This window comes from Cupriavidus sp. 21MJTG02-4, from assembly GCF_057798975.1.
This window is the reverse complement of the sequence record NZ_JBYOJP010000002.1, coordinates 392,521-620,174: the sequence shown is the minus strand read 5'-3', so window position 1 is coordinate 620,174 and position 227,654 is coordinate 392,521. Positions and strand designations below refer to the sequence as shown.

Annotated in this window: 206 protein-coding genes, 3 tRNA genes and 1 riboswitch (2 of these 210 only partly in view); of the genes, 112 read left to right on the top strand and 97 right to left on the bottom strand. The window is 65.5% G+C overall.

Going from position 1 to position 227,654, the window contains the following annotated elements; all coding sequences use genetic code 11:
• The 7 genes from AC3FKH_RS06090 to AC3FKH_RS06060 form a co-directional block, all read right to left on the bottom strand.
• On the bottom strand, positions 1-2,672 hold the 5' portion of the coding sequence (locus tag AC3FKH_RS06090; protein WP_488673766.1) for a peptidase domain-containing ABC transporter. 448 nt of this gene lie to the left of the window's left edge; only the first 2,672 of its 3,120 coding nucleotides appear in the window; the start codon lies at positions 2,670-2,672; its stop codon lies beyond the left edge, outside the window.
• Positions 2,653-3,405, bottom strand: coding sequence for a peptidylprolyl isomerase (locus AC3FKH_RS06085; protein WP_488673764.1), 753 nt, complete (start codon positions 3,403-3,405; stop codon positions 2,653-2,655). Before AC3FKH_RS06085 ends, AC3FKH_RS06090 begins: the two co-directional genes overlap by 20 nt.
• A gap of 63 nt (positions 3,406-3,468) precedes the next feature.
• Positions 3,469-4,848 carry a beta-barrel domain-containing protein gene (locus AC3FKH_RS06080; protein WP_488673762.1) on the bottom strand — a complete coding sequence of 460 codons (1,380 nt, stop codon included), beginning with the start codon at positions 4,846-4,848 and terminating at the stop codon, positions 3,469-3,471.
• Complete coding sequence (locus tag AC3FKH_RS06075; protein ID WP_488673760.1) at positions 4,845-7,424, bottom strand: FHA domain-containing protein; 2,580 nt, start codon at positions 7,422-7,424, stop codon at positions 4,845-4,847. Before AC3FKH_RS06075 ends, AC3FKH_RS06080 begins: the two co-directional genes overlap by 4 nt.
• A gap of 206 nt (positions 7,425-7,630) precedes the next feature.
• A complete protein-coding gene (locus AC3FKH_RS06070) occupies positions 7,631-9,196 on the bottom strand; it encodes an efflux transporter outer membrane subunit (RefSeq protein WP_488673758.1) in 1,566 nt (521 codons plus the stop codon).
• 355 nt (positions 9,197-9,551) lie between these two features.
• Entirely contained in the window at positions 9,552-9,980 is a 429-nt protein-coding gene (locus AC3FKH_RS06065; protein WP_488673756.1) for a DUF4399 domain-containing protein, read from the bottom strand.
• A gap of 16 nt (positions 9,981-9,996) precedes the next feature.
• A complete protein-coding gene (locus AC3FKH_RS06060; RefSeq protein WP_488673754.1) occupies positions 9,997-10,422 on the bottom strand; it encodes a DUF4399 domain-containing protein in 426 nt (141 codons plus the stop codon).
• A 324-nt stretch (positions 10,423-10,746) separates the two neighbouring features.
• Between AC3FKH_RS06060 and AC3FKH_RS06055 the strand changes: the two genes are divergently transcribed.
• Positions 10,747-11,991 carry a formylglycine-generating enzyme family protein gene (locus AC3FKH_RS06055; protein ID WP_488673752.1) on the top strand — a complete coding sequence of 415 codons (1,245 nt, stop codon included), beginning with the start codon at positions 10,747-10,749 and terminating at the stop codon, positions 11,989-11,991.
• Positions 11,992-12,021: 30 nt separating this feature from the next.
• Here the strand turns inward: AC3FKH_RS06055 and AC3FKH_RS06050 are convergent, their stop codons facing one another.
• Positions 12,022-14,070, bottom strand: coding sequence for a serine/threonine-protein kinase (locus tag AC3FKH_RS06050; protein ID WP_488673866.1), 2,049 nt, complete (start codon positions 14,068-14,070; stop codon positions 12,022-12,024).
• Positions 14,071-14,501: 431 nt separating this feature from the next.
• On the opposite strand from AC3FKH_RS06050, the gene AC3FKH_RS06045 reads away from it, so the two are divergent.
• The gene (locus tag AC3FKH_RS06045; RefSeq protein WP_211948624.1) at positions 14,502-14,726 is read left to right on the top strand and encodes a hypothetical protein; all 225 of its coding nucleotides are present in this window, start codon (positions 14,502-14,504) and stop codon (positions 14,724-14,726) included.
• 833 nt (positions 14,727-15,559) lie between these two features.
• The gene (locus tag AC3FKH_RS06040; protein ID WP_488673749.1) at positions 15,560-17,461 is read left to right on the top strand and encodes a DEAD/DEAH box helicase; all 1,902 of its coding nucleotides are present in this window, start codon (positions 15,560-15,562) and stop codon (positions 17,459-17,461) included.
• A 152-nt stretch (positions 17,462-17,613) separates the two neighbouring features.
• Here the strand turns inward: AC3FKH_RS06040 and AC3FKH_RS06035 are convergent, their stop codons facing one another.
• On the bottom strand, positions 17,614-18,870 hold the full coding sequence (locus AC3FKH_RS06035; protein ID WP_488673747.1) for an SUMF1/EgtB/PvdO family nonheme iron enzyme: 1,257 nt from the start codon (positions 18,868-18,870) through the stop codon (positions 17,614-17,616).
• 85 nt (positions 18,871-18,955) lie between these two features.
• Positions 18,956-20,074: an L-histidine N(alpha)-methyltransferase gene (gene egtD, locus AC3FKH_RS06030; RefSeq protein WP_488673745.1), complete on the bottom strand. Its 1,119-nt coding sequence runs from the start codon at positions 20,072-20,074 to the stop codon at positions 18,956-18,958.
• Between the two features lie 522 nt (positions 20,075-20,596).
• Between egtD and AC3FKH_RS06025 the strand changes: the two genes are divergently transcribed.
• The 4 genes from AC3FKH_RS06025 to AC3FKH_RS06010 all read left to right on the top strand — a co-directional run bounded on the left by AC3FKH_RS06025 (position 20,597) and on the right by AC3FKH_RS06010 (position 23,293).
• On the top strand, positions 20,597-21,310 hold the full coding sequence (locus tag AC3FKH_RS06025; protein ID WP_488673743.1) for a TerC family protein: 714 nt from the start codon (positions 20,597-20,599) through the stop codon (positions 21,308-21,310).
• Positions 21,311-21,440: 130 nt separating this feature from the next.
• A complete protein-coding gene (locus tag AC3FKH_RS06020; protein ID WP_488673741.1) occupies positions 21,441-22,235 on the top strand; it encodes a thymidylate synthase in 795 nt (264 codons plus the stop codon).
• Entirely contained in the window at positions 22,232-22,732 is a 501-nt protein-coding gene (locus AC3FKH_RS06015; RefSeq protein WP_488673739.1) for a dihydrofolate reductase, read from the top strand. Before AC3FKH_RS06020 ends, AC3FKH_RS06015 begins: the two co-directional genes overlap by 4 nt.
• 303 nt (positions 22,733-23,035) lie before the next feature.
• Positions 23,036-23,293: a hypothetical protein gene (locus tag AC3FKH_RS06010; protein ID WP_488673737.1), complete on the top strand. Its 258-nt coding sequence runs from the start codon at positions 23,036-23,038 to the stop codon at positions 23,291-23,293.
• A 150-nt stretch (positions 23,294-23,443) separates the two neighbouring features.
• Here AC3FKH_RS06010 and pmbA read toward each other — a convergent pair whose 3' ends face one another.
• On the bottom strand, positions 23,444-24,811 hold the full coding sequence (gene pmbA, locus AC3FKH_RS06005) for a metalloprotease PmbA (RefSeq protein ID WP_488673735.1): 1,368 nt from the start codon (positions 24,809-24,811) through the stop codon (positions 23,444-23,446).
• 57 nt (positions 24,812-24,868) lie between these two features.
• Here pmbA and yjgA point away from each other — a divergent pair, with 57 nt between their 5' ends.
• Together yjgA and mog are read left to right on the top strand one after the other, a co-directional pair.
• Entirely contained in the window at positions 24,869-25,477 is a 609-nt protein-coding gene (gene yjgA / locus AC3FKH_RS06000; protein WP_488673733.1) for a ribosome biogenesis factor YjgA, read from the top strand.
• Positions 25,474-26,112, top strand: a complete 639-nt coding sequence (mog, locus tag AC3FKH_RS05995) for a molybdopterin adenylyltransferase (RefSeq protein ID WP_488673731.1) — start codon at positions 25,474-25,476, stop codon at positions 26,110-26,112. The genes yjgA and mog overlap by 4 nt, the downstream gene beginning before the upstream one ends.
• A 27-nt stretch (positions 26,113-26,139) precedes the next feature.
• On the opposite strand, the gene AC3FKH_RS05990 is transcribed toward mog, so the two are convergent.
• Complete coding sequence (locus AC3FKH_RS05990) at positions 26,140-27,021, bottom strand: AEC family transporter (RefSeq protein ID WP_488673864.1); 882 nt, start codon at positions 27,019-27,021, stop codon at positions 26,140-26,142.
• 84 nt (positions 27,022-27,105) lie between these two features.
• Positions 27,106-27,729 carry an oligoribonuclease gene (gene orn / locus AC3FKH_RS05985; RefSeq protein WP_488673729.1) on the bottom strand — a complete coding sequence of 208 codons (624 nt, stop codon included), beginning with the start codon at positions 27,727-27,729 and terminating at the stop codon, positions 27,106-27,108.
• A gap of 192 nt (positions 27,730-27,921) precedes the next feature.
• Here orn and AC3FKH_RS05980 point away from each other — a divergent pair, with 192 nt between their 5' ends.
• From AC3FKH_RS05980 to AC3FKH_RS05970, 3 genes are read left to right on the top strand one after another with little or no spacing between them, the layout of a single operon-like run.
• The gene (locus AC3FKH_RS05980) at positions 27,922-29,169 is read left to right on the top strand and encodes a M48 family metallopeptidase (RefSeq protein WP_488673727.1); all 1,248 of its coding nucleotides are present in this window, start codon (positions 27,922-27,924) and stop codon (positions 29,167-29,169) included.
• Positions 29,166-30,137 carry a ribosome small subunit-dependent GTPase A gene (gene rsgA / locus AC3FKH_RS05975; protein ID WP_488673725.1) on the top strand — a complete coding sequence of 324 codons (972 nt, stop codon included), beginning with the start codon at positions 29,166-29,168 and terminating at the stop codon, positions 30,135-30,137. The genes AC3FKH_RS05980 and rsgA overlap by 4 nt, the downstream gene beginning before the upstream one ends.
• A gap of 42 nt (positions 30,138-30,179) precedes the next feature.
• Positions 30,180-30,485 carry a putative signal transducing protein gene (locus tag AC3FKH_RS05970; RefSeq protein WP_488673723.1) on the top strand — a complete coding sequence of 102 codons (306 nt, stop codon included), beginning with the start codon at positions 30,180-30,182 and terminating at the stop codon, positions 30,483-30,485.
• Between the two features lie 13 nt (positions 30,486-30,498).
• Here the strand turns inward: AC3FKH_RS05970 and AC3FKH_RS05965 are convergent, their stop codons facing one another.
• Together AC3FKH_RS05965 and AC3FKH_RS05960 are read right to left on the bottom strand one after the other, a co-directional pair.
• Positions 30,499-31,494 carry a CobD/CbiB family protein gene (locus AC3FKH_RS05965; RefSeq protein WP_483708767.1) on the bottom strand — a complete coding sequence of 332 codons (996 nt, stop codon included), beginning with the start codon at positions 31,492-31,494 and terminating at the stop codon, positions 30,499-30,501.
• A gap of 229 nt (positions 31,495-31,723) precedes the next feature.
• The gene (locus AC3FKH_RS05960; protein ID WP_488673720.1) at positions 31,724-32,422 is read right to left on the bottom strand and encodes a pirin family protein; all 699 of its coding nucleotides are present in this window, start codon (positions 32,420-32,422) and stop codon (positions 31,724-31,726) included.
• Between the two features lie 150 nt (positions 32,423-32,572).
• Between AC3FKH_RS05960 and AC3FKH_RS05955 the strand changes: the two genes are divergently transcribed.
• On the top strand, positions 32,573-33,496 hold the full coding sequence (locus tag AC3FKH_RS05955) for a LysR family transcriptional regulator (RefSeq protein ID WP_488673718.1): 924 nt from the start codon (positions 32,573-32,575) through the stop codon (positions 33,494-33,496).
• Positions 33,497-33,511: 15 nt separating this feature from the next.
• A complete protein-coding gene (gene gluQRS / locus AC3FKH_RS05950; RefSeq protein WP_488673716.1) occupies positions 33,512-34,417 on the top strand; it encodes a tRNA glutamyl-Q(34) synthetase GluQRS in 906 nt (301 codons plus the stop codon).
• Between the two features lie 39 nt (positions 34,418-34,456).
• On the opposite strand, the gene AC3FKH_RS05945 is transcribed toward gluQRS, so the two are convergent.
• Positions 34,457-35,950 carry a DEAD/DEAH box helicase gene (locus AC3FKH_RS05945; protein WP_488673714.1) on the bottom strand — a complete coding sequence of 498 codons (1,494 nt, stop codon included), beginning with the start codon at positions 35,948-35,950 and terminating at the stop codon, positions 34,457-34,459.
• A 352-nt stretch (positions 35,951-36,302) separates the two neighbouring features.
• Here AC3FKH_RS05945 and AC3FKH_RS05940 point away from each other — a divergent pair, with 352 nt between their 5' ends.
• Positions 36,303-36,512, top strand: a complete 210-nt coding sequence (locus AC3FKH_RS05940; RefSeq protein ID WP_488673712.1) for a hypothetical protein — start codon at positions 36,303-36,305, stop codon at positions 36,510-36,512.
• Between the two features lie 19 nt (positions 36,513-36,531).
• On the opposite strand, the gene AC3FKH_RS05935 is transcribed toward AC3FKH_RS05940, so the two are convergent.
• From AC3FKH_RS05935 to AC3FKH_RS05920, 4 genes are all read right to left on the bottom strand, one after another.
• Complete coding sequence (locus AC3FKH_RS05935) at positions 36,532-37,830, bottom strand: MFS transporter (RefSeq protein ID WP_488673711.1); 1,299 nt, start codon at positions 37,828-37,830, stop codon at positions 36,532-36,534.
• A gap of 77 nt (positions 37,831-37,907) precedes the next feature.
• Complete coding sequence (gene hutU / locus AC3FKH_RS05930) at positions 37,908-39,593, bottom strand: urocanate hydratase (protein WP_488673709.1); 1,686 nt, start codon at positions 39,591-39,593, stop codon at positions 37,908-37,910.
• Between the two features lie 211 nt (positions 39,594-39,804).
• Complete coding sequence (gene hutC, locus AC3FKH_RS05925; protein WP_488673707.1) at positions 39,805-40,560, bottom strand: histidine utilization transcriptional repressor HutC; 756 nt, start codon at positions 40,558-40,560, stop codon at positions 39,805-39,807.
• A 108-nt stretch (positions 40,561-40,668) separates the two neighbouring features.
• On the bottom strand, positions 40,669-41,349 hold the full coding sequence (locus AC3FKH_RS05920; protein WP_488673706.1) for a Crp/Fnr family transcriptional regulator: 681 nt from the start codon (positions 41,347-41,349) through the stop codon (positions 40,669-40,671).
• A 116-nt stretch (positions 41,350-41,465) separates the two neighbouring features.
• On the opposite strand from AC3FKH_RS05920, the gene AC3FKH_RS05915 reads away from it, so the two are divergent.
• Positions 41,466-42,245, top strand: a complete 780-nt coding sequence (locus AC3FKH_RS05915; protein ID WP_488673705.1) for a class II aldolase/adducin family protein — start codon at positions 41,466-41,468, stop codon at positions 42,243-42,245.
• Position 42,246: 1 nt separating this feature from the next.
• The gene (locus AC3FKH_RS05910) at positions 42,247-43,176 is read left to right on the top strand and encodes a 2-hydroxyacid dehydrogenase (RefSeq protein ID WP_488673703.1); all 930 of its coding nucleotides are present in this window, start codon (positions 42,247-42,249) and stop codon (positions 43,174-43,176) included.
• A gap of 33 nt (positions 43,177-43,209) precedes the next feature.
• On the opposite strand, the gene AC3FKH_RS05905 is transcribed toward AC3FKH_RS05910, so the two are convergent.
• From AC3FKH_RS05905 to rpoD, 6 genes are all read right to left on the bottom strand, one after another.
• A complete protein-coding gene (locus AC3FKH_RS05905) occupies positions 43,210-44,109 on the bottom strand; it encodes a LysR substrate-binding domain-containing protein (RefSeq protein WP_488673701.1) in 900 nt (299 codons plus the stop codon).
• 103 nt (positions 44,110-44,212) lie between these two features.
• The gene (locus AC3FKH_RS05900; RefSeq protein ID WP_488673699.1) at positions 44,213-45,451 is read right to left on the bottom strand and encodes a metal-dependent hydrolase family protein; all 1,239 of its coding nucleotides are present in this window, start codon (positions 45,449-45,451) and stop codon (positions 44,213-44,215) included.
• 1 nt (position 45,452) lies between these two features.
• Positions 45,453-46,802 carry an MFS transporter gene (locus AC3FKH_RS05895; RefSeq protein ID WP_488673697.1) on the bottom strand — a complete coding sequence of 450 codons (1,350 nt, stop codon included), beginning with the start codon at positions 46,800-46,802 and terminating at the stop codon, positions 45,453-45,455.
• Between the two features lie 206 nt (positions 46,803-47,008).
• Positions 47,009-47,398 carry a single-stranded DNA-binding protein gene (locus tag AC3FKH_RS05890; protein ID WP_488673695.1) on the bottom strand — a complete coding sequence of 130 codons (390 nt, stop codon included), beginning with the start codon at positions 47,396-47,398 and terminating at the stop codon, positions 47,009-47,011.
• 128 nt (positions 47,399-47,526) lie between these two features.
• Positions 47,527-47,605, bottom strand: a tRNA-Ile gene (locus AC3FKH_RS05885).
• A 10-nt stretch (positions 47,606-47,615) separates the two neighbouring features.
• Positions 47,616-49,886 carry an RNA polymerase sigma factor RpoD gene (rpoD, locus tag AC3FKH_RS05880; RefSeq protein WP_488673693.1) on the bottom strand — a complete coding sequence of 757 codons (2,271 nt, stop codon included), beginning with the start codon at positions 49,884-49,886 and terminating at the stop codon, positions 47,616-47,618.
• Between rpoD and AC3FKH_RS05875 the strand changes: the two genes are divergently transcribed.
• Positions 49,876-50,280, top strand: a complete 405-nt coding sequence (locus AC3FKH_RS05875; RefSeq protein WP_488673691.1) for a hypothetical protein — start codon at positions 49,876-49,878, stop codon at positions 50,278-50,280. The genes rpoD and AC3FKH_RS05875 overlap by 11 nt on opposite strands.
• 97 nt (positions 50,281-50,377) lie before the next feature.
• On the opposite strand, the gene dnaG is transcribed toward AC3FKH_RS05875, so the two are convergent.
• The 3 genes from dnaG to AC3FKH_RS05860 all read right to left on the bottom strand — a co-directional run bounded on the left by dnaG (position 50,378) and on the right by AC3FKH_RS05860 (position 54,306).
• A complete protein-coding gene (dnaG, locus tag AC3FKH_RS05870; RefSeq protein WP_488673689.1) occupies positions 50,378-52,192 on the bottom strand; it encodes a DNA primase in 1,815 nt (604 codons plus the stop codon).
• A 190-nt stretch (positions 52,193-52,382) separates the two neighbouring features.
• On the bottom strand, positions 52,383-52,829 hold the full coding sequence (locus AC3FKH_RS05865) for a GatB/YqeY domain-containing protein (protein ID WP_488673687.1): 447 nt from the start codon (positions 52,827-52,829) through the stop codon (positions 52,383-52,385).
• A 226-nt stretch (positions 52,830-53,055) separates the two neighbouring features.
• Positions 53,056-54,306: a BaiN/RdsA family NAD(P)/FAD-dependent oxidoreductase gene (locus AC3FKH_RS05860; RefSeq protein WP_488673685.1), complete on the bottom strand. Its 1,251-nt coding sequence runs from the start codon at positions 54,304-54,306 to the stop codon at positions 53,056-53,058.
• A 164-nt stretch (positions 54,307-54,470) separates the two neighbouring features.
• On the opposite strand from AC3FKH_RS05860, the gene tsaD reads away from it, so the two are divergent.
• Entirely contained in the window at positions 54,471-55,505 is a 1,035-nt protein-coding gene (gene tsaD, locus AC3FKH_RS05855; protein WP_488673683.1) for a tRNA (adenosine(37)-N6)-threonylcarbamoyltransferase complex transferase subunit TsaD, read from the top strand.
• Positions 55,506-55,575: 70 nt separating this feature from the next.
• On the opposite strand, the gene folE2 is transcribed toward tsaD, so the two are convergent.
• From folE2 to AC3FKH_RS05835, 4 genes are all read right to left on the bottom strand, one after another.
• On the bottom strand, positions 55,576-56,388 hold the full coding sequence (gene folE2, locus AC3FKH_RS05850; RefSeq protein ID WP_488673681.1) for a GTP cyclohydrolase FolE2: 813 nt from the start codon (positions 56,386-56,388) through the stop codon (positions 55,576-55,578).
• 233 nt (positions 56,389-56,621) lie between these two features.
• Positions 56,622-58,538, bottom strand: a complete 1,917-nt coding sequence (gene dxs / locus AC3FKH_RS05845) for a 1-deoxy-D-xylulose-5-phosphate synthase (protein ID WP_488673679.1) — start codon at positions 58,536-58,538, stop codon at positions 56,622-56,624.
• A 43-nt stretch (positions 58,539-58,581) separates the two neighbouring features.
• A complete protein-coding gene (locus AC3FKH_RS05840) occupies positions 58,582-59,466 on the bottom strand; it encodes a polyprenyl synthetase family protein (RefSeq protein ID WP_488673677.1) in 885 nt (294 codons plus the stop codon).
• The gene (locus AC3FKH_RS05835) at positions 59,463-59,759 is read right to left on the bottom strand and encodes an exodeoxyribonuclease VII small subunit (protein ID WP_488673675.1); all 297 of its coding nucleotides are present in this window, start codon (positions 59,757-59,759) and stop codon (positions 59,463-59,465) included. The genes AC3FKH_RS05840 and AC3FKH_RS05835 overlap by 4 nt, the downstream gene beginning before the upstream one ends.
• A 365-nt stretch (positions 59,760-60,124) precedes the next feature.
• On the opposite strand from AC3FKH_RS05835, the gene AC3FKH_RS05830 reads away from it, so the two are divergent.
• From AC3FKH_RS05830 to AC3FKH_RS05820, 3 genes are all read left to right on the top strand, one after another.
• Positions 60,125-61,228, top strand: a complete 1,104-nt coding sequence (locus AC3FKH_RS05830; protein ID WP_488673673.1) for an aromatic ring-hydroxylating oxygenase subunit alpha — start codon at positions 60,125-60,127, stop codon at positions 61,226-61,228.
• A 196-nt stretch (positions 61,229-61,424) separates the two neighbouring features.
• A complete protein-coding gene (locus tag AC3FKH_RS05825) occupies positions 61,425-62,348 on the top strand; it encodes a DMT family transporter (protein ID WP_488673672.1) in 924 nt (307 codons plus the stop codon).
• A gap of 34 nt (positions 62,349-62,382) precedes the next feature.
• Complete coding sequence (locus tag AC3FKH_RS05820) at positions 62,383-63,246, top strand: sulfurtransferase (protein WP_488673671.1); 864 nt, start codon at positions 62,383-62,385, stop codon at positions 63,244-63,246.
• A 15-nt stretch (positions 63,247-63,261) separates the two neighbouring features.
• On the opposite strand, the gene AC3FKH_RS05815 is transcribed toward AC3FKH_RS05820, so the two are convergent.
• The 4 genes from AC3FKH_RS05815 to polA all read right to left on the bottom strand — a co-directional run bounded on the left by AC3FKH_RS05815 (position 63,262) and on the right by polA (position 69,623).
• Positions 63,262-64,074 (bottom strand): ZIP family metal transporter, encoded by an 813-nt coding sequence (locus tag AC3FKH_RS05815; RefSeq protein WP_488673862.1) that lies wholly within the window; start codon positions 64,072-64,074, stop codon positions 63,262-63,264.
• Positions 64,075-64,234: 160 nt separating this feature from the next.
• Positions 64,235-65,110: a dienelactone hydrolase family protein gene (locus tag AC3FKH_RS05810; RefSeq protein WP_488673669.1), complete on the bottom strand. Its 876-nt coding sequence runs from the start codon at positions 65,108-65,110 to the stop codon at positions 64,235-64,237.
• A gap of 118 nt (positions 65,111-65,228) precedes the next feature.
• Positions 65,229-66,563, bottom strand: a complete 1,335-nt coding sequence (locus tag AC3FKH_RS05805) for an NAD(P)/FAD-dependent oxidoreductase (RefSeq protein WP_488673667.1) — start codon at positions 66,561-66,563, stop codon at positions 65,229-65,231.
• A 216-nt stretch (positions 66,564-66,779) separates the two neighbouring features.
• Complete coding sequence (polA, locus tag AC3FKH_RS05800) at positions 66,780-69,623, bottom strand: DNA polymerase I (RefSeq protein WP_488673665.1); 2,844 nt, start codon at positions 69,621-69,623, stop codon at positions 66,780-66,782.
• Between the two features lie 4 nt (positions 69,624-69,627).
• Between polA and AC3FKH_RS05795 the strand changes: the two genes are divergently transcribed.
• The 4 genes from AC3FKH_RS05795 to AC3FKH_RS05780 all read left to right on the top strand — a co-directional run bounded on the left by AC3FKH_RS05795 (position 69,628) and on the right by AC3FKH_RS05780 (position 73,098).
• A complete protein-coding gene (locus AC3FKH_RS05795) occupies positions 69,628-70,569 on the top strand; it encodes an LOG family protein (RefSeq protein ID WP_230426925.1) in 942 nt (313 codons plus the stop codon).
• A gap of 224 nt (positions 70,570-70,793) precedes the next feature.
• Positions 70,794-71,195 (top strand): hypothetical protein, encoded by a 402-nt coding sequence (locus AC3FKH_RS05790; RefSeq protein WP_488673663.1) that lies wholly within the window; start codon positions 70,794-70,796, stop codon positions 71,193-71,195.
• A gap of 113 nt (positions 71,196-71,308) precedes the next feature.
• Entirely contained in the window at positions 71,309-72,304 is a 996-nt protein-coding gene (locus tag AC3FKH_RS05785) for a homoserine kinase (protein WP_483731509.1), read from the top strand.
• 5 nt (positions 72,305-72,309) lie between these two features.
• A complete protein-coding gene (locus tag AC3FKH_RS05780; protein ID WP_488673661.1) occupies positions 72,310-73,098 on the top strand; it encodes a BPSS1780 family membrane protein in 789 nt (262 codons plus the stop codon).
• An 86-nt stretch (positions 73,099-73,184) separates the two neighbouring features.
• Here the strand turns inward: AC3FKH_RS05780 and AC3FKH_RS05775 are convergent, their stop codons facing one another.
• The gene (locus tag AC3FKH_RS05775) at positions 73,185-75,545 is read right to left on the bottom strand and encodes a UvrD-helicase domain-containing protein (RefSeq protein ID WP_488673660.1); all 2,361 of its coding nucleotides are present in this window, start codon (positions 75,543-75,545) and stop codon (positions 73,185-73,187) included.
• 934 nt (positions 75,546-76,479) lie between these two features.
• On the opposite strand from AC3FKH_RS05775, the gene AC3FKH_RS05770 reads away from it, so the two are divergent.
• Both AC3FKH_RS05770 and galU read left to right on the top strand, forming a co-directional pair.
• Positions 76,480-79,347 carry a valine--tRNA ligase gene (locus tag AC3FKH_RS05770; protein WP_488673658.1) on the top strand — a complete coding sequence of 956 codons (2,868 nt, stop codon included), beginning with the start codon at positions 76,480-76,482 and terminating at the stop codon, positions 79,345-79,347.
• 111 nt (positions 79,348-79,458) lie between these two features.
• On the top strand, positions 79,459-80,355 hold the full coding sequence (gene galU, locus AC3FKH_RS05765) for a UTP--glucose-1-phosphate uridylyltransferase GalU (RefSeq protein ID WP_488673656.1): 897 nt from the start codon (positions 79,459-79,461) through the stop codon (positions 80,353-80,355).
• 74 nt (positions 80,356-80,429) lie between these two features.
• Here the strand turns inward: galU and AC3FKH_RS05760 are convergent, their stop codons facing one another.
• The 6 genes from AC3FKH_RS05760 to AC3FKH_RS05735 all read right to left on the bottom strand — a co-directional run bounded on the left by AC3FKH_RS05760 (position 80,430) and on the right by AC3FKH_RS05735 (position 84,765).
• The gene (locus AC3FKH_RS05760; RefSeq protein ID WP_011297045.1) at positions 80,430-80,657 is read right to left on the bottom strand and encodes a sulfurtransferase TusA family protein; all 228 of its coding nucleotides are present in this window, start codon (positions 80,655-80,657) and stop codon (positions 80,430-80,432) included.
• Positions 80,658-80,684: 27 nt separating this feature from the next.
• Positions 80,685-81,269: an NUDIX domain-containing protein gene (locus tag AC3FKH_RS05755; RefSeq protein ID WP_488673653.1), complete on the bottom strand. Its 585-nt coding sequence runs from the start codon at positions 81,267-81,269 to the stop codon at positions 80,685-80,687.
• 67 nt (positions 81,270-81,336) lie between these two features.
• On the bottom strand, positions 81,337-82,371 hold the full coding sequence (locus tag AC3FKH_RS05750) for a threonine aldolase family protein (RefSeq protein ID WP_488673652.1): 1,035 nt from the start codon (positions 82,369-82,371) through the stop codon (positions 81,337-81,339).
• Positions 82,372-82,398: 27 nt separating this feature from the next.
• Positions 82,399-82,587, bottom strand: coding sequence for a 4-oxalocrotonate tautomerase (locus AC3FKH_RS05745; RefSeq protein WP_483708808.1), 189 nt, complete (start codon positions 82,585-82,587; stop codon positions 82,399-82,401).
• 54 nt (positions 82,588-82,641) lie between these two features.
• Positions 82,642-83,415, bottom strand: coding sequence for a class II aldolase/adducin family protein (locus AC3FKH_RS05740; protein WP_488673651.1), 774 nt, complete (start codon positions 83,413-83,415; stop codon positions 82,642-82,644).
• Positions 83,416-83,505: 90 nt separating this feature from the next.
• A complete protein-coding gene (locus AC3FKH_RS05735; RefSeq protein ID WP_488673650.1) occupies positions 83,506-84,765 on the bottom strand; it encodes a YbfB/YjiJ family MFS transporter in 1,260 nt (419 codons plus the stop codon).
• A gap of 148 nt (positions 84,766-84,913) precedes the next feature.
• Here AC3FKH_RS05735 and AC3FKH_RS05730 point away from each other — a divergent pair, with 148 nt between their 5' ends.
• The 3 genes from AC3FKH_RS05730 to AC3FKH_RS05720 all read left to right on the top strand — a co-directional run bounded on the left by AC3FKH_RS05730 (position 84,914) and on the right by AC3FKH_RS05720 (position 88,134).
• Complete coding sequence (locus tag AC3FKH_RS05730; RefSeq protein WP_488673649.1) at positions 84,914-85,807, top strand: LysR substrate-binding domain-containing protein; 894 nt, start codon at positions 84,914-84,916, stop codon at positions 85,805-85,807.
• A 93-nt stretch (positions 85,808-85,900) separates the two neighbouring features.
• The gene (locus AC3FKH_RS05725) at positions 85,901-87,358 is read left to right on the top strand and encodes an NfeD family protein (protein WP_488673648.1); all 1,458 of its coding nucleotides are present in this window, start codon (positions 85,901-85,903) and stop codon (positions 87,356-87,358) included.
• 2 nt (positions 87,359-87,360) lie between these two features.
• Positions 87,361-88,134 (top strand): slipin family protein, encoded by a 774-nt coding sequence (locus AC3FKH_RS05720; RefSeq protein WP_488673647.1) that lies wholly within the window; start codon positions 87,361-87,363, stop codon positions 88,132-88,134.
• Between the two features lie 12 nt (positions 88,135-88,146).
• Here the strand turns inward: AC3FKH_RS05720 and AC3FKH_RS05715 are convergent, their stop codons facing one another.
• Together AC3FKH_RS05715 and alaS are read right to left on the bottom strand one after the other, a co-directional pair.
• The gene (locus AC3FKH_RS05715) at positions 88,147-88,350 is read right to left on the bottom strand and encodes a type II toxin-antitoxin system VapB family antitoxin (protein WP_488673645.1); all 204 of its coding nucleotides are present in this window, start codon (positions 88,348-88,350) and stop codon (positions 88,147-88,149) included.
• A gap of 85 nt (positions 88,351-88,435) precedes the next feature.
• Positions 88,436-91,060, bottom strand: coding sequence for an alanine--tRNA ligase (gene alaS, locus AC3FKH_RS05710; RefSeq protein WP_488673643.1), 2,625 nt, complete (start codon positions 91,058-91,060; stop codon positions 88,436-88,438).
• Positions 91,061-91,352: 292 nt separating this feature from the next.
• Between alaS and AC3FKH_RS05705 the strand changes: the two genes are divergently transcribed.
• The 3 genes from AC3FKH_RS05705 (at position 91,353) to AC3FKH_RS05695 (ending at position 94,214) form a co-directional block, all read left to right on the top strand.
• Positions 91,353-92,573: a CaiB/BaiF CoA transferase family protein gene (locus tag AC3FKH_RS05705; RefSeq protein WP_488673642.1), complete on the top strand. Its 1,221-nt coding sequence runs from the start codon at positions 91,353-91,355 to the stop codon at positions 92,571-92,573.
• Between the two features lie 143 nt (positions 92,574-92,716).
• Entirely contained in the window at positions 92,717-93,172 is a 456-nt protein-coding gene (locus AC3FKH_RS05700; protein ID WP_483731495.1) for a DUF2214 family protein, read from the top strand.
• Between the two features lie 40 nt (positions 93,173-93,212).
• A complete protein-coding gene (locus AC3FKH_RS05695) occupies positions 93,213-94,214 on the top strand; it encodes a tripartite tricarboxylate transporter substrate binding protein (RefSeq protein WP_488673640.1) in 1,002 nt (333 codons plus the stop codon).
• Between the two features lie 4 nt (positions 94,215-94,218).
• Here AC3FKH_RS05695 and AC3FKH_RS05690 read toward each other — a convergent pair whose 3' ends face one another.
• Positions 94,219-95,985 (bottom strand): potassium/proton antiporter, encoded by a 1,767-nt coding sequence (locus tag AC3FKH_RS05690; protein ID WP_488673638.1) that lies wholly within the window; start codon positions 95,983-95,985, stop codon positions 94,219-94,221.
• A gap of 348 nt (positions 95,986-96,333) precedes the next feature.
• On the opposite strand from AC3FKH_RS05690, the gene AC3FKH_RS05685 reads away from it, so the two are divergent.
• Both AC3FKH_RS05685 and AC3FKH_RS05680 read left to right on the top strand, forming a co-directional pair.
• Positions 96,334-96,795 carry a tripartite tricarboxylate transporter TctB family protein gene (locus AC3FKH_RS05685; protein ID WP_483708821.1) on the top strand — a complete coding sequence of 154 codons (462 nt, stop codon included), beginning with the start codon at positions 96,334-96,336 and terminating at the stop codon, positions 96,793-96,795.
• A gap of 13 nt (positions 96,796-96,808) precedes the next feature.
• Complete coding sequence (locus tag AC3FKH_RS05680) at positions 96,809-98,311, top strand: tripartite tricarboxylate transporter permease (protein WP_483708822.1); 1,503 nt, start codon at positions 96,809-96,811, stop codon at positions 98,309-98,311.
• Positions 98,312-98,410: 99 nt separating this feature from the next.
• Here the strand turns inward: AC3FKH_RS05680 and AC3FKH_RS05675 are convergent, their stop codons facing one another.
• Positions 98,411-99,295, bottom strand: coding sequence for a LysR substrate-binding domain-containing protein (locus AC3FKH_RS05675; RefSeq protein ID WP_488673636.1), 885 nt, complete (start codon positions 99,293-99,295; stop codon positions 98,411-98,413).
• 202 nt (positions 99,296-99,497) lie between these two features.
• Here AC3FKH_RS05675 and AC3FKH_RS05670 point away from each other — a divergent pair, with 202 nt between their 5' ends.
• The 4 genes from AC3FKH_RS05670 to AC3FKH_RS05655 all read left to right on the top strand — a co-directional run bounded on the left by AC3FKH_RS05670 (position 99,498) and on the right by AC3FKH_RS05655 (position 103,831).
• Positions 99,498-100,475 (top strand): Bug family tripartite tricarboxylate transporter substrate binding protein, encoded by a 978-nt coding sequence (locus AC3FKH_RS05670; protein ID WP_488673634.1) that lies wholly within the window; start codon positions 99,498-99,500, stop codon positions 100,473-100,475.
• 42 nt (positions 100,476-100,517) lie between these two features.
• On the top strand, positions 100,518-102,143 hold the full coding sequence (ggt, locus tag AC3FKH_RS05665) for a gamma-glutamyltransferase (RefSeq protein WP_483708826.1): 1,626 nt from the start codon (positions 100,518-100,520) through the stop codon (positions 102,141-102,143).
• 180 nt (positions 102,144-102,323) lie between these two features.
• Positions 102,324-103,184: a PhzF family phenazine biosynthesis protein gene (locus AC3FKH_RS05660; protein WP_488673632.1), complete on the top strand. Its 861-nt coding sequence runs from the start codon at positions 102,324-102,326 to the stop codon at positions 103,182-103,184.
• A 29-nt stretch (positions 103,185-103,213) separates the two neighbouring features.
• Entirely contained in the window at positions 103,214-103,831 is a 618-nt protein-coding gene (locus tag AC3FKH_RS05655; protein ID WP_488673630.1) for a pyridoxamine 5'-phosphate oxidase family protein, read from the top strand.
• 25 nt (positions 103,832-103,856) lie between these two features.
• On the opposite strand, the gene AC3FKH_RS05650 is transcribed toward AC3FKH_RS05655, so the two are convergent.
• A complete protein-coding gene (locus AC3FKH_RS05650; protein WP_488673629.1) occupies positions 103,857-105,296 on the bottom strand; it encodes a CoA transferase in 1,440 nt (479 codons plus the stop codon).
• 254 nt (positions 105,297-105,550) lie between these two features.
• Here AC3FKH_RS05650 and AC3FKH_RS05645 point away from each other — a divergent pair, with 254 nt between their 5' ends.
• The 7 genes from AC3FKH_RS05645 (at position 105,551) to AC3FKH_RS05615 (ending at position 110,129) form a co-directional block, all read left to right on the top strand.
• Positions 105,551-107,311, top strand: coding sequence for a glutamine--tRNA ligase/YqeY domain fusion protein (locus AC3FKH_RS05645; RefSeq protein WP_488673627.1), 1,761 nt, complete (start codon positions 105,551-105,553; stop codon positions 107,309-107,311).
• Positions 107,311-107,553: an RNA-binding S4 domain-containing protein gene (locus AC3FKH_RS05640; protein ID WP_483731484.1), complete on the top strand. Its 243-nt coding sequence runs from the start codon at positions 107,311-107,313 to the stop codon at positions 107,551-107,553. Before AC3FKH_RS05645 ends, AC3FKH_RS05640 begins: the two co-directional genes overlap by 1 nt.
• A 62-nt stretch (positions 107,554-107,615) precedes the next feature.
• Complete coding sequence (locus AC3FKH_RS05635) at positions 107,616-108,002, top strand: MAPEG family protein (protein ID WP_488673625.1); 387 nt, start codon at positions 107,616-107,618, stop codon at positions 108,000-108,002.
• 13 nt (positions 108,003-108,015) lie between these two features.
• A complete protein-coding gene (locus AC3FKH_RS05630) occupies positions 108,016-108,603 on the top strand; it encodes a YceI family protein (protein ID WP_488673623.1) in 588 nt (195 codons plus the stop codon).
• 110 nt (positions 108,604-108,713) lie between these two features.
• Positions 108,714-109,022, top strand: a complete 309-nt coding sequence (locus AC3FKH_RS05625) for a hypothetical protein (protein ID WP_211948713.1) — start codon at positions 108,714-108,716, stop codon at positions 109,020-109,022.
• A gap of 126 nt (positions 109,023-109,148) precedes the next feature.
• Complete coding sequence (locus tag AC3FKH_RS05620; protein ID WP_483731480.1) at positions 109,149-109,697, top strand: YaeQ family protein; 549 nt, start codon at positions 109,149-109,151, stop codon at positions 109,695-109,697.
• A gap of 84 nt (positions 109,698-109,781) precedes the next feature.
• Entirely contained in the window at positions 109,782-110,129 is a 348-nt protein-coding gene (locus tag AC3FKH_RS05615) for an FKBP-type peptidyl-prolyl cis-trans isomerase (RefSeq protein ID WP_011297011.1), read from the top strand.
• A gap of 45 nt (positions 110,130-110,174) precedes the next feature.
• Here the strand turns inward: AC3FKH_RS05615 and AC3FKH_RS05610 are convergent, their stop codons facing one another.
• Positions 110,175-110,495, bottom strand: a complete 321-nt coding sequence (locus AC3FKH_RS05610) for a hypothetical protein (protein ID WP_488673621.1) — start codon at positions 110,493-110,495, stop codon at positions 110,175-110,177.
• A gap of 225 nt (positions 110,496-110,720) precedes the next feature.
• Between AC3FKH_RS05610 and AC3FKH_RS05605 the strand changes: the two genes are divergently transcribed.
• Both AC3FKH_RS05605 and AC3FKH_RS05600 read left to right on the top strand, forming a co-directional pair.
• Positions 110,721-111,509 carry a gamma-glutamylcyclotransferase gene (locus AC3FKH_RS05605; RefSeq protein ID WP_488673619.1) on the top strand — a complete coding sequence of 263 codons (789 nt, stop codon included), beginning with the start codon at positions 110,721-110,723 and terminating at the stop codon, positions 111,507-111,509.
• Positions 111,510-111,525: 16 nt separating this feature from the next.
• Complete coding sequence (locus AC3FKH_RS05600; protein ID WP_488673617.1) at positions 111,526-112,326, top strand: ankyrin repeat domain-containing protein; 801 nt, start codon at positions 111,526-111,528, stop codon at positions 112,324-112,326.
• A 25-nt stretch (positions 112,327-112,351) separates the two neighbouring features.
• Here the strand turns inward: AC3FKH_RS05600 and AC3FKH_RS05595 are convergent, their stop codons facing one another.
• Entirely contained in the window at positions 112,352-114,064 is a 1,713-nt protein-coding gene (locus AC3FKH_RS05595; RefSeq protein WP_488673615.1) for a long-chain fatty acid--CoA ligase, read from the bottom strand.
• Positions 114,065-114,263: 199 nt separating this feature from the next.
• On the opposite strand from AC3FKH_RS05595, the gene trxA reads away from it, so the two are divergent.
• A complete protein-coding gene (gene trxA, locus AC3FKH_RS05590; protein WP_488673613.1) occupies positions 114,264-115,109 on the top strand; it encodes a thioredoxin in 846 nt (281 codons plus the stop codon).
• 79 nt (positions 115,110-115,188) lie between these two features.
• On the top strand, positions 115,189-115,572 hold the full coding sequence (locus AC3FKH_RS05585) for a cupin domain-containing protein (RefSeq protein ID WP_488673612.1): 384 nt from the start codon (positions 115,189-115,191) through the stop codon (positions 115,570-115,572).
• A gap of 2 nt (positions 115,573-115,574) precedes the next feature.
• On the opposite strand, the gene AC3FKH_RS05580 is transcribed toward AC3FKH_RS05585, so the two are convergent.
• Positions 115,575-116,018, bottom strand: coding sequence for a bacteriohemerythrin (locus AC3FKH_RS05580; RefSeq protein WP_488673611.1), 444 nt, complete (start codon positions 116,016-116,018; stop codon positions 115,575-115,577).
• 157 nt (positions 116,019-116,175) lie between these two features.
• Here AC3FKH_RS05580 and AC3FKH_RS05575 point away from each other — a divergent pair, with 157 nt between their 5' ends.
• Positions 116,176-116,754 (top strand): P-loop nucleotide/nucleoside kinase family protein, encoded by a 579-nt coding sequence (locus AC3FKH_RS05575; protein ID WP_488673610.1) that lies wholly within the window; start codon positions 116,176-116,178, stop codon positions 116,752-116,754.
• Here the strand turns inward: AC3FKH_RS05575 and tcdA are convergent.
• A complete protein-coding gene (tcdA, locus tag AC3FKH_RS05570; protein ID WP_488673608.1) occupies positions 116,751-117,623 on the bottom strand; it encodes a tRNA cyclic N6-threonylcarbamoyladenosine(37) synthase TcdA in 873 nt (290 codons plus the stop codon). The two genes, AC3FKH_RS05575 and tcdA, sit on opposite strands and share 4 nt — an antisense overlap.
• Positions 117,624-117,801: 178 nt before the next feature.
• Here tcdA and AC3FKH_RS05565 point away from each other — a divergent pair, with 178 nt between their 5' ends.
• From AC3FKH_RS05565 to AC3FKH_RS05545, 5 genes are all read left to right on the top strand, one after another.
• A complete protein-coding gene (locus AC3FKH_RS05565; RefSeq protein ID WP_488673606.1) occupies positions 117,802-120,156 on the top strand; it encodes an AsmA family protein in 2,355 nt (784 codons plus the stop codon).
• Positions 120,157-120,405: 249 nt separating this feature from the next.
• Positions 120,406-121,611 carry an MFS transporter gene (locus AC3FKH_RS05560; RefSeq protein WP_488673860.1) on the top strand — a complete coding sequence of 402 codons (1,206 nt, stop codon included), beginning with the start codon at positions 120,406-120,408 and terminating at the stop codon, positions 121,609-121,611.
• Between the two features lie 84 nt (positions 121,612-121,695).
• The gene (gene pdxH / locus AC3FKH_RS05555; RefSeq protein WP_483708851.1) at positions 121,696-122,334 is read left to right on the top strand and encodes a pyridoxamine 5'-phosphate oxidase; all 639 of its coding nucleotides are present in this window, start codon (positions 121,696-121,698) and stop codon (positions 122,332-122,334) included.
• A 211-nt stretch (positions 122,335-122,545) separates the two neighbouring features.
• Positions 122,546-123,781 (top strand): class I SAM-dependent methyltransferase, encoded by a 1,236-nt coding sequence (locus tag AC3FKH_RS05550; RefSeq protein ID WP_488673604.1) that lies wholly within the window; start codon positions 122,546-122,548, stop codon positions 123,779-123,781.
• Complete coding sequence (locus tag AC3FKH_RS05545; RefSeq protein WP_488673602.1) at positions 123,778-124,836, top strand: DUF72 domain-containing protein; 1,059 nt, start codon at positions 123,778-123,780, stop codon at positions 124,834-124,836. Before AC3FKH_RS05550 ends, AC3FKH_RS05545 begins: the two co-directional genes overlap by 4 nt.
• 18 nt (positions 124,837-124,854) lie before the next feature.
• Here AC3FKH_RS05545 and msrA read toward each other — a convergent pair whose 3' ends face one another.
• Positions 124,855-125,397: a peptide-methionine (S)-S-oxide reductase MsrA gene (gene msrA / locus AC3FKH_RS05540; protein WP_488673600.1), complete on the bottom strand. Its 543-nt coding sequence runs from the start codon at positions 125,395-125,397 to the stop codon at positions 124,855-124,857.
• Between the two features lie 330 nt (positions 125,398-125,727).
• Here msrA and AC3FKH_RS05535 point away from each other — a divergent pair, with 330 nt between their 5' ends.
• Entirely contained in the window at positions 125,728-126,288 is a 561-nt protein-coding gene (locus AC3FKH_RS05535; protein WP_488673858.1) for a flavin reductase family protein, read from the top strand.
• Between the two features lie 30 nt (positions 126,289-126,318).
• Here the strand turns inward: AC3FKH_RS05535 and AC3FKH_RS05530 are convergent, their stop codons facing one another.
• Complete coding sequence (locus tag AC3FKH_RS05530; RefSeq protein WP_483731465.1) at positions 126,319-126,807, bottom strand: Lrp/AsnC family transcriptional regulator; 489 nt, start codon at positions 126,805-126,807, stop codon at positions 126,319-126,321.
• A gap of 154 nt (positions 126,808-126,961) precedes the next feature.
• Here AC3FKH_RS05530 and kynB point away from each other — a divergent pair, with 154 nt between their 5' ends.
• Genes kynB through kynA form a run of 3 tightly spaced genes read left to right on the top strand, consistent with a single transcriptional unit; the run spans position 126,962 to position 129,810 of the window.
• On the top strand, positions 126,962-127,621 hold the full coding sequence (gene kynB, locus AC3FKH_RS05525) for an arylformamidase (protein WP_488673599.1): 660 nt from the start codon (positions 126,962-126,964) through the stop codon (positions 127,619-127,621).
• 33 nt (positions 127,622-127,654) lie between these two features.
• Positions 127,655-128,911 (top strand): kynureninase, encoded by a 1,257-nt coding sequence (gene kynU, locus AC3FKH_RS05520; RefSeq protein ID WP_488673597.1) that lies wholly within the window; start codon positions 127,655-127,657, stop codon positions 128,909-128,911.
• Positions 128,912-128,925: 14 nt separating this feature from the next.
• On the top strand, positions 128,926-129,810 hold the full coding sequence (gene kynA / locus AC3FKH_RS05515) for a tryptophan 2,3-dioxygenase (RefSeq protein WP_488673594.1): 885 nt from the start codon (positions 128,926-128,928) through the stop codon (positions 129,808-129,810).
• 20 nt (positions 129,811-129,830) lie between these two features.
• Here kynA and AC3FKH_RS05510 read toward each other — a convergent pair whose 3' ends face one another.
• On the bottom strand, positions 129,831-130,643 hold the full coding sequence (locus AC3FKH_RS05510) for an IclR family transcriptional regulator (RefSeq protein WP_488673593.1): 813 nt from the start codon (positions 130,641-130,643) through the stop codon (positions 129,831-129,833).
• A gap of 219 nt (positions 130,644-130,862) precedes the next feature.
• On the opposite strand from AC3FKH_RS05510, the gene AC3FKH_RS05505 reads away from it, so the two are divergent.
• Positions 130,863-132,056, top strand: coding sequence for an acyl-CoA dehydrogenase (locus AC3FKH_RS05505; RefSeq protein ID WP_488673591.1), 1,194 nt, complete (start codon positions 130,863-130,865; stop codon positions 132,054-132,056).
• A 159-nt stretch (positions 132,057-132,215) separates the two neighbouring features.
• Here AC3FKH_RS05505 and AC3FKH_RS05500 read toward each other — a convergent pair whose 3' ends face one another.
• Complete coding sequence (locus AC3FKH_RS05500) at positions 132,216-132,854, bottom strand: peroxiredoxin (RefSeq protein ID WP_488673590.1); 639 nt, start codon at positions 132,852-132,854, stop codon at positions 132,216-132,218.
• Between the two features lie 234 nt (positions 132,855-133,088).
• Here AC3FKH_RS05500 and AC3FKH_RS05495 point away from each other — a divergent pair, with 234 nt between their 5' ends.
• From AC3FKH_RS05495 to AC3FKH_RS05485, 3 genes are all read left to right on the top strand, one after another.
• A complete protein-coding gene (locus AC3FKH_RS05495) occupies positions 133,089-133,415 on the top strand; it encodes an ElaB/YgaM/YqjD family protein (RefSeq protein WP_488673856.1) in 327 nt (108 codons plus the stop codon).
• A 171-nt stretch (positions 133,416-133,586) separates the two neighbouring features.
• Positions 133,587-133,967: a phage holin family protein gene (locus AC3FKH_RS05490; protein ID WP_488673589.1), complete on the top strand. Its 381-nt coding sequence runs from the start codon at positions 133,587-133,589 to the stop codon at positions 133,965-133,967.
• A complete protein-coding gene (locus AC3FKH_RS05485) occupies positions 133,964-134,449 on the top strand; it encodes a DUF3318 domain-containing protein (RefSeq protein WP_488673588.1) in 486 nt (161 codons plus the stop codon). The genes AC3FKH_RS05490 and AC3FKH_RS05485 overlap by 4 nt, the downstream gene beginning before the upstream one ends.
• On the opposite strand, the gene AC3FKH_RS05480 is transcribed toward AC3FKH_RS05485, so the two are convergent.
• The 11 genes from AC3FKH_RS05480 to ybgC form a co-directional block, all read right to left on the bottom strand.
• Positions 134,446-137,286, bottom strand: a complete 2,841-nt coding sequence (locus AC3FKH_RS05480) for an EAL domain-containing protein (protein ID WP_488673587.1) — start codon at positions 137,284-137,286, stop codon at positions 134,446-134,448. The genes AC3FKH_RS05485 and AC3FKH_RS05480 overlap by 4 nt on opposite strands.
• Before the next feature lie 187 nt (positions 137,287-137,473).
• Positions 137,474-137,549 (bottom strand) — tRNA-Lys (locus AC3FKH_RS05475).
• A gap of 62 nt (positions 137,550-137,611) precedes the next feature.
• A complete protein-coding gene (locus AC3FKH_RS05470) occupies positions 137,612-138,733 on the bottom strand; it encodes a YeeE/YedE family protein (RefSeq protein WP_488673585.1) in 1,122 nt (373 codons plus the stop codon).
• A 32-nt stretch (positions 138,734-138,765) separates the two neighbouring features.
• A complete protein-coding gene (gene queC, locus AC3FKH_RS05465) occupies positions 138,766-139,446 on the bottom strand; it encodes a 7-cyano-7-deazaguanine synthase QueC (RefSeq protein WP_488673583.1) in 681 nt (226 codons plus the stop codon).
• A gap of 122 nt (positions 139,447-139,568) precedes the next feature.
• Entirely contained in the window at positions 139,569-140,327 is a 759-nt protein-coding gene (ybgF, locus tag AC3FKH_RS05460) for a tol-pal system protein YbgF (protein WP_488673581.1), read from the bottom strand.
• Between the two features lie 23 nt (positions 140,328-140,350).
• A complete protein-coding gene (pal, locus tag AC3FKH_RS05455) occupies positions 140,351-140,863 on the bottom strand; it encodes a peptidoglycan-associated lipoprotein Pal (RefSeq protein ID WP_488673579.1) in 513 nt (170 codons plus the stop codon).
• A 23-nt stretch (positions 140,864-140,886) separates the two neighbouring features.
• Positions 140,887-142,251 carry a Tol-Pal system beta propeller repeat protein TolB gene (gene tolB, locus AC3FKH_RS05450; protein WP_488673578.1) on the bottom strand — a complete coding sequence of 455 codons (1,365 nt, stop codon included), beginning with the start codon at positions 142,249-142,251 and terminating at the stop codon, positions 140,887-140,889.
• Between the two features lie 199 nt (positions 142,252-142,450).
• Positions 142,451-143,581, bottom strand: a complete 1,131-nt coding sequence (tolA, locus tag AC3FKH_RS05445) for a cell envelope integrity protein TolA (RefSeq protein ID WP_488673576.1) — start codon at positions 143,579-143,581, stop codon at positions 142,451-142,453.
• 19 nt (positions 143,582-143,600) lie between these two features.
• Entirely contained in the window at positions 143,601-144,038 is a 438-nt protein-coding gene (gene tolR, locus AC3FKH_RS05440) for a protein TolR (protein WP_488673575.1), read from the bottom strand.
• A 25-nt stretch (positions 144,039-144,063) separates the two neighbouring features.
• Positions 144,064-144,747, bottom strand: coding sequence for a protein TolQ (gene tolQ, locus AC3FKH_RS05435; RefSeq protein ID WP_488673573.1), 684 nt, complete (start codon positions 144,745-144,747; stop codon positions 144,064-144,066).
• Positions 144,744-145,148, bottom strand: coding sequence for a tol-pal system-associated acyl-CoA thioesterase (ybgC, locus tag AC3FKH_RS05430; RefSeq protein WP_488673571.1), 405 nt, complete (start codon positions 145,146-145,148; stop codon positions 144,744-144,746). The genes tolQ and ybgC overlap by 4 nt, the downstream gene beginning before the upstream one ends.
• A gap of 155 nt (positions 145,149-145,303) precedes the next feature.
• A riboswitch (ZMP/ZTP riboswitch) is annotated at positions 145,304-145,405 on the top strand.
• A gap of 126 nt (positions 145,406-145,531) precedes the next feature.
• Here ybgC and glyA point away from each other — a divergent pair.
• From glyA to AC3FKH_RS05410, 4 genes are all read left to right on the top strand, one after another.
• Positions 145,532-146,779 carry a serine hydroxymethyltransferase gene (gene glyA, locus AC3FKH_RS05425; RefSeq protein ID WP_488673569.1) on the top strand — a complete coding sequence of 416 codons (1,248 nt, stop codon included), beginning with the start codon at positions 145,532-145,534 and terminating at the stop codon, positions 146,777-146,779.
• A 143-nt stretch (positions 146,780-146,922) separates the two neighbouring features.
• Positions 146,923-147,387 carry a transcriptional regulator NrdR gene (gene nrdR / locus AC3FKH_RS05420; protein ID WP_488673567.1) on the top strand — a complete coding sequence of 155 codons (465 nt, stop codon included), beginning with the start codon at positions 146,923-146,925 and terminating at the stop codon, positions 147,385-147,387.
• A gap of 233 nt (positions 147,388-147,620) precedes the next feature.
• A complete protein-coding gene (locus AC3FKH_RS05415; RefSeq protein ID WP_488673565.1) occupies positions 147,621-147,989 on the top strand; it encodes a hypothetical protein in 369 nt (122 codons plus the stop codon).
• Entirely contained in the window at positions 147,986-148,918 is a 933-nt protein-coding gene (locus AC3FKH_RS05410) for a PilW family protein (protein WP_488673563.1), read from the top strand. The genes AC3FKH_RS05415 and AC3FKH_RS05410 overlap by 4 nt, the downstream gene beginning before the upstream one ends.
• Here the strand turns inward: AC3FKH_RS05410 and AC3FKH_RS05405 are convergent.
• Positions 148,915-149,244, bottom strand: coding sequence for a hypothetical protein (locus tag AC3FKH_RS05405; RefSeq protein WP_488673561.1), 330 nt, complete (start codon positions 149,242-149,244; stop codon positions 148,915-148,917). The genes AC3FKH_RS05410 and AC3FKH_RS05405 overlap by 4 nt on opposite strands.
• A gap of 28 nt (positions 149,245-149,272) precedes the next feature.
• Here AC3FKH_RS05405 and AC3FKH_RS05400 point away from each other — a divergent pair, with 28 nt between their 5' ends.
• The 10 genes from AC3FKH_RS05400 (at position 149,273) to AC3FKH_RS05355 (ending at position 157,953) form a co-directional block, all read left to right on the top strand.
• Positions 149,273-149,506: a pilus assembly protein gene (locus AC3FKH_RS05400; protein ID WP_488673559.1), complete on the top strand. Its 234-nt coding sequence runs from the start codon at positions 149,273-149,275 to the stop codon at positions 149,504-149,506.
• An 11-nt stretch (positions 149,507-149,517) separates the two neighbouring features.
• On the top strand, positions 149,518-151,362 hold the full coding sequence (locus AC3FKH_RS05395; protein ID WP_488673557.1) for a pilus assembly protein: 1,845 nt from the start codon (positions 149,518-149,520) through the stop codon (positions 151,360-151,362).
• Complete coding sequence (locus AC3FKH_RS05390; protein WP_488673555.1) at positions 151,359-151,826, top strand: type IV pilin protein; 468 nt, start codon at positions 151,359-151,361, stop codon at positions 151,824-151,826. The genes AC3FKH_RS05395 and AC3FKH_RS05390 overlap by 4 nt, the downstream gene beginning before the upstream one ends.
• A gap of 1 nt (position 151,827) precedes the next feature.
• Positions 151,828-152,382: a GspH/FimT family pseudopilin gene (locus tag AC3FKH_RS05385; RefSeq protein WP_488673553.1), complete on the top strand. Its 555-nt coding sequence runs from the start codon at positions 151,828-151,830 to the stop codon at positions 152,380-152,382.
• Positions 152,383-152,429: 47 nt separating this feature from the next.
• Positions 152,430-153,545 (top strand): bifunctional diaminohydroxyphosphoribosylaminopyrimidine deaminase/5-amino-6-(5-phosphoribosylamino)uracil reductase RibD, encoded by a 1,116-nt coding sequence (ribD, locus tag AC3FKH_RS05380; RefSeq protein WP_488673551.1) that lies wholly within the window; start codon positions 152,430-152,432, stop codon positions 153,543-153,545.
• Positions 153,546-153,624: 79 nt separating this feature from the next.
• Complete coding sequence (locus tag AC3FKH_RS05375) at positions 153,625-154,245, top strand: riboflavin synthase (RefSeq protein WP_488673550.1); 621 nt, start codon at positions 153,625-153,627, stop codon at positions 154,243-154,245.
• A gap of 244 nt (positions 154,246-154,489) precedes the next feature.
• Positions 154,490-155,599 carry a bifunctional 3,4-dihydroxy-2-butanone-4-phosphate synthase/GTP cyclohydrolase II gene (gene ribBA, locus AC3FKH_RS05370; protein ID WP_488673548.1) on the top strand — a complete coding sequence of 370 codons (1,110 nt, stop codon included), beginning with the start codon at positions 154,490-154,492 and terminating at the stop codon, positions 155,597-155,599.
• Between the two features lie 63 nt (positions 155,600-155,662).
• A complete protein-coding gene (gene ribH / locus AC3FKH_RS05365; RefSeq protein WP_488673546.1) occupies positions 155,663-156,169 on the top strand; it encodes a 6,7-dimethyl-8-ribityllumazine synthase in 507 nt (168 codons plus the stop codon).
• A complete protein-coding gene (nusB, locus tag AC3FKH_RS05360; RefSeq protein ID WP_483711527.1) occupies positions 156,162-156,665 on the top strand; it encodes a transcription antitermination factor NusB in 504 nt (167 codons plus the stop codon). The genes ribH and nusB overlap by 8 nt, the downstream gene beginning before the upstream one ends.
• A 106-nt stretch (positions 156,666-156,771) precedes the next feature.
• The gene (locus AC3FKH_RS05355; RefSeq protein ID WP_488673543.1) at positions 156,772-157,953 is read left to right on the top strand and encodes a pyridoxal phosphate-dependent aminotransferase; all 1,182 of its coding nucleotides are present in this window, start codon (positions 156,772-156,774) and stop codon (positions 157,951-157,953) included.
• 89 nt (positions 157,954-158,042) lie between these two features.
• Here AC3FKH_RS05355 and AC3FKH_RS05350 read toward each other — a convergent pair whose 3' ends face one another.
• The gene (locus AC3FKH_RS05350) at positions 158,043-159,107 is read right to left on the bottom strand and encodes a transglycosylase SLT domain-containing protein (RefSeq protein ID WP_488673541.1); all 1,065 of its coding nucleotides are present in this window, start codon (positions 159,105-159,107) and stop codon (positions 158,043-158,045) included.
• A gap of 635 nt (positions 159,108-159,742) precedes the next feature.
• Between AC3FKH_RS05350 and ubiD the strand changes: the two genes are divergently transcribed.
• A complete protein-coding gene (ubiD, locus tag AC3FKH_RS05345) occupies positions 159,743-161,272 on the top strand; it encodes a 4-hydroxy-3-polyprenylbenzoate decarboxylase (protein WP_488673539.1) in 1,530 nt (509 codons plus the stop codon).
• Between the two features lie 109 nt (positions 161,273-161,381).
• Positions 161,382-163,394: an acetoacetate--CoA ligase gene (locus tag AC3FKH_RS05340; protein ID WP_488673537.1), complete on the top strand. Its 2,013-nt coding sequence runs from the start codon at positions 161,382-161,384 to the stop codon at positions 163,392-163,394.
• A gap of 20 nt (positions 163,395-163,414) precedes the next feature.
• On the opposite strand, the gene AC3FKH_RS05335 is transcribed toward AC3FKH_RS05340, so the two are convergent.
• Positions 163,415-164,068: a glutathione S-transferase family protein gene (locus tag AC3FKH_RS05335; RefSeq protein ID WP_488673536.1), complete on the bottom strand. Its 654-nt coding sequence runs from the start codon at positions 164,066-164,068 to the stop codon at positions 163,415-163,417.
• 230 nt (positions 164,069-164,298) lie between these two features.
• Here AC3FKH_RS05335 and AC3FKH_RS05330 point away from each other — a divergent pair, with 230 nt between their 5' ends.
• Complete coding sequence (locus AC3FKH_RS05330) at positions 164,299-165,513, top strand: polyhydroxyalkanoate depolymerase (RefSeq protein ID WP_488673534.1); 1,215 nt, start codon at positions 164,299-164,301, stop codon at positions 165,511-165,513.
• Between the two features lie 73 nt (positions 165,514-165,586).
• Positions 165,587-166,483, top strand: coding sequence for an aldose epimerase family protein (locus AC3FKH_RS05325; protein ID WP_488673533.1), 897 nt, complete (start codon positions 165,587-165,589; stop codon positions 166,481-166,483).
• Positions 166,484-166,492: 9 nt separating this feature from the next.
• Here the strand turns inward: AC3FKH_RS05325 and AC3FKH_RS05320 are convergent, their stop codons facing one another.
• The gene (locus AC3FKH_RS05320) at positions 166,493-166,873 is read right to left on the bottom strand and encodes a DUF5594 family protein (protein ID WP_488673854.1); all 381 of its coding nucleotides are present in this window, start codon (positions 166,871-166,873) and stop codon (positions 166,493-166,495) included.
• Between the two features lie 177 nt (positions 166,874-167,050).
• Here AC3FKH_RS05320 and AC3FKH_RS05315 point away from each other — a divergent pair.
• The 4 genes from AC3FKH_RS05315 to trmB all read left to right on the top strand — a co-directional run bounded on the left by AC3FKH_RS05315 (position 167,051) and on the right by trmB (position 170,654).
• Positions 167,051-167,125 (top strand) — tRNA-Gly (locus AC3FKH_RS05315).
• 176 nt (positions 167,126-167,301) lie between these two features.
• Entirely contained in the window at positions 167,302-168,291 is a 990-nt protein-coding gene (locus AC3FKH_RS05310) for a glycosyltransferase family 8 protein (RefSeq protein ID WP_488673531.1), read from the top strand.
• 60 nt (positions 168,292-168,351) lie between these two features.
• Complete coding sequence (locus tag AC3FKH_RS05305) at positions 168,352-169,704, top strand: O-antigen ligase family protein (protein ID WP_488673529.1); 1,353 nt, start codon at positions 168,352-168,354, stop codon at positions 169,702-169,704.
• Between the two features lie 170 nt (positions 169,705-169,874).
• The gene (gene trmB / locus AC3FKH_RS05300; RefSeq protein WP_488673527.1) at positions 169,875-170,654 is read left to right on the top strand and encodes a tRNA (guanosine(46)-N7)-methyltransferase TrmB; all 780 of its coding nucleotides are present in this window, start codon (positions 169,875-169,877) and stop codon (positions 170,652-170,654) included.
• An 82-nt stretch (positions 170,655-170,736) separates the two neighbouring features.
• On the opposite strand, the gene AC3FKH_RS05295 is transcribed toward trmB, so the two are convergent.
• The 3 genes from AC3FKH_RS05295 to AC3FKH_RS05285 are packed head-to-tail and all read right to left on the bottom strand — an operon-like array spanning position 170,737 to position 172,585.
• Positions 170,737-171,618, bottom strand: coding sequence for an undecaprenyl-diphosphate phosphatase (locus tag AC3FKH_RS05295; RefSeq protein ID WP_488673525.1), 882 nt, complete (start codon positions 171,616-171,618; stop codon positions 170,737-170,739).
• 60 nt (positions 171,619-171,678) lie between these two features.
• Positions 171,679-172,239 carry a DUF1439 domain-containing protein gene (locus tag AC3FKH_RS05290; RefSeq protein WP_488673523.1) on the bottom strand — a complete coding sequence of 187 codons (561 nt, stop codon included), beginning with the start codon at positions 172,237-172,239 and terminating at the stop codon, positions 171,679-171,681.
• Positions 172,240-172,297: 58 nt separating this feature from the next.
• Positions 172,298-172,585, bottom strand: coding sequence for a YkgJ family cysteine cluster protein (locus tag AC3FKH_RS05285; RefSeq protein WP_483731425.1), 288 nt, complete (start codon positions 172,583-172,585; stop codon positions 172,298-172,300).
• Between the two features lie 259 nt (positions 172,586-172,844).
• On the opposite strand from AC3FKH_RS05285, the gene AC3FKH_RS05280 reads away from it, so the two are divergent.
• The 6 genes from AC3FKH_RS05280 (at position 172,845) to AC3FKH_RS05255 (ending at position 180,704) form a co-directional block, all read left to right on the top strand.
• Positions 172,845-173,666 carry a TetR/AcrR family transcriptional regulator gene (locus tag AC3FKH_RS05280; protein WP_488673521.1) on the top strand — a complete coding sequence of 274 codons (822 nt, stop codon included), beginning with the start codon at positions 172,845-172,847 and terminating at the stop codon, positions 173,664-173,666.
• Positions 173,663-174,781: an efflux RND transporter periplasmic adaptor subunit gene (locus tag AC3FKH_RS05275; protein ID WP_488673519.1), complete on the top strand. Its 1,119-nt coding sequence runs from the start codon at positions 173,663-173,665 to the stop codon at positions 174,779-174,781. The genes AC3FKH_RS05280 and AC3FKH_RS05275 overlap by 4 nt, the downstream gene beginning before the upstream one ends.
• 12 nt (positions 174,782-174,793) lie before the next feature.
• Positions 174,794-178,009 carry an efflux RND transporter permease subunit gene (locus AC3FKH_RS05270; RefSeq protein ID WP_488673517.1) on the top strand — a complete coding sequence of 1,072 codons (3,216 nt, stop codon included), beginning with the start codon at positions 174,794-174,796 and terminating at the stop codon, positions 178,007-178,009.
• A 117-nt stretch (positions 178,010-178,126) separates the two neighbouring features.
• Complete coding sequence (locus AC3FKH_RS05265) at positions 178,127-178,780, top strand: protein-L-isoaspartate O-methyltransferase family protein (protein ID WP_488673516.1); 654 nt, start codon at positions 178,127-178,129, stop codon at positions 178,778-178,780.
• Between the two features lie 13 nt (positions 178,781-178,793).
• Positions 178,794-179,117: a rhodanese-like domain-containing protein gene (locus AC3FKH_RS05260; RefSeq protein WP_483708944.1), complete on the top strand. Its 324-nt coding sequence runs from the start codon at positions 178,794-178,796 to the stop codon at positions 179,115-179,117.
• A gap of 93 nt (positions 179,118-179,210) precedes the next feature.
• A complete protein-coding gene (locus AC3FKH_RS05255) occupies positions 179,211-180,704 on the top strand; it encodes a TolC family outer membrane protein (protein ID WP_488673513.1) in 1,494 nt (497 codons plus the stop codon).
• Between the two features lie 69 nt (positions 180,705-180,773).
• Here AC3FKH_RS05255 and AC3FKH_RS05250 read toward each other — a convergent pair whose 3' ends face one another.
• From AC3FKH_RS05250 to AC3FKH_RS05235, 4 genes are all read right to left on the bottom strand, one after another.
• On the bottom strand, positions 180,774-181,601 hold the full coding sequence (locus tag AC3FKH_RS05250) for a DUF4377 domain-containing protein (protein ID WP_488673511.1): 828 nt from the start codon (positions 181,599-181,601) through the stop codon (positions 180,774-180,776).
• A gap of 102 nt (positions 181,602-181,703) precedes the next feature.
• Positions 181,704-182,993: a lipid IV(A) 3-deoxy-D-manno-octulosonic acid transferase gene (waaA, locus tag AC3FKH_RS05245; RefSeq protein ID WP_488673510.1), complete on the bottom strand. Its 1,290-nt coding sequence runs from the start codon at positions 182,991-182,993 to the stop codon at positions 181,704-181,706.
• Positions 182,993-184,090 (bottom strand): lipopolysaccharide heptosyltransferase I, encoded by a 1,098-nt coding sequence (gene waaC, locus AC3FKH_RS05240; RefSeq protein WP_488673508.1) that lies wholly within the window; start codon positions 184,088-184,090, stop codon positions 182,993-182,995. The genes waaA and waaC overlap by 1 nt, the downstream gene beginning before the upstream one ends.
• Positions 184,071-185,474: a phosphomannomutase/phosphoglucomutase gene (locus AC3FKH_RS05235; protein WP_488673506.1), complete on the bottom strand. Its 1,404-nt coding sequence runs from the start codon at positions 185,472-185,474 to the stop codon at positions 184,071-184,073. Before AC3FKH_RS05235 ends, waaC begins: the two co-directional genes overlap by 20 nt.
• Before the next feature lie 604 nt (positions 185,475-186,078).
• Here AC3FKH_RS05235 and AC3FKH_RS05230 point away from each other — a divergent pair.
• From AC3FKH_RS05230 to AC3FKH_RS05200, 7 genes are all read left to right on the top strand, one after another.
• Positions 186,079-187,308 carry a hypothetical protein gene (locus tag AC3FKH_RS05230; RefSeq protein WP_488673504.1) on the top strand — a complete coding sequence of 410 codons (1,230 nt, stop codon included), beginning with the start codon at positions 186,079-186,081 and terminating at the stop codon, positions 187,306-187,308.
• Positions 187,305-188,402, top strand: coding sequence for a glycosyltransferase (locus AC3FKH_RS05225; protein WP_488673502.1), 1,098 nt, complete (start codon positions 187,305-187,307; stop codon positions 188,400-188,402). Before AC3FKH_RS05230 ends, AC3FKH_RS05225 begins: the two co-directional genes overlap by 4 nt.
• A 3-nt stretch (positions 188,403-188,405) precedes the next feature.
• Positions 188,406-189,497, top strand: coding sequence for an EpsG family protein (locus AC3FKH_RS05220; RefSeq protein ID WP_488673500.1), 1,092 nt, complete (start codon positions 188,406-188,408; stop codon positions 189,495-189,497).
• Positions 189,494-190,609, top strand: coding sequence for a glycosyltransferase family 4 protein (locus tag AC3FKH_RS05215; protein ID WP_488673498.1), 1,116 nt, complete (start codon positions 189,494-189,496; stop codon positions 190,607-190,609). The genes AC3FKH_RS05220 and AC3FKH_RS05215 overlap by 4 nt, the downstream gene beginning before the upstream one ends.
• 115 nt (positions 190,610-190,724) lie before the next feature.
• On the top strand, positions 190,725-191,555 hold the full coding sequence (locus AC3FKH_RS05210; protein WP_488673496.1) for a hypothetical protein: 831 nt from the start codon (positions 190,725-190,727) through the stop codon (positions 191,553-191,555).
• A gap of 95 nt (positions 191,556-191,650) precedes the next feature.
• Complete coding sequence (locus AC3FKH_RS05205; protein WP_488673494.1) at positions 191,651-192,754, top strand: MraY family glycosyltransferase; 1,104 nt, start codon at positions 191,651-191,653, stop codon at positions 192,752-192,754.
• A 246-nt stretch (positions 192,755-193,000) separates the two neighbouring features.
• Positions 193,001-193,789, top strand: a complete 789-nt coding sequence (locus tag AC3FKH_RS05200) for a glycosyltransferase family A protein (RefSeq protein WP_488673492.1) — start codon at positions 193,001-193,003, stop codon at positions 193,787-193,789.
• 80 nt (positions 193,790-193,869) lie between these two features.
• Here the strand turns inward: AC3FKH_RS05200 and rfbC are convergent, their stop codons facing one another.
• Genes rfbC through rfbB form a run of 4 tightly spaced genes read right to left on the bottom strand, consistent with a single transcriptional unit; the run spans position 193,870 to position 197,295 of the window.
• Positions 193,870-194,421: a dTDP-4-dehydrorhamnose 3,5-epimerase gene (rfbC, locus tag AC3FKH_RS05195; protein WP_488673490.1), complete on the bottom strand. Its 552-nt coding sequence runs from the start codon at positions 194,419-194,421 to the stop codon at positions 193,870-193,872.
• Between the two features lie 15 nt (positions 194,422-194,436).
• Positions 194,437-195,315: a glucose-1-phosphate thymidylyltransferase RfbA gene (gene rfbA / locus AC3FKH_RS05190; RefSeq protein WP_488673488.1), complete on the bottom strand. Its 879-nt coding sequence runs from the start codon at positions 195,313-195,315 to the stop codon at positions 194,437-194,439.
• Between the two features lie 11 nt (positions 195,316-195,326).
• Entirely contained in the window at positions 195,327-196,241 is a 915-nt protein-coding gene (gene rfbD / locus AC3FKH_RS05185; protein ID WP_488673486.1) for a dTDP-4-dehydrorhamnose reductase, read from the bottom strand.
• The gene (gene rfbB, locus AC3FKH_RS05180) at positions 196,231-197,295 is read right to left on the bottom strand and encodes a dTDP-glucose 4,6-dehydratase (RefSeq protein WP_488673485.1); all 1,065 of its coding nucleotides are present in this window, start codon (positions 197,293-197,295) and stop codon (positions 196,231-196,233) included. Before rfbB ends, rfbD begins: the two co-directional genes overlap by 11 nt.
• Before the next feature lie 242 nt (positions 197,296-197,537).
• On the opposite strand from rfbB, the gene AC3FKH_RS05175 reads away from it, so the two are divergent.
• Positions 197,538-198,371: a symmetrical bis(5'-nucleosyl)-tetraphosphatase gene (locus AC3FKH_RS05175; RefSeq protein WP_488673483.1), complete on the top strand. Its 834-nt coding sequence runs from the start codon at positions 197,538-197,540 to the stop codon at positions 198,369-198,371.
• A gap of 38 nt (positions 198,372-198,409) precedes the next feature.
• On the opposite strand, the gene AC3FKH_RS05170 is transcribed toward AC3FKH_RS05175, so the two are convergent.
• The 7 genes from AC3FKH_RS05170 to AC3FKH_RS05140 all read right to left on the bottom strand — a co-directional run bounded on the left by AC3FKH_RS05170 (position 198,410) and on the right by AC3FKH_RS05140 (position 203,941).
• Positions 198,410-199,231 carry a lysophospholipid acyltransferase family protein gene (locus tag AC3FKH_RS05170; protein WP_488673852.1) on the bottom strand — a complete coding sequence of 274 codons (822 nt, stop codon included), beginning with the start codon at positions 199,229-199,231 and terminating at the stop codon, positions 198,410-198,412.
• Positions 199,232-199,238: 7 nt separating this feature from the next.
• Positions 199,239-200,522 (bottom strand): dihydroorotase, encoded by a 1,284-nt coding sequence (locus AC3FKH_RS05165; RefSeq protein WP_488673482.1) that lies wholly within the window; start codon positions 200,520-200,522, stop codon positions 199,239-199,241.
• Positions 200,523-200,588: 66 nt separating this feature from the next.
• Positions 200,589-201,560: an aspartate carbamoyltransferase catalytic subunit gene (locus AC3FKH_RS05160; protein ID WP_140949955.1), complete on the bottom strand. Its 972-nt coding sequence runs from the start codon at positions 201,558-201,560 to the stop codon at positions 200,589-200,591.
• Positions 201,561-201,646: 86 nt separating this feature from the next.
• Positions 201,647-202,171, bottom strand: a complete 525-nt coding sequence (gene pyrR, locus AC3FKH_RS05155; protein ID WP_488673479.1) for a bifunctional pyr operon transcriptional regulator/uracil phosphoribosyltransferase PyrR — start codon at positions 202,169-202,171, stop codon at positions 201,647-201,649.
• Positions 202,168-202,593, bottom strand: coding sequence for a Holliday junction resolvase RuvX (ruvX, locus tag AC3FKH_RS05150; protein ID WP_488673477.1), 426 nt, complete (start codon positions 202,591-202,593; stop codon positions 202,168-202,170). Before ruvX ends, pyrR begins: the two co-directional genes overlap by 4 nt.
• The gene (locus AC3FKH_RS05145; RefSeq protein WP_483708992.1) at positions 202,586-203,158 is read right to left on the bottom strand and encodes a YqgE/AlgH family protein; all 573 of its coding nucleotides are present in this window, start codon (positions 203,156-203,158) and stop codon (positions 202,586-202,588) included. Before AC3FKH_RS05145 ends, ruvX begins: the two co-directional genes overlap by 8 nt.
• Positions 203,159-203,233: 75 nt before the next feature.
• A complete protein-coding gene (locus AC3FKH_RS05140; RefSeq protein WP_488673475.1) occupies positions 203,234-203,941 on the bottom strand; it encodes a pseudouridine synthase in 708 nt (235 codons plus the stop codon).
• 92 nt (positions 203,942-204,033) lie between these two features.
• Here AC3FKH_RS05140 and AC3FKH_RS05135 point away from each other — a divergent pair, with 92 nt between their 5' ends.
• Positions 204,034-205,584, top strand: coding sequence for a cryptochrome/photolyase family protein (locus tag AC3FKH_RS05135; protein WP_488673473.1), 1,551 nt, complete (start codon positions 204,034-204,036; stop codon positions 205,582-205,584).
• 36 nt (positions 205,585-205,620) lie between these two features.
• On the opposite strand, the gene AC3FKH_RS05130 is transcribed toward AC3FKH_RS05135, so the two are convergent.
• The 3 genes from AC3FKH_RS05130 to hemC are packed head-to-tail and all read right to left on the bottom strand — an operon-like array spanning position 205,621 to position 209,885.
• Positions 205,621-206,811 carry a heme biosynthesis protein HemY gene (locus AC3FKH_RS05130; protein ID WP_488673471.1) on the bottom strand — a complete coding sequence of 397 codons (1,191 nt, stop codon included), beginning with the start codon at positions 206,809-206,811 and terminating at the stop codon, positions 205,621-205,623.
• A 2-nt stretch (positions 206,812-206,813) separates the two neighbouring features.
• Positions 206,814-208,871 carry a fused uroporphyrinogen-III synthase HemD/membrane protein HemX gene (gene hemDX / locus AC3FKH_RS05125; RefSeq protein WP_488673469.1) on the bottom strand — a complete coding sequence of 686 codons (2,058 nt, stop codon included), beginning with the start codon at positions 208,869-208,871 and terminating at the stop codon, positions 206,814-206,816.
• Between the two features lie 9 nt (positions 208,872-208,880).
• Positions 208,881-209,885 (bottom strand): hydroxymethylbilane synthase, encoded by a 1,005-nt coding sequence (hemC, locus tag AC3FKH_RS05120; RefSeq protein ID WP_488673468.1) that lies wholly within the window; start codon positions 209,883-209,885, stop codon positions 208,881-208,883.
• 71 nt (positions 209,886-209,956) lie between these two features.
• Here hemC and ppc point away from each other — a divergent pair, with 71 nt between their 5' ends.
• Entirely contained in the window at positions 209,957-212,977 is a 3,021-nt protein-coding gene (gene ppc / locus AC3FKH_RS05115) for a phosphoenolpyruvate carboxylase (protein ID WP_488673466.1), read from the top strand.
• 80 nt (positions 212,978-213,057) lie between these two features.
• Here the strand turns inward: ppc and AC3FKH_RS05110 are convergent, their stop codons facing one another.
• Complete coding sequence (locus AC3FKH_RS05110) at positions 213,058-213,675, bottom strand: ferritin-like domain-containing protein (protein WP_488673849.1); 618 nt, start codon at positions 213,673-213,675, stop codon at positions 213,058-213,060.
• Between the two features lie 142 nt (positions 213,676-213,817).
• Between AC3FKH_RS05110 and AC3FKH_RS05105 the strand changes: the two genes are divergently transcribed.
• From AC3FKH_RS05105 to AC3FKH_RS05070, 8 genes are all read left to right on the top strand, one after another.
• The gene (locus tag AC3FKH_RS05105) at positions 213,818-214,417 is read left to right on the top strand and encodes an RNA polymerase sigma factor (RefSeq protein ID WP_488673464.1); all 600 of its coding nucleotides are present in this window, start codon (positions 213,818-213,820) and stop codon (positions 214,415-214,417) included.
• The gene (locus tag AC3FKH_RS05100) at positions 214,414-215,136 is read left to right on the top strand and encodes an anti-sigma factor (RefSeq protein ID WP_488673462.1); all 723 of its coding nucleotides are present in this window, start codon (positions 214,414-214,416) and stop codon (positions 215,134-215,136) included. The genes AC3FKH_RS05105 and AC3FKH_RS05100 overlap by 4 nt, the downstream gene beginning before the upstream one ends.
• 118 nt (positions 215,137-215,254) lie before the next feature.
• Complete coding sequence (gene argH, locus AC3FKH_RS05095) at positions 215,255-216,667, top strand: argininosuccinate lyase (protein ID WP_488673460.1); 1,413 nt, start codon at positions 215,255-215,257, stop codon at positions 216,665-216,667.
• A gap of 165 nt (positions 216,668-216,832) precedes the next feature.
• Positions 216,833-217,375: a TRAP transporter small permease subunit gene (locus tag AC3FKH_RS05090; protein WP_483709007.1), complete on the top strand. Its 543-nt coding sequence runs from the start codon at positions 216,833-216,835 to the stop codon at positions 217,373-217,375.
• A complete protein-coding gene (locus AC3FKH_RS05085) occupies positions 217,372-219,084 on the top strand; it encodes a TRAP transporter large permease (RefSeq protein WP_488673459.1) in 1,713 nt (570 codons plus the stop codon). Before AC3FKH_RS05090 ends, AC3FKH_RS05085 begins: the two co-directional genes overlap by 4 nt.
• Positions 219,085-219,318: 234 nt before the next feature.
• Positions 219,319-219,885, top strand: coding sequence for a PAAR domain-containing protein (locus tag AC3FKH_RS05080; protein ID WP_488673457.1), 567 nt, complete (start codon positions 219,319-219,321; stop codon positions 219,883-219,885).
• Positions 219,882-220,496 carry a hypothetical protein gene (locus tag AC3FKH_RS05075; RefSeq protein WP_488673456.1) on the top strand — a complete coding sequence of 205 codons (615 nt, stop codon included), beginning with the start codon at positions 219,882-219,884 and terminating at the stop codon, positions 220,494-220,496. The genes AC3FKH_RS05080 and AC3FKH_RS05075 overlap by 4 nt, the downstream gene beginning before the upstream one ends.
• The gene (locus AC3FKH_RS05070) at positions 220,493-221,200 is read left to right on the top strand and encodes a hypothetical protein (RefSeq protein WP_488673454.1); all 708 of its coding nucleotides are present in this window, start codon (positions 220,493-220,495) and stop codon (positions 221,198-221,200) included. The genes AC3FKH_RS05075 and AC3FKH_RS05070 overlap by 4 nt, the downstream gene beginning before the upstream one ends.
• Positions 221,201-221,219: 19 nt before the next feature.
• Here AC3FKH_RS05070 and AC3FKH_RS05065 read toward each other — a convergent pair whose 3' ends face one another.
• On the bottom strand, positions 221,220-223,424 hold the full coding sequence (locus AC3FKH_RS05065; protein ID WP_488673453.1) for an amylo-alpha-1,6-glucosidase: 2,205 nt from the start codon (positions 223,422-223,424) through the stop codon (positions 221,220-221,222).
• Positions 223,425-223,439: 15 nt separating this feature from the next.
• Complete coding sequence (locus AC3FKH_RS05060) at positions 223,440-224,537, bottom strand: glycosyltransferase family 4 protein (protein WP_488673451.1); 1,098 nt, start codon at positions 224,535-224,537, stop codon at positions 223,440-223,442.
• A 477-nt stretch (positions 224,538-225,014) separates the two neighbouring features.
• Between AC3FKH_RS05060 and AC3FKH_RS05055 the strand changes: the two genes are divergently transcribed.
• Positions 225,015-226,676: a SulP family inorganic anion transporter gene (locus AC3FKH_RS05055; protein ID WP_488673847.1), complete on the top strand. Its 1,662-nt coding sequence runs from the start codon at positions 225,015-225,017 to the stop codon at positions 226,674-226,676.
• Between the two features lie 90 nt (positions 226,677-226,766).
• On the opposite strand, the gene AC3FKH_RS05050 is transcribed toward AC3FKH_RS05055, so the two are convergent.
• Positions 226,767-227,654 carry the 3' end of an Orn/Lys/Arg family decarboxylase gene (locus AC3FKH_RS05050; RefSeq protein WP_488673449.1) on the bottom strand. Its footprint extends 1,383 nt past the window's final position, so only the last 888 of its 2,271 coding nucleotides appear in the window; its start codon lies beyond the right edge, outside the window — the gene reads right to left on this strand; it ends in the stop codon at positions 226,767-226,769.

The following is a 227,654-nucleotide window of genomic DNA, read 5'->3' as shown; positions in this document are numbered from 1 at the left end:
GCGATAGTGCCCGAGAACAGCAGGTTGGTCTGCATCACATAGCCCACCTGCGCGCGGTAGAACTCGGTATCGATCACGCCGATGTCATAGCCGTCCACCTTCATCGAGCCTTCCGTCGGCCGGTAGAACCCGACCAGCAGCTTGGCCAGCGTGGTCTTGCCCGAGCCGCTGCGTCCGACAATGGCGACCATCTCGCCGGGCCGGATATGCAAGCTGATGTTCTCGAGCACATAGGCCGTGTCCTCTCCGCCGTAGCGGAAGTAGAGCCCGTCCATCTCGATCTCGCCCTGCAGGTCCGGCAGCATCACGCGCGACATGACGTCCTGCGGCTTCTGCTCGGGCTCCAGGTCGAGCACGTCGCCAAGACGCTCCATCGCCACGCCCGCGTCGTTGAGCTGGCCCCACAGCGCAACCAGGCCCATCAGCGGCGCCAGCACGCTGCCCATGAAGGCGTTGAACGCGATCAGCTGGCCAATGGTCAGTTCGCGCTGCAGCACCAGCGTGGCGCCCACCCACAGCACGGCGATGGTCGTGGCCGCGTTGAGCAGCTGGCTGATCATGCCGACGAGGATATGGAAGGCCTGCGCCTGGTATTGCTTTTCGAGCGACTTGGCGTACTTGGCTTCCCAGCGCAGGCGCACGGGCCGTTCAATGCCCATGCCTTTGACGGTCTCGGCGCCGCCCAGTGTTTCCATGAGATAGGCCTTGGCGTCCGTCGACGTCGCGAACACTTCGCGCGCATAAGCCTTCACCTTCGGCGTGACCACCACCGTCAGCGCCGCGATCGGGATGACGAACGCGATCAGCAGCAGCGTCAGCTTGACGTTGTAGAGAAACATGATGGTGAAGTAGATGAACACCATCAGCAGGTTCAGCGCCGTCGTCACCGTGGATTCGGTCAGGAAGGCGCGAATGGTCTGGTTCTCCTGGAAGCGCGCGAAGATATCGCCGGTCTTGCGCTTGGCAAAGAACGACAGCGGCAACGACAGCGTGTGCTTGAAAAAGTGCGACATCATGGCGAAATCCATATTGCGCACCATGAAGTTGGCCAGGTAGGCGCGAATAGTCGCCATCAGCTGCGAGAACACGTTGGCGATGATCAGCCCGACGATCAGCAGGTGCAGCAGGCCGATGTTCTGGTGCACCACCACGCCGTCAAGGATGTTCTGGATGATCAGCGGCGGCACCACGCCTAGCATCTGGATCACGAACGTGGCCAGGAACAGGTGCGCCAGGATCTTCTTGTACGGTGCCAGGTAGCTGATGAAGCGCAGCCACGGCGAGCGCTGCACCGACAGCTGCGTCATGCTCTCGCCGGGGCTGAACAGCAGGCAGGTGCCGCTCCAGCCGCGCTCGAACTCTTCCGTGCTCATCTTGCGGAAGCCGATGCCCGGGTCCGCCACCCACACCCAGCGCCCCGACACGCCGTACACGATCACGTAGTGGTAGCCCTCCCAGTGCACGATGAACGGCAGCTCGAAGCCCATCAGCGAGTCCCGCGTGCACTGCACGCCGCGCGTGGTGAAGCCCAGCGACTCACCGGCGCGCGCCAGGCTTTCCAGCGTGGCGCCCTGCGTGGTCACGTTGGCCAGTTCGCGCAGCTTGCCCAGCGACATCGGGATGCCGTAGTGCCGGCAGATCATGGCCAGGCAGGCGGCGCCGCAATCCATCTCCTCGGCCTGCTCGACCAGCGCGAAGCGGCGGATCAGCCGTTCGCCCAGTTCGGGCTTGGAATGCAGGTCGAGCAGCACCGGGCGCTTGCGGCGTTCGGCCAGCTTCTTCTGCCGGTGCAGTTCGCGGTCCACCACGCGGATGCGTTCCTCCAGCACCTCGCGCAGGCGCGGGTTGCGCTCGAGAATGATCTGCACGGTCTTCTCGGGGATCACCAGCAGGCGCACCTCGGTCTCGGCGATGGCCGAGGCAATCTGCTCCTGGCGCATCACGCAGGCGCGTTCGCCGAAGATATCGCCCTGGCCCAGCGTCGCCAGCGAAAACTCGTCGCCGTCCTCCGTGCGCACCATGCGCACGGTGCCCTGGCGCACCACGTAGAGCCGCCGGTCTTCGCGCCCGTCCTGCTTGAGGATCTCCTTGCCCGCGGCCACGCGCTTCACGCCCACGCTGCGCACCGCGTCTTCCAGTTCGCGCCGGTCCAGCTTGCCGCGCAGGTCGAACAACCGCGCCACGAAGCCGCCCGCGGAGCTGATGGCGACATAGCTCGTGATGAACGCCAGCGCCGCGGGGTTGCCCGCCACTACCTTTTCGCCGACGCTGCGCGGGATCATCAGCAGCTCGGTCTTGCCCGACGCGCGCACCGACGACTCATGGTGGTACTCGCGCAGCAGCGCAATGTCGGCGAACACCTCGCCGGTCTTGCGCACGCCCATGCTGATTTCCTTGCCGTGCTCCTCGTTGAAGACGCGCACGGAACCGGTCTTGACGATATACAGTCCCGGCGCCGGCTCGCCGGCATTGCAGACGGTGTCGCCGAAGCCGAACGCCTGCGTCTGCGCCGCGTTGGCAAGCTGCTCCAGTTCCTCGCGCGTCAGGGCTGAGAGGATCTCCACGGTCGCCAGGAAATCCGCAAGCGACGCGGCAACTGGCGCAGGGGACGAGGCCGATGGCGGCGGCACCGCTGCCGCCGCCCCGTCTTCGCTAGCGGGCTTCGATGACATGTTCCTGCGCCCTCGCCATCAGCCACTCTTCACGCAGGAGCCGGCGCACCTCCACCGCCACGTCGCTGTCCAGCGTCGCGGGATGCTTGGCGCGCACCAGGAAGACCTCGAAGAACGATCGGTCCGGCGAGGCGAACGGCCCGAGCAGGTCGCCGGTCTCCGCATTGAAGACCTTGGCCTCGATATCGGTCTTGAGCGAACCGCGCAGCACCTTGCCGATGTCGCCGCCGCGCTCGCGCGTATCGGCAATCGAATGCTCGCGCGCCATCTCGGCGAAGCTGTCCGGATCCTCCTGCAGGTACGAGATCAGCTCCTTGGCCTTGCCCTCGCTGTCCACCACGATATGGCTGACTTCGATGCTGTCGAAGCGCGGCGAATTGAGCTGGAAATATTCGTGCACCGCGGCTTCGCTGCAGACCTGCTCCATCATCCGCTCCTGGTAGAGGCTGTCGGTGATGAAGACCTCGAACTCGTCCAGGCTCACGCCCAGTGCGTCGAGATAGTGGTTCATGTCCGCCGCGCGGTGCAATCCCTGCACGCGCCGGAACTGGTCGGCGCGCTCCTGGATATCTTCCTGCGGCAGCGCCAGGCCCGCCCGCTTCGCCGCGTGCACGGTCAGCTTGTCGCGCACCATCTGCTCGACCAGGCCTTCGAACTGCCCCGTGAACTTGAGCAGGCGGATGAATTCCTCGACGCCCAGTACCTCGTCGTCGATACGCACGATGCCTGTCATGGCCCTACCTCCTTTATCGGCCGCGCTGCGCGCGGTCGCGATCCTTGTTCGTATGAGTGCCCGCTACCCCGCCACCTGACGGAACGGGTCCAGGCCCAGGTCGATCAGCCGGCGTTCGCGCACCACGATCTCGGCCGTGGCGGTCATGCCATAGCGCAATGGATAACGGCTGGCTCCCACGGCGTAGTAGTCGCGTGACAGGCGGATGCGGCCCTCATAGACCGGCTGCTTGTCCGCCCCCGGCTTGGTCGCCGGCGAGATGTACTCGAGCGTGCCTTCGATCAGCCCGTAGCGCTGGTACGGGAACGCGTTGAACTTGAGCTTGACCGGCAGGCCTTCCTTCAGGAATGCGCGGTCGCGCTCGGCAATGGCGATCTTGAGCACGGGGCGCGCGTCATTGGGCGCAATGCCGCCGATCGGCGTATTGGCCTGGATCTTGTCGCCGCGCTGGGTGGACGTGACATCGGTGATGACACCCGACACCGGCGCCAGGATCAGCAGGAAGTTGTCCTTGTCGATATTCTCGAAGCGGATACGGGCGGCCGCCTCGGCCACCAGGCGCGCGGTCTGCACCTGCAGGCGCAGCTTGTCCTCGGTGCTGGCGATGTCGCGCATCGCCGCGTCGTACTGCACGCGCAGGCCCGCCAGCTCCTGCCCGCTGCTTTCGAGCTGCACGTTGGCCTGCGTCAGTTCCTGGCCTTGCCGCGCTTCCAGTTCGGCCAGCCGGGACTGCGCCACACGCAAGGTGTTGTCGGCCTCCTGCGTGGCCGCGCGCTTGGCCTCGACCTGCGACTGCGACACGCCGCCACCGCCCGGCAGCGCAAACAAACGCGCATAGCGGTCCTGTTCCTGGCGCGCGAAATCGCGTGCGCGCCGCGAGTTCTCGACATTGCTGCGGGCCTCCTGCACCTGCGCACGCTGCTGCTCGGTGAGCTTGGTGGTGCCTTCGGCAATGCGCGTCTCATGCTGGCGCGTGGACACGTCGATCTGTTGCTTGAGCGCGGCGGCGCGGCGTTCCATCAGCGCCTTCTTTTCCGGGAACTGCTTCCACTCGCGCTCCGAGTCCTCCAGCTTCAGTTGTGCTTCCAGCGCGTTGGCCGCCGCTTCGATCGCGCCGCGCGCGTTCAGGCGGGCCAGCACATCGTCCTTGGAGACTGGCTGCCCCTCGGCGACATACAGGTCGGCCAGTTCGCCATCGACGGGCGCGTAGAAGCGACGGACTTCCGATTCCGGCGCCAGCGTGCCTTCGGCCGTGACGATCACATCCGCGTGGCCGAAGAACGACCAGATCAGCGCTACCACCACCAGCGCAAAGGTGGTCACGACCGTGAGCAGGCTCAGCCGCCATGGTTCGGCGGTGAGGATGGCGAGACCCTCGCCGCCATGGTCTTCAAGCGCCTCGGACAGGGGCCTGAGACGGTTGCCGCGCTGTGCATCGTTCATGGCCGCCCCTCTTTCGGCTTGTCCGCCGCGGCGGCTTGCGCTGCGGCACCCTGGCCTTCACCACCGAGCAGTTCCAGCTTCGCCTTGAGCACGGCCGGATCGAGCACCATGCGCAATTCCTGCAGGGCGCGGCGCTGCTGGTCCACTTCCGCGCGGATCTCCTCTTCCGCCTTGTTCCATTGCGCCAGGTCGGCGCTCTCGCCGGCCTTGAGCTGGCCGACGATGCGCAGCGCCTGCCGCGCGTCTTCGTGCGCCTGCGCCAGCCGCCGCGCCTGGTCGCGGAACTTCGGTGAAATGCCCGCTTCCAGCCGCTGCTCGCCGCCGATCTGTCCGTTGGCGCGGTATTGCTTCCAGCCGGCGATGGCGCGGCTCATCTGCTCGCGCGCGCGCCGCAGCGCACTGTCGCGAATCGCCGTGACATCGTTCTCCACCGCCTTGGCGTAGAACTTGTCCTCGTCAGGGTCGAGCATCGCGTAGAAGCCAAGCAGCTTGTCCTCGTAGCCACCGGCGCCACGCGCGCCTTGCAGGGCCGCGTACTGTGCGGCGACTTGCTGCTTGTGCGCCGCGTCCTTCGCCACGTCGTCGCCCCACGGTCCCGCGCTGATGCGGCGCAGGCCCGCGATGGCCGTGGCACTGTCGCCGCTCTGCCAGGCCTGTTCCGCCGCCGCGTACTGGCGCGCCATTTCGTCGCCGGGCAGGCGCTGCGCCAGCCGTGCGTACTGCGCCTGGAACGGCGGCGTGGCGAACTTCGCGTCAGCCATGCGTGCCACCAGCGGCCCCGGGTTGCGCGAGCGCAGCGGCTGCATCAGCGCGGTGTAGCGGCGCAGGTCGTCCTGCAGCTTGTCCAGGCCGGACAGGCGCGGGTACTTCTCCTTGTAGTCGGCGAGCACCGGCTGCAAGGCTTCTGGCTGGTCGCGCCCAAGCTCGGTGGCAATGGTCGCATTGAGACGATCGATCGCGGCCAGGTACACTGACTCATCCGTCTGCAGCTTGCGCACATCGCTCAGCGCGTTGGCATAGACATCGCGGAATGCCGGCTCGTATCCCGCGATGCGGCCCAGCGCGCGCTGGTGCGCAGCGGTGTCCTGGTTCCAGTGCGTCAGCAGGCTGCGTATCACCGCTTCGTCCGTGTAGAGGCGGATTGGCGCATCGGCGCCGCCGCGCTGCGCAAAGTAGCGTTCGAGGTTGCCGATCCACTCCAGCTCGCCCACCAGCGGTCGGGCGTCCGCGTTGTGCTGGCTGCGCGAGACCATCTCGGCCAACAGCGTGGCGGCGCCGCTGAAATCCTGCGCCTTGAGCTTGCCGGCCCATTGCGGCACGTAGGCGCGCAGCAGCGCCTCGGTCCCCATGGCCTGGAACGATGCATCGTCGGGATGCCCCGCAAGATAGGCGTCAGCAGCCTTCGCCGCCTGCGCATACCGGCCCTCGGCAAGCAGCGACCTCACGTCGCGCTCGGGCATGCCGCGCAGGTAGAGCGCAACCACGCCGACCGCGGCGAGCGCCACGACAGCCGCACCCCAGCGCCCTGCGCGCTTCATGCGCAGCGGATCGTTCAAGCCGAAGCGCCCGGCAATCTCTGCCGCCAGCATCGCCATGCGGCTGCGCGGGCGGCTCGCTTTGCGTGCTGACGTATCGGTGGCTGCCGCGGCTTGCGCCTCGGCTTCGGCGTTGACCTCGTCTTCCTGCCGCGCCGCATAGTCGACGCAGAAGATATCGAGGAACGAATCGGCGGCACCGACAAAGGTAGTCTTGTCGGCGCCGTCATCGGGAGTCGGGGCCGCGGCATGCTCGGCGACGGGCTCCACATCGGGCGCCGCCTGTTCGCCCGCGAACACCGTGCGCGTAGCGGTGGCTTCGGCATCGCCTTCCCGCAGCACCGCGACCTTGTAGACGAAGTGGCTGCCCCCAAACGCGATCAGGTCGCCGTCATTGAGCGGCACGCCGTGGTCGGTGAGCCGGTGGCCGTTGACGAACGTCCCGTTGGTGCTGCCCAGGTCTTCCAGGAACGGAATGCCACACTTCAGGTAGATGTGCGCGTGGCGCCGCGACAGGTAGTTGACCTGCTGCGGATGGCTGTCGCGGTAGCGCGCAAAGGTGTCGTCGGCCTTGCTGATCAGGTACGGGAAGCTGTTCAGCTCGACCGGCTGCAGACCCAGTTCGTTGCGCTCCGGCAGCAGCGTGATCGCGACGCGGGGCGGCTCCGCCGCGGGCACGCGCGGCGAAAGCCTGACATGGAACGAGAGCGCCGAACCGAACGACAACTCGTCGCCATCGCTCAACCGCAGCGGATGTCCAGCGACATCGGCGCCATTGATGCGCGTGCCGTTCTTGCTGCCCAGGTCCGCCACATAGACCGCGCCATGCTCGGCAAAGATGCGCGCATGCCGGCGCGACAGTGCCGCGGTCAGCTCTTCGGGATAGGAAATGAACGGTGCCTCGGTCCGCCCGACGGCGAACAGGTCATCGCCGATGCGGATCTCGCCCAGCTCCGGACGAGAGACCGGCGTCAGCAGAATGTCGAACTCCTGACCCATCCTCACCGGCATTTCCATGATCAGTGCATCGTCAGGAGCCATGTTTCCAAGAAACCAACAGCGCAGCCTTGACCGCTGCCGCACCGCGAGGATGAATCGACAATCAACATAGTAGGCGACGCCTCTCGCTAGTCAATTGGCTGGGTGCCGCCGTTGCGCGCAAGGTGTCTCCCATGCGGCGCAAACCGTCGGGGTGTGCAGTATTGCCAGGGAACGATGTATCGTGAACGCTGCGTGGCGGGCAGCCGTCACGGCCTGCTGTTCGACGCGGCGTTGCGCACCTGCACGTCGGACCAGCCACCGCCGAGCGCCTTGTACAGCGTGACAGTATCGGCAAGGACCTGTTGGTGGACGGCCAACAAGGACAACTGCGCGGTCAGCAGCGAGCGCTCGGTCTCGAAGACTTCCAGCTGCGACACCACGCCTTCCTTGAGCTGCGCCTCGATCTGCGCCGACACCACGCGCAGCTGGTCAACCTGTTGCTGCAACTCGATGCGCTGTTTCTTGTGCGCGTCGACATTGACCAGCGCGGATTCCACCTCTTCAAACGCGTTCATCACGGTGCGGCCGTATTCGTTTTCCACAACCTTGACCTGCGCTTCCGTGGTCTTCACGCGGGCGCGAACGTTCGGGTCCAGCATCGGCAGGTTGATGGCCGGCGCGATGCCGAAGGTAAAGGTCTTCAGCAAGCTGCTGAGCGCGAAACTGGCCGCGCCGCCGTTTGCGGTCAGGCTGATGCTAGGCAGTTGCGCGAGCCGCGCCTGGCCGACGATGTCGTAGGCCGCGAGCACGCGGTACTCCGCGGCCACGATGTCGGGCCGGCGCGCCAGCAGCTGCGACGGCAGTCCCGCCGGCACCGGCGGCGGCTGCACGCGGTCCTGCAGCTTGCCCGGCGGCACCTTGAGATTGCCCGCGGGCACGCCAACCAGCGTGGCCAGCGCGTTCTCGGTCACGTCACGCGAGCGGCGCAGCTCGATCAGGTCCTTGGTGAGCCGGTTGATTTCGGCCTGCTGCTGCATCACGCGGATCTTCGGCACCAGCCCGTTCTGGAACATGGCCTGGTAGGTGTTGAGGATCTGGCCGTTTTTCTGCACCGTGCGCGCCTGCTGGTCGATCTGTTCGTCGAACTGCAGGATCTGGAAGTAAGTCGTCGAGACATCGGCGGCCAGCGTCAGGTAGCCGGCGCGCCAGTCCGCCTCCGTGGCATGGAACTCGGCGGTCTGCGCCTGCACGCCCTTTTCAACCTTGCCCCAGATATCGATGTCCCAGCTCAACTGCGCGCCCGCGTTGAAGCTGCGCACGGTCGTCTGCCCGGTCGTCTTGGTGACGCTGCCGCCAGCGTTGAGATCGACCACCGGCAATTGGCCGGCCTTGGCTTCGCCGATCTGCGCCTGCGCGACGCGGATGCGCGCGGCCAGCACCTTGATGTCGTAGTTGCCCGATAGCGCCTGCGTGATCAGCTTGTCGAGATACGGATCGCGGAAGCCTTGCCACCAGTTCGGCTGCACGGTCTCGGAAGGCGATACGGTGATCGACCCTTGTCGCGTCCACTCCGTCTTGGCGGGCGTTTGCGGACGTTCGTACACCGGCGGCCGGACGTCTGCGCAGCCGGCCAGCCATCCCGCGCAGACGGCAGCGACAGCCCAGGCGGCCGCACGGCGCGGCTGCGAAACCGGCTGCGAAATCGGCTGCGAAATCGGCTGCGAAATCGGCTTCGAAACCGGCTTCGAAACCGGCTTCGAAACAGTCAGTGGCGATTCGGTAGAAGCATTGATCACGATGTCTTCCTGCAACCACGCGCGGCCCCCGGCCATCGCGATGGCCCGGACTATCTTGCGTGTCTGTATTGTGGTTCGCGCCGGCGCGCGCACCAACCCTGAAATGGCGGCTGCGACAACGGCGCTTCGGTAGGACGGCAATGCCGGTGTTGCTTTCCGGAGTACTGACGCATAGGGTGTGCCAGCATCGCGATGCACGCATCGCCCTGACCGCAAGAGCCTGCAAGCAAGCGGGTTTCAGCGGTATCGCAGAGTTTGAAGCGCGGACCGGAATCGCAACCACGCCACCCCGGATGATGGGCGGCGACCGACAGTTGCACGATATCTGTTGGCCGTCAGGCGACAGCCGCGCTCGATACGCGGCGGCATATGCGCCGCCGCGCCGATGCAATCACTTCACGTAGATGGTGATCTTCTTCGAGTACACCGGCGGATTGGTCGGGATGTGCTTGTCATCGCCCATCAGCAACTGCAGGGTGTGCTTGCCAGGCGGCAGCTCGACCATGGTCTCGGTTTCGCCGGCACCGAAATGCAGGTGGTTGCGATCGTTCGGAATTTCCTTGTCCATGGGCGGCAGTTCCGTGTCGATCAGCAGGTGGTGGTGGCCGGTCTTCGGAAACTTGACGTCCTTCGGTGCCACGCCCATGTTGCGCAGGCCAAACCATACGCGGAACGGCTTGCCCGCGGGCAGCACCTGTCCGTTGTTCGGGAAGCCGATGTACAGGTAGGCGTCGGGCGGCGCCGGCGTCTCCCCAGCCATGGCCGCGGCCGGCAGCAAGAGACTTGCGCCGAGCAAGGCGGCGGCTAGCAGCTTGAGCATGGTGGATCCCCTCGCGCTATTTCACCGTGACAGTGATCTTCTTGGAGTACAGCGGCGGATCGAACGGCACGTGTTTGGCATCGCCGAGCAGCAGCTGCAGCGTGTGCTTGCCCGGCGGCAGTTCGATGCGCGCATCGGTTTCCCCCGCGCCGAAGTGCAGGTGGTTCTTGTCGGAGGGGATTTCCTTGTCCAGCGGCGGCAGGTCAGTGTCGATCAGCAGATGATGATGGCCGCACTTGGTCGACTCGATCCCCTTGGGGCACACGCCCATGTTGCGCAAGCCCATGCGGATCCAGAACTTGCCGCCGGAGATGACGGCGCCATCGGGTGGCCAGATGATATAGACCTCGGCATTCTGCGGCGCCGCAGTCGGCGTCGAGACGGACGGCACCACGGCAACTGCCATGGCCGCCAGCAGGCGGAACAGGAATCGTCTGGACATACGCGGCGCCTCCCCGGAGAGTGTCCGAAACCCGATCACGTGGTTCCGCAAGCCCATGTTCTTCTGGTTGCTTTTGGCCAGCGCTCGGCGATTCGGTATTAGGTTAGAACGGAACCCCGCAAAAAGCGAACTCGCCATGACATCGGTGCACGACTTGCCGCAACACCGATGCGCTGCGCGCCACCGCGCCGCATGCAAGCACCTCCGGATTCACAATCGCTGTGCTATCTTGAAGCAAGCCGACGTCACCGCAACACCACAATGCGCCCAGGCGCCGCCCAAGCGCGCGCATCGGGCTGGCCGCAGTTCCAACAGGGTCCGAAAATGTGGCGCACATCTCCTGTATTTCTCGTCGCATTCGCGCTGGCCGCCAGCGCGCTTCCTGATGCCATGGCCGGTCCCATGTCGGCGCCGGATGCGGCGCCGATGCTGCTGGCCGGCATCCTGCCCAAGAACAGCGATGAACAATACGAGCTGACGTTCTGGGAATCGATCAAGAACAGCAACTACGCCGGCGACTACGAGGCCTATCTCAAGCAGTATCCGAACGGCCGCTTTGCGTCGCTGGCCAAAGCGCGCATTGAACGCCTCGCCGCGGCCAGTGCCCCGGCCGCCAAAGGCACGCCGCCAGAGCATGCCAAGCCGGCCCAGCCGCCCGCCGCCGCAACGCAGCCCTCCAAGCCCGCGCCCGCGCCACCGGCGCAGCAACGTCCCTCGCCACCCGCCACCGCGGCAGCGCCCGCAGCGGCTGCAGCCGGCGCCGCAACATCGGCAGCGCCATCCGCACGGCAAGGCACGACAGCGTCCGGCTCGGTCAGCCTGGGCGGGGAGCGCAAGCCGGTCGAAGCCAGGGGCGGCGAGATACGCGACTGCCCGGTCTGCCCCGTGATGGTGAGCCTGCCGGCCGGCAGCTTCACGATGGGTAGCAATGCCAGCGATCCGGCCGAAAAGCCGCCGCACCATGTCACGATCAGCCAGCCATTTGCGATCGGCCGCTATGAGGTGACCGTCGAGCAATGGAACGCCTGCGTCGACACCGGCGGGTGCGATCGCATTGCCACCGTGGCGAACAGTGCGAAGACCGCGCCGATCCGCGATGTCAGTTGGGACGACGCGCAGCAGTACGTGGGCTGGCTCAGCAAGACCACCGGCAAGACCTACCGCCTCCCGACCGAAGCCGAATGGGAATACGCGGCGCGCGGCGGCACCGCCTCGGCATTCTGGTGGGGCGACCAGATGCGCAAGGGCACGGCCAACTGCAAGGACTGCGGCGAGCCGTGGAGCGCGGATGCGCCCGCCAACGTGGGCTCGTTCGCGGCCAATCCGTTCGGCCTCTACGACGTCAATGGCGGCGTGTGGGAATGGGTCAGGGATTGCTGGCACAGCAGCTACAAGAACGCGCCCGTCGATGGCCGCAGCTGGGAAGAAGCAAGCTGCGGCGCGCGCGTGATCCGCGGGGGCTCATGGCTGGAAGGCGCGAGCTACATGGTGTCGTCGACTCGCTTCAAGTACAGCGCAAGCGTGCGACAGTCGCAGAACGGCTTCCGCGTCGCGCGCGACATGAAGTAGCGGCGTTGACGATGCCTGTTTCTCCAATGACTATTTCGCGCGCGTGGAGATCTCCACCAGGTCCGCGCTGATGCGGTCCTGCCCATACTTGCGGGCCATCTGCCCGAGCGGCTTTTCAAGCGCCTTCAGGTAGTCCTGCCACGATTCCACGTCGGAACGCCGCCCGTCGAACAACGGTGCCGGCGTCGTCAGCAGCACCACCAGTTCCGTGCCGAACGGACGCGAGATCACCCAGTCGCCGCCATCGCCAATGGTGGCGCTATAGCTGGCCGGCGCCTGGTGGTTCGGCACGCGCGCACTCGGGACGAGATGAGCCACATTGCCATCCGCCGCGAAGTAGTCGACGTACACGTAGGAATCCTGCGCAGGCGTGCGCAGTTCCAGCACCAGCGGCGTGCCTTCGGTGAGCTGCAGCTTTTCACCGCGCGTGCGCAGCGACGATGCGACCGCCCCTTCGCGGCGGCCCGACCAGTACGGGGCGATCATGCGCGCGACGTCGCACTTGTCGGCGCTGAGCGGCTGCGTATCGACATCGAGCGACTTCACGCCCGGCAGCGCGTTGAGCTGCTCGCGCAGGCGCGACACGCCCACGCTTTCGGCCAGGTAGCCACGCACGCGCACCCTGCCGTTCTCTGGCGAAGTCGCAGCCAGCAGCGAGCATGGCACCGCGGCCGTCACGCGCAGCACGGCCGGCATCGAGAACGGCTCGGACGGTGGTCGTGCTGCCGGCGCAGGGGGGACTGCCGGCGCGGAGGGCGTGGTGCGCGAACCCTCGGCCTGCGCCACCGCCGGCGGCGTCTGCGCCGGCCGGCTGGTGCGCCATGCAAAGTAGCCCACCGCCGCGACGCCTGCCAGGGCCGCCACGGCGGCGCCAGCCAGCAGCGCGGAGCGCTGCGGCGCCGACACGCCGGGCGCCGGGCTCATGCCAGCCAGGAAGCGCTCGACCGTGGGCGTGCGCGTCTCGCGGTCCAGCGACAAGGCCTCGCGCAGCGTCTTCCATTGCGTGCGCGACAGCTCGCGCGGCTGCACCGGCTTCAGCCCCGCCGCGCGCGCCTGGTTTGCAGACATGCGTTCATACGGATGCCTGCCGGTCAGCAACTCGTAGGTCACGCAAGCCAGCGCATAGATGTCGTCGCGCGGATCGGGCTCGCGGTGCTCGAACATCTCGGGGCTCGCGTAGGCCGGCGTCATGCCGCCAAGCGAGCCGGGATCGAAAACGGTCTTGTCCGATTCATCGGCCGGCGGCAGGAAGCCGCGCGCAATGCCGAAGTCGATCACCTTCACTTCGCTGTTGTCGGTCAGGAAGACGTTGGCGGGCTTGAAGTCGCAATGCACGAAGCCGCGCTCGTGTGCATAGGCCAGCGCATGGCCCATGCCGGCGATGATGGGCATGGCCTTGGCCACGGGCATGCCGGTGAAACCGGGCGCCTTGAGGACCTGGCTCAGCGGCCTGCCCGGCAGGTATTCCATGGTCAGGAAGACCACCGGGCCATCGCGGTCGAAATCGTAAACGGTGACGATATTCCGGTGCGCGAGCGTCTGCGCCTTGCGCGCTTCGCGCTGCAGCGCGATCAGCGATTTCGGGTGGCCGCTGAACTGCAGGTTGAGGACCTTGATCGCGATATACGGCTTGCGGTCCGATGCTTCAAGCTTGCGCAGATCCAGGGCCTTGTACACCGTTCCCATGCCGCCCACGCCAAGGCACTCTTCCAGCACGAAGCGACCGTTGAGGGTATCGCCCACGCCCTTGGGCCGCGAGGCAGGCGGCACCGTGCCGACTGCCGGCGAGGTGGCATAGAGCGAGCCTGTCACGGGCCCTTCCATGTGGGTGGAATCGCCCGTCGGATCGAACTGCGTGGTGCCGCTGCGCTCGATGCGGCGCATGACCTCGGCATACACGCCGGGCGGAAACGGGAAGCGGGTGTTCTCTTCGATGATCACGCGCGCCAGCTGGCTCGGCGTGGTGCGCTCCTGTGCGAGCGCCATGTCGAAGGACGCAACGAATTCGTCGTCGGACAACCCGCCGTTCTGGAACTTCTGAATCAGGTCTCTGACACTGGCCACCGGCGTTGCCCCGATATCGATGCAAGCGGAACGCACTCATGCAAACGCCCCATCCACGATGGATACTAGTGCGCACTCTTGGCATCCGCAAACCGTCGCGTGCTTACGCCGCAGCGCCATCGCCACGTTGCGCGCGAGCAGGTCACATCGACTGCAAGCCGCTGTCGGCGGGGAACCAACAGGAGTATCGAACTGTTGGCCATGCCCCGACAGACCGCTGCACATCGCGCGCGGCGTGCGATGTTCTTTCTACCTGCAAACCCGCGCGGAGCTTGCCATGAGCGCATTCCACATGCGAATGGCTAGCAGGCTGGCACGACTTCTGCGTTTTTTTGGGAAGATGAATATCGATGGGTGCAGCGGCGTGCCTGCGCATCAAAACGCGCGCCTATACTGAACCGGCGCCGCCCCCGCGCGGACGCGGCGCCGCACGACCGGAGAATGCCATGGCAGTGATCGTCATCAAGGACCTGACCGAGAACGTCGACCTCGACCGGGAGGCCATGAGCGCCATTCTCGGTGGCAGCCGCAGCGGTGGCGCGAGCGGACGCGTGTGGCACGGACTGCGGCAACGGGGGCCATCGCGCCTAGTTTCGTACCCGCAGGGCTGGCCGGCGAATCCTCATGTCCGTCCGCTGGAGCGGATCGAGGGCAAGCTGCCCCGAAAGTGACGCCTGGCTGGATCGCAGCCCTGCAAAAGAAAGCCCGCCATGGCCTGGCGGGCTGGTTGCGGACGGCCCCGGACTTCCTGGGTCAACGCCATCAGCAGTTCGGTCATTTCTTGTCGAGCAGGCTTCCCATGACTCCGCCCATGACGCGGACGATCCACCGGACCACCCGGAGGTTCGCAGGAATTCTGGCAGCGACGACAATGACCGCAATGCTCACAGCGAGCAGTGATGCAGTATCGCTGTAGGAGGCCAATACGGGAACTTGATTGTCCGCCCCGGTCGAGCAATCTCGTTGCTCGCGCCTTGAGTATAGGCGGGCCCCTCCTGCTTTCAACCCGTAACTGGCAGCCCACGTGAGTGAGTGCCAGCGCCAGGCGCACGATGTATCGCGTGGCTGACATATCTCGTTACCTTTTCGCAGCGCAACAATTTTTCGTGGTTCTGCTATAATCCGCGCCGTGAGTTTCGCAACTGTGAGTTCCGCCACCCGCCAGGCACATCCCGCCAAGGCGCATCCGCTGCCCTCCCAAGCTCTGTTTTCCGCTGCCGAACAAGGTTTTTTGCCTCGAATCAGCAGCCGACAGAACGCACCGCTCACCGACGTAGCCTCGTCTCCGATCCTGTTGAACAGCCTGAACTGAGCTGTTTGCCTGCCAGGGAACAGCGGCTGGCCTAGCGCCTGCCTACACCCCTGCCTGCCGCCGTACTGTCAGCTGAGTCTGTCGTAACGGCCTCACCGATTGGCGCCGAAGCCTTTTTAAAGACTTTGCACTGCGCCCACCCCTATTTCGATTTGCGTTGCAGGGGTGCCATGCATTTTTGATCATTACGACATGACCCAGCACGACATTCGTGCGGAGCAAGCTATTGCCTCCGCTACCGACGCTTCGATCACTTCCGCCGACCAAAGCCCGCTCGACAAGCTCGACGCCATGCTCAATGGCCCGGAAGAAACGACCAGCGCCGCGGCAGTGGAGAACGGTTTCGCCGCGCTTGGCCTCGATGCGGCCATCCTGCGCGCACTCTCCGAACTGAACTACAACAACCCGACGCCGGTCCAGGCGCAGGCCATTCCCGCCTTCCTGGCTGGCCGCGACCTGCTGGTATCGAGCCAGACCGGCTCGGGCAAGACGGCGGCGTTCATGCTGCCCGCCATCCAGCGCATCAGCGAAAAGCCGGCGCCGAACCGCCCGACCGAACCCGCCAAGCGCATGAAGGGCAAGCGTCCCCGTCCGTCGCCGGCACAACCTTCGCTGCTGGTGCTGACGCCCACGCGCGAACTGGCCCTGCAGGTGACCGAAGCTGCTGCCAAGTATGGCCGCAACATGCGCCGCATCGTCTGCGCGAGCATCCTGGGCGGCATGCCCTACCCGAAGCAGCTGGCCATGCTGTCCAAGATGCCGGACATCCTGGTGGCCACGCCGGGCCGCCTGCTTGACCACATCACGGCCGGCCGCATCGACCTGTCGGCACTCGACATGCTGGTGTTCGACGAAGCCGACCGCATGCTGGACATGGGCTTTGCCGATGACATCGACGCCATCGTCGACGCCACGCCGGCCAGCCGCCAGACGCTGATGTTCTCGGCCACGCTGGACGCCCGCATTGCGCAACTCGCTTCGCGCCAGCTGAAGGATCCGCAGCGCATCGAGATCGCCGCGGTCCGCGCCGACCAGAGCAATATCGAACAGCGCCTGCACTTCACCGACGACATGTCGCACAAGGAACGCCTGCTCGACCACCTGCTGCGCGATTCGTCGCTGAAGCAGGCCATCGTGTTCACGGCCACCAAGCGTGACGCCGACTCGCTGGCCGAGCGCCTGTCCGACACCGGCTTTGCCGCCGGCGCCCTGCACGGCGACATGACCCAGGGCGCGCGCAACCGCACCCTGACCGCCCTGCGCCGCGGCAACCTGCGCGTGCTGGTGGCCACCGACGTGGCCGCGCGCGGCATCGACGTGCCGGACATCACCCACGTGGTGAACTTCGACCTGCCCAAGCAGGCCGAGGACTACGTGCACCGTATCGGCCGTACCGGCCGTGCCGGTCGCTCGGGCATCGCGATCAACCTGGTCAACCATGGCGACATGTTCCAGTGGCGCCGTATCGAGCGCTTCACCAACCATCGCATCGACGCCTCGGTGATCGAAGGCCTGGAACCGCGCCGTTCGCCGAAGCCGCGTGCTGGCTTTGGCGGTGGCAAGCCGGGCGGCGGCGGCCGTGGCAACAGTGGCGGCTATCGCGGCGGCGAGCGCAGCTTCGGTGACCGCAGCTTTGGCGAACGCAAGTTCGGCGGTGAAAACCGTGGCTTCGGCAATCGCGGCGGCCAGGAAGGCGGTGGCTACCGCGGCGGCGACGACAACCGCGGCAACCGTGAAGGCGGCTACCGTGGTGGCGAGCGCAGCTTCGGCGACCGCAATTTTGGCGACCGCAAGTTCGGCGGCGAAAACCGCGGCTTCGGCGGCGGCGAGAACCGCGGCTTCGGCAATCGCGGCGGCCAGGACGGCGCACGTCCGTTCGGCGATGACAACCGTGGCTTCGGCAATCGCGAAGGTGGCAACGGCTACCGTGGCGGCGAGCGTACCTTTGGCGACCGCAGCTTCGGCGATCGCAAGGCCGGCGGCGACAACCGCAGCTTTGGCGACCGCGGCGCCCGTGATGGCGGCCGCAGCTTCGGCAACCGCGAAGGTGGTTTCGGTGGCCAGCGCAACAGCCGTTCGCGTTACGAGCGGTAAAGCACTGGAGGCGCCACGGGCGCCGGCACAGTGATGAAGAGCATCCTGCGGGGTGCTCTTTTTTTTGTCTTCGGTGAATTGCGGGGACTCCCCGCAATTCGCCGAAGAACCCTTTTTCTAATATTCGCGGTCAGCCCTGAACACGACCGGCATCACATCAAACACGTCCGGAACCCGACGAACGCGAAATCATCCTCCGGCAGCAATGCCACCCGCGCGCGCACATGGCGTTGCCGCGGCGAACTCACGAACGTCGTCCCTCGCACCGCCTGGTGCGTGCCGAATCTCGCCACCATCTCACCGTCAGACGGCGACGCCGCAAAGCCCGCATACGGCTCGTACGGAGACGCCGTCCATTCACGCAACATTCCCCACTGCAGCCCGCGGTTCTGCAAGGCCGCCAGTTCCCACTCCGCCTCCATCGGCAGGCGCCGGCCGGCCCACCCGCACCAGGCCTGCGCCTCGAACAGCGAAACGTGCCGCACGGCCTCATCAGGATTGAGCGTGCGCAGCGTGCCAAAACGCTCCACCATCCAGTTGCGCGATTCCGGATGCCGCGACCAGTAGCGCGGCGCTGAGCGCTCCTGCGTCATCAGCCACTGCCGGCCAGCGGCCGACCACCACGCCGGGTTCTCATAGCCGCCGTCCTCGACGAACTCCAGGAACTGCGCGTTGCTCACCAGCGCGGCATCGATCTCGAATGCGGGCACATATGTGGGCTGCGGCGGCAGTTCGTCGGGCTGCGCATAGCCGTCCGCATCCGACCAGCCCTGCACGAAGCGGCCACCGGGGAAATGCAGCGTGCCGGCATGCGCGACCGACGCGCCCGGTCCGGGCGCAACCGGCGCGGCGGGTGCCAGGCCGAGCGCCTGCAGCAACGCGGCCAGGTTTTCGGCCTGCCCGTCTTCCAGGAACAGCGCGCGGCGAAAAGGATAGAGCGTGAGGTCGCCATCGTCGGGCAACAAGGCCAGGCGGCGCAGCAGGCCGTCCAGCACATCGGACGCGTATTGCTTGACCACGGCGACATCGGGCAGCACGATTTCCCAGCGCTCGTCCGGACCGATACGGTCGGGGTCGAACCATTCATCGGCCCCGCCGAGCCGCGACGGCTCCCGGGCCACGGGCACCGGCACACCGCCCCGATCGAGCTGCCGCACGCCGCGCAGGCACCACCATTCGGCGTGCCAGGCGATAAATCCCAGGGTCCACAGCGGCGGATCGGCATCGTGCTGCCGTGGCACGTCCCAGCCCTTGCGCGTCTGGCCGAAGGCGGCCAGCCAGGCCAGGGTGCGGCTGCGCGCGTCGACCAGCGCCTGCGCCAGTCCTTCGCGTGGCAGGCGCCGGGCATCGGACCAGCCAGCCTGGCCGCCACTGAAGTAGAGATCGGGAAGCATGGTGAAGCCGCTCATCGGGTAGACATCCGTTCGGGGAAGGACGAAGACGGGCGGCCGCCCGCCATGGCAGCGGCCATTATGACACCAGGCAGGAGACGCTTCAGGCGCGGGCGTGGAACACCGCGAACCAGCCCAGCGGGTCGGTCCAGTAAATCGGATCGTCGAAGCCAGCGGCCTCCAGCAGCAAGGCAAAATCGCCAGGCCGGTATTTGTAGGAATCCTCGGTATGGATGCGCTCGCCTTCGCCGAACCTGCGCTCGCCGCCGTTCCAGCGCACCCTGACCGGCGCGCGCGCCTGCAGGTGCATCTGGATGCGTGACGCCTGGCGATCGAAACTCGCCACATGGCGCCAGTCATCGACGTTGAAATCCGTCTCGACAATGCGGTTCACGTTGCGCAGCACATTGCGGTTGAAGGCCGCGGTGACGCCCAGCGGATCGTCATAAGCGGCGACCAGCGTGGCCTCGTCCTTGACCAGGTCCACGCCGATCAGTACGCCGTCACCCCGCCCGGCCGCGCCGCGCAGGCGCTGCAGCAACGCCAGCGCGTCAATCGGCGAAAAATTGCCGATGCTGGAGCCCGGGTAGAAAAACAGCCGTCGGCCGCGCCGGACATGGCGCGGAAGGTCGAAGCTGCCGCACAGGTCCGCACCGAGCCCGAGCATGGGAATGTCCGGATTCTGCTGCTGCAGGCACGACAACGTGCCGCGCAGGAACTCCACCGAGATGTCCAGCGCCACATACTGCGCCGGCCTCAGGCTGCCAAACAGCCGCGCGGCCTTCTCGCAATTGCCGGCACCCAGGTCGATCAGCACGCAGCCGCTGCCCGCGCGCGCGGCGATGGCGGGCGCGGCGCTGGCGAAGATCGACGCCTCGGTGCGCGTGGGATAGTACTCGGGCAGATCGGTGATCGCCTCGAACAGGCGCGAGCCCAGCACGTCGTAGAAGAACTTCGGGCTGATACTGGCCTCGGACTGGCGCAAACCGGCCAGCACCTGCGCGCGCAAGGCGCTGCTGTCTTCGTGGTACTGCTGGATGAACTCGGGCTGCGGCGCTGCGGTCATGAGCCCATGACCGTTGGCCGTGGTCAGGAGCGACGGATGGGCATCGTGCGCGCCAGCTGCGTCAGTGGCATCTGGCGCGTCGTTGGCGTTGCGGTGGCCGAAGCCGGATGGGTTGACGGAGCGGGAACCATTAAGCTGGGTCGGGACAGCCGGCATGACGTTTCCTTGTGTGGTCGTGGGTCCACTTCTTGTTCCCCCGAGTGGTGGCGCGAGCCTCCTGCGATGCGCCGGCCCGGGACGCGCCGCTGTGCTGTCCGGGACGCATCGGCCGAAAACCGATCTTCAAGCATAGGTGCCACACGGCGATTGCGCTTGTTGCGTCGCACAATATTCGCTCAGTCTGTGTGCAGCGGGCGGTACCTGCGGCGCGCTCCGTATCTTCCCCAATGCCGCTATGACACAACAATTCGTTTATAATCTCGCCCAGCGCGGATGCACGCTGTCCGCGCCCCTTCAAAGGGGAGTAGCTCCGGGGCCATGCCCTTAGCACAATCGTCATTCCGAGACTGACGTCTCCGGTTGTGCTGACACTGGTGCGCAGACCGCGCCGGGCGTCGAGCAAGACCTTTGCAACCTGGAATCATGGTTTGCAAAGGTGACCCCGGTCCCCCTCTCTTACTCCATGACTCCAGGCGAACCAAACGCGCGTTTGCGGCTATTCGTACTTGAGGAGAGTTCATGGAGTGGTTTACCGATCTGTTCACGATGCAGTTCCTGACGGCCTTGCTGTCCATCGTCGTCATTGACCTGGTGCTGGCCGGCGACAACGCCATCGTGATTGCCCTGGCGGCGCGCAACCTGCCGCCGCACCTCCAAAAGAAGGCCATTATCTGGGGTACCGTCGGTGCCGTGGTGGTGCGTTCGGCCATGACGATCGGCGTGGTGTGGCTGCTCAAGATCCCGGGCCTGCTGCTGATCGGCGGTCTCGCGCTGGTGTGGATCGCCTACAAGCTGCTGTCCGACGAGGGCGATGGCGAAGGCCATGGCACCGGCGCGTCGACGTTGTGGGGCGCGATGAAGACCATCATCATCGCCGACGCGGTGATGGGCGTGGACAACGTGCTGGCCGTGGCCGGCGCCGCGCACGGCAGCTTCCTGCTGGTGGTGCTGGGCCTGCTGATCAGCATTCCCATCGTGGTGTGGGGCTCGAGCCTGGTGCTCAAGCTGATGTCGCGCTTCCCGGCGATCATCTATATCGGCGCTGGCGTGCTGGCCTTCACGGCGGTAAAGATGATCGTGCACGAGCCCATGGTCAAGGCGTTCTTCGAAGCCAACCCGGTCATCAACTGGGGCCTGTACGTGCTGATCATCGGCGGCGTGCTGGGTGCCGGCTACCTGGTGCAGAAACGCCGGGGCCAGGCCCAGGCGCAGCAACCGGCCGGCAGCCACTAAGGCTTGCCGCCACGCCGGGGCAGGCGCCCTGGCCAGCGCCGCAAGGGCTGCCCGAAGGGGTGGCCCTTCTTGCTTTAAAATGCATGGTTTGCGGGCCCGGGCCCGCGTCACTTCTCCCTGCCCCGCGCCGATGAAACAGTATCTCGACTTCATGCGCCATGTGTACGAGCATGGCACCGAAAAGGCCGACCGCACCGGCACCGGCACGCGCTCGGTGTTCGGCCACCAGATGCGCTTCGACCTGCGTGAAGGCTTCCCGGTGGTCACCACCAAGAAGCTGCACCTGAAGTCGATCATCCTGGAACTGCTGTGGTTCCTGCAGGGCTCGACCAACGTGCGCTGGCTGCAGGAAAACGGCGTTTCCATCTGGGACGAATGGGCCGACGAGAATGGCGAACTGGGTCCGGTCTACGGCTCGCAGTGGCGCTCGTGGCCCACGCCCGATGGCCGCCATATCGACCAGATCACGGACCTGCTGAACCAGATCCGCGCCAATCCGGATTCGCGCCGGCTGATCGTCTCGGCCTGGAACGTCGCCGACATCCCGCGCATGAAGCTGCCCCCCTGCCACGCGTTCTTCCAGTTCTATGTGGCGGACGGGCGACTGTCGTGCCAGCTCTACCAGCGCAGCGCCGACATCTTCCTGGGCGTGCCGTTCAATATCGCCAGCTACGCGCTGCTGACGCACATGATGGCGCAGCAGACCGGGCTGGAAGTGGGCGACTTCATCTGGACCGGCGGCGACTGCCATATCTACAGCAACCACTTCGAGCAGGTGCAGACGCAGCTTGCGCGCGAGCCGCTGCCGCTGCCGACGCTGAAGATCGCGCGCAAGCCGGACAGCATCTTCGACTACCGCTACGAAGACTTCGAGCTGGTCGGCTACCAGTCGCATCCCGCCATCAAGGCACCGGTGGCCGTATGACGCTGCTGACCCTCGTCGTCGCCCGCGCCCGCAACGGCACCATCGGCCGCAACAACGCGCTGCCGTGGCGCTTGCCGGAAGACCTGGCGCATTTCAAGCGCACCACGCTGGGCGCACCGATCATCATGGGCCGCAAGACCTGGGATTCGATCGGTCGGCCGCTGCCGGGGCGCCGCAATATCGTGGTGAGCCGCAATCCCGCGCTGAAACTGGAAGGCGCAGAAGTGGTTGACTCGCTCGAAGCCGCGCAGTTGCTGTGCATCGGCGCGGAGCAAGTGTTCCTGATCGGCGGCGCGCAGCTGTATGCCGAGGCTATGCCCAGCGCGGACCGGCTCGTGGTGACCGAAATCGATGCCGATGTCGAGGGCGACGCGTTCTTTCCCGCGATCGACCGGACGCAGTGGATAGAGACATCGCGCGAGATCCATCATTCGGAGGCGAATGGCTTCGACTACGCCTTTGTGGCGTACGACCGGCCGCCTTCGGGCGAAGAGTAGCCAGTCCCAAGCCAGGCAGGATGAAAGCAGGTGCGATCGGCACCTGCTTTTTTTTCGTGGATACCGATGTGTTGCCCATGCGCGAACACCGGCTGGGGAGATGTTGGCGAGCCACCAACGCAACCTCATGGCTGGCCGAGGCGGCAGGCAAGCCAAGAAATCCAATTTCCTCTTTCCTTTCATGGACTTGAAATAGCTGGCAACGACATTGGCGGGCTCTGGCACACCCTGTGCGTATATATCCCCGAGCGCAGCAAACGTGCTCTACCAGCCAACCACCCAGCCATACCCAAGGAGTCCATCATGTCCCTGACCATCCAGAACCTCCCGCTCGAACAAGACCTCGACCGCGCCACGATGGGCGCCGTCCGCGGCGGCAGCCTGTTCCTGAACAGCGGCGTCAATGCCATTACCGGCGGCGGCGTGATGTTCGCCAGCCCGAACACCATCGTGGCGCCGGTCACGCAAGTCGATGCCTCGACCCGGACCGACGTCGACATGAAGAGCGTCATGAACACGATCAACAACGTGGGGGGGGTGGTCGCGGCGCTGCAGCACTGAGCCACGCGACTGGAGCGGAGGAGAGGATCGGAGAAGCCGGCGCCAGTTCGCGCTATCCGTCCCATGCCGGGCCCGGCTGCCGTACGCCGGGCGCAAAAAAAAGACCGCCCGTTCTTCGGGCGGTCTTTTTTGTTCTGGTGCTGCGGGCCGTCAGTTGCCGGCGATCGTCATCTGTTCGATCAGGATCGAACCGGTCTCCTTGGTGCCGCGCACCAGGGAATCCGAGCCAATGGCCACGATCTGGCGGAACATCTCGGCCATGTTGCCGGCGATGGTGATCTCTTCGACCGGATACTGGATCTCGCCATGCTCGACCCAATAGCCCGAGGCGCCGCGCGAGTAGTCGCCGGTCACGTAATTGACGCCCTGCCCCATCAGTTCCGTCACCAGCAGGCCGGTGCCGAGCTTTTTCAGCATGCCGCGGAAATCGTCGCTGGCCGTGGCAAGGCTGCTAGTGAGCGTCAGGTTGTGCGAGCCGCCGGCGTTGCCGGTGGTCTGCATGCCGAGCTTGCGCGCCGAGTAGGTCGAGAGGAAATAACCCTCGACCACGCCGTCGCGCACGACATCGCGCTCGCGCGTGCGCACGCCCTCTTCGTCGAACGGCGCGCTGCCCATGGCGCCAGGCACGTGCGGCCGCTCGTGGATCTGGATATGCGGGGCGAATACCGCCTTGCCCAGCGTGTCATGCAGGAAGGTCGACTTGCGATACAGCGCGCCCCCCGAGACCGCCTGCACGAAGGCGCCGAGCAGGCCGGCGGCAAGCGGAGCCTCGAACAGCACGGGGCAGCGGCGCGTCGACAGCTTGCGCGCGTTGAGGCGCGCAAGCGCGCGTTCGGCGGCGTAGCGGCCAATGTCCCCCGGAGCGGCCAGCGCCAGCGGCGAACGCTTGGACGAGTACCAGTCGTCGCGTTGCATGCCGCTGCCCGAGCCGGCGATCGGCGCGCAGGAAATGAAGTGGCGCGAATACGGATAGCCGCCCGTGAAGCCGCGCGTGGTGGCCAGCACAAACTGCGAATGCTGCGCCGATACGCTCGCGCCATCGCTGTTTTTGATGCGCGGCGACACCGCCAGCGCCGCGGCCTCGGCGCGGCGCGCAATGTCGATGGCGCCTTCGGCATCGATGGTCCAGGGGTGGAACAGGTCCAGGTCGCGCGGCTCGCGTTCGAGCAGTTCTTCCTCGGCCAGGCCGGCGCAGTCGTCCTCGGCAGTGAAGCGGGCGATGTTGTAGGCCGCCTCGGCCGTGGCGCGCAGCGCGGCCGGCGAGAAGTCCGAGGTGCTGGCGTTGCCGCGGCGCTTGCCGATCAGGACCGTCACGCCGACCACCTTGTCGCGGTTCTGCTCGATGGTCTCCACCTGCCCCTTGCGCACCGACACCGACAGGCCGCTGCCCTCCGAGATCTCGGTCGCGGCGTCGGTCGCGCCGAGCTCGCGTGCCACACGCAGCACATCTGCCGCCATCTCGCTGAGCTGGGCCTGGGTATAGGTGAAATGCGCGGTCTGTTCGGCGATGGTGTCCATGCTGGGCGGTGTCATCAAAAGTGCAAGCAGGAATCATAGCAAGATAAAATGCCGCCCATGACGCGAAATTCCCGTAACTCCCCCGGCTCCCGCTTTCCCGGCGCCTTTGCACCGGAACCCGAAATCGACGAGCCCAAAAGCAAGTCGCAGAAGAAGCGCGACATGACCGCCCTGCAGGCCATCGGCGCCGAACTCGAAGCCCTGGCCAAGGACCGCCTGGCGCGCGTGCCCATGCCCGAAGCGCTGGCCGACGCCATTCACGAAGCCCGACGCACAACCAGCCACGAAGGCAAGCGGCGCCAGATGCAATTCGTGGGCAAGGTCATGCGCGGCCTGGAAGACGACGAAGTGCAGGCCATCCGCGCCGCCCTCGAAGGCTTCAAGGGCACCAGCAAGGCCGAGACCGCGCGCATGCACCTGATCGAACGCTGGCGCGAGTTGCTGCTGGCCGACGACGACGCCCTCACCCGCTTCCTGGGCGAGCACCCCGGCATGGACGTGCAGACCGTGCGCAACATCATCCGCAGCGCCCGCAAGGAAAAGGAGCAGTCCAAGCCGCCGCGCTATTTCCGCGAACTGTTCCAGGTCATCAAGACCGCGCTGGAACAGAAAGACGGCGCGGCCGCGGCAAGCGAGCAACCCCCTACCCCGGAGCCCGACGCATGACGCAGACCACGCAACCGATCGCCCGCAACCATCCCGACGAACTGGTGGTGGGTTTTGTCTCGATCTCCGACCGCGCTTCGGCCGGCACCTATCAGGACGAAGGCATCCCCGCGCTGCGCGAATGGTTTGGCCGCACGCTGACCTCGCCCTGGCAGGGCATCGAGCGGCTGATTCCGGACGAGCAGGCACAGATCTCGCGCACGCTGATTGACCTGGTGGACGTAGCTGGTTGCGACCTGGTCCTGACCACGGGCGGCACCGGCCCCGCGCGCCGCGATGTCACGCCCGAAGCCACGCTGGCGGTTGCCACCAAGGAGATGCCCGGCTTCGGCGAGCAGATGCGCCAGGTCAGCCTGCATTTCGTGCCGACGGCGATCCTGTCGCGCCAGGTGGCGGTGATCCGCGAAACGGCCAGCCGCGCGGCGCTGATCGTCAACCTGCCAGGCCAGCCGCGCGCCATCCGCGAAACGCTCGAAGGCCTGCGCGACGATGCCGGCAAGCCGGTCGTCCAGGGCATTTTTGCCGCAGTGCCCTATTGCATCGACCTGATCGGCGGCCCCTATATCGAGACCGACGAGAGCGTGGTCAAGGCCTGGCGGCCCAAGAACGCGATCCGCACCAAGCCCGCCGCCTGAGCGGCATCGCGGCAGCCGTTCCGGGGCTCAGCGCAGCCCCAGGTAGAGCCCCACCGGCACGAAGAGCACGGCGGCAATATTGCCGAGCATCACGATCGACGCGACCTGATCCGGCTCCTGGCGGAAGTGGTCGGCGACAAGGAAGTTCAGCACCGCTGGCGGCAGCGCGGCAAAGACGAAGAGCAGTCCGCGCTGCAGTTCGGTCAGCGGCACCCAGTGTGCCAGCAGCAGCGCCACGGCGATGCCCGTGAGCGGACAGGCCGCGGCCCCCACGATCCCCATGCCCCAGTTGCGCAGGCTCACGTCCTTCATGCGCACGCCGAGCGCGAACAGCATCAGCGGGACCGTGGCATCGCCGAGCAGCTTGATCGACTGGTAGACCGGTTCCGGCAACACGAACCACGGCTTTGCCAGCGACAGCCCCACGCCGGCCACGGTAGCCAGCACCATCGGATTGCGCGCGATCTGCGCAATCGAAGCATGACGGTTGACGATCTTCATGCCGATCGTGAAATGCATCAGGTTCGATGCCGCGAACAGCGCCACCGCGGGCGCCAGGCCCGCCGACCCGAAGGCAAAGACCGACAGCGGCAGCCCCATGTTGCCGCAGTTGTTGAACATCATCGGCGGCACGAAGGTGCGCGGGTCAACCCGCAGCGCGCGCGCCACGATCCACGCGAGCACGCCCGAGCCAATCACCACCGCGATCGCGCACGCGAGCAGCACGAGCTGGTCGGCCAGCACGAATTCCTTGCTGACGAAGGCCGACACCACCAGCAGCGGCGCGATCACGTCCAGCGTCGCGCGGTTGATGCCCGCCATGTCAGGGTGCGCCTTGCGTCCGTACAGCCACCCCACCAGGATGATCAGGATGACCGGTGTGATGATGGAGACGATGCGGGCGAACATGGAGAACAGGCAGAACGGATCCAAGGCTGCCTGCAGGAGCAGGCGGGCGGCGTGACCGGCGCTGGCCGGTCCGCCGATTCTTGTTTATTGCGCGGCGGTGCCGGCATCCGGCGTGGCGGGCGCCGCAGCCCCGGCAGGCGTATGGCGGATGAAGTGGGTGCGGTAATAGCGCAGCTCCTCGACGGATTCGAGGATATCAGCCAGCGCCGTATGCAGCTGGCGCTTGATGAAGCCCTTGTGGATCGCCGGCTCCCAGCGCTTGCACAGTTCCTTGAGCGTCGACACGTCCAGGTTGCGGTAGTGGAAGAACGCCTCCAGCTTGGGCATGTAGCGCGCCATGAAGCGGCGGTCCTGGCAGATCGAGTTGCCGCACATCGGCGACTTGCTGGCCGGCACCCAGCGCTTGAGGAAGGCCAGCAGTTCGGCTTCCGCCTGCTCCTCGGTCAGGGTCGAGGCCTTGACCTTGTCGATCAGGCCCGAGCGGCCATGGGTGCCCTTGTTCCAGTTGTCCATGCCGTCGAGCACGGCGTCGGACTGGTGGATCACCAGCACCGGGCCCTCGGCCAGGATGTTGAGTTCGGAATCGGTGATCACCACCGCGACTTCGATGATGCGGTCGTTTTCCGGCGACAGGCCGGTCATTTCCATGTCCAACCAGACCAGGTTGTTTTCACTCTTGACGGATTTGGTGGCGGCTTGGCTTGTCATCTGGACTGCGGTGTCTGGCGATAGGGAAAAACGGAAAAGCGCCGCGGAAGGCCCGCGCGCGCGAACAACTTATAATTCTCGCATATCCGTCCGCCGTGTCCGTCGCAGCGCACCTGCGGCACCCCACGCGGATAACCTGCGCAGCTTCGGCCACACATCCCGGTCGCCGCTGCCCCGACAAGGCTATTGCCGATGTTCACCCTCATCTTCCTCGCCGCGCTGGTGGTCATGGTGCTGACCAAGCTATGGCTGGCGGCCCGCCAGGTGCGCCATGTTGGCCTGCACCGCAACGCCGTGCCGGCCCGCTTTGCCGACACCATCGCACTGTCGTCTCACCAGAAGGCCGCCGACTACACCATTGCGCGCACGCGCCTGTCGATGCTTGAAGTACTGGCCGGAGCCGCCGTGCTCATCGGCTTCACCATGCTGGGCGGCCTGCAGTGGCTGAACCAGTTTTGGCTCGACATGTTTGGCCCCGGCTACGCCTACGGCATTGCGCTGATCGCCAGCGTGGCGCTGATCGGCGGGCTGGTGGACCTGCCCTTCACGCTGTATGGCCAGTTCGGCATCGAGGAGCGCTTCGGCTTCAACAAGATGACGCTCGGCCTGTGGCTGGCGGACATGGTCAAGATGCTGCTGGTCGCCTGCACGCTGGGCCTGCCGCTGCTGCTGGCCGTGCTCTGGCTGATGGACCGCGCCGGCAGTTTGTGGTGGGTCTGGACCTGGCTGGTGTGGATGGCCTTCAACCTGCTGCTGCTGCTGGTGTTCCCGACCTTCATCGCGCCGCTGTTCAACAAGTTCGAGCCGCTCGACGACGAATCGCTGCGCCGGCGCATCGAGGCGCTCATGCAGAAATGCGGCTTTGCCAGCAAGGGCCTGTTCGTGATGGATGGCAGCAAGCGCAGCGCGCATGGCAATGCCTACTTCACCGGCTTTGGCGCGGCCAAGCGCATCGTCTTCTTCGACACGCTGCTGGCACGCCTGTCGGGCGACGAAATCGAGGCGGTGCTGGCGCATGAACTCGGCCACTTCAAGCGCCGCCACGTGGCCAAGCGCATCGTCGTGACCTTCGCGCTGAGCCTGGTCTTCCTGGCGCTGCTGGGCTGGCTGTCGACGCGCACATGGTTCTATACCGGGCTGGGCGTGGCGCCGAACCTGGGCGTCTCCAACAGTGCGCTGGCACTGGTGCTGTTCTTCCTGACGCTGCCGGTGTTCACATTCCTGCTGGGCCCGCTGTCGAGCCAATCGTCGCGCCGCCACGAATTCGAGGCCGACGCGTTTGCCGCCGACCAGACCAACGCCAGCCACCTGGTCTCGGCACTGGTCAAGCTGTACAAGGACAACGCTTCCACGCTGACCCCCGACCCGCTTTACAGCGCGTTCTACTACTCGCACCCGCCGGCCGCGCAGCGGATCGACCGGCTGCTGGCGCACGCATGAGCCGCACCAGCCGACACCGTACCGCCGGCGGTAATTCCGGCAAGGGCAACGCCGCCGAAGGCGCGCTGGTCATCGCCGCGCACGGCCGCCACTACGTCGTGGAGATGGCCGACGGCACGCACATGCATGCGTTTCCGCGCGGCAAGAAGAGCGACACCGCGGTGGGCGACCATGTCAGCGTCGAACGCACCGCGGTCGACCAGTGCGTGATCACCGCCGTCAGCCCGCGTAAAAACCTGCTGTACCGCTCAGACCAGTTCAAGTCCAAGCTGTTGGCCGCGAATATCGACCAGGTGGTCGTCGTGCTGGCGACCGAGCCCGGGTTTTCGGAGGATCTGCTCGGGCGCGCGCTGGTTTCGGCCGAAGCCATGGAAATCCGCCCGCTGATCCTGCTCAACAAGACCGACCTGCCCGACCGCCTCGAAGAGTCCCGCCGCAGGCTCGCGCTGTACCGGGACCTGGGCTACGACACGGTCGAGCTGTCGGTACACGGCGATCCCGAGAATGCGCTGGCCGCGCTGAAGCCCCGCCTGGCGGGGCTCGCCAGCATCCTGATCGGCCAGTCGGGCATGGGCAAGTCGTCGCTGCTCAACCTGCTGATCCCGGGCGTGGAGGCGCAGACGCGCGAGATCTCGGCCAAGCTCGATTCCGGCAAGCACACCACCACCTTCACGCGGCTGTACCACCTGCCCCCGGAGTGGGGCAATGTCGATGGCCGCGACGGTTGCCTGTTCGATTCGCCGGGCTTCCAGGAATTCGGCCTGCACCACCTGAGCGAGGGCATGCTCGAGCGCGCGTTCCCGGAATTCCGGCCGCTGCTGACCGAGTGCCGCTTCTACAACTGCCACCACATCAACGAGCCGGGCTGCGGCGTGCTGGCCGCGATCGGGAACGGCGGCATTTCGGAGCGCCGTCACCAGCTCTACACGCAGCTGCTGCACGAGTCCAGCCAGCAGAAGCCCTGGTAGCCGTGGTAAGGTGGCTGCACCTGCCTTGCCGGTGCGCTGCCAATGAAACTGCTGCTGTCCGCCACCTCGATCGTGCACGCGGCGCATTGCCGCAACGTGTTGCGCGCCGCCGGCATCCGCGCCGAACTGCGCAACACGTGGCTGTCAGGCGCGATCGGCGAAATCCCGTTCCGGGAAAGCGCGCCGCAGGTCTGGATTCTCGATGATCACATGGAAGCGCAGGCCTGGGCCGCGCTGAAGACGGCGGCAGAACCGCCGCCGGGGCCGCCATGGCAGTGCCGCCACTGCCATGAATGGCATGAGCCGCAGTTCGGTGCCTGCTGGCGCTGCGGCGCGCCGCGCGATTAGAGATCCGCTCAGGTCAGCCGACCCACAGCGCCAGCGACAGCATAGCCAGCAGCAGCATCCACAGCACCACCGCGCGCCAGACCAGCCCCACAGCGGACTGCAGCGTACGGACGCCGGGCTCCGCGCCGAATTCCGGCGCCGAGGGCTCGGGGCCGTTGTCTTCTTCCATGCCCGGCGCGTAGTCGATCGCGGGACCTGCCGCCATGCTGGTACGCAGCACCACGCTGGAGTCGTCTTCGGGCAGCGGCGTGCCCAGGCGCACGCCGAGCGCCCCGCCACCGCTCGCGAGCAGGATGCCGTTGACCGCATCGTTCCACTTGCGGGCGTGGTTGCGCCAAGCGTAGACCGCGTCCTCGAAGTTGCCCACGATGGCAAACCCGATTGCCGTCAGCCGCGAGGGCACCCAGTCCAGCAGGTAGAACGCGCTCGCGGCAAAGCGGCCGAGCGCCGGGCTGCGCTCGGTCGACGGCAGGTTCCACTGGCGGCCCAGGAATTCGGCGGCGCGGTACAGCACCACGCCGCCCGGCCCGATCGGCACCAGGAACCAGAAGAACACGCCGAACACATGGCGGTGCACGGCGACGATCGCCGCCTCAAGCGTGTGGCGCACGATCTCGGTCACCGGCATCTCGATGGTGTCGATGCCGGTCCACTCATGCAGCAACGCACGCGCGGCGAGCAGGTCGTCGCGGTTCAGCGCCTCGTGGATATCGGTGAAGTAGTGGCTGAACTGGCGAAAGCCCAGCGTCAGGTACAACAACAGCACGTTCCAGGCGAGCGTGAGCGCGACGCTGATCGACGCGAGCAGGTAGTGCACCACCATCACGCCCAGCGTGAGCGGCAGCACCACGGTGAGCCAGGCCAGCGCTGCATCGCGCGGGCGGCCGGTGTCGAACGCGTGTTCGGCGCGGTCACCGAGCGCGCGCACGATCTCGTGGATCGGGTTATTGCGGCCCAGGGCGCGGAACTGCTCTGCGATCAGCGCCAGGAGAACGGATACGAAGGTCATCTCGGTACCGGGTGACGGGCCCGGCGTCGGCCAGGCCGGAAACTAGGGGGCGGCAACCTGCCGGCGATGTGCGGGGCCGGTCGCAAATACATAGCAAGAAGATAGCACAGCGGTACATGCCCGACGACGATACCGCCGTAAAAGGCAAACAGCCCGCGGGCGCGGGCCGGCGGGCTGTGAGGGATGGCGGTGCGGCGCGGCATGCGCCGCGCCGGCCTGGCTCCCGGGATCAGGGCAGGTCGAAGACCAGGACTTCGGCGCCTTCCCCCTGCGTCAGCGCCAGGGCGTCCACGGACTCAAGCTTGGCCGCGTCGCCGGTTTCCAGCGCCTGGCCATTGAGTGCGATCCGGCCGCGCGCCACATACACGTAAGCGCGGCGTCCGGGCTGGAGCGCCAGCGTGGCGGACTCGCCGCCATCGAACAGCCCGGCGTACAGGCGCACGTCCTGATGCACGAGCACCGAACCTTCGGCGCCATCGGAACTGGCAACCAGACGCAGCCGGCCGCGCTTGTCCGCCGCGTCGAAGCGCTTTTCCTCGTAGCCCGGCTCGATGCCGGTCTGGTTCGGCATGATCCAGATCTGCAGGAAATGCGTGGTGTCATGGGCGGCATGGTTGTACTCCGAATGCTGCACGCCCGTACCGGCGCTCATGCGCTGCACGTCGCCCGGACGGATCACGCTGCCGTTGCCCATGCTGTCCTTGTGCGCCAGCTCGCCTTCCAGCACGTAGCTGATGATTTCCATGTCGCGGTGGCCATGGGTGCCAAAACCCATGCCCGGCGCGACGCGGTCTTCATTGATCACGCGCAGCGGCCCGAACTGGACATGCTTGGGATCGTAGTAGTCGGCAAAGGAGAACGAGTGATACGACTTCAGCCAGCCATGATCCGCGTAACCACGCTCTTCAGACCTTCTGATTTCAATCATTTTGATGGCCCTCCTTATGGCCCTGGCTTGCCTTTCCCTTGCGCATTGTGCCGTGGGATATGGCGTTTGCTTTCGATGCTAGGAAGTTTAGGCGCTGTGGCGTATATTGAACGGCATCACCTTAGAAGTAATCATTCAGAATTTCTGAATATGCCACTTTCCCTCGAATCCCTCGAAGTCCTGGACGCCATCGAGCGCAAGGGCAGCTTCGCCGCCGCCGCCCACGAGATGGGCAAGGTGCCCTCCGCGCTGACCTATGTGGTGCGCAAGCTCGAAGAAGACCTCGACGTGCTGCTGTTCGATCGCCGCCGGCACCGGGCCGAACTGACGCCGGCCGGCCGCGCCTTGCTCGATGAGGGGCGCCACCTGCTCCACGCGGCCGACGACCTGGCGCGGCGGGTCAAGCGGCTCGCTACCGGCTGGGAAGCCACACTGACCATCGTGGTGGACGACCTGATCAACTTTCGCGCGCTGCTGCCCGTCATCCAGGATTTCTACAACGAGAACACCGCCACGCGGCTGCGCTTTGCCAAGGAAGTGCTCGGCGGCGCCTGGGATGCGCTGGTCAGCAACCGCGCCGACCTGGTAATCGGCGGCGCTTATGACGCCCCCAGCACGCAGGGCTTCCAGATCCGGCCGCTGGGCAGCATGCCGTTCGTTTTCGCCGTGGCCGCGCACCACCCGCTCGCGACCGAGGAAGGACCGCTGACGACCATCCAGATCGCCCGGCACCGGATCGTGGCCGTAGGCGACACCTCGCGCAACCTGCCGGCGCGCACGCACGGCGTGCTGGCCGGACAGGACGTGCTGGTGGTGCCAACCATGCGCGACAAGCTCGAAGCGCAGATCCGCGGCCTGGGCTGCGGCTGGCTGCCGGCGCCGATGGCGCAGCCGCATATCGAAAGCGGCGTGCTGCAGGCCCGCGAGACTGTCGAGGTGCGCGCGCCCGGCAACTTCAAGGTGGCCTGGCGCACGAACAACCGCGGCAAGGCGCTGCAATGGTGGGCGGACAAGCTCGAAGATCCGCGGCTGGCGCAGGCGCTGCTGTTGCAGCAACCCGATCTGGCAGGCTGAGGCAGGGGCACGCGCATGGCAGTACCCGCCAGCGGCTACCGCGGCCGCTTCGCCCCCTCGCCCACCGGCCCGCTGCACATGGGCTCGCTGGTGACCGCGCTGGCTACGTGGCTGGATGCGCGCGCGCATGGCGGCCAGTGGCTGGTGCGGATCGAAGACCTCGACTATCCGCGCTGCGTGCGCGGCGCCGACACGGACATCCTGCAAACGCTCGAACGGCTCGGCCTGGTGCCCGACGAACCGCCGGTCTGGCAAAGCCGGCGCGAGGCGCTGTACGCTGACGCACTGCATCGCCTCGACGCGGCGGGCCAGCTCTACCCCTGTGGCTGCTCGCGCAAGGAAATCGCCGATTCGCTGCTGCATGTACGCGAACGGCACCAGACGCTTGGATATCCCGGTACCTGCCGCAACGGGCTCAATGGCAAGTTGCCGCGCGCGTGGCGCGTGCGCGTGCCGGACGGCCCGGCGGCCACCCTTTGCTTCGACGACCGATGGCAGGGGCGCCAATGCCAGGACCTTGAAACCGAGGTGGGCGACTTCGTGCTGCGCCGCGCGGATGGCCTATGGGCCTATCAGCTTGCCGTGGTGGTCGACGACGGCCTGCAGGGCATCACCCATATCGTGCGCGGCGCCGACCTGCTCGATTCCACGCCGCGCCAGATCCACCTGCAGCACCTGCTCGGGCTGCCGACGCCCGCTTATCTGCACGTGCCCGTGGTGGTCAACGCGGTCGGGGAAAAGCTGAGCAAGCAGAGCGGCGCGCAGGCGATCGACACGAGCGCACCGCTCGACGCACTGCGAACGGCAGGCGAGCACCTCGGGCTACGAAACGAAGGGAAGAATGTGCAGGATTGGCTCGAACGAGCCACCGCGGACTGGCTGCAGCGCCTGGTGGCGCTGCCGGCCATGGCCGCGCGCTGACAGGCAGCGCCGGCTTCGCGGCTTGTACGCGATACGCGATCAGGACTTGCGCGGTGCGCCGCCCAGCAAGGCCGCAACGGGGCGCTTGGGCCCCTGACGGCCGCGCGACAGCGCCGCCGCGATCATCTCCTCGGCAGGCTTGGCCGGCGTGCTGTTCGGGCTCGGCTCGTAGGGACGCGAGAAGAACGGGTCGTCCGAAGGCCGGAACGCGTTGCGGCCACCGCCGTGGTCCGGGCGGCGGCGACGCTCATCGCCCTCGCCGTCACCGTTGCTGCGCGCGCGGCGCACATCGGTGCGCTGGCGGCGGCGATCGGTCTCTTCCTGGCGGGCCTTCTCGCCGGTGGGATCAAAACCTTCCAGCGTGCCACGCGGGACGCTGCGCTTGATCAGCTTCTCGATATCGACCAGCAGGCGCTCATCGCCCGGCACGTAGATGGACAGCGCGTCGCCGCTGGCGCCGGCGCGGCCGGTCCGGCCAATGCGGTGCACGTAGTCTTCGGCGCTGAACGGCAGGTCGAAGTTGATCACGCACGGCATGTCGGCAATATCGAGGCCGCGTGCCGCCACGTCAGTGGCGACCAGCGCGTCGATGGTGCCCCCCTTGAAGCCTTCGAGCGTCTGCATGCGCTCGGTCTGCGTCTTGTCGCCATGGATGGCGGCGGCGTTGATGCCCTCGCGTTCCAGGTGGCGCGCCAGGCGCGAGCAGCCGATCTTGCTGTTGACGAACACGATGCACTGGCGCGACAGGCCTTGCGCCGCGCGCTGGCGCAGCAGGTGCACCACGGCGGCCTGCTTGTGGCCGTCTTCCACCTGGTACACCATCTGGCGCACGTTTTCGTTGGTGGAGTTGCTGCGCGCCACTTCGATCGTGACCGGCTGCTTGAGGTAGCTCGCAGCCAGGCGCTTGATCTCGGACGAGAACGTGGCCGAGAACAGCAGCGTCTGGCGCTGCGCCGGCAGCAGGTTGATGATGCGCTGCAGGTCCGGCAGGAAACCCATGTCGAGCATGCGGTCGGCTTCGTCCAGCACCAGCATCTGCACCTGCGACAGGTTCACCGACTTCTGCTGCACGTGATCCAGCAGGCGGCCCGGCGTGGCCACCAGGATTTCCACGCCACGGCGCAGCGCGTCAGTCTGCGGGTTCATGTCCACGCCGCCGAACACCACCGTGCTGCGCAGGTCGGTGTGCTTGGCATAGCGCGCGACGTTGTCATAGACCTGGTCGGCCAACTCGCGCGTGGGCGTGAGCATCAGCGCGCGCACCGGGTGGCGCGCCGGCGAGGCGCTCGCATTGGCCATCGGCAGCAGGCGCTGGATGATCGGCAGGGCAAAGCCGGCGGTCTTGCCGGTGCCGGTCTGGGCAGCGCCCATCACGTCCTTGCCGAGGAGCACCACGGGGATGGCCTGCGCCTGGATCGGCGTCGGCTTGGTATAGCCTTGCTCGGACAAGGCGCGCAGGATGCGCGCGTCCAGGCCAAAGCTTTCGAACGTCTGCTCGGCGGCGTTCTGTTCAGGTAGGGTCGTAGTCGTCATGGTATCGGGGTGCGGCGGGAGGCGAACCCGGCACAAACGGATACGCGTCTGGAACTCATCTCGCCTTGCTACAGGCCGGATCCGGGGCGGATCCTGGCGCGGCAATGCCTCCAACGGCATTTGCCCAAGCGAATCAAAGACTTAGATTTTAGCACCTCTGCCACCAGACTGAACAGGTGGGCAAGGCGGCACTGCGCGCACGGCCAATCCCGCACGTTGATCGCTCAAGCCAGTATGGGCTTTGAGGATTTCAACAACGTGTCACAAAGCGCAGCGATGATGCCGCCAGTCCGCTGCCAACGACAGCTCTAGCGGCGCCGGATTGACTCCCAAACGACAGGACACCGAACCTTTGACTTTGACCTTGAGCCTGAACATGGATCTGGACTTTCTTCGCCAGGCGCGTGACCGCTTCCTGATGACTTCCACGGTATTCCTTGGCCTGCCAGGCGCGACGGGCCCGGCAGCGCCGTCCGCGGCGGCCGCCGGCCTGCCGCATTGCAACGGTACGCAATTGCCGACCTGGCCGTTCGCACAGCACCGTTTGCCAGCAGCCGGTTGAGCACCGGCTGCCGTTGCCTTCATTTCAGGCGACGCCCTAGCGTTTCCGGCACCAGCGCCAGCCCGATCAGCGACACCAGACCGCAGCCGATCACATAGAGCGCCGGCGCATTGGCGTCACCCGTGATCTGGATCAGGCGCGTCGAGAAGTACTGCGCAAAGCCACCGAAGATCGCAATCGCCACGCAATACGCAATCGACAGGCCCGTGGCGCGCAGCCGCTGCGGCAGCACCTCGCTGACCAGCACCATCGAGGCCGGCGAGGTCATCGACATCGGCACCGACAGGCAGGCCACCACTACCAGCAGCCGTGCCAGCGAAGGCTCGGCGTTGATCAGCACGAACGCCGGATAGACCATTACCAGCAGCGCCACGCGCGACCACAGCACCACAGTCTTGCGGCCGATGCGGTCGGCCAGCCAGCCGGCGAACGGCGACAGCACGACCTGCACCAGCGCCGCGATGCAGCCGGCCCAGATGCTCAGCGACAGCGGCATCTTCAACACGCTCACGGCGTAGTTGCTGAGGTAGTAGATGACGATATACGTCGACGAGGCCAGGCCGATCATCAGCAGGATGCTGGCGAGCACCTCGCGTGCATGCCGGCGCAGCAGCGGCCATTGCGCGGCGTGTTCGCCGTGATGCAGGGGCTCGGCGGTTTCCTCCAGGCGGCGGCGGATCACAAGGCCGACCGGAATCACAAGAATGCCGATCAGGAACGCAAGGCGCCAGCCCCACGCTTCGAGCTCGGCCGGCGCCAGCACGTTGCTGAGCACCAGGCCGGTGACCGCGCCCAGCAGCGCCGCCAGGCCCTGGCTGAACGGTTGCCACGCGGTATAGAAGCCTCGCGTGCGGTCATCGGCGTACTCGAGCAGCAGCGCGGTCGAAGCGCCCATTTCGCCGCCGATGGCAAAGCCCTGCACCAGCCGCGCCACCACCACCATGATCGGCGCCAGGATGCCGATCTGCGCGTACGACGGCGTCACCACGAAGATCAGCGAACTCAGGCCCATGAGCCACAGCGTCAGCGCGACGGCCGGCTTGCGCCCGGCGCGGTCGGCATACATGCCGATCAGCAGGCCGCCGAGCGGGCGCATCAGGAAGCCGACGCCGAACGTGGCGAACGACATCAGCAATTGCCCCGTCGGATTTTCGACGGGAAAATACAGCCGGCCGATCAGCGTGGCGAAGAAGCTGTAGACGACGAAATCGTAAAACTCCAGGCCGTTGCCGACGGTGATCGCGGCAATGGCCCGCGCGCGCGACAGCTGCGGCTGAGGCGCCGCAACCGCCGCGTCGGCAGTGGTTTGGATGGACATGGGTGTCTCCGTGATCGGTATTGCAGCGGCCGGGTGCGCAGGCAGCCCGGCCGTCTATGCAGCTCTTGTTGGCCGTCTCAGTCGCGCGATCCGTCGCGCAGCATCGGCAGGTCCAGGCCCTGCTCGCGTGCGCAGTCGACGGCGATCTGGTAGCCGGCGTCGGCATGGCGCATGACGCCGGTGGCGGGGTCGTTGTTCAGCACGCGGGCGATGCGCGCGGCGGCTTCATCGGTGCCGTCGCAGACGATCACCACGCCCGAATGCTGCGAGAAGCCCATGCCGACACCACCGCCGTGGTGCAGGCTCACCCAGGTCGCACCGCTCGCGGTGTTGAGCAGTGCGTTGAGCAGCGGCCAGTCGGAAACAGCGTCCGACCCATCCTGCATGGATTCGGTCTCGCGGTTCGGGCTGGCAACCGAACCGGAATCGAGGTGGTCGCGGCCGATCACGACCGGCGCCGACAGCTCGCCGCTGCGCACCATCTCGTTGAACGCCAGGCCCAGCTTGGCACGCAGGCCCAGGCCTACCCAGCAGATGCGCGCCGGCAGGCCCTGGAAGCTGATGCGCTCGCGCGCCATGTCGAGCCAGCGGTGCAGGTGAGCATCGTCGGGGATCAGTTCCTTGACCTTGGCATCGGTCTTGTAGATGTCCTGCGGATCGCCAGACAGCGCGGCCCAGCGGAACGGGCCGATGCCGCGGCAGAACAGCGGACGGATATAGGCCGGCACGAAGCCCGGGAAATCGAACGCGTTCTCGACGCCCTCTTCCTGGGCCATCTGGCGGATGTTGTTGCCGTAGTCGAAGGTCGGCACGCCCATCTTCTGGAAGGCCAGCATGGCGCGCACATGCGCGGCCATCGAAACCTTGGCGGCCTTCACCACCACGGCCGGCTCGCGCTGGGCGCGCTCGCGGTATTCATCCCAGCTCCAGCCCGCCGGCAGGTAGCCATTGAGCGGGTCGTGCGCGCTGGTCTGGTCGGTGACCATGTCCGGGCGCACGCCGCGGCGCACCAGCTCGGGCAGCACTTCGGCGGCGTTGGCGCACAGTGCGATCGAAATCGACTTGCCTTGCGAGGTGTAGCGGTCGATGCGGGCCAGCGCGTCGTCGAGATCGGCGGCCTGCTCGTCGACATAGCGCGTCTTCAGGCGGAAATCGATGCGGCTCTGCTGGCATTCGATATTCAGCGAGCACGCGCCGGCCAGCGTGGCGGCCAGCGGCTGCGCGCCACCCATGCCGCCCAGGCCGGCGGTCAGCACCCAGCGGCCCTTGAGGCTGCCGCCGTAATGCTGGCGCCCCGCCTCGACAAAGGTTTCATACGTGCCCTGCACAATGCCCTGGCTGCCGATATAGATCCACGAACCGGCGGTCATCTGGCCGTACATGGCCAGGCCCCTGGCGTCGAGTTCGTTGAAGTGTTCCCAGTTGGCCCAGTGCGGCACCAGGTTCGAGTTCGCGATCAGCACGCGCGGCGCGTCGCGGTGGGTGCGGAACACGCCGACCGGCTTGCCGGACTGGACCAGCAGGGTTTCGTCGTCCTCCAGGCGGGTCAGCACCTCGACGATACGGTCATAGCATTCCCAGTTGCGCGCGGCACGGCCAATACCGCCGTAGACCACCAGCTCCTTCGGGTTCTCCGCGACCTCCGGGTCGAGGTTGTTCATCAGCATGCGCAACGGCGCTTCGGTCAGCCAGCTCTTGGCGGTCAGCTTGTTGCCACGCGGGGCACGGATCTCAACATCGCGGAAACGGGGGTTCACACTCACGGCAGCTCCTTGGAATCACTGGCCCGGCCACGCCGGGAATCAACATCTCATGGGTATGTATAGTCTTGTATATACAAGTATAGAGGTATTGGGGTATTCCCGAGGCTCGGCATGATGAGGGACGAAATGTGACGACGCCCCGGCATGCCGGGGCGTCGAGTGTTGTAGCCGCTACGTCCAGATCAGGCTCCTCTGTCCTGTAGCAGGCGCCTCAGGACGTGAAGCGTCCTTCGAGCCGGTGCATGGAGCCCGGATGAAGCAGCCGCACCGCCGTCACCACGCGACTGGACGACCATGTGCGGCGACGGATCAGCAGGCATGGCTCGCCGCGATCGATCTGCAGCAGCGCGCACTCCTCGGGCGTGGCCAGCACCGCCTCGACCACATGCTCGCCCTCGGTGAGCGGTGCCACGCGCGACAGGTATTCGTATGGCGTGTGGCGGGTGAAATCCTGCGCCAGGTAGTCGGGCGCCACCGTCGCGTTGACGTAGCGGTCCTCAAGCTGGATCGGCACATCGTCCTCGTAGTGCACGATCACCGTGTGGAAGACGCGCTGGCCCTCGCCCACATCGAGTGCGGCGGCTCGGGCCGCGCCGGCCGGTTCCTCGCTGCTCTTCACCACCCGCGCATGGTGGCGGCGGCCGCGCGCGGCGATTTCCTCGGCGATATTGTTGACCGCGTAGAGCGCGGAATTGCGCTTCGGTTCGGCCACGAACGTTCCGACACCCTGCATGCGCACCAGCAATCCGTCAGCCGTCAGCTCGCGCAACGCGCGGTTCACCGTCATGCGGCTTACGCCGAGGTCTTCGACCAGTTCGGTTTCGGACGGCACGCGATGATGCGGCGGCCAGCTGCCGTCGGCGATCTTGCCGCTGATGAATTGCTTGACGCGCGCATAGAGCGGCGCCGGTAGCGTGTCGGACAGCCCGGCGGCCGGCCGGCCCGGCTGTGCGGAGGCTTGAGACAACGGTTTTCCCCATGAGGCGGACACGCTCGGCACTGTGCGCGATATCCGCTGGACTTGTATAGCGTGGTATCTACATCAACGGCGAATGTACCACGCGGCGCACACGGATCACGCCGTGGCGAGCCGCCGCAGCGCCGCTGGCTGCAGCAACTCCACTTGCCGGTAATGGCGGCGTATCCAGCCGGCGTCCTCCCATGCCTGCAAGTACTTGGCGACCGTCTGGCGCGAGCGGTTGACCATGTCGCCGAGGTCCTCGGCCGAGACTCGCACCACATGGTCGGTACGGTCGGCCAGTTCAAGCAGGCGCGCCGCCATGCGCGCATCGACGGGTGCCTGCTGCGCGCGCTCGGCGTGATCGAAGGCGACGCGCAGGCGCGCGCAGATCTGCTGGACGATCAGCTGCATGCCTTCCGGATGGGCGACGAGGATTCGGTCGAAATCGCGCCGGCCCAGCACCAGCAACTCGGTGCTGCCCACGGCGAAAGCGTCGTGCGTGCGCGGCTTGCCGTCGAGCAGAGAGATCTCGCCGAACCAGCGGCCGCGGCCGATCACCGAATAGACCGACTCGCGTCCGCTCGCGCTGACGCGGCTCATGCGCACGCGGCCCGCCAGCACCATACAGAAATACGTCGGCGGATCGCCGCGCGCGAAGATCATGTCGCCGTCGCCGAAGCGCTGGCGGCGTGCGGCCTTCTGCACAGCGTCGAGCACGCGCGCCGGCGCATTGCGCAGCCATCCGCTTGCCAATACGCTGCGCGGCAGCGCCCTGCCGGAATCCACGGCTTTCACATCACCCTCCCGCTGGCCAAAGCGAGATTGTCCAATACTTAACAGACTTGCGCGCAGGCCCGGGCGCAGAATGCCACCGCACTCACCACACAGAACACCCCCCCGGAGGCATTCACATGGCGCAAGTACAACTCGTCGATGCGGCCGATTCCATCAGGAATCGCGTTTCCGACGCGGAATGGCAGATGCGCGTCGACCTGGCGGCGGCCTACCGCCTGGTCGCGCATTTCGGCTGGGACGACCTGATCTTCACCCACATCTCGGCACGCGTGCCCGACGCGCCCGACCAGTTCCTGATCAATCCCTACGGCATGCTGTTCGACGAGATCACGGCGTCCAGCCTGGTCAAGGTCGACCATCACGGCCAGCCCGTGCTGGACACGCCGTATGACGTCAACCCCGCCGGCTTCATCATCCACAGCGCCGTGCACGAGGCGCGGCCCGAAATCGGCTGCGTCATGCACACCCACACGCCGCACGGCGTGGCGGTGTCGGCGCAGCAGGCCGGCCTGCTGCCGCTCTCGCAACAGGCGATGTTCGCGCGCATGGGCCTGGCCTACCACGACTACGAAGGCGTGGCGCTGCGCGAGGACGAGAAGGTGCGGCTGGTGGCCGACCTTGGCCGCAGCAAGCAGATGATCCTGCGCAACCACGGCCTGCTGACCTGCGGGCGCACGGTGTCCGACGCGTTCCTGACGATGTACACGCTGGAGTCGGCATGCCGCGTCCAGATTCTCGCGCAGAGCGGCGGCACGCCGCTGACGCTGGTGCCGGAAGCAGTTAGCGCCGACGTCGGCGAGCAAGCGCGCCAGGCCACCAAGGGAAAGGGCTCGGGCCTGGCATGGCCGGGCCTGCTGCGCCGCCTGGACCGAATCCAACCGGACTTCCGCAACTGACATGGGCATCCTCGTACATCTTCCGTCGTTCATGGCGGGCCCCATCACCGCCGCATTGCGTGAAGCGGCGCCCGACATCCCCGTCTGGAACGGCCGCGAAAACGCGCCCGCGGACGAAGTCGAAGCCATCATGGCCTGGGGCCTGAAGCCCGGCGTGCTGCCCGCCTTCCCCAACCTGCGCCTGGTCTGCGCCGCCGCGGCCGGCGTCGACAAGCTGCTGTCCGCGCAGGACCTGCCGGCAAACATGCCGGTCACGCGCGTGGTCGATCCGGGCCAGCAGACCGGCATCGCGCATTACGTGTTGGCCATGGCCCTGCGTCATGCACGTCGCCTGGGCGACTATGCTGCGCAACAGCGCCGTGGCGAATGGAAGCGCCATCCGGCACCGGACCTCTCGCGCTGCCGCGTCGGCGTGCTGGGCATGGGCGAGATCGGCAGCGCCGTGGCGCGCACGTTCGCGGCCATCGGCTTTCCGGTGGCGGGATGGAGCCGCAGCGGCAAGGGCATTCCCGGTGTGATCGACTACACCGGCGACGACGGCTTGTCCGCGATGCTCGCGCAGACCGACATCCTGGTTTGCACGCTGCCGCTCACGCCGCAAACGCACGGCCTGCTGAACCGGCAGACACTCTCGCAATTGCCGCCCGGCGCGTTCTTCATCAACGTCGGCCGCGGCGAGCACCTGGTCGAACCCGACCTGGTCGCGCTAATCGACGAAGGCCATCTGGCCGGCGCCGCGCTCGATGTATTTTCGAAGGAACCGCCGGAACCTGGCGATCCGGTGTGGAACCATCCGCGCATCGAAGCGACGCCGCATATTGCGTGCGATCCGTCGTATGAACTTGTGGCACGGCAGTGCGTGGAGAACGTGCGCCGGATGCGTGATGGCCGGGAACTGATGAACCTGGTCGATCGGGCGGCCGGATACTGATGTCAGGCGCAGCCCGCGCGGGGCTGCCACGTATCACGCCGCCGTCGCTTGCCGCACCATCCAGTTGCGGAAGGCACGCGCGGCGGCGGGTTCCATGCGGTCACGCGGCCAGATCGCGTAGTAGCCGCCACCAAGGCTGGCACTCGCTTCGCAAGCACGCACCAGCAGGCCGTCGCGCAGGCAGCCGTCGATCATGTGCCGCCAGCCGAGCGCGATGCCCTGCCCCTCTATCGCCAGCTGCAGCAGGATCGGATACTGGTTCGAGGTCAGGAAGGTACGCGGATTCGCGTCATGCACGCCTTGGTGCGCAAACCATGCCTGCCACGACATCCATTGCCGCTGGCCATCGTCGAGCATCAGCAGGGTCTCGTTGACCAGCGCTGACGGGGCTAGCATGCGCCCGTCGAGATAGGCCGGCGCGCACACCGGGAAGACCTCCTCGCCGTACAGTCGCCGCGCCGCCAGCCCGGGCGGCGGACCCTCGCGCAGGTAGTACAGGCCAATGTCGAATTCCGCGGCAGACAGCGACGCAAGGCTGTCATTCACAATGAGCCGCAACTGGATCTCTGGATGTGCCGCACGGAACGAAGCCAGCCGCGGCGTCAGCCACAGCACGGCCACGCCGGTGGAGCACGCCACGGTCAGCGCCGTGTGGCTGCGCACCTTCATCACGTCTTCGGTGGCCTCGGCACAGCCCACCAGCAATCGTTGCACAACCTCGGCATAGCGCTGGCCGCTGACTGTCAGGCGCAGCGCGCGCGGCTCGCGAATGAACAGCTTGCGTCCGAGAAAGCTTTCGAGCTGAGCGACTTGCCGGCTGATCGCGCTTTGCGTCAGATGCAGCTCCGTGGCGGCGCGTGTGAAGCTGCCAAGCCGCATCGCGGCTTCGAAGGCGACCAGGTTGGCCAGGGGCGGTAGCGGGGAGATGCGCATGGGAGCTTCCGGTCGCGGGAGCTGCCATGATAGACCGCGAATACGAGGGGCGGAGTGGGAATGCACCCTGCCCCGCGTGGCCGCCGGGCAGGGGCATCGTGGATCAGGACGCGCGACGGTGAATGCGCCCGGCTTGCATCACCACGCTGAGGTGTTCGCCCTGGCCGGCGATCAGGCCGATATCGTCGAGTGGATTGCCATCCACGAGCAGCAGGTCCGCCGTCGCCTCGGCCCGCACGGCACCGAGTTCGCCATCGCGCTGCAGGATCGCCGCGGCGATCGAGGTGGCCGAACGGATGGCCTCGAGGTTGCCGAGCAGTTCGGAGCGAATGCGGAATTCCTCGGCCTGGTGGTCGTGCATTTCGCCGAGCAGGTCCGAACCGTAGCCCATCTGTACGCCGGCATCGGCATAGATGCGCAGCGAGTCGCGGCCCGCCTGGCGCACGGTCTCGATCTTGGCAACGGAGTCGGCGGGCAGGCCCAGGCGCGCGCCATCGCGCGCCAGCGCGTCATAGGTCACCAGCGTCGGCACGACAAAGGCACCGTGCTTGCGCATTTCGTCCGCGGCGGCGCGGTCGACCAGATTGCCGTGCTCGATGGTGCGCACGCCGCAGCGCACCGCGCGCGTGATGGCACGGCCGGTGTACGCGTGGGCCATCACATAGGTCTGCGCGGCCTCGGCCTCGGCCACGATGGCCCGGATCTCGTCTTCGCTGTACTGGGTATTGCCGATCGGATCGGTCGGAGACGCCACGCCGCCCGACGCCATGATCTTGATCTGGGTGGCGCCCTTCTGGATCTCTTCGCGCACCGCGAGGCGCACCGCGTCCACGCCATCGGCCACGCGCGCAATGGCACCGGCGCGAAATGCGCACGAGCACGGCTCGAGCACATCGGAGCGCGGGCGGAAGTCGCCATGGCCGCCGGTCTGCGACAACGCCTTGCCCGACGGGAAAATGCGCGGCCCCGGCACGAGGCCGGTGGCCACCGCTTGCGACAGGCCCCAATCAGCGCCGCCAGCATCGCGCACCGTGGTGAAGCCGCGGTCAAGCATGCCCTTCATGATCGGCAACGCGCGGATGGCGACCAGTACGTTGGGCTGCACCGCGTTCAGGCCGAGGTTCGCGAGCGACGCCAGCACGTGCACATGGCAATCGATCAGGCCGGGCATCACGGTCTTGCCACGTGCATCGATGCGCGTGGCGTTAGGCGCATCGATGGCCGGGCCGACCGCTACGATGCGCTCGCCTTCGACGAGCACATCATGGCCGCGCAGCAGCTCGCCCATGCCGGGGTCGAGCACATCGCCGCCGTGAAAGAGGATCTGAGGAATCTGGGTCATATCAGCGTTGTTGCAAGTAAGCGGGTTCGCGGACAAAGCGCGTGCCGGCCAGGCTGATGGCGGCCGCGATCATGACGTAGATCGCCGGCGCCATGCTGCTGCCTGTGGTGGCAATCAGCCAGGTGATGATGAACGACGCAAAGCCGCCGAAGATCGTCACCGCGAAGTTGTAGGCGACAGACAGGCCGGTCGAAAGCACGCGCGCCGGGAACAGTTCGGAGAACGCGGCCAGGATCGGGCCGGTATAGGCAGCGATCAGGATGCCGAACACCAGCTGGAACACCAGCAGCGACAGCAGCCCGGGGACATGGTTGATGTACGCGAACATCGGCCACGCCAGCACCAGGATCAGCAGCGCCGATCCGCTCAGCAGCACGCGGCGGCCGACGCGGTCAGCCAGCCTGCCGACCAGCGGCGCAAACAGCATGATGGTGCAGCCGCCCACCATGCCGGCGATAAAGCCGTCCGACTGCGGCACGCTGAGCACCTTGACGGCATAGGTCGGCATGTAGAACAGCAGCACATAGGTGCACACCGTCCACAGAATCACCATAGAGAAGCTGGCGAACGTTTCGCGCGGGTAAGCCTGGAACACCTCCTTCAGCGGCGAGTCGGCGCGTTCGGTGGTTTCGCGGAAGGTAGGGGTCTCGTCGAGATGGTGGCGGATGTAGTAGCCCACGGGGCCGATCACGATGCCGAGCAGGAATGGCAGGCGCCAGCCCCAGCTGTTGAGCGCTTCGGGGCTCAGCGAACGCGTGACGAAGGTGCCGACCGCTGCGCCGAGCAGCACGGCCACGCCGATGCTCGCCTGTATCCAGCTCGAGTAGTAAGCGCGCTCGCGCTCGGGCGCGTATTCGGTCAGGAAGGCCGTGGCGCCGCCCATCTCGCCGCCGGCGGAGAAGCCCTGCAGCAGGCGCGCCACCACGATCAGCAGCGGCGCGAAGATCCCCACTTGCTGGTAGGTCGGCGCGATGCCGATCAGCGTGGTGCCCAGCGCCATCAGCAGGATGGTCATCGACAGCGCGGCCTTGCGGCCGACACGGTCGGCATAGATGCCGAGCACAATGCCGCCGACCGGCCGCATGAAGAAGCCCACGCCGAAGGTGGCCACGGCCAGCAGCAGCGAGCTGAGGTCATTGCCGGTGGGAAAGAACAGCTTCGCGATGATGATCGCGAAGAAGCTGTAGACGGTAAAGTCAAACCACTCCAGGCCATTGCCGATCACCGTTGCGATGATGGCGCGCCGCCGCTGGGCGGGCTCGATGACCGGCTCGATCACGGGTTCGGACATGGCCCGCCCTGTCGGCGAATAGGTGGCTGTGGCGCTCGTGGGCGCGGCGCTGTTGTGCATGGGTCTCCTCATCGGTAGCCACTGGCCGCGGCTCGTGGCGGATGCAACGCACGACCGGCTGGCAGATGGTGAGGCGATGTTAGGAGAACGGGCGCAGCAAGCGTTAGCGATATCTCTGCATGTGGGCATGCGCGTAGCGCATGGGTCGGTTAGAGCCGGTATGAATCATCGCACGCGAAAAAGGAGACTTCTGCCTGCACGCGCCGTTACCGCGGGACATCGTCATCGAACCCGCCTGAGTCCGCTGGCGTAGCACGGCGCGATGTCGGCTCGCCGTCCATTGCATCGCGCTTGTGCTTGACGTGGTAGGGCGTCAGCACGGCATGCGCCACCAGGTCGAGCGCGGGACGTACCTGGCCGTTCTTGTCCGTCCAGACTTTAGGCGTCACCGCACCGGACAGCGACACGCTGTCGCCGTCCTGCAGAGCCAGCAGCGCATCTCCTACGCTATGCGTAAACGTGATCACGTTCACGATCACGGCTTCGCCGTCACCCGCCGCAGCGCGTACCCTGGCGGTGACGAAGCGGTGACCGCCATTGCCGGTGCGCTCGGCCGGCTGGCCGTGCAGCTTTCCTGAGATCAGGGCATCAATCATTTGGGGACTCTTTGGTGGTACGTGGAGGGCGTTTCGGCTCGCCGGTGGTGACGCTGATTCTGGCGAAGTGTCCCGCCGAGCCAAAAACAAAGGGGTTGCGGACAATTTCCGCAACCCCTTGTGGCAATTGGTGGGCCTCCCGTGAGTCGAACACGGCACCAACGGATTATGAGTCCGCTGCTCTAACCAGGCATGAGCTAGAGGCCCTTGGAAGCGTTTAACTGCCTTCCAGGAAACTCTTGAGCTTATCAGAGCGGCTCGGGTGGCGCAGCTTTCTTAGTGCCTTGGCTTCTATCTGGCGGATCCGTTCACGCGTGACATCGAACTGTTTGCCGACTTCTTCCAGCGTGTGATCGGTGCTCATTTCAATGCCGAAGCGCATGCGCAGCACCTTGGCTTCGCGCGGCGTGAGCGAATCCAGCACGTCCTTGACGACGCCGCGCATGGAGCCGTGCAGCGCCGCTTCGGCCGGAGCCAGCGTGTTGGTGTCTTCAATGAAGTCGCCCAGATGGGAGTCGTCGTCGTCACCGATCGGCGTTTCCATGGAGATCGGCTCCTTGGCGATCTTCATGATCTTGCGGATCTTGTCTTCCGGCATCTCCATCTTCTCGGCCAGCGTTGCCGGATCCGGCTCATTGCCGGTTTCCTGCAGGATCTGGCGCGAGATGCGGTTCATCTTGTTGATCGTCTCGATCATATGCACCGGGATACGGATGGTGCGCGCCTGGTCGGCGATCGAGCGCGTGATGGCCTGGCGGATCCACCACGTCGCGTACGTGGAGAACTTGTAGCCGCGGCGGTATTCGAACTTGTCCACCGCCTTCATCAGGCCAATGTTGCCTTCCTGGATCAGGTCGAGGAACTGCAGGCCGCGGTTGGTGTACTTCTTGGCGATCGAGATCACCAGGCGCAGGTTGGCCTCGGTCATCTCGCGCTTGGCTTCGCGCGCGCGCTTCTCGCCCTCGGCCATCTTGCGGTTGACGCCCTTGAGTTCCTTGAGCGGCAGTACCACGCGCGCCTGCAGGTCGATCAGCTTCTGCTGCAGTTCATGCACGGCCGGCACATTGCGCTCGACGATGGTGCTATACGGCTTGCCGTCGGCGATCACCGTGTGGATCCACTCGAGGTTGGTCTCGTTGCCCGGGAAGCGGGCGACGAAATCCGCGCGCGGCATGCCGCACTTGTCCACCACGTTGTTCAGGATGGCGCGTTCGAGCTTGCGCACTTCGTCCACCTGGCCGCGCAGCGTGTCGCACAGCCGTTCGACGCTGCGCGCGGTGAAGCGGATGCCCATCAGCTCGGACTGGATGGCTTCCTGCGCCTTGACGTAAGGCTTGGACTTGTAGCCTTCCTTTTCGAAGGCGCGGCGCATCTTGTCGAACTGCTCGGCGATCACGCGGAATTTCTCGAGCGCGGAGAGCTTCAGCTCTTCGAGCTGGCGCGCCGAAGCACCGGCGCCGGCAGCGTCGTCGTCCTCGTCTTCCTCGTCGGATTCCTCTTCGTCTTCCGACTCCAGCTCTTCCTCGTCCGCCGCCGACGCGCCGGCAGCGTCTTGCGCCACGTCGTCGGCGTTCGGGTCGATCAGGCCATCGACGAACTCGTCGATCTTGATCTCGTCGCTGGCGACGCGCTCGGCATTGGCCAGGATCTCCGAGATGGTGACCGGGCAGGCGGAAATGGCCATCACCATGTCCTTCAGGCCCGCCTCGATACGCTTGGCGATCACGATTTCGCCTTCACGCGTCAGCAGCTCCACCGTACCCATTTCACGCATGTACATGCGCACGGGGTCCGTGGTGCGGCCGAATTCGGAGTCCACCGTCGATAGCGCCGCTTCGGCTTCTTCTTCAGCCTCCTCCTCGCTGGTGGCCGACGGGGCGTTGTCGTTCAACAGCAGCGTTTCGGCGTCCGGCGCCTGCTCGTACACGGCGATGCCGATGTCGTTCAGGGTGGCGACGAGCGTGTCGATCGTCTCCGAATCGACCATGTCGTCCGGCAGGTGATCGTTGATCTCGGCGTACGTGAGATAGCCGCGCGACTTGCCGAGCTTGATCAGCGCCTTGAGCTTCTGGCGGCGCAGCTCGAGCTCTTCCTCGGTGCCCTGCCGGGTCGAGGCGAACTCCTTGAGCAGCGCCTTTTCCTTGGCCTTGCGGTCCTTGGCTTTCTGCTTTTCGGACTTCGGTGCCGCGGCAGGCGTCGCAGTGCGGGTCTCGTTCTCGTCGAACTCATCGGTCACGTCACCCGTCGCGCTGTCATCGTGCTGCATCTCGGCCTTGGGCTTGCGGCCGCGCTTTTTCGGCTCGGGCTTGCTGGCCGGCGCTGCGGGACGCTCGGATGCAACGGCTGCAGGAGATGCCGCGCGTGCCTTCGGCGCCGGCGTAGCAGCGCCTGCCTTGGCGCTCGCGCTCCTGGCACCGGCGGCGACCGGCTGTTTGCTCTCGACTTCGGTATTCTGCTGTTTCGCCACGGTGATACTCTTGCCTTTCACTGGTGCAGATGCGGCGACCTTGCCGCTGGTACTGGCGCTCTTGGCGCTCTTGCCGCTCTCGCGTGCCGAAGTCGAGGCCTTTGTCGTTTCAGGTGTGCGATTTCTGGTGGCAGTGGTCTCGGCGGGCGATTCAGCGCCTCGCGCGGACTTTGATGGCGCAGACCGGGCTGGCGTCTTGACAGGGGCGGTCGATGTTTTCGCCGCCGCGGATTTCACAGACGCCTTGCCGCTCCCGGATTGGGGAGCCTTTACGGAAACCTTTTCGGTTGCTTTGGCCTTTGCCATTGGCACGCTCACTTTCACCAGATATGGAGAGAAAGATTTCGCAATCCAAACCGGCTATTGTAGCACGCCACAGATAGCCAGCTTCCTGTCAGGTATGGGTTTCACCTGAAAAATCAAGGGTTAAGCTCAACACCGCGATGGCTTTCCCCTTTACCTCGTCGTTGGCGCCACCTCCCAATGCACCAGCGATTGTGCGTATCTGTGCACTAGCCAAGCCGCCTGCGGCGATGGACTTCGCCAACCAGCCAGCGCATGCGTTCCTTGGCTGCCTCGTCGGCCGTGCCCGCGATCACGGCGGCCTGAAGCCGTTCCAACTCACGATTCAACGGTTCAGCGAGCAGTTTGGTAACGGCGGCGTCGAATTCCTGTGTCGCCGGCTCTTCTTCGATCTCCTCGCGCAACACCGCGGTACGCGCTGCCGCGTACGCCTCTGCATACGGCGATTGCGCCAGATGCTCGCTGAACGCCGCGAAATTCACCTGACCCTCCACCTCGTCGCAGGCGGCGACCAGGTGCGCGAGAACGTCGGCTTCGCCACCCTCCGAATCTAACAGAAGTGCACGACTGTCCTCGTCCAGTCGTGTCGATAATGACGGATAGCACATCAACAATTGCAATACGCGCTGCTCCAGACCCGTCGGCGCCTGGCGCCGGGTACGCGGACGCGGCTGGGCAAAGCGCCCAGCCCGGGCCGGGTCGCTGCGCAGGCCGCAGAGCGCCTCGATTTCGGCGGGCGTCGTACCGGTAGCATCGGCAAGTTCGCGGATAATCTGTAGCCGCAGCCCGCCAGCCGGCATGGCCTGCAGCAGCGGCTTGGCCTCATACTGCGCGCGGGCGCGGCCTTCCGGCTGGCGCAGGTCGAGTTCTTCCGTCACCGACTGCAGCAGGAAGCGCGACAGCGGCATGGCATCGCGCACCTGCGCCGCGAACGCCTCGGTGCCCTCTTCGCGCACATAGCTGTCCGGGTCGTGCTCGGCCGGCAGGAACAGGAAGCGAATGGACTTGTTATCCGCCACATGCGGCAAGCAGGCTTCCAGTCCACGACGGGCAGCACGGCGGCCCGCCGCGTCCCCGTCGAACGAAAACACCACGGAATCGGTCTGCCGCAACAGCTTCTGCACGTGCACGGGCGTACACGCCGTGCCGAGCGTCGCCACGGCATTGGCAAACCCGAGCTGCGCCAGCGCCACCACGTCCATATACCCTTCGACCACCAGGACGTAGCCGGTTTCCCGAATCGCGTGCCGCGCTTCGAACAAGCCGTACAACTCGGTGCCCTTGCTGAACAGCGGCGTCTCGGGTGAATTGAGGTATTTGGGTTCGCCCTGGCCCATGACGCGCCCGCCGAAGCCAATGACGGCGCCTTTGGTGTTGCGGATGGGGAACATGATGCGGTCGCGGAAACGGTCATAGCGGCGCGGCTTGCCGTCCGCATCGCGCTTTTCGCTACTCTCGATCAGCAGGCCGGCTTCCACGAGCGGCGCGGCGATCACGTCATCACGGTAGCTGCCAAACACCGCTTCCAGGCCCTGCCAGTCATCCGGCGCATAGCCCAGGCCGAAACTGGCCGCGATCTCGCCCGTCAGGCCGCGCCCTTTCAGGTATTGGATGGCTTGCGGCGCACCGCGCAACTGGCGGCGATAAAAATCGGTGGCGCGCGTCATGGCATCCGACAGCGCGACCGAGCGCGCCTGCTGTTCCGCACGCTGTCCTGGCGGCAGGCGATCGCGCTCCTCGGGCACCGTCATGCCGACCGACTGGGAAAGCTCACGCACCGCTTCCGGATAAGACTGCCCGGAATACTCCATCAGGAAACCGATAGCCGAGCCATGCGCACCGCATCCAAAGCAGTGATAGAACTGTTTGGTCGGCGATACCGTGAACGACGGCGACTTCTCGTTATGAAACGGGCACAGCCCCATGAAATTGGCGCCGCCCTTCTTCAGCTGCACATACTTGCCCACCACATCGACAATGTCGACACGGTTGAGCAGGTCCTGAATGAAGGATTGCGGAATCACCCGACTGACCGTCCTGATGGCATGGCCGTCCCGTGGCCGGGCAGCCGCTTTTTTGAAAATGTGTGACCGGAAATGCGCCCGGCTGCTATCGAATCATTGTAGTGTAAGCGCGACATCGCACCCGCACTATCTGCATCACCGGCCATATCCAACTATCTGCCGGCAATCTTCGAACTACCGGGTCAAATGCTTACTTGGTTAGCGCCGCCTTGACCAGCGCCGAGACGGCGGTCATGTCGGCACGGCCCGCAAGCTTGGGCTTGAGCACGCCCATGACCTTGCCCATGTCCTGCGGACCGGCGGCGCCGGTATCGGCCACGGCTTGCTGGACTTCGGCGGCTATCTCGGCATCGGAAAGCGCGGCCGGCATATAGACCTTGAGCACATCGACCTCGGCCTGTTCCTTCTGCACCAGGTCGTCACGGCCAGCCTGCTGGAACTGGGTGATGGAGTCCTTGCGCTGCTTGAGCATCTTGTCCACAACGGCGAGCACGGCGGTGTCGTCCAGCTCGATGCGCTCGTCGACTTCGCGCTGCTTGATCGCGGCCAGCAGCAGGCGGATGGTGCCGAGGCGCTCGGTTTCGCGGGCGCGCATGGCGGCCTTCATGTCGTCGCTGATTCGGGCTTTGAGGGACATCGTGATCTTCCGGAAACGGGTTGGCGGGCCGGCTGCGGCAAGCCAGAAACGCAAAAACCCGCCGCGGCCTGGCCACAGCGGGCCTGCGCGCAAAGGCGGGCGCCGTCAGTACAGCAATGTTGGGCAGCACCTGGCTACCAATGTGCTTGTCGCAGGGCCAGTTATGCAGAGTTGCCGATTGTAGCACCACGCCTCAGCGGCGGAAAATGTGATCTAAACACCTCACTTAAGCGATGGCGCGCCGGTTATTCGCCGTCTCGGCCAGTGCCTGTCCGGCTGCGACGGCCGAAGCCCAGGCCCACTGGAAGTTGTAGCCGCCCAGCCAGCCGGTCACATCGACGACTTCGCCGATGAAATACAGGCCCGGAACGTCCCGCGCCATCATGGTGGCGGAAGACAGGCCGCGCGTATCCACCCCGCCCAGCGTCACTTCGGCCTTGCGATACCCTTCGGTGCCGGACGGCACCACGCGCCAGTCGTTCAGCGCTGCGCCAAGCCGCCGCAGCGCCTTGTCGGCAATGTCGTGCAGCGGCAGGCCGCCGTCCACGCCAGCCGCCGTGCACCACGCATCCGCAAGGCGGGCCGGCAGGCGCTGACCCAGCAGGTTCGCCAGGTGCTTGCGGCTGCCCGCCTTGTGCTCCAGCAGCCAGTCGGCGGCATCGTCGCCGTCGAACAGGTCGATCTTGATGGGCGTTCCCGGCTGCCAGAAGCTTGAAATCTGCAGCACAGCCGGACCGGACAGTCCGCGGTGCGTCCACAGCAGGTCTTCGCGGAAAGCGCCGGCGGTCTTGCCCGAGCCGGTGGAGACATCCACTTCGAGCGACACCCCGGCCAGCGGCACAAACGGCTGCCAGGCCTGGCCATCGAAGGTCAGCGGCACCAGCGCCGGCCGGGTCTCCACGACCTTCAGCCCGAACTGGCGCGCAATGCGATAGCCAATGTCGGTGGCGCCGATCTTGGGGATCGACAGGCCGCCGGTGGCCACCACGATAGCGGCCGCCCGCACGGTCCCCTGCGAGGTCAGCAGCAAGTAGTCGTCCCCCTCACGCCGGACCTCGGCGATGCTGCAGCCGGTCTGCCAGCGCACATGGCCGGCATCGCACTCGGCGCGCAGCATGGCGATGACGTCTTCGGCGCTGTCATTGCAGAACAGCTGGCCGCGGTGCTTCTCGTGCCAGTCGATACGGTAGCGCCGCATCAGGTCAAGGAAGTGCTGCGGCGTGTAGCGCGCCAGCGCCGAGCGGCAGAAGTGCGGATTGGCCGAGAGATAGTTGGCCGGCCCCGCCTGCAGGTTGGTGAAATTGCAGCGGCCGCCGCCCGAAATGCGGATCTTCTCGGCCAGCCGCGTGGCGTGGTCGATCAGCACCACGCGCGCGCCGCCCTGGCCCGCCACGGCGGCACACATCATGCCGGCCGCGCCAGCGCCCAGCACGGCCACGTCATACCGGCCCGCCTGCAAGCCCGCCGAACCGCTCATCCCATTCCTCGCCAAATCCAGACCCTGCCACGCAGGAAAGCGCAGATTGTAGCGAAAAGCGGGCCGGGCGCCGGTGTGCTACCCTGCAAGGCTTCACGCAACCCGTTGTTTTGACGGCGGTTTCGTTCGGTTCCCGACCGGATCGGATCGCCGCACCGCTCCCCATGCTTGTCCTCGGCATCGAATCCTCCTGCGACGAAACCGGCCTCGCCCTCTACGACACCGAAGCCGGCCTGCTCGCCCACGCCCTGCATTCGCAGATTGCCATGCACCGCGAGTACGGCGGCGTGGTCCCCGAACTCGCTTCGCGCGACCATATCCGCCGCGTACTGCCGCTGCTGCAGCAGGTGCTGGACGATGCCGGCCGCAGCCGCGCCGACATCGATGCCATTGCCTTCACGCAGGGCCCGGGGCTGGCCGGCGCGCTGCTGGTCGGCGCCTCGGTCGCCAATGCACTGGGCTTCGCGTTGAACGTGCCGATGATCGGCGTGCATCATCTCGAAGGCCACCTGCTGTCGCCGCTGCTCACGCCAGAGCCGCCGCCGTTCCCGTTCGTGGCGCTGCTGGTTTCCGGCGGCCATACCCAACTGATGGAAGTGAAAGGCGTCGGCGACTATGCCCTGCTCGGCGAAACCCTCGACGACGCTGCCGGCGAAGCATTCGACAAGACCGCCAAGCTGCTGGGCCTGGGCTATCCCGGCGGCCCCGAGGTCTCGCGCCTGGCCGAATTCGGCACGCCCGGCGCGTTCGAGCTGCCGCGGCCGATGCTGCATTCGGGCAACCTCGATTTCTCGTTTGCCGGCCTCAAGACCGCCGTGCTGACGCAGACGCGCAAGCTGGCCAATACCTGCGAGCAGGACCGCGCCAACCTGGCTCGGTCCTTCGTCGACGCCATCGTCGATGTACTGGCCGCCAAGTCCTTCACGGCGCTCAAGCAGACCGGCCACAAGCGGCTGGTGGTAGCCGGCGGCGTCGGCGCCAATCGCCAGTTGCGCGAACGCCTGAACCAGCTTGGCAAGCAGCGCAAGATCGACGTCTACTACCCGGACCTGGCCTTCTGCACCGACAACGGCGCAATGATCGCCTTCGCCGGCGCCATGCGGCTGCAGGCCGCGCCGCAGCTCGCGCAGCGCAGCTACGGCTATGGCGTGACGCCGCGCTGGGACCTGTCGGATATCCGCCTGCCTTCTGCGGCCTGAACGGGCTGCCTGCTCAGGAAACAAAAAGGCCACCGCGAAAGGTGGCCTTTTTGTTTGGATCGAGACGGGCTTACGCCGTCGGTTCCAGCCGCTTGTCGCGCTCGATCACCGCATAGGCGCTGTGGTTGTGGATCGACTCGAAGTTTTCGGCCTCGAGCACGTAGGCCACGATGCGATCATCCGCATTGAGACGCATGGCAATGTCGCGCACCAGGTCTTCCACGAACTTGGGATTCTCGTAGGCGCGCTCGGTCACGAACTTCTCGTCGGGACGCTTGAGCAGGCCCCACAGCTCGCACGAGGCCTCTTCCTCGGCCATGCGCACCAGCGCCTCCACCGGCAGTTCGCTCGCCAGTTCCACGTTCATCGTGATGTGCGAACGCTGGTTGTGCGCGCCGTACTGCGAGATCTTCTTCGAGCACGGGCACAGGCTGGTCACCGGCACCAGCGCCTTCAGGAACACGCGCGTCACGCCGTTGCGGATCTCGCCGGTCAGCGTGACCTCGTAGTCCATCAGCGACTCCACGCCCGACACGGGCGCGATCTTGCTGATGAAGTAGGGGAACGTGACCTCGATGCGGCCGGCTTCGGCTTCGAGTTTCTCGAGCATCTTGTCGAGCAGCAGGCGGAAGCTTGCCAGTTCCAGCGGCGCGCGCTCTTCTTCCAGCAGCGCGACGAAGCGCGACATATGCGTGCCCTTGACCTCGGCCGGCAAATGCACGTCGAGGTTGAAGGTGCCCACGCTCGGGACCACGCCGGCCGGCGTCTTCAGCGAGACCGGATAGCGCACGCCCTTGACCCCGACACGCTGGATGGGGATCTGGCGGGTGTCACGGCTCGACTGGACGTCGGGCATCACGAAGGCGGGATTGATGTCATTCATCTACGGTTTCCTCCAGGACCACACCAGGGGGGTGGCGCAAGTCCTTACGGTCGCGGCATTTTCGCAGTCCATCCATGCCGCGCAACGAGTGTGAAACCACGGCGCCGGCAAAATTCAAGCCGACCCGCAGCTGCGAACACAAAAAACGGGAGTTTAAGGGAATTCACACGGAGCCGCCGGAAGCGGCTCCGTACCCTTACAGATCGTACGGGTGATCAGCGCGCCCGGCCGTGTCAGGCCACGCGCGAAGCGATCGCGACGGGCGCCTGGCCAATGCCGAAGCGTTCGCGCACCGAGCGTTCGATGCCGGCGGCATCGAGCCCGCACTGCGACAGCAGCAGGGCCGGGTCGCCATGGTCGATGAAGCGGTCGGGCAGGCCCAGCACCAGCACCGGGATATCGATGCCGGCCTCGGCCAGCGCCTCGAGCACGGCGCTGCCGGCGCCGCCCATGATGCTGCCCTCTTCCACCGTTACCAGGTAGTCGTGCTCCTGGGCCAGGCGCTTGACCAGTTCGACATCGAGCGGCTTGACGAAACGCATGTCGGCCACCGATGCGTCCAGCGCCTGCGCGGCGCCGAGCGCCGGGTGCACCATCGAGCCGAAGCCCAGCAGCGCCACGCGCTGGCCCGCGCGTGCGCCGCCGATGCGGCGCATCACGCCCTTGCCCACCGGCAGGTCCTTCAGCGCAGCCTCGGTGGCCACGCCCTGGCCAGCGCCGCGCGGATAGCGCACGGCGGTCGGGCAATTCTGGTGGAACGCGGTCGTCAACAACTGGCGGCACTCGTTCTCGTCGGACGGCGTCATCACCATCATGTTGGGGATGCAGCGCAGGTAGGGAATATCGTAGGCACCGGCGTGCGTGGCGCCGTCGGCACCGACGAGGCCCGCGCGGTCCAGCGCGAACACCACCGGCAGGTTCTGCAGCGCCACGTCGTGGATCAGCTGGTCATAGCCACGCTGCAGGAACGTCGAGTAGATCGCCACGACTGGCTTCAGGCCTTCGCAGGCCATGCCACCCGCGAACGTCACCGCGTGCTGTTCGGCGATGCCGACGTCGTAGTAGCGCTCCGGGAAGCGCTTCTCGAACTCGACCATGCCCGAGCCCTCGCGCATCGCCGGCGTAATGCCGACCAGGCGCTTGTCGGCGGCGGCCATGTCGCACAGCCATTCGCCGAAAACCTGCGTATAGGTCTTGCGCGCCGGCTTGGCGGCCGGGCGGATGCCCTCGGCCGGGTTGAACTTGCCCGGGCCGTGATAGAGGATCGGATCGGCCTCTGCCAACTTGTAGCCCTGGCCCTTCTTCGTCACCACGTGAAGGAACATTGGGCCCGCGCCTTCGAGCGCGCGCTTGCGGATGTTCTGCAGCGTCGGCACGAGCGAATCGAGATCATGCCCGTCGATCGGCCCGATGTAGTTGAAGCCGAATTCCTCGAACAGCGTCGCCGGCACCATCATGCCCTTGGCGTGTTCCTCGAAACGCTTGGCGAATTCCAGCACCGGCGGCGCCACCGACAGCACCTTCTCGATGCCCTTCTTGGTGGCCGCATAGAACTGGCCGCTCAGCAGCCGCGCCAGGTGCTTGTTGAGCGCGCCGACGGGCGGCGAGATCGACATGTCGTTGTCGTTCAGCACCACCAGCAGCGGCAGGTCCTTGTACACGCCGGCATTGTTCAGGGCCTCGAAAGCCATGCCCGCGGTCATCGCCCCGTCGCCGATCACTGCGATCGACACGCGCTTCTCGCCGAGCGTGCGCGCGCCCAGGGCCATGCCCAGCGCGGCCGAGATCGAGGTCGACGAATGCGCCGTGCCGAAGGTGTCGTACTCGCTTTCGCTGCGGCGCGGGAAGCCCGAGATGCCGCCGAACTGGCGCAGCGTATTCATGCGATCGCGCCGGCCGGTCAGGATCTTGTGCGGGTAGCTCTGGTGACCCACGTCCCAGACGACGCGGTCGTCGGGGGTGTGGAAAACATAATGCAGCGCGATGGTCAGTTCCACCGTGCCGAGATTCGACGAAAGGTGGCCGCCAGTCTGCGAGACCGACTCCAGCACATAGGCGCGAAGTTCATCGGCCAGTGTCCGCAATTCGCGCCGGTCCAGCTTGCGCAGGTCTGCGGGGGCGTCAATCTTTTTGAGCAGTGCGTAGGTCATGATGTCCGTTCGGCCGCCGGTTTCTGCTGTCCGGCTTGTCAGTTCAATGTGTGCGCAGCACGATCAGGTCAGCCAGATCGGCCAGGCGGGTCGCCCGTGCGCCGAATCCGGCCAGGGCGTCATGCGCCGACTGGCGCAGTTCCGCCGCCAGTGCGCGCGCCGCTTCCAGTCCCATCAGCGAGACATAGGTCGGCTTGTCATGCGCGGCGTCCTTGCCCGCGGTCTTGCCCAGCGTGGCGGTATCGGCGGTGACGTCCAGAATATCGTCCACCACCTGAAACGCCAATCCCACGGCCGCGGCGTACCGGTCCAGCGCCGCCAGGCCCTGGGCGTCGATTTCACCACATAGCGCGCCCATGCGCACGCTCGCGCGCAGCAGCGCGCCGGTCTTCATGCGGTGCATGGCCTCCAGCGCCTCGCGCGACATGGCCTTGCCGACGTTCTGCAGGTCGATGGCCTGTCCGCCGGCCATGCCGACCGAACCCGACGCCATGGCCAGTTCGGCGACGAGCTTCAGCCGCGCCTCGGGCTGTACCGCCTGCGCCTGGGCCAGCACGATGAAGGCCTGGGTCTGCAGCGCGTCGCCCACCAGCAGCGCGGTGGCCTCGTCATAGGCCTTGTGCACGGTCGGTCGCCCGCGGCGCAGGTCGTCGTCGTCCATGCAGGGCATGTCGTCGTGCACCAGCGAATAGGCGTGGATCATTTCGACCGCGCAGGCCGCGGCATCGCAGGCCTCGGCACGCGCACCCGTCACATCGCCGGCGGCATGCACCAGCAGCGGCCGCACGCGCTTGCCGCCGCCGAGCACAGCATAGCGCATGGCCTCGTGCAGTGTCTGGGGCACGGTGTCGGCATTTGGCAACGCCTGGTCCAGCGCGGCCTCGGTCCGGGCGCCCTGCGCCCGCATCCAGCTTGCGAAATCCGTCATTCCTGCTCCAGGCCGTTGGCGTTGGCGTTGGCGTCTGCAGCCAGGGGTTTCAGCACGTCGCCTTCCAGCACCCGGACCTGCTGTTCCACGCGTTCGAGTTTCTGCTGGCAATAGCGGACCAGCTCGGCGCCGCGGCGATACGCCGAGAGCGACGCTTCCAGCGGCAGCTCGCCGCTTTCCATGCTGGCGACCAGCGTTTCCAGTTCGGCCATCGCCGCTTCATACGACGCGGGCGGCGCGGAGCCCGCGGCAGTGTCTTCGGTCGGGACCGGATCGGTCGTGGTTCTTGGCATGTCAGGCCCTGGATCAGTGGGAAGCCGGATTTTACGCCAAAGCTGGCTCCCGCCCCACTCCGGCGCCGGGCGAATCCGTCACCTCGCATTCACCATTTCGCGGAATGTGACTTGTGCGCTTGAGTCGTCTTTCCGAATGCGCCCAGTACGGCACCCAAAAGACGACCCGGGTCGACTTTTTCGCTAAAAAGGCAAAAAAATCAGGCCCTTAACTTTTTGGCCGGGGTACAATCCCCGGCTCGTCGCCGCAGTCCGCGCTGGCCCTGCCAGGCCCGCAAGGCGGTCGACAAAGTTTCCCAAATCGATTCATTTTTCGATGGTTGGGTTGTTCACTGCTTTCACCTAGTTATCTGGGAGTGGGGATAATGTCCAATCTCAGCACCGCGCTCCAACTGGCGCCGGCTGATACGCAACTGCCCGTTGATGTTTACTTCGATGAGGCGCTGCATCAACAAGAACTAGAACTGCTGTTCAGGAATGGTCCGGGCTATGTCGGCCACGAACTGATGGTTCCGGAGGTCGGCGACTACCACACGCTGAAGGCCGAGGACGAAGGCCGCATGCTGGTCCGCAACGCGGCCGGCGTGGAGCTGATGTCCAACGTCTGCCGCCATCGCCAGGCCATCATGCTCAACGGCAAGGGCAATTCGAAGAACATCGTCTGCCCGCTGCACCGCTGGACCTACGACCTGAAGGGCGAGCTGCTCGGCGCGCCACATTTCGACCAGCAGCCATGCCTGCACCTGAAGCGTTCGCCCCTGCAGAACTGGAACGGCCTGCTGTTCGACGGCAAGCGCGATGTGCGCGCCGATCTTGCCCGGCTGGGTGTCGCCGACGACCTGAACTTCGAAGGCTACCTGCTCGACCACGTCGAGGTCCACGAGTGCAACTACAACTGGAAGACCTTTATCGAGGTCTATCTGGAGGACTACCACGTCGTGCCGTTCCACCCGGGACTGGGCAGCTTTGTCTCGTGCGACGACCTGAAGTGGGAGTTCGGCGAGTGGCACAGCGTGCAGACCGTGGGCCTGCACGCCGGCCTGAAGCGGCCCGGCAGCATGACCTACCAGAAGTGGCACGACGAAGTCCTGCGCTTCAATAACGGCGTGCTGCCCAAGCACGGCGCGATCTGGCTGACGTACTACCCCAACATCATGGTGGAGTGGTACCCAAACGTGCTGGTGGTCTCCACGCTGCACCCGATGGGCCCGCGCAAGACCCGCAACGTGGTCGAGTTCTACTACCCCGAGGAAATCACGCTGTTCGAGCGCGAGTTCGTCGAGGCCGAGCGCGCCGCCTACATGGAAACGTGCATCGAGGACGACGAGATCGCCGAGCGCATGGATGCCGGCCGCCTGGCGCTGATGAAGCGCGGCACCAGCGAGGTTGGCCCCTACCAGTCGCCGATGGAAGACGGCATGCAGCACTTCCATGAGTGGTACCGGCGCGCCATGGCCTACCAGGGCTGACCCGACGGGCGATTACCGCACAAGCCAGACAGGAACGGACCGCGCAGGCGGTCCGTTCTGCGTTGGCGGCATCACAACGCACGCTACAATGGCGGCTCGGTCGAGGCCCTCGCCTCACCGCCCCGATTCGCGACGCGGCCCCGCACCATGAAGCCCCGGTCGCGCACCCATTCGATCCGCCCCCTCCTCCCACGCCATGCAATCGCTCTGGATGTTGTTTGCCGCCTTCTCGTTTTCGTTGATGGGGGTGGGCGTCAAGCTGGCATCCGAGTTCTACACCACCGGTGAAATCGTCTTCTATCGCAGCGTGATCGGGGTGGCCATCATGTGGGCGCTGATGGCGTCGCAGGGCGTGTCGGTGCGCACGCCGCACATGGTGACGCACATCAAGCGCAGCCTGTTCGGCGTGACCGCGCTGTTGCTGTGGTTCACGTCCATCACGCTGCTGCCGCTGGCCACGGCGATGACGCTGAACTACATGTCGCCCGTGTGGATCGCGCTGATCCTCGGCGCCAGTGCCGCGCTCGCGGGCACCGCGGGCACCGCCGATAAAAAGCTGATCGTGGCCATCCTGATGTCCTTCGCCGGCGTGCTGTTCCTGCTGCAGCCGTCGGTGGGCAAGGACCAGCTCACCGGCGGCCTGATCGGGCTGATCTCGGGCATGTTCACCGCGCTGGCCTATGTCGAGGTCCGGCAACTCGGACAGCTTGGCGAGCCCGAGCACCGTATCGTCTTCTACTTCTCGGCCGTCGGCCTGGTGGTCGGGCTGGTCTGGATGCTGTATTCCGGCCCCACCGCTCACACCTGGCACGGCATTGGCCTGCTGCTCGCCATCGGCGTCCTGGCCACGCTCGGCCAGACCGCCATGACGCGCGCCTACAAGCGCGGCAATACGCTGCTCACGGCCAACCTGCAGTACGCCGGCATCGTGTTTTCGAGCATCTGGGGCATGCTGATCTGGTCGGACAAGCTCAACTGGCTCTCGTGGCTCGGCATGGGGCTGATCATTGCCAGCGGCATCGCCACCACGCTCGCCCGCGCGCGCCAGGACGCGGGACATACGCCCACGCCAGACACGCCGGTCAAATCGCCGGAGGCGGAAGTGCATCCGGAGGTGTAGCATTTTCGGGGTCACCCATTGCTCCAGGAGCCCCATGCCAAATCCGCTGATTTCCGTCGCCGCGCTGCAGGCCTTGCAGGCGGGGCCCGCGCGCCACGTCGTCGTCATCGATTGCGGCTTTGACCTGGCCAACCCGGCCGCCGGCCGCGAAGCCTACCAGGTCGGCCATCTGCCCGGCGCGTTCTACCTGCATCTCGACAACGAACTATCGGGGCCGAAAACAGGCCGCAACGGCCGCCACCCGCTGCCAGACCCTGACGCCTTCACGGCCCGACTGCGCGCCCTGGGCGTGAACAGCGACACCGAAGTGGTTGCCTATGACGCGCAAGGCGGCATGTACGCCGCCCGGCTGTGGTGGATGCTGCGCTGGATCGGCCACGCCGCCGTGAGCGTGCTCGATGGCGGCAAGCCCGCCTGGGTCAAGGCCGGACTAGCGCTCGAACATGGCGCAACGCCGGACCCCGAGATGCCGGGCAATCTGGAGCGAGGCCAGCCGCTGGTCACCACCGTGGACGCCGCCGCGCTGCTCGAAAACCTCGATCGCCCGACACGGCTGGTCGTGGACGCCCGCTCGCCGGACCGCTTCCGCGGCGAGAACGAGACGCTGGATCCTGTCGGCGGACACATCCCCGGCGCGGCCAACCGCTTCTTCAAGGACAACCTGACTTCGGAAGGCCAGTTCAAGCCAGCGGCCGAACTGCGCGCGGAGTTTGCGGCCGTGCTGGGCCAGCATGCGGCGACGAACGCCGTGATGCAGTGCGGCTCGGGCGTTACCGCCTGCCACAACCTGCTGGCGCTGGAAGTTGCCGGGCTGGAAGGCGCCGCGCTGTATCCGGGTTCGTGGAGCGAATGGTGCGCCGATCCGGCTCGCCCGGTCGCGACCGGCGCCGCGGGCTGATCCTGCGCGGAAGACTCAGTCGGCAGCCACGGCTGCCGCATGGCCATGGCCGACGTGGGCGTGGCGCTCGTGAACCCCATTGGTGATGAAGACGATCGCCGTGATGCCGGCGGCCACCAGCACCACCTGGATGAACGACTCGCGCCAGCGCGGCTTGCGCTGCATCTGCGGCATCAGGTCGCTCACGGCGATGTAGAGGAAGCTGCTGGACGCGATCACCAGCACATAGGGAATCCAGCCGCTCATCTGGTCGAGCAGGAAATACCCGACCAGGCCGCCGGCCACGGCCGCGACACTAGACAGCAGGTTGAAGGCGAACGCGCGTGCCTTCGAGAAGCCAGCGTTGAGCAGCACGATGAAATCCCCGACTTCCTGCGGAATTTCGTGCGCGGCAATGGCCAGCGCCGTGACGAGGCCGATATGCGGGTCGGCCAGGAAAGCCGCCGCGATCACGATGCCGTCGGCAAAGTTGTGGAAGGTGTCGCCTACCAGGATGGTCAGACCGCTGCGGCCGGCCTCTTCGCGGTCGTGTCCGTGGTGATGATGGTGCCCGTCGCCCTCATGATGGTGCGAATGGCGCAGCAGCGAGATCTTTTCCAGCAGGAAGAAGCCGAGCAGGCCGGCCAGCAGCGTGCCGAACAGCGCGCGCGGATCGGCGCCCGATTCGAACGCCTCCGGCAGCGAGTGGAGCAAGGCCGTGGCCAGCAGCACGCCGACGGAAAAGCTGACCATGCGCTCGACCACGCGCCCGGCCATCGTCAGCGACAGCAGCGCCGCGCCAAAAATGCTGCCCACGCCGGAAATGGTGGCGGCGAGCAGGATATACAGAAGGGTCGAGTGGATGATGGGCTCCCGGGGCGGCCATGCCGCATCCGCCCGGCGCTAGTCGGACGGCAAACGCAACAATGTTGCAACTACTGGAAGGCCGCATTGTACGTATTCCGGCGCCGACTTTGCAATCCTCGCGCGCCGGCGCCCGCATAGTCCGTCAGGCGACGCCGTGTTGCCGGAGCCAGTCCAGGCACTTGTTCCAGCCGTCCTTGGCATCTGCTTCCCGATAACTGGGCCGGTAATCAGCGTGGAAAGCGTGGCCCGAGTCCGGATAGACGATCAACTTGGACGCCTTCGACTCCGGGTCGGAGGACGCGGACAGCGCCGCCTTCATCTTTTCCACCTGCTCCTGCGTGATGCCCGTGTCCTTGCCGCCATAAAGGCCCAGCACCGGCGCGTCCAGCTTGCCGACCAGGTCCAGCGGGCTTTTCGGCTTCAGCGGCGTGGGCTCGCCGGCCAGCTGACCGTACCAGGCCACTGCCGCCTTCAGGCGCTCGTTGTGCGCGGCATACAGCCACGTGATGCGGCCACCCCAGCAGAAACCCGTGATCGCCAGCCGCGACACATCGCCGCCATTGGCGCCGGCCCAGGCCACCGCCGCGTCGAGGTCGCCCATGACCTGCGCGTCGGGCACCTTGGCGATCAAGTTGGCCTGCAGTTCCTGGATGGTGCCGAAGCTCTGCGGGTCGCCCTGGCGCGCAAACAGCTCCGGCGCGATCGCCAGGTAACCGAGCTTGGCAAAACGGCGGCAGACATCGGCGATGTACTCGTGCACGCCGAAGATCTCGCTGACCACCAGCACCACCGGCAACTTCGTCTTGCTTTCAGGCTGCGCCCGGTAGGCCGGCATGCCGAATCCGCCCGAAGGGATCGTCACCTCGCCGGCGGTCAGGCCCGCGAAGTCGGTCTTGATCGCCTGCGCCATCACGGGCAAGGCGGCCGCGGCGAACGCCGAGCCCAGCGCTGTTTTGACGAAGCCGCGGCGATTGAACGTCTGCCCGGGTACCAGGCTCTCCACTTCGGGTTTCAGCATGCGTGTCTCCAGGATCGTTGGCGGTTGGGCGGCCGCCCCGGGAATGCCCGAGGGGACGCCAAACGCCGATTCTAAGCAAACATGCCGTCACGTGCACCCGCCCTCACGCGGGAGCCGCTCAGTGCAGCTTCACCCGCGGGCTCGTCTTGCTGCGCAGCCAGTGCGTCACCGTGTCCAGCCCCATGCCGACCGCGCCGTGCAGCGCCAGCACGTGCATGCGGTAGAGCGAGGTGTACATGAAGCGCGCCATCAGCCCTTCGATAAACATCGAGCCACCGATCAGCCCGCCCATCAGGCTGCCCACCGCACTGAAATGGCCGAGCGAAACCAGCGAGCCGAAATCCTTGAACCCGAATTCCGGCAGCGGCTTGCCGGCCAGCCGCGCGCGCAGCGCGTCGAACAGGAAGGTGGCCTGCTGATGCGCGGCCTGGGCGCGCGGCGGCACCGCCGTCTGCTTTTCGGGCCACGGGCAGCTTGCGCAATCGCCGAACGCGAAGATGTCCGGATCGCCCTCGCTCTGCAGCGTCGGGCGCACCAGGATCTGCCCCTGGCGGCTGACCGGCAAGCCGAGCGCGGCCAGCACGGGCGGCGCCGTGATGCCCGCGGCCCACACCGTCAGGTCCGCGTCGATGCGCTTGCCGCTGGCGGTCAGCACCGCTTCGGTGGTCACCTCGGTCACGCGCTCGCTGGTAAAGACGTCGACGTCGAGCTTGCGCAACAGCTTCGCCGTCTCGGCCGAGACGCGTTCGGACAGCGCCGGCAGGATGCGCGGGCCCGCCTCGATCACATGGATGCGCACGTCGCGGCGCGGGTCGAGCTGGTGCAGCCCGTAGGCATTGAGCACGTGCGCGGTGTTGCGCAGTTCCGCCGACAACTCCACGCCGGTCGCGCCCGCACCGATGATGGCCACATCCACGCGTGGCCGGCCGTCTTCGCCGACACGCCCGCGACCATTCTGCGCGCGTACGCAGGCCGCAATCAGCCTGCGGCGGAAGCGCTCCGCCTGCGCGACGGTATCGAGTGCAATCGCGTTCTGCGCCGCGCCGGGCACGCCGAAGAAATGCGTGACGCAGCCGATGGCCAGCACCAGCGTGTCGTACCGCAGCTCGCGCGCCGGCAGCAGCTCCGCGCCGTCCGGGTCCATGCACGCGGCAACCGAAATCGTCTTGCGCGAGCGGTCGATGCCGGTCAGCTCGCCCTGCTGGAACTCGAAGTGATGCCAGCGCGCCTGCGCCGCGTATTCGAGCTGGTGCGTGTTGGGATCCATGCTGCCCGCGGCAACTTCATGCAGCAGCGGTTTCCAGATATGCGTGGGCAAGCGGTCCACGAGCACCACTTCGGCGACACCTTTCTTGCCGAGCTTGTCGCCCAGCCGTGTCACCAGCTCAAGTCCGCCTGCCCCGCCCCCTACAACGATGATGCGATGCGCCCTGCCGTCTGCTCCTGTGGTCATGGTCTACCCGGTGCTTTTTTTGCTGAGAAACGCTGGCCGTTTGGCACTTGCCCTCAGTTTGCTGCATCGCAATAGCGCAGGCAAGACGGCAATTACCGATTCAGCGGTCGCTTCATTCCGTACATCAGGTGTCGTATTTTCTGGGCCTCAAGGGCATGCAAATGAATACGGCCGGGTACTCGCCGGCCGTCTCTTCATTGCGTGCGCAACGTGGTCTTAGTGCGCTTCTTCCCAGTTCGCGCCGGTGCCGACTTCCGCGACCAGTGGCACGCGCAGCTGCGCCACCGAACACATCAGTTCCGGCAACCTGACCTTGACCAGCTCCAGCTCGCCCTGCGGCACTTCGAGCACCAGTTCATCGTGCACCTGCATGATCTGGCGCGTCTGCAACTGGTCGCGTTCCAGCCAGCCCTGCACCGCGATCATCGACAGCTTGATCAGGTCCGCGGCCGTGCCCTGCATGGGCGCGTTGATGGCCGCGCGCTCCGCGGCCTGCCGGCGCGGCCCGCTGCCGCCCTTGATATCCGGCAACCACAGGCGCCGGCCGAACACGGTCTCGACATAGCCCTGCTCGCGCGCGGTCTGGCGCGTGTCTTCCATGTATTGCGCCACGCCGGGGTAGCGCATGAAGTAGCGGTCAATATAGTGCTTGGCGGCTTCGCGCTCGATGCCCAGGTTGCTGGCCAGCCCGAACGCGCTCATGCCGTAGATCAGGCCGAAGTTGATCACCTTGGCATAGCGGCGCTGCTCGCTGCTGACGGCCTCGCGCTCGACGCCGAAGATCTCGGCGGCGGTGGCGCGGTGGATGTCCTCGCCGTTGGCGAACGCGCGCAGCAGGTTCTCGTCGCCCGAGATATGGGCCATGATGCGCAGCTCGATCTGCGAGTAGTCGGCCGATACGATCACGCTGCCCGGCGGCGCGATAAACGCTTCGCGGATGCGACGGCCCTCTTCCGTGCGCACCGGGATGTTTTGCAGGTTCGGCTCCGTCGATGCCAGCCGGCCCGTCACCGCCGTAGCCTGACCGTAGCTGGTATGCACGCGACCGGTGTTCGGGTTGACCATCTTCGGCAGCTTGTCCGTGTAGGTGGACTTGAGCTTGGCCAGGCCGCGGTAGTCCAGCAGCACCTTGGGCAGCGGATAATCCTCGGCCAGCTTCTGCAGCACCTCTTCGTCGGTCGACGGCGCGCCGCTCGCGGTCTTCTTGACCACCGGCAGCTTCATCTGGTTGAACAGGATCTCGCCGATCTGCTTGGGCGAGCCCAGGTTGAACGGCTGCCCCGCCGCGTCGTAAGCGGCCTGCTCCAGCGCGAACATGCGCTGTCCCAGTTCGGCGCTCTGCGTGGCGAGCCGTTCGGCATCGATCAGGACGCCGTTGCGTTCGATCTTCTGCAGCACCACGGACACCGGGATCTCGATCTCTTCGTACACGCGGCGCAGGCCCGGCGCAGCGTGTACCTGCGGGAACATCTTGCGATGCAGGCGCAGCGTGACGTCGGCGTCTTCGGCCGCGTATTCCGTCGCGCGTTCAAGGTCGATCTGGTCGAAACCGATCTGGCTCGCGCCCTTGCCGCAGACTTCTTCGTAGGTGATGGTCTTCAGGTTCAGCAGGCGCTCAGCCAGGCTGTCCATGCCGTGATTGCGGTGCGAGGCCAGCACGTAGCTTTCCAGCATGGTGTCCTGCGCGACGCCGCGCAGCGTCACGCCGTGGTTGGCGAACACGTGGATGTCGTACTTGATGTTCTGGCCGAGCTTTGGCTTGCTGTCGTCCTCGAGCCACGCGCGCATGCGGGCGAGCACGGCATCGCGCGAAAGCTGGCCATTGTTGTCCATGCCGGCGACATCGGGACCGCTGTGGCCGACAGGGATATAGCATGCCTCGCCAGGCTCCACCGACAGCGAGATGCCGACCAGCTGCGCGAGCATCGGATCGAGCGATGTGGTCTCGGTATCGATCGCCGTCAGCGGCGCGCTTTCAATACGCTGCATCCACGCTTCGAACGCGGCTTCGCTCGTCACCATCTCGTAGCGGATCTCGCTCGGCGCCACGTCCTCGGCGGGCATGGCATCGGGCGCGGCCGATGGGGTGGCCGATGCGGTGGCCGATACGGCGGCCGGGGCATCGAACAGGCCGCCTTGGGCCGGTGCCGCCGCGGCGCGTGCGCGTGCCTGCGCGCGCGGATCAGGAAGGCTTTCGCCGGTCGCCTCGCGCAGCCACGTCTTGAAGCCATAGCGCGTGAAAAACGCGATCAGCTTTTCCTTGTCCTCGCCCATTTCGCGCAGCGCGTGGAAATCCGCCACCGATGCGTTGAGGTCGCAGTCGGTCTTCACCGTGACCAGCTCGCGCGCCTTCGGCAACCAGTCCAGCGTATTGCGCAGGTTCTCGCCGACCACGCCCTTGATGCCCGCGGCGTTCGCCATGATCGCGTCGAGCGTGCCGTGTTCGGTCAGCCATTTCACGGCGGTCTTGGGGCCGACCTTGGGCACGCCGGGCACATTGTCGACCGCATCGCCGATCAGCGACAGGTAGTCGACGATGCGTTCAGGCGGCACGCCGAACTTGTTGCTGACGCCGGCCGGGTCGAGCACTTCGCCACTCATGGTGTTGACCAGCGTGACCTGGTCGTTGACGAGCTGCGCAAGATCCTTGTCGCCGGTGGACACCACCGTACGCACGCCCTGCTCGCACGCCTGCCGCGCGAGCGTGCCGATCACGTCGTCGGCCTCCACCCCGTCGACCACGACGATCGGCCAGCCGAGCGCGCGCACGGCTTCGTGGATCGGCTCGATCTGGCGCGCCAGGTCTTCGGGCATCGACGGGCGATGCTCCTTGTACGCCGGATACATGTCATCGCGGAAGGTCTTGCCCTTGGCGTCGAAGACGCAGGCGCTATACTCTGCCGGGTAATCGTTGCGCAGCTTGCGCAGCATATTGATCATGCCGTAGATTGCCCCTGTGGGCAGACCCTCACCATTCCTCAGGTCCGGCAGCGCGTGATAAGCGCGATACAAATAGCTCGATCCATCGACGAGCAAGAGTGTTTTTGGACTATCCGACATTCCCATGGACTCAAAATTGACTGGTGCTGCAGCAGGCGGTGCCTCGACCGCCCCCCTTGCCGACCCGGATGTTTCCGATATCTCCGGCGATACCGTACAACCCCCGCCGGAAGCTGCTGCTGAACACGCCGCGGCCGTGGCCGCTGCGGCCGACGCCGCCGCCGCGGGCCACCCCGCGCAGGCGCCGGCCGATGGCGCGGCGGGCTCGCGCGCGAATCCGCGCAAGATGATTCCGAGCCTGCGTGCGCTGGCCGACGAAGATCGCGCCACCGCAAAGAAGGCGCGCGCCTCGTGGCAAATGTTCACGATTATGGCAGAGTTCATCGAGGCCACCGAGTACCTCTCGGAGATCCGGCCAGCGGTCTCGATCTACGGCAGCGCGCGCCTGCGCGAAGACTCGCCTTACTACCAGCGCACCATTGAAATCGCGCGGCTGTTCTCCGATGCCGGCTTCGCGGTGATCTCCGGCGGCGGCCCCGGCATCATGGAAGCGGCCAACAAGGGCGCGCACGCCGGCAAGTCAGCCAGCGTCGGCCTGAACATCGAACTGCCGCACGAACAGCAGGGCAATCCGTACCAGGACATTGCCATGCGGTTCCGCCATTTCTTTACGCGCAAGGTCACCTTCGTCAAGAACTCCGACGCCTTCATCGTCATGCCGGGCGGTTTCGGCACGCTCGATGAACTCGCCGAGGTGCTGACGCTGGTGCAGACCGGCAAGTCCCGTTCGGTGCCCGTGGTGATGTTCGGCAGCCGCTTCTGGAAGGGCCTGCTGGACTGGTTCCGCTTCACGCTGCTGCCCATGGGACTCATTGCGGAACACGACCTCGATCTGATGAAAATCGTCGACGAGCCGCATGAAGTGCTGGAAGCGGTCTACGAATACTACGAGCGCCGCGGCGGAGACAAGCCGATCCCGCCCAAGGAAGAAATGTTCTACCTGTAAGACAAGAGTGGTAGGAGAAGGGCGCCCTGCGTCACAGGCGCAGCGGCCACCCTATGCGGCGTTGCCCGGGTGCCCCGGAGGCCACGGCAGCGGCCCTTTCGCGGCAGGAATTGCTAGAATGGGAGGTATCCGCTTGCCAAAGCCCGGCGTCCCGGGTTGCAGCCAACGCCCCATTCCGCCGCGCAGCGTGCCGTCTCGACCGCTGCGCCGCACAGGAGCCCCTGATGAACTCCCCCTCACTCCGGTCCGCAGAGAAGGCCACTGCACGGACGCCGCGCCTTGCCCTGGCCGCCGCGGTGTTGGCGCTGGCGCTGCCCGGCGTCACGCTGGCGCAGCCCGCCGAGGAAAGCAACGCCCTGACGCAGCAGGAACTGAACCGGATCAACAACCAGCCGATCGCCCCGGCCGCCAAGTCGCAGATCAACCAGCCGCGCGAGCCGAGCTTTCAGCTCAATGAGCGCGATGGCACGCAAGTGCGCGAGTACCGCGACAAGGGCCGTGCCACCGATATCCAGGTAAGGTCCGGGTTCGGCACCAAGTACCAGATGAGCAAGCCGGAAGACAGCTCGCCCAAGATCCGCGAGCATGACGTCAATCGCGTGCCTTCGGTCAACCTGCAGTTCTGATTCCGACTACCCACGGCCCGGGCATGCCCGGGCCGCGCCGGTCCTCCGGCAGTCTTGCCGCGGCGGCGGCCCCCTTTGTGCCGCCGCTTTCCGTTTCGCATCACACGACGAGTATGGCCGTATTCACCACGGTCTCGCAGGACGAGATCGCCCGCTGGCTGCTTGACTACGACCTTGGCGAAGTCCGCGCATTGCGCGGCATCGCCTCCGGCATCGAGAACAGCAACTTCTTTCTGACCATGGAGCAGGATGGCTGCACGCGCGAGTACGTGCTGACCATCTTCGAGCGGCTGACGTTCGCGCAGCTGCCCTACTACCTGCACCTGATGGCGCACCTTGCCGCACGCGACATCACCGTGCCCGCGCCCATCCCGGCGCGCGACGGCGAGATCCTGCGCACGCTCAAGGGCAAGCCCGCCACCATCGTCACGCGCCTGCCGGGCGCATCCCAGCTCAAGCCCGACGCCGAGCACTGCGCGCAGGTCGGCGACATGCTCGCGCGCATGCACGTGGCCGGCGAGGACTACCCGCGCCAGCAGCCCAACCTGCGCAGCCTGTCCTGGTGGCAGCAGACCGAAGCGGAGATCGTGCCGTTCCTGGATGCGCAGCAGCGCACGCTGCTGCAGCAGGAAATCGCGCACCAGGCAGCCTTCTTCGGCAGCGCCGACTACGCGGTGCTGCAGGGCGGGCCGTGCCACTGCGACCTGTTCCGCGACAATGCGCTGTTCGAGGAAGACGGCAAGGGCCACCACCGCCTGGGCGGTTTCTTCGATTTCTATTTCGCCGGAAACGACAAGTGGCTGTTCGACCTGGCCGTGACCGTCAATGACTGGTGCATCGACCTGGCCAGCGGCGAGCTGGACAACGCCCGGGCGCAGGCACTGGTGCGGGCCTATCATGCGGTCAGGCCGCTGACCGACACCGAAACCACGCACTGGCGCGACATGCTGCGCGCGGGCGCGCTGCGCTTCTGGGTGTCGCGCCTGTGGGATTTCTACCTCCCGCGCGAAGCCGACATGCTTCAGCCGCATGACCCGACCCATTTCGAACGCATTCTGCGCCGGCGCCTCGCCATGACCGCGGACGCCGCCGCGCTCGCCTGGATCTGATTGGTATGCAACTACTGGAAGTCCCCGCCAAGGAAGGCTACGTCTGGTTCCGCCAGGGCATCTGGCTGTTCCGCAAGAATCCGCTTGCGTTCCTGATGCTGCTGTTCATCTACCTGATCGCGGCGCAACTGGCCATCGTGGTACCGCTGATCGGCATCATCGCGCTGCTGGTCGTGACGCCCGGCCTGTCGGTGGGCGTGATGACGGCCTGCCGTGAAGTCATCCAGAACAAGCGCGTGCTGCCGACGGTGCTACTGGCCGGCTTCCGCACCAACGGCAAGGAAGCCACGCGCAACCTGCTGGTGCTCGGCGGGGTCTATGCGGGGCTGGTGTTCCTGCTGAGCCTCATCGCCGGCGCGCTGGTGGACATGAGCGCGCTGTTGCCGATCCTGCTGAAGGAAGAGACGCTGACGGCCGAGGCCGTGCGCCAGCTCTACTATGCGCTGCTGATCGGCGCGCTGCTCTACACGCCGATCGCGATGATGTTCTGGTTCGCGCCGCTGCTGGCAGCGTGGCATGGCGTGCCGCCCGTCAAGGCGATGTTCTTCAGCTGGACCGCGTGCTGGCGCAACCGCGGGGCCTTCTTCACCTACGTGCTGCTGTTCGCCGTGCTGCTGGTGGCGATTCCGTTCTTCCTGGAAATCCTCTTCAGCGCGTTCGGCGCCGAGACCGTGCTGTCGTTCCTGGTCACGCCGTATTCGCTGCTGATGCTGGCCATCCTGTACTGCTCGTTCTATGCGACGTACCGGGGCTGTTTCAATGTCGTCCCCGCGGAAGAAGCCACGCCGACCTGAGCGGCCAAGGCAACGGTCGGCGCGGCGGGAAAGGCCGCCGAAATCCGGCCACCCCTCCCCTGAATCCGCCATGAAGCCGGCCCCGCTCAGTTGATCGGGTCCAGCTTCGCCACCGCCAGCGCCAGCCACTTGGTGCCGTGGCGCTTGAAATCGATCTGGGCGCGGGCATCCGCGCCATCCCCTTCCAGCGCCTTGATCTTGCCCTCGCCAAACTTGGTATGGAAGACCTGCTGGCCGACGCGGAACCCCGTGCCGGCCTCGCGCTTGGCATCGGCGTAGCCGTTGCCGGTGTCCATGCCGCCGGTGGGCTTGTTGCCGGAGTACGGGACATCCTCGGGCTTGCGGAACCAGTCGCGGCCCCACGCGCTGTCGCGTTCCTGGCGGCTGACGCCGCCATAGCCCTGCTGCTGCGGCGTCAGCCACTTCAGCGCGCCATCGGGCAGTTCCTCGAAGAAACGAGAGCGCACGTGGTAGCGCATCTGGCCGTGCAACACGCGGCTTTGCGCAAAGGACAGGTACAGGCGCTCGCGCGCACGCGTGATCGCCACGTACATCAGGCGACGCTCTTCCTCCAGCCCGTCCGGCTCCATCGCGCTGTTTTCATGCGGGAACAGGCCTTCTTCCAGTCCCGTGATAAACACCACGTTGAACTCCAGGCCCTTGGCGGCATGCACGGTCATCATCTGCACCGCGTCCTGGCCGGCCTGGGCCTGGTTGTCGCCGGCCTCCAGCGAAGCGTGGGTCAGGAAGGCCACCAGCGGCGTCATCACCACCGGCAGCGCTTCGGGGTCGAGCACCTGCTGCGCCTGATCGCCGTCGGCGAGTTGCGGCACGGCCTGCGCCACGCGCGATTCGAAGCCGACCGGGATCACCGCGGCCAGCGCCTCCAGTCCGTAGCCTTCCTCCACGACAAACGCCTGCGCCGCGGTCACCAGTTCCTGCAAGTTCTCGATGCGGTCCTGGCCTTCCTTCTCGCCCTGGTAATGCGTGATCAGGCCACTGGTGTTGGTGACGTATTCGACCACCTCGGCCAGCGTCATGCGGCGCGTCTCGGCGCGCATCTGCTCGATCAGGCGGACGAAGGCCGCCAGCTTGCTACCCGCCGCGCCGGCCACATAGGCCACGGCCTCGGACAGAGAACAGTTGTACTGGCGGGCGGCGTCCTGAAGCTGTTCGAGCGAGCGCGCGCCGATGCCGCGCGCGGGGAAATTGACCACGCGGCCGAAGGCAGCGTCGTTGCGCGGGTTCTCCAGCAGTTGCAGGTAGGCCAGCGCGTGCTTGATTTCGGCACGTTCGAAGAAGCGCAGGCCGCCATACACGCGATAGGCGATCCCCGCCGAGAACAACGCGTGCTCGATCACGCGCGACTGGGCGTTGCTGCGGTAGAGGATCGCGATCTCCGAGCGGCTCATGCCCTGCGCGATCTGGTCGCGGATCTCCTCGATCATCCACGACGCCTCCTGCTGGTCCGAGCCGGCCTGGAACACGCGCACCGGCTCGCCGTGGCCGGCATCGGTGCGCAGGTTCTTGCCCAGGCGGCGGGCATTGTGCGAGATCAGGTGGTTGGCCGAATCGAGGATATGGCCGTGCGAGCGGTAGTTCTGTTCCAGCTTGATCATCTTGCGCACGCGGAACTCGTGCTCGAAGTCGCGCATATTGCCGACGTTCGCGCCACGGAATGCGTAGATGCTCTGGTCATCGTCGCCCACGGCGAACACCGCGGCGGGATTCTGCGTGCCGTGGCCGGCCAGCAGCTTGAGCCACTGGTACTGCAGCACGTTGGTGTCCTGGAACTCGTCCACCAGCACATGGCGGAAACGGTGCTGGTAATGCTGGCGGATGGCGTCGTTGTAGCGCAGCAGTTCGTAGCAGCGCAGCAGCAGCTCGGCAAAGTCCACCACGCCTTCGCGCTGGCACTGCTGGTCGTAGGCGGCGTACAGGTCGACGAAGCGGCGGTTGAAATCGTCGTTGGCCTCGACGTCGGCCGGCCGCAGGCCTTGTTCCTTGGCGTTGTTGATGAAGTACTGGAGGTTCTTGGCCGGGTACTTCTCGTCATCGACATTGAGGGCTTTCAGCAGCCGCTTGAGGGCTGAAAGCTGATCCTGGCTATCGAGGATGGCAAAAGTCTGCGGCAGGCCGGCATCGCGGAAATGCGCGCGCAGCATGCGGTTGCAGAGGCCGTGGAACGTGCCGATCCACATGCCGCGCGTGTTGATCGGCAGCATGGACGACAGGCGAGTTTGCATTTCCTTGGAGGCCTTGTTGGTGAAGGTCACTGCAAGGATGCCCGCGGGGGATACGCGTCCGTTCTGGATCAGCCAGGCGATACGCGTGGTCAGCACGCGCGTCTTGCCGCTGCCCGCGCCGGCCAGGATCAGGGCCGGCTCGTCGGGTAGCGTGACGGCGGCTAGTTGTTCGGCGTTCAGGTTGGCGAGCAGGTCGGGCATTTTTTGGGGATGGCGGCGGGGCTGGTGGTTGGAGCTGGCTTGTTGTGCTTGGCAAGCGCCGCTGTTTCGCCGGCGTAGCCGGCGAGTCACTTTTTGTCCGAGCGACAAAAAGTAACCAAAAAACGCGTTTGCTTGTCCTAGCGGACGAATATTGATCGTAGCGTGCGACGAATTTCGTACGGGTATTCGCTTCAGAGCGTGCCCGGCTGCCTGCCGCGTGGAGCGCGCCCGCACGCAGGCTCTCCAACAATGATTGAACGAGCCCCGAACCTGTCCGTGGCCCGGGCTCTCCAGCTATATCGCATCATCGCCTTCGGCTGCGCTACGCGCGGCTCAGTAGTCTGACCGCGCAGGACGGAGTGAACTACCAAGACAATGGCCCGTGTCCTTGTGCGCCAGTGATTGTGATGCGCCAGCCAACAGACTAGTGAGCCGCGTAGCAGCCGTAGGCGATGATGCGATGTCGCTGGCAGTATCGGGCCACGGACAGGTTCGGGGCTCGTTCAATCATTGTGTGAGAGCCTGCTTTCGGTTGCGCTCCACGCGGCAGGCAGCGGGGCAGACTCTGAAGCGAATACCCGTACGAAATTCTTTGCACGCTACGATCAATATTCGTCCGCTAGGACAAGTAAACGCGTTTTTTGGTTACTTTTTGTCGCTCGGACAAAAAGTGACTCGCCGGCTACGCCGGCGAAACAGCGGCGCGTGTCAAGCACAACAAGCCAGCTCCAACCCCAAAACCCGCCACAAAATCAAATTCAAACCCCAAATTATACCGACCCCCCACCCCGCGAAGCGAACGAATTCCTCCCCGTCCGACGACGTTCCGTATAATTTGGGGTTTTACTGGCGCAACGCACCATGCCCCCGCCAGCCGCAGGCCTAGCGCACCCCGCCTGCGACAAGCCCCGACGCAAAACCTCGACATCCCAGCATGACCGCCCAAGACCAATCCCTTGCCAAAAGCTTCGAACCCGCCGCCATCGAGGCGAAGTGGGGCCCCGAGTGGGAGAAGCGCGGCATCGCCCAGCCGACGTTCGACCCGGCCAAGCCTGATTTCGCCATCCAGCTGCCGCCGCCCAACGTGACCGGCACGCTGCACATGGGCCATGCCTTCAACCAGACCATCATGGACGGCCTGACCCGCCATGCGCGCATGCTGGGCGCGAATACGCTCTGGGTGCCGGGCACGGACCACGCGGGCATCGCCACGCAGATCGTGGTCGAGCGCCAGCTCGAAGCGCAAGGCGTATCCCGCCACGACCTCGGCCGCGAAAAATTCACCGAGAAAGTCTGGGCCTGGAAGGAAGAGTCGGGTTCGACCATCACCCGCCAGGTGCGCCGCATGGGCGCGTCGATCGACTGGACCCGCGAGTACTTCACGATGTCGCCGGACATGTCGAAGGCGGTCACCGAGGTCTTCGTGCGCCTGCATGAGCAGGGCCTGATCTACCGCGGCAAGCGGCTGGTGAACTGGGACCCGGTGCTGGGCACCGCCGTGTCGGACCTGGAAGTCGACAGCGTCGAGGAAGAAGGCTTCCTCTGGCATATCCGCTACCCGCTGGTCGAGGCCGACGCCAAGGGCGGCTTGACCCACCTCACCGTCGCCACCACCCGCCCCGAGACCATGCTCGGCGACGTGGCCGTCATGGTCCATCCCGAGGACGAGCGCTACGCCCACCTGATCGGCAAGGAAGTGGAACTGCCGCTGACGGGCCGCCGCATCCCCGTGATTGCCGACGAATACGTCGACCGCGAGTTCGGCACCGGCGTGGTCAAGGTGACGCCGGCGCACGATTTCAACGACTACGCCGTCGGCCAGCGCCACAACCTCCCGCAGATCTCGATCCTCACGCTGGACGCGAAGATCACTGCCGATGCGCCCGGCCACTACGCCGGCCAGGATCGCTATGACGCCCGCAAGGCCATCGTCGCCGATCTCGATGCGCAAGGCCTGCTGGTCGAGACCAAGAAGCACAAGCTGATGACGCCGCGCAGCGAACGCACCGGCAGCGCCATCGAACCGATGCTGACCGACCAGTGGTTCGTCGCCATGAGCAAGCCGGCGCCGGAAGGCACGTTCCACCCGGGCCGCTCGATCGCCGAAGTCGCGCTCGACGCCGTGCAGAGCGGCGAGATCAAGCTGGTGCCCGAGAACTGGAACAGCACCTACAACCAGTGGCTGGCCAATATCCAGGACTGGTGCATCTCGCGCCAGCTGTGGTGGGGCCATCAGATCCCGGCCTGGTACGACGACGCCGGCAACTGCTTCGTCGCCCGCACGGAAGAAGAAGCGCTTGCCAAGGCCAAGGCCGCCGGCAGCACCGGCGCACTGCGCCGTGAGGAAGACGTGCTCGACACGTGGTTCTCGTCGGCCCTGGTGCCGTTCTCCTCGCTGGGCTGGCCCGAGCAAACGCCTGAACTCAAGCACTTCCTGCCGTCGTCGGTGCTGGTGACCGGCTACGACATCATCTTCTTCTGGGTGGCGCGCATGGTCATGATGACCAAGCACTTCACCGGCCAGGTCCCCTTCCATACCGTCTACGTGCACGGCCTGGTGCGCGACTCGGAAGGCAAGAAGATGAGCAAGTCCGAGGGCAACACGCTGGACCCGGTGGACCTGATCGACGGCATCGACCTCGACACGCTGCTGAAGAAGCGCACCACCGGCCTGCGCCGCCCCAAGGACGCACCGAAAATCGAGAAGAAGACGAAGAAGGAATTCCCGGAAGGCATTCCCGCCTTCGGCGCCGATGCGCTGCGCTTCACGTTCGCCTCGCTGGCAACGCTGGGCCGCAATATCAACTTCGACACCGGCCGCTGCGAGGGCTACCGCAACTTCTGCAACAAGCTGTGGAACGCCACGCGCTTCGTGCTGATGAACACCGAAGGCCATGACTGCGGCATGGGCCCGTGCAACAACGACTGCGGCCCGGACGGCTACCTGCACTTCTCGCAGGCCGACCGCTGGATCGTGTCGCTGCTGCAGCGCGTGGAAGCCGAGGTCGAAAAGGGCTTTGCCGAGTACCGCTTCGACAACGTCGCCAACGCCATCTACAAGTTCGTCTGGGACGAGTACTGCGACTGGTACCTGGAGCTGGCCAAGGTGCAGATCCAGACCGGCACCGAGGCCCAGCAGCGCGCCACGCGCCGCACGCTGCTGCGCGTGCTGGAAACCGTGCTGCGCCTGGCGCACCCGATCATCCCGTTCATCACGGAAGAACTGTGGCAGAAGGTCGCGCCGCTGGCCGGCCGCGCCAAGGGCGATGGCAGCGAAAGCCTCGCGCAGCAGGCCTACCCGCTGCCGGCCATGGCCAAGATCGACGAAGCCGCCGAGCAATGGGTGGCGCAGCTCAAGGCCATGGTGGACGCCTGCCGCAACCTGCGCGGCGAAATGAATATTTCGCCGGCCCAGCGCATTCCGCTCTATGCGCATGGCGATAACGCCTTCCTGCGAGAGGCCAGCGCGCACATCCAGGCGCTGGCGAAGCTGTCGGAGGTGCGTGTCTTCGAAGACGACGCCACCCTTCAGACCGAAGGCGCCGGCGCGCCGGTGGCCATCGTCGGTGGCAACCACCTGCTGCTGAAGATCGAGATCGACGTTGCCGCCGAGCGCGTGCGCCTGTCGAAGGAGATCGAGCGCATCGCCGGCGAGATCGGCAAGTGCCGTGGCAAGCTGTCGAACGAGAGCTTTGTCGCCAAGGCGCCGCCCGCCGTGGTGGCACAGGAAACCCAGCGCCTGACCGATTTCGAACAGACGCTGGTCAAGCTCCAGGACCAGTTGCAGCGCCTGCCGGCCTAAACTATTTGCGGTTGCATCGGCCTCTGTTCCGGCTTGCGTCGGACAGAGACCGACAGACGGGCCCCGCAAGATCCGGCACGGTTATAAATCGAAACCGAAGGAATACCAGACATGGAAAATCGCGTTACCAAGGCCGTCTTCCCGGTCGCGGGCCTGGGCACCCGTTTTCTGCCGGCCACCAAGGCCAGCCCCAAGGAAATGCTGCCCGTGGTGGACAAACCGCTGATCCAGTACGCGGTGGAAGAAGCCATGGCCGCCGGCATCACCGAAATGATCTTCGTCACCGGCCGCTCCAAGCGCGCCATCGAAGATCACTTCGACAAGGCCTTCGAACTCGAAGTGGAGCTTGAGGCCAAGAACAAGCAGGCGCTGCTCGACGTGGTCCGTTCGATCAAGCCGGCCAACGTGGAGTGCTACTACGTGCGCCAGCCCGAAGCGCTGGGCCTGGGTCACGCCGTGCTGTGCGCCGCGAAGCTCGTGGGTGAAGCTCCGTTCGCGGTGATGCTGGCCGACGACCTGATCGACGGCACCCCGCCGGTGATGAAGCAGATGGTGGATCTGTACAACCACTACAACTGCTCGGTGCTTGGCGTCGAAGAGATCGCCCCGGAACAGAGCCGCTCCTATGGCGTGGTCGATGGCCGCGAATGGGACGAAGGCGTCATCAAGATGTCGGGCATCGTCGAAAAGCCCGCGCCGGAAGAAGCCCCGTCCAACCTGGGCGTGGTCGGCCGCTACATCCTTACGCCGCGCATCTTCGACCACCTGCGCGAACTGAAGCCGGGCGCGGGCGGCGAGTTCCAGCTGACCGACGCGATCCAGTCGCTGCTCAGCCAGGAACAGGTGCTGGCCTACCGCTACCAGGGCACGCGCTATGACTGCGGCAGCAAGCTCGGCTACCTGAAGGCGACCGTCGAGTACGCGCTGAAGCACCCCGAAGTCAGCACGGGGTTCAAAGACTACCTGGAACACCGCGGCACCTACCTCGCCGACGGCACGGCAGCCTGAGCGGCGGCCGACCGCCCAATAAGAAAGCCGCCCTTGGGCGGCTTTTCTGTTCTTTGGACGCCCAGTCGCGGCGTTCAGCGGCGGCGCATGTAGAACACGAACACCTTGTCGACTTCCTGGTGCGACAGCAGTTCATTGCCGGTCTGCTTGGCAAACGCCTGGAAATCGCGCGTGGCGCCCGGGTCGGTGGCCAGCACCTTGAGCACGTCGCCGCTGGCCATGTCGGCCAGCGCCTTCTTGGTACGCAGGATCGGCAGCGGGCAGTTCAGGCCGCGCGCATCCACTTCTTTCTGGAACTCCATTCCTCTCTTCCTTGCTTTTATCAGTCTTCAGACACGGTATTGTAGCGAACCGTTCAGGGCGCTGAAGTCACTCGGCTGGCGCGGGTCGGGGATGTCCTCGCCCGTGCGGCGATCGAAGAAGCGTACCGGGTACCCGCGCGCGTGCAGCCAGTCGGCCACTGCGAACCCCGTACCGGCGGACCAGATGCGCATTTTTTCGGGCGCGACCAGTTTGTACTCGACCAGCTCCTCGGACAGTGCGATGTTGCCGCTCGCCTTCACGTGATAAGCGATGATCAGTTCGTTCTTGCGCATGAACTCGTAGACGCCGATCAGCGACACGGCTTCGGTGTCGAGATTCGTTTCTTCCTTCAGCTCGCGCGCCACGCCCAGCTCGGGGGTCTCGTCACGCTCCAGGAATCCGGTGACCAGCGCGAACATCTGTTCCGGCCACGCCGCGTTGCGCGCGAGCAGCAGCTTGCCTTCGTACTCGACCACCGCGGCCAGCACCGGCAGCGGGTTGTTCCAGTGCACGAAGCCGCAGTCCGACTGGACACAGGCGTGGCGTTCGCGCCCCGACAGCGGCAGCACCTCGAGCGGCGCGCCGCATTGCGGGCAGAATCGGTATTGCATGAGGGGCTCCTGGGTGTGTCTCGTTATGTTCTGCTACCGCCCGGTATCTTACCCCTGCCGGCTCATTTCAGCAGGCGGCGCACGCCGCGCGCATATCGGCCGCGAGGGCTTCGACGGTCTGCGGCTGCAAGTCCCATGCACACATGAAGCGGCAGCCACCAGCGCCGATAAACGTGTAGAAGCGCCAGCCCTTTGCACGCAGCGCCTCGATCGCCGGCAACGGCAGCTCGGCGAACACGGCGTTGGACTCGGTCGGGAACATGATGCGCACACCGGGAATGCCGGCGATGCGCGACTGCAGCAGCTGCGCCATGGCATTGGCATGACGCGCGTTGGACAGCCAGACATCGTTTTCCAGCAGACCCAGCCACGGCGCCGAGATGAAACGCATCTTCGATGCGAGCTGGCCGGCCTGCTTGACGCGATAGGCGAAATCCTCGGCCAGGCGGCGATCGAAGAAGACCACCGCCTCGCCCACCGGCAAGCCGTTCTTGGTGCCGCCGAAGCACAGCACATCCACACCGGCGCGCCACGTGATCTCGGACGGATGCACGCCGAGCGAGGCCACCGCGTTGGCGAAACGCGCGCCGTCCATATGCACGCGAAGCTGCCGGCGCTTGGCGATGGCGGCAATCGCGCGCACCTCTTCCACCGTATAGACCGTGCCGACCTCGGTGGATTGCGTCAGCGACACCACCTTGGGCTTCGGGTAATGGATGTCCGAGCGCCGCGTGACCAGCGCCTCGACCGCATCGGCCGTGAGCTTGCCGTTCTCGCCCGGTGCGGTCAGCAGCTTAGAACCGTTGGAGAAGAACTCCGGCCCGCCGCATTCGTCGGTTTCGATATGCGCCAGCTCGTGACAGATGACCGAATGGTACGACTGGCACAGCGCCGACAACGCCAGCGAATTGGCCGCGGTGCCGTTGAAGACAAAGAACACCTCGCAATCGGTCTGGAACAGGTCGCGGATCCGGTCGCAGACTTTTTGCGTCCAGGAGTCGTCGCCGTAGGCCTGCTCATGGCCGGTGCCGTTGGCCTCCAGGAAATACTTCAGGGATTCCGGGCAAAAGCCGGCGTAGTTGTCCGAGGCGAAATGCTGCATGGTCATCTGGCTATGGCGTATCGAGGATCAGGGCTTGTCGGACCACAGCTCGCCGCCGGTGGCCCAGTTCTCGCGCTTGACGTCGGTGATGATGATGTCGACCGCCGAAGCGGTGCAGCCCAGCGTCTCGCAGGTGACGCGCGTCACGGCCTCGACGAACTTGCGTTTCTGCTCGACGGTGCGGCCTTCAAACATCTCTACGTGGAAAGTCGGCATGGATGGCTCCTTATGTTGTCTTTGCGTGTAGTTGGATCGGGTGAACAGGGACGTTCAGTCCCGATATGAGGGATCGATTCTATCGAGTTTGCGCAGCAGCGCCGGCCACTCCAGCACGCCTTCGATGGCGCCGTTGTCGTAGAGCTGTTCGGACGCCTTGTCGGCCACGCCCGGCGCGGGCCGCACCAGCCGGCCACCTGCCTGCGCGCCGATCTGGATCTCGCACGCCTTGATCAGCGTCGCCATCAGCACATAGGCCTCTGCAACGGTGCGGCCGACGGTCAGGGTACCGTGGTTGCGCAGCAGCATGGCCTGCTGCTGGCCCAGCGATGCCGTGAGCCGCGAGCCCTCCGCCGGCGAGAACGCGAGCCCCTCGTAGTCGTGGTACGCCATGCGGCCGTGGAAGCGCATGGCATGCTGGGACAACGGCAGCAGCCCCTCCGCCTGCGCGGAGACGGCAATGCCGGCGGTGTTGTGCAGGTGCATGACGCACACGGCGTCCGCGCGCGCCGCATGCACGGCACCGTGCAGCGCGAAGCCGGTCACGTTGACCGGATGCACCGTTTCGCCGACCACTTCCCCGCGGCTATTGATCTTGACGAGATCCGATGCGCGGATTTCCTCGAAGGCGAAGCCAAACGGATTGATCAGGAAATGGTCCGGCTCGCCGGGAACCGTGGCCGAGATGTGGGTGTAGATCAGGTCATCCCAGCCCTGCAGGGCCGACAGTCGATAGGCGGCGGCCAGGTCGACGCGGACGCGCTGTTCTTGCGGTGTGGTGGGACTGGCTGCGCCGGCGGCACGCGCCGGCTGCAATGAGAAAGACATGGGGGGTCGCTCCAGCGCCGCCCGGTGTTCGTGGTGCCGGTGTGGTCCCGGCTTGGTGAATCTGGGATCCGCAAAAGGGCGGCGAAGGCGTTACTGTAGCGCAGTCTGCCGCGGCACCGGCATCGGCCATGCGCGGCGCATCCAGACGAACATCATGGCACCGGCCAGCAATGCGGCCGAAGCGCAGGCGAGTGAACTGGCAAAGCCGCCCGATCGCGCGACCAGCGCCGTCGCCAGCGGCGGCCCGGCGATCTGCCCGAGTCCGTAGGACGCGGTCATCAGGCCCATCAGGCGCGGCGCCTGCGGTCCCCACAAACGGCGCGCCTCGCGCATCGCAAACGACACCAGCGCGGTGAATGGCAGGCCCGCGAGCAGGCTGCTCACGGCAAACCCGGCAACCGTCGGGAACACCACGGCGATCGCGACGCCCAGCGCCTGCATGGCGTACGACCACGCGAGCAACCGGCGGTTATCGTGCGCCATGCCAACGCGCGTGGCCAGGAACGCGCCGATCGAAACGCCAGCCCCGAAGACCGGCCAGAACAGGTCGGCCCACACCGAGCCGGGCATCGCCTGCCGCGCGATCACGGGCAGGAAGGTCGCGGTGATGATGTAGCCGAATCCCGCCAGGCCATAGGCCAGCGTCAGCGCCCAGGCCTCGCCGCCGAGCCGCGCGCCATGGGCAGGATGGGTTTCCGGGCGCGTGGCGTCAGCTTGCGGCGCACCGTCGCCCGGGGTGAAGATGCGCCATACCGCCAGCACCAGCACGGCGGCCATCACCGTGAAGGCGATCCACCCCGCCACCGCATGCCAGCCGGCGCCGACCATGGCAAACACCGAGACGCCCGTGACCACGATGCCGAGGCCCGGCCCGCAGAAGATCAGCCCGCCCAGCGCCGGCTGCCCGAGTTCCGCGAGCCGCTGCATGCACCAGCCCGCGGTGTAGACCATCACCAGCGCACTCGCGACGCCCGCGGCAGCGCGCCACAGCGACCAGGCCGGCATGCCGCCCGGCAGTGCCATGCCGAGCGTCAGCAAGACCGTGGCCACCAGCCCGAGCCGGATCATGCGCGCCGGATCAGGCCGGATGAACAGGCAGACCGCGGCGCCGACGAAATAGCCGATGTAGTTCAGCGTGGCCAGCCAGCCGCCCTCATGCAGGGTGACCGTGCCGTCGCGCAGCATCATCGGCAGTAGCGGCGTGAAGGCGAAGCGGCCGATTCCCATGACCACGGCCAGCGCGGCCAGCCCCGCCAGCGCAATTGCCCAGGCTCCCGGTTCGAGCCGCGTCCGGTGCGCTGCGGCGCCGGTCGCCCGTGTCGGGCTCAGCTTGATATTCGCATGGGGCATGTGGTCGTTCCCTGTGTCGCGGCCGGTGGCAAACCCGCCTGGATTCACCTATGCTACGCCTTGACGATCATCTTCAAAAATGAATTATTTAGATGCCGTATATCTTCATTTGAGATGACAAAATAGAACCACCCCAACCGGAGCCGCCATGGACCTGGCCACGCTTGAAATCTTCCGCACGGTGGTGGAGGCAGGCGGCGTCACGCGCGCCGCCGAACGCCTGCACCGCGTGCAATCCAACGTCACCACGCGCATTCGCCAGCTCGAGGAATCGCTCGGGGTCGAGCTGTTCCTGCGCGACGGCAAGCGCATGGTGCTCACGCCGGCCGGGCAAACGCTGTTCGACTACGCATGCCGCATGCTGCGCCTTGCCGAAGAGGCGCGCCACGCGGTGCTGCCGTCGCGCCCGCACGGACGCCTGCGCATCGCGTCGATGGAAAGCACCGCCGCCAGCCGGCTGCCGGCCATCCTGGCCGCCTATCACCAGGCCTGGCCGGAGGTCCGGCTCGAGCTGGTCACGCTCACGACCCGCCAGGCGTTCGAGGCACTGGAGCGCTTCGACGCCGACTGCGCCTTCGTGGCCGAGCCGCTCGACAACCCGGCGCTGGCATCGCGGCCCGCTTTCGAGGAGGAGCTTGTCGTGATCGCGCGCGCCGGCCACCGCCCGATCCGCAGCGCCGCCGACCTGGAAACCTCCACGCTGCTGGGTTTCGAGCCAGGCTGCAATTACCGCGCGCGGCTCGAAGCCTGGCACGCAGCCGGGGGCGGCGCGCCGCCGCGCGTGCTGGAACTGGGCTCCTACCACACCATCGTCGCCTGCGCGGCGGCGGGCATCGGCGCCGCCATCGTGCCGCGCTCGGTACTGGGCCTGTATCGGGACCTGCCCGCCATCAGCGTGCACGGGCTCGGCGACGCTGGCCGCGTGCGCACGTTGCTGGCCTGGCATCCGGCCATGGCCAGCGCGGCGCTGAACGCGCTCGTCCAGGCCCTGCCGGTGCCTGGCGCACCGGCCAGCAACCCGCCCGTGCCCGCTGCGGCCTGATTCGGCAGGCCCGGCGCAGGCGTGCAGGATGTGCCCGGTCGCCTACACTGAATGTGGCGCCACCATGGCACCCCCTGTGCCACGCCCTTTGCGATGAGATTCGCCATTGCGCGCCTCGCGCACCCATGGCTTTATATTGGATTGCTGCTGGCCGGCTTCGCGCTCGCGGTGCTGGCAGCGGCGCCGCCCGGCTCTGTTCCGGCCACAGCCGGCGCAGGTGCAGGTCCCGTGTATGTCATTCCGCTCAAGGGCGCCATCGGCCCGGCCAGCGCGGGCTTCGTGCTGCGCGGCATGGAACGCGCGCGCCAGGGCAACGCACAGCTTGTCGTGCTGGAAATGGACACACCCGGCGGGCTCGACCTGTCGATGCGCGAGATCATCCAGGCGATCCTGGCCTCGCCCGTGCCGGTGGCCAGCTATGTCTTTCCCGGTGGTGCGCGTGCCGCGAGCGCCGGCACCTACATCCTGTACGCCAGCCATATCGCGGCGATGGCGCCCGGCACCAATCTGGGCGCGGCCAGCCCCGTGCAGATCGGCATCGGCGGCCCACAGAAGCCGGAGGCGCTCCCCCCCCCCTCGCCGGCCTCCTCGCCCGCCAGCGAGCCCGCGGCGCAGGACACCATGACACGCAAGCAGATGCACGATGCCTCGGCCTACATCCGCGGCCTCGCGCAATTGCGCGGCCGCAATGCCGAATGGGCCGAGCGCGCGGTGCGCGAAGCCGTCAGCCTGTCCGCGAACGAAGCCGTGGCGCAGCACGTGGCGGACATGGTGGCCACGGACCTGCCCGATTTGCTCCGCCAGGTAAACGGCAAGCGCGTGACAGCGGCAGGCGCCGAGCGCGCGCTGCAGACCAGCCACGCCACGATCGTCACGCTCGAACCCGACTGGCGCAGCCGCTTCCTGGCCGTGATCACCGACCCCAGCGTTGCGCTGATCCTGATGATGATCGGCATCTACGGCCTGATCTTCGAATTCTCGACACCCGGCATGGTCGTGCCCGGCGTGGCCGGCGCCATCTGCCTGCTGGTCGCGGCGTTCGCCCTGCATATGTTGCCGGTCAACTATGCGGGGCTGGGGCTGATCGCGCTGGGCATCGGCTGCATGGTGGCCGAGTTGTTCCTGCCCTCGTTCGGCACGCTGGGCGTGGGCGGCATCGTCGCGTTTGCCTTTGGCGCCGTCATGCTGATCGACACCGACGTTCCGGGATTCGGCGTGCCGGTCGCCCTGATCGCCACGCTGTCGGCCATATCGGCCCTGTTCCTGTTCGGCATGTCGGCCATGCTGCTGCGCGCGCGCCGGCGGCCCGTGGTCAGCGGCGCCGATACCCTGGTGGGCAGCCGAGGCGAAGTGCTTGCCGACCTGCATGAGGAAGGCTGGGCCCAGGTACACGGCGAGAACTGGCGGGTGCGCAGCGCGAGCCCGCTGGCGCGCGGCACGCCGGTGCTCGTGACCGCACGGCACGGCCTGCTGCTTGAGGTGGTCGCAGCGGGCAACGCCCCGCCGCCCACCGCGCCGCCAAACCAACCGATGCCAGACAAGGGAGCCTGACCATGGCCTACGGATTCAGCTTCGGCGGTGTGATCTTCCTGCTGGCATTGCTGGTGATCATGTCGTTCCGCGTGCTGCGCGAATATGAGCGCGGCGTGGTGTTCATGCTCGGGCGCTTCTGGCGGGTCAAGGGTCCGGGACTGGTGCTGCTGATTCCCGCCGTGCAGCAGATGGTCAGGGTGGACCTGCGCACCGTGGTGATGGACGTGCCCCCGCAGGATGTGATTTCGCGCGACAACGTTTCAGTGAAGGTCAACGCGGTGGTCTACTTCCGCGTGGTGGATCCCGAGCGCGCCATCATCCAGGTGGCAAACTTCCTCGAGGCCACCAGCCAGCTTGCGCAGACCACGCTGCGCTCGGTGCTGGGCAAGCATGAGCTCGATGAAATGCTGGCCGAGCGAGAGAAGCTCAACCTCGACATCCAGCAGGCGCTGGATGCGCAGACGGACGGCTGGGGCATCAAGGTGTCCAACGTCGAGATCAAGCACGTCGACCTGAACGAAACCATGATCCGCGCGATTGCACGTCAGGCCGAGGCAGAGCGCGAGCGGCGCGCCAAGGTGATTCATGCGGAAGGCGAGCTGCAGGCTTCCGAGAAACTGCTGGAAGCGGCCCAGATGCTGTCACGCCAGCCTCAGGCCATGCAGTTGCGGTATATGCAGACGCTGACGCAGATCGCGGGGGACAAGAGTTCGACCATTGTCTTTCCGCTGCCGATGGATTTGCTGTCGGCTTTGGTGGGCAAGGCGTCAGGGGATTCAGAGGGGCGGGGCTAGCGCGGCGCTCTATCAGTACCCCGGCAAATCTCGTCGCCTGGGCACATCAGGCGCTGCCGGGCAAATGCCGCCGAGAGCGGCAAGGCGCTTTGCGGCTCGCACGCGCACGAACGTTCTGATCGCCTCGTGAATGAGGGCAGACTCGTCCATCGGAGTGTCCGCCATCGCCAGCGCCTGCTCGTACAACGCGTCGTCAATCGTCAGTGTGACTCTCATGGTGCCTCCGGACACAGTCGATTCATGAGGTCGGATGATATGGAAAAAGGGCGCCGAAGCGCCCTTTTGGCAAAGTCGGAGAGCCTTAAACCTTCGCCGACACCCACTCCGCCACACCAGACAGCGCCTGCGGCAGATTCGCCGGCTCGGTGCCGCCAGCCTGCGCCATATCGGGACGGCCACCGCCCTTGCCGCCAACCTGCTGCGCGACAAAGTTGACCAGCTCGCCAGCCTTGACCTTGCCCGTGGCATCGGCCGTTACACCGGCGATCAGGCTGACCTTGCCGTCGGCCACTGCGGCCAGCACGATGGCCGCGCTCTGCAGCTTGTCCTTGAGCTTGTCCATGGTCTCGCGCAGCGTCTTCACGTCGGCGCCGTCGAGCTGGGCGGCCAGTACCTTGAGGCCCTTCACGTCGACCGCCTGCGCGGCCAGTTCGTCGCCCTGCGACGAGGCCAGCTTGCTCTTCAGGCGCTCCAGCTCCTTCTCCAGCGCACGGACCTGTTCCTGCACCTGGCCGATGCGCGGCACCAGTTCCGAAGGTTGGGCCTTCAGCGCGGCGGCGGCTTCGTTCAGCTTGGCGTCGAGCTTCTGCAGGTAATGCAGCGCGTTGTCGCCGGTGATCGCTTCGACGCGGCGGATGCCGGCGGCCACGCCGCCTTCCACCACGATCTTGAACAGGCCGATGTCGCCAGTGCGGTGCACGTGAGTGCCACCGCACAGTTCCTTCGAGGTACCGATCGACAGCACGCGCACGTCATCGGCGTACTTCTCGCCGAACAGCGCCATGGCGCCGCTCTTGACCGCGTCGTCGAACGGCATGACTTCGGCGTGCGTGTCCTGGTTGCTCAGGATCTCGGCGTTGACGATCTCTTCGACGCGGCGGATCTGCTCGTCCGTCATCGGCGCGTTGTGCGAGAAGTCGAAGCGGGTCTTGTCGGCGTCGACCAGCGAGCCCTTCTGCTGCACGTGGCTGCCCAGCACTTCGCGCAGCGCCTTGTGCATCAGGTGCGTGGCCGAGTGGTTGCGCACGGTGCGCGCGCGGCGCAGTGTGTCCACCTGCGGCTGCACGGCGTCGCCAACCTTCAGCGCGCCGCCTTCCAGCGTGCCCTGGTGGCCAAATACGTCGGCCTGGATCTTGGTGGTGTCAGCGACGGCGAACGCGGCATTGCCGGCCTTCAGCACGCCCTGGTCGCCGGCCTGACCGCCGGATTCCGCATAGAACGGCGTGTTGTCGAGCACCACCACGCCGGTCTGGCCCGGTTGCATGGCGTCGACCGCGGCACCGTCCACATACAGCGCGATGACCTTGGCCTGCGGCAGCTCCAGCGTCTCGTAGCCGTGGAACACGGTCTTGTCGCCCGAGTACTCGAGGCCCGCGGCCATCTTGAACTTGCCGGCGGCGCGAGCCTGCTCGCGCTGGCGGTTCATGGCGGCGTCGAACGCGGCCTCGTCCACGGCGATTTCCTGCTCGCGGCAGACGTCCTGCGTCAGGTCCAGCGGGAAGCCGAAGGTGTCGTGCAGCTTGAACGCCAGTTCGCCGTCGAGCGTCTTGCCGCCCTTGAGCTTCAGCTCGGCCAGCGCGGCGTCGAGGATAGCCATGCCGTTCTCGATGGTCTCGAAGAAGCGCTCTTCCTCGGCTTTCAGCACTTCGGTCACGCGGCCCTGGGCATCCGCCAGTTCCGGATAGGCCTGGCCCATCTGCGCGACCAGGTCGGCCACCAGCTTGTGGAAGAACGGGGTCTTCTGGCCCAGCTTGTAGCCATGGCGGATGGCGCGGCGCACGATCCGGCGCAGCACATAGCCGCGGCCTTCGTTGCCGGGGATCACGCCGTCGACGATCAGGAACGAGCAAGCGCGGATATGGTCGGCAATGACCTTCAGCGAGTTCTGGTTCAGGTTGTCGCAGTGGGTTTCACGCGCAGCGGCCTTGATCAGCGCCTGGAACAGGTCGATCTCGTAGTTGCTGTGCACATGCTGCAGCACCGCGGCAATGCGCTCCAGGCCCATGCCGGTGTCCACGCACGGCTTGGGCAGCGGCGTCATGGTGCCCTGCTCGTCGCGGTTGAACTGCATGAACACGAGGTTCCACACCTCGATGTAGCGATCGCCGTCTTCTTCGGGCGATCCCGGCGGGCCGCCCCACACGTCCGGGCCGTGGTCGAAGAAGATTTCCGAGCACGGGCCGCACGGGCCGGTGTCGGCCATCTGCCAGAAGTTGTCCGACGCGTAGCGCGCGCCCTTGTTGTCGCCGATGCGCACGATGCGCTCGGCCGGCACGCCGACTTCCTTGGCCCAGATGTCGTAGGCCTCGTCATCCTCGGCGTAGACCGTCACCCACAGCTTTTCCGCCGGCAGCTGGTAGACCTTGGTCAGCAGCTCCCACGCGTACTGGATGGCTTCGCGCTTGAAGTAGTCGCCGAACGAGAAGTTGCCCAGCATCTCGAAGAACGTATGGTGGCGGGCGGTGTAGCCCACGTTCTCCAGGTCATTGTGCTTGCCGCCGGCGCGCACCGAACGCTGCGCCGAAGTGGCGCGGGTGTACGGGCGCTTGTCGGTGCCCAGGAACACGTCCTTGAACTGCACCATGCCGGAATTGGTGAACAGCAGCGTCGGGTCGTTCGCCGGCACCAGGCTGGACGAGCGGACCACGGTATGGCCCTTCGATTCGAAGTACTGCAGGAACTTGCTGCGAATGTCGGAGACTTTCATGGGATGGCGGACGCTGCCCGCGGCATGCAGGGCGCGACTAATGAGTTTTGGATTTGCAAACCGTTGATTATACGGGCAAGCCAGCAGCAAAAGGACATCGCGGCCAAGCGCGGCAGGGCGACCCGGCGCCGGCCGGCTATCGCCCATTTCCGGCGAAACTAAGCGCCGCATAAAGCACCCGCGGACGCGCCCGCGTGGACCCCGGTGGTACATTGCAGGCTGTCCGCGCCGGCCATGCCGCCGGCCCGGCAATCCCCCCTTTACACCCTGCATCCGGAGCCCCCTCACTGCCATGGGAGCCTTAAGCCATCTTCGCGTCCTCGACCTGACCCGCGTCCTTGCCGGGCCATGGTGTGCCCAGAACCTTGCCGATTTCGGCGCCGACGTCATCAAGATCGAGCGGCCCGGCGCCGGCGACGACACCCGCACCTGGGGACCGCCGTGGCTCAAGGCCGAGGACGGCAGCGACACCGCGGAAGCCGCCTACTACCTGGCCGCCAACCGCAACAAGCGCTCGGTGACGTGCGACATCTCGTCGCCCGAAGGCCAGAAGCTGGTGCGCGAACTGGCCGCCCAGAGCGATGTGGTGCTCGAGAACTACAAGGTCGGCCAGCTGAAGAAATACGGCCTGGACTATGAATCGCTGAAGGCGGTCAAGCCGGACATCATCTACTGCTCGGTAACCGGCTTTGGCCAGAGCGGCCCGTATGCGGCGCGGCCCGGCTACGACTTCATCATCCAGGGCATGGGTGGTTTCATGAGCCTGACCGGCGAGCGCGACGACCTGCCGGGCGGCGGCCCGCAAAAGGCCGGCGTGGCCATTTCCGACCTGATGACCGGCCAGTACGCCACCATCGCCGTGCTGGCCGCGCTGGCGCACCGCGAGCGGACGGGCGAAGGCCAGTACATCGACATGGCCCTGCTCGACGTGCAGGTGGCGATGCTCGCCAACATGAACACCAACTACCTGGCCAGCGGCCAGGCGCCGCGCCGCTGGGGCAATGCGCACCCGAACATCGTGCCCTACCAGACTTTCCAGGCGGCCGACGGCTGGCTGATTGTCGCGGTCGGCAACGACGGGCAGTTCCGCAAGTTCGTCAACGACGGCGGCCAGCCGGAACTGGCCGACGATCCCCGCTTTGCCACCAACCCGCAGCGCGTGGCCAACCGCGACGTGCTGGTGCCGATCCTGGCCGAAATGGTCCGCACGCGCACCCGCGCCCAGTGGATCAGCGACCTGGAAGCGGCCGGCGTGCCATGCGGCCCGATCAACTCGCTCGACGAGGTGTTCGAGGACGAGCAGGTCAAGGCGCGCGGCCTGCGCGTGGACCTGCCCCACCCGAGCGCCGGCGAGGTCAAGCTGGTGGGCAGCCCGATCAAGATGAGCGTTACGCCGCCCGAGGCGCTGCGCCATCCGCCGCTGCTCGGCGAGCACACCGACACGGTCCTGACCGAGTCGCTCGGCTACAGCGCCGAACAGATCGCGGCCCTGCGCGCCAAGGGCGTGGTATAAGAGCCACTTGCGCCGAAACCGGCGCAAGCAGTTGTTGATCAGTCGTCCCCCGAAGCTGTTCCGCGCGGCCGGCACTGCCTGCGCCCGATGCCCCCAGCTGGCCCGGGCCCCGGATCTCGTCGGTGGACCCACCTGGAGATTCCATGCTGACCGATGCCCTGCTGGCCTTCTTCCACTTCCTGGCCATCTTCCTGCTGATCACGCTGATGGCCGCCGAGGCCGTGGTGCTGCGCCCCGATATCACGCCGGCCACGGTGCGCCGGCTGTCGATCTACGATGGCGTGTATTTCGCGTCGGCGCTTGCAGTGCTGGCGACTGGCCTGCTGCGCCTGTTCTACGGCGCCAAAGGCGCCGACTTCTACCTGCACAACCCGTGGTTCCACGCCAAGATGACGGTGTTCGTCATCATCGCGCTGTGCTCGCTGCCGCCGACGTTCGCGATCGCTCGCTGGCGCAAGCAGAGCCGCAAGCTGCCCGATTTCGTGCCGCCGCCGTCCGAGATCAAGAAGGCCCGCCGCTGGGTCATGATCGAAGCCCACCTGGTGATCCTGCTGCCGCTGTGCGCCGTGATGATGGCGCGCGGCATCGGGGCCAGGTAAGGCACCGCCGTTCCCTGTTTTCCTTACCCCTGAAGTCGTCATGCTGAAGAAACTGCTCGCCGCCACTGTCGTCGCGGCCATGCTGCCGGCCGCAGCCGCCATCGCAGCCACCCCCGCCGCCTATCCGACCAAGCCGGTCAAGTTCGTGGTGCCCTACCCGGCCGGCGGCCCGCTCGACACGGTGGCGCGCGCCATCGGCGAGAAGCTGCGCGACAGCCTTGGCCAGCCGGTCGTGGTCGAGAACAAGCCGGGCGCCGGCGGCAATCTTGGCGCGGACTACGTCGCCAAGCAGCCAGCCGACGGCTACACCATCGTCATGGGCGCGGTGGCCACGCACGCCATCAACCCGACGCTGTTCAGCAAGATGCCGTATGACCCGGTGAAGGATTTCGCGCCGGTCACGCTGGTGGCGGACGTGCCCAATGTGCTCGTGATGCATCCGGGCAAGGCCGCGGAACTGCATATCAACAATGTGCGAGAACTGGTCGAATACGCGCGCAAGCATCCGGGCAAGCTGGACTACGCGTCCGGCGGCAACGGCAGCGCCGGCCACCTGTCGGGCGAGCTGTTCAAGAGCATGGCGAAGGTCAGCATGGTCCATATCCCGTACAACGGCGCGTCGCCCGCGCAGTTGTCGGTGCTGTCGGGGCAGACCGACCTGATCTTCGACAACCTGGCCTCGGCCTCGGCCAATATCAAGGCCGGCAAGCTGAAGGCGTTCGCGGTCACCACCGCCAGCCGCGCGGCGGCCTTCCCGGAACTGCCGACCATCGCCGAAGCCGGCAAGGGCCTGGGGCTCGAAGGTTTTGATATCTCCACGTGGTTCGGCGTGTTCGCGCCGGCCAACACCCCGCGCGAGATCGTCGACCGCCTCAACCACGACATCGTCGCCATCCTGAAGACCGACGATATGAAGGCGCGGCTGGCCCGCATCGGCGCGCAGCCTGCGCCCACCACGCCGGAACAGTTCGGCGCGCTGGTGCAGCGCGAGCTGAAGAAGTACGCGCAGATCGTGCGCGTGTCGGGCGCGAAGGTCGATTGAGCGATTAAGCCTGGCGCTTGCGGCGGATGCCCCAGCGCCGGATGCCCGTCGCGCCTTCGGTGCGGGGCAGCAGCAGGCCGACCTGGATGATGCGCGGCCCTTCCATGCGCGCCGCTGTCAGGTGCAGCCCGGCGATCACGACGCTGTCGCCCTCGACTGGCGGCGAGATGAAGCTGGCCTGCATGGCATCGCCGAGCGTCAGCGGCGACTCGGCGGCCGACAGTTCCCGTTCGCCGTAAAGCCGCACCACATCGCGCAGGAACGCGTCGCCGGAGAGCAGGAAATCGTGCGTCACCTGCTCCCAAGCCGGCGCCGGGCCGGGCGCCTGGAACAGCGCCGCAAGCCGTGGCAGCACCGTGGCAGGCGCCATCACCGCCACCGTGTCGCCGGCGCGCAGCACAGTCTGGTCGAGCGGCGCGAGCGCGTCGTCGCGGGCGACCGTCAACAGCCGGCACCGGGGCGGCAACTCCAGCTGGTCGGCCCGGACGTTCTCGACCGGCGCGTTGATGCTGACCCGGAACTGCATGACCTCCAGTGTCGGCCCATGGACCCCACGCAGGCGCGAGCGCGCCAGCGGCTCCGGAAACCCCGGACGCAGCACCCGGGCCAGGCGTGCGGCCGGCCTCACGGTCGTGCCTTGCAGCAGCAGGCTGGCCAGCACCACGGCAAACGCCACGCGGAAGATCAGGCCGGACTCCGGCAAGCCACGCAGCAAGGGAAACAGCGACAGCACGATGGGCACCGCGCCGCGCAGGCCCATCCAGGCGATAAAGCCCTTCTCGCCCACGTTCAGCCGGAACGGCAGCAAGGCCAGGAACACGGACGCCGGCCGGGCCACCAGCATCAGGAAGGCCGCCACGGCTATCGCGGGCAGCGCGATCTCCCAGATCCGGTGCGGCGCCACCAGCAAGCCGAGCAGCAGAAACATGGCCGACTGGGCCAGCCAGGCCATGCCATCCATCGCGCGCATGGTGTCGGACGTCACGGCGCGGTCGCGGTTGCCGACCAGCATGCCGGCCAGGTACACCGCCAGGAAGCCGCTGCCGCCCAGGGTCTGCGTGATGGCAAAGATCATCGCGCCGCCGGAGCAGATCAGGATGGCGTGCAGGCCTTCCGCGACCTCGATGCGCTCGAGCACATGGGCGAGGCAGTAGCCGAGTCCGAGCCCCAACACAGCGCCAACGCCAAACTGCACGCCGAGCCGCGTCGCCAGCGCCACCGGCGTCAGTCCGTTGGGCGCCGCAATCCATTCCATCAGGGTCAGCGTCAGGAAAATCGCCATCGGGTCGTTGATGCCCGATTCGATTTCGAGCACGCTCGCGACGCGGTCCTTCAGGCGGATGCCGCTGCTGTGCAGCGTCGAAAACACGGCGGCGGCGTCGGTGGAGCCAACGATGGCACCCAGCAGCAGGCCGAGCTTCCAGTCGATGTCCAGGATCCACGCCGCGAACAGGCCGACCAGCCCGGCCGTCATAAGGACGCCCACGGTTGCCAGCGCGAGCGAGGGCCGCAGGGCGACGCGGAAGGTCGCGTAGCTGGTACGCAGCCCGCCGTCGAGCAGGATCACGGCCAGCGCGAGGTTGCCGACCAGGAAGCTGAGCCAGGTATTGGAGAAACGGATGCCGCCCGGGCCATCGACGCCAGCCAGCATGCCCACCGCCAGGAACACGAGCAGGAACGGCACGCCGGCGCGCGCGGAGAAGGCACCCACCACGATGCCCAGCGACATCACGACGGCGCCAATCAGGATGACGTGGTCAACACTTTCCAAGCGGTGCCTTTCTACCTTTCGGTACCTTACAGCGAGTGTCGTTACAGCTACCCGACTGAGCCGGGCGGAGCCTGTCTGATGATAGCGCAGCACCCCGGCAGCCCGCGCGCAGAAGCTGGCCCGATCACCCGCCAGCCCGCCTCCAGTCTCGCTTTGCCGCTTTTAAGCGCGATCTCATTAGGAGATACCCTCAGCATGACCAATATTGCAGACATCTGAAAGGTAGCTGAAAGGTCGCACCCTTACCTTGCACCCTGCCCGAGAGAAGGGCCGGCAGTGCGTCCGCTGTATTGCACCGCACCACCGGCTCCCGGCAGATTTCAAGCAGTCTTATCGAGGAGAATCATTTTGCGCATACGTAGCCAAAAGGACTTTGCCTCCGGCCTGATGTTCATCCTGGTCGGATTCGGCTTTTCCTGGGTCGCACGCGGCTATTCCATGGGAACTGCCGCCAAGATGGGCCCGGGATATTTCCCGTTCTGGCTCGGCGTCGTGCTCGCCCTGCTGGGCGCGCTGGTGCTGTGGGGGTCGTTGTCCGCCAAGGCGGAAGAGGACCACCTGGCCCGCTGGGATATCAAGTCGCTGTTGTGGATCCTGGGTGCTGTCGTGCTGTTCGGCCTGATGCTCAAGCCGCTGGGCATGGTGCTGTCGGTTCTGGCGCTGGTGCTGGTGTCGTCGATGGCCAGCCATGAATTCAGCTGGAAGGGCGCCGTGCTCAACTCGATCATCCTGGTGGTGATCAGCCTGGGCGCGTTCGTGTACGGCATCAACCTGCAGATGCCGGTGTGGCCGGCCTTCCTGGCTAGCTAAGGAGACCGCCAACATGGAATTGCTCTCTAACCTGGGACTGGGCTTTGCTACCGCCCTCTCCTTCCAGAACCTGGCCTACGCCTTCCTGGGCTGCGTGCTGGGTACCCTGATCGGCGTGCTGCCGGGCCTGGGGCCGCTGGCCACCATCGCCATGCTGCTGCCGGTGACCTACACGCTGCCGCCGGTGGCCGCGCTGATCATGCTGGCCGGTATTTACTACGGCGCCCAGTACGGCGGTTCGACCACCGCCATCCTGGTGAACCTGCCCGGCGAATCGTCGTCGGTGGTGACCACCATCGACGGCTACCAGATGGCCAGACGAGGGCGAGCGGGGGTCGCGCTGGCCACAGCGGGCCTGGGCTCGTTCTTCGCCGGCTGCGTGGCCACGCTGATCCTGGCCGCCTTTGCCGCGCCGCTGTCGGAACTCGCGTTCAAGTTCGGCCCCGCCGAGTACTTCTCGCTGATGGTGCTGGGCCTGATCGGCGCCGTGGTGCTGGCTTCGGGTTCGCTGGTCAAGGCGATCTCGATGATCGTGCTGGGCCTGCTGCTGGGCCTGGTCGGCACCGACGTGAACTCGGGCGCCGCGCGCTTCTCGTTCGACGTGCCTGAACTGACCGACGGGCTGAACTTCGTGTCGGTGGCCATGGGCGTGTTCGGCTTCGCGGAAATCATCGCGAACCTGGAGCAGAAGGAAAACCGCGAAACCTTCACGGACCACATCACCAACCTGTTCCCGAACAAGGACGACTTCAAGCGCATGATCCCGGCCGTGCTGCGCGGCACGATGCTCGGTTCGGCGCTGGGCATCCTGCCGGGCGGCGGCGCGGCGCTGGCTTCGTTTGCGGCGTATTCGCTGGAAAAGAAGACCTCGAAGTACTCGCACGAGTTCGGCAAGGGCGCGATCGAAGGCGTGGCAGGTCCGGAATCGGCCAACAACGCCGCGGCACAGACCTCGTTCATCCCGCTGCTGACGCTGGGCATTCCGCCCAATGCCGTGATGGCGCTGATGGTCGGTGCAATGACCATCCACAACATCCAGCCTGGTCCGCAGGTGATGTCGAGCAACCCGGCGCTGTTCTGGGGCCTGATCGCCTCGATGTGGATCGGCAACTTCATGCTGATCGTGCTGAACCTGCCGCTGATCGGCATCTGGGTGAAGCTGCTGAAGGTGCCTTACCGCTACCTGTACCCGGCCATCCTGACGTTCTGCTGCATCGGCGTGTATTCGGTCCAGAACACCACGTTCGACGTGTTCCAGACCGCGGCCTTCGGCGTGATCGGCTACCTGTTCATCAAGCTCAAGTGCGAACCGGCGCCGCTGCTGCTCGGCTTCGTGCTGGGACCGATGATGGAAGAGAACTTCCGCCGCTCGCTGCTGCTGTCGCGTGGTGACTTCAGCGTGTTCGTGACCCGTCCGCTGTCGATGGGCCTGCTGATCGCCGCCGCGGTGCTGGTGCTGATCGTGGCCTCGCCGTCGATCAAGGCCAAGCGCGAGGAAGCGTTCCAGGAAGAATAAAAAGCAAGACCGCCGGCCATTGGCCGGCAATGCAGTGCAATGCAAGGGGCGTCGCGAGACGCCCTTTTTTCATTGAGCGTCGACGTCCGTCGCCACCGCTCAGCCGCCAAACAACTCGGCGCAGGCCGTCCTGACCGCGCTGGTCACATGTCCCCTGCCATGATCGCGCCGCTCCAGCATGCCGATGGTCCGCATGACAGGCTCGTCACTGACCACCAGCGGCAGGATGCGCAGCGCCGCATCATCGCGCCAGCGCGCGCGCTGCAGCAGCGGCACCACGGTCACACCCACCTCCTGCCGTACGAGTTCGACGAGTGCCTCGATCGAGTTCAGCTCCAGGAATTCGTTGACCCGCAGGTGCGCGCGCCGCAGCGCGCGATCGACCAGCATGCCGGTGCGCTGGCTGCGGTCGAAACGCAGATAGGGATTGGCCGCCAGCGCTTCGCGCACGTCCTCCCCGGCACTGCCCTGTGCGGCGATGGCAACCAGCGGTTCATCGTAGAGCGGCGTCCAGCGCAGCGTGCCGGGTATCCGCGCGGCGCCTTCGACCAGGATGGCGGCATCGAGCTCGCCCGACTCGACCATCGCCGCGAGCTCGATGGACTTGGCCCCGACCAGCCTGACTTCCAGCGCCGGATAGGCGCGCTTCATGCGCGCCACGACATGCGACAGGCCGCCCATCACCGACACTACCGCTCCAACCGCCACCGCGCCGGCCATGGCCTCTGGCTGGGCCTGCGGCAGGCGCATCTCGTCATACAGGGCGAGCAGGTGCCGCGCGCGCGGCAACAGCTCGCGCCCGTCGGCGTTGAGGACGGCGACGCGACCGCTGCGGTCGAACAGCTCGCGGCGCAGCTCGGTTTCCAGCGATCTCATCTGCAGGCTTACAGCGGCCTGCGTGAGCGCGACATGGCCGGCGGCGGCGGCGAAGGAACCATGTTCGGCCACGGCAACAAAGGTACGCAGGAATCGGATCGTGCTCATCGGGATATCGGCAAAGCGCCATTGGACTGGCGCGAATCACAAGGAAAACTTGTGTCAACGAAAAGAAATATTAGCTTTCTTTGTGATACGGGGCGCGGAATAATAATGCGCAGGCACCCTGATGCTGCGCGCATCCGGTCTGCCGGCCCTGACGTTGTTCCGCTGTTCCGCCGACCTGATTCGCCCGATTCCGGAGAACCGAATGAAATCCTGGCTGCGCCTGCTCGGCTTCGGCCTTGCCTCTGGCCTTTGCCTGGCCGCCACGCCGGCCCTGGCCGACAACTACCCCAGCAAGCCGATCCGCCTGATCGTGCCGTTCCCCGCCAGCGGCGCTACCGACCTGCTCGCGCGCGCCATCGCGCAAAAGGTCGGCGCCAGCATCGGGCAGCAGATCGTGGTGGACAACCGGCCCGGCGCTGGCGGTGCCATCGGCTCGGACATGGCGGCGAAGGCGCCGCCTGACGGCTACACGCTGCTGATCGCCACGACCAGCACGCATTCGATCGGCCCGTACATCAACACCCGCCTGCCCTACAACACCGAATCCGACTTCACGCCGGTCGGCCAGGTCGCGATTGCCACCAATGTGCTGGTGGTGCCCAACAGCTTGCCTGTGAAGAACGTGCGCGAGCTGATCGACTATGCAAAGAAGCACCCGGGCGAACTGAACTACGCGTCCAGCGGCAACGGCACCGTCGTGCACCTGACCGCCGAAGCGTTCAAGGCCCAGGCCGGCGTCTTCATCACCCACATCCCCTACCGTGGCACGGCGCTAGCTGTACCGGACCTGATCTCGGGCAAGGTGCAAGTGCTGTTCGACAGCATCGTGTCCGGCCTGCCGCACGTGAAGGACGGCAAGCTGAAGGCGCTGGCCGTGACCAGCCTGAAGCGTTCGCCGCTGGCACCGGAGATCCCGACGGCCAGCGAATCGGGCCTGCCCGGCTTTGAATCCGATACCTGGTTCGGCATCTACGGCCCCAAGGGCATGCCGGCCGACATGGTCAACCGGCTCAATGCCGAATTCAACAAGGCCATCCAGTCGCAGGACGTGAAGGACCGCCTGGCCAAGCTGGGCGCCGAGCCCGTCGGCGGCACGCCGGCCCAGTTCGCGGCGATGGTGAAGAAGGACAGCGCCCGCTGGGGCAAGCTCATCAAGGATCGCAAGATCACGGCAGAATGACGTGATGCCGCGGCCGGCGGCCACGAGACAACGGACAAGACCATGCAGAACTTCAACTGGACCAACCCCTACCCCTCCGTGCGCATTCCGCTGTTCGCGCGCAACGTGGTGTCGACCTCGCATCCGCTCGCTGCGCAAGCGGGCCTGCGCATGCTGCTGAAGGGCGGCAATGCCGTGGATGCGGCCATCGCGGCCGCGGCGGCGATCACCATCGTCGAGCCCGTGTCCTGCGGCCTGGGCAGCGACGCCTTCGCCATCCTGTGGGACGGCAAGGAACTGCACGGCCTGAACTCGTCCGGCGTCGCGCCGGCCGCCTGGAACCCAGAGTATTTCAAGAGCAAGTACGGCACCGATGCCAACGGACTGGCGAACCGCCCGATCCGCGGGTGGGACTCGGTCACGGTTCCCGGCGTGGTCGCGGGCTGGGCCGCGTTGCATGAACGCTTCGGCAAGCTGCCGTTTGCCGACCTGATGGAACCGGCCATCGAGATCGCCGAGCGCGGCTACGCGATGCCGCCCGTGGTGGCGCACAAGTGGGCCGCCGCGGTGCCGGAGCTGAAGGACCAGCCGGGCTTTGCCGAGACCTTCATGCCCAACGGCCGCGCGCCGCAGGTCGGTGAGAAGTTCACCATGAAGGCCGCCGCCGAGACGCTGCGCAAGATCGGCGAGACGCGTGGCCGCTCGTACTACGAAGGCGAGATCGCCGAAAAGATCGCCGCCTTCAGCAAGCAGTGCGGCGGCGCGATGACGCTGGACGACCTGCGCAACTACCGGCCCGACTGGGTCAAGCCGATCAGCAAGTCCTATCGCGGCTACGAGCTGCACGAGATCCCGCCGAACGGCCAGGGCATCGCGGCGCTGATCGCGCTGGGCATTCTCGACCAGTTCGACCTGAGCGCCCTGCCGGTGGATTCGGTCGACTCCCAGCACCTGCAGATCGAAGCGATGAAACTGGCGTTCGCCGACCTCTACCGCTACGTGGCCGACCCGCGCAGCATGGAAGTCACGCCCGAGCAGATGCTCGATGACGCCTACCTGAAGTCGCGCGCGAAGCTGATCGACATGCAGCGCGCCACGCACTTCGATTTCGGCATGCCCAAGGTTGGCGGCACCATCTACCTGACCGCGGCCGACGAGAACGGCATGATGATCTCGTTCATCCAGTCGAACTACATGGGCTTCGGCTCGGGCGTGGTGGTGCCGGGCACCGGCATCAGCCTGCAGAACCGTGGCGTGGGCTTCTCGATGGATCCGAAGTCCGCCAACGTGGTGGCGGGCGGCAAGCGGCCGTTCCACACCATCATCCCGGCGTTCCTGACGCGCGACGGCCAGCCGGTGATGAGCTTCGGCGTGATGGGCGGCGACATGCAGCCGCAAGGCCACCTGCAGACGGTGGTCCGCATGCTCGACTACAAGCAGCAGCCGCAAGCGGCCTGCTGCGCGCCGCGCTGGAAGGTCAACCGCGACTTCACGCTGGACGTGGAAAGCACCATGGACCCCGCCACCGTCGAAGGCCTGAAGGCACGCGGCCACCAGCTCAAGTCGGTGGACGATCCGTACATGGATTTTGGCTCGGGCCAGTTCATCTGGCGCCTGTCGGAAGACGCGGAGCATGGGTACGTTGCCGCCAGCGACAGCCGGCGCGACGGGCAGGCCGTCGGCTACTGACCGCCGTCCCCGCCACAGCACGAAGGGCGCTTCCGGATACGGGCAGCGCCCTTTTTGTTGGACGCGTTTCGCGGTTCACGCATCCGCGGTAACTGGCCCGTCGGCCGGCAGCGCAACTGTCCATGGCACCCCGATGTCACGCGGCTACACTGTGGTGCAATCCCGCCTGCAAAGACCATCATGACCGCCTACGCCTTTCGCCTGCTCAACGTCTTCGCCGAATCCACGTTCGGCGGCAACCCGCTATGCGTCTTCGAGGATGCCCGCGGCATGGACGACGCCACCATGCAGGCGCTGGCGCTGCAGTTCAACCTGTCGGAAACCACCTTCATCCTGCCTTCGGAACAGGCGCATGCGCAGGTTCGGATCTTCACGCCCGGCTATGAAATGCGCTTTGCGGGGCATCCGACGCTCGGCACCGCGCATGTCGTGCGCGACCTGGTCGCCAGCGGCGACCGGCTGACGCTCGAGTTCAAGGCTGGCGTCGTGCCCGTCGAGGCCAACCGCGATGTCTGGACCTTCACGGCCCCGCACGCCGGAGCGCCCAGGACCGCCGCCGTGGACCTCCCCGATGCGGAAATGGCGGCACTGCTGGGACTGGAAGCGCGCGACCTGCTGACCTCGCCGATGTGGGTCGATACCGGTGCGGACCAGTTGCTGGTGGCGGTCCGCAGCACGGATGCCGTGCAGCGGGCCCGGCCGGACACCGCGCGGCTGGAGCAATGGCCGCAAAGCAGCCTGGGCCGCAAGACCGCCTATGTGTTCGCCTTTGATCCGACCCGACCGGGCCGCGTGCTCGCGCGGTATTTCTTCAGCAAGCAAGGTGGCGGGGTGGCGGAAGATCCAGGTACCGGGTCTGCATGCGCCAACCTTGGCGGCTGGCTGCTGGCCAATGCGCACGTGCTGCCGGCCGAGTACGAAGTCGACCAGGGTGCCGCCGTCGACCGTCCCTGTACGCTGCGGCTGGCCGTGACCGCCGCCGGCGCGATCCGTGTCGGCGGCCGCGTGATCGAAATCGGCCGCGGCACCGTCACGCTGTAACGCGAGCCTGCTCTCTCATGATCGCCCCCATGGATCCGCACACCATCGCCACGCTCGCCGAACTCGAAGCGCTGTATGCGCAGCCGGCTGCGCCATCGCTTGCCAAGGAAGTCGATTACCTGCATCCGCATTACCGTGCCTTTGTCGAAGCGGCGCCGCTGTGCCTGCTGTCGACGGTGGGCCGGGACGCTGCGGAGTGCTCGCCGCGCGGCGACGCGCCCGGCTTCGTGCAGGTGCTCGATGAACGCACACTGCTGATGCCTGACCGGCGCGGCAACAATCGCATCGACAGCCTGCGCAATATCGTCGCCGACCCGCGCGTGGGATTGCTGTTCGTGATCCCGGGCATCAACGAGACGCTGCGCGTCAACGGCACGGCGCGGATATCGGTCGACCCGGACCTGCTTGCCAGGTGCGCGGTCGAGGACAAGACCCCTGTGTCGGTACTGGTCATCCACGTGCAGGCAGTGTTCTTCCAATGCGCCCGCGCGCTGCTGCGTTCCAAGGTCTGGGACGCCGGTGCACAGCGTCCACGCAGCACGCTGCCCAGTAATGGCGAGATCCTGGCCGCGCTGAGCCGCAACGCGATCGACGGCGAAGCCTACGACCGCGAACTGCCCGAGCGGCTGCGCACCACGCTCTACTGAGAACGAATAGGCGCCGGATCAGGCATCACCCGCGCGGCAGCCATTCCGCCGAGTGCGTGCCGAGCGGTTCCGATGGCAGGACCCAACGGGCAGGCGTTTCCGACAACTGCGCGGCGTGACGAACCACGGTCAGCATGCCGAAGCCTGATGGCAGGACTTCCAGCAGATCTGCCACGTCATCGATCTTTTGCTCGGGCGCCTGCAACCCGGCCGGCACGCGTCCCAGGCTCCTCAGCCACTGCCCGACCTGCGCCAACGACACGCGTACGTGCCAGCTGCCGCCCTCGATGGCGCGCCGGTGCAGTGCCGCCATGGCGCCGAAAGCCAGCAGGTAGCCGGCGGCGTGGTCGAGTACCTGGGCCGGCAACGGATGTGGCACATCGTCACCGGCAGCCTGGGCCTCCGCATGATTGAAGCCTGTGGCCGTCTGCACCAGCGAATCGAATCCCCGCTTGCCCGACCACGGGCCGACATGGCCATAGGCACTCAACGACACATAGACCAGCCCCGGCCGCGCACGGGCCGCGGCCTCCGGGCCAACGCCGAGTTCCGCGAGGCCGCCGGGCCGGTAGCCCTGGATCATGACGTCGGCGCCGTGCAGCAGCTTGTGCAGCGTGCGCTTGTCGTCGGGATCGCGCAGGTCGAGCTCGCAGTTGCGCTTGCCGCGGCCGGTATCGATGACCAGCGGCGCAATCGACGGCAGGTGTGCCGCCGTGACCAGCAGCACGTCGGCGCCATGTGCCGCGAGCGTGCGTCCGGCCACGGGACCCGCGATGATCCGCGTGAAATCGAGGACTCGCACGCCAGAAAGCGGCCGCCCTTCGGCCGCTGGCAGCGCGGGCATTGGTTGCGGTGGCGCTTCGCCGATCCGCTCCAGCGTGACCGGCGGCAGCCCGCGCAACGCCTCGGCCTGGGGGTGCCGGTCCCATTCATCGAAGCTCCGCATGGCCGCGACGACCAGGCCGGCGTCGGAGGCCGTGGCCTCGAATGCCTCGGCTTCCCACTTGCCCAGCGCCGCCTGCACGGCGGCCTTGTCATGGGCGCAGCCCAGCAGGCGCAGCACGCCATCGCGGTGGTGCGGGAAATTGGTGTGCAGGCGGACCCAGCGGCCGTCGCCGCAGCGGTAGACGCCGGCAATCTTGTCCCACAGCTCCGGCGCCGCGCCGCCATCCACGCGAAGGTAGCGTTCGCTGCGGAACTCGGTGATGGCGTGGCGCATGTCCACGGCCACCTTCTGCCAGCGTCCGGTGCGCTGCTGCCATAGCGCCGCGGCGGCGAGTGCCGAGGCTGCCAGGCTGGCCTGCGCCGCCGTGCCGACGGCAAAGCTGGACGGAAGCACCGGATCGGCGCCCGTCAGGTCAAGGTTGTCCAGTGCTTCGGCGGGTAGGCCGACGCCTTGCCACAAGCCGGCGGCGACGGTAGCGGGCGCGACGGGAACGGAAGCGGTATCGAAACTGGCAGTCATGGCGGCAAACCCCGGAAAGATGGCGGCTGGGGCGAGGCCAGCCGGCCGGTGAACGTCCGGCCTCCATGCTACCCCCGGACGTCACTTTCGGCTGCCCTGGCGGACCGCCCGGGACAGCGCGGCACACAAAAGCGGGCACAAACCCGCACGCTTGCGCCGGGTGGCGCCGCTGGCACGGTAAAATCACGAAATTGGCAATCCGCCACGCAACACTGAAGACCGAGCGGTCCATCCAGCCGCCACACGGCGCCACCATGAGCCACGACAACAAGCCTACCGACAGCACGCCCGCCTCGCCCGCAGCCTCCAACTTCCTGCGGAGCATCATCGACCACGACCTCGCCGCCGGCACCTATGCCGGCCGCCAGGACAGCCAGGGCGAGCCGCTGCCGACCGTCATCACCCGCTTCCCGCCGGAGCCGAACGGTTACCTGCATATCGGCCACGCCAAAAGCATCTGCCTGAACTTCGGCCTGGCGCGCGACTACGGCGGCCGCTGCCACCTGCGCTTCGATGACACCAACCCGGTCAAGGAAGACACCGAATACGTCGACTCGATCATCGACGCGGTGCACTGGCTGGGCTTCTCCTGGGACAACAAGACCCCGGGCGGCCAGCCGCACCTGCACTACGCAAGCGACTACTTCGACCAGCTTTACACGTTCGCCGAGAAGCTGATCGAGCGCGGGGCGGCCTACATCGACAGCCAGAGCGCCGAGCAGATCGCCGCCCACCGCGGCAACTTCTCCGAACTGGGCAAGCCTTCGCCGTTCCGCGACCGCAGCGTCGAGGAAAACCTTCAGCTGTTCCGCGACATGCGCGACGGCAAGTACAAGGACGGCGAGCACGTGCTGCGCGCGAAGATCGACATGAGCGCGCCCAACATCGTCATGCGCGATCCGGTTCTGTACCGCATCCGCCATGCGCACCACCACCGTACCGGCGACAAGTGGTGCATCTATCCGATGTACGACTTCACGCACTGCATTTCGGATGCGATCGAGAACATCTCGCATTCGCTGTGCACGCTCGAGTTCGAGAACAACCGCCCGCTGTACGACTGGGTGCTCGAACACCTGCGCGATTGCGGCGTGTTCCGCGATCCGCTGCCGCACCAGTATGAATTCGCGCGCCTGAACCTCACCTACGCGATCACCAGCAAGCGCAAGCTCAAGCAGCTGGTGGACGAGCAGCGCGTGGATGGCTGGGACGATCCGCGCATGCCGACCATCGTCGGCATCCGCCGCCGCGGCTATACGCCGGAGTCGATCCAGCTGTTCTGCGACCGCGTCGGCGTGGCCAAGGCGGACAGCTGGATCGACATGAGCACGCTCGAAGGCTCGGTGCGCGATGACCTGGACGGACGCGCCGCGCGCGGCGTGGCCGTGCTCGATCCGCTCAAGCTGATCCTGGACAACTACCCCGAAGGCCAGACCGAGGCATGCTCGGCGCCCGTGCATCCGAAGAAGCCGGAGCTGGGCAAGCGCGTGTTCCCGATCTCGCGCGAGCTGTGGATCGAGCGCGAGGACTTCAACGAGACGCCGCCGAAGGGTTATTTCCGCCTGTTCCCGGGCAACAAGGTGCGCCTGAAGTACGGCTACGTGATCGAGTGCACCGGCGTGGACAAGGACGCCGATGGCAACGTGGTGGCGGTGCATGCCAACTACCTGCCCGACACCAAGAGCGGCACGCCGGGCGCGGACAGCGTCAAGGTCAAGGGCGTGATCCACTGGGTCAGCGCCGCAGCGGCCTATGAATGCGAAGTGCGCCTGTACGACCGCCTGTTCAACGACCCCAACCCGGATGCCGGCGGCAAGAACTTCCTGGAAGCGCTGAACCCGGACTCGAAGCAGGTCATCACCGCCTACCTCGAGCCGAGCCTGCGCGACGCCGCGCCGGAAGACCGCTTCCAGTTCGAGCGCCACGGCTACTTCGTCGCCGACCGCGTCGATTCGCAGCCGGGCAAGCCGGTCTTCAACCGCATCGTCGGACTGAAGGACAGCTGGGGCAAGTGATGGCAAAGGCAGGCAAACCCCAGGTGCAGGTCATCACGTTCCCGCTCGATCGCGAGTTCATCGCGCTCAACGACCTGCTCAAGCTGGCGGGTGTGTGCGACAGCGGCGGCGCCGGCAAGGCGCTGGTCGCCGCCGGTGAAGTCTCGGTGGACGGCGAGCCCGAATCGCGCAAGACTGCCAAGATTCGCGCTGGCCAGGTCGTGAGCCTGTCCGGCATCGACATCCGGGTGGTCGCGGCCTGACGGCTGGGGTCGGCAGCGGCGCGGCCGCTGCCAGGAATACAGCTTCACGGAAGGACGGAACCATGCCGATCGCATTCTGGTGTGTCCTCGTGGCGGGCATCCTTCCCGTCGTGACCGTGGCCATTGCCAAGGCCGGCGGCAAGGCCTTTGACAACCACGACCCGCGCGGCTGGCTCGAGCGCCAGAGCGGCCGCGCGCGCCGCGCCGACCTGGCGCACCGCAACCATTTCGAAGCGTTCCCCTTCTTTGCCGCGGCAGTGCTGATCGCCACCCACCTGCAGGCGCCCCAGGCTCGCATCAACGAACTGGCGATGGTCTTCATCGTTGCGCGCGTGCTCTACACCGTGTGCTACCTGACCGATCGCGCCACGCTGCGCACGCTGTGCTGGACCATCGGCTTCCTGTCGGTGGTCGGCATCTTCCTGTTGCCCGTCTTCGTGCATAACTAAGGAACGCCCCGCCATGCGCACGCGTTGCCTTGCGTGGCTGTTGGCCGCCCTGAGCGGGGCCACTGTCGCTGCCCCGGTCGCCTACACCGTCGACCCGACGCATACGAGCGTCTACTTCGCCGCCAGCCACTTCGACCGCACCACGGTGCGCGGGCGCTTCGGCAAGATCGACGGGCGGATCGTCTATGACCCCGCCACGGGCGCCGGCGGCATCGACTTCACCGTGGAAACGGCTTCGATCGACAGCGGCAACCGCAGCCTCGACGGCGTGCTTCGTTCGCCACAGTTCCTGGATGCCGCCAATTCCCCGGTTGCCCGGCTGCGGGCCAACCGCTTCATCGTCGAGAACGGCAAGCTCGTGGCGGTGGAAGGCGAACTCAGCCTGCTCGGCACGACGCTGCCGCTGCGGCTGGAGGTCGATCGCTTCAGCTGCGGCGAAATCTCGCTGTTCGGCATCCGCCGCAAGGTTTGCGGCGGTGACTTCCACGCCACCGTGGTGCGCAGCACCTTCGGCATCACGCGCTTCCTGCCGGAAGTGGGCGATAACGTAACCCTGCAGATCTCCGTCGAGGCGTCGCCCGCGGATTCGGCTGCGCCGTGACGGCATCCGATCACCTTTACGCCGGGATTTTTTTGTAGAATCGGCGGTTGGCTTCCCTACAATTGCCTGCCGCGCGTCGCATCCTGCGTGCCGGCGACGCGAGACAGACAATGATCGATATCCACTCGGGCGACATCGTGGCCGCCGCGCTGGCGGCGTCCGGCGCCTGCCTGCTGTGCGCCATCCCTCTCGAATTCCTGCGGCGCTTCCCGCTCTGGGCGGTGCGCACCTACGGCCGCGGCGCGCTGCTGCTGCCGTTCCTGGCCATGACGGTCGGAACCTGGCTGTTCCGCCTCACGCTGGCCGGCCAGCTCGACAGCCCTGCCGGGAACGCCATGGTGGTCGCGGCGGCCTTCCTGACGACGGTGCTGATGTCGGCGCTGCTGCGCTTCTACCTCAGCGACTACCGCAAACGCTGACCCCCGCCGGCTGGCCAGGCGCCAGCCAGCCCGCGCCGGAGTCGGGCCCGGACATATGGCCGGCCGCCCGATTCACGTATGATGCGGCCTTTCGCGTCGCACGACGCGTGCCGTATCCCTTTCTCCATGGCGCTCAAATCCACCATTTTCAAAGCCGAACTGTCGGTGTCCGACATGGACCGGCCGTACTACGGCAGCCATACGCTGACCATCGCCCAGCACCCGTCCGAGAACGACGCACGCATGATGGTGCGCCTGCTGGCCTTTGCCTGCGAGGCGAGCGAGACCCTCGCCTTCACGCGCGGCCTGGACGAACCCGACGAACCCGATTTGTGGGACCGCAAGCTGACCGGTGACATCGAGCACTGGGTGGAACTCGGCCAGCCCGACGAATCGCGGCTGAAGCGCGCGGCCGCCCGTTCTGACCGCGTCACGGTCTACGCCTACAACGGCGCCAGCGCGCGCGAGTGGTGGAAGGGCATGGCCGGCAAGGCGGGCAAGCTGCGCAATGTGACGATCTACAATGTGCCGACTGACGCGGTCGACGCGCTGGCTGCGCTGGCCCAACGTGCCATGCGCCTGTCCGTGACGATCCAGGACGGCGAAATCTGGGTCAGCGACGATGACCGCAACGTGCAACTGACGCTGGACGTGCTCCAGCGCGCCGAAAGCTGAGCAGGCCGGTGCGCACTGCGCACCGGCCTGCTCAGCTCCCCGCTCCAACCGCATTTTTATGCACCAACCGGAAGGAATCACACCATGCAAACCACCCCGTCTGGCCTGCAGTACGAAGACACCACCGTCGGTTCCGGCGCCGAAGCCGTTGCCGGCAAGCACGTGACCGTGCACTACACCGGCTGGCTGTACGAAAACGGCCAGGCCGGCCGCAAGTTCGATTCGAGCAAGGATCGCAACGATCCGTTCGTGTTTCCGCTGGGCGCCGGCCATGTCATCCGCGGCTGGGACGAAGGCGTGCAGGGCATGAAGGTTGGCGGCGTGCGCCGCCTGGTGATCCCGGCCGACCTCGGCTATGGTGCACGCGGCGCCGGCGGCGTGATTCCGCCCAACGCCACGCTGCTGTTCGAAGTGGAACTGCTGGGCGTCTGACGCCGGCGGCGAGGCGGGCGCTGCCCGCTTCGCTTGTGGATGGCCTCAGAAACCGATGGCGGCGTTGCCGACATCGACCCGGACCTTGTCGCGTTCCAGCAGGCGCGCCGCGTGGCGGGCATAGTCCTGTGCCCACGCGGTATCGCTTGCAAAGCGCGACTCCCCTGAAAATTTGGCCACGTTCAGGATCTTGTCGATCACGAGCACCTTGCCGACCGGGCTCGACGCCTGGCAGTCCAGCTCGGTGTACTCCTTGTCGAACCAGCGCCACGCTGCCTCTTCCCCGACGGCCGCCAGTTCCGCCTGGCCGATCGAGAATTCGAACTCCTTGCCGTTGCCGAACACCACCGTAAGCGTACGCGCCATTGCCGGTTCTCCAAGGTCGTGATGATGCCGCCATTGTAGAGACTAGGTGGCAGGCTGAGCCAGTCCGAACCGGCCTCAACACAAGCCGGCCTGATCGAGGACAAGGCGGCCGTTGCGGATCGAGCGTTGCCTGGCGCCCACACCCTTGCCTGCCATCGACCCAATATGGCGCTCGTGCCGCTTCCTGGCCCCGCCCGTCGGCCGACTTTGCATTATGCTGGCAACATGGCCATCACCCGACAGGACCTCGAAACGGATCGGCTGCGCACCTCGCTGTGCAGCACGCCGGTCGCGTCCGCCCTGTTGCCTGTGGAAGCCTTCGAGCGTTCCCTGCACGAGGCACTGGCCAGCCGCCCCGATGACTGCGCCCTCCACGGCGATGTCTGGGTCTTCGGCTACGGCTCGCTGATCTGGAACCCGATGGTGGTGCATACCGAACGCCAGCGCGCCACCGTGCATGGCTACCATCGCGGCTTCTATCTTTACTCCCGTATCAACCGCGGCACGTGGGACAACCCGGGGCTGGTGCTTGGCCTCGACCGCGGCGGCTGCTGCCACGGCATGGTCTTCCGTATTCCGAGCCACGTGGTCGAGCAGGAATTCCGGCTGTTGTGGCGCCGCGAGATGCTGACAGGCGCCTACCATCCGCGCTGGCTGCGCATCCGCACCGGCCCCGCCGAGGGTCCGGACGGCCCCGAGCAGCGTGCGCTGGCCTTCGTCATGAACCGTGACCACGAGGGCTATGCAGGGCGCTTGCCCGACGCCAGCGTGGTGGAGCGGCTGCGTCACGCCGTCGGCCTCTATGGCCCGGCGCGCGAGTATCTGCAGCAAACGCTGCTGGGCCTGGCCACCAATGGCGTCGACGACCCCTACCTCGGCCGGCTGTGGCGCCAGCTCCAGGACCATGACGCCGCCGATGCGCAACGCGGTCATGGCGGGTCGGCCCATCCGTCGCAGTCTGCTGGCGAAGAGGCGCCGTTGCCCGCGCCGGCAAGCCCGCACGAGACCGTCTGACCCAGGAGCGAATGCCATGACGCGCCCCTTTGTCCGCACCCGCCGCCACGCGCTTGCCGAAATGCTGGGACTGATGGGCCTGCTGAGCTGTGGCGCCCTGCTGGCCGGCCAGGGTGGGCAGACGCTGGCGGCACGCCCCGCCCGCAGTTCGGAGGAAGCGGGCTCGTCACGCGGCCCACACGGCAACGGCGCCCACGTCCCGAATCACTCGGAAGGGATCACCGCACTGGACCGCAACCTGATCACCGCCGCGACCGGGGGCGATCTGGAACTCGTCAACCGCCTGCTGGCAGCCGGCGCCTCGGCGCAGGCTGTCGACGAACGGGGTCGCAGCGCGCTGCTGGCGGCGGTCTACAACCGGCGCGGCGACGTGGCAAGGACGCTGACTCTGGCCGGCGCCGACGTCAATCGCAAGGACGCCGAGTTCAACAGCCCGTTCCTGCTGGCGGCCGCCACGGGGCAGGTCGAGGTAGTGCGGCTCTCGCTGTCGCATGGCGCGGACCTGGCCAGCACGGACCGCTACGATGGCACCGCGCTGATCGCGGCCTGCCAGCACGGCAATGTCGAGGTGGTGAAGCTGCTGCTGCAGAAGGGCATTGCCGTGGACCACGTCAACCAGCTTGGCTGGACGGCCCTGCTCGAGGCCGTGATCCTCGGCGATGGCAGCGCGCGCTATGAAGAGATCGTGCAGTTGCTGATCGACGCCGGTGCCGACGCCAACCTGGCGGACCGCGAAGGCGTGTCGCCCACGCGCCATGCGCGCGAGCGTGGCTACAAGTCGATGGTCAAGATCCTCATGCGCGCACGCGGTCACTGACCTCGGCGCGCCCTGTTCCGCCGCCTCAGGCGGCCGGCTTCTGCGCGTCGGCCGTGCGCACGTTCTCGGTTTCCTGCAGCTGGCGCCACATCACCTTGCCCGTGCCGGACTTGGGCAAGGCATCGACGAACTCGACCACGCGCGGGTACTTGTAGGCCGCCATGTTTTCCTTGGCCCACTCGACGATGTCCTCGGCCGTGGTCTTGCCTTTGGCCTGCGCACGCAGCACCACCACGGCCTTCACGGTCTCGCCGCGATACGCGTCGCGCGTGCCGATGATGCATGCTTCCTGCACCGCCGGATGCTTGTACAGCAGGTTTTCCACCTCGGCCGGCCACACCTTGAAGCCGGAGGCATTGATCATGCGCTTGAGGCGGTCGGTGATGAAGTAGTAGCCCTCTTCATCCATGCGCCCGAGGTCGCCGGTGCGGAAGAAGGTCCTGCCGTCGAACTGGATGAAGGCGTCGCGCGTGGCGTCTTCCTTCCCCCAGTAGCCCTTGAACACCTGCGGGCCCGACACGATGATCTCGCCGACTTCGTTGGACGGCAGTTCCTCGAGCGTGACCGGATCGACGATGCGAGCATCGGTATTGAAGGTCGGCACGCCCAGGCATTGCAGCTTGGGGCGATCCGCCGGATTGCTGTGCGTCGGTGCCATGGTCTCCGACAGGCCATAGCCTTCCAGGTAGTTCAGCCCGAACTGGTCGCGCAGCCGCTCGGCAATGGCCTGCGGCATGGCCGCGCCACCGCCGCCGATGTAGCGCAGGCTGGACAGGTCGAACTCCGGCAGGTTGGGGCTGGCCAGGAAGTCGATCACCATGGTCGGGATGTTGGTCCAGTGCGTGACCTGGTAGCGCGAGATCAGGCGCCCGGCCACCTCGCGGTCCCAGCGCGGCAGCATCACGACCGTGGCGCCGCTGTAGATCGGGCCGTTCATGCCGTACTGCATGCCCGTCACGTGGAACAGCGGCAGCACCGACAGGATCACCGATTCCGCGCCACTCCCTGACCACGTCGAGCCGCCGATGATGTTGTGCATGACAGAACGGTGCGTGTGGATGCAGCCCTTCGGGAAGCCGGTGGTGCCGGAGGTATAGGGCATCACCGCCATGTCGTCGGGGCCGGCCGTATGTGGCCCCGGCCGCAAGCCTGCGCCAAGCGCTTCGGCCCACGGCGTGGCGCCGGCCGGCAACGGATGCTGCGTCGTCAGCCAGGCGGCCGGGGCGTCTTCGGGATGCTCGTGGGTGGCTGGCAAGGCGTCCGAATATTGCGACACCAGCAAATGCTGCAGCCGATCGGCCGGAGCCAGCTCTGACTGGGCCTGCTCGACACCGGCGCCCAGGTCGGCAGTGCAGATGGCCACGCGCGCACCGGCATCCGTGACGTAGTGCTTGAACTCTTCGGCCCGGTTCATCGGGTTGACCGGCACCACCACGGCGTCCGCGCGCAGGATTGCGTAGTAGCTGATGAGGAACTGCGGGCAGTTCTGCATGTACAGCAGCACGCGGTCGCCCTTCTTCACGCCGGCCTTCTGCTGCAGCCAGCCCGCCAGCGCGGTGGCCTGCGCCTCCAGTTCGCGGAACGTGACAGTCTTGCCGAAGTAGCGAATGGCCGCCTTGTCCGCATAGCGGCGTGCGGAAACCTCCAGGTTGTACCAGAGCGACGTCTCCGGCAGCACGATCGCGGTTGGCACGCGCTTGGGCCAGAACTGGAAATGCGGGCGAGCAAGGGTCTGCATCGAAGAGTCTCCTGAACGGTCTTTGGCGACCTGTTTGTAAGGGTGTCATCGACTATAACCGAACGATCGTTCTATTTTCAATCGATGGCTTTCCCCAATCACGCTCCGGATGTCGGGCTGGTGCGGTTGCATTTGGCGCCCTTGCCCTCACAATCGCTGTATTACAGAACTCCACGCCTGCCCGACAGGCCCCGCTGCCATGAGCGACGTCACCTTGCAGAATTTTGAACCGGAAGTGATCGAGGCCTCGCGTCAGGCCCCGGTTCTCGTGGATTTCTGGGCGCCGTGGTGCGGCCCCTGCCGCACGCTCGGCCCGATGCTGGAAAAGCTCGAGGCGGAAGCCGACGGCCAGTGGAAGCTGGTCAAGGTAAATGTGGACGAAAACCAGGAACTGGCCGGCCACTTCGGCGTACGCAGCATTCCGCACGTGGTGGCCTTCGCCGACGGGCAGGCGGTCGACCAGTTCACCGGCGTGCTGCCGGAATCGGGCCTGCGCGAGTTCCTGTCGCGCCTCACGCCGGACCCCGCGCTACTGGCACTGGACGAGGCCAGGAACCTGGCCGCGGCCGGAGACCGGCAGGCTGCCGGAGATGCCTTCCAGGCGGCGCTGGCGCTGGACCCCGGTTCCGATGCGGCGCGCTTCGCATATATCAGCTTCCTGCTCGACGGCAATGCGCTTGCCGAGGCGGAAGCCGAATTCGGCAAGTTGTCGGCACAAGCTCCGCAGGACGACGCCTACACCGCCCTGCGCACGCGCGTGGACGCCATGAAGGGCGTGGCCGACCTGCCCGACGAGCAGACCTTGACGAACCGCGTCGCGGCCGACCCGCATGACCTTTCCGGCCGCCTGGACCTAGCACGGCTGCTGATCGCGCGGCAGCAGTACGAACCGGCGCTGGAGCAGTTGCTGGCCATCGTGCGCGCGGACCGCGGCTTCGAGGACGACATCGGCCGCAAGACCATGCTCTCGGTGTTCGACATGCTCGCCGACCAGCCCGACGTGGTGTCGCGCTGGCGCCGGCAACTGAGCACCTCGCTCAACTGACGGCCACTGGACGACGTGGCGCGGTAAACTGGCGGCCCTGATTTTCGGCATTGCGCCCGCCATAACCGCCAAACCCGCCATGACTGCCTCCGTGCGCCTGATCGATTTCCAAGCCGCCGCGCCCGCGCCGAGCCACGACCGCCCTCGCCCTGACCGCCTGGTCGCGGGCAACCCCGACCGTACCACCTGGACGCACTACAGCGCGCGGCATGGCGATTTCGACTGCGGCATGTGGGCGTGCGAGCCGGGGTCCTGGCGCATTGCCTTCCCGGCCGGCAAGGAGGAATTCTTCCACGTGGTCAGCGGGCGCATTCGCATCAGCGACGACGCCGGCGCGGCCAGCGAGTTCGGCCCGGGCGATGCCTGCGTGATTCCCGCCGGTTTCACCGGCCTGTTCGAAGTGCTCGAACCGGTGCGCAAGTATTTCGTCGTGATCGACCGCGAGGCGGCGCGCCCCGCCTGAATTCAGGCCGGCTGGCCGGCCGGCGCCTCGATCAGCGTGAAGCCGTTTTCGCGCATGTGCTCGACCATCATGGTGTCCATCGACTTGACGTGGTGGTCGAACCAGCCGGACAGCTCGGCCACCAGGCGGCGGCCAAGATCCAGTTCCCCGTCGCTGACGACTTTGTCGCGCACGGCCTGGGCCACGGCCAGTACCTGCTTGTGTTCGCCGGCGTGGCAATGCCGCGGGCCGAAGTCCATGGCCTCCATCCAGGTTTCTTCCTGGGCGAAATGATGCCGCGTGTGCTCGATCCATTCGTCCATGGCGGGCAGGAAACCGGCGTCGTCCGCGCGCGCGACGGCATCCAGCAACTGCACGAATTCCGCATGGGTGGCATCGGTGACGGGTTCGCCCAGCATGAGGTGGGCAGGCAGGCCGTCTGTGGAAAGCTGGTCTTTGGAATCCATGGATGGGGCTGGCACGGCGGGCGGCACGAAAAGAAACGGAAAGGATACCGAATTCAGCCCCGCGGCATCTGATATTGCGCAAATCCTCCCGGAACGCGCGGGAGGTTATGCTTCCCGTTGCGCCGCCCCCGCGGCCCTCCGAGCCGAGACTTCCCACATGCCACGACTGATCTTTTTCTGCGGCCATGCCGGCACCGGCAAGACCACCCTGGCGCATCGCCTGATCGGCCCGCTGATGCAGGCCACCGGCGAGCCGTTCTGCCTGCTCGACAAGGACACGCTGTACGGCCGCTACAGCGCAGCGGCCATGGCCGCCATTACCGGCGACCCGAATGACCGGGACAGCCCGGCTTACCTGGAAAACCTGCGCGACCCGGAATATCAGGGGCTGCTCGACACCGCGCGTGAAAACCTGGCCCTTGGCATCAGCGTGCTGGTGATCGGCCCGTTGTCGCGCGAGGTGAAAGCCCACCAGCTTCATGATCCGGCCTGGCTCAAGGTCCCGCCCGGAACCGACGTCCACATCGTGTGGGTCCACCTGCCGGAAGACGATGCGCACGACCGCATCGTCCAGCGTGGCAATCCCAATGACGCCTACAAGCTGGCGCACTGGGACGCCTACCGCACGCGCCGCTTTATGCCCGTGCCGGCGGAATACCCCGAACTCGTCTACTTCAACAACCTCGCGCCCGGCGAGGCGGAAACGGACGCACTGCTGCGCGCATTGAGCGCTTAGACGTCGCCTCTGGCGATAGCGCCGATCACGGCCGACGCCGCCACGAAGCCGAACACCGCGGTCACGGCCACCGAGGAGCCAAAGCCCGCGCAGGCCAGCCCCTGCGGGCCCGATGCCGGCGCCACGGCCGCTGCCGGCGGCGCTTCGTCGAGCTCGCACGCCTGCTGCTCGGGTTCGGGATATTGCAGCGGCTCGTCCGAATAGACCGCGGCAATGCCGAACTTCTTCTTCGGGTCGCGCGGAAAGCCCCAGTCCCTGCGCAGGTTACCGCGCACCTTGGCCAGCAGCGGATCCTGGATCGTGCGGGCGAGGTCGTCGATGCGCACGCGCGTCGGGTCGAACTGGCCACCCGCGCCGCCGCAGGTGATGACGGGCACGCCCTCGCGGCGCGCCCAGCCCAGCATGGCGGTCTTGACGCGCACGGCGTCGATGGCGTCGATCACGTAGTCATGGCCGCTGCCCAGCAGCCCGGCCACGTTGTCGATCGTGACGAAGTCATCGACCTGCGTGACGCGGCAGCGCGGATTGATTGCCAGGATGCGTTCGGCCATGGCCTCGACCTTGGCACGCCCGTAGGCATCGCCCAGCGCGTGGATCTGCCGGTTGGTATTGGACAGCGCGATATGGTCCAGGTCGATCAGCGTGATGCGCCCGACCGCATTGCGCGCCAGCGCTTCGGCGGCCCAGCTGCCGACGCCGCCGATGCCCACCACGCAGACACTGGCGGCTTCCAGCCGCGCCAGACCGGCAGCGCCGTAGAGCCGGGCAACGCCACCGAAGCGCCGGTGGTAATCGTCATCGGCGGGGCTTTCGTGGATCAGCGGCTCGGGCAATTCGGGCTGGCGGGAGCGGGAGACAGCGTCGTTCATGCTGGCAGTCAGTGCGGGGAAAGTGGGTGGAAAAGCATGCTGGCGTGGCATGGCGCGCACGCCACCGTGTCAGCCATCCCCCGACAGGTAAGCGAAGCGCGCAACTATACAATAGACGTAGTGGCCCGTCCGCCGCACAGGTTGCCGTTGCCGGGCGCCCTCCCACAGGAGACTACCCATGCCGGTGCGCCGCAAGGTCATTCTCTGGGCAGCGCTGACGCCGATCCTGCTGATTGCCCTGCTGCTCGTCGTGATCCTGACCTTCGACTGGAATCGCTTCAAGCCCTGGCTGAACGAGCGGGTATCGGACGCCATCGGTCGCCCGTTCGCGATCAACGGCGACCTCACCGTCACCTGGCGCTCGGCCGAAGGCGAGACCGGCTGGCATACGTTTGTCCCGTGGCCCCGGCTGTCGGCGCGCGACATCACCGTCGGCAACCCGGACTGGACCCAGTCGCCGAACATCGCGACCGTGCGCGAGCTGATCTTCGTGCTGCGCCCATTGCCGCTGCTGTCCCACGAGATCGCGGTGCCGACCATCGTCATCGACAGCCCGGCGGTATGGCTCGAACGGCTGGCCGACAACCGCAACAACTGGACCTTTGATACCGGCCCCAAGAAAAAACCTTCTTCCTGGCACCTGGATATCGGCGAAGTCGTGCTCTCGCGCGGCAACCTGGCGCTGTCCGACCAGGCGCAGAAAATCGACCTGCAGGCGACGGTCGACACCATTGGCAATGAAGCGGTATACGACAAGGCGCGCGACGGCGATCTGGTGGTGCCGAGCGCCTCCGCGCCGGCCGGCAGACCTGCACCATCGGCTGCAAGCGTCCCTTCCGCGTCCGGTCCACCGGCCAATGCCGTAGCCGGCAACCAGCGCTATGGCCTGCGCTGGAAGGCTACGGGCCGCTACAACGAAGCCACCATCAATGCCAGCGGGAAAGCCGGCAACGTGCTGAGCCTGCGCAATATCAACGTACCGTTCCCGCTGCTGGCCGATGTGCGGGTCGGCGCGACCCGGGCTGTCATCGAAGGCACGCTGACCGATCCCGCGCATCTCGCTGCGCTGGATGTCCACCTGCAGTTGCAGGGCGACAGCATGGCCAAGCTGTACGCGCTGACCGGCATCGTGCTCCCCTCCACGCCGCCGTACGAAACGCGCGGCCGCCTGGTAGGGACGATCCACAAGGGTGCCTCGGTCTATGCGTACCGCGACTTTACCGGCCGCGTGGGCGGCAGCGACCTGAGCGGCACGCTGACCTACACGCAACGCGCGCCGCGGCCGCTGCTGGAGGGCAAGCTGGTCTCCAACGAACTGCGCTTCGTCGACCTGGCACCGCTGATCGGCGCCAATGCGAAACCGGGCAAACCGGCGCCGGACAGCAACGTGCGGCAGCCGGCCGACAAGGCCCTGCCGGTGGCACCTTTCCGCACCGAGCGCTGGGACGCCATCGATGCCGACGTGCATTTCACCGGCAAGCGGATCATCCGCGATGAACGACTGCCGATCACCGACCTGGTGACGCACCTGAAGCTCACGGATGCAGTGCTGCTGCTCGACCCGCTCAACTTCGGCGTGGCCGGCGGCAACCTCGTGTCCACCATCCAGCTCGACGGCAAGCGCGAGCCGATGGGCGCGAAGATCGACATGCGCGCGCGTCATCTCAAGCTCAAGCAGCTGTTCCCGACGGTGCAGTCGATGCGCGCCAGCATCGGCGAAATGAACGGCAGCGCCAAACTGTCGGCAGCCGGGAATTCGGTGGGTGCGCTGCTGGGATCCTCCAATGGCGAAGCCAAGCTGCTGGTGGAAAACGGCACGGTGAGCAAGTTCCTGCTGGAAGCGATGGGCCTTAACGTGGGGAGCGTCATCATCTCGAAGCTGTTCGGCGACAAACCCGTGCAGATCAACTGCGGCGTGGGCGATTTCGCCTTCACCAACGGCATCGCACGCGCGCGCACGTTCACGCTCGATACGCAGGACGCCGAGATCAATGCCGTCGGAGCCATCGACCTGAACAGTGAAAAGCTGGCGATGACGATCCACCCTGACTCGAAGGGTATGCGGATCTTCTCGCTGCGCTCGCCGCTCTATGTCGGCGGTACGCTGAAGAAGCCGCGCGTCAGCCCGGATATCGGCATCCTCGCGCTGCGGGCCGGCGGTGCGCTGGCCCTGGCGCTCGCGGCACCCGTGGCCACAGCCGTGGTGCCATTGGTGGACCTGTCGTCCTCGAAGGAAAACCAGTGCGGCCGCCTGCTGGCGGAACTGCACGATCGCCCGACCGCGCCGCCGCCGGGCAAGACCTACCGCGACCCGAAGGCACCCAACGCGGCCAGTGCCGTGGCCGCGGAACTGCGCAAGCCGGGGCAGCCAGACAGCGCGAAGGGGCAAGCCAAGCAGGCTGAGCAGGCACAGTCGGCTACCTCCCCGCCGGCCCAGCAAGCCGCCGATGGCGCTCGGCCACCGGCGCGGCAGCCTGCGGCGCCGCCGGTCAACCGCCCCGCCAACGACACCGAGCTCTACAAGGGCGGTTGACGCCCTCGACCTTCATCGCTGCAAATTCACAACACTCCTGGCGTGAATTTTCGGTACAGGTCGATTCTGCGTTGTGCCACGCCCATAGCGGGCGCATAATTAAACGGCCATTTACAAGATGTATCAAACAAATGGCACACTCCGGGTGCCGGCAACGGCGCCCTTCCGAAGGTGCGGCCCATGGCCGCCCTTGTTTTTTTGTTGCTCGCTGCAACCGGCAACAAAAAGCCGAATTCGCCGCCCGCCCCCATGACGCTGCCCCATGCCGCCGTCCCGCCGATCAGCTGGCTGATCGCACTGACGGTGTGCAACCACGTGGCGTTCAATGCCAGCCGCGTGGTGGTGTCCCTGTTTGCCATTTCCCTGAAGGCGTCGACCGTGACGCTGGGCTTGCTGATGTCGCTCTACGCGCTGCTGCCCATGCTGCTCGCGATCCGTGCCGGCAAGCGCATTGACGAGATCGGTCCGCGCAAGCCGATGATGGCTGGCTCGCTGATGGTCGTGGCGGGCACGCTGCTGCCGGCGGTATGGCAGGAGATTGCCGCGCTCTACGTTTCCTGCGCGCTGATCGGCGTGGGTTTCATGCTCGTCCAGGTCGCGATGCAATTGCTGATCGGCCAGGTTTCCACCAACGACACGCGCCTGCGCAACTACACGCTGCACGCGCTCGGCATGTCGGTGTCGGGCACGCTCGGCCCGGTGGTCATGGGCTACGTGATCGAGCATGCGGGATTCCGGCCGGCGTTCCTGGTGCTGGTCGCGGTCGCGCTGGCCGGACAGGCCGGACTGCAATGGGTGCGCCCACGCCTGCCCGAGCAGGGTGGCAACGCCGGTCGCATCGCCATCGAAGATGGCAGCCGCCGCTCCACGCTGGACCTGCTGCAGCATCCCGAACTTCGCGCCGTCTTTGTCGCCAGCGCGGTCCTGTCGGCCGCCTGGGACCTGCACGCGTTCCTGATTCCGATCCAGGGCTCGCGCATCGGCCTGTCGCCATCGTCGATCGGCTGGGTGCTGGGCGCGTTCGCGATCGCCACGTTCGCGATTCGCGTGGCCATGCCGATGGTGTCGCGCCGCCTGTCGGAGTGGAAGATCATCCGGATCGCGCTGATGGTGGGCGCATCGGCCTACCTGGTCTACCCGTTCGTCGCCCACTTCTGGATGATGTGCGGCCTGGCCTTCATCCTTGGCCTGGCGCTGGGCAGTGCCCAGCCCAACGTCATGAATATCCTTCACACCGCCTCGCCCAGCGGCCGTGCCGGCGAGGCGCTGGGACTGCGCTCGGCGGTCCTCAACACCAGCCAGGTGGTATGGCCGCTCACCTTCGGCGTGGTCGGCACGGCGCTGGGCATGCTGCCCATCTTCCTGTCCATGGCGGGCGCCATGGGCATGGCGGGCCTCTATTCCCGGCGGCAGTCACGCGCCGCGCCAGCGGAACTTGCGCCGCCGACGCATTGATTTGCCGGCACACAAATGCGGCTTGCAGCGCATTCGCTATACTGAAATCAACCGGATTTCCGGCTGATTCCAACCGAATGCGACATGACTCAACTCGCTGACCTCCGCCGTACCTATGTCCTGGGCTCCCTGAACGAATCGGAAGTGGCGGCCGACCCGATGGCCCAGTTCAAACGCTGGTTCGATGAGGCCGTGACCGCCAAGCTCCCCGAGCCCAATGCGATGACGCTGGCCACCGTCGGCGCCGACGGCCAGCCTTCGGCACGCATCGTGCTTCTCAAAGGCATGGACGACAAGGGCTTTACCTTCTTTACCAACTACGAGAGCCGCAAAGGGCTGGACCTCGCCGCCAACCCGCGCGCCGCGCTGCTGTTCCATTGGGTGCAGCTCGAGCGCCAGGTGCGCGTGGAAGGGCGCGTGGAAAAGGTCGAGGACGACGAGAGCGACGCGTACTACGCCTCGCGCCCGCTGGGCTCGCGGCTGGGCGCCTGGGCCTCCGAGCAAAGCCGGGAGGTGCCTGGACGCGATGTGCTCGAGCAGCGCGAATCGGAGTACCGCGCCAAGTTTGGCGAGAACCCGCCCCGACCGGCACACTGGGGCGGCTACCGACTGGTTCCAACCGCGCTCGAATTCTGGCAGGGCCGGCCGTCGCGCTTGCATGACCGCATCGCGTACCGGCTGGACGCCGCCGACGGCTGGAAGATCGTGCGGCTGTCGCCCTGATGGGTGCACAGCACATTTCGGCGAATTGTCCTAAAGTGGGATAAGCGTCGCTTTGGGAATGTGTCAGGCACCGCGTAGCGCCATGCTCACGCGGCAGCCTTGAACACGCCCGTTACCGCGACCAGGCAGCGCCGGGCAAAGACTACCTGCTTGTTATCGCCCTGCGCCTTTCGTTCCGCAAAGTGTGCCGCAACGACAGGAGGTAACGCGCATGTTCTTCAAGCAAGCCCTAGACAAGCAACTGGACAGCTGGATTGCCGATCTGCGCGAGCACGCCAACCTGCCTGTCAAGCTACGCCTGTGGAATGGCAGCGAATATCCGCTGGGCCGCTACGACAAGCCCGACGTGACGCTGACGGTGCGCGAGGCAGGTGCCCTGCCCCTGCTGCTCACACCCAGCCTGGACAACCTGGGCGAAGCCTATGTCCAGGGGAAGATCGACCTGGACGGCAAGCTCACCGACATCATCGACGTCGGCTACCGCTTCTCGGCGGCGGCCAAGCGGCGCGCCGGCGGCGCGCTGGCCAAGGTGGCGCATCATTTCACGCACACCAAGCAGGAAGACAAGAACGCGATCCAGTACCACTACGACGTGTCCAACGAGTTCTACAGCCAGTGGCTGGACCCGAACATGGTCTATTCCTGTGCGTACTTTGAACACGGCAATGAAGATCTTGCCACGGCGCAGCGCAAGAAGATCGATCACATCCTGACCAAGATCCGCTTGCAACCGGGGCAGACGCTGCTGGATATCGGCTGCGGCTGGGGTGCGCTCGTGCTGCGCGCCGCGCAGAAATTCGGCGCGCAATGCGTCGGCATCACGCTGTCGCAGAACCAGTTCGACCTGGCTACCGCGCGTGTCAAGGCGGCAGGCCTGTCCGACAGGATCGAGATCCGCCTGCAGGACTATCGGGATATCACGGGCAGGTTCGATCGCATCACCAGCGTCGGCATGTTCGAGCACGTGGGCAAGAAGAACCTGCCCGCTTATTTCGGTCGCATGCGCGAGTTGCTGGCCGACCACGGCGTCGCCATGAACCACGGCATCACGGTGCCCGACCCCAGCGATGCACCGATGGACGGCTCCGAGTTCATGGACCGCTACGTATTTCCGCAGGGAGAGCTGCCGCATATCGGGCTGGTGCTGAAGACCATGCAGGAAGGCGGCCTCGAAGCATTTGACGTGGAGCTGCTGCGCCGCCATTATGCGCAGACGCTGCGGCACTGGGCCGAGAACTTCGAAGCCCATTCCGGCGCCATCCGCGACATGGTGGGCGAGAAAAAGTACCGTATCTGGCGCGTCTACCTGGCTGGCTGCGCGCACGCCTTCGATGCGGACCAGATGTCGATCTACCAGGTCGTGTGCCACAAGGCGGGCGAGGCATCGTCCGCGATACCGTGGTCGCGCCGCTATATCTATGACCATCCGATTGGCCTGAACGATTGACTGAAGATCTGTTCGGCGAGCTGCTTCCGCCAGTTTCGCCGCCCCCGCGCGCCGCCGATGGCGGTGCCGCGAACACCGCAAACAACCCCTCCCGCGGCAAATCCGTCCTGCCGGCACGGCCCGATCCCGCACTCGATGCGCTCGGAAAACAGCTGCCGTCCAATCTCTATCTCGGCACCTCGTCGTGGTCCTACAACGGCTGGAACGGGCTGGTCTATGACGGCGAGTACAGCGACAGCCTGCTCTCGCGCAAGGGCCTGGCCGCGTACTCGAAACATCCGCTGCTGCGCGCAGCCGGCATCGACCGCGGCTTCTACGGCCCGATCCCGCTGGCGGACTACCTGTCCTACGCCGCGCAGGTTCCCGAGTCCTTTCGCTTCCTGGTGAAGGCGCCCGCCAGCGTGTGCGATGCGTGGCTGCGCGGGTCGGACGGTGTCGGCCGGCTGGCCAATGCCGCCTTCCTGGACGCCGAAATCGCCATCCGTGACTTCATCACGCCAGCCACCACCGGATTAGGTGCCAAGTGCGGCCCGCTGTTGTTCCAGCTTTCGCCGCTGGGCAGCCTGACCAATGACGGCGCGGCGTTCCTCGAACGGCTCGACAGCTTCCTTGGCGCGTTGCCGCGGCTGGATCCCTCCATCACGCCGCATGTCTGCTATGCGGTGGAGATGCGCGACCCCGTCCTGCTGACGCCACGCTACATCAAGCTGCTGCGCGGGCACGGCGTGCGTTTTTGCCTGTCGGCACGCGACCGGCTGCCGCCGGTGCATCGCCAGGCCTCGGCGCAAGCCTTGATGGATGCCGACTCGCCCGGCCCGCTTGTGCTGCGCTGGATGCTGCATGCCGGCCGCCCGTACGAAGTGGCTGAATCGATCTATTCGCCGTTCAATCGCCTGGTGGATGAAGACCCCGAAACGCGCGAGGCCATCGCCGACCTGGTCGTGCGGACGCTGCGCGCCGGCCAGAGCGCGACCGTCATCATCAGCAACAAGGCGGAGGGCTCGGCGCCGCTGACATGCGTGCGGCTGGCCGAAGCGATCGCCGAGCGCCTGTGAACGCTGCGGCCGCTAACGCTAGCGGCGCAGCTTGCCCGCGAAGCGCTCGCGGAACTTCGCCAGCTTCGGCGAGATGACAAAGGCGCAGTACCCCTGGCTCGGATGGTCCTGGAAATAGTTCTGGTGGCTGGCTTCGGCACGCCAGTAAGGCTGCTCCGGCTCGATCTGCGTCACGATGGGCGCGTCGAAGGTCTTGTTGGCGACCAGTTCCCGCATGACGTACTCGGCCACGGCACGCTGCGCCTCGGAGTGCGTAAAGATCACCGACCGGTACTGCGGCCCCACGTCGTTGCCCTGCCGGTTGATGGTGGTCGGATCGTGGATCGCGAAGAAGATCTCGATGATCTCGCGGAAGTTGATGACGGCCGGGTCGAAGGTCACCCGAACGACTTCCGCATGCCCGGTATCGCCCTCGCTGACCTGCTGATAGGTCGGATGGCTGACATGCCCGCCGGTATAGCCGGACTCCACGGCGCGCACGCCGTTCACTAGCTGGTACACCGCCTCAAGGCACCAGAAACACCCCCCACCCAGCGTCGCCGTCTCCAGTTCGTGTTCCATGTTCGCCCCCCCCGGGATCCATGCGTTTTGTCGACCTGACGGTCTTAAGCATAAGCGCAGATAAGGCAATCTGCCTGCGGCGAATCCGCAGCGGGCGCACGGTATTGCGGCCCGCGCGACGCAGTGCGTGGTCAAACCCGTTACAATTCTCAAGAATCTGCCGACGATAGGGCACATCGTTGCGCAGCGCGACATCGAGGCGTAGACCCGAAATTCCTTGCCGCCAACGTTGCCTGCCACACCGACGCCAGCGCACAGCCGGGCGGATCTTGTCCCTGTCGCCGCGACCCCCAACTATGAATCATCATGACCGCCAGTGGAGCCCTTGCGATGGGCATGCCTGAAGCCCCGCCGCGGGAGACCGGCCAGGCCGCATCGCCGGATTTCGATTCGATGCATTTCCGCCGCACGCTGTCGCAGTTCGCGACCGGCGTGACAGTCATCACGACGCGCGCAAGCGCCGCATCCGTGGCCGCCGGGGCGCCGCCGTTCATCGGCATCACGGCCAGTTCGTTCAATTCCGTGTCGATGGATCCACCGCTGGTGCTGTGGAGCATGGCCACGCGCGCCAACAGCCTGCCGATGTTCCGCGACGGCTCGCACTACATCGTCAACGTGCTGTCGGCCTCGCAGCTCGACCTGTGCAAGCGCTTTTCCACGCTCAAGGGCGACCGCTTCGCGGGCGTCGATTACCGGCTGTCGGAGAATGGCCTGCCGATCCTGGGCAATGCCCTCGCCTGGTTCGAATGCCACAATCGCAGCCGCTATGACGAAGGCGACCACATCATCTTCGTCGGCGAAGTCGAGCGCTGCGGCGTGCTCGACAGCCACGAACCGCCGCTGGTGTTCCAGAACGGCGCCTTTTCGACCACATCGCCACTCGAAGACTGACGGCAGCGGCGCCGCCCTGGCGCTGCCCGCTCAGGTTCCCGCAGGATCCGCGGACTTCAGCACGGCCAGCGGCGAACTGTCGGTCTTGATCCGCTGCAGCACGATGTTGGAGCGGATATCCATCACACCGGGCGTGCGGTACAGCCGGTTCACGATGAAATCCGAGTAGTGCTTCAGGTTGCGCGCCTGCACGCGCAGGATGTAGTTGCTGTCGCCAGTGATGATATAGGCCGACAGCACCTCGGGCCACGCCTGCACGGCCGCGATGAAGGTGTCATGCCAGCCTTCCACGTCGTGCCGCATCGAGACCTGCACGATCGCTTCCAGTTCCAGTCCCAGCCGCTCGGCATCGAACCAGGCTCGGTAGCCGCCGATCACCCCTGACTCTTCCAGCAGCCGCACGCGCCGCAGGCACGCCGACGGCGATAGCGCCACGCGGTCGGCCAGGTCCTGGTTGCTGATGCGGCCGTGCTCCTGAAGGCACTCGAGAATGCGCAGATCGATGGGATCGAGGTTCATTCGAATATTTCAGCGTTAATTCACAAACAAATCGAATTTTATGCGAAATCACGCGGATTCTGCGGTGGATTTCGCAAGCCTCTTGCCGGTTTTTTTGACTATCATGCCGTCATCGACGACGACACAGGCACCGCGCTGCGGCAGCCGTGCAGACATGACCAACCGCCCCTTCCCGCCCGCCGACAGCCGCAAGCTGTGGGACATCAGCCCACCGCTTTCACCCGCCACGCCTGTCTGGCCGGGCGACACGCCGTTCCAGCAGGAAGCCGCCTGGCAGATGGATGAACACTGCCCCGTGAACGTGGGCCGCATCACGTTGTCTCCGCACACCGGCGCGCATGCGGATGCGCCGCTGCACTACGCCGCTGAGGGCGCGCCGATCGGCGCCGTTGGGCTGGAGCCCTACCTCGGGCGCTGCCGCGTGATTCATTGCGTGGGCGCCACGCCGGTGGTCGCGCCGCACCACGTGGAGCACGCGCTGGACGCCCTGCCGCCACGCGTACTGCTGCGCACCTACGCGCGCGCGCCGCTTGAACAGTGGGACGCCGGCTTCTGTGCCGTCGCGCCGGAAACCATCGCAGTACTTGCCGCGCACGGCGTGCAGCTGATCGGCATCGACACGCCGTCGCTGGACCCGCAGGAATCCAAGACCATGGACGCGCACCATGCCGTGCGCCGCCACGGTCTGGCCATCCTGGAAGGGCTGGTGCTCGATGCCGTCGCCGAAGGCGACTACGAACTGATCGCGCTGCCGTTGCGCTTTGCCGGGCTCGATGCCAGCCCGGTGCGCGCCGTGCTGCGCAGCCTTGACTAAACACCTTCCCGCAATCCCTTGCCCCACTCCGACATGACCGCACTCCCCCGCGAGCAATGCCTGTTGCTCGACCAGCAAGACCCCCTGCGCGCCTTGCGCGACCAGTTCGCGCTGCCTGATGGCGTGATCTATCTCGATGGCAATTCGCTGGGCGCACGGCCGCGTGCCGCCGCCGCGCGCGCCGCCGAAGTCGTCAGCGAGGAATGGGGCACCGGCCTGATCCGCAGCTGGAACACCGCCGGATGGTTCGAGCTGCCGCAGCGGCTGGGCAATATGGTGGCGCCGCTGGTCGGCGCCGGCGAGAACGAAGTGGTCGTCACCGACACCACCTCGATCAACCTGTTCAAGGTGCTGGCCGCAGCGCTGCGCGTGCAGGCCGCGCGCGATCCGTCGCGCAAGGTGATCGTGTCCGAAGCCAGCAATTTCCCGACCGACCTGTACATCGCCCAGGGCCTGGCCGACCTGCTGCAGGACGGCTATTCGCTGCGCCTGGTGAATTCACCGGCCGAGATCGAAGCGGCCGTCGGCGCCGACACCGCCGTGCTGATGCTCACGCACGTCAACTACAAGACCGGCGAGATGCTCGACATGGCCGCCCTCACCGAGCTGGCCCATGCGCGCGGCGCGCTGACGGTGTGGGACCTGTGCCATTCGGCCGGCGCCGTGCCGGTGGCGCTGAACGCGTCGAAGGCCGACTACGCGATCGGCTGCACCTACAAGTACCTCAACGGCGGCCCGGGCTCGCCGGCCTTCGTCTGGGTCGCACCCGCGCTGCGCGATGCGTTCTGGCAGCCGCTGTCGGGCTGGTGGGGCCATGCCGCGCCGTTCGCGATGGATCCCCAATACCGCCCGGTCGACGGCGTGCGCCGCTTCCTGTGCGGCACGCAGCCGATCACGTCGATGGCCATGGTCGAATGCGGCCTGCACATCTTCGCGCAGACCGATATGTCCGCCCTGCGTACCAAGTCGCTGCAGCTGACCGACCTGTTTATCGCACTGGTGGAAGCGCGCTGCCGCCACCATCCGCTGACGCTGGTCACGCCGCGCGAGCATGCGCGCCGCGGCAGCCAGGTCAGCTTCGAACATCCGGAAGGCTATGCCGTGATGCAGGCGCTGATCGAGCGCGGCGTGATCGGCGACTACCGCGAGCCGCGCATCATCCGCTTCGGCTTCACGCCGCTGTACACGAGCTTTACCGAGGTGTGGGACGCGGTGGAAACGCTGCGCGACGTCCTCGATACCGAAACCTACCGCGATGCGCGCTTCCATGCGCGCGGCGCGGTGACCTGAAAGCGGAGCCAACCATGAGCGAATTCAAGGGATGCCCGATGTCGGGCACCGCAGGGCGGGGCGCCCAGGACAAGCAAGGCGACCGATGGCATGGCGCGCAGATGGACTTCGCCAAGGACATGAGCTACGGCGACTATCTCGGCCTGGACCAGATCCTGAGCGCGCAGCATCCGCTCTCGCCGGATCACAACGAGATGCTCTTCATCGTGCAGCACCAGACCACCGAGTTGTGGATGAAGCTGATGCTGCATGAGCTGCGCGCGGCGCGTGCCTCGGTGCGGGAAGACACCCTGCCGCCGGCCTTCAAGATGCTGACGCGCGTGTCCCGCATCATGGACCAGCTGGTGCAGGCGTGGAACGTGCTGGCCACCATGACGCCGCCAGAGTACTCGGCGATGCGGCCCTACCTGGGCATGTCGTCGGGGTTCCAGTCGTATCAGTATCGCGAGATCGAATTCATCCTGGGCAACAAGAACGCGGCCATGCTGCGTCCGCATGCGCACCGTGCCGAACACCTGGCGTTGGTGGAGACGGCGCTGAAGACGCCCTCGCTGTACGACGAAGCGATCCGCCTGATGGCACGTCGCGGCTTTGCCATCGACGCCGACTGCGTCGAGCGCGACTGGAGCCAGCCGACTGCCTACAACGCTTCGGTCGAGGCGGCGTGGCTCGAGGTCTACCGCAATCCGAACGCGCACTGGGAACTGTACGAACTCGGCGAGAAATTTGTCGACCTTGAGGACTCGTTCCGCCAATGGCGCTTCCGCCATGTGACCACGGTCGAGCGCGTGATCGGCTTCAAGCGCGGCACGGGCGGCACCGAGGGCGTGAGCTACCTGCGCAAGATGCTCGACGTGGTGCTGTTCCCGGAACTGTGGAAGCTGCGCACGGACCTCTGAAGCGATCCGCGGACCCCGCTTCAGCCGGCCGGATCCGACAGCCGCGCGGCCAGCGCCTTCAGTGCGGGCGCCAGGGTCTGGTGGAACACAGACTCCTCCACAGTCCCGTAGGACGCGCTGCAGCTCAGCATATGCAGCTCCTTCTCCCCCACCGGCCGGAAGGCCACCGCACAGGCATGGATGGCCGGATGCCAGTCGCGGAACGATGACGAGTAGCCGCGGCGCTCCGCTTCTTCCAGCGCCACGCGCGTCGGCGTTTCCTGCTGCTTCCACTGCTCGGGAAAGGCCTGGCTGAATTCCGCCAGCACGCGTTCGCGCCGGGCCGTCGGCAGCGCCGACAGATACGCGCGTCCCATCGAGCTGGAGACCAGCGAGAGCCGCGACCCCACGCCGAGCCCGAGCATCACGCCCGCATCATTGCGGATCGACTCGAGGTAGATCACCTCCATGCGCTCGCGCTTGCCGAGCGACACCGAGACCCCATACGACTGCGCGAACGCCAGCATGTGCGGACGCGCCAGCATCACCACGTCCGACGCCGACAGGTAGGCATAGCCCAGCGCCAGCACGCCCGCATCGAGCGCGTACTTGCCCAGGCTTTCGTCATAGCGCAGGTAGCCAAGCTGGACCAGCGTACCGGCCAGCCGGCTCACCGTAGCCTTGGGAAAGCCGGTGCGGCGCACGAAATCCTGGTTGCCCAGCATGGCTTCGCCGGTGCGAAAGCAGCGCAGCAGTTCCAGGCCGCGCGCCAGCGCGGTGACGAAATTGGGATCGCTGTCGCGCGCCGCCGGGGCGGACACAGCGGGCGGGATGTCGGGAGAAAGGCTGCTCAAGGCTGGCTCCTGTTGGAGGTCCGGCGCCACGCGCGACAATCGAACACGCTGGTGCTCCTACCGCTTGCATGGCGAACGCATTGCGATATACTAATTCAACGGAACACAGTTCCGCAATGCGGAACCTAAAAATTCCACCGATTCCCTGGATTACCGCTGGGACGGGCGCGCCACACAGCGCCTGGCAGCGGTGCCCCCGCTCTACCGAAGGAGACCTGCATGGCTGCCAACGCCGAATTCCACTGGGCCGATCCCCTGCTGCTGGACCAGCAACTGACTGCCGACGAGCGCATGATCCGCGACGCCGCGGCGTCGTATTGCCAGGACAAGCTGATGCCGCGCGTCCTGCAGTCTTTCCGCAATGAAAAAACCGACGTGGAAATCTTCCGCGAGATGGGCGAACTGGGCCTGCTCGGCCCGACCATCCCCGAGCAATACGGCGGCCCGGGCCTGAACTACGTCAGCTACGGCCTGGTCGCGCGCGAAGTCGAGCGCGTGGATTCGGGCTACCGCTCGATGATGAGCGTGCAGTCGTCGCTGGTGATGGTGCCGATCCATGAATTCGGCAGCGAAGCGCAAAAGCAGAAGTACCTGCCCAAGCTGGCCACCGGCGAATGGATCGGCTGCTTCGGCCTGACCGAGCCGAACCACGGCTCCGACCCGGGCTCCATGGTCACCCGCGCCAAGAAGGTCGACGGCGGCTATGAGCTGAGCGGCGCCAAGATGTGGATCACCAACTCGCCGATCGCCGATGTGTTCGTGGTATGGGCCAAGCTGGCGGGCGAAGACGGCAAGGAAGACATCCGCGGCTTCATCCTGGAAAAGGGCTGGAAGGGCCTGAGCGCCCCGGCCATCCACGGCAAGGTCGGCCTGCGCACCTCGATCACCGGCGAAATCGTGCTCGATCAGGTGTTCGTGCCGGAAGAGAACCTCATGCCGGGCGTGAAGGGCCTGAAGGGTCCGTTCACCTGCCTGAACTCGGCACGCTACGGCATCGCCTGGGGCGCGCTCGGTGCCGCCGAATTCTGCTGGCATACCGCTCGCCAGTACACGCTGGACCGCAAGCAGTTCGGCCGCCCGCTGGCCCAGACGCAGCTGGTCCAGAAGAAGCTGGCCGACATGCAGACCGAGATCACGCTGGGCCTGCAAGGCTGCCTGCGCCTGGGCCGCATGAAGGACGAAGGCACCGCGGCGGTGGAGATCACCTCGATCATGAAGCGCAATTCGTGCGGCAAGTCGCTCGATATCGCCCGCGTGGCGCGCGACATGCTCGGCGGCAACGGTATCTCGGACGAATTCGGCGTGATCCGCCATGTGGTGAACCTGGAAGTGGTCAACACCTACGAAGGCACGCACGACATCCACGCGCTGATCCTGGGTCGCGCCCAGACCGGCCTGCAGGCCTTCTTCTGATCGAAGCCGACGTTTGCGGATGTTTGCGGACAGGCGCTCCGAGATAAAAAAGCCCGGCTGCGAGGCCGGGCGAAACACACTACCAAGGAGACGACGAGGCTGCCCCCGTCGATAAAACACCTGTCCTGAACCCCGGCCCCGCCTCAAGCGGGGCCGCGTTCATTTGTTCGGTTGCGGCGTGAGCCGCAGATAGGGCCGCACGGCCTTGTAGCCTTTCGGGAATTTCTCGCGGATCACCGCCTCGTCCTTCAGCGATGGGACGATCACGACATCATCGCCGTCCTGCCAGTTGCCCGGCGTGGCCACGCTATGGTTGTCCGTGAGCTGCAGCGAATCGATGACGCGCAGGATCTCGTTGAAATTGCGCCCCGTGCTCGCCGGATACGTGATGATCAGGCGGACCTTCTTTTTCGGGTCGATGATGAACAGCGAGCGCACCGTCAGGGTCTCGTTCGCATTCGGGTGGATCATGTCGTAAAGCTGGGACACCTTGCGGTCGCCATCGGCCAGGATCGGGAAGTTGACCGTGGTGGATTGCGTCTCGTTGATGTCCTGAATCCATCCTTTATGCGACTCGACACCGTCCACCGACAGTGCAATGGCCTTCACGCCGCGGCGCGCGAATTCGTCCCGGAGCTTTGCGGTCAGGCCCAGTTCCGTGGTGCACACCGGCGTGTAGTCCGCCGGATGCGAGAACAGCACCCCCCAGCTTTCGCCGAGCCAGTCATGGAAACGGATGCGGCCTTCACTGGAATCCTGCTCGAAGTCGGGGGCGAGATCGCCCAGGCGCAATGCCATGCTTTGTCTCCTGAAAAAAAGCGTGGAACCAGAGTATCCGCATTGCGATCGAACCCAAACGAATATAAAGTCACTACAAAATCACTCCAAGTCATATAGCGCGGCGCCGAGGGCGGGCGCTGCAAATATGACGCGATTTTGCCCTTATAGCCGTCGTGGTCTTGAAACCACAGGTACCCGCCACATATGCTAAGTAACAGACAACGCGTGCCGTTACTCTCGCAAGAAGGCAAAATGTCAGAAAACGCACAAACCGAACCAACCGCCCGCAAACAGGAGAAACTGATGAGCGATGTCAAGACCGTTCTGTCCGACGCCGAAGAACTGCTGAAGCAAGCGGCGTCGACCACCGGCGAAAAGGCTGCCGAACTGCGCGAGCGTGGCATGGGCCTGCTGAAGCAAGCCAAGGAAAAAGCCCAGGACCTGCAAGACGCCGTGGTCACCAAGAGCAAGGCCGCCGCACGCGCTACCGATGACTACGTGCACGACCATCCGTGGCGCGCCGTTGGCGCAGCCGCCGGCGTCGGCCTGCTGATCGGTCTGCTGCTTAACCGCAAGTAAGACTGCCCCGGTCGCGGCGCCCTGCGCCGCGACAACGCTGGCATTGCCCGTCATCGCGCACGGACATGCCGTTGGCCCGGCGCGGGCACGATGGATCGTGCCTACCGGGCTTTGCACGCTGAAAGGCGCGGCCGGTCCAGTGCCGCCGCGCCGCTTCCTCGCCGGAGTTGCATGAGCGAATCTCCTCCCTCACCCAAGTTGCTGGAGTCCGTGCGCAACCTGTTCGGTTCGCTGGTTGCGATGGTCCAGACGCGCCTGGAACTGGCCAGTGTCGAATTTGCCGAGGAACGCTCGCGGCTGATGAAGGTCGGCCTCCTGGCCTGCTTCGGCCTTGTCTTCTTCGGGATTGCGCTGGTGACCTTCACCGCCCTGATCGCCATCCTGTTCTGGGACACCTACCGCTGGCAGGCCCTCGTCGCGCTGGTGGTCACCTACCTGGTACTGTCCGCCGGGTGCCTGGCCACCGCCCGCCACCTTGTGCGCAGTGCCCCGCCCATGTTCGAGGCCACGCTGGCGGAAATCGACAAAGACCGGGAGACCCTGCGCCGATGACTACTCCGGAATCCGACGCCGGCAAGGCTTCCCGCCGCGAACATCCACGCCCCGTGCGCTACGCGCGTGAAATACGCCTGCCGCTCGAGGTCCGCAAGGAACTGCTGCTGACCCGCGCCGAACTCGAGCGCCATGACTTGCTGAAGGCCCTGCACGAGGTCAAAGGCGGCGCCCGGCGCCTGGGCAGCTTCGCCAACTGGCTGCCGCGGGCGGTCCGTCCCCATTCGTGGGTGAAGGTGCTGGGCCTGGCTCAGGACTATCCGCTGCTCAGCACGGCCGCCACGCTTGCCCTGCCCCTGCTGCGACGCACGCCACTGCTGCGCTGGACATGGAAGGCGTCCAAGCTTGGCGTCATCGCCGGCGCTGCCTACTGGGGCTACAAGACATGGCGCCAGGCCAAGAGCCAGGCAGTGGCCCCGCCTGACACCGGCGGCGCCCAGGGGCCGCAGGACACCGGCTTCCGCGACCCGCTCGTGCGTTAGCCGGGCATCAGGGCCGCCTGGCCTTGGCCCTGGCCGATCATCATCGCACCGCCCTGCCGCGATCCTGAAGCGAATGGCTTGGGCATCGCAATGTGAAATCCTTGCGCGAAATCCACGCCAAGCTCGCGCAGCCGCGCAAGGATGGCTTCGTTCTCCACATATTCCGCGATCGTCTTCTTGCCCGTGGCCTGGCCGATGCGCTGGATGACTTCCACCATCACCTGCTTGACGGGATCTTCGAGCATATCGCGCACGAAGCTGCCATCGATCTTCAGATACGTTGCCGGCAAGTGCCTCAGGTAGGGGAATGACGCCATCCCCGCGCCAAAGTCGTCCAGCGCAAATGCGCACCCCAGTCGCTGCATCTGCTCGATAAACGCCGTGGCCTGCGTCAGGTTGGCAATCGCCGCGGTCTCGGTGATCTCGAAGCAGATCCCGCTCAGTGCAATACCGGCACGTTGCGCCTGTTCGCGGACAAAGTCCGGGAACCGGACATCGGCCAGTGACGACGCGGACAGGTTGATCGCGCACAGCGCAATGGACTCGCCATGTTCCGCCCGCCGGCGCGCCAGCGCGGCAAACGCGGTTTCCACCACCCAGCGGTCGATCATCGGCATGAGGTTGTAGCGCTCGCAAGCCGGCACGAATGCCATCGGCGGCACCAGCTGGTTGCGCTCGTCCACCATGCGCAGCAGCAGCTCGATATGGCGCCCGCCACGCAGCTCGCCACGCAGCGGCATGATTTCCTGCGCGTAGAGGCAGAACCGGCCCGTCGCCAGCGCCGCATGCACCCGGCTGACCCATTCCATCTCGCCATGCCGCGCCTGTACCACGCTGTCGTTCGGATGGTAGACCTGGACGCGGTTGCGGCCATTTTCCTTGGCCACATAGCACGCGGCATCGGCGGCGCTGAGCGCCTCCGTCACGCCCGCAGTGCCGGCGTCCAGCGCCACCAGCCCGATGCTGGCCCCGACGGCAAACGTGCGCTGGCGATACGTGAAGCGGAACCCCGCCACGGCGCGCCGCAAGGCCTCGGCCTGCTGCTCGCCATCGGATCCCACGCAATGCTCCAGCAGGATGCCGAACTCGTCGCCACCCAGGCGCGCGAGCGTATCGCCCTGGTGCAACTGGCCGCGCATGATCGCGGCGATCTGCCGGATCAGTTCGTCGCCCGCGGCATGTCCGCAGGTGTCGTTGACGACTTTGAACTGGTCCAGGTCGAGGTACATCAGCACGTGCGTGCCGCCGGCATCCCGCAATCGCGCGATGGCTGCGGTCAGCCGGCGCTCGAACTCGGTCCGGTTGACCAGCCCGGTCAGCGCGTCATGGCTGGCCTCATGGGCCAGCCGGGCGGCATGCTCGCGCTCCTGGCTGACGTCATGCAGAACCACCACGACACCGCTCGCCTGCGCCGCGCGGTCGCGGATCAGCGCCACCGACGGCTTGACGGCCACCGTGCGCCCGCCACGGCCCGTCAGCAACGCCGTCACGCCGGGCCAGCGCTGCTGCAGCGCCAGCGCGACCAGCTTGCGCAGCGGTGCCTGGCTTCCCTCCTCGCACAAGGCGCATACCTGTTCCAGCGGGCGTCCGCAGGCCTCGGCCTCGCTCCAGCCGGTCAGGGCTTCGGCCGCGGGATTCAGCGACTCGATGCGGCCCCAGACGTCGGTGGTGACCACGGCATCGCCGATCGCCTGCAGCGTGACCTGGGCACGCTCCTTTTCGGCGAACAGCTGGGCCTCGTAGCGCTTTTGCTCCGAGATGTCGGTGAGCGAACCGGCCATGCGCCTGACCCGCCCGTTATCGCCACGGACCAGCCGCCCGCGCGCGCGCACCCACAGGTAGCCATCGCCGCGCGTACGCAGGCGGAACTCGACATCGTAAGGTTCGCTACGGCGCAGATGTGCCGAGAGCTTGTCGTCGAGCACATTCACGTCAGCCGGATGGAGCAGGCCGAGCAGCGTCTCGCGCGCCTGCGGCAACGCGTCCGGCGCGAAGCCGAGCATCTGCGCGCAGCGCGGCGAGAAATACAGCCGGCCGCTGTGCACATCCCAGTCCCACAGGCCGTCGTTGCTGCCGCCCACGGCCAGCTGCAGGCGCTCCTCGCTCCCGGCCAGCGCCTCGCGCAGGCGGCGTTCGCGGCGCAGCCGCCGGTGCGACAGCAGGATGGCGGAAAGCAGCAACGCGACCGCCACCACGATGGCCCCGACGCTGAGTGCTTGCGTGACGCGTCGCGATGCCTTGCCCAACTGGTGCGAGAACGCGGACTCCAGCGGCGTCAGCCGCGCATCGATGGCGCGGATGCCCTGCAGCACCGGTTCGGTACACGCCACGCCGCAGCCCGGTTGGGTGGCCAGTTGCCGCAGCACCATCGCCTGCTCATGGAGCGCGGCGATCTCGCGATCCCCCTCCGCCCAGATCCGGATCGCGGCATCGACCTCTTCGACGTGGCGAAAGTTGCGGTAGAGACGGATGATCCCCGCGATGTCATCGGGATGGATAGCGCCGGCGAGGAAGCCCGCCCGCGCGCGCTCGTCATCCGGCGTCTCGCGGTCGAGCTCGATACGGGCCCGGTGGTCGCCCATGGGCACCGCAATATCCGACAGGTAGGCCAGGAAATCGGCATCGTTGCGGTCTTCGCCATAACGCAGCAGGTGCATGACTGCGTTTTTCTGACCCTTGGACCATTCGCTCTCGCCCGCGACAAACGCACGCACGGCCGACAGGACGTCGACGCTGGCGATGGTGAACAGCGCCAGTGCAACGACCACGGGAACGAACGGCCAGATAACGCGCAATGCATGCACATCGCCCGGCAAAGACCTGCCTGCTTGCCGCATAGGACTTCCGACGGTTGGAGCGCTGCCGGCGTGGCGGCGCCAGCAGTACCGGGAGCGGATCATTGTCCGTTGCAGCCCAGGTGATGTCTCTAACTCGAAGTGGTTAATGCTGACCGTTGCGCGGCGCAAGCCCGCGCGAAAAAAACAAAAAGGGCCCGTGACTTGCGCCACAGGCCCTTCGAAATGCTGGTGGGTCGTGCGTGACTCGAACACGCGACCAACGGATTAAAAGTCCGCTGCTCTACCGACTGAGCTAACGACCCGAAAAAACAGAACCGCGATTATAGTGAGACGCTTCCCGTTGTGTCAAGCGTAAGGCGCCATCTCAGGCAAATGCCATGCGCTCAAGGCGCCATATCTGGTAGCGGAACGCCAGCACCGCGCCCGCCACGATGCCGCCCAGCGCGATGAACGAGCCGATCGCCAGCGTCGAAACCCCCGACAGCCCCTGCCCCACCGTGCAGCCGAGCGCCGTCACGCCGCCGGCACCCATCAGGATGCCGCCGATCATGTGGTTGGCGACGTCTTCCGCGTTGCCAAACCCCTCCCAGCGGAAGGTGCGCGTGGCCAGCGCATACACCGCCGCACCGGCGATCACGCCGAAGACGCTGACGATGCCGACGGTCAGCACCTTGCTCTTGTCGCTGAACATCATCAGCCAGTCGAGCGTGTAAGCATACGGCGCCACGAAACTAAGGCTTTCCATGCGGCCGCTGTTGGTGACGACAAACAATTCCTCCAGCGTATTGGGATCTTCCGCCACGTAGCCGAGATGGCCCGAGACGTACCACATGCCGACGATGATCAGGCCCACCGCGATGCCGCCCAGCAGGTTGTCGAACGTACGGAAGCCGCGCGCGGCCAACGCCCACACCACGAGCGCCCCGCCGAGCAGCAGGCCCAGGCCGAGCTGCAGCGCGCCGCGGGCCGCACCGGTGCCCTGCGACAGCAGCGACGGCAGGTCCTGCGTGGCCGGCAGCGTGATGGAGACGGCATCGACTGTATTGACGCGCACTACGCCGAACAGGCCGCGCAGCGTCATGTAGGCCGACAGCCCCAGGAAGACGAACACCACCAGCGACTTGAGGTTGCCCGCGCCGATGCGCACCAGTGTCTTGCTGCCGCAGCCCGAGGCCAGCACCATGCCGAAGCCGAACATCAGCCCGCCGGCCAGCGCCGACAGCCAGCTGAGCTTGCTGGCCGTATAGATGGTCTTGGTCGGATCGATCAACCCGGCCGAGGCCAGCACGCCGGTGCCGATCATGGCCACGCCGACGGCCAGCCCCCACATGCGCATGCGGCTCCAGTCGCCCATGTTGACGATGTCCGAGACCGCACCCATCGTGCAGAAATGCGTGCGCTGCAGGATGGCGCCGAACAGGAAGGTCAGGGCAAACGTGCTCAGCAGCACGGTGCGCGAAAGCGCGGCGATATCGATCTCGGGCATGTCGGGGGCGGTAATGGGAGGCGGGGGCGCGCTCAGGCGTTCTGGTAGCGAGTCGGGTCGGCAACGCCGGCCGCCTCGAAGCCCGCGCGGCGGATGCGGCAGGAATCGCAGACGCCGCAGGCACGGCCTTCGTCGTCGGCCTGGTAGCACGACACCGTCAGGCTGTAGTCCACGCCCAGGCGGATGCCGGCCTGGATGATCTCGGCCTTGGTCATGTCGATGATCGGCGCATGCACGCGGAACCGGTCGCCTTCCACGCCCGCCTTGGTGGCGAGGTTGGCCAGCGTCTCGTAGGCCGCGACATACTCGGGGCGGCAATCGGGGTAGCCCGAATAATCCACCGCGTTGGCGCCGAAGAACAGGTCGCGTCCGCCGACCGCTTCGGCCCAGCCAAGCGCCAGCGACAGCATGATGGTGTTGCGCGCCGGCACGTAAGTGATCGGGATACCGGACGATTCCCCATCGGTCGGCACGTCGAACTTGTCGTCGGTCAGCGCGGAACCGCCGAAGCGGCGCAGGTCCAGGTCGACAATTTCATGGCGGACGGCGCCAAGCGTGCTCGCCACGCGCTTGGCGGCCTCAAGTTCGGACGAATGGCGCTGGCCATAGCGCATCGACAGCGCATAGGTCTCGAAGCCCTGGGCCTTGGCCATGGCGAGAACGGTGGCGGAATCAAGCCCGCCCGAAAGCAGGACAATGGCGCGTTGGGTCATGATTGGCAGTCGCGCCGCAAAGGCGACGCAAGGAATTGCAGGCGAATCGCGTATTTTAGCGCGACTAGCAAAAAGGGCCCGCATTCCGCGAGCCCTGCAATCTCCGTCCGGTTCCGGCCGGCTTACTTCAGCGTCTTCAGCCGGTTGGTGGCGGCCTGCGCCCCTTCGGTACCAGGATACTTCGACACCACCTGTTCCAGCGTCTTCCTGGCCGCAGCCTTTTGGCCGGATTCGAGCTGGTTGTTGGCGATGGCGATCATGGCATCGGGCGCCTTCGGGTGCGTCGGGTTCGCCTGCAGCATGTTCTGCAGCACCGCGGTCGAGCCCTTGTAGTCGCGCTGCGCATAGAGCGAGTTGCCGAGCCAGTATTGCGCCAGCGGCAGGTACGGGCTCTGCGGATACTTCTTCACGAACGAGGCAAAGGAATTGCCCGCGCTCTTGAAGTCACCGGCCTGGAACTGCTTGAGCGCGGCGTCGTACTCGGGCTTCTCGTTCGGCTGCACCGTGCCCTCGCGGCCTTCGACGGTGACCTGCTGCGGCTCGAACTTCTTCAGGCGCGCATCCAGGTCAGCGTAGTAGTCCTTCTGCTGCTTCTGCAGCGAATCCACCGTGTTCTGCAGCACCTCGTTCTGGCCGCGCAGCCGGGCCACCTCCTGGCGCAGGCCTTCCAGCTGGTTCTGGATGTCGATCGTCGTGCGGCTGTTCTGCTCGATGCGCTGCGTGGCGGTCGCCTGGAAACCGTTGAACTGGTCACGCAGGGTGAGGACCGCCTTGCGCGCCTCGTCATCGTCGAACACGCCGGCACGGGCCTGCGCAAGGGGCAGCATGGCCGCGCCCGAAACGGCGGCGAGCCACAACAGGGTGGAAACGCGTGCTTTCATGGATGGCCTGTACGCGGATCAGATCAGTAGTTGATGTCGGCGCGGCGGTTCTCAGCCCAGGCAGCCTCGTCGTGGCCGGTTGCCTTCGGCTTTTCCTTGCCCAGGCTCACGGCTTCCATCTGGTTGTCGGGCACGCCCATGGTCGCCAGCGAACGGCGCACGGCCTCGGCACGCTTCTGGCCCAGCGCCAGGTTGTACTCGCTGGTGCCGCGCTCGTCAGTGTTGCCCTGGATCAGGATCTTGCGGCCCTTGTTGGCGCCCAGGTACTTGGCGTGATCGCCCAGCATGCCCTGGTAGTCCTGCTTGACGCTGTAGCTGTCGAAATCGAAGTACACGCTGCGCTTGGCCAGCGGGCTGTTCGGATCGTTCAGCGGGTCGCGCGAAACGTCAACGGGCTGGACGGTGCGGGCATCGGCACCGGTGCCACCCTTGTTGGCGCCGGCATTGGCGGCATCGTCCAGCTTCACGCCGGAGCTGCAGGCACCCAGGGCCAGCAGGGCGGCAACGGCAAGGGTTTTGGTCATCAGTTGGGGCATGGCGAGAGACTCCTGTGATTGCGTTATTGCATGAAAGGACCCCAGGACGGCTCGCGGACATCGCCGGACTGGAGAGACAGAACCTGCCGGGTACGCCCGTCAGTGGATACCGCAGCCAGCACCGAGCGGCCGCCCACGCGCGTGGCGTAAAGGATGTACTTGCCATTGGCGGCAAAGCTCGGCGCTTCGTCATTCGACGTATCGGTCAGCGAGGTGACGTCGCCGTTGGTCAGGTCCTGCAGCTGCAGCTTGAAGCCGCCCGACCGCGTGATGTACGCCAGGTACTTGCCGTCCGGCGAAATCCGCGGACTGACGTTGTAGCTGCCCTTGAAGGTCACGCGTTGCGCGCCGCCCGCCTCTTCGCCACCCGCCGGCATGCGATAGATCTGCGGAGCACCGCCGCGGTCGCTGGTGAAATAGATGCTCTTGCCGTCCGGCGCGAACTGCGGCTCGGTATCGATCGCGCTGCTGCGGGTCAGGCGGCGCAGGCCGGAGCCATCGGCATTGATCATGTAGACCTGGGTATTGCCGTCCTTCGACAAGGCCACGGCCAGGCGCTGACCGTCCGGCGACCACGACGGCGCGCTATTGTTGCCCTTCTGGTCGGACACCATGGTGCGCTTGCCGGTGGACAGATCGTGCACGTACACCACCGGCTTCTTCCTCTCGAACGAGACGTAAGCCACGCGACGGCCATCCGGCGACCAAGACGGCGAGATGATCGGCTCGTTGCTGGTCAGCGCAACCTGCGAGTTCTGGCCGTCCGAGTCCGAGATCAGCAGCTGGTAGCGGCCGCCGACACGCGACACGTACGACAGGCGCGTGGCAAACACGCCGCGCTCGCCCAGCAGCTTCTCGTAGATGTAGTCGGAGATTTTGTGGGCCGTCACGCGCAGCTGGCTCTGGTTGACGTTGTAAGCCAGGCCGCCCAGGCTCTGGCCCTTGACGGTGTCGTACAGGCGGAAGCGCACTTCGTATTGGCCATTGCCGGACGGGGTCACGCTGCCGGCGACGAAGGCATCGGCGCCGCGGCTCTTCCAGCTGCCGAGATCGACGTTGGCCGACTCGGCCACCGTGGCGCCGCCCGGGTCGACGTTACGGAAACGGCCGCTGCGCGACAGGTCGCTGCGGATGATCGCGGTCAGGTTCTGCGGGGCCTGCGCCTCGCCCTGGAAATTAGCCGTGGCAACCGGGAACTGGCTCGAGCCGACCCCGGAGATCTCTACGTTCAGTTGTGCTTGTGCGGCACCGGCGGACAGGGCCAGCGCGGCGGCCAGCCAGACCATCAGCGCGTGGCGGCCGATGAGCCGGTTCGCCGCTAGGTTTGCGGCCTGGTTTGCTTGGTGCCGCTTCGCGGACAGCCAGTTGGGGGCCCAAAGCTTTCGCATGCTGCTCCTCAGTCGATTTCAGGTTTCGTCGGGCACGGCAGGCAGACAGCAGAACAGGCGTCGATGCGCATGGCGCATATCCGTTCCGCGCGCGCATCGCACGCTGCCGGCCGCCTCAGGCAACCTGTCATGGTAGCGGTGGGACTGGCACCGGTTAATGAAGGTTGCATTATGTTGCAAGTCATGGTGCCTGCGTCACTTAATCCTTGGGACGGAAAGTGATGGTGAAGCTCGCAGGCGCCTTGCCGTTCTCGTCGCGCGGCAGCGGGTCCGAGCGTTCGACGGCGCGCAGGACGGCGTTGTCCCAGCCCGAATTGCCGCTGGACTTGCTCAGCCGCGCCGACATCAGCGAGCCGTCGGGCGCCAGTTGCACGGACACCACGGCGGTCGGGTTGCCCGGCACGTCTTCGGTGAACACGATGTTGGGCTTGACCTTGCGGCGCACCCGATCGGCATAGCCCGGCGAGGCCTTGCCACCGCCGCCGGCGCCCGCACCGGCAGAACTACCCACGCCGCCACCGCCCTGGCCACCGGCGCCGCCACCGGCCATGGCCTGCAGACGCGCCAGTTCGCCCTTGCGTTGCGCGTTGGCCGCGGCTTCGCGCTTGGCCTTGGCATCGGCGTCCGCCTTGGCCTTCGCTTGCGATTCGGCTTTCGCCTTGGCATCCGCTTCCGCCTTCGCCTTGGCTTCGGCTTTAGCTTCGGCCTTGGCCCGGGCATCCGCCTCAGCCTTCGCCTTGGCTTGCGCGTCGGCCTTGGCCTTCGCCTCGGCATCAGCCTTCGCCCTGGCCTTGGCATCGGCTTCCTTGCGCTCGCGTTCGCGCTCGGCTTGCTCTCGGTGTTGCTGCTCCTGCTGGGCGGCCTTCTTCCTTGCGTCGTCCTTGCGTTGCGCCTCCTGGCGCTCGGCTTCCTTGCGCTCTGCCTCTTTGCGCTCGGCTTCCTTGCGGGCGGCGTCCTTGCGCGCAGCCTCTTCGCGCGCGGCCTGCTCGGCGGCGCGGCGCTTCTGGCGTTCGAGCGCGATATCGGCGTCTTCCTCGACCTTGCTCTTCACCTCGGGCGCGGGGGGCACCGGGCGCGGCTGGACCACCGGCTCGGGTGGTGCGGGCGGCGCGGGTGGCGGTGCCGTGGTGGCGGGAATCTCGTCCCAGAGCTCGGCTTCGGAGCCGACCGGGGTGCTGCTCTGCCAATGCACGCCGTAGTACAGCACGATGCCGAGCAGCAGGTGCATGAAGAGCGCGAGCAGGAAGGAACGCAGGGTTCCCCGCTCCTTCACCGGCTGGTAAGGAAAGGCGGCGGCGGTCGTCATGGGGCGCGGCATTCGGACAGGCATCTCACGCAGCAGGCGCGTTCTACTTGGACTTCACCATCAGGCCGACACGCTTGATGCCGTCGGCCTTGAGCACGGACATGACATCGAGCACGGACTCGTACTTGACGGCCCGGTCGGCGGCAATCACCACCGGCTGGTCGGGATTCTCGTTCTGGCGCTGGTGCACGAAATCGAGCAGGCCGTTCTTGTCGAGCTTGCGCTCGAACGAATTGCCGGCATTGTCCTTGCCGCGCGCCGTCAGCGCACCGTCTTCATGCACGGTCACGACAATCGGCGGGGCCTTCTGTTGCGGCGTGGCATTGGCCACGGTGGGCAGGTCGACGACGGCGGGGCTGACGATCGGTGCCGCCACCATGAAGATGACCAGCAGCACGAGCATCACGTCGATATACGGCACGACGTTGATTTCGGCACTGGCCCGGCGGCGGGATCCGCCGCGGCGCTGAATGGCTGCCATTGCTGGGCTCCTGTCGTTCAGTCGGTCAGCGGGTCTGCCGCTGCAGGATGTTCAGGAATTCTTCCATGAAGCTTTCGAACCGGATCGCCAGCCGATCGATCTCGGTGGCGTAGCGGTTATAGGCGATCACGGCCGGAATCGCCGCGAACAGGCCGATTGCGGTGGCCACGAGCGCTTCGGCAATGCCGGGCGCCACCGATGCCAGCGTCGCCTGCTGCACGTTGGACAGGCCACGGAACGCGTTCATGATCCCCCACACGGTACCGAACAGGCCGATATAGGGACTGACCGAGCCGACCGAGGCCAGGAACGGCAGGTGCGATTCCAGCACGTCCATCTCGCGCTGGTAGGCTGCGCGCATGGCGCGGCGGGCGGCGTCGAGCAGCGCGCTCGCTTCATTGCCGCGCTCGCGCGCCTTGAGGAACTCGCCCATGCCCGATTCGAAGATCCGCTCGAGCGCCCCGGTGTTGTGCCGGTTGTTCGCCGCACTGTTATAGAGCGCCTGCAGGTCGCCGCCGGCCCAGAAGTCGCGCTCGAACCCTTCCGTCTGCGTGCGCGCCGAGCGCAGCGCCAGGTGCTTGCGGAAGATATATGTCCAGGAGAACAGCGACATGACGAGCAGCAGCGCCATGACGGCCTGGGCGAGCAGGCTGGCGTGCAGCACCAGCGAAACGATCGACAGGTCTTGCGTGACGGTCACGGGATTCATCGGGCGGTCTTGATGGTTGCCAGGACAGGGGCGGGAATGGGAGACGGACGAAAAGTGCTTCGATCGACACAACCAACGCGAATCTGGCCGCTGGCGAGCAAAGTCTCGGCGCGCCAGGCCTCTTGCGCGAACTGCACCGAGGCCGGCCCTACACGTTCGATGCGCGTGCGGATCTCAAGCTGGTCGTCGAGCCGGGCGGGCGCATTGTAGTCCACTGCCGTGCTGCGGACGATAAAGACCACGCCGGCCTCATCGGCCAGCGCCTGCTGTTCGACACCCAGCGAGCGCAGCCACTCGGTCCGGGCGCGCTCGAAGAACTTCAGATAGTTGGCGTAGAACACTACGCCGCCGGCGTCGGTGTCTTCCCAGTACACCCGCAGGGTCCAGGCAAAGTTTGTCATGGCCGGGATTGTAACGGACAGCGAGACAGCTTCGGTGTTAACCCGCAGGACGAGTTTGCAACAGCAAGTTGCGGCCCGCGCCGGGCCTGGCGTTGCGGGCCATGGGGCGCGGCTTGCGGCAAATCCCCGCCTCACGCTACACTGCGCCCAACCATTCCATCTTGCGCGACTGGCGATGTCAGTGGGTACTACCACGAGGAAGCGCAAGTTCTCTGGCGTGAAGTTTCAAGCGCCTGCCGCTCGCCTGGGCAGCGAATGGGAAGCAGGGTGCGCCCTGCACCGACGGTTCGTATGGTTCCGCCGGTGCCGGCCGCCAATCGCTTTCCCCGCGCGCCCTACCCCGATGCAGTAATCGGATTCCCTTTTTTCAGACGAGTTTCGCCATGTTCGAACGCAGCCGCTATACGATCGACCAGATCGACCCCGAGGTCTTTGCCGCTATCCAGAAGGAAAACCAGCGCCAGGAAGACCACATCGAGCTGATCGCCTCAGAAAACTACACCTCGCCGGCCGTGATGGCCGCGCAGGGCTCGCAACTGACCAACAAGTACGCCGAGGGCTATCCCGGCAAGCGCTACTACGGTGGCTGCGAGTACGTCGACATCGTCGAGCAGCTCGCCATCGATCGCGTGAAGGAACTGTTCGGCGCCGAAGCCGCCAACGTGCAGCCGAACTCGGGTTCGCAGGCCAACCAGGGCGTGTACTTCGCCGTGCTGAAGCCGGGCGACACCATCATGGGCATGAGCCTGGCCGAAGGCGGTCACCTGACCCACGGCATGGCCCTGAACATGAGCGGCAAGTGGTTCAACGTGGTCAGCTACGGCCTGAACGCGCAGGAAGACATCGACTACGACGCGCTGGAAAAGCTCGCGCAAGAGAAGAAGCCGAAGCTGATCATCGCGGGCGCCTCGGCCTTCGCGCTGCGCATCGATTTCGAGCGCATCGGCAAGGTTGCCAAGTCGATCGGTGCCTATTTCATGGTCGACATGGCCCACTACGCCGGCCTGATCGCCGCGGGCGTCTACCCGAACCCGGTGCCGCACGCCGACTTCGTCACCACCACGACGCACAAGAGCCTGCGCGGCCCGCGCGGCGGCGTGATCCTGATGAAGGCCGAGCATGAGAAGGCCATCAACTCGTCGATCTTCCCGGGCATCCAGGGTGGTCCGCTGATGCACGTGATCGCCGGCAAGGCCGTGGCGTTCAAGGAAGCGCTGACGCCGGAGTTCAAGACCTACCAGGAACAGGTGGTCAAGAATGCCGCCGTGCTGGCCGAAACGCTGATCGCACGCGGCCTGCGCATTGTCTCGGGCCGCACCGAAAGCCACGTGATGCTGGTCGACCTGCGCGCCAAGAACATCACCGGCAAGGAAGCCGAGCGCATCCTGGGCGAAGCGCACCTGACCGTGAACAAGAACGCCATCCCGAACGATCCGGAAAAGCCGTTCGTGACCTCGGGCATCCGCGTTGGCTCGCCGGCCATGACCACGCGCGGCTTCAAGGAAGAAGAAGCGCGCATCGTCGGCAACCTGATCGCCGACGTGCTGGACAATCCGCACGACGCCGGCAACATCGCCAGCGTGCGCGAGCAGGTGTCGGCACTGACCAAGCGTTTCCCGGTCTACGGCTGATGCCGCGCAAGGCCGCCCGCGAGGGCGGCCGGCAGCCCCGCGGGCGCGCCATCGTGCCGCCTGCGGGCCTCGCCAACCCGCCCGGTTGCCGCAGAAGGACAAGATACCAAGGCGACGGGGCTTTACTCTGAAGGTGGTCAGGCATGAAATGCCCCTTTTGCGGACATTCCAATACCCAGGTGCTCGACACGCGCATGTCGGAAGACGGCGACGCCGTGCGCCGGCGCCGACGCTGCGAAGCCTGCGACCGCCGCTTCACCACCTACGAACGGATCGAACTGTTCTTCCCGGCCATCGTCAAGAAGAACGGCTCGCGCGTGGACTACACCCGCGCCAAGCTGAAGGATTCGATGCGCCTGGCGCTGCGCAAGCGCCCGGTTTCCGCCGAGGCCATCGACGAAGCCATCACCCGCATCGAAGAAAAGCTGCTGGCGCTTGGCGAGAAGGAAATTCCGAGCAGCCAGGTCGGTGAACTCGTCATGCGCGAACTGCGCAAGCTCGACAAGATCGCCTATATCCGCTTTGCTTCCGTGTACCGCAGCTTCGAGGACGTCGCCGAGTTTTCCGATGTGCTGGCCGAGGTAACGGCAGGAAACAGCAAGCGCTAGCCAGCGTTCAGCGTAGGAGCTGATCCCGACGACGCACTCGTCCGTGGACAGTGTGAGCGTCGTGATCACCAGGCGCTCCGCATCCCGCACATATCGAGTAGACATTTCTGAATATCGAGGTTGCGTAACGGCGTCGTCTCGCAACCAAATTTGCCAGTTTCACTACGTTTGCCCACGGATTGGCGCTGTGCAGCGCGGTACCTTGATGGCCTCACCGCCATCCTCACCGCGCCATGCAGCCTCGTCTTCGCCCGCTTCATTCCTGTTGCCGTCACAGCCGCGGCTATGCCCTGGCCGAGTCGCTCTGCGCCCTGTTGATCGTCAGCGCCGGCCTGATCCCGCTGGCCAGCGTGGGGACCACGGCACTGGCACGGCTGCGCGGCCATGAGCAACTCGCCCACGCCATGCGAACCACCGGAGAAATCGCGGAGATCGCGGCGCTGGGCATGGTCCCGATGAACCGGCCCGATCCGACGTCCGCCGAGGGCTGTGGCCAACCCCCATGCGCGCTGACCAGCAAGCTGGCGATTGCCAGGCTGGCCGTTGGCGCCGGGGACTCCGCGGCCACGTTGCGCGGCATCGCATTGTGGATACAGCCATGAGATCACGTCTTGCACGGGGCCATTTGCGCCTTCTGCCGGCGCATGGCTTCACGCTCACGGAAATGATGGTCGGCCTGGCGCTGGGGCTGGTGGTCATCGCAGTCGCGGGCACAGCGTTCCTGCTATGCCGCGCCGCCTATCTCGCCACCGCGGAGCGCGCCTTGCTGGAAGAACGTGGGCAGCGCGCGCTGAGTATTCTTTCCCTCCTGATCCGGCAAGGCGGCTGGCGGCCGGATCCGGCCGCCAGGGCGCCGGCCGCTCCGGCGATCAGCGGTGCGGATGACTGCGGCCAGCCGTCCATGGCAGCTATCCCGGCGTGCGGTAAATCCGGTATCGGGGGCAGCGACGCGTTGCTGGTCCGCTTCAGCGGCAGCGGCCACGCGCGCGAACGCACCATGCCAGACCAGACGATGATCGACTGCAGTGGCTATGCCGTTGCCGCACAGAGCCTGGACGCCATCGCGGAAACTGGCTACGTTGCGGCGAATCTCGTCTACGTGGCCACCGCCAGCGACGGCGAGCCCCAATTGCTATGCCGATATCCGGCGCGCCGCAACGGACGGATCGACGGCAGCGGCTGGACCTCCGGCGCGATGGTGCGTGGCGTGGAATCGATGCAGGTTCGTTACGCCATGGAGTCCCGCAGCGGCAGACCATCCGGCACCTTCCTGCGCGCGGACCAGGTCAGCGCCATGGGCGACGACGCATGGCATCGTGTGGTGGCGGTGCAGGTGGCACTGGCCCTGCGCCTGGAGCGTCGCGGGGCTGCCACGGCGGGCATACCGGCAACGACCGCCCATGCGTACGTCGACAACGCGATGGCTGACGTGATCGACAGGCTCCCCGGCCATGACCGGAACGCGTGGCGGATCTTCGCCACGACCATCCGCCTGCGCAATGCCCCGCGCTGCCAGGAGACATTGTGCTAACCCGGACCACGTTCCGCATCCACAGACATGGCGGCGCGACGCTGCTGTTCGCTGCAATGCTCCTGCTGCTCGCGGTATTCACCGCCGCGGCCGCACTGCAGTTCCTGCTCTCCACGCGCCAGCTCGCCACCTTGCAGCTCGATCGCGAAATCGCCTTCCGCGCGGCCGAAGTGGCGCTGCTCGATGGCGAAGCGGACGTGTTGACAGCCGCCGCAGGCAGCGGCCCGCGCGGCCGTCTCGAGCCGCTGCCGGCAAGCGGGACTTGCGGCTCGGGCATGCAGGCCGGGGTCTGCGTCCCGGCGCCCGATGACATGCCCGTATGGCAAGCGTGGCTGTCGGGCACAGGGTCCCCCGATGATGTCGGCGTTGCCGTTCGGCACGTTCACCGGCAAGACAATGCCGGGGTTGCCGGAAGGCATCGCCGGAACGGCCATCGCGCCGCGCTATGTCGCCGAGCTGATCGGCGACGCCGCGACCTTCGACGGTTACGGCCAGGAACGGCCCGCAACGCGCTTCCGTGTCACGGCAATCGGCTTCGGCCGCAGCCGGGATACGACCGCCGTAGTCCAGAGCGTGATTCAGCCATGAGCCCGCACCGCATGATCATCCTTGTCCTGGCCTGGCTCTTGCCGCTGTCTGGGACAGCTTGGTCCGGCACAAGTCCGGACCTGCCCGCCGGCAATCTTCCCCTGGCCTATCAGCTTCGAAATGGCGCTTACCCCTGGACCGGCCGCCTTGATGCACTTGGGTGGAGTCCGCAGCAGCAGGCCACGGGGCCGGTATCCCACGCGCGACTCTGGGAGGCCGGCGCATCGCTCGACGCGTACCCGGTAGCGTCCCGGCGTCTTTACACGTCGATCGCCCCGACCGGCCACGATCCGGAACGCCTGGTACCGCTGCAGGACTCGGCACGCGATGCGGCAACACAGCCCGGGGCGGCACCGGATGCGGAAAACGGCGTATCCGGGCAGGACAAGCTGGCGTGGCTGCGCGGCGAACGCACCAACGGCGCCTTGCGTCCGCGCGAAACGCGCATGGCCAATGCCCGGGGCGCACGCTTGCTCGTCGTTCGTCCACCGGCATGGCAACCGGGAAAATCCGGCCATGCCGCGTTCCGGGAGCGATATGGCAAACGGCCACATATGGTCTGGCTCGGCACCACGGACGCCTGGCTGCATGGGTTCGACGCGATCGATGGCAAGGAGCTTGCCGCCTACCTGCCGCGGACCTTGCTGGCGCAGGCGCTCGACATGGCCGACCCGAAGAGTCCGCTCGCCACCGTACCCTGCCCCCGTCCGGAGGCCGCCGACGTCGTGATCCATCGTGAATGGCGCACCGTGCTGCTATGTGCGATCCCGGCCAAGGCTGAAGGGGATGGCGCGCCCGTCATATTTGCGCTCGATATCACCGCCCCGACAGACCTGGTGCCGATCGCGCTTCAATGGGAAATCACCGCAACACCTGCCCTGCCGCTTTCCGCCCGCGGCCCGGTACGCGCCGCTGCCCTTGCCGGGGACGAAGGGGTCCGGTGGTTCGCCGTCACGACCGTCGAAGCACGCGCCGACAGCCCGGCATCCCGACCGGGCCTGGCCCTGATACCACTGGAAGGCGCCGCGTCCGATGCCGCGTTGACCTGGCCGCTGCCAGAACGCGATTGCACCGGCGCCCCCGTGACATCGGCACTATTGGGCGTCAGCGTCCTGAGCGGCATGACCGGCGGGACGCTGGCTATCTATGCCACCGACGACATCGGCCAACTCTGGCACTTTCCGTTAGCCGATGCCGCCGGACGTCTCAAGCCGGGAAACCCGACGTGCCGGCACAAGCTGCCCGTGACCGCCCGGACAGACGACGCAGAGCCGCCGTTGCTATTGGGCGGGTCAAGCGCCGCGGTCATCGTCTATGGCCAGGGCAGCGAAATCGCGGCCATCCCGGCCCGGAGGAGCGGGACCCCGACCCGCATCGTGGCCGAGCCCGCGGATGGAGGCGTCTTGCTGCGCGCCTTGCCAGGCCAGGGCGGCACAAGCGACCAGGGCGGCTGGCAGCTGACACTGCCGCATGCGGGCGAACAGCTTGAGATGCTGAGCGACGTGTTTCCCGGCTATCTCCACTTCACGACCCGCGCTGCCGACGGTCTTCAGCGGGCCTATCTTGTGCTTGCGTCGACCGGCGAATCCGCGGGCCGCAACCGGGAAGATGCGCCGATGCAGGCGTTCGTGACCGGACAGGCCGCCGCCCCTGACGGCGACGTCGTCGTGACGAGCGCACCAAGACCGGGCCCGCTTCAGGCCGCCGGCACAAGCAGCGCGCAAGCGCACACGGTCACCCTGTGGTCCGTAGACCGGAACACGGCCCAGCCGCTGACAACCACCGTCGCCACCCGCCGCACTGGCCGCATCAGCTGGCGTGAAATCATGGCGCCCATTCAGCGGGACACCCCATGAAGGACAAGATCTGGCCGGAACACGAGACCTTCGCGCAACGGGCGTTCAGCCTTATCGAGCTGTTGGTCACGCTCTCGATCGTGGCGATCCTCGCCGCCATCGCCGTACCGACATGGGACCAGTACCTGGCACGCGGCTGGCGCGCGCAGGCGCGCGCGGAACTGGTCTCGGCGATGCTGGAGCTGGAGCAGCACGCGATGGCGGCCACGACCTTCGCCCTGCAGCCGGGCAGTGACATCGCCGCCGGAACCTGGCCTCGGCCGGTGCCGCCCGGACCCAATCCGCGACACCTTCTTACGGCGGTCGCCTGTCCGCAAGCCGACCTGGACGCCTGCGTCGAGATCCGCGCGACACCAGTGATTCCGGACCACCGCTGCGGCGTGCTTATCCTGCGCAGCACAGGTCAGCAACTGAACCTGCCGGCGAACATGGCGCAAGCCGCTCAATCCCGACTGGACTGTTGATATGCCTGAATCAGCACTTCATCGTCAGGGCGGTATCACGCTGGCCGAACTGCTCGTTTGCCTGGCAGTCCTCGCGCTACTGGGAGCAGTCACCTATCGCGCCGCCGACGTCCTGATGGCCCGCCAGCAGGTGACGATTGCCGCCGACCGGATGGCGGCATCGCTCGCGCTGGCGCGCAGCGCGGCCATGGCCCGGCGGGTCGAAGTCACCTTGCAGCCGCTCGACGGCCACTTCACGCTGGACCGTGGCTGGCAACTGGCGGCCACGGACGCGCGCCGAGGACCGGGACGGGATGCCGTCCTGTCCGTCGTCCAGCTCGATGCGCCGTGCCTGTCCATCACCCTGCGCCAGACCGCGCGCGCCAGCAACGTCCTGCGATTCGCAGCTGTGGGATACTCTCGGTCTGAGCAGGGCGGATTTCAGGCCGCCACATTCACGCTCAGCTGCCGCGGCGAGCAGCGCCAGGTTCGCATGGGCGCACAAGGACGCATCCGCCTTTGCACGCCCGGCCACGACAAGGACTGCGAGGCATCCGGCGAACCCGCCCCGCCCTGACAGCGGCACGCACACCCAACGCCCAGCGAACAAGAGTCACCGGCCAAATGTTTTCCGATTCCGACCACGCCGCCATGCAGCAAGCGCTCGCGCTTGCCGCGCGAGGCATGTTCACCACCACCCCCAATCCCCGCGTCGGCTGCGTGCTGAGCAAGAACGGGCAGATCATCGGGCAGGGCTTTACTCAGCCGGCCGGCCAGGACCATGCCGAAGTCCAGGCGCTGAAGGACGCGCAAGCGCGCGGCATCGACCCGGCCGGCGCGACCGCCTATGTGACGCTGGAGCCGTGCAGCCATTTCGGCCGCACGCCGCCTTGCGCCGACGCGCTGGTGCGGGCCGGCATTGCCCGCGTGGTGGCGGCAATGGAAGACCCCAACCCTTCCGTATCGGGCCGCGGCCTGCAACGACTGCGCGATGCCGGCATCGATGTGCGGTGCGGGCTGCTGGAAAAGGAGGCACGCGACCTGAATATCGGCTTCGTGTCGCGCATGACGCGCGGGTTGCCGTGGGTGCGGGTCAAGGTGGCGGCATCGATGGACGGCGCCACGGCCCTGCACGACGGCACCAGCCAGTGGATCACGGGCCCGGCCGCACGCGACGACGGCCATGCCTGGCGCGCACGCGCCTGCGCCATCCTGACCGGCATCGGCACGGTACGCGACGACAATCCGCAGATGACCGTGCGCGCCATCCCGACACCGCGCCAGCCACAGCGCGTACTGGTGGACTCGCGCCTGGAAGTGCCGCTCGACGCGCGCATCCTGACGCCCGACAGCGGCGACTATGCCAAGCCTGTACTGGTGTTCTGCGCCGTGGACGACCGCGATCGGCGCCGCGCGCTGGAGGCTCGCGGTGCCGAGGTGGTGGTCTTGCCGAATCCGCACGGCAAGGTTGAATTGCGCAAGATGCTCGAGGAACTCGGCCGCCGCGGCATCAACGAGCTGCATGTCGAAGCCGGTTTCAAGCTCAATGGCTCGCTGATCCGCGAGCATTGCGCCGACGAGCTGCTGATCTATCTGGCCCCCAAGCTGCTGGGCGACGCACAGGGCATGTTCAACCTGCCGCCGCTGCCCCGGCTGCAGGATGCCGCGACGTTCCGCTGGCACGACGTGCGCCAGATCGGCGAAGACGTGCGCCTGATCGCGCGCCGCAACGACGCCTGACCCTGCCCGACGACCTGACCTTTACCGACGGCGCGGCAGCCGCGCCGGTTACCAAACCCCGAACTTTCGAGAACGCATCATGTTTACTGGCATTGTGGCGGCCGTTGGCCGCATCGAGACCGTCACCCCGCTCGGCGCCGGCGATGCCGGCGTGCGCCTGCATGTCGCCGCCGGCGGGCTGGATCTCACGGACGTGGTCATCGGCGACAGCATCGCTATCCAGGGCGCGTGCATGACTGTGATCGCCATGACGGCCGACAGCTTCGACGTGGACGTCTCGCGTGAATCGCTGGACAAGACCGTCGGGCTGGAGCGTGCCGGCCGCGTCAACCTGGAAAAGGCACTGACGCTGGCGGACCGGCTCGGTGGCCACCTGGTCTCGGGCCACGTCGACGGCCTTGGCGAAGTTTTGCATTTCGCCCCGATCGGCGAATCGCATGAGCTGCGCGTGCGGGCCCCGCGCGAACTGGGCCGCTACCTGGCGTACAAGGGCTCGGTCGTGGTCAACGGCGTGTCGCTGACCGTCAACCGCGTCAGCGACGAGGCCGACGGCTGCGTGTTCTCGATCAACCTGATTCCACACACGGTGGAAGTCACGACGCTGCAGGAACTGAAGCCCGGCAGCCGCGTGAACCTGGAGATCGATCTGATTGCCAGGTATGTCGAGCGGATGCTGTCGGCATCGGGGTCAAACCAATAGGACGTTCGGCAAGCTTGCTGACACTGTGGCGCCTCGGGCGCCGCAATCCTGCAAGGCCCCCCAGCCGGCACGGCCGCCACCCTCCCGCATTGCCTGCCTTGGCGTACAATACGCGGCTTGACGATGCGAGCCCTTGGCCGCCGCCTCCTGGCCGCCCTGGCGTATTCCCGCAGCAGTCCCCGCATGTTTGAGCCGCCGCCCGCCGGCTGGCCGCTTTTCCGCCCCTTTTTGCCGCCCAGCAGCCATGACAATCGCCCGTACCGAAGACATCATTGCCGACATCCGCGCCGGCCGCATGGTCATCCTCGTCGATGAAGAAGATCGCGAGAACGAGGGCGACCTGGTCCTGGCTGCCGATTTCGTCACACCCGAGGCGATCAACTTCATGGCCAAGCATGGCCGCGGCCTGATCTGCCTGACGCTGACCGCCGACCGCTGCCGCCAGCTGAACCTGCAGCCGATGGTCAGCCGCAACGGTACCCAGCACGGCACCAACTTCACGGTGTCGATCGAAGCCGCCGAAGGCGTGACCACGGGCATTTCCGCGGCGGACCGCTCCCGCACCGTGGAAGCCGCCGTCGCCCGCGACGCCAAGCCTTCCGACCTGGTGCAGCCGGGACACATCTTCCCGCTGACGGCCCAGCCCGGTGGCGTGCTGATCCGCGCTGGCCACACCGAAGCCGGTTGCGACCTCGGCGCCCTGGCCGGCCTGACGCCCGCCGCCGTGATCTGCGAGATCATGAAGGACGACGGCACCATGGCGCGCCTGCCGGACCTGATCGAATTCGCGCAGGAACACGACCTGAAGATCGGCACCATCGCCGACCTGATCCACTACCGCAGCCGCACCGAAAGCATCGTCGAACGCGTGGGCGAGCGGTCGATGGAAACGCCGTACGGCACCTTCCACAGCATCGTCTACCGCGACAAGCCGACCGGCAACGCCCACCTGGCGCTGGTCAAGGGCACGCCGACGCCGACCCAGGAGACGCTGGTGCGCGTGCACGAGCCGCTGTCCGTGCTGGACCTGCTGGAAGTGTCCCGCACCACCCACTCGTGGAGCATGCCGGCCGCCCTCGAAGCGATCGCCAAGGCCGAAACCGGCGTGATGGTGCTGCTCAACTGCGGTGACTCGGCCGAACAGCTGTTCACCCAGTTCACGGCGCTGGATGAACCGCAAAACCGACCGCGCCGCAAGCCGGACCTGCGCACCTACGGTATGGGCGCGCAGATCCTGAAAGATGTAGGCGTGGGCAAGATGCGCGTGCTGGCGGCCCGGCAGCGCATGCCCAGCATGACCGGCTACGACCTGGAAGTGACCGGCTACCAGCCCATGAACGGGCTGGCCGACTGAGACTGAATACCTGGCAGCCGCGCCTGGCCGCGGGTGCCACCCCGAACTCTGGAGAACTGAACAATGGATCACGGCTTCTACCCCAGCAACCTCGACGGTGAAGGCCTGCGTATCGGCATCGTGCAGGCCCGCTTCAATGAGCCCGTCTGCACCGAACTGCTCGAAGCCTGCGTGGCCGAGCTGGAAAAGCTCGGCGTCGAAGGCGAAGACACCCTGGTCGTGACCGTCCCGGGCGCACTGGAAGTGCCGCTGGCCCTGCAGAAGATGGCCGAAAGCGGCCAATTCGACGCACTGGTGGCGCTCGGCGCCGTGGTGCGGGGCGAAACCTATCATTTCGAGCTGGTCTCGAATGAATCCGGCGCCGGCATCACGCGCGTCGGCCTGGACTTCAACGTGCCCGTCGCCAACGGCATCCTGACCGTCGACACGGACGAGCAGGCCCATGCCCGCACGCGCGAGAAGGGCCGCGACTGTGCCCGCACCGCCGTCGAAATGGCCAACCTGGTGGTCGCCCTGGATTCGCTGCGCGAAAACGACGGCGACGATGCAGACGAGGACGACGATGAGTGACACGCCCGAAACCGGCAAGCCGGCAGCTGGCGCCAAGCCCGCCGCCCGCACCGAAGCCAAGGCCCCGCCCAAGAGCGCGCGCCGCCGCTCGCGCGAGCTGGCCCTGCAGGGCCTTTACCAGTGGCTGCTGAACCGCAACGACATCGGTGCGATCCAGGCCCACCTGCATGATGCGCAGGGCTTCAACAAGGCCGACCGCGAGCACTTCGACGCGCTGCTGAACGGCGCCGTGCGCGAAGAAGCCCGCCTGACCGCCGCGTTCGAGCCGTTCCTGGACCGCACGGTCGATGAACTGTCGCCGGTGGAGCGCGCCGCCCTGCTGGTCGGCAGCTATGAACTCGTGCATTGCATCGACATCCCCTACAAGGTCGTCATCAACGAAGCCGTTGAACTGACCAAGACCTTTGGCGGCGTCGAGGGCTACAAGTACGTGAACGGCGTACTGGACAAGCTCGCCGCCCAGGTGCGTTCGACCGAGGTCGCCGCGCGCCGCTGAAGCACCGGGCCCGCGGGCCCTGCCCTGCTTCGATACGACACCCGCTCACGCGGGTGTTTTTGCTTTCAACCACTGCCCGCCCGAACAGGGCTCCGCCGAAATCGCCATGGACCTGCAGCGCCTCGCCACCGCCTCCCGCCTTGCCAATATCGAGGCCTTCCACGTCATGGAGCTGGCCAAGCAGGCCAATGAGCTCGAACGCGCCGGCCGCGACATCATCCACATGGGGATCGGCGAGCCCGACTTCACCGCCGCCGAGCCGGTCGTGCGCGCCGCGGAAGCCGCCATGCGGCGCGGCGTCACGCAATACACCGGCGCGCTGGGCATCCACGCGCTGCGCGAGGCGATCGCCGGCTATTACAAGACGATGTACGGCCTGGATATCCCCGCACGGCGCGTGATCGTCACGGCCGGGGCGTCGGGCGCGCTGCTGCTGGCCTGCGCGGTGCTGGTGGAAATCGGCGCCGAGGTGCTGATGCCGGACCCGAGCTACCCCTGCAACCGGCATTTCGTCGCGGCGTTCGATGGCGCCGCGCGCATGATTCCGAGCGGCCCGGCCGAGCGCTTCCAGCTGACAGCCGCGCAAGTCGAGGCGCATTGGAACGAGCGCACGCGCGGCGTGCTGCTGGCGTCGCCGTCAAACCCGACCGGCACCTCGATCCTGCCCGACGAACTGTCGCGCATCCTGCAGGCGGTGCGCGCCCGCCAGGGCTTTGCCATCCTCGACGAGATCTACCAGGGCCTGTCCTATGACGCGCCGCCGGTATCGGCACTGAGCCTCGACGACAACGTGGTGACGGTCAACAGCTTCTCGAAGTACTTCAACATGACCGGCTGGCGCCTGGGCTGGCTGGTGGTGCCGGACGCGCTCGTGGCCGACTTCGAGAAGGTGGCGCAGAACCTGTTCATCTGTGCGTCGGCCGTGGCGCAGCATGCCGCGCTGGCCTGCTTCACGCCCGAGGCCATGGCGATCTATGACGAGCGCAAGGCCGAATTCCGCCGCCGTCGCGACCTGATCGTGCCGGCGCTGGAATCGCTCGGCCTGCACGTGCCGGTCATGCCCGACGGCGCGTTCTATGTCTATGCGGATTGCCGTGGCGTCAACCATGCGGCCGCCGGCGATGCCGACAAGCTGACGCAGGCGATGCTCCATGACGCCGGCGTGGTCCTGGTGCCGGGCCAGGATTTCGGGCCCCACACGGCGCGCGACTACATCCGGATCTCGTACGCGACTTCGCGCCGGAACATCGAGGAAGCCATGGCAAGGCTGCAGAAGCTGTTCCGCTGATCCTCGGATCCTCGGCGCCGCTCCCGCGACGCCGGCAAAAGAAAAAGCACCCCGCGGGGTGCTTTTTCATGTGAAGGGCAAACGACGCCTCAGGCGCTCTGCTGCGTATTGCTTGCCGCCTCCAGCTTCTCGCCGTTCTGGTGGTGCTCCGCCTGAGCCTTGCCGTCGCCAGCCTTCTCGGCCTGCGCGTCGGCCATGCGCACGCCCAGCAGCTGGCGCAGACGCGCGCGCTCGGCCAGCACCTTGGCGCCGTAGCCGCCGTCGGTATTGGTGGTGGCGCCCACATAGTACTTCAGGCCGCCCTCGATCGAACCGGCACGGGCGATGCAATCCTTCAGCACCAGCGCGCCGATCTTGATGTTGGCGTACGGATTCAGTGCGGCGGCCACGCCGCCGACGGCTTCGTACTTGTCCTGGTGCACCTTGGTCATGACCTGCATCAGGCCCTGCGCGCCGACGCCGCTTTCGGCATACGGGTTGAAGCTGGACTCGATCGCGATCACGCCCAGGATCAGCAGCGGATCGATGCCGACCTCGCGGCCAGTCATGTAGGCGGCCTTGACCAGTTGCGCGGTGGCCTGCGCCGCCACGCGGTACTTGCGCGCGATGTAGTCGGCCACGGCCGCCTGTTCGCGCGCGGTGCCGAGCGTGCTGGTGCTGCGGGCGTCGAGCGCCACGCGGGTCACCGGGATCTGGGCCGCCAGGTGGGCCACGGATGGCACCTTGGCGGCGGACGCCACGCTCCATTCGTCCACGCCCGAGACGCTCGGCAGGCCAGCGCGGCCACGACCGAGCTTGGCCGCCGCCACGTCCGCCGAACTCGAAGGCACGGCAGTGCTGGCGATGACCGGCACAGGCGCGGGTGCCGCGGCACCGACCAGCACGGCCGGCGCTTCGTCGCCGGCCAGCATGGCCGCCAGCGTGGTGCGCCATTCCTGGCTCAGCGAAAGCGAGACGGCCGAAACGACCGATACCACGCCCAGACTGTTCAGGGCGTACTTCAAAGTTGTGCGGCCCCCGCGCAAGGCGCGGCCCGCGACCGGATGCGCAAATCGGAACTGAAATGCCCGATTCACTCCGGGTACCGGCGTTCGGAGGCGGACCTGCAATGCCCGCCCGATGCCGGGAAGATGAAGGGTTTTCCAACCGCTCATGCTTACCTCCATCCGTTGCCCGCTGCGCGCGCCAGACAGCTGCACGCACCCGATCTCAACGTACTCAAGTAAGGATGCTGCGCTGCCTAGCAGTGGCAACCAGCACCTGTTGGTGGGCGCTCCCCATGCGCCCAACTAGAAACAGGGCACGCTCTTGGGGGAGCACGCCCTGCCACGGACAACTCAAACGCTCCGGCGAGCCGCCAGAGGGCGACCGGGTCGGACCTCAGGGGCCCGCGCGGTCTGGATGGAGGAATCTTTTGCTCACAAATTTTTATGTGCGCCCCTTGACACAAGGGCAGATTCCATGTTGCAACACAACATTCCATCGAGCAGACGCGATTGTAGGAACCGTTTTATAACCAGTCAAGCATAACGATGCTTTATAACACTACTTTTCGTTATTAGTAACAAGGCGTGCGAGGTCGGGCTGACGCCACTTGAACAGCGGGAATCGTAAGCCTGGCCTAGGTCCGCCCCGATCCTAACGACGCCTTTTCCGTCAAAAAACTTACAATTTGCGCTGACGCAAACAAACTATTTTTTTGCCGGGACGCCTGCGCGTGTGTATCGTGGCACACACCGCGGTGGCGTACCGGCGCTGCCGCAAAGCCGCATCACGACCAGAATTCACTATGCAATACAAAGACTTGCGCGATTTCATCCAGCAGCTCGAGCAACAAGGCGAACTGCGGCGCGTCGGCACGCCGGTGTCTCCCGACCTGGAAATGACCGAGATCTGCGACCGCCTGCTGCGTGCCGGCGGCCCGGCCGTCCTGTTCGAGCGCCCGGCGGGCGCTGGCGGCCGGGACGGCATCTATAGCGTTCCTGTGCTGGCCAATCTGTTCGGGACGACGCGAAGGGTGGCGCTGGGCATGGGCGCGGAATCGCTGGAGGACCTGCGCGACATCGGCCGGGTGCTGTCGGCCCTGAAGGAGCCAGAGCCACCGCGCGGACTGCGCGAGGCTGGCAAGCTGTTCACACTGGCCAAGTCGGTCTGGGACATGGCGCCCAAGCGCGTCAGCAGCCCCGCGTGCCAGGAGATCGTCTGGGAGGGCAATGACGTGGACCTGGCGCGCCTGCCGATCCAGACCTGCTGGCCCGGCGATGCCGCGCCGCTGATCACGTGGGGGCTGGTGGTCACCAAGGGACCGCACAAGAAGCGGCAGAACCTGGGCATCTACCGCCAGCAGGTGATCAGCCGCAACCAGGTCATCATGCGCTGGCTGGCCCACCGGGGCGGCGCGCTCGATTTCCGCGAGCACGCGCTGGCCAATCCCGGCAAGCCGTTCCCGATCGCCGTGGCGCTCGGCGCCGATCCGGCCACGATCCTCGGCGCGGTCACGCCGGTCCCGGACACGCTGTCCGAATACCAGTTTGCCGGCCTGCTGCGCGGCAGCCGCACGGCGCTGGCCGGATGCCTGACGCCGACGCTGTCCGAACTGAGCGTGCCGGCTTCGGCCGAGATCGTGCTGGAAGGCCATATCCAGCCCGACCCGGCGTATCCGTCGGGTTACCAGCACGCCCTCGAAGGCCCGTATGGCGACCACACCGGCTATTACAACGAGCAGGACTGGTTCCCGGTCTTCACCATCGATCGCATCACGATGCGGCGCGATCCTATCTATCACTCGACCTATACCGGCAAGCCGCCCGACGAGCCGGCGGTGCTCGGCGTGGCGCTCAACGAGGTGTTCGTGCCCCTGCTGCAAAAGCAGTTCCCGGAAATCACCGACTTCTACCTGCCGCCCGAAGGCTGCAGCTACCGCATGGCACTGGTGCGCATGAAGAAGCAGTACGCCGGCCACGCCAAGCGCGTGATGTTCGGCGTGTGGAGCTTCCTGCGGCAGTTCATGTACACCAAGTTCATCGTGGTCGTGGACGACGACATCGACGTGCGCGACTGGAAGGAGGTGATCTGGGCCATCACCACGCGCGTCGATCCGGCGCGCGACACGGTTCTAGTGGAGAACACGCCAATCGATTACCTGGACTTTGCGTCGCCGGTGTCCGGGCTGGGCTCCAAGATGGGCATCGACGCCACCGACAAGTGGCCCGGGGAAACCACGCGCGAATGGGGCCGCACGATCAGCATGGACCCGGCCGTCAAGGCCAGGGTGGACGGCATGATGGCCACCCTCTTCGACCGCCCTGCCGGCGCATAACGCCGGGCACGAGTATCCTGTCAGGCTGAACCTCGGGGCGGCGCGAGATGCACCCGCCCCGATCGACCTCACCATCCGATGTCCGCGACAGACGGTGCCAGGAGGAGACATGACCACCCTCGCAGAAGGGAAATTGATGTGGACGCCGTGCGCCGCATTCCGCGACGGCAGCCAGCTCGCGCAGTTCATGCGCTGGCTGCAGCGCGAGCGAGGGCTCGCGTTCGATGACTACGCCAGCCTCTGGCAGTGGTCGGTCACCGAGATCGAAACCTTCTGGGAGGCGGTGCGCGCGTACTTCGACGTGCACTTCGACACGCCCGCACAGCGCGTGCTGGACCGGCGCGTCATGCCCGGCGCCCGCTGGTTCGAAGGGGCCAGCCTGAACTACGTGCAGCAGGTGTTCCGCCACGCAGGCAGCGGGCCTGCCCGCCAGCGTGCAGCCATCCGTCACGCAGGCGAGAATCGTCCGCTTGAAGACGTGAGCTGGGATACGCTTGAAGCACAAGTCGCGTCGCTCGCGCATGCGCTGCGCAAAATGGGCGTCGGCCGTGGCGACCGCGTGGCGGGCTACCTGCCGAATATTCCCGCGACGATCATTGCCTTCCTCGCCACGGCGAGTCTCGGCGCGATATGGTCAGGCTGCGCGCCGGACATGGGCCAGGTCGCCGTAATCGACCGTTTCCGCCAGATCGAACCGAGGGTGCTGATCGCAGTGGATGGCTACCGCTATGGCGGCAAGGACTATGACCGCGCGCCGGTCGTGGCGGACCTCGTTGCCGCCCTGCCGTCGCTCACCGACGTGGTCATCGTCCCGCACACGGGCAACCCGGTCAGGGCGCGCGACGGTGTAAGCGCCCATGCCTGGCACGACCTGCTGTCCCATGGCGTCCCGCTGGCCATCGAGTCCGTGCCGTTCGACCATCCGTTGTGGATCGTCTATTCGTCGGGCACCACCGGCATGCCCAAGCCGATCGTGCATGGTCACGGCGGCATCGTCATCGAGCAACTCAAGCTGATGGCGTTCCATAACAACCTCGGCCCCGACGATGTGTTCCACTGGTACAGCAGCAGCGGCTGGATCATGTGGAACGCCCAGGTCGCGGGGCTGCTGCTGGGCACCACCATCGCGCTCTATGACGGCAATCCGGCGTGGCCCGATGCGGGCGTGCTGTGGCGCTTCGTCGACGACGCGCGCGTCACCGTCTTCGGCGCCGGCGCGGCCTTTTTCACGAATTGCATGAAGGCCGGTGTCGAGCCGGCGCGCATCGCCGATGTGTCGCGGCTGCGCGGACTGGGCTCGACCGGCTCGCCGCTGCCGGTGGAAGCCTATGACTGGATCTACCGCCACGTGCGCAGCGATATCTGGCTGGCGCCCATGTCCGGCGGCACCGATTTCGCCGGCTCCTTCGTCGCTGGCTGCCCGTTGCTGCCGGTGGTTTCGGGCGAGATGCAGTGCCGCTGCCTAGGCGCCAAGGTAGAAGCCTTCGACGACAGCGGCAAGGCGCTGATCGACCAGGTCGGCGAGCTGGTCTGCACCGAGCCCATGCCATCGATGCCGCTGTTCCTGTGGGGCGATGCCGATGGCAAGCGCTACCGCGACAGCTACTTCGACACCTACCCCGGTGTCTGGCGGCACGGCGACTGGATCAAAATCACGGCGCGCGGCGGCGCCATCATCTATGGCCGCTCGGACGCCACCATCAACCGGCACGGCATCCGCATGGGCACCAGTGAGTTGTACCGCGTGGTGGAAGAACTGCCCGAGGTGCTGGACAGCATGGTGGTCGACCTGGAGTACCTGGGGCGGGAGTCGTACATGCCACTGTTTGTGGTTCTGCGCGACGGGGTTGTGCTGGACGATGCGCTGCGCGAAACGCTGCGCGGCCGCATCCGGGACGCGCTGTCGTCCCGCCACGTCCCCAATGAGATTCTCCAGGCGCCGGCCGTGCCGCGCACGCTGTCCGGCAAGAAGATGGAAGTGCCGATCAAGAAGCTGTTGCTTGGACATGCGCCGGACAGCATCGCGAACCGCGACGCCATGGCCAATCCGGACAGCCTGGACTGGTACTTCGGCTATGCCACGCGATACCTGGCAGCGGGTCAGGCGGAGGCCACCGCCTGACCCGCACGAGCCCCCCGAACTCAGAACTCGACATCGAGTTCGCTGATTTCGTCGGGCTCCTCGCGGGCTGCGGCAATCCATTCCTGGAGTTCCGGCATGGCCAGGATCTGCTTGCAGTACTCAACGGGCACCGGGTCCAGCATGACCCCATACGTGACGAAGCGCGTCACCACCGGCGCGTACATGGCGTCGGCCATCGTGCGGGTGCCGAACAGGTAAGGGCCGCCATACCGCTCCAGGCATTCGGTCCAGATTGCGGTGATGCGGTCGATATCGGCCTGCGCGCGCGACCAGACTTTCAGGCCAGGGAACTGCCCCTTGAGGTTCATTGGCAATGCCGCGCGCATGGCGGCAAAACCTGAATGCATCTCGCCGCAGATCGCGCGGCAAAGTGCGCGTGCGGTGCGGTCGTCGGGCAGCAGCCCCGCCTTGGGAGAGATCTCGTTAAGGTACTCGGCAATCGCCAGCGTGTCCCAAACGGTCACATCCTGATGGCGCAGGCACGGCACCAGGATCGATGGCGAGAGGAGCAGGATCTCTGCGCGCACGGCCGGGTCGTCCGGCGTCACCAGCACCTCCTCGAACTCCAGGCCTGCAAAGCGCGCCAGCAGCCATCCGCGCAGCGACCATGAAGAGTAGGTCTTGCTGCTGATGGTGAGTGTGGTCTTGCCCATCTCGCCTCCTTGTCGCCCGTCGCGGCGATCAGCACGATACCGGCCATCCGGCTCTACGCACCCATGCAGTGCAGCGGACCAGCACCAGCGTGAAGCCTGTGCGCCTGCCACGCCACCAGCATTCCATTCGGGCCAACCTGGCCGAGCGGCTCGCAAAGCTTGTGCCACCATTGATGCTGATGGCATATATATTGCGCATAGCGGGGCCACGGATTCACGGGAGGCGAGCCATGCTGTACCAGGCGTACCAGACCTACGCGGACATGATGCACCCGGGCTGTACCCTGGCCGGTCTCACTGCATCCATCCTTGCCACCAACCCGAGTGCCGCCGGTACCGATTCCATGCGTTCGCTATGGGCAGCCTGCGAGATCCTGGCGCTGGCACGCCTGACCCACCACCGTCCCGACTTCGGTATTGACAGCGTAGTCGTCAATGGCGTGCCCGTGCAGGTTTCCGAGGAAGTCGTCGCGCGTACGCCATTTTGTTCGCTGCTGCATTTCCGCCGCCACGGCATCGGCGGGCAGCCCCGCGTGCTGCTGGTTGCGCCGATGTCCGGCCACTTCGCCACCCTGCTGCGCGGCACCGCGCAGACTATGCTGGCCGACCATGACGTCTACATGACCGACTGGCACAACCCGCGCGATATCCCGCTGCTTGCCGGCCGCTTTGGCTTCGACGAGTTCGTCGGGCACCTGATTGCCTTCATGCACACACTTGGCGGACACACGCACCTGGTCGCCGTCTGCCAGCCAACCGTCGCCGCGCTGGCCGCTGCCGCGCTGATGGCCGAGGACGACGACCCGGACCAGCCACCCAGCCTCACGCTCATGGCAGGCCCGATCGACGCGCGCGTCAATCCGACCAAGGTCAACGAACTTGCCATGGCCCGCCCGATCGAGTGGTTCGAGAGCAGGCTGATCGGCTTCGTCCCGCTGCGCTTTGCCGGCGGACTGCGCCGCGTCTACCCGGGCTTTGTCCAACTACTGGCCTTCATGAGCATGAACCTGGAACGGCACGATCAGGCGCTGCGCGAGATGCACGCGCTGCGCTCGCGCGGCGAGCATGAGAAGGCCGATGCTATCCAGGACTTCTACGTCGAATACTTCGCCACCATGGACCTCACGGCGGAGTTCTACCTTGAGACTGTCAGTACGGTATTCCAGCGTTTCCTGTTGGCGCAGGGACTGCTGGAAGTGGGCGGACGACTCGTCTCCACGCGCGCCATCCGCCGCACGGCACTGCTGACCGTGGAAGGCGAGCGCGACGATATCTGCGCCATCGGCCAGACCATGGCCGCCCAGGACCTATGTAGCAGCCTGCGCCCGACCCTGCGCTTGCACCATGTGCAAACCGGCGTGGGGCACTATGGCGTATTCAATGGCAGGCGGTGGGAGACCCAGGTCTATCCGCTGGTCCGCGACACGATCTATATGCGGGATTGAAGCGGATAGGGGCGCCGCAGCACGGCGGGCAGCCACGGCGCATACAATGCGCAGTCCAACATCGGACAAAAGCATGGCCTCGCTACCCATCGAACGCTTTCAGGACCAGGACCTGGTCCGCATCGGGCAAGATGAAAACTACCTGTTGCTCGCGCCGCGGCATGGCGGACGGCTGGTGCGCTGGGTGTTGCGCGGGGAGGACATCCTGTACTGGCCAGACCAGGCCGACTGGAGCCGCGCAGCGAAGATCCGTGGCGGGAATCCGCTGTTGTTTCCGTTTATCGGACGGCACTTTGTTGACGGGCAGGCCGGCCATTGGCGCGACCCGGATGGCGCCATCCACGCATTGCCGCAGCATGGCTTTGCGCGCGATCTGCCCTTTACCGTCGCCAGCAGCGACGACAGCAGCATCGCTTTGGTTCTGGAAGCATCGGACGGCACCTGGACCGGCTATCCGCACGCGTTCCGCTTCGAGGCGCACTACCGCCTGATCGACGGTGGACTGGAAGTGGCGCTGCGCACGGAAAACAGGGGCAACACGCGGCTGCCCTACTATGCGGGCCACCATTTCTATTTTCGACTGCCCGCGGCGCAGCGGCACCAGAGTCGCCTGCGACTGCCGCCAACCACGCGACGACGACAGGAGCCGGACGGTCGGCTGACGGCGGCGACGCCGGGTGACCCTGTCTATGCGTTGGATGATGACCGGCTGCAAGACACTTTCCATGTGCTGCAAGGCACCGGGCCTGTCACGCTGGCCATGCCGGACCGAACGCTGGAAATTGACCTCGACGTGCCAGGCAGCATCGCATGGCATGCGGTGACCACATGGTCGGAAAGGGTCGACTCGGATTTCTATTGCATCGAGCCGTGGCTCGGCCTGCCTGACGCCATCCACAACGGCCAGGGCCTGCGCTGGCTGGAGCCGGGGCAGGAGGAAACCGCCATTTGCCGACTATGCGTGGACTAGATCGCCACCTCAGTGCTCGAAGTCCAGGCCGCCGATCAGCACCGACGGGTCGGCCTGCGACAGCGAACTCCAATCGAGTTGGCGCGGCTCCTGCCAGGCCTTGAGCTTGGCCGGCAAGGCCGCCAGGTAGCCCGCAAACCGCTGCGGGCCGCCGTCGGCAAACAGCGCCTCGACCTCCAGGCCATCCCATGCCAGCGTGACATCGAGCGGATGGGTGAAACGCTGCAACTCCACCGCCCCGCGGCCGCGGATGCGCACGCGGGCCGGCCATCCGGCCAATGTGCCCGGCAGGATTTCGACCTGCAAGCGATGCGGGTACAGGCGAACGATCGCATCGACAATGCGCGGGATGCAGTCTGCTTCGAAACGCGCGAGGAAGTCGGTGGTCACGGTCAGCCCTTGTGTGTTGAGCAGCGGCGGGATCTGGACAGCAGTCACCGCTGCAGGCAAGCATAGTGTGCAGCCACCCCATGGGCAACGGCCCCGCTGAAACGTCTGGCATTTGCAACGGAGCGGTGGCAAATCATGCTAGAATGCGGCCCCAAGTCATGCCAGAGGCATGCCAAGGCGGGCGTCGTATAATGGCTATTACCTTAGCTTCCCAAGCTAAAGACGTGGGTTCGATTCCCATCGCCCGCTCCACAGCCAAGCTCTTGGCGTATGCCGCCGGCCCCAGACAGGTCGATCGGCAGCAGGAAGACAGTCCACCTTGCGGCCAACTCCATCACCGGGAGTGATCGTTGCCGCATTCGCAACCCTGGTGTTTCGCCGGGGTTATCCATGCCCCACACGGTTCGCCCGTTATCCGAGGACGATGAGTGCCATCTGAACAGCGAGATGCATCTGTGCTGCACACCAGCAAGAAACCGGTCCATGTGGCATTCGGCGTGGATGCAGGCTATTACCGCGGCATGGGGGTAGCCATCACATCCGTTGTCGAAAACAATCCGGGGCTGGATTTCGTTTTCCATGTTTTCGCCTTCTCCATCACGACAGACAATCGGGAGAAGCTTGAAAAGCTGGCGAAACAGTATGGTGTGGCGGTTCAGCTCCATCTGCTCGATACGGCCGCCCTCGACGAATTCCGCCAGTTCCCCTGTTTCAGCAAGCATTCGCTGGGCACCTTTATCCGCCTGCTGATTCCATCGACGCTGAGCGGTATCGCGGAACAGGTGCTGTACCTGGATGCCGACCTGCTTTGCTTCGGCGACCTGTCCGACCTGCTTGCCATCGATCTCGGGGACTGCATCGCCGCAGCGGTCGCCGATGAGAAGGACACGACTGTCACCACGCAGATTCCAGCATTGGGGCTGAAACACGGCCACTACTTCAATGCAGGTGTTATGTACATCGATGTGCGGAACTGGATGGCCGCCAACGTCCAGCAAGTCGCGTTGAAAGCGCTCGCAACATTGGACATGCGATTTGCAGACCAGGATGCCTTGAACATCGCTCTCGATGGCCGGGTTAGATATGTCGATGCGAAGTGGAACTATCGATATCACCTCGTGGACTACCTGACGCGCGGGGAAACCAGACTGGAGGTTCCACAGCCTTACGTTTTCATGCACTTTACCGGACCGGTAAAGCCATGGCACACCTGGTGCCTGCATGACATCCGGGAATTGTTCACAGAGATACAGTCGCGTTCGCCATGGGCGGAGTCACCGTTGGACGGACCGCGAACAGCACGAGAGCTGAAACTGTTTTCCAAATTCCTGATCACACAACACCGAATTGCCAAAGGCGTCTACTGGCACTGCCGCTACCTGAAATTGCGGCTGATGCAGAAACTGAAGTCCTCATAAGATCTCTATCTTCGACTGGGAACTACGGTTTTACGCAAGTCAGTGCAGACCAAGAAGAGAATGACTCAACGACTTGATCAAAGCCTCACTTCAATCGCTTCAATGTCCGGCGTTGCTTCGATGGACCGGGAAGACGCGGTAATCCGCGTCCTGGCCCGACTTGCCGCAGTTGTCCTTGCTGCTTTCTACATTCTCGCACTGATCGTGGATCGGGCGGCCGGCGTGCTGTATGGCCTGCTTATTGTGCTGGGCCTTGCAGTATTGCTTTACCGCTGGAAATCGCAAAGCCGACTATTTTTCGCGCAGTTAAGGCGTTACTGGCCACTTGCCATCGCCATGGCGGCACCAATGATGGCAGTCATGGCGAACGAAATATCGAGGCAACAATTCTCGATCCGTAGCATCGATGCGCCCTCGAGACTGGCCCTGTTCGCGCTGGTACTCTGGACCGTTTCCCACGTGCCGCTGCGATATTTGCGTCATTTGCAGTGGGCCTTCGTTGCAGGCGCAATCCTGTCCACCATCAAGATCCAGGTACTTAGCCATGGCGGGCAAGAAAGGTATCTGACGGACTTCATACCCATTACCATCTTCATTGAAATGGCGATGGTGCTGGGAGCGTACGGCTTGTTTTCGCTTGGCTGGAGCTGGCAGCAAAGCAAGACCGAAATCGTGATCAAGGTTTTGGCAGCGTCGGCAATCCTGTATGGCAGCTACATTTCCCAGTCGCGCGGGGCGTGGATAACCATACCGCTATTTGGTGGAATTGCGGTGTTCTCCAGTGGAGTCCTACCGAAGGGTCGCAAGCTGGCCATGACAATCGTGGTTGCGCTTGTGCTAGTGGCCGCCATGAGCCAGGCAAAACTGTTCAAGGATCGCATTGCTGATGCGCGCAATGATATCGACCAGTACGTAAGCGGCACGAATGTCGAGACTTCCATTGGCTTCCGCTTTCAGCTCTGGCAGGGATCCGTCGTAATCTTCCGCGAGCACCCTGTTTTCGGTGTAGGCGTCGACAGGTATCGCGACGCCCTCGCAGATCTGGCAAATCGAAAGATCATTACGCCGGCTGCCACCGTTTTTGCCCATTCGCACAACGAATTCCTGTTCAATGCCGCCAGACTTGGCCTGTTTGGGATTGCCGCCTTGCTGGCCTTGTACCTGGTGCCTGCCTACTATTTCGTGCGGGATCTCCGACACCGCGACAAGGAAGTCCGTGCTGCGGCTTGCATGGGCGCCTCCTTATGTGGCGGCATTTTTGTGCTCGGCCTGACCGATGTGGTATTCCTTTGGTGGGAAGTCTTCCCCTTCTATGCCGTGGGCATTGCCACATTCTTGAGTTTCATTGACAAGAAAAAGGCCACCCTGCCGGTGCCGCAAGGCGCTGCCGGGGAGATGCCACCGATCAGGTAAAATTCCGTGTCTCGTAGCCGCGCCGCGCGCGGATTGCTTCAGATTCGAACAAATTGCACGCCGCGAAGGCCTGACGCCTGATGGCCGACGCCGTGCATCCCTTGCCGTAAATTGCCTGTACCGCCGGCCGCAAGACCTCGAGCGGCCCTCCAGGCGGCTTTCTCGTTGCCATGCCTGCCCAAGACCCCAGCACCGAAGCTTTCCCGACTAAAGATGTTCCGAGTGGCGAGAACGTTGATACGCCCTCCCCCACCGACCCCGAAGGCGTAGCCCACCCCCGCCGCATCCGCTCATTCGTCCGGCGCGCCGGCCGCACCTCCACCGGCCAGCAGCGCGCCATTGATGAAGTCGGCCCGCGCCTGCTAGTGCCGTACGCCCCGGAACCGCTGGACTGGGAAGCCACATTCGGCCGCCAGGCCCCGGCCATTCTGGAAATCGGCTTCGGCATGGGCGAGACCACCGCGCATATTGCCCAACTGCGCCCGCAGGACAATTTCCTCGGATGCGAAGTGCACGAACCCGGCGTGGGTGCCCTGCTCAAGCTGGCGGGCGAACGCGCGATCGAGAACATCCGGATCATCCAGCACGATGCCGTGGAAGTCATCGCACACATGCTCACCGAGAATTGCCTCGATGGCGTGCATATCTACTTCCCCGACCCGTGGCACAAGAAGCGCCACAACAAGCGCCGGCTGGTGCAGCCGCCGCTGGTGAAGCTGCTGGCCGGGCGTCTGAAGCCGGGGGGATACATCCACTGCGCGACTGACTGGGAAGAGTACGCACACCAGATGGTGGAAGTGCTGGCTGGCGAGCCGGCCCTGGAGAACACCTCCTCGGCGGCCGATGGCTTTTCGGAACGGCCGGAATACCGGCCCATCACCAAGTTCGAGCGCCGCGGCGTGCGGCTCGGGCATGGCGTCTGGGATGTCGTGTTCCGCAAGCGCAGCTGATAGTTCAGCAACGAACCCCATCAGCACAAACAAAAAGGCGTGGCACATTGGCCACGCCTTTTTGTTTCCTGCCTTCGCGGTATCAAGCGTGCCAGGAAATGAGCCCGGTGTAAGCCGTCGCGAGCACGATGATGCCGAACGCAATCCGGTACCAGGCAAACGGCTTGAAGTCGTGCGTGGCAACGAAGCGCAGCAGCCAGCGCACGCAAAGGAACGCCGACAGGAACGCGAAGACGAAACCGATACCGAAGATGCCGAGGTCATCCGCGGACAACAGCGCGCGAGCCTTGTACAGCTCGTACACCGTCGCCCCGAAGATCACGGGGATGGCAAGGAAGAACGAGAACTCGGTCGCCACCTGGCGCGACAGGCCAAACAACATGCCGCCGATGATGGTCGCACCCGATCGCGACGTCCCTGGCACCAGCGCAAAACACTGGGCAAGACCGACCTTCAGGGCATCACGCCAGTTCAGGTCATCGACCGATTCGATGCGCGGCGCACCGGCCTTGGCGGCTTGCAGCAATGCATTGCCGCGCGGATTGCTGACCACGGCGCGGCGGCCCTCGCGCCATTCGGCCAGCAGGATCACCACCCCGCCGACGATGAAGGCCAGCGCCACCGTGATCGGGTTGAACAGATGGGCCTTGATCCATTTGCCGAACACCAGCGCCAGCACGATGGCCGGCACCGTCGCCACGATGACGTTGATGGCGAAACGCTGTGCCTTCGGGTCCGTCGTCAGCCCGGCCAATACGTTGCCGATGCGCCGGCGAAACTCCCAGCAGACCGCAAGGATGGCGCCGAACTGGATGACGATCTCGAAGATCTTGCCCTTTTCATCATTGAAGTCGAGCAGCTGGCCGGCCAGGATCAGGTGGCCGGTGCTCGAGATAGGCAGAAACTCGGTCAATCCTTCGACGATGCCGAGTATCACGGCTTTCAGGGCAAGTACGATATCCATGGATGAGGTCGTTTAGGCGGGGACATGCCCGAGCTTGGCCGGGCAATGCCTCTTTATGGCTCAGGGGCGATTGATTTTGACGTTGATGCCGTCCGACAAGACCGTGATTGTACCGGGCTCGACCTCTCTCCCCACAAGCCGCAACTGGTCCGGCCGGAAGGTGTACAGCGCGTAGCCCTGCAGGAACTGCTCAGCCACGATTCCGCCAAGCGCGTTGACCTGGCGCGAAAACTGGCCAGGCAGTCCCTGCACGTCGAACTGCTGGACTTCCGGATCCTGCAGCACAATCGAATGGCTCGGCGCGTCGTAACGCAGGCCGCTATCGAGCGCGAACCGGCCCGCCAGCGCTTGGCGGAAGAACAACTTGTTGTCAACGGTGGCATCGAACTGCAGGTTGACACGATTGCGTACCGGATCGAGCGTCAGGCGCGGGTTCGACAACTGAATATCGAACAGCTCCAGGTAGCGCTTGCTGAACGGAAACTTGTGGTCCAGCGCCGATTGCAACTGGCTCTGCGAGAAGGTGTATTCGTTGCCGAACGAACCGCAGGCGCCCAGCCAGATGGTCGCCATGACAGTGGCGATGGCGCCGGTCAAGCGCCGCCGGGAAATCCGGATCATATTGCCTCCGATGGAGTGGTTTGCGCCGACCATGGCGGGCGGCACGCGCAGGCTGCCCTCACGCGCCGCGGCCGGCAGGCGCGGTCAGGATTTCGAGTTCCGTCAGCCAGCGCAGCGCGGATTCGCGCGAATCGCCGCACATTTCGGCGGAGGGTTGCAGCCCGCCGCAAAAGGCCGGCCGCTCGGGCCGGCCGAAGACCGCGCACCTCGCATCCGGCAGCAACTGCGCGCAGCGAACTCCCGCCGGCTTGCCGTTGGGCATGCCGGGAAGCGGTGACGCGATCGACGGCGCGATGCAGCAGGCGCCGCAACCGTCACGGCAGGAAATGTGAGACTGGCAACTCATGGGAATGGTTCAGCAAGCCGCGTCCAGGCGCGGCAAAGGCGCGGCAAAGGCGCGGCAAAGGCGCCATTGTGCCCCATTACGCGTCGGCGCTCGCCGGTCCGGCACAGACCCCCCATTAAGAGCGCTAAGCATCACTTGTTGCAGGATTGCCGCGCCGTGCTCCATAGGCAGGGCGAACCCGGGTTGACCGCCCCCCATGCCCGCCCTACATTACTGACCGAAAAGTTATTAATATCCCGCCCCCCGCTTCTCACCAAACATGGCAACACCCGGCAAAACCTCCGTGGTCGACCACTCCGCCCATCGCAAAGACGCCGAAACACCACGCTGGAGCCGGCGCAAGGCCGCCCGCCCGCAGGAACTGGTCGCGGCCGCGCTGGGCTTGTTCGTGGAGCGCGGCTATGCCGCCACGCGCCTGGAAGACGTGGCCGCGGCCGCCGGCGTCTCGAAGGGGACGGTGTACCTCTACTTCGCCAACAAGGAAGAGTTGTTCAAAACCGTGGTCCGCGAAAACCTGGTGCCTGCGCTGGCACGCGGCACGGACCTGGTTGACCGCTTCGAGGGCTCGACGCCGGAGTTGCTGCGCGAGCTGCTGCGCGGCTGGTGGGGGCTGATCGGCGCCACGCCGGTAGCGGGGCTGACCAAGCTGATCATGGCGGAGTCCGGCAACTTCCCCGACATCGCGCGCTTCTACCAGGAAGAGGTGATGGCTCCGGGTGACGAACTCTTCGCACGCGTGCTGGCGCGCGGTGCGGAGCGCGGCGAGTTCCGTGCCCTGCCCCCCAATCCGGCCACCACGCTGGTCTGTGCGCCGCTGGTGTTCCTGATGCTCTGGCAGCGCTCGTTCGGCCTTTACGGGCACAAGGAAATCGACCCGGACGTGTACATCGACAACCTGCTCGAGATGCTGCTGTTCGGCCTGACAACCGGCGAGACGCGCGACCGCCCGTTGCCGCCGAAGTCCGGACCCTACGTCTGGGAAAAGATCCGCGACGAGATGGAAGCCCAACGCCTGGCGCAGCACGCCCACGAGCCGGACACGATGGCAGCCGCGGCCGCCGCACAACAAGGCAAGACATGAAGCGAAACAAGAAGATCCTGATCGCCGTGCTGGGCACGGTCGCCGTACTCAGCGCCACCGCCGCGGTGCGCAAGGCCGGCAGCGCGCGCCAGGCTCAGGCGTCGGCGCAGGCCGCTGCGCCTTCCGTGGTGGAGTTCCTTCAGTCCGACCTGGTGCAGGCGGGCACACGCGACCTGCAGGTTGCGCTGCCGCTGTCCGGCAGCCTGCGCGCGCTGAACCAGGCATCGGTCAAGGCCAAGGTGTCGGGCGAGGTATTGCAGGTACTCGTGCGCGAAGGCGAGGCCGTGCGCGCGGGCCAGGTCATCGTACGCATCGACCCGACCGAATACGAGGCCAAGGTCGCGCAGGCCCGGGGCCAGATGCTGGCAGCGCGGGGACAGTTCGAGAACTCGCGCCAGACGTGGGAGCGCAACCGCGAACTGGTCGGCAAGGGTTTTATCTCGAAGACCGCGTTCGACAACTATCAATCCAATCTCGACGTGGCGCGCGCCAACCTGGACGCGGCGCAGGGGGGCCTGGCCGTCGCACAGAAGGCGCTGAACGACACCGTGGTCAAGGCCCCGCTCGATGGCATGGTCGCCGCGCGCGCCGTGCAGCCCGGCGAAAAGGTATCGCCCGACACGCGGCTGATCGACGTGGTCGACCTGCGTGTGCTGGAACTGGAAGCGCCGGTACCGATGGCCGACGTGGCGCGCGCGTCGGTGGGCCAGTCGGTGCAGCTGAATGTGGAAGGCGCCGGGCAATTCACCGGCGCGCTGGTGCGCATCAACCCCGCCGTGAGCCAGGGCACGCGCAGCATCGTGGTCTATGTGCGCGTGCAGAATGGCGACGGCAAGCTGCGCGCCGGCATGTTTGCGCGCGGTGCGCTGGTGCTCGGCGAGCGCAGCGGCGTGGTGTCGGTGCCGGCGTCGGCCGTGCGCAGCGACGGCGACCGCGCCTTCGTCTATGTGGTCGAGAACGGCCTGCTGGCCGAGCGCGCCGTACAGACCGGCGTGCGCGACGAAGGCAGCGCCATGGTCGAGATCACCTCGGGACTGGCCGCCGGCGCCGAGATCGTGCGCAACAACCTGGGCACGCTGCGCAGCGGCAGCCAGGTGCGCCGCGTGAAAGCCTGAGGACGACGCGCCATGTGGTTTACCCGCCTGTCGATCCAGAACCCGGTGCTGGCCACCATGATGATGCTGGCCTTCATCGTGGTAGGCCTGTTCTCTTACCAGCGCCTGCCGGTGGACCAGTTCCCCGACATCACCTTCCCGGTGGTGGTGGTGCAGACCGAATACCCTGGTGCCGCACCGGAGTCAGTCGAGTCCGACGTCACGCGCAAGGTCGAGGAGATTGTCAACACGATCTCGGGCATTGACGAGATCTTCTCGCACTCGTACCAGGGCACGTCGGTCGTCGTCGTCAAGTTCGACCTCAGCGTCGACGTCGGGCAGGCCGCGCAGGATGTGCGCGACAAGCTCGCGCTGATCCGCAAGCAGCTTCGCGACGAAGTCGAAGACCCGCGCGTGCTGCGCTATGACCCCACCGACGCCCCCATCTTCTACCTCTCCGTCTCGAACGCGCCGGGTGCCGAGCGCAGCCAACGCGAGCTGACCACCATCGCCGACCAGATCGTGCGCAAGCGGCTGGAGACCGTGCGCGGCGTGGGAACCATCAATATCGTCGGCGGCACCAAGCGCGAGGTGGAAATTCGCATCCGGCCGACGCAGCTCGAAGCACTGGGCATCGGCGTCGACCAGGTGATGAACGCGATCCGCAGCGAGAACCAGGAGCTGCCCGCGGGCGAACTGCGCTCGTCCTCGACCGAGACCGTGGTGCAGATCAAGGGCCGCGTGCCCACGCCCGACGCTTTCCGCAGGATCATCGTCGCGCGCCGCGCGGGCCAGCCGGTCACACTGGGCGAGATTGCCGACGTGCGCGACGGCCAGGAAGAGCAGGAAAGCCTGGCGCTGCTCGACGGCAAGCGCGCCCTCTTCCTCTCCGTGGTCAAGGCGCAGGGCCAGAACACCGTCGATACCGTGGACGGCCTGGTACGCATGGTCGACGAAGTGCGCAAGCTGGTGCCTGCCGGCGTGCAACTCACCGTGGTCAACGACACGGCGCGCGGCATCCGCAGCAGCGTCAAAGAGGTACGCTCCACGCTGCTCGAAGGCGCGCTGCTGACCGTGGCGATCGTGTTCCTGTTCCTGGGCTCGTGGCGCAGCACCGTCATCACGGGCCTGACGCTGCCGATCGCGCTGATCGGCACCTTCGGCGTGATGTACCTGTGCGGCTTCACGCTCAACGTGATCACGCTGATGGCGCTGTCGCTGTGCGTGGGCCTGCTGATCGACGACGCCATCGTGGTGCGCGAGAACATCGTGCGCCACAACCTGATGGGCAAGGACCACCGCACCTCGGCACTGGATGGCACGGCCGAGATCGGGCTCGCGGTGCTGGCGACCACGTTCTCGATCGTCGCGGTGTTCCTGCCGGTGGGCTTCATGGGCGGCATTATCGGGCGCTTCTTCCACCAGTTCGGCATTACGGTGGTAGCGGCGGTGCTGATCTCGATGTTCGTCTCGTTTACGCTGGACCCGATGCTGTCCTCGGTCTGGCACGATCCGGACCTGCACGGCACCGGCAACAAGAAGAGCTGGTACGGACGCACAGTGGGCCGGCTGCTTGACTGGTTCTCGGCGCGCATGGATGCGCTGGGCCACGGCTATGCCTCGATGCTGGGCTGGGCGCTCAAGCACAGGCTGGCCACCACGCTGATTGCCATCGTCACCTTCTTCGGCAGCTTTGCGCTGGTGCCGCTGATCGGCACCGAATTCGTCCCCGCCGCCGACCTGGGCGAAACGCAGGTCGGCTTCACCACGCCGGTCGGCACGTCGATGGAGGTCACCGAGGCCAAGGTGCGCCAGGTGGAAGCCGCGCTCAAGTCCTTCCCCGAAGTCGTCTATACCTACGCGACGATCAATTCGGGCAACACGTCCGGGCGCAACAACGCGCTAGTGTCCGTGCGGCTGGTGGAACGCCGCGCGCGCAAGCTGTCTACCGTGCAGCTCAACCCGAAGATCCGCGAGCGCCTGACCGCCATCGCTGGCATCACGCTGACCATGGTGGGCATGCCCGATGGCGCGGGCGGCCAGAAGGCGATCCAGGTATCGATCCAGGGCGAAGACCTGAACGAGTTGCGACGGCTGTCGCAGGAGGCCAGCCGCCGCATGCTGGCCATCCGCGGCCTGGCGGACCTGGATTCGAGCATGAAGGATGACCGGCCCACCATCGAGGTGCGTATCCGCCGCGAACTGGCGTCGGACCTGGGCGTGGGCGTCGCGCAGATCGGCAATGCGTTGCGGCCGCTGCTGGCGGGCGATGCCATCAGTTCGTGGCGCGCGCCGGATGACCAGAACTACGACGTGCGCGTGCGGCTGCCGCGCGACGCGCGCACCGGGATGGCCGACCTCAATGCGCTGATGATCGCCAGCAACCAGACCAATCCCGACGGCACGCCGAAGATGGTGGCGCTGCGGCAGGTGGCCGACCTGGTGCCGACCACGGGCGCCAACCAGATCAGCCGCCGCGACCTGAACCGCGAAGTCGAACTGACGGCCAATACCGCCGGGCGCTCGGCGGGCGAAGTCGCGCGAGACGTCAAGGCAGCGCTTGACGGCATGACCTGGCCGGCTGGCTACAAGTACCGCTTTGGCGGCTCGACCAAGTCGATGAACGAATCGTTCGGCTACGCGGTGTCCGCGTTGGCACTGGCCGTGATTTTCATCTACATGATCCTGGCCTCGCAGTTCGCCAGCTTCTTCCAGCCGATCGCCATCATGACCTCGCTGCCGCTCACGCTGATCGGCGTATTCGCGGCGCTGCTGCTGTTCCGCTCGACGCTGAACATGTTCTCGATCATCGGCTTCATCATGCTGATGGGGCTGGTAACCAAGAACGCAATCTTGCTGGTGGACTTTGCCAACCAGGCGCGGCACGGCCATGTGGACGGCGCCGACGGCCGGGCACCGCTTTCGCGCGAGGCCGCGCTGATCGAAGCGGCACGCGTGCGGCTGCGCCCGATCCTGATGACCACGCTGGCCATGATCTTCGGCATGGTGCCGCTCGCCTTCAGCCTCGGCGAAGGCGCCGAGCAGCGCGCGCCGATGGGCCAGACGGTGATCGGCGGCATCATCACGTCGTCGATCCTGACGCTCGTGGTGGTGCCGGTGATCTATACGTATCTCGATGATTTCGCGGTGTGGCTACGGCTGCGCTGGCAGGGCCGGCCACCCGTGGCGGGCAGCTCACCGGACGCAGCCGACCCTGGAGCCGCGGCACAACATCCGAGCGCCGAATGAGCCGGACGGCGCACGGAGGGTTAAAATGCAGGGTTTGACAAGTCTGCCCGGCCGTGGCACCGCGCGGCCCGGACACAAGCACCCATATAGCGGTTGGCATTGGTAAGGAATGGCAAGATGGATCTCGAAAAAGCCCGCTTCAACATGATCGAACAGCAAATCCGCCCGTGGGATGTGCTGGACCAGGAAATCCTTGACCTGCTGGCGGTGGTCAAGCGCGAGGAATTCGTTCCCGCGGCCTACAAGGGCCTGGCCTTTGTCGACATGGAGATTCCACTGCCGGGCGGCCAGAACATGCTGCCCCCGCGCGTGGAAGCCCGCATCCTGCAGGAACTGGCCGTGCGCAAGCATGAGAACGTCCTGGAAATCGGCGCCGGCTCCGGCTACATGGCTGCGCTGCTGGCCAACCGTGCCCGCCACGTGCTGACCGTGGATATCGTGCCGGAACTCGTGGCCCTGGCCCGCCAGAACCTGGCCGATGCCGGCGTCGCCAATGCCGACGTGGCCGAAGGCAATGCCGCCGACGGCTGGACCGCCGCGGCGCCGTACGACGTGATCTGCATCTCCGGGTCGCTGCCGGCCATTCCGGCGTCGATCCTGTCGCAGGTCAAGGTCGGCGGCCGCATCGCCGCGTTCGTCGGCGCGCTGCCGGTCATGGAAGCCCGCCTGGTCACGCGCCTGTCGGAAACCGAATACCAGGTGGTGAACCTGTTCGAGACCGCGGTCAAGCCGCTGATCGGCGCGGCCCAGCCGTCGCAGTTCCGTTTCTGAGGACGCAGGCGCCATGCAGGTTATCCAAGCTACCGAACTGGCCCAGTGGCTGGCCGATGCCAGCCGCGCCAAGCCGGTCCTGCTCGATGTGCGCGAGCCGTGGGAGGTGCAGACCTGCGCCATGCCCGGCATCACCCACATCCCCATGCGCGACATTCCGGCGCGCGCCGCCGAACTCGACGAGGACGCGGACATCGTCTGCATCTGCCACCACGGCATGCGCAGCATGCAAGTCGCCGCGTATCTCGAACGGCAAGGCTATGCCAGGGTCTACAACCTCACCGGCGGCGTCGATGCCTGGGCGAGCGAAGTGGACCCGGCCATGCCGAAGTACTGAGAGGCCAGCCCTGGCTTGCCGGCCGGCCCGCGAAGTCAAACCCGAACAAGAAACGACCGTTGGCCGCGCCTGTGCCGGCAACCTGGAGATGTGATGACGTTTGCGCCTTTCGCCGCGACCGGCAGGATGCGGCTGGCTGTAGCGCTGTCCTTTTATGCGCTGATGCAAATGCCGGCGGCCTCGGCTGCCGACCTGCTGCAGGTCTACCGCGACGCCCAGTCCAATGACGCCCAGTTCGCCAGTGCGCGGGCGCAGTTGCTGGCCACGCGCGAGAAGCTGCCGCAGGGCCGCGCCGGGCTGCTGCCGCTGGTCACCGGCACGGCCGGCGCCAACCGTACCCGGCTGGACCAGACCGCGTCCCTGGCGCAGGGCCTGCCAAGCGCCTCGGGCGTACGCTTCTTCGACAACAACAGCTGGGCCTTGCAGCTGAGCCAGCCGCTGTTCCGCTGGGACCGCTGGGAAACCTACAAGCAGGGCGAGCTGGCCGCGATGGCGGGCGAAGTCACGTTCCAGCAGGCGCAGCTCGACCTCATCACCCGTTCCTCGCAGGCCTATTTCGACGTGCTGACGGCGCAGGACAATCTCTACCTGGCCGGCGCGCAGAAGAAGGCCATCGGCGAGCAGTTGGCGCAGGCCAAGCGCAATTTCGAGGTGGGCACCGCCACCATCACCGACGCCAACGATGCCCAGGCCCGCTACGACCTGGCCACGTCGACCGAGATCGCGGCGCAAAGCGCGCTGGAAGTCGCGCGCGCCAACCTGCAGCAGATCACCGGCAAGTCCGTGGACGAGTTGCTCGGGCTGCGCCCCGAGGCCGAGCTGCCCGCTCCGATGCCGGCGGACTCCAACGCCTGGGCGGCCCAGGCCGAGGCCAGCAACCTGCAGGTGGGACTGGCCAACTACAACCTGGAAACCGCGCAGCGCGAAACCAACAAGGCACGTGCCGCGCACTTACCGTCGGTGGATCTGGTGGCTTCCTACGGCTTCACCAACCAGACCGGCAGCGCCACGCAGACGGTTTCCACGCACTACAACGCGTCGCAGATCGGCGTACAGCTGAGCATGCCGATCTTCGCGGGCGGCCAGATCCAGTCGCGCGTGCGGGAAACGCTGGCCCTGGCCGACAAGGCCGCCAGCGACCTGGAATTCGCCCGCCGCACTGCCGCGCAGGGCGCGCGCCAGAGCTATTCGGGGGTGTCCAACGGCCTGGCGCAGGTCAAGGCACTGGAGGCGGCCGAGCGTTCGGCCCAGAGCGCCGTGGAATCGAACCAGCTCGGTTACGAGGTGGGCGTGCGCATCAATATCGATGTGCTCAATGCCGAGGCGCAGCTGTTCCAGACACGCGCCAACCTGGCCAAGGCACGCTATGACACGATCATGAACGGCCTGCGGCTGAAGGCATCCACAGGCGCGCTGAAGGAAGACGATGTCGTCCAGATCAACACGCTGCTGACGTCGACGCCGGGGGCCATGTACCAGTTGCCGCAAAAGGCCAAGGTTGGCGCGGTGGCAACGCCCGCACCGGCAGCCGCCGGTCGCCGCAGCGGCCGGCGCGAAGCGCTGGCAAGCGGCACGCCACGCTCCTGACAGACAGACAGACAGGATGGACAACGTAAAACGGGCCGCAATGCGGCCCGTTTTGCTTAGACGCTGGCCCTAGTTCGCACGTGTACGCGACTCCACGCTGAGCAACTGCCAGCGGATGGAAGGCGCATCCGCCGGCGGGTTCGCCACCTTGTACTCGCGCACGCGCAGCTTGTACGACACGCCCTGCTCGAAATCCAACCCTTCGATCGGCCCATACCAGAGCTGCCACGGCGCATCCGGCGACTCGCGCCAGCGGTAGCAGGTCATGCGGCCCACACCGCTGCATTCGACGCGCTGGGAATCGATATAGACCGTCTTCTCGACACTGCCTGCGGCATCGATGCGCGCGCCGCGCTGGCCGACGCCCTCGCGCTCGACAAACTGCAGCAGGTCCTCGCCGGAGGTTTTCCAGATGATCTGGCGGCCCGAGGCGCCTGCCGTCGGCTGCGTGCCAACCGTCAGGAACGGCGTCTGCATGGCCTTGAGCAAGGCTGACTCCAGCTCCATGCGCGGCGGCGGGCAGGCCATGCGCGTACCGGCGATGCGGTCGAAACGGATGCCGGTATCGGTCTTGCCGTAGCTGCCGGTGAAGCGGTTGCAGCCGCTCGAGCCACTGACGGTGCCCTGCGCTGCGTCGATGCCGGCGCTGAATTCGAAGATGATGGGCTGGCCGTTGTCGCCATGCGGGATATCGCGCAGCGTGCCGTCGGGCTGCTGCCAGCGCACCAGTTCCCAGCGGCTCGGGCCGGAGGACTGGGTCTGGTTGAGGGCAGTGGTGGCGCCGGTGGAGTCGGGCGCCGGCCCCGTCGCGCATGCGCCCAGGGCGCCTGCCAGCATGGCAGCGGCTGCCCCGCGCCGGGCAATCCGGCGGCAGGTATCACGGGTCAATGTCTGCATGGGTCTGGCTCCTGTGTTGAGGCGTGCCAGGCAGTCCGACTGGCTGGCACGCCAGTTGATGCCCCTTAGAGCCTGGGGCCTTGCCTCGAATTCCCCATCGGCTCAGGCACCGAGCGCCGGGGCCAGCGCTGCCAGCGTTCGCACGGTAGCCCCGCGGTGCACACCAGCGAACGTGCGGGCGTGCGAGCGCATGTCGGCCAGCGCAGGGGGATCAGCCAGCAGCCGGGCCGCGGTCTGCATCAACTCGTCGGCATTCGCCACGCGCCGGCATGCACCGGCCGAAATGGCGTCTTCCGTCGCCTGGGCAAAATTGAACGTATGTGGGCCGACCAGCACCGGCGTTCCCACTGCGCACGACTCGATCAGGTTTTGTCCACCGAGCGGCAGCAGGCTGCCCCCGACAAAGGCCAGGTCCGAAGCGGCAAAGTACATGGCCATCTCGCCCATCGAGTCGCCCAGCACGATGTCAGCGGTGATCGGGCCGGCCAGCTTGTCGATATCCATCGCACTGCGGCGCTGGACCGAGAAACCCGCGCGTTCCGCCAAGGCCGCGACTTCGTTAAAGCGCTGCGGATGGCGTGGCACCAGCAGCAAGGCGGGTCTTGGCGTGTCGCCACCCAGCTGCGCCCAGCGCGAGAGCGCATCCAGCAGTAGCGGTTCCTCACCTTCCCGCGTGCTTGCGGCCGCCAGCACGGCACGGCTGCCAAACGCCTGGCGCAGGCGATGGCCACGCTCGATGCCGGCGGGGGCCGGTTGCATGTCGAACTTGAGGTTGCCGGTGATCTGCACCGCTTCGAGGCCAAGGGCCTGGAAACGCTCGGCATCGCCCCTGGTCTGGGCCAGCACGCCGGCAAAGTCCGCGTACATGGCCGACGCGGCACGCCCGAAGCGCGCCGTACGGCGGAAGCTGCGCGGCGACAGTCGTGCATTGACGAGGAACAGCGGCACGCCGGCCCGGCGCGCGCCATGCACAACGTTAGGCCAGACCTCGGTTTCCATCAGCATGCCCGCCGCCGGCCGGAAATGCCGCAGGAACCGGCCCACGAGCCACGGCAAGTCATAGGGCAGGTAGCACTGAAGGATGCGTGGCTCCTTGCCGAACAACTCCGCGCCGGTCTGCCGGCCCGTCGGCGTCATGTGCGTGAGCAGCAGCCGGTGCGTCGGATAGGCGGCCAGCAAGGCCTCGACGAGCGGCTGCGCAGCGCGGGTCTCGCCTACGGACACCGCATGCACCCACAGCCATGGGCCTTGCGCGGGCAGTTGTCCGTAGAGGCCAAGACGTTCGCCGATGTTGCGGACATAGCCCGGCTCCTTGCGCCCGCGCCAGAACAGCCGCAACAAAGCGAGCGGGAGGATGACGAGCCATAGCAGGCTGTACAGGACGCGCAGCATCAGGCCCCTGCCCCGCGTACGCGGCAAGCCGCCTGCCAGACTTCATCGACCGTGGGCACGACGCCGTCATCGCCCACGTTGGCGATCCGTTCGGACCAATACCCCTCGGTCTTCCAGCGCCAGGTGGCGGTATAGATTTCCACAGTCGGACGGCACAGCGCCGCGGCGATATGGACGAGTCCAGTATCCACGCCGATCACCACCTCGGCGCGATTGATCAGCCCGAAGCCCTGCATCACGGAGAAGCGCGGCAGCACCTGCGCGCCGGGCACACCGGCGGCGATCTCCTGTGCAGCGCGGCGCTCGGCCTCGTTGCCCCAGGGCAGCAGCATGACCAGGCCATCGGCCTGCAGGCGCTGGCCGAGCGCGTGCCAGTTGGCCAACGGCCATTTCTTCTTCGCACCGGCGGTGGCATGGAAGCACACCGCATAGCGCGCTGGCAATTGCGCCCAGATCGGGTCATCGACGTGCAGTGAACGCGCCGACTCGCCAAAAAATCGCGGCGGGTCGGCCGGTGCCATGCCGGTCAGCGTCGCGCCAAGCAGGCGCGAACGGCGCACCGAATGCGCCTGGCGCGGAACGCGGACGGGATTGGTGTACAGCAGGCGCGCGGCCGGCTCGTAGCCAGAACCTTGCGTACGGTTGCCAAGACCGATGATCGGCGCGCTGGCGGCCCGCGCCGCCACGCGTGCAACTACGGCGGTTTTCAGCAGTCCCTGGCTTTCGACGACGGCGTCATAGCGCTGCGCGCGCAGCGCATCGCGCACCTCGCCGATCTCATGCCAGATCGCCGGCTGCCAGAAGCGCTTGCGCCAGCGCCGCAGCGCAAACGGAATTACGCGTGCGACATCGGGCAGCAGCCGCACGAGGTCGACATAGCCCTCCTCCACCACCCAGTCGATCTGTGCGCCGGGCCAGCGCGCGCGCAGGTCGTGGATCAGCGGCATGTTGTGGACTACATCCCCAAGCGACGAGACCTTGACCACCAGGATGCGCGGATTGGCCGGCAACGCGAACGGCACCGTTTGCGTCACGGCTTGCGGCGCCGCCGGAGCGGCCATCACCTCACGCATCTGCTCAGAACGGGAGCTTGGCATCAGGCTTTTCGGCCAGGATCACGCGCTTGAATTCGGCCTGGATGCGGGCCAGTGCGGCGTCGTTGTCGGCTTCGAAACGCATCACTACCACCGGCGTGGTGTTGGACGGGCGTGCCAGGCCGAAGCCGTCGGGATACTCGACGCGCACGCCGTCGATGGTGATCACCTCGCGTGCGCCGTCGAACTTCGCATTGGCCTTGATCTTATCAAGCAACGTGAACGGCTCGCCTTCCGCGCACTTGAGCTGCAGCTCCGGCGTGTTGTTGGCGTTGGGCAGCGCGTTGAGGACGGCGCTCGGGTCGGAATGGCGCGACAGGATCTCCAGCAGGCGCGCGCCGGTGTACAGACCGTCGTCGAAGCCGTACCAGCGGTCTTTGAAGAAGACGTGGCCACTCATTTCGCCGGCGATCGGGGCGCCGGTTTCCTTTAGCTTGGCCTTGACCAGCGAGTGGCCGGTCTTCCACATCAGCGGCTCGCCGCCGTGCTGGCGGATCCACGGGGCGAGCTTGCCCGTGCACTTGACGTCGTAGATGACCTGCGCGCCCGGGTTTCGGCCGAGGATTTCTTCGGCGAACAGCATCAGTTGGCGGTCGGGGAAGATGACCTGGCCGTCCTTGGTTACCACGCCCAGGCGGTCGCCGTCGCCGTCGAAGGCCAGGCCGAGTTCGCAATCGGTGTCGCGCAGGCACTGCATCAGGTCCTGCAGGTTTTCCACATGGGCGGGATCGGGGTGGTGATTGGGGAAATTGCCATCGACGTCGCAGAACAGCTCAGTCACCTCGCAGCCAAGGGCGCGGAACAGGTCGCCGACGAATGCGCCGGCCACGCCGTTGCCCGCGTCGAGCGCAATCTTCATCGGGCGGGAAAGCTTCACGTCGCTGGTGATGCGGTCGAGGTACTGTTGGCGCACGTCGTATTGGCGGTATGCGCCCGCGCCGCTGGCAAACTTGCCGGCCTCGATCCGCTGGCGCAGGCCCTGGATTTGGTCGCCATAAATCGCCTTGCCGGCCAGCACCATCTTGAAGCCGTTGTAGTCGGGAGGATTGTGGCTACCGGTAACCATGATGCCGGAAGTGGCCTTTACGCCACCTAACTCGATGTTCGTGCCGAAATAGACCATCGGCGTGGCGACCATGCCGAGGTCGATCACATCCATGCCGGCGGCGCGCAGGCCTTCGACCAGGCCGCTAATCAAGTCGGGGCCGGAAAGACGGCCGTCGCGGCCAACTACGACCGCCTTTTCGCCGGCTTCCGCGGCGGCAGAACCGAATGACAGGCCGATCAGGCGGGCCACGTCGCGGGTCAGCGTCTTACCGACGATGCCGCGGATGTCGTAGGCTTTGAAGATGCTGGGATCGAGTGAAGGCTGGTTGGCAAACTGCACAGGCGCTCCTTTAGCCGCTTTTACAAAAGATCACCACATTCTATAGCAGGCCTGAATATAATCTGCCCGCTTTCATAGACATGCGTTCTTGCCCCGTCGATTCGTGGGGAGGTGATCCCCTTTATGATATTTGCTACCGGCAGTGCTGGCTTCCTCAACGCAAAATCCTTGAAACGGCGGCTAAAAACCAGGAACTTGATCGATCCGGCTGATATATCGTCCGGCGCCCACGCGACCTCAACGAACGCGCGGCGAGGAGAACCGCCGCCGTCTGGTTTCGAATACCTGGGCTTGCGAAATCGCCGGGGCCCATGAGCGGTGGACGGTAGCCCATCGATGAAGGCCTCGGCTCGCGAGCCGCTCCGCCTTGATGTCTCGATGAGCGGCGTCCTTCAGGCTGCTGGATGCCGAGGCAGGGCCAACTCCTCAGCAAGCTGCCCCGAATCCATACACGGGCACCTGGCCCTTCGCTTACACCTCAACATAGTCGAGACATTTCCTGATGCTTTATAATCGCGAGATTCTTTCAATATCGCGACTGCACGAAACATTAAACAGCGGACATTGCAATCGCGCTGCTACGTGATAATTTCTCTTGGTGCGAATGGCATACAAAATCGCCAAAATATTTCTCAAACTCAGTCGCGCATCCGTTATCACCGTGGTCTCGTCGGGATGCGCAATTCTCGAACTTTCAGTTTTCAGCAGCCAACTAGAAATTCGCGTACTGGGCATCGTTCTGGCGGCGCAGGCAACAGCGGCCTTGGTCTCGGCGCTCGGTGAGGGCGGATTTTCCCTTTGGATTCCCCAACGTTTATCCGCCTCGCCGACACGTCAACGCCTGACCGCAATGGTACGCTATGCGATCCAGATACGGTTGCCGCTGTTTCTGATTCAGGCTTTGCTGACAGTGTTGGCGGCACGTTACACAATTGTCGGCTGGAACCAGCTTGGCACGACGATGATGCTATCCATCGCCATGTCATTCAGTTTCGGCTGGATTCTGATTGCAACGGAGCAATACACTACGATCGCGCTGATCGACGGATTGTGCCGCATCTCGGGTTTGGCCGCGTTCCTGTTGATTGGCATCCCGTCCGCTAATGCCGCACTGGCGTGCCTTGCTGTGTCGGGCCTCGTTCAGTCAGGCATCCAACTCATTGTGGCGCGCAAGATTGGCCTGTTGAACGCGGTTCCCTTCCCTCGTCTCGAGCGACGATGGCCGCGCCTGCATGCGGGCCATCTGGCGGCCTATCAGTCAAGCCTGGTGCAGGCCATTGGCCGCAACGTTCTGCCGGTCACGGTAGGCGCCGTAGTGACGGCATCTCTGGCCAGCACAGCGCTGGCAGCGGAAAAAGTCTCTCGGGCCGCAACGGGGGTGGTGACGGCCGGACTAGGCTATATCATGCCCATGCTGGGGCGCAGCTATAAGGTTGGCCGTTTGCCTAGCCTTTATGCAGCCATCGGCGGAATTGGCATAACTGTAGCCGTAGCGACCTCGCTGTTCCTAGTCATGTACGCACGGCTCTCGCAAGCACCGCTCGCGCAGCTGTTTGCAGGAAACCATTTGTTGCTAGCCGCCGCCGCCGCGCTGACTGCTTCCAAGGTTATGTTCTCGACGACGGTGTACGTGCGCCTGCTAGCCAGAGGTGCCTATCGCCTCGCCGCAAGGCTGTTGGCAGGTCAAGCGCTTATCGCCGCGGCGATGGCTCTAACCCTACGCTGGACGGAGTCGGTCGAACTGTTCATGTTCGGGATGTTCGCCTTCGACCTCGTGTTGATCGTCGTTGCCGTCCAGTCGGAACGCACCTCGGCAAATGCAGCGCAAAGATGAGCATGAACCAGAACAAAGATATCGTTTACGTCATTACCGGTCTCAACCGGGCAGGGGCGGAACTCGTCTGCCTGAGCCAAGCGAGCTATTTCGCGGCACAGGGCTACCGTGTTGCGGTGGTCTATATGCATCAGGGCCACGATGAACTTGCCCCCGATTTCCGCGCAGCGGGGGTCGAAGTCGCCTGCCTCGGGATGCGCTCGGCCTTGATGCTGCCCCTCGGGCTCTGGCGCCTCAGAAAAATCCTGATGGCGTGGAAGCCGCGAATTGTCCATTCGCATATGATCCACGCTAACATCCTCGCGGCGATGGTCAAGCCATTGTGCAGCGGTTTTCGGCTGGCCTGGACCGCCCACAATGTCAATGAGGGGGGGCATCTTCTAAATACGATGCTCAGGCTAACCAATGGCTCCCCGGATCTCGCAACCAATGTCAGCGAGGAAGCGACGGTGAACTATGTGTCTCGACATTTGTTTCGCGAGGCCGTCGCACAATGCATTCCCAATGGCGTCGACGTGCGACGATTCGACCTCAAGATGCCAATCAGAGCCAAAGCTACTGGCGACAATTTCGTTTTCGTTTGCGTCGCGCAGTTCCGCCAACAGAAAAACCATGCCGGGCTGCTGCGAGCCTTTGCCGAGGTTTACAGACAGCGCAGCCGCGCCCGTCTGCTGTTGTTGGGGGACGGCCCGCTTCGCGCACCGTCGGAGGATTTGGCCAAAGAGTTCGGTATCGCCGATGCCGTGACGTTCGCAGGGGGGCACGCCGATGTACGGGAAGCCCTGCGCGAGTCCGACGCATTCATCCTGGTCTCCCACTATGAAGGCTTTGGACTTGCACCGGCGGAAGCAATGGCTGTCGGACTACCTGTCATTGGATCCGATGTACCTGGACTCAGAGAAGTCATTGGTCGGCACGGCCGACTTGTCGACCCCGGCGACGTTGGGGCAATAGCCGCCGCCATGGTCGCGCAAATGGACCAGGCCGACACGGCTTCGCAATCGGAGGCCCGCCGGACGCATATCGTCAGCCGATACAGCAAGGATGCCGCGCTTGCGCGCTGGAATGCCGAATATCAGCGATTGGGACTCTGACTGATGCTGCTTCTCGGCGCCTATGCGCTCTGCGCTGTCATTCTCGTACTATGTGCCGCTGGAAAATACCGGCTGGTATGGATTCCCGCAGCCATCATCTGGCTCGGACTTTGTGCGTTCAGACAATCTGGCGGCGGCTCGGACCTGGAACTGTACACCTACGTATTCCGTAACCTCTACGACAACGATAGCCTGGCAAGTGCCATGGAGTTCTCGTTCGGATGGGAGCCAAGCTATGTAGCGTTAATGCTGGTGGCAAAACGCATCGGCATAGACAATCCGACTGTGTTCCTCGGCTGCATCGCGCTCTTCAATTTTGCAGTGATCGCAAGATTCCTCGTCAAGTATGCAGAAAACCCTGGAATCAGTTTTCTATTCTATCTTTCGACCTACCTGATCTGGCAACAGTTTGTACTGGCCAGACAATCCATTGCCATTTCCCTGGTACTTATCGCAATAATTTACCTGATCGAGGGAAAAAAATTGCGGGCACTTGCCTTTATAGCTTTGGCAAGTTCCTTCCACTATTCGGCAATTGTTTGCCTGCCGTTCTTTGCCGTGTTCTGGCTAACGCGTCGCATATCGCTTGCACGGATTTTCGTAGTTTCGCTCGTAGTTTCCATTGGTATTGCCTTGAGCTTCAGCGCGCTGCCATTGGGACTTGTGTTCGGCTACTTAAGTCAGATACGTGACTACTCGAGTTACATTGAAAGCGGCTCGCAGAATTTCCTCGGGTTCATTGAAGCAATCCTCTTCCTGCTGCTTCTATATCGAATCAGCATGAATCGGGAAATCCCTGCCACGCCGGCAGGGCAGGTTTCTTTTTTTTCGGCGGACATCCAGGCACGCATTCTCGCACTGATGCTGCCGATATTTGCAATCGCGGCAAACTTCGAAGTTTTCAATCGGTTCCTTGAATATGAACGAGTGATCTACGCAATGGCGGCAGGCACCATACTTAATGTGCACCGGGAACGAAAATACGCGATTACCCTGACTCTGCTCACTCTCTATTGCGCGGCCCGATTCATTCGTTTCTACCTGACCTTTGACCAAGGCGCGCTTCAGGATTACACCATCGGGATTGGACAGTGAAACTGTTTTTTGTATCTAATTCGTCACATTCGCTCTGGAACTTTCGCGGTGACCTTTTTCGCAAACTGATGCAGGCCGGCCACGAGGTCTGTGCGGTATGCCCCGAAGGCGCAGAGACGCCAAAGCTGCGGGCGATAGGCGTTGCGGTGTTCATCGTGCCAATGGCACCCAAGAAGGCGACGCTTTTGCAGAACAGCCTGCTGGTAAGGGACCTATGGCGACTCTATCGACGCGAGAATCCCGACATCATTTTCCATTACACAATCAAGCCGAATATTTTCGGCACGGTGGCTGCTAAACTAGCGGCTATCCCGAGCATTTCAGTCATTACCGGGCTGGGATATGCGTTTCTTTCGGACAGCGTTGTTGCCCGCATTGCACGTACCATGTACCGGTTCGCCCTGCACATTCCCAGGCAGGTGTGGTTCCTGAATCAGGATGATCGCGAACTGTTTATCAACAAGCGAATCTGTCCGCCCGATGTCGCGCGGATACTGCCAGGCGAAGGAATCGACCTCGATTATTTCAGGCCGCAAGCTAGCCCCACTCCCGACATGACTGTTCTTATGATCGCCAGAGCACTATGGGACAAGGGTATCGCGGAATTTGTGGAATGCGCGGCACTGACCCACCGGCAAAGGCCCGACGTGCGCTTTGCAATACTTGGCCCTTCGGGCGCGGACAGCCCCGGTGGAATCCCTGATAGCCAGATGCAACAATGGGCAAGCGATGGCGCTATCGACTGGCTCAGCGCGACCGACGATGTCCGCCCTTTCATTCGCGATGCCATCTGCGTGGTCCTTCCCTCTTATCGCGAGGGAATTCCACGTAGCCTGCTGGAAGGGTCTGCGATGGAAAAGCCATTGGTGGCTGCGAACGTCACAGGTTGCAAGGAAATCGTTGTAGATGGCGTGACAGGCTTCTTATGCGAAGCGCGAAATGCGCAATCCCTGGCGGATGCGGTGCAACGTGTGCTCGCCCTGAACGATGAGGCGCGCGCCAAAATGGGGAAGGCCGGACGCGAATTTGTCCGGCAAACCTATTCGAACGAGAAGGTTTTCGCGAAATATGATCAGGCCATCGCAAAGATTGGCCAATCTGCCCCGAACTAATCCTCGGTACAGAGGAAATCGAACGAACTGGCGGCATTCGCTTGGTTGAATGATCGTCTTTGGAAAAAATATACACATGAGCACTGCGCCCCAACACAATCACGCCCCAAAGCCGATGGAAGAACTCAACGCTTTTGCCCGCGCGTACGCGCTTCGGACGCTTGTATTCACAATTCTGGGCGGCGTGGTGGGGATTCTGATCTCGCTCGCCGTGCCGAAGCAGTGGGAAGCCAAGTCGACACTGCAAATTGGCCAAATCACCTACTACGGCCAGAACATTACTACGGTCGCCTTGGAAGATCCGACGCGCGCCATCGAGCGGCTCCGTTTGCCCTCGACCTCCTACACGACGTTGCGCGCCTTGGATCTGCCCACCGACTCATCGCAAAGCAGCGACAGTGCGCTGATAGTCAAGTCCGCTTCGGTCAAGCAGGTTCGGAACACCAACTTTCTGGAACTCAGTGTTCGCGGCTATACGGCAGAAGACGCGCGGCGGTTTCTCGCGTCGTATCAAAACGCGCTGATCCAGGCGCACCAGAACTTGCTGAGCCCCTCGATCGCCCGTTTTTCCGAGGAACTCGCTCAGGTGGATCGCAGTCTTCCAGTCGCTGTCGCGCAGAAGGCCAAGCTTCAAAGCCTTACGGACGAAAAAATCAGGAGCGGCGCTCCGGGGCAGATCGTCGACAATGTCATCATTGGCGAACGACTTGCGGCAACAGACAAAGAGATTCGCGAACTTTCCGAGAAGAAACAAGTGTTGACAGAACAGTTGAACCCGGAGCGCTCGTACAATACCCGCTTGCTCGGCACCATTGAGATCAGTCGGCAGCCGATTTTTCCGAGTAGAACGTTGTTTGCCATCGGCGGCGCCGTACTTGGCTTCGCTCTCGTTCTGATCTGGGCCCTGCTCGCCGATTTGCGTCAACGCGCCCGTGCGAAAACATGAGGAAACGCCTCCGATCGGCGCGATAATGCCAGAGACAGGCCCAGTGCGACTCTGCCCGAATGGACACTGCGGCTCCCATATAGAAACGAACAACTATGCTGACATTTTGCCTTGCCTTACTAGTGTCTTTTGTCGTGACCATGCTAGTGGTGAAGTTTTCTCACCTGCATGAAGGCCTGACAGCAGACACCGATCTCTCAGGCGCGCAGAAGTTCCATACGCGCCCGGTGCCAAGAATCGGGGGCCTTGGCATCGCGCTCGGAGCCATTTCTGGCATTGCCGTTCTATATTTTCGCGAGGCTGTTCAGTTCCGCGACTATGTGATCCTGCTCTGCGCCGCGGTTCCGGCTTTTGCAGCAGGCTTCGCGGAGGATCTCACCAAACAGGTGTCAGCGCGAAGCCGACTGCTTGCTACGATGACCGCCGCAGCGCTAGCAGTATGGCTGCTCGATGTACGGGTTGTGCGTATCGACGTCGGCTTGATTGATAGTGTGCTGGCCGTGTATGCCGTGTCTTTCGCCGTTACTATTTTCGCTGTTGCAGGTCTGGCTAACGCAGTGAATATTATTGACGGCTTCAACGGGCTAGCGGCGATCGTCACGACAACAATGTTTATTTCGCTGGCATATGTGGGCTATCACACTGGCGACACGTTAGTCCTGTCGTGCTCGCTCATTATGGCAGGGTCCATCCTGGGCTTCTTCCTCTGGAACTTCCCTGCCGGGCTGATTTTTCTCGGTGATGGTGGCGCATATTTCATTGGCTTTATCCTTGCGGAGCTTGCGATCATATTGGCCATGCGCAATCCCGCAGTCTCGGCATGGTATCCGGTTCTTATGTTTATCTATCCGTTGTTCGAGACATTGTTCTCCATCTACCGGAAGAAGATACTGCGCGGAATGTCTCCTGGGGTCCCGGACGGCGTGCATCTTCATATGCTCGTTTACAAGCGCCTGATGCGATGGGCCGTCGGCAGCAAGGATGAACGCCATCGGCTGCGCCGGAACTCCCTGACGTCACCGTATCTTTGGTTTCTCAGCATGCTGGCAGTCCTTCCCGCGACCCTTTTCTGGAACCATGGTGTTGTGCTGGCCTCCTGTGTACTGGCGTTCGTCATAACTTACGTTTGGCTATACTGGAGCATCGTTCGATTCAAGGCACCGCGCTGGCTGATTGTGAAAAAAAGCAGGCATCATTGATGACTTGTGGCTAAGCTTCATAAAGCGAATCGATGTTTTCGCGGTCAGCTCAAATCTTGAATTTATATTTATCAGGTGCGCGGCTCGGATTTTCCCACGTTGCGCATCCGACTTGAACGATAGACTTTCGCAGTAAAGCCAGAGTGATGCGACACCCATCGCTGCCTCTTTCGACTCTAGACTGAGTCACCGCCCGAAAAACCACAGTTTCTTATTCATCGAGGCTTGACGAGAGTGATAACCGTATTGACACCGACCTTCAATCGCGCGCACACGTTGCCTCGACTCTACCAAAGCCTTAAGGCTCAGGAGAGCGGTCGGTTCGAATGGGTCGTGGTTGATGATGGAAGCACCGACAATACTCGCGATTTAATCGAGGATTTTCGATCTGAAGGAAAGTTTGAGATCGTTTACTGCTATCAGGAGAATGCAGGGAAACACGTCGCTATCAATAGCGGAGCCAGCGCGGCCTCCGGCGATCTGATCTTTATTGTCGATAGTGACGATGCGTTGACTGCTGACGCGATAGCCGTAGCGGAGCGTGCAATCACGGATCATGACAATCCGGAAATTCAAGGGTTTTGCTTCCGTAAGGTGCTGTTCGACGGAACCATGGTGGGTATCGAGTGCAAGGTCGCCGACCCAGTCGTCATGTCTCCGAGCGAGGCAAGCAAATACTTCCGCGGAGACCTTGCCTACATCTTCCGACGAGAGGCGATGCGAGCGGCGCCTTTTCCCGTGATTGAGGGGGAGAAGTTCGTTCCAGAGTTGTACATCTGGAATAAAATCGGCGATGCCGGGGATATAATTTATTTTCCTGCGACTCCCTTGTATTTGTGTGATTATCTACCGGATGGTTACAGCAACAACTTCTCGCTGCATCTGATGCGCAATCCGCGTGGATTTTTACTGTTCTACGCGGCACAGATCGGGCGAGAACGTAGTTTACAGGTCAAGCTAAAATATGCGGTCCGTACCATGCAGTGCTACGTGTACATGGCGATGCGCGCGATCAAAGGCAAGCCCCTTGCCTAAGTCGGTGCATTGCTGTTGCAAAGCTAGTACCGAAGCACGGTCTGAATGTAATAGTTCTTAAAGCAACCGTCCCCGCTGGTTCAGGCAAAAACCTCCGCTTCAATCAGCCGCTTGCCAGACGCATCCTTTGCCGCCAGCAAAGGCGAGTCTTGCAGCGGCCAGTCGATATCAATTGCCTGGTCGCTCCACAGGAGGCTGCGCTCAAGTTCCGGATACCAATAATCGGTAGTCTTGTACAGTAACTCCGCGGTCTCGGAAAGGACGACGAATCCGTGCGCGAATCCCTCGGGGATCCAAAGTTGCCTTTTGTTGTCGGCATTCAGCCTGACACCAAGCCACTGTCCAAACGTCTGCGAGGATCGGCGCAAGTCCACCGCCACGTCAAAAACTTCACCTGCCACTACCCTCACCAGTTTCCCCTGAGGGTGCTGGATCTGATAGTGGAGGCCGCGCAAAACATTCTTCGACGAGCGGGAATGGTTATCCTGAACAAAGTCGCGTCGCAGTCCAGTGGCCGTCTCGAAGTCCCTGGCATTGTAGCTCTCAAAAAAGAACCCTCGGTCGTCGCCGAACACCTTCGGCTCCAAAACCATCACGCCATCAAGCTTCGTCGGTATTGCCGTCAGTTTCATGGCTTTGGCCCCCTCTTACCTAATGCCGTCCAGCAGGAGGCGCTGCAGATATTGCCCGTACGAATTTTTTGCCAACGGAGCCGCCAGGCGGGCCACTTGTTCCGCGCTGATCCACTTGCTCCGATAGGCAATTTCCTCCGGACACGCCACCATCAGTCCCTGGCGCTTTTGCAGCGTCGCGATGAAACTCGCGGCATCAAGCAACGAGTCATGCGTGCCTGTGTCCAGCCACGCATAGCCGCGCCCCATGATTTCGACATTCAGGCTGGACATCTCGAGATACCGCTTGTTGACATCGGTAATTTCAAGTTCGCCACGGCCTGACGGCCTGATATCAGCGGCAATGTCGCAGACCTGGTTATCGTAAAAATACAGCCCTGTCACTGCGTAGTTCGAACGGGGCTTGGCCGGCTTCTCTTCCAGGGATACGGCTCGAAATTTCCCATCAAACTCCACAACGCCATAGCGCTCCGGTTCCTGGACGTGATACGCAAAGACCGTAGCCCCGTGCTCTTGCTCCGCGGAACGTGTGAGCTGGCTAACCAGATCGTGTCCGAAGAACAAGTTGTCCCCAAGGATCAGAGTGCTCGGGTCGTTGCCGACAAACTCACGGCCGATAATGAACGCCTGAGCTAGCCCATCAGGCGATGGCTGCACAGCATATTGGAGATTCAAGCCCCATTTGCTGCCGTCCTCCAGCATCTCGGAAAAGCGCGGCGTGTCTTCGGGAGTGGCGATGACGAGGATGTCCCGAATCCCAGCCAGCATCAGCGTGGACAGCGGGTAGTAGATCATCGGCTTGTCATACACTGGCAGCAGTTGCTTGGAAATAGACCGCGTGATCGGATAAAGACGAGTGCCGGATCCACCGGCCAAGATAATCCCTTTACGCATGGTGACCCCCGTTACGTCAGGATCTGGTCCAGCAGGTGGTGGATCCCCTGCTTCCAGTCAGGTAGGTAAATACCGAAGGTTTCCCGCAGTCGCGTGGTATCCAGCCTAGAACTGGTCGGTCGCGGCGCTGGCAGCGGATACGCCGTGGCAGGAATTGCTTCAATTTGCTCCGGATTGACCTTGAGTTCCGCGCCGTGCGATTTTGCATAGCGAAGGACTTCCGTGGCATAGGCGTGCCAGGTTGTCTCACCCGCTGCTGCCAGGTGATAGATGCCGCCGGCAAAGGCCGCGCGGTCGCCCGCCAGCCAATGGCGAGCCACAATCTGAGCGGTGGCGTCGGCGACAAGCGAGGCGGTAGTGGGCGCGCCAAACTGGTCGGCAATAGCGCGCAGTTGGCCACGCTCCTTGCCTAAATGCAGCATGGTCTTAGCGAAGTTGCCGCCGTGCACACCGGCCACCCAGCATGTCCGCAAAATCAACGCCTGCACGCCCGATGCGGCGATCGCCCGTTCACCAGCCAGTTTGCTTTTGCCATATACGGATTGAGGATTGACCGCATCCGTTTCGACGTAGGCCCCGTCCTTGGTACCGTCGAACACGTAGTCCGTCGAGTAATGCACCAGCAGACTGCCAAGTGCCCTAGCTTCTTCCCCCAGGACGCCGGCAGCGGCACCGTTGATGGCAAAGGCCAATTCCGCGTCTGATTCGGCTCTGTCAACTGCCGTATAAGCTGCAGAATTGACGATCACATCGGGGCGATTCTCGCGTACCACGCGGCGCACCATCTCGTGGTCTGTCAAGTCGCACGCAGCGCGGTCCAGTGCCACCACATGGCCAAGCGGCGCCAGACTGCGTCGCAGCTCGAATCCAACCTGCCCATTGCAGCCGGTGATGAGAAGCGTCGGTACATTCGGATTACGTTGCATATTGCTTCGCCACCCAGTTCCGATATTCGCCGGACATCACGTCTTGCACCCATGCCTGGTTATCCAGATACCACCGTACGGTCTTGTGTAGCCCGGTCTCGAAAGTCTCGGCTGGCTTCCAGCCAAGTTCGCGCTCCAGCTTGCGAGCGTCGATCGCGTAACGACGATCGTGGCCCGGCCTGTCTTTCACGAACTGGATCTGGTCGCGGTAAGAGCCACCGCTCTTCGGCCGCAGTTCATCCAGCAGATCACAAAGAGTGTGGACGACATCGAGGTTGGTCTTTTCATTCCAGCCACCCACGTTGTAGGTTTCGCCTGGCCGTCCGCGCGCCAGCACTTCTCGAATGGCGGAACAGTGGTCGCCGACATACAGCCAGTCACGCACGTTCAGGCCGTCGCCATAAACGGGCAGTGATTTGCCGGCCAGCGCATTGGCAATCACCAGCGGGATAAGCTTTTCGGGAAAATGGTAGGGCCCGTAGTTGTTCGAGCAATTAGTGGTAAGAACGGGCAGGCCATAGGTGTGGTGATACGCGCGGACCAGATGATCAGAGGCAGCCTTGGATGCCGAGTATGGGCTGTTAGGCGCGTATGGGGTCGCCTCCGAGAATTGCGGGTCGTTCACGCCCAGCGATCCGAACACCTCATCCGTGGAAACATGGAGAAAGCGGAATCCTGACTTGGCCGTCTCTTGGAGCGAACTCCAGTACGCGCGAGCGGCCTCGAGCAGCGTAAAAGTGCCGACAATATTCGTCTGAATGAACGCCGCGGGACCGTGAATCGAACGATCAACATGGCTCTCCGCTGCAAGATGCACGACCGCCCACGGCTGATAGGCCGCGAATAACTTGTCAAGCGCGCCTCGATCACAGATATCCGTCTGCGAAAAGATGTGGCGGCTGTCGCCCTCCAGCGATGACAGCGTCTTGCGATTGCCGGCATAAGTCAGCTTATCGACATTAACGACACCATCTGCCGCACTATTGCTCAACCATGCCAGAACGAAATTGGCTCCAATGAATCCGGCGCCTCCAGTCACCAAAATATGCGACACGACATGCTCCCTGCCCCGATATTTTCAGAAACCCGGCAATGACGACTGGCCACCGTGCCCATATCTGAGCCTGGCGGCACTAAGCAACTGCAGAAGTCGAGGTATTCTATCCAACTCTATGTATACGCCACCGCCGCACGGACCCCGGTTTGCACGATGCGTAACAATGTCCCCAGACTCGGGACTGGTTCCCGAGACTAAGCGCCGCATTTTCCTTCCCGTTCCTCAGAGGCGGTCTTTGTATGTCTCATAAAACACCTTTCGCCATTGGCGACCTCCAGGGATGCTCCGCCTCCTTCGACCAACTCCTCACCAGACTACCCGCCGATAGCGAACTCCGCCTGGTCGGCGACCTCATCAACCGCGGCCCGGCCTCCCTTCAAACCCTCCGTACCGTCCATGCATTCGGGGCTCGCGCCGAAACCGTCCTGGGCAACCATGACATCCACGCCCTTGCCGCAGCCGCAGGCGTCCGCAAGAACGGCAAGTCAGACACCCTGCAGGACATCCTGACCGCCCCCGACCGTGAGGATTTGCTCGCCTGGCTGCGCCACCGCCCCCTGGCCCTGCTCGAGAACGGCTTCCTCCTAGTCCACGCCGGCGTCCTGCCCCAATGGTCCGCCGAGCAAGTCATCGACCTCGCCCACGAAGTCGAAGAACAACTCCAAGGCCCCAACTGGCAAGGCTTCCTTGCCGACATCTTCGGCAATGCCGCCGACCGCTGGCATGACGGCCTGCGAGGCGCCGAGCGCCACCGGGTAATCATTAACGCCCTGACACGGCTACGCTATTGCACGGTCGACGGCGTGATGGACTTCAAGACCAAGGAAGGACTGGGCAATGCCCCTGCCGGATTCATGCCATGGTTCGACGTGCCGGGACGCCGCACGGAGAATGTCACCGTCGTGTGTGGACACTGGTCGACTCTGGGCCTGGTGATGCGCCCGAACCTGATGGCTTTGGATACAGGCTGCGTCTGGGGTGGCAAGCTCACGGCTGCACGACTGGCGGCCGATCCCGCCGCACGGATGCTCATCCAAGTGGAATGCCCGCAATATTGTGATCCACTAGCCTGATCCCGCCGTCCCCGCCATAGCAGGGACGACAGCAGAAGTCAGCTGATGGTAGCAGGGGCTGGGACGCTGGCCTCGCCCGAATCTTCCTGGCTGCGCCGCACCGCGACTGCAGCAGCGGCTTCGTGCGCCCCCTGCTTCAGGTGAACGACCACTTCGCGTGCCGACCCCGCCAGTTCACGACGGTTGTCGGACTCGGGATAAAGCAGCGGACCGATGGACAGACGCGCCTTGATTCGCGGCGCCTTAAGAACTGCATTCAGACAGTCGAGCAGACTCAGGTCCCCAATATAGGCCGGCGCCAGCGTAGGCTTGCCAGTCGCCGCATCCACATAACTGAGCCCCAGCGGCAACACCGGCAGCCCGCCCGAGATCGGCGCCTGCATCAGGTTAGCGTGAAACGGCAGCACATCGCTGCCGTCCGTCGTCGTGCCCTCCGGAAACACGCCAACGAGGTCCCCCTGCAGCATCACATCGGTAATGTCATGCAGCACCCGATGCGCGTCACGCTTGCGCGCGCGTTCGATGAACAACGTCCCAGTCTTCTCGCACAGCCAGCCAATAACCGGCCAGCTCCGAATCTCCGACTTGGCGACAAAACGCACCGGCCGCCAGCTGTGGATCACATAGATATCCAGCCACGAAATGTGATTCGAAACCACGAGCGCGCCCTGGCTACCACCGTGCGCCGGGAGTTCACCCGCGATTTCGAGCTCCATCCCGCAGATCCGCAGCAGACGGCGCGACCAGCGCCGAATGTGCCATTCACGCGAACGTACGCCTAGCCAGGGGAACAGCACCGCGCAGGTCAGCAAGCCCCTCAACAGGTGCAGCACCAGCGCCGTCTTGCGCAGCCAGACCATGCGCGCGTCAGTGATGGTTGTGGTTGCCGTGGACAATCTGCCCGCCGACCACCGTCATGCGCACCTTGCCCTCCATCTCATAACCCAGCCACGGCGAGTTCTTGCCCTGGCTCTTGATGGACTGGCGCTCGACCTTCCAGACTTCCTTCGGATCGAACACACAAACGTCGGCAACGGTGCCCATTGCCAGCGTACCGGCCTTCAGGCCGGCCACGCGCGCGGGCTCGGAGGTAATGCGGGCCAGAGCCGTCTGCAGCGGCACCTTGTGCTCGGCGGCCCAGCGCAGCGTCAGCGGCAGCAGTAGTTCCAGGCCGATCGCGCCCGGTGTAGCTTCGGCGAACGGCAGCAGCTTCTCGTCATCGTCCACCGGCGTGTGATCCGAACACAGCGCGTCGATCGTGCCGTCGGCCAGCGCCGTGACAATCGCATCGCGGTCGCGCGAGCTGCGCAGCGGCGGCGAGAAGCGCATCTGCGAATTGAAGTAACCGATATCCATGTCGGTCAGCGAGACGTGGTGGATATTCACGTCGCAAGTCACCGGCAAGCCCTCTCGCTTGGCCTGTCGCACCAGTTCCAGGCCCGCCGCCGACGACAGGCGGCAAAGATGGACCCGGGCGCCGCTGGCGCGCATCAGTTCGAAGATGGTGTGCAGGCGCACGGTCTCAGACATCACGGACACGCCCGACAGCCCCAGGCGCGATGCCACTGCGCCGCTCGCGGCGACGCCACCGCCGAGGAACGGATCTTCCGGACGCAGCCACACGGTGAACCCGAACGTCTGCGCATATTGCAGCGCACGCAGCAGCACCTGCGTGTTGCGCACGGGCGCATCGGCCTGGCTGAAACCGACGCAGCCGGCTTCGGTCAGCTGGTTCATCTCGGTCAGCACTTCGCCATTCAGGCCCTGCGTCAGCGCACCCAGCGGGTAAACGTGCGTCTGGTTCAGCGTACGGGCGCGGAACTTCAGCATCTCGACCAGGCCCGGCTCGTCGAGCACGGGATCGGTGTCAGGCGGGCAAAGCAGGCTGGTCACGCCACCGGCGGCCGCCGCGGCCACTTCGGATTCGAGCGTGGCCCGGTGTTCCGAGCCAGGCTCGCGCAACCGCGCCGAGAGGTCGACCAGCCCCGGGCACACGATCAGGCCGCGGGCGTCGATGGTCTTGTTGGCGGTGAAATCCGCCGGCGCGCTGCCAACACCGACGATCTTTCCGGCGGCGATATAGAGGTCCTGCTGGGCGTCGAGGTTCGCGGCCGGGTCGATCAGGCGGCCGCCCTGGATGTGAATCTTCATAGCTTGGCTTGTCGTGTCGCTTGGCGTGTTCGGAGTGTTCTGGCTGGAAGTCGGCATCACTGGCGGTCAGTCACTGTTTCCTGCCACGATCCCCATCACCGCCATGCGCACGGCAATGCCGAACGTCACCTGGTTCAGGATCACCGATTGCGGGCCGTCCGCCACGGCGGAGTCGATCTCCACGCCGCGGTTCATCGGCCCCGGGTGCATCACGATGGCATCGGGCGCGGCCAGCGCCAGGCGCTCCGGCGTCAGGCCGAAGGCCTTGAAGTACTCCTGCGCCGACGGCAGCAACGCACCACTCATGCGCTCGTTCTGCAGGCGCAGCATGATGACCACGTCCACGCCCTTGAGGCCCTCTTCCATGTTGTGGAAGACGCGCACGCCCATCTGCTCGAGGCCGGACGGCAGCAGCGTGCGCGGGCCGATGGCGCGCACTTCGGGCACGCCCAGCGTGGTCAGCGCGTGGATATCGGAACGCGCGACGCGCGAGTGCAGGATGTCGCCGACGATCGCTACGCGCAATTGCGTGAAGTCCTTCTTGAAGTGCCGGATCGTGTACATGTCCAGCAACCCCTGCGTCGGGTGCGCATGGCGACCGTCGCCCGCATTGATCACATGCACGTGGGGCGCCACGTGCTCGGCAATCAGGTACGGCGCGCCGGAACTGGCGTGGCGGACCACGAACATGTCGGCCGACATGGCCGACAGGTTGTTGATCGTGTCCAGCAGCGACTCACCCTTGCTGGTCGACGAGGCGTTGATATTCAGGTTCAGCACGTCCGCGGACAGCCGCTTGGCGGCGATCTCGAAGGTGGTGCGGGTGCGCGTGGAGTTCTCGAAGAACAGGTTGAACACGCTCTTGCCGCGCAGCAGCGGCACCTTCTTCACATCGCGGTCGGAGTCGGACAGCGACACGAACTGGCTGGCGGTGTCCAGGATGTGCGTGATCATGTCACGCGACAAGCCCTCGATCGACAGCAGGTGCTTCAGTTCGCCGTTCTTGGTCAGCTGCGGGTTGCGGAACGTCTTGGTCATGGGTGGTCAGGCGCGGGCAGAAATCGGGGTGTTATGGGTCTCGGGGTCTCGGGGTCTCGGGGCCGGTGAACGAAAAATTGGCCGGTTCAACCGGCCGAGGATTCGGTGGAGAAAGCAAAGGTCGCCTGCGCGCCCTCGCCCTGGCGCGACAGCACCAGCATGGCCTCGCGCGGCAGCTCGGTCCGCAGCGCGACAAGATCCGCCGCGATCGGCAGTTCACGGCCGCCGCGGTCCACCAGCACACCCAGCGCGACACGCGCCGGGCGGCCATAGTCGAACAGTTCATTGACCGCCGCACGGATGGTGCGGCCGGTGGCCAGCACGTCGTCGATCAACAGGATCTTGCGGTCCTGCACCTCGAACGGCAGCGTGCTCGGCTGGGCCTGGCTGTGCAGGCCCTTCTTGGCATAGTCGTCGCGGTGAAAGGCAACGTTGATGACGCCATGGTCGGGCAGTCCCAGGTCCGCCGCCAGCCGCTGCGCAATCCAGGCGCCGCCGGAGTGGATGCCGGCGACGGACCACTGCGCGCGATCGGCCTGGATCAGCGCCTGGGCCTGGTCGAGCAATGCGCGGTAAAGCGCCTCGGCGTCGGGATTGGTAGTTCGGGTCATAGCGGAAGCTGGTCGAAATACTGTTGCAGGATGATGCGCGCGGCCTCGGCATCGAGTTCGCCGCGGCGCGCGCCGGCCATGGCGGCCATGCGCGAGGAATAGCGTTCGTCGACCCACTCCACCGGCAGGCTGAAGCGTCCGTTGAGCTGGTTGCCAAAGCGGCGCGCAAGCCGCATGGAAGGTTGCTCGCCGCCTTCAGGGTTGACCGGCATGCCGACAATCAGCTGCACCGGGTTCCATTCGCGGATCAACTCGCCCACGACCTGGAAGCGGCCCTCGACGGACACGTTCGGAAGAATGGTCAGCGCACTGGCGTGGCGCGTGACGAAGTTGCCCAGGGCAACGCCGATTTTTTTCTCGCCGTAGTCGAATGCCAGGACCGTGCCGTCGCGGGGCAGTTCGCGCCCCACGCCGTCAGGCATGCCCGGCCTCGCCGGAGAGCATGGTGAAGTCGATGCCTAGCAGGCGCACGGCCGCCGCAAACCGTTCTTCCGGCGGCACGCTGAAGATGATCTCGGGATCGGCCTGGACAGTGAGCCAGCCGTTGCGCGAAAGCTCTTCTTCCAGCTGGCCGGCGCCCCAGCCGGAGTAACCCAGCGTCAGCAGGAAACGGTGCGGGCCGCTGCCGTTGGCCACGGCTTCCAGGACGTCCTTGGAGGTGGTCATCTCCAGTCCGCCGGGCACCGCGAGCGATGATACGTAGATGCCCACGGGGTCATGCAGCACAAAACCGCGCTCGGTCTGCACCGGACCGCCGAAATAAACGGGCTGATGGGCCACGGGCTGGATTTCCAGCTTGAGGTCGATCTTGTCGAACAGCGTCGCCATATCGATATCGATCGGGCGGTTGATCACCAGCCCGAGCGCGCCGCGCTCATTGTGTTCGCAAAGGTAGACGACGGAGCCCGAAAAGGTCGGATCGGCCATGCCAGGCATGGCAATCAGGAACTGATTCGTCAGATTGATGGGTGCTTCGGGCTTGACCATATCTGGCATTTTATCAAATCGCAGGAGGGCTTCCGGAAAAGAATTGGACGACGCTGCAGTGCAGCAACCGTTTGCTCACTCCTTGCTTGTCAGGGCCGCCAGGTCCTCCGCGGTCAGCCAGCGCCACTCGCCTTCGGGAAGCTCGGGATCCAGCTTCAGGCCGCCCACCGCGCTGCGATGGAGGGCAGTCACATGGTTGCCGGCCGCGACCACCATGCGCTTGACCTGGTGGTACTTGCCCTGCACCAGCGTCAGCCGCAGGCTGTGTTCGCCGGTGATCTCGCAGTCTTCCGCGGCGATCGGCGCGGGTTCGTCGTCGAGCTGCACACCGGTTCGCAGCGCCGCGGCCTGCTCCGGCGTTACCGGCTCCGCCGTCGTGACCTCGTACACCTTGGGCACTTTGCGCTTGGGCGAGGTCTGCGCGTGGATGAACTGGCCATCGTCGGTCAGCAGCAGCAGGCCGGTAGTGTCGTGATCCAGCCGCCCCACTGCCTGGACCTCGCGCTGGCGCAGCGGCACCGGCAGCAGGTTGTAGACGCTGGGATGGTTGCGGGGGCGCTGCGAGCACTCGTAGCCGGCCGGCTTGTTCAGCATCAGGTAGGCCTTGGTGCAGGCCACCCATGTCTCGCCATCGACGGTCAGTTGCAGGCCGTCGACCTCGAACTGGGCGCGCGGGTCTTCGCAGAGTTCGCCGTTGACCTCCACCAGCCCGGCGCCGATCAGGTCGCCACAGTAGCGGCGCGTGCCGAAGCCCTGGGATTGGAGGATGCGATCAAGGGTCATGGAAATGGAATCGTCAGTGAAAAGATTGTGGAGCGGCGCAGCCGTATCGCTATGGTAGGGTATCGCCCGGCTTTTCCCTTCCTCCAGGCACCATGCTAGTCGCAGACCCATCCGCCACAAGCCGTCCGCCCTACCGCATCGGCCGCCGGTTCGACAGCGGGCTCGTGTGGTTCCGCCGCGACCTGCGGGCCACGGACCACGCGGCGCTGCATTATGCCCTCAAGCACTGTGCCCGGGTGTGGTGCGTGTTCGTATTCGACCGGGATATCCTGGATCCATTGCTGGCCCGGGGGCTGAAAGCGGACCGCCGCGTCGCGTTTATCCGCGAGTCGCTGATGGAGCTGGACGCCACGCTGCGCGCGGCCGGGGGCGGCCTGATCGGGCTGCATGAGGCTGCCGCCAGCGCCATCCCAGCGCTGGCGCGCGAACTCGATGCCAAGGCCGTGTTCGCGAACCACGACTATGAGCCCGCCGCCAATACGCGCGACGCCGCCGTCCGCCAGTCGCTGGCCTCCGACGCTCGCGCTTTCTTCACCTTCAAGGATCAGGTGATTTTCGAGCGGGACGAGATCCTGACCGGCCAGGGCAAGCCCTTTTCCGTATTCACGCCGTACAAGAATGCCTGGCTCAGGACGGTACAGCCGTTCGACCTGCGGCCCTACCCGATCGAGCCGTACCTGCACGCGCTGGCGCCGCCGCCTGAACGACGGCAGGCGCCGATGCCATCGCTGGAAGCCCTCGGTTTCGCCCCGAGCAACTTGCCGGAGATCGCCATGCCAACAGGCAGCTCAGGCGGATACGCATTACTGGACGAGTTCACGTCGCGCATCGGCGACTATGCCCGCCGGCGCGACTTCCCCGCCCTGCGCGGCCCGAGCTACCTGTCCGTGCACCTGCGGTTCGGCACGGTGTCGATCCGCACCCTGGCCCGCGCGGCGCATGAGGTGACGCTGCGCGGTGGCGCGGACAGCGCCGGCGCGGCCACTTGGTTGTCGGAACTGATCTGGCGGGACTTCTATTTCATGATCCTGCACCACCATCCGCGCGTGGCTGCCGGCGCGGCCTTCCACGCCGCCTATGACGCCATCCGCTGGCGCACCGGCACGACCGGCGAGCGCTACTTCGAGGCATGGCGCGACGCCGCCACCGGTTATCCGCTCATCGATGCCGCGATGCTGCAGATCCGGCAAAGCGGCTATATGCACAACCGGCTGCGGATGGTGACGGCCAGCTTCCTGGTCAAGGATCTGGGCGTGGACTGGCGTCGCGGGGAGCAGTATTTTGCCGACCAGCTCAACGACTTCGACCTGGCGGCCAACAACGGCGGCTGGCAATGGGCCGCTTCGACGGGATGCGATGCGCAGCCGTGGTTCCGCATCTTCAACCCGGTGACGCAATCCGAGAAGTTCGACCCGCAAGGGCGCTTTATCCGCAAGTACCTGCCGCAACTGGCCGCGCTGCCGGACAAATACATCCATGCGCCGTGGACCGCCCCTGAAGACGTGCTGGCGACCGCGGGCGTGCGGCTTGGAGATAACTATCCGCGCCCGCTGGTGCAGCATGACGTGGCGCGCAAGGAAACGCTGGAGCGTTATGCGGTGGTGAAGGCGGCTGCTGGCAAGATGAAGGCCGCGCAGGATTGACGTGCGGCAGCTCGGGCCAGCTGCCCCGGGCCAATCTCAGGCGGCCAGCATCGCACTTTCGCGATAGTGGCGCTGCGCTTCCTCGGGCCGCTCGGTTTCCTCGAACAGGCGGGCCAGCGCCAGGTGGGTACGCACACGCAGACGACCCTGGTGATTGCGGTCCGCATATTTCAAGGCGCGTTCGAAGCTCGACTGCGCCTTGCCCCAAAGCTGTTCGCCGAGGCAAAGCACGCCGAGTGTGTAGTAGAGGTCCGCGTCCGCAGGATGCTCATTGATCCATTTTTCCGCCTGCTGGATTTGCGGCAGTGCCTGCCCGGCCTTGGCGCAGTCGGGATAGCGCAGCACCAGGCGGCTGTCCCAGTTGACCTTGAGCGCGTCTTCAATAATGCGGCGTGCTTCGTCCTGCCGGCCGAGCGCGGCAAAGTAGCGGGCCGCCGGCTCGGCGATGCGCGCGGCACGACGCTCATCGGCCGAAAGTGTGCGCCAGAAGGCGGAGAGCGCCTCGGCGTCGTGGCGGCGCTCGTCCAGCATGGCCTCGCAGGCCATTTGCTTGAGTCGCAGCGCAAGCACGGGGTGCAGCGCGTTGCGTTTTTCCAGCGAACGGGCCAGGCGCAGCACCTCCGACCAGTTCTTCAAATGCTGGTGCGCGCGCAGCGCAATGCGCTGCACGTGGATCTGGCGCCCGCCCTGTGCCTGCAGTTGCGCGATGGTTTCCAGCGCGCCCTCGGCATCGCGCGCATCGACCAGAAGTTCCGCCATCGATACCAGCCGCGCCTGCTCGCGCTCGGGGTCGGTGACCTGTGCCATCCAGGCGTCGCGGCGCTCGATTTCCTGCATGCGGTGCGCGGCGCGGGCGCCGACCAGCGCAGCGGTCTGCGCCTGCGCTTCCCACGACTGCGCTTCGCGTGCCGCGCGTTCGGCGCGGGCAAAGCGGCCGGCGAACAGGTTTTCGATCGATTCACGCAGCGCCGCCTGGGCCTTGTTCATGCGGCTGCGTTCGCGATAGGCCGCGGCGCGGCGCGGCATTTCCGACAGATGCCGCACCGTGGACAGGACCGTCCACACCACGAAGAACAACAGCAGCAGCAACGCCAGCGCCAGGTTCAGCGACAGCTCGACCCGATACGGCGGATAGAACAGCACGACGTTGCTGTGATTGAACTGCGTGAACAGGGCCAGTCCGACGGCGCCACCAAACAGCACCGCGACCCAGAACAGAAGGCGCATGCTTACTCCTTCTTCAGCGCGTGCAGCGCGCCCAGGCTTTCCGCCATGGTCGGCAGCTGCACCGTCACCGCGCCGGCCTGCGCCTGCTTGAGCAGCGTCAGCACGGTCTGCACGCGCCGCGATTTGGTGTCGAAATAACGGCCGATCATGGCCTGCGCCGCGGCCAGGTCATTGCGGAAGACCGGCTCGTTGCGCGACAGCAGCGCCAGGCGCGCATTGAGCATGCGCAGCTTGACGTTCTCGCGCAGGAACCAGCCCTGGTCGCCCGACAGCAGCAAGGCTTCGGTGTCATCGACCTTGCGGATGCGGATGACCTGCGCCATTTCCTCGCGCATGTAGTCCCACAGCCGGGTGAACCAGTTTCCGGTAACAGCCGCTGCCGGCGCGGACCCCTTCGCGCCCTTGGCCACACCACGGCTGGCTTCCTGGCGGTCTCCCGCTTCGGTACGTTCAAGCATGCGCTCGCTCGACAAGAGCGGCAGCGAATCGATCTGGTTGATGGCCTCGTCCAGCTTGATCGCGGCACCGGTCAGGTCGGTGTCGGGCACCGCCTTCATGCGGGCGATGTCGCGTGCCAGCGCACGGCGCAGCAGGTTGTACTGCGGCTTGTCGGTCCGGGCCAGGCGCGCATCGGCGCTCTGCAGCGCGGCCAGCGCGACCTGCACGTTGCCGGTGAGCTGGAGCTGCTGGCCGGCGTTGGTCAGCAACTGCTGGATCTCGGCGATTTCCCAGTCGTCGCGGTTGCGCATCAGGTCCTGGTAGACCTGTTCGAGCGCGACCTGCTTGTCGCGGGTTTCGCCGACCTGGCCGTCCAGCGAGCCCACCTTGGCTTGCAGTTCCTTGACGGTGTCCTGCGCATTGCGCGACAGCACACGGGTCTCCTGCACCAGCGCGTCGTTGCTCTGCTGGCGCCGGGCCAGTTCTTCAGTCAGGTGGTCGACCCGCTGCTGCAGCCACCAGAAGCCGCCGGCAGTCGCCAGCACCAGGACGGCCACCAGCGCCCACAATGCGGCATTGCGGCGCGGCGCGGTGAATGACTGCCCCGGCGCGACTGCCGCCGTAGCGGCGGGAGGGATGGTGGTTGAGGAGGACGTAGATTCTTGCGTCACGCGTTCGACCCTGTTTGTCATGGCGGGCGGCGGCTCCGGCCTTGGCGCCGGCATTGCTACGGGCGCCGTGGGCCTCGCGGGCACCGGTCCGGCATAAGCATCCGCCCACTGCTTGCATGCCGCAAGCAAGCCGGCGTCGCCTGGCGCCGCACGAAGGATCCGTGTGAAGCCGAGCCCCTCCGCCTGTTCGGCGATTCTCGCATGCGGCGCGATGCACTGCACCTGTTTCAGGGTGGCCAGCTCTTGTGGCGACAGGTTCTGTCGCGCCAGCGTATCAAGGTTGCGGACGGCTTCCGAGCTGGTCAGTAGCCAGGCCTGCGGCGCAGCGGCTGCGCCCAGGCCTTCGCGCACGGCCTGCCATTGCATGGCGCCGGGCTGGGGCAAGGTGCGTTGATACGCTTCGACCGCCGTGACGCTGGCGCCCGCTTCCCGCAGGCGATCGCCCAGCCAGTCGCGGCCGCCGTTGCCGCGCACGATCAGCACGGCGCGCCCATGCAGCGAGGCCGGGTCCAGCTGCGCCCACAGGGCCTCGGAATCGAAACGCGGCTCTTCGCCGGCTGCACCACCATTCGTGTCGTGGCAGTTGCCATCGGCGCCGGCCGGCGCGATTACGCGGTGATGGGGCGCGGCAATGCCACGCTCGGCCAGGGCCGTGACGCTCGCGGGGCCGACCACGGCCACCGGCACGCCGGACGGCCACTGAGCCACCGCATTGCCCTGCACCGTCGCGAGCGCATCGAACGCGTACTGAATCGCATTGGGACTGACAAAGACCACCAGCGCGAATTCGCCCAGGCGCGCCAGCGCGGCGCGCAGCGGCGCGTCATCGTCGGGGGGGCCAATCGCGAGCAGCGGAAAGCCCAGCACGTCCAGGCCCGCGGCCTGCAGGGCCTCGGTCAGTTGCCGGGACTGCCCGGCGGGTCGTGTGACAACGACAGTCGGGCGGGGCATGGGCCGGCCTCAGGCGGGAGCTTGGGGATCGGGCGTATCAGCCAGCGCGGCGAGGATATCGGCCGCACCTTGCGCCAGCAGGTCGCGCGCGACGGATTCGCCGAGGGCTTCCGCCGCCACGACATCCAACGCGGGACGGGACGCCGTGGCGCGCGTCTGGCGCGTGCCGTCGGGCATGGCCACGAAGGCGTCGAGCCGCAGTTGATCGCCGTCCCAGCGCGCATGCGCGGCCAGCGGCACCTGGCAGGATCCGCCCAGCATGCGCGACACGGCCCGTTCGGCCGTGACGGCGAGCGCCGTGGGCTGATGGTTCAGCGGCGCCAGCCATGCGGCGACGTCCGGACGCTTGGACAGGATCTCGATACCGAGCGCGCCCTGCCCTGCCGCAGGCAGCGAGGCCTCCGGCGCGATCAGCGCGCGGATGCGGTCGCCCAGGCCCAGGCGCTTCAGACCCGCCGCGGCCAGGATGATCGCGCCATACTCGCCGCGATCGAGCTTGCCCAGCCGGGTATCCAGGTTGCCGCGCAGCGGCTTGATGACCAGGTGCGGATAGCGTGAGCGCAGTGCGGCTTCGCGGCGCAGGCTCGACGTGCCAACCACGGTGCCGGCCGGCATGTCGTCGAGCGACGCGAAGGCCGACGAGACCAGTGCATCGCGCGGGTCTTCACGCTCCATCACGGCCGTCAGGGCGAAACCTGCAGGCAGTTCCATCGGTACATCTTTGAGCGAATGCACCGCCAGGTCAGCCCGGCCTTCGGCGATCGCGAATTCCAGCTCTTTGACAAACAAACCCTTTCCGCCGACTTTCGACAAAGTACGGTCTAGAATCTGGTCTCCGCGCGTGGTCATGCCAAGAATGGACACATCGCACGCGGGATAGTATTGTTGCAGTGCAGCACGCACATGTTCAGCCTGCCACATGGCCAGACGGCTCTCGCGAGAGGCAATGACAAGCTTGTGTGGAAGGCTGCTGGACACGGCGGTAGAAGAAGTCGGAAAGGCGGATGCTTGCATTCGTCAATGTTAGCACGCGACCCAATCGCCGCTCCGCACCATCGGACAGAAGTAAAGCAAGAGGAGATTGCATGACGCAGCACGCTGCGCGCCCCGGCCGACGCACGGTCAATCGAGAAGTCCCCTCCCAGGCCTCAGGCCAGAGTGACGCAAACGGCGCCCCTACCCGCAAGACCGGTTCCAAAGCCACCCGCACCAAACAGATTACAAAGGCAAACCTGATGGTCGTGCCCGCCAACGGCGCCGTGAACACCAGCCCCGCCCGCCGCTCCGCCGCCGACAAGGACCTGCCGCTGCGCGAGGACATCCGCTTCCTGGGCCGCCTGCTGGGCGAATGCCTGCGCGAGCAGGAAGGCGACGCGACCTTCGAGGTGGTCGAGACCATCCGCCAGACCGCCGTGCGTTTCCGCCGCGAGAACGACCGCGCCGCCGGCACCGAGCTGGACCGCCTGCTCAAGCGCCTGTCGCGCGACCAGACCAACCAGGTCGTGCGCGCGTTCAGCTATTTCTCGCACCTTGCCAATATCGCCGAGGACCAGCACCACAACCGCCGCCGCCGCATCCATGCGCTGGCCGGCTCGCCGCCGCAGGACGGCAGCCTGCAGCATGCGCTCGAGAAGATCGACGCCGCCGGCGTCACCGGCAAGCAGCTGCGCAAGTTCCTGGACGAGGCGCTGATCGTCCCCGTGCTGACCGCGCACCCGACCGAAGTCCAGCGCAAGAGCATCCTGGACGCCGAGCGCGAGATCGCCCGCCTGCTGGCCGAGCGCGACCTGCCGATGACCGCGCGCGAGCGCGACCAGAACACCGCGCAGCTGCGCGCCAAGGTCACCACGCTGTGGCAGACCCGCATGCTGCGCGATTCGCGCCTGACCGTGGCGGACGAGATCGACAACGCCCTGTCCTACTACCGCACCACCTTCCTCCACGGCATCCCGCAACTGATGAGCGAGCTGGAAGAGGACATCGCCGCGATCTTCCCGGCCTCGCGCAAGGCCAAGGGCAGCGCGGCCGAGCCGGCGCCGCTCGCGCCGTTCATGCAGATGGGCTCGTGGATCGGTGGCGATCGCGACGGCAATCCGAACGTCACGGCCGAAACCCTCGATCACGCCGCCACCCAGCAGTCGCAGATGATCCTGGGCTGGTATCTGGATGAGGTCCATGCACTCGGCGCCGAGCTGTCGATGTCGTCGCTGATGGTCGACGCCAGCCCCGAGCTGCTGGCACTGGCCGAAGCCTCACCCGACCATTCCGCGCACCGTGCCGACGAGCCGTACCGCCGCGCGCTGATCGGCATCTACGCGCGCCTGGCCGCGACCAGCAAGACACTGACCGGCCACGCCGCGCCGCGCCACCCGGTGGCCGACGCCGAGCCGTACAGCAGCGCCGAAGCCTTCGCCGCCGATGTGCAGGTGGTGATCGATTCCCTGCGCGCGCACCACGGCCGCGCGCTGGCCAGCACACGCATCGATGCGCTGGTGCGCGCCATCGCCGTGTTCGGCTTCCACCTGGCATCGGTCGATATGCGCCAGGTCTCCGACGTGCACGAAGCCGTGGTGGCCGAGCTGTTCGCCGCCGCGGGCGTGGAGAAGGACTACGCCGCGCTGCCGGAGTCGCGCAAGCAGGAACTGCTGCTGGCCGAACTGCGCCAGCCGCGCCTGCTGACGCTGCCCTGGCACGAGTACTCGGAACAGACCCGCAACGAACTGGCGATCCTGGCGACGGCGCGCGAACTGCGCGCGCGCTACGGCAAGCGCGTGGCGCGCAACTACATCATCTCGCACACGGAAACGCTGTCCGACCTGGTCGAGGTCATGCTGCTGCAGAAGGAATCCGGCATGCTGCAAGGCACGCTCGGCAGCAAGACAGATCCGGCGCGCATGGAGCTGATGGTCATTCCGCTGTTCGAGACCATCGAGGACTTGCAGAACGCCGCCGGCATCATGCAGTCGCTGCTGGACCTGCCCGGTTTCGATTCGGTGATCGAGCACCACGGCGTCGAGCAGGAAGTGATGCTCGGCTATTCCGATTCCAACAAGGACGGCGGCTTCCTGACCTCCACCTGGGAGCTGTACAAGGCCGAGCTTGCGCTGGTGCAGCTGTTCGAGCAGCGCAAGGTCAAGCTGCGCCTGTTCCACGGCCGCGGCGGCACCGTTGGCCGCGGCGGCGGCCCGACCTACCAGGCCATCCTGTCGCAGCCGCCGGGCACGGTCAACGGGCAAATCCGCCTGACCGAGCAGGGCGAGATCATCAACAGCAAGTTCGCCAATGGCGAGATCGGCCGGCGCAACCTGGAAACGGTGATCGCAGCGACACTCGAAGCCTCGCTGCTGCCGCAGCAGAACGCGCCGAAGGAGCTGAGCACCTTCGAGGGCATCATGCAGCAGCTGTCGGACCGCGCCTTCGGCGCCTACCGCAACCTGGTGTACGAGACCCCGGGCTTCAAGGACTACTTCTTCGCGACCACGCCGATCACCGAGATCGCCGACCTGAACCTGGGATCGCGTCCGGCCTCGCGCAAGCTGATGGACAAGAAGAACCGCCGCATCGAAGACCTGCGCGCGATTCCGTGGGGCTTCTCGTGGGGCCAGTGCCGCCTGCTGCTGCCGGGCTGGTACGGCTTCGGCAGCGCGGTCAAGTCGCTGCTGGACACCGCGCCGGACGACAAGGCGCGCAAGGTTGCCGTGGCCACGCTGCGCAAGATGGTCAAGACCTGGCCGTTCTTCTCCACGCTGCTGTCCAATATGGACATGGTGCTGGCCAAGACCGACCTGGCCGTGGCCTCGCGCTATGCGCAGCTTTGCGATGACGCAGCCTTGCGCAAGAACGTGTTCGCGCGCATCAGCAAGGAATGGCACCTGACCTGCGAGATGCTGGCGCTCGTCACCGGCCACCAGGAGCGGCTGGCCGACAACCCGCTGCTGGCACGCTCGATCAAGAACCGCTTTGCCTACCTGGACCCGCTCAACCACTTGCAGGTCGAGCTGCTCAAGCGCTATCGCTCGGGCAAGGACGGGGACGATATCCGCGTTCGCCGCGGCATCCACCTGACCATCAACGGGGTGGCGGCGGGACTGCGCAATACGGGTTGATCCAGGCCTGAGCCACTGAGTCAGAAGCGCCCGGACGGCTTGCCGTCCGGGCGTTTGTCCATCTGGTCGCGTTGCCTGGCTCAGCCCACAAACGCCCCCGGCACCGGATCTTCTCCCAGCGCATGCAGCAGCACTGCCCAGTGCATGGCCTCGTCGCCGAGGATGCTGCCCGCCGCCTTGGTCAGGTCACGGTTGTAGAAATTCGGCAGCACGCCGAGATACGCCGCGGTGGCGCCCTTTTCCAGCCCGGCGGCAAAGCGCAGCACATCCGCCTGCGTCTTGAGCTGCGCGGTCGGGAATGAATACTCCGACGGCTTCTTCGCCATCACCGGCGACCCGCCGAGCTTCGATACCGTGCCAGCCAGTACCTGCGCATGCGCCTTGTGGTGGTTCTGGAACTTCACCGCCGTATCGAGCACGGGCTTCTGCAGCAGCCCGCTTTCCGCGCCGACCTGGTAGGCCGCAATCGCCTGGTACTCCAGCCCGAGTGCGACGTTGAGGATCCTGATGTCGTCCTTCGTGCTGCCCGACTCCGTCTGCGCCCAGGCCGGCATCGACTCGCCCAGGCTCAGCACGGCGAGCGACCCTAGCGCGAACAGGCCCGGCACCTTGAGCAGGCCGCGCCGGCGCTCGTCGGGCAACGTGACGATGGAAACGTCCGCGGATTGAACCAGCCGGCGGTCCGGCGTCGTGGGCATGCGTTCCATGGTGTTCTCCAGTGAGGGATCAAGGGGCGGCGTCCGCTGCGCGGCTTGCCTGACCCTTTTACGCAGGCACCAGACGATCGGATGCAGCGGCGCTGCCTATAATCCGGCAGAGCCTTCCGTCGGGAACCGCCGCGTGTCTGCCTCCCCTGAACCGTCCTTTGCCCCCTCGGCCGACAACGACCGGCTGGCGGCGTGGCTGCAGGCCGTGGCGCTCGGCGACCGCCAGGCGCTGCGCGCGCTCTACGAGCAGACCGCGACGAAACTGTTCGGGCTTGCGCTGCGTATCACTGGCAGGCGCGACTGGGCGGAGGATGTCGTGCAGGAAAGCTTTGTCAGCATCTGGCACCACGCCGTCGACTACCGGCCGCACCTGTCCGCGCCGATGACCTGGATGACCACCATCGTTCGCAACCGCGCGCTGGACTGCCTGCGCCGCGCGGCCGCGGCACGCCTGCCGCAAACCGTGGAGCTGGGCGAGGAACTGGGCGAATGGCTGGCCGACGAGGCCGCCGGTCCGGCCGAACTCGCACTGGCCAGCCAGCAGGCGCGCGCGCTGAACCGCTGCCTGCAGCGACTGGAGCAGGCGCAGCGCCAGGCCATCGTGCTGGCCTACCTCCACGACTTGAGCCACGCTGAACTGGCGCAGCGGCTGAGCATGCCGCTGGGCACCGTCAAATCCTGGATCCGCCGCGGCCTGGAGCGCCTGCGCGCCTGCCTGGAGAGCGCGCCATGAGGCTGAGCCGCCACCCCGACCTGCTCGATCGCATCGCCGCGCAATATGCGCTCGGCGTGCTGCGCGGCGGCGCGCGGCGCCGGATGGAGCAGCTTGCGCGCGAGGAACCCGCCGTGCGCGCCGCGATCGGCCACTGGCAGGTCAGGCTGTCCGGCATGGCCGAGTTGCAGCCGTCCTCCGAGCCGGTGGAGGCGGTGTGGTGCGGCATCGAACAACGGCTCGGCTGGAAACCTGTGCCTTTGGCCTCGGCAGCGCGAGCGCCATGGTGGCAAACGCTGTGGGCGGCGCCGGTGTTCTGGCGCGGTGCCGCGGCGGCAATGGCCGTCGTCGCGGTACTCGCCGTGGGCATTGGACGGCAAATGGCACAACGCCTGCTGGTCGAGACCGCGGTGGTCGCCGTGCTGAACGATGCACAGTCGCAGCCCGCCCTGCTCGTATCATGGGATGCCGCGGCCCGGCAGCTGGTCGTGCAGCGGCTCGACGACACGATCGTGTCCGGACAGCAAGTCCTGCAGCTGTGGGCGTTGCCCAAGGACGGCAAGCCGCAATCGCTCGGCGTGATCGGCCGCGAGCGGGCGGCTCGCCTTGCGTTGGCCGGGTTCCCCTCGGCCGTGCCGGCCCTGGCGGTCAGCGTCGAACCACCCGGCGGATCGCCGAATCCGGACGGGCCGAGCGGCCCGGTCGTCTTCAAGGGGCGCTTGATCCACTCGCCGCTCTGAAGGCCGCTCTCCCATCCCGCGCGGGCGATATAATCCACGTTTCCCCGAAATCCGCTCGCGCCCGCCCCGCATGGTCATGCACCGGCCGCACGCCGCGCGAGCCACAGCCCTGACGTCCATGACGACCTCCCAACTTGCCAAGAAAGGCGAAGCCTGGTCCGCCCGCTTCTCCGAACCGATGTCCGACCTGGTGAAGCGCTACACCGCATCGGTGTTCTTCGACAAGCGCCTGGCCCTCTTCGACATCCAGGGTTCGCTGGCCCACGCTGCGATGCTGGCAAAGCAGGGCATCATCGCCGAGGCCGACCGCGCCGAGATCGCGCGCGGCATGGCGCAGATCCAGGGCGAGATCGAGGCCGGCGGCTTCGAGTGGAAGCTGGACCTGGAAGACGTCCACCTGAATATCGAGGCGCGCCTGACCGCGCTGGTCGGCGATGCCGGCAAGCGCCTGCACACCGGCCGCTCGCGCAATGACCAGGTCGCGACCGACATCCGCCTGTGGCTGCGCAGCGAGATCGACAACATCGTCGCCCTGCTCGGCGCGCTGCGCGTGTCGCTGCTCGACCTGGCCGACCAGAACGCCGACACCATCCTGCCGGGCTTCACGCACCTGCAGGTCGCCCAGCCGGTCACGTTCGGCCACCACCTGCTGGCCTACGTGGAAATGTTCACGCGCGACGCCGAGCGCATGGCCGATTGCCGCAAGCGCGTCAACCGCCTGCCGCTGGGCGCCGCCGCGCTGGCCGGCACGAGCTATCCGATCGACCGCGAATTCGTCGCGCAGCAGCTCGGCTTCGACGGCGTGTGCCGCAACTCGCTGGATGCCGTTTCGGACCGCGACTTCGCGATCGAATTCTGCGCCGCCGCCGCGCTGGTGATGACCCACGTGTCGCGCTTCTCTGAAGAGCTGGTGCTGTGGATGAGCCCGCGCGTCGGCTTTATCGACATCGCCGACCGTTTCTGCACCGGCAGCTCGATCATGCCGCAGAAGAAGAACCCCGACGTGCCCGAACTGGCGCGCGGCAAGACCGGCCGCGTCAACGGCCATCTGATCGGCCTGCTGACGCTGATGAAGGGCCAGCCGCTCGCGTACAACAAGGACAACCAGGAAGACAAGGAGCCGCTGTTCGACACGGTCGATACCGTGGTCGACACGCTGCGCATCTTCGCCGACATGGTGCCGGGCATCACGGTCAAGCCCGAAGCCATGCGCGCCGCCGCGCTGCAGGGCTACGCCACGGCCACCGACCTGGCCGACTACCTGGTCAAGAAGGGCCTGCCGTTCCGCGACGCGCACGAAGCCGTGGCCCATGCCGTGCGCGCCTGCGACAGCCGTCAGTGCGACCTGGCCGATCTGAGCGTGGCCGAGCTGCGCGACGTGTCCGGCCTGGGCGACAAGGCCGCGCTGATCGGCGATGACGTGCATGGCGTCCTGACGCTCGAAGGCTCGGTCGCCGCACGCAACCACATCGGCGGCACGGCACCGGACCAGGTGCGCGCAGCCATCGCCGCGGCACGCGCAGCGCTGTAAGTTCGGCGTAAGTTTCAAGCAAGAAAAAGCCACGATGGCCCGGCCATCGTGGCTTTTTTCTTTTGCACGTCCGATTTTTGCGCAATGTGATAGGTATTAGTCCCAAGCGCCGACGCATTTTGTTACAGATAAACTAATCGCCGCAAAAAACCGGGGAGACAACCCATGAACTACTTGCTTGGTCTGTCACGACAGATCGACAGGTTGAATCAGCACACGGGCAGGCTTGCAAACATCATGATCCTGCTGTCGTGCCTGATCAGCGCTGGCAACGCCCTGCTGCGCTATGGCTTCAACTTGAGCGACAACTGGCCACTCGAACTGCAGTGGTACATGTTTGCGATCGCCGTGATGTTCGGCGCGTCGTACACCTTCCAGCGCAATGAACATGTCCGCGTTGACCTGATCTACGGCAACGTCTCGGAGCGCGCGCAGCACTGGATCGACATCTTCGGCATCGTCGTCTTCCTGCTGCCGTCGTGCATCCTGTTCACGTGGCTGTCGTGGGATTCGCTGTTCCTGCCGTCGTGGCGCATCCTCGAGCAATCGGGCAATTCCGGCGGCCTGCCGCGTTACCCGATCAAGCTGGTGGTGCCCGTGGGCTTCGCCCTGCTCGCCCTGCAGGGCGTTTCCGAACTGATCAAGCGCTTCGCCGCCCTGAAAGGCCTGGTGCGTATCGAATCGAAATACGAGAGGCCGGTGCAATGATCCCATTGGAATATATGCCGCCGCTGATGTTTGGCGGCCTGGTGGTATTCATGCTGATCGGTTTCCCGGTCGCATTTTCGCTGTCCGCTGTCGGTCTGGCGTTCGGCTTCCTGGCCATCGAGTGGGGCTACTTCCCGCTGAGCTTCCTGCAGGCGGTGCCAAGCCGCGTGTTCGGCAGCGTGCTGGCCAACGAGCTGCTGCTGGCGATCCCGTTCTTCACCTTCATGGGCGCGATCCTGGAGAAATGCGGGCTGGCCGAGGACATGCTCGACTCCATGGGCCAGCTGTTCGGCCCGGTGCGCGGCGGCCTGGGTTACTCGGTGATCATCGTCGGCTTCATCCTGGGCGCGATCACCGGCACGGTGGCCGCGCAGGTAATTGCCATGGCGATGATCTCGCTGCCGGTGATGATGCGCTACCGCTACAACATGAAGTACGCCACCGGCGTGCTGGCCGCGTCGGGCACCATCACGCAGCTCGTGCCGCCTTCGCTGGTGCTGGTGGTGCTGGCTGACCAGCTCAAGACGCCCGCCGGCAGCGCGGACGTCGGCAGCATGTACCTGGGCGCATGGGGCCCGTCGCTGGTGCAGATCGCGCTGTTCGCGCTGTACACGTTCTTCCTGGCGCGCCTCAAGCCCGACTGGCTGCCGCCGGTTCCGGCCGAGTTCCGCACGCTGCGCGGCTGGCCGCTGTGGGCCAAGTGCCTGCGCGGCATCATCCCGTGCGCGGTGCTGATCTTCCTGGTGCTGGGCACGATCATGCTGGGCATCGCCACGCCGACCGAGTCGGGCGCCATGGGTGCCGTCGGCGCGCTGGTGCTGGCCGTGATCCGCGCCAAGGCCTTCAACAAGACCGACCGGCTGATCTATCGCGTCGGCATCGGCGCGACGCTGGTCGCCGCGGCGGTGGGCGTCTTTGCCTTTGGCTCGCATCTGTTCCGCGTCCCGCTGGCCGTGCTGTACCTGGTCATCCTGTGGCTGATCATCCGGTCGGGCCAGATGACCGACCTGCGCCTGCTAATCGTCGAGGCCTACCAGTCCACTGCGCGCATCACGGCGATGGTGGTGTTCATCCTGATCGGCTCCACCTGCTTCTCGGTGGTGTTCCAGGGCGTGGACGGCGGTGCCTGGGTGGAGCACCTGTTCACCTCGCTGCCGGGCGGCTGGATCGGCTTCCTGATCGTGGTGAACCTGTTCATCTTCTTCCTGGCGTTCTTCCTGGACTTCTTCGAGATCGCCTTCATCGTGGTGCCGATGCTCGCGCCGGTGGCAGTGAAGGTGCTGGCGCCGGTCGTGGCCGACTCGATGGGCGGCAACCCCGAAGCCGCGGCCACGGCCGCGCTGGTGTGGTTCGGCGTGATGCTGTGCGTGAACATGCAGACCTCGTTCATGCACCCGCCGTTCGGCTTCGCGCTGTTCTACCTGCGCGGCATCGCGCCCAAGGAAGTCAAGAGCTCGGACATCTACTGGGGCGCCCTGCCCTGGGTCGGCCTGCAGGTGCTGATGGTGCTGGCCGTGATGTTCTGGCCGGGCATGGTGACCGTCTTCCTCGACAAGGGGTCGCTGCACCATAACACCGGGGCGGAGGTGAGTATCCCGCTTGGGGGTGAGCCGGAGAAGCCGGCCTCAGCGCCGGGCTCGCTGGAATTGCCGGGAACGGCGGCACCAGCGGAGCCGGCGGCGCCGCAGTTCGAGTTCGAGAAGAAGTAGGCTGCATTCATGCCAGCAAAAGCCCCGCAGATGCGGGGCTTTTTTTCCGCGTTGCTCTGCGCCTGATGAGCGCAGCCCAGGACTGCGTCTGCTGCGGTAGGTCCATGGCCTCCAGAACCTGAAAATCAGAAACTGCACTACCTCGAAAACATCAAACGATTTTCATCCTTTCCTTATATCCGGCGCTTGTTGCGACATGTACAGCTGGTTCTTTCTGTCATGGAGGAACCACGAATGCCTGATATTCGCTATGCCCTGAAGAACGGCGATCCGACAAATACCGGCGGCCAACTCATCGCCTGTCACTATGATTTCACGCATCACGGCGTGCCGATGGGCGTCGAAGGGGACATTGCAACCTGCCCGGCTTGTAGATCCAGCGGGCCCGTATTTAACGATTGCCATCCGAATTTCGACGTTATGGGTAAGCAACTGCTCGTGAGTGGCGCCCGCGTGCATTGCAAGTGCCCGATCAAGCCCCACGTCATCCATACGCAGTGGGACACGACAGTTGAGGTAAATTGGATGGGCCGCGGTACGAATGCTGCCAGTGGCGCGGAGGCATCGACCGGATACACCGCAGCATCGTTGAGCGCACCGGACGACGATCTTGAGCACTACTTTGAGATCGTTGATGCGAAGACCGGAGAGCCCATCGAAGGGATGACCTACAAGATTTCGAGCTTCGGCCAGACCCTTGTTCATGATGAAGGGCTTGCAGGTGGGGCGACTCGTGCCTTCGCAGTCAAGGAGCACGCGCATATGGTTCTTGTCGCCTGGCGGGCTGGAGATGTTCGATGAGCAATACGATTGACCAGGATCTGCGCTTGCTTGCTGCAATTGCCTACGGGGAAGCTTCCATTCGCGATGACTCCGAGGAAATCGGTGGAATTGCCTTTGCTGTGGCTAATAGATGTCGAGCATGGGGCGGAAAGACGGTGTCGCAATTGCGAGCAGCCGACCCCAACTATGCGTATGCATGGGACGGGTCGAACGCTCGTTTCAATAAGTTGATGCGCGCCTCGGTCAAAGACATAGGACTCAATCCGGGCATGAAACTCGCCGTTGAATGGGGAAAGAAGGCCTTAGCCAATGACGGACCGGATCCTTCTAATGGTGCGTTCTGGTGGGACGGTCTCGACTTCAAGACAAACTATACCAAGCATCCGAAAGTGCAAGATGGTTTCAAATTCGGAAACCCCGTTCATAACATCTTCGGCGTACAGGAGAAGCGACGTGAGACTATTGTGTACTGGAGGGTCAGGAACAAAAAGACCCGACAGATAGTCGATGGCGCCGAGCGTGGAAGATATGATTCCATTTGGGTTTCTACTGCCGCGCATGGCAGCTCAATATTCTGGGGCCACAATCCGGACTACTTGAAAGCCTCTGGAGGCAAGGCATATAGATGAAGTCGGTTTCGATACTAGCCGCGACCCTGATTCTTTTTGCCGGAGATGGCGTTGCGGCCCCTACCTATGAAAGCCATGATGCCTTCTATGCCGATCAGGCAGGTGTCGTGTTTCGTGATCCGATCAGGAGCGATCCCGGCATTGCGTATGCATACCCCGACAAGCCAGGTATTTATGTTGAGCTTCGATCCGAACTGGAAGGAACGCCTGTAAATATCGAAGTTGCCGGGACTCGCGTCACCGTCAACGGCCGGGTCTATCATTTTGCGCATGCCACAACCTTTCCCGGCGAGCATGCCTCAGACATCGTGCCGACAAGTGCCTTCGTGTTTCTTGCGCAACGAACAAATAACCGGCCCGCACTGCTGTGCGTAGAAGGACATAGCAACGGATCCGGTGAGGCTGGCCGGCACGCCCAAATCTACCTGCTGATTGACCCGATCCGCCAGAAAGGTAAGGCGACCTTCCTGCATTTGCCGAGCCTGCTTTCAGCATGTCGGGCAGTAGTATCAACCAGGAGCGGCAGATTTTCCTTTCCGAAGAATAGCTATCTGTTCGACGCAGCACGGGAGGTTCGCGTTGGCTTGCAGTTGGATTATTACTCGTTCGTACGAGGTCGCTTCACTCCGACCGGGAAGGTGATGCATCTCAAGTTCAGTCAACCTGACAGTCCTTTTGAGTTTTCGCCTCAGGAGGGCAGATAGCCGCTTGGAGCCCCCACGGTTAATTCGTTGTCGTCACCAGCACATCCCCCCGCCGCGCCACCACGTTGACGACAACGCTGCCGCCCGAGCGCCGCAGCATCAGGTCGACGGACGCATCGGCAATGGACAATCCCTGCAGCGCCAGGTCTTCCATGAAGGACGGCAGCGCCGGATAGTGGAAGCTGATCTCGCGCGCGCCCACGTTGAAGTCCAGGTTCAGGCACGTCTGCAGCAGCGACAGCGGTGTGGCCGCCGCCCAGGCTTGCGGGATGCATGCCACCGGATAGAGCGTCGGGCCGCGGTTGCGCCGGCGCACGAAGCCGCAGAACAACTCGGGCAGGCGGCGCAGGTCAATATGCGTGGACGCGGCGAACAGGCCGTCGAAGATGCGCAACGCCGCGTCGCGCAAGCCGTAGCGAACCATCCCCGCGGCGATGATGGCGTTGTCATGCGGCCAGACCGAACCATTGTGATAGCTCATCGGGTTGTAGCGGCTTTCGCTGGACGCAAGGGTCCGCACGCCCCAGCCCGAGAACGATGCGCTGCCCATCAGGGCCGCGGCCACCGCCGGCGCGCGCTCGGGCAGTGCGATGCCCGTATAGAGCGCATGGCCCGCATTGGACGACAGCACGCGGCATGGCCGCTTGTCGCCGTCGAGCGCGATCACGTACGTCCCCAAAGCCTCGTCGAAGAACGCTTCGTCAAAGCGCTGCCGCAGCTGCGCGGCACGCGTTTCGAGTGCGGTGGCGTGCCCGTTGTGGCCAAGGCTGCGCGCGATCCGTGCGGCCGCCATCCAGGCCGCGTACACATAGCCCTGTACCTCCACCAGTGCGATCGGGCCCTCGGCCAGCGTGCCGTCCGCATGGAAGATCGAATCGTGGCTGTCCTTCCAGCCCTGGTTGAGCAGCCCGTCGCTGGTGCGCCGGCCGTACTCGACAAAGCCGTCGCCGTCGCGGTCGCCGTACTTGTCGATCCAGCGCAGCGCCGCCTCGATGGCAGGCCAAAGCGTGCGGATCGTCGCCACGTCGTGCGTGCGGTCCAGGTAGGCGCCTGCGAGCATGACGAACAGCGGCGTGGAATCGATGCTGCCGTAGTAGCGGCGGAACGGCACCTCGCCAAGGTTGGCCATCTCGCCCTTGCGGCTTTCGTGCAGGATCTTGCCCGGCTCGGCATCGGCAGACGGGTCGGAAGTCGTCGCCTGATTCGCTGCCAGGTAACCCAGCACACCGCGTGCGATGCCCGGATCCAGCCACAGGGTTTCCATCGCGGTGATCAGCGCATCGCGGCCGAAGAAGGTGCTGAACCACGGAATGCCGGCGTAGGGATACGGACCGTAAGGGGTCTTCGTGATCAGCATGTACAGATCGGACAGGCTGCGGCCTACGGCTTCATTGAAGATCTCGTTGGAGGTGGTCACGCTTGCGGACTGCGCGGACAGCGCCTGCAGCGAACGACGCGCGGCCCGCAGGGCCGACGGGAAAGCGCCGCGCGGCGGGCGCTTGTCGTGCCGCGCCTTGTCGCAGCAGACTTCGACGTAGAGCAGCTGCGTCCTGTGCGGCATCAGCTCCAGCTCGAACACCGCCATGTCGCCACGCAGCTGCGTCGGCGCGGGATCGAACGTCAGGTGTGTGGTGCGCACGCAATCATCGAGTCCGGTGTAGGCGAGCTTCGCACCGCTGTCGGTCAGCTCGGGTGGATGCGTTTGACCGCGCTGCGCGCGTCTGGCCCCGCGCACCTCGAACAGGTCGGCAAAGTCCGCCGCAAACGCCAGTTCCAGGCTGATGTGCCGCGGCGTTTCATCGAAATTGCGTACCGCCAGCCGCTCATAGCAGGTGCCCTCCCAAAGAAAGCGCGAACGGCGCACATGGATCACGTCGTGAGGCATGACCATCTCGCCCCGCGCATCGAACAGGTCCGGGTTGGTCAGGTCGCAGCTGAATGCGGCGTCGTCGTCGCGCAGCACCGAACTGAGCAGCACCGGGCGCCACCCGTTGATGGTCAGGTGGAAGTGCGACAGGTGCCGCGTGTCGCAACAAAAGATGCCGTCCGAGCCGCTGGAACCGGCAATGGCGTCGCCATGCTGGTCGAACACGGCAAAGGTGTCGCCTTGCTTGAGCGTGCGGGGCTGGGTCAGACGCAGGGAGTGCGTCGCGGCGATGACGATGGGCGCGCCGGGTGTCGCGTCCGGCACCAGGCCGCGCCGGCCTTCGGGAGCGTCGAGCATTGTCTTTCTCCAGGTTCAGGCCGCGACGTGCAGGCCCGCATCCGCCTGGGCGGACGGGTCTGGATGCGCGCAACCGTCCGGCGACGGTCTGCGCAAGCGACCATAGAGTGCCAGGTAGTCGTGAGCCATGCGTTCGGCGCTGAAACGCGCAACGAACGTACGGCGCACGGCGCGGCGGTCGATGTCACCGATGCGCCTGACTGCCGCCACGGCCTCGTCGACACTGTCGACGATAAAGCCGGTGACTCCGTCATCAACGACTTCCGGGACGGAGCCGCACCGGAACGCGATCACCGGGGTGCCACAGGCCATGGCTTCGATCATAGCCAGGCCAAACGGCTCGGGCCAGTCGATCGGGAACAGCAGCGCACGCGCGCCGCCGAGAAACCGTGCCTTTTCCCGTTCGCTGATTTCTCCAAGATACTCGACATTGGCGTGCCGGCTGACCAGCGGCGCGATGTCGGCGTCCCAGTATGCGCGGTCGACACGGTCGATCTTGGCGGCGATCTTCAGCGGCATGCCGCTTTGCACGGCAATCTTGATGGCGCGGTCCGGGCGCTTCTCGGGCGAAATGCGCCCGAGGAAAGCGAGGTATCCCCCGCGCGCCACCCCATGAAACGGCAGCAACCGTGCGGGCAGGCCATGATAGACGTTCCCGAGCCAGTGGACCGGCGGCATGGGGTCGCGCTGCGCCAGCGAGATCGATACCAGCGGCACCCTTGCGAAGGCAGAGTAGAACGCCGCCAGGTCCGGCAGGTCCTGCCTGCCATGCAGCGTCGTCACGGTGCGGTCGGCCAGGCGCCGCGCCAGCGGGAAATGCAGCAGGTCGGTGTGGAAATGCAGGACGTCGAAATCGTCCGCCTGCCGGCCCACTTCGTCGAGCATCATCACGTGATACGGCACGATGTCGCGCACCGACGGGTCGGTGCGCAAGGCGCGCGGCGCGCAGCTGACCAGCCTGGCGGCAGTCGATGAATCGCCGCTGGCAAACAGCGTGACGTCGTGCCCCTGCCGGACCAGTTCGTCCGTCAGGTAGGCAACGACGCGCTCGGTACCGCCGTATTGCCGTGGCGGGCATGCTTCCAAAAGAGGGGCAACTTGGGCGATTTTCATCGACGGGCTATGCCTTTGCAGAAAAGTTTGACCACCGGTTGCAAGGACCGCCTTCGTCGCGGAGCCCGCACGATTTGCAGCTCCGTCCCATCGAAAGACAGCCCACGCCGGCAAGGCGATGCCAGCGCGGCCACGGCAGCCTTGACCGCCTCATTCCATCGCGGCAAGACGCGGCTGGCTGTCGCTGGCGCCACCCCTGACAGGCGATTGCTCACCGGGAACCATGCCGCGCCGCAGCAGGAAAACTCCCTGCACCGGCTGTCCGGCAATCGATCTCAGGCCTGAACCCGTGACGTTGCAAACGCCATGCCCGGCGGCCTGCGCCGATTGCTATGCTAGGAATCGTCCACATCGAACCCTGTGGCGTTACCGCAAGAAGGGAGCCCCGTGTCCAACCCACCCCTCAGTCCCCCGGCTCGCAAGTCGGCGAAAGCCCCTTCCACTTCCGGCTGGCTGCACTGGCTGCCGGGCTTGCAGATGCTGCGCACGTACGAGGCTGCCTGGCTCCCGCGCGACCTGGCGGCGGGGCTGGTGCTCACGACCATGCTTGTGCCGGTCGGTATCGCCTATGCCGAGGCATCGGGCGTGCCAGGCATCTATGGCCTGTACGCCACCATCATCCCGCTGCTTGCCTACGCGCTGTTCGGCCCGAGCCGCATCCTGGTGCTGGGGCCCGACTCCGCGCTGGCGGCGCCGATCCTCGCCGTGGTAATGCAGCTCTCCGCCGGCGACCCGGCGCGCGCCATCACCGTCGCCAGCATGATGGCGGTGGTGTCAGGCGTGGTCTGCATCGTCGTCGGCCTGTTGCGGCTGGGCTTTATCACCGAGCTGCTGTCCAAGCCGATCCGCTATGGCTATATGAACGGCATCGCGTTCACCGTGCTCGTCAGCCAGTTGCCCAAGCTGTTCGGCATTTCGATCGAAGATGCGGGGCCGTTGCGGGAGCTATGGAGCCTGGGCACTGCCGTGGCAGCCGGCAAGGCCAACCTGTACAGCATAGCCGTGGGCGGCGCGAGCCTGGGGCTGATCCTGCTGCTGAAACGGTTCGAGCGCGTGCCCGGCGTGCTGATCGCGGTGGTGCTGGCCACGTTGAGCGTGAGCCTGTTCGGTCTCGATGCACACGGGGTCAAAGTGCTCGGCAAGATGCCTCAAGGCCTGCCCGCTTTCGCCTTGCCGTACCTCAGCGGGGTCGATCTCACCCATATCTTGGTGGGCGGCTGCGCCGTCGCCCTGGTCGCGTTCGCCGATACCAGTGTGCTGTCGCGCACCTACGCGGCGCGCCTGAAATATCCGGTCGATCCGAACCAGGAAATGGTCGGGCTGGGCGCCGCCAACCTCGCAGCCGGGCTGTTCCAGGGTTTTCCGATCAGCAGCAGCGCGTCACGCACGCCCGTGGCCGAAGCCGCGGGTGCGCGCACGCAGTTGACCGGCGTGGTCGGCGCACTGGCCGTGGCGGCGTTGCTGCTGTTTGCGCCGGACCTGATGCGCCACCTGCCCAACAGCGCACTGGCCGCCGTCGTCATCGCGGCGGCCATCGGCTTGTTCGAATTTGCCGACCTCAAGCGCATCTACCGCATCCAGCAGTGGGAGTTCTGGCTGGCGATGGCCTGCTTTGCCGGCGTTGCGGTCCTCGGCGCGGTGCCAGGCATCTGCCTGGCCGTGGTCATCGCCATCATCGAATTTCTGTGGGACGGCTGGCGCCCGCACCACGCGGTGCTCGGCCGCGCCGACGGCGTGCGCGGCTACCACGACGTGGAGCGCTACCCGAATGCGCGCCGCGTGCCGGGCCTCGTCCTGTTCCGCTGGGATGCGCCGCTGTTCTTTGCGAATGCCGAGCTGTTCCAGGAATGCGTACTGCGCGCCGTCGACGCATCGCCCACCGCGGTGCGGCGCGTGGTGGTGGCGGCCGAGCCGGTCACCAGCGTCGACGTGACCTCGGCGGACATGCTGCGCGAACTCGACAAGAACCTGGACGAGCGCGGGATCGAACTGCACTTCGCGGAGATGAAGGACCCGGTCAAGGACAAGCTCAAGCGCTTCGAACTGTTCGACAACCTGGGTAAGGATGCTTTCCATCCGACGGTCGGCGCGGCAGTGGATGACTACCTGAGCGACTTCGATGTGGACTGGAAGGCGTGAGCGGCCGGGCCGTCCGGTACGGATGGCCTGAAAACAAAAGCGGCGGTCCGCCTGTAGGCAGTCCGCCGCTTTGCGACCTCAGCGTAACGCTCAGCTACCCTGCTTCACGCAATCCACGAAGTAAGCCTTCTGGCCGTCGACCTCTTCCAGCACCAGCCCGTGCACGTCGGTCTCGAAACCCGGGAAGAGCTTGTTGAACTCGCGCGCGAACTTCAGGTACTGGACGATGATGCGGTTGAAGCGCTCGCCGGGGATCAGCAGCGGAATGCCCGGCGGATACGGCGTCAGCAGGATGGCGGTGACCCGGCCTTCCAGCTCGTCGACCGGCACGCGCTCGATCTCGCGGTGCGCCATCATTGCCCACGCATCCGACGGCTTCATCGCCGGCTCCATGTCCGACAGGTACATCTCGGTGGTCACGCGCGCCACGTCGTTGGCCTTGTAGACGCTGTGCACGGCGTCGCACAGGTCACGCAGGCCCATGCGCTCGTATTGCGGGTGCTTGCCGACGAACTCGGGCAGCACGCGCCACAGCGGCTGGTTCTGGTCGTAGTCGTCCTTGAACTGCTGCAGCTCGGTGACCAGCGAGTTCCAGCGGCCCTTGGTGATGCCGATGGTGAACATGATGAAGAACGAGTACAAACCCGTCTTCTCGATGATGATGCCGTGCTCGGCCAGGTACTTGGTGACGATGGCCGCCGGGATGCCGCGCTCGCTGAACTCGCCGTCCACGTCCAGCCCCGGGGTGATGAGGGTGGCCTTGATCGGGTCGAGCAGGTTGAAGCCGTCGGCCAGGTCGCCGAAGCCGTGCCAGCGCTCGTTGGCCTTGAGCATCCATTCCTCGCGGTCCGGCATGCCCTCTTCGTTCAGGGTGTCGGGACCCCAGACCTTGAACCACCAGTCGCCGTTCTGCCCGGCGTCGTAGTCGCCCTCCACCTTGCGCATGGCGCGGCGGAAATCCAGCGCTTCCTGGATGCT

Bases quoted from the DNA above. Each gene is read 5' to 3' on its own strand.
- AC3FKH_RS06085 (WP_488673764.1), bottom strand. From the start codon at position 3,405: ATGACAGGCATCGTGCGTATCGACGACGAGGTACTGGGCGTCGAGGAA.
- AC3FKH_RS06080 (WP_488673762.1), bottom strand. From the start codon at position 4,848: ATGAACGATGCACAGCGCGGCAACCGTCTCAGGCCCCTGTCCGAGGCG.
- AC3FKH_RS06075 (WP_488673760.1), bottom strand. From the start codon at position 7,424: ATGGCTCCTGACGATGCACTGATCATGGAAATGCCGGTGAGGATGGGT.
- AC3FKH_RS06070 (WP_488673758.1), bottom strand. From the start codon at position 9,196: ATGGCCGGGGGCCGCGCGTGGTTGCAGGAAGACATCGTGATCAATGCT.
- AC3FKH_RS06065 (WP_488673756.1), bottom strand. From the start codon at position 9,980: ATGCTCAAGCTGCTAGCCGCCGCCTTGCTCGGCGCAAGTCTCTTGCTG.
- AC3FKH_RS06060 (WP_488673754.1), bottom strand. From the start codon at position 10,422: ATGTCCAGACGATTCCTGTTCCGCCTGCTGGCGGCCATGGCAGTTGCC.
- AC3FKH_RS06055 (WP_488673752.1), top strand. From the start codon at position 10,747: ATGTGGCGCACATCTCCTGTATTTCTCGTCGCATTCGCGCTGGCCGCC.
- AC3FKH_RS06045 (WP_211948624.1), top strand. From the start codon at position 14,502: ATGGCAGTGATCGTCATCAAGGACCTGACCGAGAACGTCGACCTCGAC.
- AC3FKH_RS06040 (WP_488673749.1), top strand. From the start codon at position 15,560: ATGACCCAGCACGACATTCGTGCGGAGCAAGCTATTGCCTCCGCTACC.
- AC3FKH_RS06035 (WP_488673747.1), bottom strand. From the start codon at position 18,870: ATGAGCGGCTTCACCATGCTTCCCGATCTCTACTTCAGTGGCGGCCAG.
- egtD (WP_488673745.1), bottom strand. From the start codon at position 20,074: ATGCCGGCTGTCCCGACCCAGCTTAATGGTTCCCGCTCCGTCAACCCA.
- AC3FKH_RS06025 (WP_488673743.1), top strand. From the start codon at position 20,597: ATGGAGTGGTTTACCGATCTGTTCACGATGCAGTTCCTGACGGCCTTG.
- AC3FKH_RS06020 (WP_488673741.1), top strand. From the start codon at position 21,441: ATGAAACAGTATCTCGACTTCATGCGCCATGTGTACGAGCATGGCACC.
- AC3FKH_RS06015 (WP_488673739.1), top strand. From the start codon at position 22,232: ATGACGCTGCTGACCCTCGTCGTCGCCCGCGCCCGCAACGGCACCATC.
- AC3FKH_RS06010 (WP_488673737.1), top strand. From the start codon at position 23,036: ATGTCCCTGACCATCCAGAACCTCCCGCTCGAACAAGACCTCGACCGC.
- pmbA (WP_488673735.1), bottom strand. From the start codon at position 24,811: ATGGACACCATCGCCGAACAGACCGCGCATTTCACCTATACCCAGGCC.
- yjgA (WP_488673733.1), top strand. From the start codon at position 24,869: ATGACGCGAAATTCCCGTAACTCCCCCGGCTCCCGCTTTCCCGGCGCC.
- mog (WP_488673731.1), top strand. From the start codon at position 25,474: ATGACGCAGACCACGCAACCGATCGCCCGCAACCATCCCGACGAACTG.
- AC3FKH_RS05990 (WP_488673864.1), bottom strand. From the start codon at position 27,021: ATGTTCGCCCGCATCGTCTCCATCATCACACCGGTCATCCTGATCATC.
- orn (WP_488673729.1), bottom strand. From the start codon at position 27,729: ATGACAAGCCAAGCCGCCACCAAATCCGTCAAGAGTGAAAACAACCTG.
- AC3FKH_RS05980 (WP_488673727.1), top strand. From the start codon at position 27,922: ATGTTCACCCTCATCTTCCTCGCCGCGCTGGTGGTCATGGTGCTGACC.
- rsgA (WP_488673725.1), top strand. From the start codon at position 29,166: ATGAGCCGCACCAGCCGACACCGTACCGCCGGCGGTAATTCCGGCAAG.
- AC3FKH_RS05970 (WP_488673723.1), top strand. From the start codon at position 30,180: ATGAAACTGCTGCTGTCCGCCACCTCGATCGTGCACGCGGCGCATTGC.
- AC3FKH_RS05965 (WP_483708767.1), bottom strand. From the start codon at position 31,494: ATGACCTTCGTATCCGTTCTCCTGGCGCTGATCGCAGAGCAGTTCCGC.
- AC3FKH_RS05960 (WP_488673720.1), bottom strand. From the start codon at position 32,422: ATGATTGAAATCAGAAGGTCTGAAGAGCGTGGTTACGCGGATCATGGC.
- AC3FKH_RS05955 (WP_488673718.1), top strand. From the start codon at position 32,573: ATGCCACTTTCCCTCGAATCCCTCGAAGTCCTGGACGCCATCGAGCGC.
- gluQRS (WP_488673716.1), top strand. From the start codon at position 33,512: ATGGCAGTACCCGCCAGCGGCTACCGCGGCCGCTTCGCCCCCTCGCCC.
- AC3FKH_RS05945 (WP_488673714.1), bottom strand. From the start codon at position 35,950: ATGACGACTACGACCCTACCTGAACAGAACGCCGCCGAGCAGACGTTC.
- AC3FKH_RS05935 (WP_488673711.1), bottom strand. From the start codon at position 37,830: ATGTCCATCCAAACCACTGCCGACGCGGCGGTTGCGGCGCCTCAGCCG.
- AC3FKH_RS05915 (WP_488673705.1), top strand. From the start codon at position 41,466: ATGGCGCAAGTACAACTCGTCGATGCGGCCGATTCCATCAGGAATCGC.
- AC3FKH_RS05910 (WP_488673703.1), top strand. From the start codon at position 42,247: ATGGGCATCCTCGTACATCTTCCGTCGTTCATGGCGGGCCCCATCACC.
- AC3FKH_RS05905 (WP_488673701.1), bottom strand. From the start codon at position 44,109: ATGCGCATCTCCCCGCTACCGCCCCTGGCCAACCTGGTCGCCTTCGAA.
- AC3FKH_RS05900 (WP_488673699.1), bottom strand. From the start codon at position 45,451: ATGACCCAGATTCCTCAGATCCTCTTTCACGGCGGCGATGTGCTCGAC.
- AC3FKH_RS05895 (WP_488673697.1), bottom strand. From the start codon at position 46,802: ATGCACAACAGCGCCGCGCCCACGAGCGCCACAGCCACCTATTCGCCG.
- AC3FKH_RS05890 (WP_488673695.1), bottom strand. From the start codon at position 47,398: ATGATTGATGCCCTGATCTCAGGAAAGCTGCACGGCCAGCCGGCCGAG.
- AC3FKH_RS05865 (WP_488673687.1), bottom strand. From the start codon at position 52,829: ATGTCCCTCAAAGCCCGAATCAGCGACGACATGAAGGCCGCCATGCGC.
- AC3FKH_RS05860 (WP_488673685.1), bottom strand. From the start codon at position 54,306: ATGAGCGGTTCGGCGGGCTTGCAGGCGGGCCGGTATGACGTGGCCGTG.
- tsaD (WP_488673683.1), top strand. From the start codon at position 54,471: ATGCTTGTCCTCGGCATCGAATCCTCCTGCGACGAAACCGGCCTCGCC.
- folE2 (WP_488673681.1), bottom strand. From the start codon at position 56,388: ATGAATGACATCAATCCCGCCTTCGTGATGCCCGACGTCCAGTCGAGC.
- dxs (WP_488673679.1), bottom strand. From the start codon at position 58,538: ATGACCTACGCACTGCTCAAAAAGATTGACGCCCCCGCAGACCTGCGC.
- AC3FKH_RS05840 (WP_488673677.1), bottom strand. From the start codon at position 59,466: ATGACGGATTTCGCAAGCTGGATGCGGGCGCAGGGCGCCCGGACCGAG.
- AC3FKH_RS05835 (WP_488673675.1), bottom strand. From the start codon at position 59,759: ATGCCAAGAACCACGACCGATCCGGTCCCGACCGAAGACACTGCCGCG.
- AC3FKH_RS05830 (WP_488673673.1), top strand. From the start codon at position 60,125: ATGTCCAATCTCAGCACCGCGCTCCAACTGGCGCCGGCTGATACGCAA.
- AC3FKH_RS05825 (WP_488673672.1), top strand. From the start codon at position 61,425: ATGCAATCGCTCTGGATGTTGTTTGCCGCCTTCTCGTTTTCGTTGATG.
- AC3FKH_RS05820 (WP_488673671.1), top strand. From the start codon at position 62,383: ATGCCAAATCCGCTGATTTCCGTCGCCGCGCTGCAGGCCTTGCAGGCG.
- AC3FKH_RS05810 (WP_488673669.1), bottom strand. From the start codon at position 65,110: ATGCTGAAACCCGAAGTGGAGAGCCTGGTACCCGGGCAGACGTTCAAT.
- AC3FKH_RS05805 (WP_488673667.1), bottom strand. From the start codon at position 66,563: ATGACCACAGGAGCAGACGGCAGGGCGCATCGCATCATCGTTGTAGGG.
- polA (WP_488673665.1), bottom strand. From the start codon at position 69,623: ATGTCGGATAGTCCAAAAACACTCTTGCTCGTCGATGGATCGAGCTAT.
- AC3FKH_RS05795 (WP_230426925.1), top strand. From the start codon at position 69,628: ATGGACTCAAAATTGACTGGTGCTGCAGCAGGCGGTGCCTCGACCGCC.
- AC3FKH_RS05790 (WP_488673663.1), top strand. From the start codon at position 70,794: ATGAACTCCCCCTCACTCCGGTCCGCAGAGAAGGCCACTGCACGGACG.
- AC3FKH_RS05785 (WP_483731509.1), top strand. From the start codon at position 71,309: ATGGCCGTATTCACCACGGTCTCGCAGGACGAGATCGCCCGCTGGCTG.
- AC3FKH_RS05780 (WP_488673661.1), top strand. From the start codon at position 72,310: ATGCAACTACTGGAAGTCCCCGCCAAGGAAGGCTACGTCTGGTTCCGC.
- AC3FKH_RS05775 (WP_488673660.1), bottom strand. From the start codon at position 75,545: ATGCCCGACCTGCTCGCCAACCTGAACGCCGAACAACTAGCCGCCGTC.
- AC3FKH_RS05770 (WP_488673658.1), top strand. From the start codon at position 76,480: ATGACCGCCCAAGACCAATCCCTTGCCAAAAGCTTCGAACCCGCCGCC.
- galU (WP_488673656.1), top strand. From the start codon at position 79,459: ATGGAAAATCGCGTTACCAAGGCCGTCTTCCCGGTCGCGGGCCTGGGC.
- AC3FKH_RS05760 (WP_011297045.1), bottom strand. From the start codon at position 80,657: ATGGAGTTCCAGAAAGAAGTGGATGCGCGCGGCCTGAACTGCCCGCTG.
- AC3FKH_RS05755 (WP_488673653.1), bottom strand. From the start codon at position 81,269: ATGCAATACCGATTCTGCCCGCAATGCGGCGCGCCGCTCGAGGTGCTG.
- AC3FKH_RS05750 (WP_488673652.1), bottom strand. From the start codon at position 82,371: ATGCAGCATTTCGCCTCGGACAACTACGCCGGCTTTTGCCCGGAATCC.
- AC3FKH_RS05745 (WP_483708808.1), bottom strand. From the start codon at position 82,587: ATGCCGACTTTCCACGTAGAGATGTTTGAAGGCCGCACCGTCGAGCAG.
- AC3FKH_RS05740 (WP_488673651.1), bottom strand. From the start codon at position 83,415: ATGTCTTTCTCATTGCAGCCGGCGCGTGCCGCCGGCGCAGCCAGTCCC.
- AC3FKH_RS05735 (WP_488673650.1), bottom strand. From the start codon at position 84,765: ATGCCCCATGCGAATATCAAGCTGAGCCCGACACGGGCGACCGGCGCC.
- AC3FKH_RS05730 (WP_488673649.1), top strand. From the start codon at position 84,914: ATGGACCTGGCCACGCTTGAAATCTTCCGCACGGTGGTGGAGGCAGGC.
- AC3FKH_RS05725 (WP_488673648.1), top strand. From the start codon at position 85,901: ATGAGATTCGCCATTGCGCGCCTCGCGCACCCATGGCTTTATATTGGA.
- AC3FKH_RS05720 (WP_488673647.1), top strand. From the start codon at position 87,361: ATGGCCTACGGATTCAGCTTCGGCGGTGTGATCTTCCTGCTGGCATTG.
- AC3FKH_RS05715 (WP_488673645.1), bottom strand. From the start codon at position 88,350: ATGAGAGTCACACTGACGATTGACGACGCGTTGTACGAGCAGGCGCTG.
- alaS (WP_488673643.1), bottom strand. From the start codon at position 91,060: ATGAAAGTCTCCGACATTCGCAGCAAGTTCCTGCAGTACTTCGAATCG.
- AC3FKH_RS05705 (WP_488673642.1), top strand. From the start codon at position 91,353: ATGGGAGCCTTAAGCCATCTTCGCGTCCTCGACCTGACCCGCGTCCTT.
- AC3FKH_RS05700 (WP_483731495.1), top strand. From the start codon at position 92,717: ATGCTGACCGATGCCCTGCTGGCCTTCTTCCACTTCCTGGCCATCTTC.
- AC3FKH_RS05695 (WP_488673640.1), top strand. From the start codon at position 93,213: ATGCTGAAGAAACTGCTCGCCGCCACTGTCGTCGCGGCCATGCTGCCG.
- AC3FKH_RS05680 (WP_483708822.1), top strand. From the start codon at position 96,809: ATGGAATTGCTCTCTAACCTGGGACTGGGCTTTGCTACCGCCCTCTCC.
- AC3FKH_RS05675 (WP_488673636.1), bottom strand. From the start codon at position 99,295: ATGAGCACGATCCGATTCCTGCGTACCTTTGTTGCCGTGGCCGAACAT.
- AC3FKH_RS05670 (WP_488673634.1), top strand. From the start codon at position 99,498: ATGAAATCCTGGCTGCGCCTGCTCGGCTTCGGCCTTGCCTCTGGCCTT.
- ggt (WP_483708826.1), top strand. From the start codon at position 100,518: ATGCAGAACTTCAACTGGACCAACCCCTACCCCTCCGTGCGCATTCCG.
- AC3FKH_RS05660 (WP_488673632.1), top strand. From the start codon at position 102,324: ATGACCGCCTACGCCTTTCGCCTGCTCAACGTCTTCGCCGAATCCACG.
- AC3FKH_RS05655 (WP_488673630.1), top strand. From the start codon at position 103,214: ATGGATCCGCACACCATCGCCACGCTCGCCGAACTCGAAGCGCTGTAT.
- AC3FKH_RS05650 (WP_488673629.1), bottom strand. From the start codon at position 105,296: ATGACTGCCAGTTTCGATACCGCTTCCGTTCCCGTCGCGCCCGCTACC.
- AC3FKH_RS05645 (WP_488673627.1), top strand. From the start codon at position 105,551: ATGAGCCACGACAACAAGCCTACCGACAGCACGCCCGCCTCGCCCGCA.
- AC3FKH_RS05640 (WP_483731484.1), top strand. From the start codon at position 107,311: ATGGCAAAGGCAGGCAAACCCCAGGTGCAGGTCATCACGTTCCCGCTC.
- AC3FKH_RS05635 (WP_488673625.1), top strand. From the start codon at position 107,616: ATGCCGATCGCATTCTGGTGTGTCCTCGTGGCGGGCATCCTTCCCGTC.
- AC3FKH_RS05630 (WP_488673623.1), top strand. From the start codon at position 108,016: ATGCGCACGCGTTGCCTTGCGTGGCTGTTGGCCGCCCTGAGCGGGGCC.
- AC3FKH_RS05625 (WP_211948713.1), top strand. From the start codon at position 108,714: ATGATCGATATCCACTCGGGCGACATCGTGGCCGCCGCGCTGGCGGCG.
- AC3FKH_RS05620 (WP_483731480.1), top strand. From the start codon at position 109,149: ATGGCGCTCAAATCCACCATTTTCAAAGCCGAACTGTCGGTGTCCGAC.
- AC3FKH_RS05615 (WP_011297011.1), top strand. From the start codon at position 109,782: ATGCAAACCACCCCGTCTGGCCTGCAGTACGAAGACACCACCGTCGGT.
- AC3FKH_RS05610 (WP_488673621.1), bottom strand. From the start codon at position 110,495: ATGGCGCGTACGCTTACGGTGGTGTTCGGCAACGGCAAGGAGTTCGAA.
- AC3FKH_RS05605 (WP_488673619.1), top strand. From the start codon at position 110,721: ATGGCCATCACCCGACAGGACCTCGAAACGGATCGGCTGCGCACCTCG.
- AC3FKH_RS05600 (WP_488673617.1), top strand. From the start codon at position 111,526: ATGACGCGCCCCTTTGTCCGCACCCGCCGCCACGCGCTTGCCGAAATG.
- AC3FKH_RS05595 (WP_488673615.1), bottom strand. From the start codon at position 114,064: ATGCAGACCCTTGCTCGCCCGCATTTCCAGTTCTGGCCCAAGCGCGTG.
- trxA (WP_488673613.1), top strand. From the start codon at position 114,264: ATGAGCGACGTCACCTTGCAGAATTTTGAACCGGAAGTGATCGAGGCC.
- AC3FKH_RS05585 (WP_488673612.1), top strand. From the start codon at position 115,189: ATGACTGCCTCCGTGCGCCTGATCGATTTCCAAGCCGCCGCGCCCGCG.
- AC3FKH_RS05580 (WP_488673611.1), bottom strand. From the start codon at position 116,018: ATGGATTCCAAAGACCAGCTTTCCACAGACGGCCTGCCTGCCCACCTC.
- AC3FKH_RS05575 (WP_488673610.1), top strand. From the start codon at position 116,176: ATGCCACGACTGATCTTTTTCTGCGGCCATGCCGGCACCGGCAAGACC.
- tcdA (WP_488673608.1), bottom strand. From the start codon at position 117,623: ATGAACGACGCTGTCTCCCGCTCCCGCCAGCCCGAATTGCCCGAGCCG.
- AC3FKH_RS05565 (WP_488673606.1), top strand. From the start codon at position 117,802: ATGCCGGTGCGCCGCAAGGTCATTCTCTGGGCAGCGCTGACGCCGATC.
- AC3FKH_RS05560 (WP_488673860.1), top strand. From the start codon at position 120,406: ATGACGCTGCCCCATGCCGCCGTCCCGCCGATCAGCTGGCTGATCGCA.
- pdxH (WP_483708851.1), top strand. From the start codon at position 121,696: ATGACTCAACTCGCTGACCTCCGCCGTACCTATGTCCTGGGCTCCCTG.
- AC3FKH_RS05550 (WP_488673604.1), top strand. From the start codon at position 122,546: ATGTTCTTCAAGCAAGCCCTAGACAAGCAACTGGACAGCTGGATTGCC.
- msrA (WP_488673600.1), bottom strand. From the start codon at position 125,397: ATGGAACACGAACTGGAGACGGCGACGCTGGGTGGGGGGTGTTTCTGG.
- AC3FKH_RS05535 (WP_488673858.1), top strand. From the start codon at position 125,728: ATGGGCATGCCTGAAGCCCCGCCGCGGGAGACCGGCCAGGCCGCATCG.
- AC3FKH_RS05530 (WP_483731465.1), bottom strand. From the start codon at position 126,807: ATGAACCTCGATCCCATCGATCTGCGCATTCTCGAGTGCCTTCAGGAG.
- kynB (WP_488673599.1), top strand. From the start codon at position 126,962: ATGACCAACCGCCCCTTCCCGCCCGCCGACAGCCGCAAGCTGTGGGAC.
- kynU (WP_488673597.1), top strand. From the start codon at position 127,655: ATGACCGCACTCCCCCGCGAGCAATGCCTGTTGCTCGACCAGCAAGAC.
- kynA (WP_488673594.1), top strand. From the start codon at position 128,926: ATGAGCGAATTCAAGGGATGCCCGATGTCGGGCACCGCAGGGCGGGGC.
- AC3FKH_RS05505 (WP_488673591.1), top strand. From the start codon at position 130,863: ATGGCTGCCAACGCCGAATTCCACTGGGCCGATCCCCTGCTGCTGGAC.
- AC3FKH_RS05500 (WP_488673590.1), bottom strand. From the start codon at position 132,854: ATGGCATTGCGCCTGGGCGATCTCGCCCCCGACTTCGAGCAGGATTCC.
- AC3FKH_RS05495 (WP_488673856.1), top strand. From the start codon at position 133,089: ATGTCAGAAAACGCACAAACCGAACCAACCGCCCGCAAACAGGAGAAA.
- AC3FKH_RS05490 (WP_488673589.1), top strand. From the start codon at position 133,587: ATGAGCGAATCTCCTCCCTCACCCAAGTTGCTGGAGTCCGTGCGCAAC.
- AC3FKH_RS05485 (WP_488673588.1), top strand. From the start codon at position 133,964: ATGACTACTCCGGAATCCGACGCCGGCAAGGCTTCCCGCCGCGAACAT.
- AC3FKH_RS05480 (WP_488673587.1), bottom strand. From the start codon at position 137,286: ATGCGGCAAGCAGGCAGGTCTTTGCCGGGCGATGTGCATGCATTGCGC.
- AC3FKH_RS05470 (WP_488673585.1), bottom strand. From the start codon at position 138,733: ATGCCCGAGATCGATATCGCCGCGCTTTCGCGCACCGTGCTGCTGAGC.
- queC (WP_488673583.1), bottom strand. From the start codon at position 139,446: ATGACCCAACGCGCCATTGTCCTGCTTTCGGGCGGGCTTGATTCCGCC.
- ybgF (WP_488673581.1), bottom strand. From the start codon at position 140,327: ATGAAAGCACGCGTTTCCACCCTGTTGTGGCTCGCCGCCGTTTCGGGC.
- pal (WP_488673579.1), bottom strand. From the start codon at position 140,863: ATGCCCCAACTGATGACCAAAACCCTTGCCGTTGCCGCCCTGCTGGCC.
- tolB (WP_488673578.1), bottom strand. From the start codon at position 142,251: ATGCGAAAGCTTTGGGCCCCCAACTGGCTGTCCGCGAAGCGGCACCAA.
- tolA (WP_488673576.1), bottom strand. From the start codon at position 143,581: ATGCCTGTCCGAATGCCGCGCCCCATGACGACCGCCGCCGCCTTTCCT.
- tolR (WP_488673575.1), bottom strand. From the start codon at position 144,038: ATGGCAGCCATTCAGCGCCGCGGCGGATCCCGCCGCCGGGCCAGTGCC.
- tolQ (WP_488673573.1), bottom strand. From the start codon at position 144,747: ATGAATCCCGTGACCGTCACGCAAGACCTGTCGATCGTTTCGCTGGTG.
- ybgC (WP_488673571.1), bottom strand. From the start codon at position 145,148: ATGACAAACTTTGCCTGGACCCTGCGGGTGTACTGGGAAGACACCGAC.
- glyA (WP_488673569.1), top strand. From the start codon at position 145,532: ATGTTCGAACGCAGCCGCTATACGATCGACCAGATCGACCCCGAGGTC.
- nrdR (WP_488673567.1), top strand. From the start codon at position 146,923: ATGAAATGCCCCTTTTGCGGACATTCCAATACCCAGGTGCTCGACACG.
- AC3FKH_RS05415 (WP_488673565.1), top strand. From the start codon at position 147,621: ATGCAGCCTCGTCTTCGCCCGCTTCATTCCTGTTGCCGTCACAGCCGC.
- AC3FKH_RS05410 (WP_488673563.1), top strand. From the start codon at position 147,986: ATGAGATCACGTCTTGCACGGGGCCATTTGCGCCTTCTGCCGGCGCAT.
- AC3FKH_RS05400 (WP_488673559.1), top strand. From the start codon at position 149,273: ATGATGTCGGCGTTGCCGTTCGGCACGTTCACCGGCAAGACAATGCCG.
- AC3FKH_RS05395 (WP_488673557.1), top strand. From the start codon at position 149,518: ATGATCATCCTTGTCCTGGCCTGGCTCTTGCCGCTGTCTGGGACAGCT.
- AC3FKH_RS05390 (WP_488673555.1), top strand. From the start codon at position 151,359: ATGAAGGACAAGATCTGGCCGGAACACGAGACCTTCGCGCAACGGGCG.
- AC3FKH_RS05385 (WP_488673553.1), top strand. From the start codon at position 151,828: ATGCCTGAATCAGCACTTCATCGTCAGGGCGGTATCACGCTGGCCGAA.
- ribD (WP_488673551.1), top strand. From the start codon at position 152,430: ATGTTTTCCGATTCCGACCACGCCGCCATGCAGCAAGCGCTCGCGCTT.
- AC3FKH_RS05375 (WP_488673550.1), top strand. From the start codon at position 153,625: ATGTTTACTGGCATTGTGGCGGCCGTTGGCCGCATCGAGACCGTCACC.
- ribBA (WP_488673548.1), top strand. From the start codon at position 154,490: ATGACAATCGCCCGTACCGAAGACATCATTGCCGACATCCGCGCCGGC.
- ribH (WP_488673546.1), top strand. From the start codon at position 155,663: ATGGATCACGGCTTCTACCCCAGCAACCTCGACGGTGAAGGCCTGCGT.
- nusB (WP_483711527.1), top strand. From the start codon at position 156,162: ATGAGTGACACGCCCGAAACCGGCAAGCCGGCAGCTGGCGCCAAGCCC.
- AC3FKH_RS05355 (WP_488673543.1), top strand. From the start codon at position 156,772: ATGGACCTGCAGCGCCTCGCCACCGCCTCCCGCCTTGCCAATATCGAG.
- AC3FKH_RS05350 (WP_488673541.1), bottom strand. From the start codon at position 159,107: ATGAGCGGTTGGAAAACCCTTCATCTTCCCGGCATCGGGCGGGCATTG.
- ubiD (WP_488673539.1), top strand. From the start codon at position 159,743: ATGCAATACAAAGACTTGCGCGATTTCATCCAGCAGCTCGAGCAACAA.
- AC3FKH_RS05340 (WP_488673537.1), top strand. From the start codon at position 161,382: ATGACCACCCTCGCAGAAGGGAAATTGATGTGGACGCCGTGCGCCGCA.
- AC3FKH_RS05335 (WP_488673536.1), bottom strand. From the start codon at position 164,068: ATGGGCAAGACCACACTCACCATCAGCAGCAAGACCTACTCTTCATGG.
- AC3FKH_RS05330 (WP_488673534.1), top strand. From the start codon at position 164,299: ATGCTGTACCAGGCGTACCAGACCTACGCGGACATGATGCACCCGGGC.
- AC3FKH_RS05325 (WP_488673533.1), top strand. From the start codon at position 165,587: ATGGCCTCGCTACCCATCGAACGCTTTCAGGACCAGGACCTGGTCCGC.
- AC3FKH_RS05305 (WP_488673529.1), top strand. From the start codon at position 168,352: ATGACTCAACGACTTGATCAAAGCCTCACTTCAATCGCTTCAATGTCC.
- trmB (WP_488673527.1), top strand. From the start codon at position 169,875: ATGCCTGCCCAAGACCCCAGCACCGAAGCTTTCCCGACTAAAGATGTT.
- AC3FKH_RS05295 (WP_488673525.1), bottom strand. From the start codon at position 171,618: ATGGATATCGTACTTGCCCTGAAAGCCGTGATACTCGGCATCGTCGAA.
- AC3FKH_RS05290 (WP_488673523.1), bottom strand. From the start codon at position 172,239: ATGATCCGGATTTCCCGGCGGCGCTTGACCGGCGCCATCGCCACTGTC.
- AC3FKH_RS05285 (WP_483731425.1), bottom strand. From the start codon at position 172,585: ATGAGTTGCCAGTCTCACATTTCCTGCCGTGACGGTTGCGGCGCCTGC.
- AC3FKH_RS05280 (WP_488673521.1), top strand. From the start codon at position 172,845: ATGGCAACACCCGGCAAAACCTCCGTGGTCGACCACTCCGCCCATCGC.
- AC3FKH_RS05275 (WP_488673519.1), top strand. From the start codon at position 173,663: ATGAAGCGAAACAAGAAGATCCTGATCGCCGTGCTGGGCACGGTCGCC.
- AC3FKH_RS05270 (WP_488673517.1), top strand. From the start codon at position 174,794: ATGTGGTTTACCCGCCTGTCGATCCAGAACCCGGTGCTGGCCACCATG.
- AC3FKH_RS05265 (WP_488673516.1), top strand. From the start codon at position 178,127: ATGGATCTCGAAAAAGCCCGCTTCAACATGATCGAACAGCAAATCCGC.
- AC3FKH_RS05260 (WP_483708944.1), top strand. From the start codon at position 178,794: ATGCAGGTTATCCAAGCTACCGAACTGGCCCAGTGGCTGGCCGATGCC.
- AC3FKH_RS05255 (WP_488673513.1), top strand. From the start codon at position 179,211: ATGACGTTTGCGCCTTTCGCCGCGACCGGCAGGATGCGGCTGGCTGTA.
- AC3FKH_RS05250 (WP_488673511.1), bottom strand. From the start codon at position 181,601: ATGCAGACATTGACCCGTGATACCTGCCGCCGGATTGCCCGGCGCGGG.
- waaA (WP_488673510.1), bottom strand. From the start codon at position 182,993: ATGCTGCGCGTCCTGTACAGCCTGCTATGGCTCGTCATCCTCCCGCTC.
- waaC (WP_488673508.1), bottom strand. From the start codon at position 184,090: ATGCCAAGCTCCCGTTCTGAGCAGATGCGTGAGGTGATGGCCGCTCCG.
- AC3FKH_RS05230 (WP_488673504.1), top strand. From the start codon at position 186,079: ATGGCATACAAAATCGCCAAAATATTTCTCAAACTCAGTCGCGCATCC.
- AC3FKH_RS05225 (WP_488673502.1), top strand. From the start codon at position 187,305: ATGAGCATGAACCAGAACAAAGATATCGTTTACGTCATTACCGGTCTC.
- AC3FKH_RS05220 (WP_488673500.1), top strand. From the start codon at position 188,406: ATGCTGCTTCTCGGCGCCTATGCGCTCTGCGCTGTCATTCTCGTACTA.
- AC3FKH_RS05210 (WP_488673496.1), top strand. From the start codon at position 190,725: ATGGAAGAACTCAACGCTTTTGCCCGCGCGTACGCGCTTCGGACGCTT.
- AC3FKH_RS05205 (WP_488673494.1), top strand. From the start codon at position 191,651: ATGCTGACATTTTGCCTTGCCTTACTAGTGTCTTTTGTCGTGACCATG.
- rfbC (WP_488673490.1), bottom strand. From the start codon at position 194,421: ATGAAACTGACGGCAATACCGACGAAGCTTGATGGCGTGATGGTTTTG.
- rfbA (WP_488673488.1), bottom strand. From the start codon at position 195,315: ATGCGTAAAGGGATTATCTTGGCCGGTGGATCCGGCACTCGTCTTTAT.
- rfbD (WP_488673486.1), bottom strand. From the start codon at position 196,241: ATGCAACGTAATCCGAATGTACCGACGCTTCTCATCACCGGCTGCAAT.
- AC3FKH_RS05175 (WP_488673483.1), top strand. From the start codon at position 197,538: ATGTCTCATAAAACACCTTTCGCCATTGGCGACCTCCAGGGATGCTCC.
- AC3FKH_RS05170 (WP_488673852.1), bottom strand. From the start codon at position 199,231: ATGGTCTGGCTGCGCAAGACGGCGCTGGTGCTGCACCTGTTGAGGGGC.
- AC3FKH_RS05165 (WP_488673482.1), bottom strand. From the start codon at position 200,522: ATGAAGATTCACATCCAGGGCGGCCGCCTGATCGACCCGGCCGCGAAC.
- AC3FKH_RS05160 (WP_140949955.1), bottom strand. From the start codon at position 201,560: ATGACCAAGACGTTCCGCAACCCGCAGCTGACCAAGAACGGCGAACTG.
- pyrR (WP_488673479.1), bottom strand. From the start codon at position 202,171: ATGACCCGAACTACCAATCCCGACGCCGAGGCGCTTTACCGCGCATTG.
- ruvX (WP_488673477.1), bottom strand. From the start codon at position 202,593: ATGCCTGACGGCGTGGGGCGCGAACTGCCCCGCGACGGCACGGTCCTG.
- AC3FKH_RS05145 (WP_483708992.1), bottom strand. From the start codon at position 203,158: ATGGTCAAGCCCGAAGCACCCATCAATCTGACGAATCAGTTCCTGATT.
- AC3FKH_RS05140 (WP_488673475.1), bottom strand. From the start codon at position 203,941: ATGACCCTTGATCGCATCCTCCAATCCCAGGGCTTCGGCACGCGCCGC.
- AC3FKH_RS05135 (WP_488673473.1), top strand. From the start codon at position 204,034: ATGCTAGTCGCAGACCCATCCGCCACAAGCCGTCCGCCCTACCGCATC.
- AC3FKH_RS05130 (WP_488673471.1), bottom strand. From the start codon at position 206,811: ATGCGCCTTCTGTTCTGGGTCGCGGTGCTGTTTGGTGGCGCCGTCGGA.
- hemDX (WP_488673469.1), bottom strand. From the start codon at position 208,871: ATGCCCCGCCCGACTGTCGTTGTCACACGACCCGCCGGGCAGTCCCGG.
- hemC (WP_488673468.1), bottom strand. From the start codon at position 209,885: ATGCAAGCATCCGCCTTTCCGACTTCTTCTACCGCCGTGTCCAGCAGC.
- ppc (WP_488673466.1), top strand. From the start codon at position 209,957: ATGACGCAGCACGCTGCGCGCCCCGGCCGACGCACGGTCAATCGAGAA.
- AC3FKH_RS05110 (WP_488673849.1), bottom strand. From the start codon at position 213,675: ATGCCCACGACGCCGGACCGCCGGCTGGTTCAATCCGCGGACGTTTCC.
- AC3FKH_RS05100 (WP_488673462.1), top strand. From the start codon at position 214,414: ATGAGGCTGAGCCGCCACCCCGACCTGCTCGATCGCATCGCCGCGCAA.
- argH (WP_488673460.1), top strand. From the start codon at position 215,255: ATGACGACCTCCCAACTTGCCAAGAAAGGCGAAGCCTGGTCCGCCCGC.
- AC3FKH_RS05090 (WP_483709007.1), top strand. From the start codon at position 216,833: ATGAACTACTTGCTTGGTCTGTCACGACAGATCGACAGGTTGAATCAG.
- AC3FKH_RS05085 (WP_488673459.1), top strand. From the start codon at position 217,372: ATGATCCCATTGGAATATATGCCGCCGCTGATGTTTGGCGGCCTGGTG.
- AC3FKH_RS05080 (WP_488673457.1), top strand. From the start codon at position 219,319: ATGCCTGATATTCGCTATGCCCTGAAGAACGGCGATCCGACAAATACC.
- AC3FKH_RS05075 (WP_488673456.1), top strand. From the start codon at position 219,882: ATGAGCAATACGATTGACCAGGATCTGCGCTTGCTTGCTGCAATTGCC.
- AC3FKH_RS05070 (WP_488673454.1), top strand. From the start codon at position 220,493: ATGAAGTCGGTTTCGATACTAGCCGCGACCCTGATTCTTTTTGCCGGA.
- AC3FKH_RS05065 (WP_488673453.1), bottom strand. From the start codon at position 223,424: ATGCTCGACGCTCCCGAAGGCCGGCGCGGCCTGGTGCCGGACGCGACA.
- AC3FKH_RS05060 (WP_488673451.1), bottom strand. From the start codon at position 224,537: ATGAAAATCGCCCAAGTTGCCCCTCTTTTGGAAGCATGCCCGCCACGG.
- AC3FKH_RS05055 (WP_488673847.1), top strand. From the start codon at position 225,015: ATGCTGCGCACGTACGAGGCTGCCTGGCTCCCGCGCGACCTGGCGGCG.